We start from the raw sequence: 226,736 nt of genomic DNA, 5'->3' as shown, positions 1-226,736 counted from the left end.
TGCTACGGTGCGCATGAAAACATCGGCCGGCGCGCAATTGCGTGCAGGTCTCGTCACAACCGGCACAGGATAATGATTTCATGAACCAACTCGATGCACTCCGCCAGTGGACCACCGTCGTCGCAGACACCGGTGACTTCAAACAGCTCAGCATTTCCAAGCCGCAGGATGCGACCACCAATCCGTCGCTGATCCTCAAGGCCGTGCAGAAACCCGAGTACCGGCCCCTGCTCGACGCCGCCGTGAAAAAGCATTCCGGCAAGCCGCTCGACGAGGTCATCGACCGCCTGCTGGTGAGCTTCGGCACCGAGATCCTCTCCATCATTCCGGGTCGCGTCTCCACCGAGGTCGACGCCCGCCTGTCCTTCGACACGGCAGCGACCGTCGCACGCGGCGAGCGCATCGTGGCCCTCTACAAGGCCGAAGGCATCGACACCGAGAAGCGCCTGCTCATCAAGGTGGCCTCCACCTGGGAAGGCATCGAGGCCGCGCGCCAGCTGGAGCGCCAGGGCATCCGCACCAACCTGACGCTGCTGTTCTCCTTCGCGCAGGCCGTGGCCTGCGGCGCGGCGGGCGTGCAGCTGATCTCGCCCTTCGTGGGCCGCATCTACGACTGGTACAAGAAGTCCGCCGGCTCCAGCTGGGACGAGGCCGCGAACGCGGGCGCCGACGACCCCGGCGTGAAGTCGGTCCGCCAGATCTACGCGTACTACAAGCAGCACGGCATCAAGACCGAAGTGATGGGCGCGAGCTTCCGCAACGTCGGCCAGATCAAGGCGCTGGCCGGCTGCGACCTGCTGACCATCAGCCCCGAGCTGCTGGCCGAGCTGGCCGCGAGCAACGAGCCGCTGCAGCGCGCGCTCGACCCCAAGTCCACCGGCGCCGACGTCGCCAAGGTCAGCTACGACGAGGCGGGCTTCCGATTCGCGCTGAACGAGGACGCCATGGCCACCGAGAAGCTGGCCGAAGGCATCCGCGCCTTCGCGGCCGACGCCGTGAAGCTCGAGAAGCTCATGCAGGAAAGCGGCGCTTGAAGATGGCCATGACCCTTCGCTGCGACCGCGCGCCCGCCTGGGCGCAATTGCAGGCCGGCTTCGACACCGCGGGCAGGCAGTTCGACCTGCGCCATGCCTTCGTGGATGACGCCGGCCGCTTCGCGCGCTTCAGCCAGGAGGCGCCCCACGTCTTCGCCGACCTGTCGAAGAACCTGATCGACGCGCGCACCGAGGAGCTGCTCTTCAAGCTGGCCCGCGAATGCGGCCTGGAGGCGCACCGCGACGCCATGTTTGCCGGCGAGCACATCAACAACACCGAAGACCGCGCCGTGCTGCACACGCTGCTGCGCGCGCCGGCCGATGCGCCCACGGGCCCCAAGACGGCCAGCGAGCTGCGCGAGGTCCATGCCACGCTCGACGCGATGCTGGCCTATGCTGAGAAGGTGCGCGCCGACCACACGATCACCGACGTGGTCAACATCGGCATCGGCGGCTCCGACCTCGGTCCGCAGATGGCGGTGCTGGCGCTGGCCGAATTCGCCGCGCCGGGCAAGCGCTTCCACTTCGTCTCGAACGTCGACGGCCACGAGCTGGCCGGCGTGCTGAAGGGGCTGGCGCCGGAGCACACGCTGTTCCTCATCGCCTCGAAGACCTTCACCACCGCCGAGACGATGACCAACGCGCAGTCGGCCAGGCGCTGGTACGAGCAATCGGGCGGCACCGACATCGCGGGCCACTTCGCCGCGCTCACCACCAACGTGGAAGCCGCGAAGAAGTTCGGCATCGACACCACCTTCGGCTTCTGGGACTGGGTGGGCGGGCGCTATTCGCTGTGGTCGGCCATCGGGCTGCCGATCGCGCTGGCCATCGGTGCAGACGGCTTCCGCAGGCTGCTCGCCGGCGCGCATGCGATGGACGAGCACTTCCGCACCGCACCGCTGGAGCGCAACCTGCCGGTGCGCCTCGGGCTGCTCGATGTCTGGTACCGCAACTTCCACAAGTTCACGAGCCGCAGCATCGCGCCGTACCACAGCGCCCTGAAGCGCCTGCCGGCCTATCTGCAGCAGCTCGAGATGGAAAGCAACGGCAAGCAGGTGGACGCCGATGGCAAGCCACTGGCCTTCGGCACCTCGCCGGTGCTGTGGGGCGAGCCCGGCACCAACGGCCAGCATGCCTACTTCCAGATGCTGCACCAGGGCACCGACGTGACGCCGCTGGAGTTCGTGGCGGTGCGCGATGCCTCGCACGACCTCGAAGGCCATCATCCGAAGCTTCTGGCCAACGCGCTCGCGCAGGCCCAGGCGCTGATGGTGGGCAAGCTCGACGAGGGCGGCCACAGGAACTTCCCCGGAAACCGGCCGAGCAGCTTCTTCGTGTTCGAGAAGCTCACGCCCGAGGCGCTGGGTGCCTTCCTCGCGATGTACGAGCACCGCGTGTTCACCAGCGGCGCGCTGTGGGGCATCAACAGCTTCGACCAGTGGGGCGTGGAGCTCGGCAAGGTGCTCGCCAAGGACATCGAGCCGCGCCTCGCTTCGGGCGACATCACGGGGCTCGATGCCTCCACCGCGGGCCTGCTGGAGCGGCTGCGAAGCTGATCAGGCACCTGTAGCAAAGGCTTTTCGGAGCCTTTTGTTTTAAGCCGGGCTATGGCCTACGGCTGTATTTGCCGTTGAAAGACGCGTCTATATGATGGCCCGGGGAAATTTCCCTGGGACCAACACAAAGAGGAGTCGATCAATGGATTTTCAAACAGCGGTCAAGACATGTCTGAGCAAGTACGCTGACTTCAGTGGGCGTGCATCGCGCTCGGAGTTCTGGTGGTTCGTGCTCGCGCAGCTGGTCGTTCTCATCGTGGCCAGCCTGATCCATCGCTTCGTGTACGGCATCGCGGCACTCGGGCTGCTGCTGCCGGCGCTGGCCGTCGGCGCGCGCCGCCTGCACGACATCGGCAAGACCGGCTGGCTGCTGCTGCTGGCCCTCATTCCGCTCGTCAACCTCGTGCTGATCTACTTCTACGTGCAGCCGACGCAGCCGGAGTCCAACGCGTACGGCGAACCGCCGGCAGCTTGAGCTTCTTTTCAAGCCAGCAATGAAGGGCCGCGCAGCGGCCCTTTTTCTTTGGTGCGCGGCCTGCGCGATGCCTCAGGCCGTGGCTGCCGACGGTGCCTGCGTCCGCACGGGCGCGCCCGCCGCCATGCGCACGCACAGGTCGAAGGCCTGCTGCAGCCCCTCGATCTTCGCGATGCCCTTGCCCGCGATGTCGAAGGCGCTGCCGCTGGCCGAGGTCGCGACCGGCACCGGCAGGCCGCCGTGCAGCGTCACGCCCTGCTCGAAGCCCATGAGCTTCATCGCGATCTGGCCCTGGTCGTGGTACATCGACACCACCGCATCGACATCGCCGCGCCGCGCGCCGATGAACACCGTGTCGGGCGAGAAGGGGCCGCGCGCATCGAGGCCCTCGGCGCGCAGCCGTTCGATGGCGGGCGCGATGATCTCGATCTCCTCCATGCCGATGGAGCCGCCGTCGCCCGCGTGCGGATTGAGCCCCGTCACCGCGATGCGCGGCTGCGCCACGCCTGCGCGCTGCAGGGCATTGGCGATGATCTTCACCGCGTCGCTCACGCCCTGCACCGTGATGTGCCTGGCCACGTCCTTCAGCGGAATGTGCGAGGTCACGCGCGAAGTCCACAGCGAACCCGTGAGGTTGAATTCGCAGACGAAGCCTTCCACCGCGAAGCGCTCCTGCATGTAGCGCAGCTCGTCCTCGTGCACCAGGCCGCCCAGGCGCAGCGAATGCTTGTTGAGCGGCGCGAAGAGGATGCCCTCGGCCTGCCCGCGCCGAACCGCCAGCGTGGCCAGTTCCAGCGCCTCGAACGAGGCCCGGCCCGAGTGTTCGTTCGACTCGCCCAGCACCGGCTCGCGGCCCTCCATCCAGTCCCTTGCGAGCAGCGTGGGCCGGCCGTCCTCGAAGCGCACTGAGTCGAGGCTGTCCACCCGCAGCGGGTTCAGCCTGTCGCCCGCGATGCGCTCGCCGGACGCGAGCACGGCCGGGTCGGCGATCAGCAGCACGCGCGCAGCGTCGAGGTTGCGCTGCCGCGCGAGCAGCTTCACCGCCATCTCGGGGCCGATGCCGCTCGGGTCGCCGAGCAGCACGGCGATGCGGGGCTTGGCGGAAGTCACGCCTGGAGTCTGGGAGGAGGAAAGGGACATGGTGTCGGTCGGATGCGGTTGAAGGGGAAGGGCAGGGGGAAAGAGTGAAAGAGAGTCCGGCCGCCTCATTCGGCCTTGATGTTGGCGTCGCGCACGAGCTGGCCGTAGTGGTCGAACTCCTGCCGGTTCATCGCCGCGAAGGGTTCGCCAGTCAGCCCGCCGGGCTCGCCGCCCAGGGCCTTGATGCGCGTCTGCACGTCGGCCAGCTTCAGCGTGCGCGAGAGTTCTGCGCTCAGGCGCTCCACCGCAGGGCGCGGCGTGCCGGCGGTGACGTAGAGGCCGTACCAGGTCGACACGTCGGCGCCCTTGATGCCCTGCTCGGCCAGCGTGGGCACGTCGGGCAGCTCGGGCGAGCGCTGCGGCGCGCTCACCGCGAGCGCGCGGAACTTGCCGGCCTTGATCTGGCCCATGGCCGAGGAGGTGCTGTCGAACATCATGTCGACCTCGCCCGCGATGATGTCGACGTGCGCCTGCGAGCTGCCCTTGTAGGGCACGTGGATCGACTTCATGCCGGTGGCCAGGTTGAAGGCCTCGCCGCCCACGTGCTGCGTGCTGCCGATGCCGGAAGAGGCGTACTTGAAGCTGCCGGGCTTCGCGGCCATGGCCGCCACCAGGTCCTTCACCGACCTGTAGGGCGAGCTGGCGGACACGACCAGCACGTTCGGCATCACCGCCACCAGGCCCACGGGCTGCAGGTCTTTCAGCGGGTCGTACTTGAGCTTGAGGATGTGCGGTGCCACCGCCTGCGCCGTGTTGGTGGCCAGCAGCAGCGTGGCGCCGTCGGCCGGCGCGCGGGCGGTGAGCTCGCCCGCGATGGTGTTGGAGGCGCCCGGCCGGTTCTCGACCACCACCGGCTGCTTGAGCGCGGGCGAGAACTTGTCGGCCAGCACCCGCGCCAGGATGTCGGTGCCGCCGCCGGGCGAGGCGCCGACCATGATGCGCATCGGCTTGTCGGGATAGGGCTGTTGCTGCTGCTGTGCGCCGGCCGGCACAGCTGTCAGCACCGCGGCCGCCGCCAGGCCTACCAGCCCTGCCAGTGCTGTCGCATGGGCGAGAAAAGAACGCTTCATCGGGTTTGTCTCCTGCTTGTAGTGGGGCAAGCGTACGGAGCAACGCCCGTGCGATCCAATCGAAAATGGCCGGGGCTTCATATACTTTTGTGCATGACACAAGGGCCTTCCGACGCTTCGCTGATGCTCCTCGTGCGGCCGCGCCAGCTGCTGCTGCTGGCCCGGCTCGACACCCATCGCCATCTGGGCCGGGCGGCCGAGGCCATGAACATCAGCCAGCCGGCGGCCACCAAGCTGCTGCAGCAGCTGGAGGATTCGCTGGGCGAGAAGCTCTTCGAGCGTTTGGCGCGCGGCATGGAGCCCACGCCCTACGGCGAGATCCTGATCCGCTATGCCCGCCGCGTGCTCAGCGACTTCGGCAGCGCGCGCGAAGAGATGCTGGCCCTGCGCTCGGGGCTGAGCGGCGCACTGCGCGTGGGCAGCGTGCCGGGCGCGGTGCCGCAGCTGCTGGCGCCGGCGCTGGTGGAATACCACCGCCGGCATCCGCAGGTGGCGGTGTCGGTCGTCGTCGAGACCAGCGACGTGATCCAGGCGCAGCTGGAGCAGGGCGATGTCGACTTCGTGCTGGGCCGTCTCACAGACGGCCACGACGAGGCGAAGTACGCGAGCGTGCCGTTGCTGGGCGAATCGCAGGTGGTGGTGGTGCGCGCCGCCCATCCGGTGTTCGAGCGCGGCAACGTCACGCTGGCCGAGATGGCGGGCTGGTCGTGGGTGCTGCAGCCGCCGGGCTCGCCGCAGCGCGGGCGCTTCGAGGCGGCGATGCGCGAGGCGGGCATTTCCGACCGGCTCGACATCATCGAAACGGCATCGCCCATTGCCATCACCGCCTTGCTGGAGAACTCCGACATGGCGGCCGTGATGCCCGCCTCGCAGGCCGGCCACTACGCCCGCCTGGGCGTGCTGCGCGTGGTGCCGGTCGAACTGCCGGTGCGGGTGCCGCCGATCTGCCTGATCACCCGCGCCGACCGGGCGCTGTCGCCCGCGGCGGCGCAGCTGCGTCGCCAGCTGCTTGGCAGCGCCTGAGGCCTTTGGCTTGCCAATTTCCATGCTGTATTGCATCGATTAGGGATTTCACTAGCCAATCGATGCATGAAAGTACTGGTGATGGCGGCACCAGTACCAAAATCGCAGGCCCGCTTCTCCAGAATTCGCGGCACGGCGACCCGACAGACAGAAAGAGGGCGTCGCTCACTTCCTCTAGGAGACAACATGAAGCGTTTTCTGAAAGCGGGCCTCGTCCTCGCACTGATCGGTACTGGCGTCGTCTCGCAGGCCGCCACCGAGCTCGTGATCGCGACCGTGAACAACGGCCACATGATCGAGATGCAGAAGCTCACCCCCTTCTTCGAGAAGGCCAACCCCGACATCAAGCTCAAGTGGGTCACGCTGGAAGAAGGCACGCTGCGCCAGCGCGTGACCACCGACATCGCCACCAAGGGCGGCCAGTTCGACGTGATGACCATCGGCCTGTACGAGACGCCGATCTGGTCGAAGAAGGGCTGGCTCAAGCCCATCGCCACCGACGCCGCCTACGACGTGGACGACCTGCTGCCCGCCATCCGCGACGGCCTGTCGAACGAGGGCAAGCTCTACGCCGCGCCTTTCTACGGCGAGAGTTCGATGCTCATGTACCGCAAGGACCTGGCCGACAAGGTGGGCGTGAAGTTCCCCGAGCAGCCCACCTGGGCGCAGGTGAAGGAGTTCGCCGACAAGGCCAACGACCCGAAGGCGGGCGTCTACGGCATGTGCCTGCGCGGCAAGCCGGGCTGGGGCGACAACATGGCCTTCCTGACCACGCTGGTCAACACCAACGGCGGCCAGTGGTTCGACATGCAGTGGAAGCCGCAGATCGACACCAAGCCCTGGAAGGACGCCATCACCTTCTACGTCGACCTGATGAAGAAGGACGGCCCTCCGGGCGCCTCGGCCAACAGCTTCAACGAGAACCTCGCGCTCTTCAACGAAGGCAAGTGCGCGGCCTGGGTGGACGCGACCATCGCTGCCTCTTTCATCAGCGACCCGAAGCAGTCGAAGGTGGCCGACAAGGTGGCCTTCGCGCAGGCGCCCACCGCCGCCACGCCCAAGGGTGCCAACTGGCTGTGGTCGTGGAACCTCGCCATCCCGGCCAGTTCGACCAAGGACGAGGCGGCGCAGAAGTTCATCAAGTGGGCCACTTCGAAGGACTACATCGCGCTCGTAGCCAAGGAAACCGGCTGGGCCTCGGTGCCGACCGGCACGCGCAAGTCGACCTACGCGAACCCAGAGTTCCAGAAGGTCGCCAAGTTCGCCGCGGCCGAGAAGAAGGCGATCGACAGCGCGAACCTGACGGACAGCACGCTGCCGAAGTCGCCGTACGTGGGCGTGCAGTACGCGGCCATTCCCGAGTTCCAGGCGATCGGCGTGGCGGTGGGGCAGCAGATGAGCGCGGCGCTGTCGGGCAAGGTCACGGTCGACCAGGCATTGAAGACTTCGCAGACGGCGGCTGAGCGTGAAATGAAGAAAGCGGGCTACTACAAGTAAGCCTCCGGGGCTTGCTCCCTCCCCCGCTGGGGGAGGGTCGGGGTGGGGGCATGCGGCGCATCGATAGGCGCCGCGCCTGATCGGGCAGCCCCCATCCCTGCCTTCCCCCAGAGGGGGAAGGAGCCAGAGACAACAAGAAGGGACTGCCCATGAAAAGACTCCTGCCCCGCGCCCTCATGGCGCCCGCCGTGCTCACGCTCTTCCTCTGGATGATCGTGCCGCTGGTGATGACGTTGTACTTCTCGCTCGTGAACTACAACCTCATGCAGCCGGGCGAGCGCACCTTCGCGGGCATCGAGAACTTTCACTACTTCATCACCGACCCCGACTTCTGGCCGGCCACCTGGAACACCCTGCTGCTGATCGGCAGCGTGATCGTCATCACCGTAGTGCTCGGCGTGCTGCTCGCGCTGCTGGTGAACGAGCCCTTCCCGGGGCGCGGCATCGTGCGCGTGCTGCTGATCTCGCCCTTCTTCGTCATGCCCGCGGTCAACGCGCTGCTGTGGAAGCACATGATGATGAACCCCATCTACGGCATCCTGGCCGACGTGTGGCGCATCTTCGGCGCGCAGCCCGTCGACTGGCTCACCGACGTGCCGCTGCTGTCGGTGATCATCATGGTGGCCTGGCAGTGGCTGCCCTTCGCCTGCCTGATCTTCATCACCTCGCTGCAGTCGCTCGACCGCGAGCAGATGGAGGCCGCGCGCATGGACGGCGCGAGCGCGTTCCAGCGCTTCTTCTATCTCACCATCCCGCACCTCGCGCGCCCCATGGCCGTGGTGATCATGATCGAGATGATCTTCCTGCTCAGCGTGTTCGCCGAGATCGCCATCACCACCAACGGCGGGCCCGGCAACGAGAGCACGAACATGACCTACATGATCTTCAAGCAGTCGCTCATGAACTTCGACGTGGGCGTGGCTTCGGCGGGGGCGCTCTTCGCGGTGGTGCTGGCCAACATCGTGGCCGTGTTCCTGATCCGCATCATCGGCAAGAACCTTGACTAGTCATGTGGCACACCCCCAGTCTTCGCGCACTTCGTGTCGCTTCGCCAACCCCCTTGCAGGGGGCAACACCGACGGCCCGGCAAAGCCGGTTACGTGGTGTTCCTGGAACTGATCCAGTCTCGAATCAACCAGCAGTGGAGTAGCCAGATCATGCAACCCAGCAACTTCCTGCCGCAGCTGCTGCGCACCGTCGGCGCGTGGGCCGTCGCGCTGCTGCTGTTCTTTCCGCTCGGCTGGCTGTTCCTCACGGCCTTCAAGACGGAGCTGCAGGCGATCCATGTGCCGCCGCTCTTCATCTTCGAGCCCACGCTCGACAACTTCGGCGAGGTGCAGCGCCGCAGCGACTACTTGCTGTACGCGCGCAACTCGCTCATCACCAGCCTGGGCTCGACCATCCTGGGCCTGCTGATCGCGGCGCCTGCCGCGTACTCGATGGCCTTCTTCCGCACGAAGAAGACGCGCGACATCCTGATGTGGATGCTCTCCACCAAGATGATGCCGGCGGTCGGTGCGCTGGTGCCGATCTACGTGATCGCGCAGACCGCGGGCCTGCTGGATTCGCTCACCGCGCTGACCATCGTGTTCACGCTGTCGAACCTGCCGATCATGGTGTGGATGCTCTACAGCGCCTTCAAGGACATCCCGCCCGAGATCCTCGAAGCCGCGCGCATGGACGGCGCCAGCCTCTGGACCGAGTTCCGGCACGTCGTGATGCCGCTGTCGGTGGGCGGCCTCGCATCCACCGGCCTGCTGTGCCTGGTGCTGAGCTGGAACGAGGCCTTCTGGGCGCTCAACCTCAGCTCCGCCAAGGCGGGCACGCTGGCCACGCTCATCGCTTCGTACTCCAGCCCAGAGGGGCTGTTCTGGGCCAAGCTGTCCGCCGCTTCGCTGATGGCGATTGCGCCCATCGTGGTGTTCGGCTGGTTCAGCCAGAAGCAGCTCGTTCAAGGCCTGACCTTCGGTGCCGTGAAATGAACACCACCCCCAGTCTTTGCGCACTTCGTGTCGCTTCGCCAACCCCCGGATTGCGCTGCGCGCTCTCGAGCGCTGTGGGCGCCTCGTTTGCCCGCCCACAAAACATCAAGGAGTCGTGAATGGCCTACCTCGAACTCAAGAACATCAAGAAGAGCTTTGGTGAAGTCAACATCATCAAGGGCGTCGACCTGCAGATCCAGAAGGGCGAGTTCATCGTCTTCGTCGGGCCCTCGGGCTGCGGCAAGTCGACGCTGCTGCGGCTGATCGCGGGGCTGGAGCCGATCACCAGCGGCAACCTGCTGCTGGACGGCAAGGACATCACCTGGGCGCCATCGGGCAAGCGCGATCTCGCGATGGTGTTCCAGAGCTATGCGCTCTACCCGCACATGAGCGTGTACGACAACATGTCCTTCGCGCTCAAGCTGGCGGGCGTCTCCAAGAGCGAGATCAAGACCAAGGTCGAGTACGCGGCGAAGACGCTGAACCTCACGCAGTACCTCGACCGCACGCCCAAGGACCTCTCGGGCGGCCAGCGCCAGCGCGTGGCCATCGGCCGCGCCATCGTGCGTGCGCCGAAGGTGTTCCTGTTCGACGAGCCGCTGTCGAACCTCGACGCCGCGCTGCGCGGCAACACGCGCGTGGAGATCCACAAGCTGCACCGCGCGCTCGGCGCGACCACCATCTACGTGACGCACGACCAGGTCGAGGCCATGACGCTGGCCGACCGCGTGGTGGTGCTGAGGGACGGGCTGATCGAGCAGGTCGGCTCGCCGCTGGAGCTGTACGACCGCCCGGCCAACCAGTTCGTCGCGCAGTTCATCGGCATGCCGTCGATGAACATGGTGGCGGCGAACGCGATTCCCACCTTCTCCGCCGCCACCGGAGGCAGGCTGCCCGCCGACGGCTTCCTGGGCGTGCGCCCCGAGGGGCTGCGCGTGCATCCGAAGCAGGGCGCGCCGGTGTCGGACGTGCTCGGCCGCGTCGAGCTGGTGGAGGCACTGGGCGCCGACACGCTGATCCACGTCGACGTGGGTGGGGTGCCGCTGATCGCGCGTCAGAACGACCGCACGCCGCTGCAGGCCGGCGACGACGTGGCGGTGGAGCTCGATCCGTCGGTGCTCCATCTCTTCAACCGCGAGGGCCGTTCGGTCTTCGCGTGACCTCGACTTTCCGTCCACCGTCTTTTCAACGGACCTTCTCGTGACCATTGCGCAAACTCCACCGGCTCCTTCCGAGTTCACGGTGCTCCATCTCGGCCTGGGCTCGTTCCACCGCGCCCACCAGGCCGTATACCTGCAGCGGCTGATCGACGCGGGCGACACCCGCTGGTCGATCTCCGGCGCCAACATCCGGCCGGACATGGCCGAGGTCGTCGCAGCGCTCGAGGCGCAGGGCGGGCGCTACACGCTCGAAACCGTCTCCCCCGCGGGCGAGTACCGCTACGAGGAGATCTCCGCGATTCGCGAGGTGCTGCCCTGGGAGCCCTCGCTGGCCAAGGTGATCGCGCGCGGCGCGGCGCCCTCGACGCGCATCGTGTCCTTCACCGTGACCGAGGCGGGCTACTACCTCGACGACAAGGGCAGGCTCGACCTGTCGTTCCCCGACCTCGCGGCCGACGTGGAGCGCGCGCGCCGCGGCGAAAGCGGCGAGACCGAAGGCAAGGGCGTGACGATCTACGGCGCCGTCTGCGCCATCCTGCGTGCGCGCAAGACCACGAACGCCGGCCCGCTGACGCTGCTGAACTGCGACAACCTGCGCCACAACGGCGACCGCTTCCGCGCCGGCCTGCTGGAATTCATCGAACTGGCGGGCGATGCCGATCTGCTCGCCTGGGTGAAGGCGAACACGCGCTGCCCGAACGCGATGGTCGACCGCATCACGCCGCGCCCGCCGCCCGAGCTGCGCGCCCGCGTGAAGGCTGCCACGGGTCGCGACGACGCGGCCGCCATCACCGGCGAGAGCTTCATCCAGTGGGTGATCGAGGACGACTTCGCGGCCGGCCGGCCCGACTGGGGCCGCGTGGGCGTGCAGCTGGTCGAGTCGGTGCAGCCTTATGAAGAGGCCAAGATCCGCATCCTCAACGCCACGCACAGCTGCGTGGCCTGGGCGGGCACGCTGGTAGGGCTCGGCTTCATCCACGAGGGCACGCACGACGCGGCCATCCGCAAGATGGCCTACGACTACGTCACCGACGACGTCATTCCCTGCCTGACTCCCAGCCCCATCGACCTCGCGGCGTATCGCGACGTGGTGCTCGACCGCTTCGGCAACCCCGCCATCCGCGACACCAACCAGCGCGTGGCGGCGGACGGCTTCTCGAAGATCCCTGGCTTCATCGCGCCGACGGTGCGCGAGCGCCTCGCGGCCGGCCAGCCCATCGAGAGCGTGGCGATGCTGCCCGCGCTGTTCCTGGCCTTCCTGCAGCGCTGGCACAAGGGCGCGCTGCCCTACGCCTACCAGGACCAGGGCATGGACGAGGCCGTGGCGCACGCGATCTGCGACGCTGCAGACCCTGTGGTCGCACTGTGTTCCGACGTGGGGCTGTGGGGCGACATCGCGGGCGACCACCGCCTGATCGACGCCGTGCGTCGCGCGAACGAACGCGTCGCGCGCTTCGTGCAGGCCGCTTCGGGGCACAGGCCATGAGCGGCCGGCTGCAGGGCAGGCACGTGCTGCTGACCGGCGCGGGCGGCGGCATCGGGCTGGCCGTGGCCGCGGCCTGCATCGGCGAGGGCGCGCGCTGCACGGTGATCGACCGCGCGCCCGCCGCTCCCGAGGCCGTGCGCACACTGCAGCAGCGCCACCCCGACGGCCTCGCCTACATCGCGGCCGACGTGACCGACACGCAGGCCATCGCCCACATGCTGGCCGAGGCGCAGGTCGCCTTCGGGCCGATCCACACGCTCTTCAACAACGCGGCGGTGTTCGATCTCGCGCCCCTGCTCGACAGCGACGAGGCCTCGTTCGACCGTCTCTTCGCCGTCAACGTGAAGGGCATGTTCTTCGTGATGCAGGCGGTGCTGCGCCACATGGTGGAGGCCGGCACGCAGGGCGCGTCGGTCATCAACATGGCCTCGCAGGCCGGGCGGCGCGGCGAGGCGCTGGTGTCGCACTACTGCGCGACCAAGGCGGCCGTCATCAGCTACACCCAGAGCGCCGCGCTGGCCATGGCGCCGCACGGCATCCGCGTCAACGGCATCGCCCCCGGTGTGGTCGACACACCGATGTGGGACCATGTCGACAGCCTGTTCGCCAGGGCCGAAGGACTGCCGCTTGGAGAGAAGAAGCGGCAGGTCGGCCTGGCGGTGCCGCTCGGACGCATGGGCGTGCCGGACGACATCGCGGGGGCGGCGGTGTTCCTCGCCAGCGACGAGGCGCGCTACATCACGGCGCAGACCCTCAACGTCGACGGCGGCAACGTCATGAGCTGAGACCCGATGAACCAAGACTTCCACCTGTACCTCGACAGCGCCGACATGGCCGAGCTGCAGGCCTGCCTGCCGCACCCCGTGGTGCACGGCGTGACGACCAACCCGACGCTGCTCAGGCGTGCCGGCATCGGCCGCGCCGGCGTGCCCGGCCTGCTGCGCCGCTGCATCGAGCTGGGCGCCAGGCAGGTGCAGGCGCAGGTGTATTCGCAGGACGCCGACGGCATGCTGGAGGACGCGCAGGCGCTGCTCGCGCACTTCGCGCCCGGCCAGCTGGTGGTGAAGATCCCGGCCACGCGCCAGGGCCTGGCGGCCGGCGCGCGGCTCATCGCGCAGGGCGTGCCGGTCACCTGGACGGCGGTGTACGCGCCCGAGCAGGCGCACTTCGCGGCGCAGCTGGGTGCAGCCTATGCCGCACCGTACCTGGGCCGGCTGGAAGACTCCGGCGCCGACGGGCTGGGGCTGATCGCGCAGATGCAGGCGCTGGTGGCGCAGCGGCCCGCGTCGGGCACGCGGCTGCTGGTGGCCAGCATCCGCTCGCGCGAGGCCTACCTTTCGCTGCTGAAGATCGGCGTGGGCGCGATCACCATCCCGCCGCGCCTGTTTTCCGAGCTGCTCGATCATCCCGCCACGCTGGCCGCTGAAAGCGGCTTCCTGGCCGACGCGCGCGACCTGCCCTGATCCAGAATCCAGCCATCATGCGCATAGCACTCACGGGCGAAGCCCTCATTGATTTCACCGCCAGCGAGGCTGGCAACCTGGCGTTCCTGGGGCACGAGGGCGGCTCGCCGCTCAACACGGCCGTGGCCTGCGCGCGGCTCGGTCAGCCGACGGGCTTTCTCACGCAGCTGTCCACCGACCTGTTCGGCGAGCGGCTGATGGGCTTCCTGCAGCGCAACGGCGTGGACACCAGCTTCATCCTGCGCAGCAACGCGCCTTCGACGCTGGCCTTCGTCGAGCGCACCCCGCAGACCAACCGCTACGCCTTCTATACGCAAGGCAGCGCCGACGCCACCTGGGCGCCCGAGCCGCTGCCGCAGCTGCCGGCTGAATGCCGCTTCCTGCACTTCGGCTCGATCTCGCTGCTGCAGGACCCGGCCGCCGCGCGCATCGCCGACCTGATCGCGGCCAACCGCGGGCAGCGCGTGATCGTGTTCGACCCGAACGTGCGGCCCAGCCTGATCTCCGACATGGCGGCCTATCGCGAGCGCGTGCACGGCTGGTTCGGCATGGCCGACCTGGTCAAGCTCAGCGACGAGGACGCCGCGCTGCTCGCGCCCGGGCAGCCCGTCGATGCGCTGGCCGCCGAGTGCCTGAAGGCCGGCGCGCGCGCCGTGATCGTCACGCGTGGCGGCGACGGCGCGACGCTCTGGCGCACGGGCCGTGCGCCGCTGAGCGTGGCGGCGCCGCGCGTCACCGTGGTCGACACCATCGGCGCGGGCGACACCTTCACGGCTGGTCTGTCGGTGGCGCTGCTCTCGCACGGCATCGAGCAGCCCGGTCAGATCGACGGGCTGGCCGACGAAGACTGGAAGGCCGTGATGGGCTTCGCCGCCACCGCCGCCGCCCTCAACTGCACCCGCGAGGGTGCCGATCCACCGACGCTGGAGGCGGTTCACGCCGCGCTGGCGAAGGCACAAAATACCGCTGTTGCTGCTGCTTCCCGGCCTTGAGCCGTGCTGCCATCATGACGACGTCCACCCGCAAGCGCTCGATTCCCCGCCAGCGCCAGCCCGAACTGGAGCGCGACTTCGCGCGGTCGCCCTCGCTGGGCTACGAAGCCCCCGAAGAAACCGGCCTGGTGCGCTGCCTCGCGCACGGCTTCCCGAGCCCGCTGGTGCGATGGCACTTCCATGAGGACTACGAGCTTCACCTGATCACCGAGACATCGGGCAAGGCCTTCATCGGCGACTGGATCGGGCCCTTCCAGCCGGGGCACCTGGTGCTGTGCGGGCCGCGGCTGCCGCACAACTGGATCTCGCTCGACGTGCCCGAGGGCGGTGCGGCCGGGCGCGACCGCGTGATCCAGTTCCGCCACGAGCCCATCGAGCATGCGGCGCAGCAGATTCCCGAGCTGCGCGAGGTGATGCAGCTGCTGGAGCGGGCGCGCCACGGCATCGAGTTCTTCGGCATGTCGCAGCAGGCGCAGTCGCACTGGGACCGAATCAAGGCCGCGCGCGGCGTGCGCCGCCTGGGCCTGTTCCTCGACTTCATGGCCGACCTGGCGCAATGCACCGACTACCGGCTGCTGTCGAGCGTGCAGATGCAGGGAGCGCAGGGCGCCGACGGCGATGCGCAGGTCGACCAGATCAACGGCATCGTCAACCGCATCACCAACAACATGGCCGAGCCGATCTCGATGTCGGACGTGGCGGCTGAGCTGGGCATGAGCGAGAGCCGCTTCAGCCGCTTCTTCAGGCGCTCCACCGGCAACAGCTTCACCGACTTCGTCAACCGCGTGCGCATCAACAGCGCCTGCCACCTGCTGATGCAGACCGACCACTACGTGACCGACATCTGCTACCAGGTGGGCTTCAACAACGTGGCGAACTTCAACCGCCGCTTTCTCGAGATCAAGGGCATGACGCCGAGCGAGTTCCGCAAGCAGGCCGACACACGCTTCGGGGTATGAGCTTCTCCTCCAGGCTGCGCGCACTTCGTGTCACTTCGCCAACCCCCTCTCCGGGGGCAACACCGCAGGCCCGGCAAAGCCGGTTCCTCGGTGTTCCTTGAAGGGAAAGCGGGTTCTTCGTAAGTCCGCCGCGCGAAAGCACGGCAATCTGAACAAACAAGGGGTTCATCTTGTATCTGGGACTCGACCTCGGCACGTCCGAGCTCAAGGCGCTCTTGCTCGCCGACGACCACCGCATCGTGGGCGTGGCCCGTGCACCGCTCACCGTCGAACGGCCGCAGCCGCTGTGGTCGGAGCAGGCGCCGCAGCAGTGGTGGCAGGCGCTCGAAGAAGTGATGCGTGCGCTGGGCAAGTCGCATCCCGAAGAACTCGCGGCGGTCCGCGCCATCGGCCTGTCGGGCCAGATGCACGGCGCCACACTGATCGACCAAGCAGGCGAAGTGCTGCGCCCCGCGATCCTGTGGAACGACGGCCGCAGCGGCGCCCAGTGCGAGGCGCTCGCGCGTGCCGTGCCCAGGCTCGGCGAAATCGCGGGCAACCTCGCGATGCCGGGCTTCACCGCGCCCAAGCTGCTGTGGGTGCGCGAGCACGAGCCCGAGGTCTTCGGCCGCGTCGCGCGCGTGCTGCTGCCGAAGGACTGGCTGCGCTTCATGCTCAGCGGCGAGGCCGTCAGCGAGATGTCGGACGCCGCGGGCACGCTGTGGCTCGACGTGGGCGCGCGCGACTGGTCTGACGAGCTGCTCGCTGCCACCGGACTGACGCGTGCGCACATGCCGAGGCTGGTGGAGGGCAGCGAGGTATCGGCACAGCTCAAGCCCGAGCTGGCTGCGAGATGGGGCCTGCGCGACGGCGTGAAGATCGCCGGCGGTGCCGGCGACAACGCGGCGAGCGCGGTCGGCATGGGGCTGGTCGAGCCGGGGCAGGGCTTCGTCTCGCTCGGCACCTCGGGCGTGGTGTTCGTGTCGACCGACCGCTTCCTGCCGAACCCCGCGCAGGCGATGCATGCCTTCTGCCATGCGCTGCCGAAGCGCTGGCACCAGATGTCGGTGATGCTCTCGGCCGCCAGCGCGGTGAGCTGGGCCGCGAAGACCTTCAGGTTCGCCGACGAGGCGGCGCTGCTCGAAGCCGCAGCAAGCGTTCCGCCGGCGCAGCGCGAACGCTGCCCGCTGTTCCTGCCGTACCTCTCGGGCGAGCGTTCACCGCACAACAACCCCAACGCGCAGGGCGTGCTCTTCGGGCTCACGCATGCGCACGGGCCGGCGGAGATCGCCTATGCCGTGGTCGAGGGCGTGAGCTTCGGCCTGCGCGACGGCTTCGACACCCTGCGGCTGCCGGAAGACATGCCGATGCGCGAGATGGCGCTGGTCGGCGGCGGCGCCCGCAGCGTGTGGTGGGGGCAGTTGCTGGCCGACATCTTCGGCGTGACGCTAACGCTCTATGCAGGCAGCGAGACGGGCGGGGCGCTAGGAGCGGCGCGGCTGGCGTGGCTGGCCGATGGCGGCTCGGTGGCGGAGGTTTGCACGCTGCCGCCGGTGAAGCAGCAGTTGGTGCCCTCGATCGAGAGTGCCGATGTCCGCAGGACAAGGCACGCGCGCTTCCAGTCGCTGTACAAGTCACTGCGAGACCAGTTTCAGTAAACCGCACGATTGCCACGACCATGAAAAAAGCCCGTCGGAGACGGGCTTTTTTCATTTCGCGGGACACCGCGGATCCGGCTTGGCCGGTCCGCAGGTGTCGCCCCCGGTAGGGGGTAGGCGTAGCGGACACGAAGTGCCGCGCAGCCTGGGGGCGAGCAATTACATGCCCATGCCGCCCATGCCACCCATGCCGCCCATGTCGGGCATGCCGCCGGCCGCAGGAGCGTCGTCCTTCGGAGCGTCAGCCACCATGGCTTCGGTCGTCAGCAGCAGCGAGGACACCGAAGCGGCGTTCTGCAGTGCGGTGCGGGTGACCTTCGTCGGGTCCAGGATGCCCAGCTCGAGCATGTCGCCGTACGTGTCGTTGGCGGCATTGAAGCCGTAGTTGCCCTTGCCGGCCAGAACCGCGTTCACCACCACCGAGGCTTCGCCGCCGGCGTTGTTCACGATTTCGCGCAGGGGAGCTTCGATCGCCTTCAGCACCAGCTTGATGCCGGCGTCCTGGTCGGCGTTGTCGCCCTTGACCTTGTCGCCCACGGCTTGCTTGGCACGCAGCAGAGCCACGCCGCCGCCGGCAACCACGCCTTCTTCCACTGCAGCGCGGGTGGCGTGCAGGGCGTCTTCGACGCGAGCCTTCTTTTCCTTCATTTCGACTTCGGTGGCAGCGCCGACCTTGATCACGGCAACACCGCCGGCCAGCTTGGCCACGCGCTCTTGCAGCTTCTCACGGTCGTAGTCGCTGGTGGCTTCCTCGATCTGCACGCGGATCTGCTTCACGCGGGCTTCGATGTCCGGAGCAGCGCCCGAGCCGTCGATGATGATCGTGTTTTCCTTGCCCACTTCGATGCGCTTGGCCTGGCCCAGGTCGGCCAGGGTCACCTTCTCGAGGGTCAGGCCCACTTCTTCGGCGATGACCTTGCCGCCCGTCAGGATGGCGATGTCTTCCAGCATGGCCTTGCGGCGGTCGCCGAAGCCAGGAGCCTTGACGGCCACGACCTTCAGGATGCCGCGGATGGTGTTCACCACCAGCGTAGCCAGGGCTTCGCCTTCGACTTCTTCAGCGATGATCAGCAGCGGACGGCCGGCCTTGGCAACTTGCTCCAGCGTGGGCAGCAGGTCGCGGATGTTGCTGATCTTCTTGTCGAACAGCAGGACGAACGGGTTGTCCAGGATCGCCGATTGCTTCTCGGGGTTGTTGATGAAGTAGGGCGACAGGTAGCCGCGGTCGAACTGCATGCCTTCGACGACGTCCAGTTCGCTGTCCAGCGACTTGCCGTCTTCCACGGTGATCACGCCTTCCTTGCCGACCTTGTCCATCGCGTCAGCGATGATCTTGCCGATGGTTTCGTCGCTGTTGGCCGAGATCGAGCCGACCTGGGCGATTTCCTTCGACGTGGTGGTGGGCTTGGAAGCCTTCTTCAGCTCTTCGACCAGGGCAGCCACTGCCTTGTCGATGCCGCGCTTCAGGTCCATCGGGTTGATGCCGGCGGCCACGTACTTGAAGCCTTCGCGAACGATGGCTTGAGCCAGCACGGTCGCGGTGGTGGTGCCGTCACCGGCGTTGTCGCTGGTCTTGGAGGCCACTTCCTTCACGAGCTGGGCGCCCATGTTCTGGAGCTTGTCCTTCAGTTCGATTTCCTTGGCGACCGACACGCCGTCCTTCGTGACGGTGGGGGCGCCGAACGAGCGCTCGAGCACCACGTTGCGGCCCTTGGGGCCCAGGGTCACCTTGACTGCGTTGGCGAGGATGTTCACACCCTCGACCATGCGTGCGCGGGCTTCGCCGCCGAAGACTACGTCTTTTGCTGCCATGTTCTATTACTCCGAATGGGGATCTGTTGAATTACTTCTCGACGACCGCGAACAGGTCGTCTTCCTTCATGACGAGCAGCTCGTCGCCGCCGACCTTGACGGTCTGGCCGCTGTACTTGCCGAACAGGACGCGGTCGCCGACCTTCACGGTCAGAGCGGCCAGTTCGCCCTTGTCGTTGCGCTTGCCCGGGCCCACGGCCAGGACTTCACCCTGATCGGGCTTCTCGGCGGCTGCGTCGGGGATCACGATGCCCGATGCGGTCTTGGTTTCGCTGTCAACACGCTTGACGATCACGCGATCGGCCAAAGGACGAAGTTTCATTGCATCTCCTGGATGTATGGATAAGAAACGGGTTTGTGGTCGGGTGCCGGACCGGGGACCGGCAGCCCATCGACTGGAAGCGAGGCCGTTGTTAGCACTCATCAGCAGCGAGTGCTAATCATAAGGGCAATCGATGACGTTTCAAGGAAGGGAAAGTGGCGGAAGGCGGTTTGCCGCCGTCCGTGAGAACCAGGGACGCTACGACTCCTCCATTTTTACCAGGGTAAAAATGGAGGAGTGCAGAGAGCGCTCCCGTCCGTGCTGCTCAAAGCTTGGATAGCGGCACCTGCAGATCGGCCAGCTGGCCCGCATCCACGGGCGTCCCGCGCTCGATCAGCCGCCGGGCGAATCGCAGATCGCGCGCCGCGTTCGGGCCCAGCGCCGCGACGACCTTGCCGGCGTCCAGGAAGAACACGACGAAGCTGTCGCCCTGCATGTCGCCGCGCACCACGGCCAGATGCTCCGGCGCGGGCATGCCGAATATCTGGAGGTTGATGCCGTACTGGTCCGACCAGAACCACGGCAGCGGCTGGTGATTCACCGCGATGCCCAGCGCGGAGCGCGCGGCCGCGATGCCTTGCTCCTGCGCGTTCTGCCACGATTCCAGCCGCATCCGGCGCCCGGCGCGTTCGCAGTGCCAGACGGCGACGTCCCCAGCGGCGAGGATGTCGGGGTCGGAAGTGCGGCATTGCGAGTCGACCACCACACCGCCCTCGCACTGCAAGCCCGCCTCGCGCGCGAGTTCGTCGTTGGGGACGAGGCCGATGCCGGCCAGCACCGCGTCGCAGGCCAGCGTGCGCCCGTCGACGAGCGTGGCGATCAGCCCGGCGCCGCCTTGCGTCTGCGCCAGGCGCTCGATGCCCATGCCCAGCTCGACGCGAACACCGTTCGAGGCGTGAAGCCGCAGCAGGTAGGCGGAAATTTCCGGCGGCACTGTGCGCTCGCAAAGCCGCTGCATCGCTTCCACCACGGTGACGTCGAGCCCCTTTTTGCGGGCGGTCGCGGCCACTTCGAGCCCGATCCATCCTCCGCCAACGATCAGCAGCCGCCTGCCCGGCACGAGTGCGGCGCCCAGGGCCGCGGCGTCGTCCAGGTTGCGCAGCGTGAAGACGCCCGGCAGCTCTGCCCCGGGGATGCCCAGCCGCCGCGCGCGGCCGCCGGTGCACAGGATCAGCTTGTCGTATCCGACGACGTCGCCGCCGCGCAGGTGCAGCTGCTTCGCCGCCCGGTCGATGCGCGTCGCGCTCGCGAGCGGGCGCCAGTCCAGCTCCAGTGCATCGAAGGCTTCGGGCTTCTGGAGCCGGGTCGTTTCCGGCAGGGCTTCTCCGGCGAGCACGGATTTCGACAGCGGCGGGCGCTCGTAGGGGCGATGCGCCTCGTCGCCGATCAGCACGATCCTGCCGCCGAAGCCTTCGCTGCGCAGCGTCTGCGCCGCCCATCCGCCGGCCTGGCCGGCGCCGACGATCGCGATCGTCTTCTCATCCGCGCTCATCGCTTGCTCCAGCAGGGGTCAGTCCAGCGAGAGAAAGACCCGCCCGCCCTCGATCTTCACGGGATAGGAGCGGATCGCCTCCGTCACCGGCGCGCAGGTGGGCGCGCCGTTGCGCACGTCGAACTTGCCCTGGTGCAGCGGGCACTCGATCTCGTGGCCCTCGAGAAAGCCTTCGCACAGGCGGGCGTGGCCATGCGTGCAGAGGTTGTCGGTGGCGTAGACCTCGCCCTCGACGCTGTAGAGCGCGACGTCGCGGCCGGCCACGAGGACGCCGATCACGTCGTCCGCGGGCACGTCGCCGAGTGCGGCGGCATCGGTCCATTGCAGATCACTCATGGCAGTCCTCAGATCGGGTAGATGACGGAGTTCGGGATCATTTCGCTGTCGTAGATGACCTGGCGCGAGGCGAACTTCAGGCCCTCTTCGGTGCGCACCACCACGTCGATGTAGCGGCCCACGCTGAAGACGCTCGAGAGCTCCGAAAGCTTGGTGCGGAAGACCGCGTAGTTGGCCTCCGACTCGATGCGCCCCGGCTCGGCCTTCAGCACCACCGGCGCGCCCACCACGTGGCGCTGGTAGTACGGGTCGTGGAAGAGGGTCTCGCGGATGCCGTAGACACGGTCCTTCAGCATGCCCTTGCTCTCGAAGGAGAGCGTCGCGAGCGGGAAGCCGCGGTCGTGGTTCTCGCGCGGCTGCAGCCGATAGCTGCAGTCTTCGGTGAAGAACTCGGGCCACAGCTCCCACTGGCTGGAACTCACGGCCTGGGCGTAGCGGGCATAGAGCTGGGAGAGCTCGAAGTATTCCTGGAAGTCCATCGCTCAAGCCTCCATCACCTTGCGCCAGTACTCGTACATGCCCCGGATCAGCGTCTCGGTGACCATGTGGTCCGTGTCGCCGACCTCGCGGCCGCCGAGCTCGGCCAGCGTGCGGTGGAAGGGCTTCTGCTCGAAGCCCTTCTGCGAGAGCTCGATCACCTCGCCGTCGTCGGCCGACACGAAGCCCGCGGGGCCGAAGAGGTTGGCCTGGCGCAGGCGGCGCCGCGTCATCTCCTCGGTGTCGTCCTCGAAGCCGAAGTGCGTCCACACGAAGTCGAAGGCTCCGGGCCCGCTGGGCTGGATGTGCCGCGTCGAGACGCTGTTGACCTGCTGCTGCAGGATCACGCTCGGAAAGAGCGTCATCATCACCGCCGTCGGGCCGCCCCACCATGGCTCGGGCACGATGTCGAGGAAGCGGTCGTCGTTGAGCTTCATGCTTTCCTTGAAGCTCGAAACCTGCGTCACCTGCTCGGCCTTGCCGCTCGCGCCGCGCGTTGAGATCATGGCCGCGTGGCGGTGGTGCCGGTCCATCTTCAGTTCCGACTTGTTGTCCGCGCGCCAGAGGCCGAAGGTCACGAACCAGGTGTGCAGCAGGCCGGGGTGGTACGGGTCCTTGATGTTTTCCTGCATGAGCTTCCAGTTGCCCGGAATGCGCTGGCGGTTGTAGCCGAGGATGGTGAGCTTGCGGCCGTTGAAGAGCCGGTCGAAGTAGCCCAGGATCTCGGGCCCCATGAAGTCCTCGAGCGATTCGACCTCGGGGTCGAAGGAGGCGAAGACCACGCCGCCGCGCCGCGCCACCTTGAGCTTGTTGAGTCCGTGCTCGGCGGGCTTGAAGTCTGCCGGCATGCCGCCGTTGACCTTGCCGTCCTGCTTCACGCCGCGGCGGAAGGGCACGCCCTGCAGGCCGCCCGCTAGCGTGTAGTTCCACTGGTGATAGGGGCAGGTGAAGCCGCCGTCCTTGCGGTTGCCGTGCCGCTCGCGGCAGAACTGCATGCCGCGATGGGCGCAGACGTTTTCCACCACGCTGATGGAGTCTTCGGCATCGCGCACCATGATCACCGAGCGCTCGCCCACCACCGTGCGCTTGAAGTCGCCGACCGCCGGAATCTCGGCCTCCAGGCCGACGTAGCTCCAGTGGTTTCGGTAGAAGAAACGCTCCAGCTCCTGGCGGTGCAGGTCGGCCTCGGTGTAGGCCATGAAGGGGATGCGGCTGGTGCCCTGGCTTTCCCAGTGGATCTTCTGCGGGAAGACCGCCGATGCGGTGTCGTCCATTCCTGTGTCTCCTTGGCCGTCCCGGGGGAGGGCGGCGTTTGTCTCTCGTGGGTGCATCGATGATCCCCACTCGGCCGTCATCGCTCAATAGAATGTTGTCAATAGTTCATATTGATTTCAAGAATGTGAGACGCCGACGATGGAGCTGAAGGACATCGATCTCAACCTCCTGGTCGTCTTCCAGCAGCTGCTCGTCGATCGCAGGGTCTCGAAGGTGGCGGCCAGCCTCGGCCTCTCGCAGCCGGGCGTGAGCAATGCGCTCGCGCGGCTGCGCAAGCTCACCGACGATCCGCTCTTCCTGCGCACGCCCGGCGGCATGGAGCCCACGCCGTATGCGCAGCAGCTCGCCGAGCCGACGGCGCGCGCGCTGCAGGTCATCCATGCCGCGATGAACCGGAAGGCCTCGTTCGATCCGGCCACCTCGAAGCGCGCCTTCACCGTCGGCATGACGGACATCGGCGAGATCTACTTCCTGCCCAGGCTGATGAAGGAGATCGCGAGGGTCGCGCCCAATGTCTCGCTGAGCACCGTGCGCAACACCGCGGTCAACCTGCAGGACGAGATGGAGGCGGGCCACGTCAACCTCGCGATAGGCCTGCTGCCGCAGCTGAAGGCGGGCTACTTCCAGCGCAGGCTCTTCAGGCAGCACTACGTGTGCATGTTCCGGCGGGGTCATCCGCTGGACGGCCGCAAGAAGGTGTCGCTCGACGACTTCTCCGCCGCCGACCACGTCGTGGTGGTGTCGGCGGGCACAGGCCACGGCAACGCCGACGAGTTCCTCGACCGCAAGAAGATCACGCGCAAGGTGGTGCTCACCGTGCCGCACTACGTGGCCGTGGGCCACATCCTGCACGACTCCGACCTCGTCGCGACGGTGCCGGAGAAGCTCGCGCAGGCCCTGGCGGGGCCCTTCGGGCTCTCCTACGTGCGACATCCGGCGAAGCTGCCGGAGATCGCGATCAACCTGTTCTGGCACGGCCGCTTCCACAAGGACCCGGCGATCGCCTGGCTGCGCTCGCTGATCATCGGCCTGCACGGCGAAGGCGCCGCGGCGCAGGGGCAGGGCCGCAAGGACGGCTGATCCGCAGCCGATCCGCAGCGGGTCTAGAGCTGGTCGGTCGGCACGAACCAGGAGAACAGCAGCAGCTGCAGCCGCGTCAGCATGCTCGAGTCGGGTTCGCTGTCGAGCACTTCGTTGTTGACGTCGCCGGTGCCGACCCACTGCACATTCTGGCCGTCGGGCTTGAGCGTGACGCGGTAGACGCCCTCGATGTCGTCGAGCTGGTAGGCATAGAGCAGCGCCTGCGTCAGGTCGAAGCTGCGCACGCGCACGCCGAACTCGGTGTTCAGCCGGGCGGAGCGCGGGTCGAGATTCATGGAGCCGAGCAGCACCCACTGCCTGTCGACCAGCGCCAGCTTGGCGTGCAGCCGCCCGCGCGCTTTCTTGAGCAGCGTGCGGAACTGGTCGCTGCGCTTGAGCTGCTGCGTGCTCACCTCGTACAGGTTCACGCCCAGCTTGAGCATGTCGACGCGGTAGCGGTTGTAGTTGATGTTGACCAGCGGCTCGTCGCTGTCGGCCAGCGAGTTGGTGATGACGGTGATGCTCACGCCAAGCTCGCGGCCCATGCGGATGCGCTCCATGCCCTCGTCGCCCGGAATGAAGTAGGGCGAGATCACCACCACGCTCGAACGGGCCGTGGCCAGCGTCTCGTGGAAGCGCTGCGCCAGCGGCTCGACGGGTTGGGCCATCACGCCCAGCGCCTTGTTGGGGCTGTCGGCGGAGGCGTGCGCTTCGGCGCGCATCCACTTCGCTTCGTCGATGTCGGCGAGCTGCACGCCCAGCGGCGGGTCGCCGAGCACGTCTGAGACGGGCAGCGGGTCTGGTGCCGGGGCGTGGGCGGGGGAGGTGGCTTCCTCGAAATCTTCCTTCAGCGCCCGCGGTGTGCGGCTGGTGCCGGCCACCCGCTGCAGGGGGTAGACCACGTCGCTGTTCCAGTAGGTGTCGAAGATGGCGGCCGATTCGGGCACCACGGGGCCCGCAAGGAGCAGCTCGAAATCGATGAAATTCGCGCTGTCGCTGCGCAGGAAGTACTCGTCGGCAAGGTTGCGTCCGCCCGCGATGGCCATGGCGCCGTCGGCCACGAACAGCTTGTTGTGCATGCGGTGGTTGAGCCGGCGGAAGTCGGAGAAGAACTCCAACCAGCGCCCGGAGGAGTGGTCGCGGGCGTTCACGAAGGGGTTGAAGAGCCGGATCTCGGCGTTGGGCTCGGCGGCCAGGCCGAGCAGCAGGCGGTCCATGCCGGCCGTGTAGAAGTCGTCGAGCAGCAGCCGCACGCGTACGCCGCGGCGGGCGGCGTTGCGCATCTCGCGCAGCAGCAGGCGGCCGGTCTTGTCGTTGCCGAGCTGGTAGGTCTGGATGTCGAGCGACGACCTGGCGCGCCGCATCAGCTCCAGCCGCGCGTCGAGTGCGAAGGAGGCCTCGATCAGCGGCCGCATGCTGTTCAGGCCGTCGGGCGGGTTGTTGAGGCTGAGGGCCGCGCGGCCCAGTTCGGTGGAAGGCGAGGCCGGAATGGCCAGCGTGGGCGCCTCTGGCGTGCGCGGCGGCAGGCCGGCGCAGCCGGTGAGCGCGGCGGCCACCACGAGCGCCATCAGCCGCAGAGCCGGACCGCGAAATGCGGGAAACAGAAGGGCGATGAGCTTGAGCATGAAGGCTGCCAACGCACGGGAAGCGTGCGGGCGGCATGGTAGCCGCTTCGCCTTCGCGCAGAAGACGCAATTTCGCAACGCAACGCCCTTCGCTCAGGGCGGTGATTCGGGGAAGCGGAAATATGTCACGCCTAAAATGCGAATCGTTCTTATTAATTTATAGAGGAGTAGAGCGGAAATGAAGAGGTTGGTGGCGCGGCGCAAGGTCGCATCGGTGCTGGCGGGATGCCTGGCTGTCTATACACAACACCAGGCGCTGGCCCAGGCGACTAACGAGGCCTCGCTGCCTGAAGTGCGGGTCGATGCCGGGGCCGAGACGGCGACCACGCCGGTGATCGGCTACCGCGCGAAGAACGCCGTCACCGCCACCAAGACCGACACGCCGCTCGCGGAAACGCCGCAGTCCGTCACCGTGGTGACCCGGGACCAGATGGTCGACCAGGGCGCGACCAACCTGCAGGATGCGCTCACCTACGCCGCCGGCGTGCGCTCGGACGCCTACGGCATCGATTCGCGCTCCGACAGCTTCCTGGTCCGCGGCAGCGACGCGACCATCTACCTCGACGGACTGCAGACCTATTCCTCCGGCTGGTACACCTCGACCGCACGGCCCGACCCCTACACCCTGGAGCGCCTGGAAGTGCTGCGCGGGCCCGCGGGCATGCTCTTCGGAGCGGGCAATGCGGGTGGCGTGGTCAACATGGTCAGCAAGCGGCCCCAGCAGGAGACCTACCGCGAAGTGGGGGTGCAGCTCGGCTCCTTCGGCCGCAAGCAGGTGCAGGCCGACCTGACCGGTGCGCTGACGGCGGATGGCGACTGGTCCTACCGGCTCATCGCGCTGCACCGCAAGTCAGATACCCAGGTCGACTACGTGCCGGACGACCGCTCGCTCATCATGCCATCGCTCACCTGGCGGCCCAGCGCCGCGACGTCGCTGACGCTGCAGGCCCTGTGGCAGAAGGACAAGACCGGCAGCACCTCGCAGTTCTTCCCCTGGAAGGGCACGATCCTGCCGAACATCAACGGCCCGCTGCCTTCGAGCCGCTTCATCGGCGAGCCCGGCGACGGCTACGACACCGAGCGCAAGACCTTCGGCTGGCTGTTCGAGCACAAGTTCGACGACCGCTGGACCTTCCGGCAGAACTTCCGCGCGTCGCGCACCTTCAACGACTCGCACTACCACTACGCAGATTCCTTCTCCGACCCCGGCGGCTGGTCGCTGGATCCGCTGGGCCAGCGCCTGCTGGGCCGTTACAACGGAAAGTCGCTGGCCTGGACCAGCATGACCGGCATCGACAACCACGTCGAAGGCCACTTCGATACGGGCTCGGTGCGCCACACGCTGCTCGTGGGCGCGGAGTACTCCCGCCAGCGCCAGGACAAGACCGAAGGCTCCGCCTACAGTGCCATCGACGCCTATGCGCCGGTCTACGGCATCGGCTACGTGCCGGTCACCGAACTGATGCGCAAGCCCCGCACCACGCAGCGCAACGCCGGCATCTACGTGCAGGACCAGATGAAGTGGAACAACTGGATATTCGTGGCCGGTCTGCGCCATGACCGCAGCACCGCCGGCACGGCGGGCAGTGCCTCGGAGACCACGAGCGCCACGTCGCGCCGCCTCGGCGCGATGTACATGCTGCCCTCCGGCTGGTCGCCATATCTCAGCTACACGGAATCCTTCACTCCGCAGGGCGGCACCGATCTGAACGGCAGGCTGTTCAAGCCACTGCGCGGCGAACAGGTCGAGGCCGGCGTCAAGTACCAGCCGCAGGGCTCGCCGACGAGCTTCACCGCCTCGGCCTTCTCGCTCAAGGAGAAGAACCGCATCGTCTCCGACAGCACCAACCCGAACTACGGCCGCCAGGTCGACGCAACGAAGAACAAGGGCGTCGAACTCGAGCTCAAGACCACCCTGGCGCGCGACTTCGACCTCATCGCCAACTACACCTACATCGACGTCGACCACAAGCTCATCGACACGCCGCGCAACCAGGTCTCGGTGTGGGGCAAGTACCGCTTCTCGATCGCGGGCGTGCCCGGCTTCTCCGCCGGCGCCGGCGTGCGCTACATGAGCGGCTTCCGCGACGTGGAAGGCGCAGGCGCGGGGCCCTACGTGCCGTCGGTCGCACTGCTCGACCTGATGCTCGCCTACGAGTCGGCCAAGTGGCGCTACGCCCTGAACATCAACAACGCGACCGACAAGACCTACTTCAGCACCTGCCTCGCGCGTGGCGACTGCTGGTACGGCGCGCGCCGCAACATCGTCGCCAGCGCGACCTACCGCTTCTAGAAACCTTCCCTCGATAGAGCAGCCACGACATGAACAGCCGAAAGATCAAGACCTGGGCCTGGGTGCACAAGTGGAGCAGCCTCGTGTGCACGGTGTTCATGCTGCTGCTGTGCCTCACCGGCCTGCCGCTGATCTTCCATCACGAGATCGGCCACCTGCTGGGCACCGAGGTCGAGGCGCCGAAGATGCCCGCGGGCACGCCGCACATCAGCCTCGACCGCGTGCTCGAAGTCGCGAAGGCCAGGCACCCCGACCGCGTGGTGCAGTTCGCCTCGCAGCCCGAGGACGACGACGGCTTGTGGTTCGTCACCCTCACGCCCACGCCGGCGCCCACGGACGACTTCAAGTCGGTCGCGGTCGATGCGCGCACGGGTGCCGTGCTCGCACAGCCGAAGTTCGACGAAGGCTTCATGTACGTGATGTTCAAGCTGCACGTCGACCTCTTCGCGGGTCTGCCGGGCAAGCTCTTCCTCGGCTTCATGGGCCTGCTGCTGCTGGTGGCCGTCGTCTCGGGCGTGGTGCTCTATTCGCCCTTCATGCGCAAGCTCGACTTCGGCACGGTGCGGCGCGAGAAGCGTCCGCGCCTGAAGTGGCTCGACCTGCACAACCTGCTGGGCATCGTCACGCTGGTGTGGGTGTTCGTGGTGGGCGCCACCGGCATGATCAACACGTGGGCCGACCTGGTCATCAAGTACTGGCAGTACGACCAGCTCAGCGCGCTGCTCGCGCCCTACAAGGACGAGCCCGTCGTGGCGGTGAACGAGCGCGCCTCGGTGCAGCGTTCGATGGAGGCCGCGATGGAGCGTGCGCCGGGCATGAAGCTGTCGTTCATCGCCTTCCCGGGCACCTCGTTCTCCAGCCCGCACCACACGACCTTCTTCCTGCGCGGCAACGAGCCCTTCACGTCCAAGCTGCTGCAGCCCGTGCTGGTCGACGCCAAGACGGCGGAAGTGACCGCCTCGCCCAAGCTGCCCTGGTACCTGTGGGCGCTGCTGGTGTCGCAGCCGCTGCACTTCGGCGACTACGGCGGCATGCCGATGCAGATCATCTGGGCGCTGCTCGACATCGCGACCATCATCGTGCTGGGCAGCGGTCTCTATCTCTGGCTCAAGCGGGGCAACACGGTGCCTTCGGCCTCGAGGAAGGCGAAGGAGCATGAGGAGCGACAGCCGCCCGAGCCCGTCGGCGTCGCGCAACCCGAGCCGGCCGCGGCATTGAAGGGCCAGGCATGAAGCAGCAGCATCACCATGGCTTCTGGCACATGTGGGGCTGGCCCGTCGTGCTGGGCGTGCTCACGACCTTCGGACTGATCTCGGCGCTCTTCAGCGACGGCGGCCTCGGCGACATCCTGGCCTGGATAGCGCTGGGCGTCCCGTGCGTGGTGTGCGTCTGGTACGGCTGGTGCAGGCGGCCGTCAGACAAGGCAGGCGAGTCCTAGTTTTCCCTGAGAGTCGCGCCACTGCGACACGCTCGGCCGGCGCGGCAAAGCAGAATCGGCGCGATGAAGAATCTCGCGCCCGTCGCATTCACCGCCGCCGGCTTTCTCCTCCTGATCGCTGCGCCGCCGGCCGCACGGGCGCAGCAGGGTCGGCCCCCGACCGACCTGGGCTCGGACAGCAGCACCGGTGCGAGCCTTCGCGAGATCACCGTGACCGTGCCCCGCGGCGAGGTGGCTCCCTTCAACGTGCCCGGCTCGGTCGACCGCGTCGACGGCAACGAGATGCGCGACAGCCGTTTGCAGGTGAACCTCTCCGAAGGCCTCGGCGCGGTACCGGGGCTGCAGGTGCAGAACCGGCTGAACTACGCGCAGGACCTGCAGCTTTCCATCCGCGGCTTCGGTGCTCGCTCGACCTTCGGCGTGCGCGGCGTGCGCCTCTATGTCGACGGCATTCCCGCGACCCTGCCCGACGGGCAGGGCCAGACCTCCAACATCGACATCGGCTCGCTGGACCGCGTGGAGGTGCTGCGCGGACCGTTCTCCGCGCTCTACGGCAACTCCTCCGGCGGCGTGGTGCAGGCCTTCACCGCCTCGGGCGAGGGGCCGCCGCGCCTGTCGTATTCGCTCGCGGGCGGCAGCTTCGGCACCTGGCGGCAGTCGCTGCAGCTCAGCGGCTCCCAGGGCGCGGTGGACTACCTGCTCGACGCGAGCCGCTTCCACACCGACGGCTGGCGCGAGCACAGCGCCGCGAAGCGCGACATCGCCAACGGCAAGCTCGGCATCGCGCTGGACAACGGCGACAGGCTCACGCTGGTGTTCAACAGCGTGCGCATCGACGCGCAGGACCCGCTGGGCCTCACCGCCGACCAGTACGCACTTGCGCCGCGCAACGCGCCGCTGGCCACGCAGTACGACACCCGCAAGACGGTCGAGCAGACGCAGGCCGGCCTGCTCTACGAACATCGCATCGACGCCACGCAGGGCCTGCGGCTCATGGTCTACGGCGGACAGCGCAAGACCGTGCAGTTCCAGTCGATCCCGCCGTCGGCGCAGCAGAACCCCTTGCACGCGGGCGGCGTGATCGACCTCTCACGCCAGTACGGCGGCATCGACCTGCGCTGGAACGCCGCGCTCACGCTGGCCGGCCGGCCCTTCGACATCGTGGCCGGCCTGGGCTACGACAGCCTGCGCGAGAAGCGCCGGGGCTACGAGAACTACCTGGGGCCGGTGTCGGCGCCGCTGCTCGGCGTGCAAGGTCGGCTGCGGCGCAACGAGCTCAACGAGGCCTGGAACCTCGATCCCTACGCGCAGGCCACCTGGCGGCTCACCGATCGCTGGACGCTCGAAGCCGGCGTGCGCCGCAGCAGCGTGCACTTCGATTCGCAGGACCGCTACATCGTCGGCACGAATCGCGACGACAGCGGCAGCGCGCGCTACAGCAAGACCCTGCCGGTGGCCTCGCTGCGCTATCAGGCGACGCAGGACCTCGCGCTCTACGGCTCGATCGGCCGCGGCTTCGAGACGCCGACGCTGAACGAGCTTTCGTACCGGGCCAACGGTGCGAGCGGCCTCAACTTCGCGCTGCGGCCCTCGGTGAACGACAGCATCGAGATCGGCGCCAAGGCGCGGCTCGCGGGCGGCCTGCTCACGGCCGCGTTGTTCCAGACCCGCACGCGCGACGAGATCGTGACCGACACCAACGTCGGCGGCCGCGCGACCTTCCAGAACGCCGGACGCACCAGGCGCAATGGCTTCGAGCTTGGCTGGCAGCACGAGACCGCGAACCACTGGCGCACGCAGCTCGCCTACACATGGCTGGATGCCACCTACCGCGACGCCTTCTGCTCGCCATCTCCCTGCGCGGCGGCCAACACCGTGGCGGCGGGCAACCGCATTCCGGGCATCGCGCGGCAGTCGCTCTTCGCGTCGCTGGGCTGGGTGCCGCCCGAAGGCTGGCGCGCCGGCATCGAGATGCGCGCGCTCGGCCGCATCCAGGCCAACGACGCCAACACCGCGAGCGCGCCGGGCTATGCCGTCGCGGCGGTGTATGCGGGCTATCTGAAGAAGTGGGAGCGCTGGGAGTTCAACGCCTTTGCGCGCGTCGACAACCTGTTCGACCGGCGCTACGTGGGCTCGGTGATCGTCAACGAAGGCAATGCGCGCTATTACGAGCCTGCGCCTGGCCGCAACTGGACGGTGGGACTGAGCGGTGCCTACCGCTTCTGACGCCCCACCATCCTTTTCTCTTGCTTACTTGAGGCCGGCGGCTGCGCGCAGCGCGGCAGCCTGGGTGGTCGCTTCCCAGGTGAACTCGGGCTCCTCGCGGCCGAAGTGGCCGTAGGCGGCGGTCTTCTGGTAGATCGGGCGCAGCAGGTCGAGCATCTGGATGATGCCCTTCGGGCGCAGGTCGAAGTGCTCGCGCACCAGTTCCGCGATCTTCTCGTCGGGAATGACGCCGGTGCCTTCGGTGTAGACCGTGATGTTCATCGGCTGTGCCACGCCGATGGCGTATGCCACCTGGATCTGGCACTGGCGCGCCAGGCCGGCGGCCACGATGTTCTTGGCGACGTAGCGTGCGGCGTAGGCGGCCGAGCGGTCGACTTTCGACGGGTCCTTGCCCGAGAACGCGCCGCCGCCGTGCGGGCAGGCGCCGCCGTAGGTGTCGACGATGATCTTGCGGCCGGTGAGGCCGCAGTCGCCCTGCGGGCCGCCGATGACGAAGCGGCCGGTCGGGTTGATCAGGTAGCGCGTGTCCTTGAGCCACTCCTTGGGCAGCACGGGCTTGATGATCTCCTCGATGATGGCTTCGTTGAACGAGGCCTTCATCTTGGTGGGCGTCTCGCTCTGGTCGGGGCTGTGCTGGGTGGAGAGCACCACGGTGTCGATGCTGTGGGGCTTGCCGTCCACGTAGCGCATCGTGACCTGGCTCTTGGCGTCGGGGCGCAGGAAGGGCAGTCGGCCGTCCTTGCGCAGCTGGGCCTGGCGCTCGACGAGGCGGTGCGCGTAGTAGATGGGCGCGGGCATCAGCTCGGGCGTTTCGTCGCAGGCGTAGCCGAACATCAGGCCCTGGTCGCCGGCGCCGGTGTTCAGGTGGTCGTCGCTGGCGTGGTCGACGCCCTGGGCGATGTCGTTGGACTGCTTGTCGTAGCAGACCATCACGGCGCAGCCCTTGTAGTCGATGCCGTACTCGGTGTTGTCGTAGCCGATGCGCTTGATGGTGTCGCGCGCGACCTGGATGTAGTCGACGTGCGCGTTGGTGGTGATTTCGCCCGCCAGCACCACGAGGCCGGTGTTGGTCAGCGTCTCGGCTGCCACGCGGCTGCGGGGGTCCTGCTCGAAGATCGCGTCGAGGATGGCGTCCGAGATCTGGTCGGCGACCTTGTCAGGATGGCCTTCGGAGACGGATTCGGACGTGAAGAGGAAGTCGTTCGCCATTTGTTCAAAACTCCTTGATTTGACTTGGCGCGTTGCCAACTCTGCGGAGCTCTGGCGAACGCTTTAGCAGATGCCGATTTCTCGGCCCGGCACAATCGCACTGCTGCGCTTGTGTTTGTCGCCCTGCAAGTTGTTCCGTAACTCGGCGACAATTTGCATTCTATTCGAGCCGCGCAATACCATGCGCGCGCGTCCGTGTTTTGACTCCCTCCCGTATTCGATGATCACCCTGTTCCGCCTGCTTGCCCGCGTGCCGATGCCGCTGATGCATCGGCTCGGCGCATTGCTGGGCTGGCTGGTCTGGTGGAGCGCGCCCGGCTACCGCCGCCGCTTCAGGGCCAACGCCGAGAGCGCGGGCTTCGGCCCCGAGCAATACCGTCCCGCCATCGCCGCAGCCGGCAAGATGGCGTCCGAGCTGCCCTGGCTCTGGCTGCGGCCTCAAGGGGAAACCGTGCTGCATCGCGTGGTGCGCTGGGAGGGCGTGGAAGCCTTCGAGGCGGCCATGCAGGCGAAGAAGGGCGTGATCCTGGTCGCGCCGCATCTCGGCAGCTGGGAGATGTGCGGCCAGGCCATCGGCGAGCGTTTTCTGTCGACCTACGGGCCGATCACCGCGCTCTTTCGCCCTGCGCGCAAGAAGTGGATGGCCGAGCTGATCGCAGCCGGTTCGCGCGACAGGCCCGGCCTGCAGACCCTGCCCACCAACAACACTGGCGTGCGCGGCCTGATCCGCACGCTGCGCAGCGGCGGCTACACCGGCATCCTGCCCGACCAGGTCCCGCCGCTCGGCCAGGGCGTGTGGGCCCCCTTCCTGGGCCGTCCGGCCTACACCATGACCCTGCTTCCCCGCCTCGCGCAACAGACCGGCGCAGCCTGCTTCCTCAGCGTGTGCGAACGCCTGCCGAATGCGGCCGGCTACGTGATCCGCTTCGATCCCATCGTCGGCACGGCGCTGACCGACCCGACCGCTCCCATCGAGGAGGCGGCCGCCGCCATGAACGACGCGATCGGCCGGCTGATCCGCAGCCTGCCGGGGCAGTACGTCTGGGACTACGCCCGCTACAAGGAGCCGCGCGCCGAGCGCGTGGTCGCCGCTGCCGGGGAGACCGCATGAGCCTCGGTTCCCGACTCGGCATCGGCTTCATGCGCGCGATCGCGCCGCTGCCGCTGCCGCTGGTGCGCGGCTTCGGCGCGTTCCTCGGCCGCATCCTGCACGTCGTCGCGGTGCCGCGGCGGCGCGTGGTCGACACCAACCTGGCGGTCTGCTTCCCCGAGAAGTCGCAAGCCGAGCGCCGTGCGATCGCGAAGGAAACCTTCGTCTACGTGGCGCAGTCGTGGCTGGACCGCGGCTGGCTCTGGCATGCGCCCGAGAAGACGGTGGCGAGCCGGCTCAGGATCGTCGGCGCAGCCTCGGAGATCAGCGAGATCGCCCACGGTGAGGAGCCAATGATCCTCTTCGCGCCGCACTTCTACGGCCTCGACGCGGCCGCCACCGCGCTCACGATGCACACGGCGCGTCCCTCGGCCACCATCTACACGACCCAGCGCGACCCGATGATCGACGCCTGGATCCGCGAGGGCCGCACGCGCTTCGGCGACGTGGCGGCGCTCAACCGGGTGGACGGCATCAAGCCGGTGCTGCAGGGCCTGCGCAAGGGCGGCCTGCTGTACCTGCTGCCCGACATGGACTTCGGCCGCGACCAGACCATCTTCGTGCCGTTCTACGGCGTGCAGGCGGCCACGGTGCCGTCGCTGTCGCGCTTCGCGCGGCTGGGCAAGGCCAAGGTGGTGCCGGTGGTGTCGAAGCTCACGCGCGACGGCTACGAGATCGAGATCCTGCCGACCTGGCGGAACTTTCCGACGGACGACGTCGAGGCCGACACGGCGCTCATGAACGAGCGGCTGCAGGGCTACATCGACACGATGCCCGCGCAGTACTACTGGGTGCACCGCCGCTTCAAGACGCGGCCCGAGGGCGAGCCGCCGATCTATTGAGGGCCGCAGGAGCCGGGCAGCCGGATGCAGGGTTCGCCAAGGTTTCGCAAAGGCCTAGAAAGAAGGTCCAGAAGGTCCGAAAAGGCGGACCTGGTTCTTTCGGCGGCCTTTGCCTTCGGTCAAGCCCGATTCAGGAAGCCCTCGATCTCGCGCGCGACCAGCTGCGGCTGCTCGTGCACGATCCAGTGGGTCGCATTCGGCACCTTCCTGACCTCGAGCCTGGGTACGTATTCGTCGAGCCCTTCGAGCAGGCCGGGCAGCAGCGCGGCGTCATCGAGTGCCCAGAACACGAAGGTCGGCACTTCCACCACGAGTCGCTCGCGCGGCAGCACGGGAATGCCGTCGACGGTCTGGCCGGGCAGGGGCGGCTTCATCGGCGTCACGCGGTAGAGGTTGCAGGCGCCCGTGAGGCCCGCGCTCCAGACCTCGCGGTACTGCTGCTTCACTTCCTCGGTGAGCCAGCCGTGGCCGTCGGGGCCGGCCTTCATCAGCAGGAAGAAGGGCCACATGCGCTTGAAGTCGTCGGCCGCGAGCAGCGCCTCGGCGTCGGGGCGCGCAAGGAAGTTCATGTACGCGCTCGCCTGCTGCTGCGCGGGGTTGTTGCGCAGCTCGCGGGTGAAGGTGCCCGGGTGCGGCGAATTGATGATGACCAGCTTGCCGACCTGCTGCGGGAAGGCGTTGGCGTAGCCCCAGCCGAAGGCGCCGCCCCAGTCGTGGGCGACCAGCGCGGCCATGGTGCCGTCGGCGCTCTCGGTGGCGGCGAGCTGCTGGATGTCCTGGATCAGAAGATGCGGCTTGTAGGCAGCCACGTCGGTGGGCGAGCTCGACTTCTCGAAGCCGCGAAGGTTGGGCGCCACGCAGCGGTAGCCGCCATGGGCGGGGTCGGAGAAGTATTCGAGCAGCTCGTCCCAGATGAAGGCGGCCTCCGGGAACCCGTGGAGGAACACCATCAGCGGCCGGCCCGGCTGGCCGGCGGCGCGGCAGCTCAGTGTGGTGCCGTTGGGCAGGCTGCGTTGGAATGTCTCGATCATGCTTCTTGTCTCCTTCGGGTTGACTGTCGTCGCTATTGTTTTGATAGTGACCTGCGCAGATGGGACAGACGGTGCAGCCTGCCGGATCGTCAGGCGCCTTCCGCTGGCGGCGGCGGCTTGGGTGCGGCCGCCGGCGCCTCGGCGTCCTCTGGATGGACCCAGCGCCACAGCAGTTCCGCCGCCTCGCCCACGCCTTGCTTCTTGAGGGCCGAGAACAGTTTCACCTCGCCGCCGCCGGCCTGCAGTCGCGTAATGGACAGCACCTTGGCGCCCTCGCTGCGGGTGAGCTTGTCGGCCTTGGTGAGCAGCACGAGGAACTTCAGGCCCTGCTCCACGCGCGGGCGGATCACGTCGAGCAGGATCTCGTCGAGCTCGGTCAGGCCGTGGCGCGGATCGCACATGAGCACCACGCCGCGCAGGTTCTCGCGCGTCATGAGGTAGTTGCCCATCACGCGCTGCCAGCGCAGCTTGGCCTCGCGCGGCACGGCGGCGTAGCCGTAGCCGGGCAGGTCGGCGAGCACCGCGTCATCGACCTTCTGCTTGCCGATGCCGAACAGGTTGATGTGCTGCGTGCGGCCCGGCGTCTTGGAGGCGAAGGCCAGGCGGGTCTGCTGCGTCAGGGTGTTGATGGCGGTCGACTTGCCCGCGTTGGAGCGTCCGACGAAGGCGATCTCGGGTAGGCCGAGCGGGGGCAGATGTTCGAGCTGGGGGGCGCTGGTGAGGAAGTGGGCGGTGTGGAGCCAGCCCAGCGCCATGCGCTCGCGTTCGGCGACCCGGGGGTCTGCGGCAGCTGCCGCGCGGGGAGGATAGGCAGCGGGCTTGGCGCGCGGGGAGGGCATCTACGGACTTTCGAAACAGGGCCCACATTGTAGAATCGTGAGGTTTTGCGCCATAAATTCGAAGCCCCCGATATGAAGTTGTTTGCCAATATTGTGCTTGCGGCCCTCGTGGGCATCGCATCCAGCGTGAGTTTTGCGGCCGATGAACACGCGGCCGCTCCTGCCGCCCCGGCAGCCGCCAAGCCGGCCAAGCCGGACCCCGCCAAGGGGGATGCGCTCTTCAACGCAACGCCGGCAAACAGCCAGAGCTGCGCCTCGTGCCACAACGCCGACGGCAACTCCGCCATCGCGGCCAACCCCAAGCTGGCGCAGCAGCATCCCGAATACATCCTCAAGCAGCTGCAGGACTTCAAGTCCGGCGCCCGCAAGAGCGCGATCATGAAGCCGCTGGCCTCGGCGCTGTCCGACGAAGACATGCGCAACATCGCCTGGTTCGTCGGCTCGAAGAAGGTCAAGCCGGGCTTCTCGAAGGACAAGGACACCATCGCGCTGGGCGAGAAGATCTACCGCGGCGGCATCGGCGATCGCCAGATCCCGGCCTGCGCCGGCTGCCACAGCCCCAACGGCGCCGGCATTCCGGCCCAGTATCCGCGCCTTGGCGGCCAGAACGCCGACTACACCGTGGCGCAGCTCACCGCCTTCCGCGACAACGTCCGCCTGAACAGCCTGCCCATGACCGGCGTCGCAGCCAAGCTCAACGACAGGGAAATCAAGGCTGTTGCCGACTACATTGCCGGTTTGCGTTGATGATGGCGCTCCCTGGAGCGTGACCAGCCGCCGATAACAACCCCAAACAAAGGGCGGGCCGATCCAGCAGGATGGCCCGCCCTTTTGTTTTCAGCCCTCTCTTCCTTCTTCTTCCAGCTTCGCCCGATGTCGTCCGTCTCCACCCATGGCCTTCGCGTTCATCGCGGACCGCAGATGCTTCGCGCCGCGGTGGAGCTGCTGTCGTCGATGCGCTTCGCGATCGCGCTGCTCACCATCATCTGCATCGCGTCGATCATCGGCACGGTGCTCAAGCAGCACGAGCCGATCAACAACTACATCAACCAGTTCGGCCCGTTCTGGGCCGAGCTCTTCCGCGCCGCGCGGCTCGACTCGATCTACAGCGCCTGGTGGTTCCTGCTGATCCTGCTGTTCCTGGTGATCAGCACCACGCTGTGCATCGTGCGCAACACGCCGCGCATCATGGTCGACCTGAAGACGCTCAAGGAAGACATCCGCGTGCAGAGCCTGAAGGCCTTCGGCCATCGCGCGGAGAACAGCCTGGGCGAGACGCCCGAGGCCGCGGCCAACCGCATCGGCCAGCTGCTGGTGAGCGGGGGCTGGAAGGTCAAGCTGCAGCGGCGCGAGGCCGGCGCCGACGGCAAGAGCGCCGGAGGCTGGATGGTCGCGGCGCGCGCGGGCGGCGCCCACAAGCTGGGCTACATCGCGGCCCACAGCGCCATCGTGCTGGTGTGCATCGGCGGCCTGTTCGACGGCGACCTGGTGGTGCGCGCGCAGACCTGGTTCAACGGCAAGAGCGTGTTCACCGGCGGCGGCATGATCGCCGACGTGCCGCCCCAGCACCGCCTGTCGGCCAGCAATCCGACCTTCCGCGGCAACATCCTCGTGCCCGAGGGCGGGCAGGGCAGCGTCGCCATCCTGAACCAGTCCGACGGCGTGCTGCTGCAGGAGCTGCCGTTTTCCATCGAGCTGAAGAAGTTCATCGTCGACTACTACTCGACCGGCATGCCCAAGCTATTCGCGAGCGAAGTGGTGCTGCACGATCGCGAGACCGGCGAGCAGGTGCCCGCGCGCATCGAGGTCAACCATCCGGCCAGCTACAAGGGCGTGGAGATCTACCAGTCGAGCTTCGACGACGGCGGCTCGAAAGTGAAGCTCAAGGCGGTGCCGATGGCTGCCGCGGCCAAGCCCTTCGAGGTGGAAGGCGTCATCGGCGGGCCCAGCACCGAGATCACCAACGGCAAGGACAAGCTCACGCTCGAGTACGCCGCGTTGCGCGTGATCAACGTCGAGAACTTCGCCGACGCCAACGCCATGGGCAGCGGCGCCGACGTACGCAAGGTCGACCTGCGCCACGACATCGAGTCGCGCCTGGGCGCTGCCAACAAGACCAACAAGCCGAAGGTGCTGCGCAACATCGGCCCGAGCATCGGCTACAAGCTGCGCGACGCTTCGGGCCAGGCCCGCGAGTACCAGAACTACATGGTGCCGGTCGACACAGGCGACGGCCAGCCGGTGTTCCTGCTGGGCATGCGCGAGAAGCCCGACGAGCCCTTCCGCTACCTGCGCGTGCCGGCCGACGAGCAGGGCTCCATGGACGGCTTCGTGCGCATGCGCGCGGCGCTCGCCGATCCGGCCACGCGCGAGCGCGCCGTCGAGCGCTACATCGCCAAGGCCACCGATCCCAAGCGCCCCGAGATGGCGGAGCAGCTGCGCGTGTCCGCCACGCGCGCACTGGCCCTGTTCGCCGGCAGCGAGCGCGCCAAGGCCGACGCCACCACCGCGGGCGGCTGGCAGGCCATTGCCGAGTTCATGGAGGCCAACGTGCCCGAGGCCGAGCGCGAGCGCGCCGGCGGGGTGCTGGTGCGCATCCTCAACGACGTGCTGTTCGAGGTGCTCAACCTGAGCCGCGAGGGTGCCGGACTCGCCGCGCTGCCCAACGACGAGAAATCGCAGGCCTACCTGACGCAGGCCGTGCTTGCCATCAGCGACGCGCACTTCTACCCGGCGCCGGTCGCGATGATGATGACCGACTTCACCCAGGTGCAGGCCAGTGTGTTCCAGGTGGCGCGCGCCCCCGGTAAGAACATCGTCTACCTGGGGTGCCTGTTGCTGATCGTCGGCATTTTTGCCATGCTGTACGTGCGCGAGCGCCGCCTGTGGGTGTGGCTGGCGCCCGGCGGCACGGCTGCCGGAGGCGAAGCATCCGCGACGACGGCAGCCACGATGGCTTTCTCGGTGAATCGCAAGACCATCGACAGCGACCGCGAATTCGAGCATCTCAAACGCAAGCTGCTCGCCCTGAACGCATAAGACCACGAGACGACATGAACACCACGACCCTCACGCTCAATGAAAGCTGGCTCTCGCGCCGCAACCTGTTCGACTGGGTGTTCGCGGCGCTGGTGGTGGCCGGCGGGCTCTTCGCCTTCACGCGCTACGCGGGCTCGATGGATTACTACGAGAAGCCGATCCTCGCCGCGGCGGTGATCGCGACCATCGCCATCGGCTGGTTCTGGCGGCCGCTGCGGGTTCTCGCGATCGTGGTGGCTGCGGCTTCGCTGCTGGCCATCGCGTCTTATCAGGGCGACCTGGCGCGCGCCGACACGGTGTTCTGGCTCAAGTACTTCCTCTCGAGCCAGTCGGCCATCCTCTGGATGAGCGTGCTGTTCTTCATGAGCACGCTGTTCTACTGGCTCGGCTTCTTCGGCGGCAGGCAGTCGGACACCTTCGACGCGATCGGCTCGCGCCTGGCGTGGGCGGCGGTGACGATGGCGCTGATCGGCACCATGGTGCGCTGGTACGAGAGCCATCAGCTCGGCCCGGACATCGGCCACATCCCGGTGAGCAACCTGTACGAGGTGTTCGTGCTGTTCTGCTGGCTGACGGCGGCCTTCTACCTTTACTTCGAGGAGCGTTACGGCACGCGTGCGCTCGGCGCCTTCGTGATGCTGGTGGTCAGCGCCGCTGTGGGCTTTCTGCTCTGGTACACGATCGTGCGCGAGGCGCACGAGATCCAGCCGCTGGTGCCGGCGCTGCAGAGCTGGTGGATGAAGCTGCACGTGCCGGCCAACTTCATCGGCTACGGCACCTTCGCGCTCGCGGCCATGGTCGCTTTCGCCTACCTCATCAAGGAGCAGGCCGACGAGAAGCGCTGGTACAAGCTCACGCCGATCTGGCTGCTGGGCGTGGCGCTGTGCTTCGTGCCGGTGGCGTTCCGCCAGCGCGTGCAGGAGGCCGGCGGCAGCTACTGGGTGATCTATGCAGGCATTTCCGCGCTGATCGCCGCGGGCATCCTGCTGGGGCGCAAGCGCATCGCCGCGCGCCTGCCGGCCAACGACGTGCTCGACGACGTCATGTACAAGTCGATCACCGTCGGCTTCGCTTTCTTCACCATCGCCACCGTGCTGGGCGCCCTGTGGGCGGCCGACGCCTGGGGCGGCTACTGGAGCTGGGACCCGAAGGAGACCTGGGCGCTGATCGTCTGGCTCAACTACGCGGCCTGGCTGCACATGCGGCTCGTCAAGGGCCTGCGCGGCACCGTGGCGGCCTGGTGGGCGCTGGGCGGGCTCGCGGTCACGACTTTCGCCTTCCTGGGCGTGAACATGTTCCTGAGCGGGTTGCACAGCTACGGCACCCTGTGAGTGCAGGCCTGCGGCCTTTCGCGAAGAATTATTGAAACCACGCGCCGCGGCGGCGCGTAACCGAATCGGGGTTGGCCACGAACTACCCTGAGAACAACGATTCCGCGAAAGGCCCGTCATGTCGTTCCATTCCCGTCCCTTCCGTCGCACCGTCAACAACAGCGGCGACAACGGTTTCATCCATCCGCTGTCCAGCGAAATCACGCCCCGGGAGGTCTACGAAGGCCGCCGCGACATGCTCAAGCTGATGGCCGGCGGTGCAGCGGGAGCCGCGCTGGCGGCATTTGCCTCGCGCGAAGCCCTGGCGCAGGTCGAGCGCCCCAACAAGCTCGCACCGCTGCCGGGCGCGAAATCGACGGTGCCCGGTGCCATCTCGATGGAGAAGGTCACCGACTACAAGGACGCCTCCACCTACAACAACTTCTACGAGTTCGGCACCGACAAGGCCGATCCGGCCAAGAACGCCGGCACGCTGAAGACGCGGCCCTGGACCGTGGAGGTGGAAGGGCTGGTCAAGAAACCGGGCAAGTACGGCATCGAGGACCTGCTCAAGCTCAGCGCCCAGGAGGAGCGCATCTATCGGCTGCGCTGCGTCGAGGGCTGGTCGATGGTCATCCCGTGGGTGGGTTACTCGCTCGCCGAGCTCATCAAGAAGGTCGAGCCGCAGGGCAACGCCAAGTTCGTCGAGTTCGTGACCCTGGCCGACCCCAAGACCATGCCCTTCGTGGGCTCGCGCGTGCTCGACTGGCCCTACACCGAGGGCCTGCGCATGGACGAGGCGATGCATCCACTCACCCTGCTGGCCTTCGGCATGTACGGCGAGGTGCTGCCCAACCAGAACGGCGCGCCGGTGCGGCTGGTGGTGCCGTGGAAGTACGGCTTCAAGTCGGCCAAGTCGATCGTGAAGATTCGCTTCGTCGAGAAGGAGCCCAGCACCGCCTGGAACAAGGCCGCGGCCAACGAATACGGCTTCTATTCGAACGTGAACCCGAACGTCGACCATCCGCGCTGGAGCCAGGCCACCGAACGCCGCATCGGCGACGGCGGCGGGCTGTTCGCCAAGCGGCGCAAGACGGAGATGTTCAACGGCTACGAAGCGCAGGTCGGCCAGCTCTATGCGGGCATGGACCTCAAGAAGAACTACTGAAATGGGGCTCGCCCCCGGGCTGCGCGCACTTGGTGTCGCGCGCGCCTTCCCTCTGCCGGGGGCAACACCTGCGGGCCGGCAGAGCCGGGTCCGCGGTGTTCTCGACGGTGCGACGTCTCTTCTTTCATGGAGTGTCTTGTGAACAAGCTGCTCATGCATCCGGCGACCAAGCCGATCGTCTTCCTGCTGTGCCTGCTGCCTTTCGCGCGGCTGGCCTATGGCGCGTTCACGGACGGGCTGGGCGCCAACCCTGCGGAGTTCCTGATCCGCGCCACCGGCGACTGGACACTGCGCTTCATCTGCATCGTGCTGGCGGTGACGCCGCTGCGCGTGATGAGCAAGTGGAACGCGCTCGCGCGCTACCGTCGCATGCTGGGCCTGTTCGCGTACTTCTACGTGGTCCTGCACCTGCTGTGCTACGCCTGGTTCGACATGGGCTTCGAGTGGGCCGACATCGCGAAGGACATCGCCAAGCGGCCGTTCATCCTGGTGGGCTTCTCGGCCTTCGTGCTGCTGACGCCGCTGGCGGCCACGTCGTTCAACCGCGCGATCAAGGCGATGGGTGCGAAGCGCTGGCAGATGCTGCACAAGCTGGTCTACCTGATCGCAGGGCTCGGCCTGCTGCACTTCTTCTGGATGCGCGCGGGCAAGAACAACTTCGCGGAAGTGTTCGTCTACGCCGCGATCATCGCGGTGCTGCTCGCGTGGCGCGTATGGAACTACTTCGCGAACAAGCGCGGGAAGGCGAAGCCGGCGTCTGCGGGCGCGGTGCGCACCGGCTGACGCCGGGAAAGGGCGATCAGCCGTCGATCTCGCTGCGCAGCTGGTCTTCCATCGTCTCGCGGCGGCGGATCAGCCTTGCGCTCGCGCCGCTCACCAGCACCTCGGCGGCACGGCCGCGCGTGTTGTAGTTGCTGGACATGCTCATGCAGTACGCGCCCGCCGACAGCACGGCCAGCAGGTCGCCCGACAGCACGTTGAGCGCGCGGTCGCGGCCGAGCCAGTCGCCGCTCTCGCAGACCGGGCCGACCACGTCGTAGGTCGTTGCGTTGCCCGCGCGCGTGCGCACCGGCACGATGCGCTGGAAGGCCTGGTACATCGCGGGGCGCGGCAGGTCGTTCATCGCTGCATCGACGATGCAGAAGTTCTTGTCCTCGCCCGGCTTGGTGTAGAGCACTTCGGTGACGCACACGCCGGCGTTGCCGACCAGCGAGCGGCCGGGTTCGATCACCAGCTTGCGCCCGCCGAAGCCGCGCGCATCGAGCTTGGCCAGCAGCTGCTGCCAAAGCGCATCTGCCTTGGGCGGCACCTCGCCGTTGTAGTCGATGCCCAGGCCGCCGCCGAAGTCCAGGTGATGAATCGGCACGCCGGCCGCCTCGATGGCTTCCACCAGGTCGAGCACGCGGTCGCACGCGTCGAGATAGGGCGAGGCCTCGGTGATCTGCGAGCCGATGTGGCAGTCGATGCCCACCACCTCCAGCCCCGGCAGCCGCGCGGCGTGCTTGTAGGCCTCGACGGCGCGGTCGTGCGCGATGCCGAATTTGTTGCCCTTGAGGCCGGTGGAAATGTAGGGGTGCGTCTTCGGATCGACGTTCGGATTGATCCGGATGCTGATCGGCGCGCGCTTGCCTTCGGCAACAGCCACTTCGTTGAGCACGTCGAGCTCGGCTTCGCTCTCGACGTTGAAGCAGGCGATGCCGGCCGCAAGGGCTTGGCGCATCTCGGCGCGGGTCTTGCCGACGCCCGAGAAGATGATCTTCTTCGGATCGGCACCCACGGCCAGCACGCGCGACAGCTCGCCGCCGGAGACGATGTCGAAGCCGCAGCCTGCTTCGGCGAACACGCGCAGCACGCCGAGCGAGGAGTTGGCCTTCATCGCATAGCAGATGAGGGCGTCGCGGCCCTCGAAGCCGCGCTGGTAGGCCGCCAGGGCATCCAGCATCCATTGCCTGGAGTAGACGAAGAGGGGGGTGCCGTGTTCGCGGGCCAGCGCGTCGAGCGCCACGCCTTCGACGTGCAGCGTGCCGTCGCGCTCGGCGATGTGCGGCTGGCCGGGCAGGGAGGTGGTCGTGCCGGCGTTCACTTGCGTTGCTCCGTACCGGTGCTGCTGCCGTTCGTGGTCGGAGCGGCCGGTGCGCTGGCGGCGGCCGCAGGCGCGGGCGCTGCCTGGCTGGAAGACGACGATGATGACGATGAGGAGCGCAGGCTGTCCGGCGTCAATATCTCCGGCAAGGTGGCTCGCCCGGCGGCTGCCGGATCGGTCGGCAGATACAGCGCACCGCGCTGTCCGCAGGCGGCGACGAGCCCGGCGGTGCCTACGGCGAGGCAGACCATGAGCGCGGCGCGGGCGCGGGTGCTCACTAGAATTTGGCGAACGTTCAACATGGCGAAATTGTAATGACCGACACCGAGTACATGGATCGCGCCGAGGCAGCTCTTGCAGCCATCGAGCTGGGCTGCGACCGCATCAACGAAGCGACCGACGCAGACATCGACAACCAGAGGGTGGGCGGGATGATCACGATGACCTTTCGCAACGGGAGCCAGCTGATCGTGAACCTGCAGAAGCCCTTGCAGGAGATCTGGCTAGCCGCGCGTTCGGGCGGCTATCACTACCGCCATGACGGCAAGGCCTGGGTGGACACCAAGACGGGCGAGGAATTCTTCGGCAACCTGTCGCGCGAGGCGACGCTTCAGGCCGGCCAGCCGCTGGACTTCGCGGCTGGCTGAACCTTCCGCCGGCGGCGGCGCTCAGTTGCGGAACAGGTCGAGGATGCGGTTGCGTTCCTCGGGCTGTGCGGGGGCGCCGATCGGACCGCCCGCAGGGGCCTCGACCGGCGCTGCCGGTGCGGACTCCACGCCCAGGCTCGCAACGCCGCGTCCCGGCGCGTAGTCGTCGTAGTACCACTCGCCGCCGACGCTCACGATGCCCGGGGGCGGGTTGGCGGACAGCTCGGTCACCGGCACGCCCTTGATGGCCGTCTCCATGTAGGTGATCCAGATCGGCAGGCTCAGGCCGCCGCCGGTCTCCCGATCGCCCAGGTTGCGCGGCGTGTCGTAGCCGATCCACGAGATGGCCGTCATGGTGGGCTGGAAGCCGGCGAACCAGGCGTCGAGCGAGTCGTTGGTGGTGCCGGTCTTGCCGTAGAGGTCGGGGCGCTTGAGCATGGCCTGCGCCTTGGCCGCGGTGCCGCCGCGGGCCACCGAATTGAGCAGCGTGTCCATGATGAAGGCGTTGCGCTGCGGGATGACGCGCAGCGAATCGTTCAGCAGCGGCGGCTGCTTGTCGACCAGCACCTTGTCCTTGTGGTCCGTGATGCGCGTGACCAGGTACGGATTCACGCGATAGCCGCCGTTGGCGAACACCGAATAGCCCACCGCCATCTGCATCGGCGTGACCGAGCCCGCGCCCAGTGCCATCGGCAGGTAGGCAGGGTGCTTTTCCTTGTCGAAGCCGAAGTTGGTGATCCACTCCTGCGCGTAGCGCGTGCCGATGGACTGCAGGATGCGGATCGATACCAGGTTCTTCGACTTCATCAGTGCGGTGCGCATCGTCATCGGGCCGTCGTAGCCGCCGCCGTAGTTCTTCGGCTCCCAGGGCTGGCCGCCGGTGGTGCCGGCGTCGAAGAAGAGCGGGCCGTCGTTGATGACCGTGGCCGGGGTGAAGCCCTTTTCGAGCGCCGCGGAATAGATGAAGGGCTTGAAGCTCGAGCCCGGCTGGCGCCAGGCCTGCGTCACGTGGTTGAACTTGTTCTTGCCGAAATCGAAGCCGCCGACCAGCGCCTTGATGGCGCCGTCGCGCGGGTCCATGGCGACGAAGGCGCCCTCGACCTCGGGCAACTGCGTGATCTCCCAGGTGTTCTTGGGCGTCTTCACCACGCGGATGACTGCGCCGCGGCGGATCTTGATGTTCGGCGGCGCCTTGTCGGAGAGGCCCGACTGGGCGGGCTTGAGGCCCTCGCCGGTGATCTGCACCGGGTCGCCGTTGCCGCGCACCGCGTCGATCTGCTTCGGCGTGGCCTTGAGCACCACCGCCGCCATCACGTCGCCGTTGTCGGGGTGGTCGCTGAGCGCGTCGTCGACCGCTTCGTCGAGGTCCTTCGGGTCGTTCGGAAGGTCGACGAACTTCTCGGGGCCGCGATAGATCTGGCGGCGCTCGTAATCCATGATGCCCTTGCGCAGCGCCTTGTAGGCGGCGGCCTGGTCGGCTGCGACGAGCGACGTGTACACCTTGAGGCCGCGCGTGTAGGTGCTGTCGCCGTACTGCGCGTACATCAGCTGGCGCACGGTCTCGGCCACGTACTCGGCGTGCAGGCGGTTCGGGTCGGCAGCGTCGCGCAGGTGCAGCTCTTCCTTCTTGGCTTCGGCCGCCTGCTCGGCGGTGATGAAGCCGGCTTCCTGCATGCGGTCGATCACGTAGAACTGGCGGCCGCGCGCGCGCTGCGGGTTGTTGACCGGGTTGTTCGCGCCTGGCGCCTTGGGCAGGCCGGCCAGCATGGCGGCCTGGGCGATCGTGAGTTCCTGCAGGGGCTTGCCGAAATAGGCTTCGGAGGCGGCAGCGAAACCGTAGGCGCGGTTGCCGAGGTAGATCTGGTTCAGGTAGATCTCGAAGATCTGGTCCTTGGTGAGCAGGTGCTCCAGCTTGAAGGTGAGCAGCACCTCGTAGATCTTGCGCGTGAGCGTCTTCTCGGAACTCAGGTAGACGTTGCGCGCCACCTGCATCGTGATGGTCGATGCGCCCTGGCTCTTCACGCGGTTCATGTTGGCCAGGCCCGCCCGGATCATGCCCTTGTAGTCGACGCCGCCGTGGTCGTAGAAGCGCGCGTCCTCGGCTGCGAGCACGGCGTCCTTCACGACCTTCGGGATGGCCGAGATGGGCGTGAGGTTGCGGCGCTCCTCGCCGAACTCGCCGATCAGGATGCCTTCGGCAGAGAAAACGCGCAGCGGCAGCTTCGGCCGGTAGTCGGAGAGCTCGCTGATGTCAGGCAGGTTGGGATACGCGACCGCAAGGGCCACGGCCACCACGCACAGCACCGCGAGCACACCGGCCAGCGCAATGCCGAAACCCCAGAGGAAAAGGCGCAGCAGCCATTTCAGCCAGGTCGGGCGGGGGGAGGGGGAATTCTTGGCTGGCCCTTTGGGGCTGGAAGTTTCTTGCATGAGGGGCCGCACAGAGTCACCCGACATTATAAAAAGCCGCCCCTTCCTCACGATCCGATCTTTGCGGGGCTTGCATTGCCCTAATTCAAAAGTTACAAAATGCGGTTTTGCCGTCAGCTTTTGACAACGCTTGAGGAATTTGCCCTGCAGCGTCGCTTGGTTGCTGCTACGCCTGCTGCTAGCATGCAACCGAATTCAATTTTTTCTATTCGTTACAAATACAGGGGAAGAGGAACCTGCCTTGGCTGCTCTTGGATCATTGTTTCGTCGTCAGAACGCTCCCCTGCTGGGGCTGGACGTGAGTTCGTCCAGCGTCAAGCTGGTCGAGCTCGGCCGTGAGGCCAGCGGCAAGCTGGTCCTGGAGCGCTGCGCCATCGAACCCCTGGAACGTGGCTGGATCACCGACGGCAACGTCGAGAAGTTCGACGAGGTGGCCGAAGCCGTCCGCCGCGTCATCCGCAAGAGCGGCACCCGCACCCGCAACGTGGCGCTCGCATTGCCGCCATCGGCCGTGATCACCAAGAAGATCATTCTTCCCGGCGGCATGAGCGAGCAGGAGCTCGAGATCCAGGTCGAGTCCGAAGCCAACCAATACATCCCGTTCTCGCTCGACGAAGTCAGCCTCGACTTCTGCGTGACCGGCCCGAGCGCCACCTCCGCAGGCGACGTGGAAGTTCTGATCGCCGCGTCGCGCAAGGAAAAGGTCCAGGACCGCGAAGGCCTGGCCGAAGCCGCGGGCCTGAAGGCGATGATCCTCGATGTCGAGTCGTATGCCTCGCGCCTGGCCACCGCCCGCCTGATCGAGCAGTTGCCCGGCAAGGGCGTCGATTCGATCGTTGCGCTCTTCGAAGTGGGCGCCTTCACCACCAGCATGCAGGTGCTGCGCAACCAGGAAGTGCTGTACGACCGCGACCAGGCGTTCGGCGGTGCCCAGCTCACCCAGCTGATCGTGCGCCAGTACGGCTTCTCCGCCGAGGAAGCCGAGGCCAAGAAGCGCAGCGGCGATCTGCCCGACGACTACGGCTCGGGCGTGCTCAGGCCCTTCGTCGAGAGCATCGCGCAGGAGATCGCGCGTGCGCTCCAGTTCTTCTTCACCAGCACGCCGCACAACCGCGTCGACTACGTCCTGCTGGCCGGCGGATCGGCTTCGCTGCCGGGGCTGACTAATGCCGTCACGCGCCAGACCTCGTTCGCCTGCTCGCTGCTCAATCCCTTCGAAGGGATGGAAATCAGCTCGAACGTCCGGGAGAAGAAGGTCCGCCGCGAGGCTCCGTCCTATCTGACCTCGTGCGGGCTGGCCATGCGGAGGTTCCTGCAGTGATCCTCATCAATCTGCTCCCGCATCGCGAAGCTGCGCGCAAGCGCAGGCGCGAGGCGTTCTATGGCACCCTGGGTGCCGCGGCGATCCTGGGCGTGTTGATCGCCGGGCTGGGCTACCTCTGGTTCGAGGCGCAGATATCGGCGCAGCAATCGAAGAACAGCTTCCTGCAGGCCGAGATCAAGAAGCTCGAGGTCGAGATCAAGGAAATCTCCACGCTGCAGGAAGAAATCGCCGCGCTGCGCGCGCGCCAGCAGGCCGTCGAAGACCTGCAGGGCGACCGCAACCTGCCCGTGCACCTGCTCAACGAGCTCGTGCGGCAGCTGCCCGATGGCGTCTATCTGACCAACATGAAGCAGGACAACCAGACGGTCACGCTGCAGGGCATGGCCCAGTCGAACGAGCGCGTGTCGGAGTTGCTGCGCAATCTCGGCAACAACAGCCCGTGGCTGGTGAAGCCCGAGCTGGTCGAGATCACCTCGGCCAATGTGAGCCTGAATCCGCGCGACCAGCGCCGCGTGGCGAACTTCACGATGCGCATTGGCCTGAAGCGCCCCACCGACGCGCAGAAAGCCGCTGCCGACAAGGCATTGGCCGCAACGGCGCAGTCCAAGGGGTAACCGATCATGGCAAGCAAGCGCCCCTCCCAGAAAATCGACGTCGCCGCAGCGCTCCAGCGCTTCGGCGACCAGTTCCGCGGACTCAATCCGAACGATCCCTCGGCGTGGCCCCCGGTGCCGCGCTATGCGCTGTGCCTCGCAGTCACGGCGCTGGTGCTGGTCGCTCTGTGGTTCGTCTGGCTGACCAATTCGAACGACGAGCTCGAAAGCGAGCGCGCCAAGGAAGTCACGCTCAAGGCCGACTACCAGAAGAAGGTGGCCCAGGCCGCCAACCTCGATCTGCTCAAGAAGCAGCGCGAGCAGGTCCAGCAGTACGTGACCCTGCTCGAGAAGCAGTTGCCCAGCAAGGCCGAAATGGATGCCCTGCTGTCGGACATCAACCAGGCGGGCCTGGGCCGCAGCCTCCAGTTCGAGCTGTTCCGCCCCGGCCAGGTGTCGGTCAAGGACTATTACGCCGAACTGCCGATCGCCGTTCGCGTGACCGGCCGCTATCACGACATGGGCGCCTTCGCGGCCGACGTGGCGGGCCTCTCGCGCATCGTGACGCTCAACAACATCTCGGTCACCCCGCAGAAGGACAAGGACGTGCTGACGATGGACGCCACCGCGCGCACCTATCGCTATCTCGACGATGAAGAGCGGGCCGCCCAGAAGCGCGCCTCCGCACCGAAGGCGAAGAAATGAAGATCGTCGCCAAAGTACTGTGGCTGACGCTGGCCGCGTCGGCATTGAGCGCCTGCGACTCGGGCCAGGAAGACCTCCAGCGCTGGATGGCCGAGCAGCGTGCCCAGGTGAAGCCTTCGATTCCGCCCATTTCCGAACCCAAGAAGTTCACTCCGCAGGCCTATACCGAGGCCTCGGCGTTCGAACCTTTCAACATCCTGAAGCTGACGCAGGCGCTGCGCCGCGAATCGAACCAGCCGAGCACCTCGGAGCTGATCGCGCCCGAGCTGGCTCGGCGCAAGGAGCCGCTCGAGGCTTTCCCGCTCGACTCGATGGCGATGGTCGGCAGCATGAACCGCAACGGCCAGCCGGTGGCGCTGCTGCGCGTGGACAAGCTGCTCTACAAGGTGCGCGTCGGCGAATACCTGGGACTCAACTACGGGCGTATCACCCGCATCAACGAAACCGAAATCGCCTTGCGTGAAATCGTGCAAGACGCCGCCGGTGAATGGATCGAACGCGTCGCGACGCTGCAGCTGCAAGAGAGTGCGAAATGAACCAAAAGAAATCAAAAATGGCACAGTGGCTGCGCGCTGCCGGCCTGGGTCTGCTGGCCTTCGGCGCATTGGCCGTGGCACATGCGCAAAACGCCATCGAAGCCGTCACCAGCTCGACCCAGTCGGGCTCGGAAGTCATCCGCATCGATCTCGCGCAGCCGCTCACCGCGGTTCCCGCCGGATTCGCCGTCCAGACCCCCGCGCGCATCGCGCTGGACTTTCCCGGTGTCACGAACGCCATCGGCCGCTCCGCCATCGAGGTGAACCAGGGCAACCTGCGCTCGGTGAACGTGGTGCAGGCCGGTGAGCGCAGCCGCGTGGTGCTGAACCTGAAGCAGGCGACCGCGTACAAGGCCGAGATCCAGGGCAAGTCGCTGCTGGTGGTGCTCGAGCCCGTCGCCGGATCGGCCCTCGCAGCCCCGGTTTCCACGGCTTTCGCCGAAAACCGCAATCGCGACACGCTGCCTCTGCGCGACGTCGACTTCCGCCTGGGCGCCGACAGCACCGGCCGCGTCATCGTCGACCTTCCGAACAACCAGGTGGGCGTGGACGTCAAGCAGCAGGGCAAGAGCCTCGTGGTCGAGTTCACCAAGTCGTCCCTGCCCGAGGGGCTGCGCCGCCGCCTCGACGTGGCCGATTTCGGCACGCCGGTGCAGATGATCACCTCGCAGCAGGCCGGCGACCGCGTCCGCATGACGATCGACGCCAAGGGCGACTGGGAGCACAGCGCCTACCAGAGCGAAAACCAGTTCGTGGTCGAGGTGCGCGCCCGCAAGGTCGACCCGACCAAGCTGACCCAGGGCGTGGGCTACAACGGCGAGAAGCTGTCGCTCAATTTCCAGAACATCGAGATCCGCTCGCTGCTGCAGGTGATCGCCGACTTCACGAACTTCAACATCGTGACCTCGGATTCGGTGACGGGTGCCCTCACGCTGCGTCTGAAGGACGTGCCGTGGGACCAGGCCCTGGACATCATCATGCAGGCGAAGAACCTGGGCATGCGCAAGAACGGCAGCGTGCTGTGGATCGCGCCCAAGGATGAGATCAACGCCAAGGAAAAGCTCGAGTTCGAGGCCAAGGCCGCGATCGAGAACCTGGAGCCGCTGCGGACCCAGTCGTTCCAGCTCAACTACACCAAGGCGATCGCCATTGCGCAAGGCCTGACCGGTACCGGTGCGTCGGGTGGCGGCGGCGGCGGGGGTGGCACGACGACCCGGATCCTGAGTCCGCGCGGCAGCGTGATCGCGGAATCGCGTACCAACCAGCTGTTCGTGTCTGACGTTCCCTCGCGACTGGCGCAGGTGGCGGAACTGATCCAGAAGCTCGATATCCCCGTTCGCCAGGTGCTGATCGAGGCACGCATCGTCGAGGCGTCCGATACCTTCGGCAAGTCGCTGGGCGTGCGGTTGGGCGGCGGCATCGCCGGCGAGCGTTTCGCATCCTCCGGTGGCAATCGTGCGTTCGCCAACCTTGGCGTGATGCCTGTCGTGACCCCTGGCACCAACGGTGGTCCGAGCACTGCCAACACCACCTGGACCAACTCCAACTTCATCAACCTCCCCGCAGGCGATGCCGGCGGCACCGGCAACGCGGCAGGCACCTTCGCGATCTCGCTTTTCAATTCGAGCTTCTCGCGCATGCTGAACCTCGAAATCTCGGCGCTCGAAGCCGACGGCAAGGGCAAGCTGGTCTCCAGCCCCCGTGTCATCACCGCCGACCAGACCAAGGCGCTGATCGAGCAGGGCGAGGAAATCCCGTATCAGCAGGCCACTTCCAGCGGCGCGACCTCCATCTCGTTCCGCAAGGCGGTGCTGAAGCTCGAAGTCACGCCCCAGATCACGCCGGAGGGCAACATCATCCTGACGCTGGACGTCAGCAAGGACGCCCGCGGCGTGAATACCTCGGCGGGTCCGGCGATCAACACCAAGCACGTGCAGACCGAGGTGCTGGTGGAGAACGGCGGCACGGTTGTCATCGGTGGTATCTTCGAGCTCACCGAAACCAATGACGAATCGCGCGTGCCGGTGCTGGGTGAAGTGCCCTATGTGGGTGCACTGTTCCGCAAGCGCGAACGCGTTGCCAACAAGACTGAAATGCTCGTCTTTATCACCCCGAAGATGATTACCGACCGCAACGCCGCGCGCTGACGCGCGCGGCGTAGCAGCCACCGCGTGGCGGTCGCACTCGTCGGCTTGCCCGGCGCCGGAAAGTCCGCAGTGGGCCGGCGCCTGGGGATGCGGCTGGACCTTCCTTTCATCGATACCGATCATGTGATCGAGCAGCGCATCGGCTGCTCGATCCGTGACTTTTTCGAGCGCGAGGGCGAGGCTGCCTTCCGCGACCTCGAGCAGGCCGTGATCGCCGACCTGGCCTCCAACGCCCAGGGCGTGCTGGCCACGGGCGGCGGGGCGGTGCTGCGGGAGGCCAACCGCCAGCAACTGCGCGATCACTTCCATGTGATCTACCTGCGCTCCTCCCCCGAAGACCTGTTCCGGCGCCTGCGCCACGACGTCAAGCGCCCCTTGCTGCAGGTGGCCGATCCGCTGGGCCGGCTTCGGGAGCTGCACGATGCGCGCGACCCCTTCTATCGGGAAACCGCTCACGACGTGGTCGACACGGGCCGCCCGACGATCGCGATGCTGGTGAACATCATCGTGATGCAGCTGGAGCTGGCGGGTGTCGTCGAGCCGGGTGCGCACCCCGAAGAGCCCTCCGCCTGAGCCTGCCCCTGCCGCAGCGCCTAAACTCGCTGCCCATGTCCCTGCCCGTACTTTCCGCTCCGCCAGAACGTGTCGACATCCAGCTCGGCGACCGCAGCTATCCGATCCTGATCGGCGCCGGCCTGCTGGACGACCCGCGGAGCTTCGATGTCGTGCCCGCCTCGGCCACGGCCCTGATCGTCAGCAACACCACGGTGGCGCCGCTCTATGCCAGGGCGCTGCAATCCGCCCTGGCGGGGCGTTTCAGGGCAGTTCACCTGCTCGAACTGCCCGACGGCGAGGCCTACAAGAACCTGCAGACGCTGAACCTGATCTTCGACGAACTCCTCGGCCGGGGCAGCGACCGCAAGACCGTCCTGTTCGCGCTGGGTGGCGGGGTGGTCGGCGACATGACCGGCTTCGCGGCTGCCAGCTACATGCGCGGCGTGCCATTCGTACAGGTGCCGACCACGCTGCTGGCGCAGGTGGATTCCTCCGTCGGCGGCAAGACGGCCATCAACCACCCGCTGGGCAAGAACATGATCGGCGCGTTCTACCAGCCGCAGCTCGTGCTCTGCGATCTCGCGACGCTGCAGACGCTGCCGCCGCGCGAGCTCAGCGCCGGGCTGGCCGAAGTCATCAAGTACGGCCCGATCCACGACATGGCCTTCTTCGACTGGATCGAGGCGAACATCGACGCCCTCGTCGCGCGGGAGCCGGCAGCGCTGGCCCACGCCGTCAGGCGCAGCTGCGAGATCAAGGCGCTGGTGGTGGGGCAGGACGAGCGCGAGACCGGCCTGCGCGCGATCCTCAATTTCGGCCACACCTTCGGCCACGCGATCGAATCGGGCCTGGGCTATGGCGAGTGGCTGCACGGCGAGGCCGTGGGCTGCGGCATGGTCATGGCAGCGCGGCTGTCCCAGCGGCTCGGCGGTGTCGATGCCGCGTTTGTCGAGCGGCTCACGCGGCTGATCGAGCGGGCCGGCCTGCCGATCGTCGGCCCGGCGCTGGGCGCGGACCGCTACCTGGAGCTGATGCGCGTCGACAAGAAGTCGGAGGCCGGCGAGATCCGCTTCGTGGTGATCGACCGGCCCGGCTCCGCGGTGGTCCGCAGCGCGCCCGATGCGCTGGTGCGCGAAGTGCTCGCCCAGAGCTGCGCGCAGCAATGAGCCTCGCGGCCTACGCCTGCCTGCCCGCGCGCTCGCGCGGCCGTCGGCATGCGGAGCCGCCAGCGCCCACGCGCGATGCCTTCCAGCGCGACCGAGACCGGATCGTGCATTCCACCGCTTTCCGCCGGCTGGTCTACAAGACGCAGGTGTTCCTGAACCACGAGGGCGACCTCTTCCGTACCCGTCTCACGCATTCGCTCGAAGTCGCCCAGCTGGGCCGGTCGATCGCGCGGGCGCTGCGCATCAACGAGGACCTTGTCGAGGCCATCGCCCTCGCGCACGACCTGGGGCACACGCCCTTCGGCCACGCCGGGCAGGATGCGCTCGACGACTGCATGGCCGGGCACGGCGGCTTCGAGCACAACCTGCAGAGCCTGCGCGTGGTCGATGCGCTGGAGCATCGCTATCCGCAGTACGACGGCCTGAACCTCAGCTTCGAGACGCGCGAGGGCATCCTCAAGCATTGCTCGCGCGCGAACGCCGAGCGGCTGGAGGCTGCCGAGCCCGGCGGCGTCGCCCGGCGTTTCCTCGACCGTACCCAGCCGGGGCTGGAGGCCCAGCTTTGCAACCTGGCCGACGCGATCGCCTACAACGCCCACGACATCGACGACGGCGTGCGCTCGGGGCTCATCACGGTCGAGCAGCTGTCGGAGGTGGTGCTGTTCGAGCGGCATCGCCAAGAGGCGCTCGCCGAGCACCCGCATCTGCAGGGGCGCCGCGTGCTCTACGAAGCCATCCGCCGCATGCTGAGCGCACAGGTCTACGACGTGATCGATGCGACCCGGGCGTCGCTCGAGGCGCTCGCCCCGGCCGACGCCGATGCCGTGCGCAAGGCTCAGCCCGTCGTGGCGTTCAGCAGCACCATGCAGGCCCAGTCGGAAGATTTGAAGCGCTTTCTCTTCCGCAACCTCTACCGGCACCCGCAGGTCACGCAGACCACCGACCAGGCGCGGGAGGTGGTGCGTGAACTGTTCGCGGCCTATCTGGAGCGAGGCTCCGAGATGCCGGCCTCCTATGCCGAGCGGCCGGACAGGCATCGCGCCGTCGCCGACTACATCGCCGGCATGACCGACCGGTTCGCCGTGCGCGAGCACGAACGGCTGACCGGCCGCCGGGGCATCGCATGAGCGCCGCGCCGGGCCGCTCCCAGACAGGCTCGCACGGTAGTGCGAAGAACGAAGGTACGCCAATGGGTGGGTGGGCCGGGCGACCCCGCATTCCCGCCGCGGCGCTGGCCGTGCTGCTGGGCGGCGTCAGCGGATCCCTCCACCTGGGCAAGCTGCCGCCCGCCGTGCCGGCGCTGCAGGCATCGCTGGGCATCGATCTGGTCGAGGCGGGGTTCCTGCTCTCGCTGGTGCAGGTCGCCAGCATGACGCTGGGTCTGGTGGTGGGCCTGGCGGCCGACACCATCGGGCTGCGCCGCAGCATGCTGACGGGGCTGATCGTGCTGACTGTCGCCAGCTTGCTCGGTGGCGCGGCCGGTACAGGGCTCGGCGGCGGCGGGGCACATGCCGTGCACTGGCTTCTGGTTCTGCGCGCCGTGGAGGGCATCGGCTTCCTGCTGGCGGTGATGCCGGGGCCGGGGCTGATACGCGCCCTGACGCCGCCGGGGGCCGACAAGGCCGCGCTGGGCCTGTGGGGCGCCTACATGCCGCTGGGCGTGGCCCTCGCGCTTCTTCTCGGTCCGGCCCTGATCGGCTGGGGCGGCTGGGTGGACTGGTGGTGGGCGCTGTCGACCGTATCGGCCGGCGCGGCGCTCTGGCTCTGGATTGCCGTGCCCGCCGACCGGCTCCGTCCGTCCACGGCGGGGCCGGCTTCCGGCGGATGGGCGTCGCGGCTGCGCGCCACTGCCGGCGCGCGAGCGCCCTGGCTGGTCGCGCTGACCTTCGCCGTGTACTCGTCGCAATGGATCGCGGTGATCGGCTTCCTGCCTGCCATCTACGCGGGTGCAGGCGTGCCGGCCGCTTGGAGTGCGGTGCTCACCGCGCTGGCGGCGGCGGCGAACATCGTCGGCAACGTCGCGGGCGGGCGCTGGCTGCAGCGCGGCGTGGCGCCCGAGCGCCTGCTGCAGCTGGGCTTCCTGACGATGGCGCTGAGCGGCGTGGCCGCCTTCGCGCAGATGGGGCAGGGCGCCGAGGCGGCGGGCCTGCCGCCGACCGTGCGCTATATCGCCGTGTGCGCCTTCTCGCTGGGCGGCGGCATGGTACCTGCCACGCTGTTCATGCTGGGCGTGCGGCTGGCGCCGGGGCCATCCACCGTGTCGACCACCATCGGATTGATGCAGCAGGCCTCTTCGCTGGGGCAGTTCCTGGCGCCGCTCGCGGTGGCGTGGCTGGCGCATCGCGTCGGCGGCTGGCAGTGGACCTGGACGGCCACGCTGGCCTGCTCGCTGGTCGGCATGGCGGTCGCGCGGCGCCTGGGGCGTATTCGCCCCGCTGCGGAGATGGCATGACGCTACCGGCGACAATCCCTTCCCTTCAGGCCGAAGCCGACACGCGGCGCTGGCTCGAGCGCGCGGTGATCGGCCTCAACCTGTGCCCCTTCGCCAAGGCCGTGCATGTGAAAGGACAGATCCACTACGCGGTGTACGAGCCCGCCGAGGAGGCCGACCTGATGGACGCACTGCTGGCGCAGGCCCGAGACCTCGTGGCGCTCGATGCCTCCGTGCGCGACACAACCCTTCTGATTGCACCGAACGCCTTGCCCGATTTCCTGGATTTCAACGACTTCACGGCGCGCGCCGAACGCCGGCTCGCCCGCGCGGGATTCGACGGCGTGTTGCAGCTGGCGAGCTTCCATCCGCAGTTCCAGTTCGCCGGCACCGAAGCCGACGACATCGGCAACGCAACCAACCGCGCGCCGTACCCCACGCTGCATCTGCTGCGCGAGGACAGCGTGAGCCGCGCCGTCGAGGCCTTTCCGGAGGCGGAGGCGATCTTCGAGCGCAACATCGACACGCTCGAAGCGCTGGGATCGCAGGGCTGGAGCGAACTCGACGTCGGGCCGGGGAGCGCCAAGCCATGAACACGAAGACCGCACCGAAGACGAACAAGGCCGCGAAGGCCGACGCCGAGCTGGCCGAAGTGCTGCGCCCCGGCCAGTCGGTCGAGCTGCTCAAGGAACTGCACATCCTGACCCGCGAGGGCCGGCTCAACCAGGACTCGCGGCGCAAGCTCAAGCAGGTCTACCACCTGTTCCAGTTCATCGAGCAGCTGCTGCGCGAGCTGCCGGAAGAGGGCGCGGGCGCCACGCTGGCCGACCATGGCGCGGGCAAGTCGTACCTGGGCTTCATCATCTACGACCTGTTCTTCCGCGCCCGGCCGGGTGGCGGCCATGTCTACGGCATCGAGACGCGCGGCGAGTTGGTCGAGCGCTCGCGCGAGCTTGCGAAGCGCCTGGGCTTCGAGCGCATGTCGTTCCTGAACCTCACGGTGGCCGAGTCGGCGCAATCGGGTGAGCTGCCGGCGCAGATCGACATGGTCACCGCGCTGCATGCCTGCGACACCGCGACCGACGACGCCATCGCCTTCGGCCTGGCCAAGAAGGCGCGCTGCATGGTGCTCGTGCCCTGCTGCCAGGCCGAGGTGGCTGCCTGCCTGCGCGAGACCAAGGCGCTGGCGCTGTCGCGCACGCCGCTGGCCGAGCTCTGGCGCCATCCGCTGCACACGCGCGAGATCGGCAGCCAGCTCACCAACGTGCTGCGCTGCCTGTACCTCGAAGCCAGCGGCTACAGCGTCACGGTCACGGAGCTGGTCGGCTGGGAGCACAGCATGAAGAACGAGCTGATCCTCGCGCGCTACACCGGCCAGAAAAAGGCGAGCGCGGCCGCGCGGCTGCGCGAGCTGCTCGCTCAGTTCGGGCTCGACAGGCTGGGCGACACGCGCTTCCGTCTCGCCTGAGCGCGGGCGCGCCGTCCGTCGCACAGGCCGATCGCTCCCATGGCCCGTCTTCCCCGTCTCACGCTGGCAGGCATGCCGCACCACGTGATCCAGCGCGGCAACAACCGCCAGCCGATCTTCATGGAGCGCGCCGACCACGAGAAGCTGCTCGCGCTGCTGACCGAGAACGCCGCGCGCTTCGAGATCTCGGTGCACGCCTACGTGCTGATGGACAACCACTTCCACCTGCTGGCCACCCCCGCCAGCGTCACCGGGCTGCCGCAGTTCATGCAGTCGGTGGGGCGAGCCTATGTGCGCTACTTCAACGACCGCCATGGCCGCAGCGGCACTTTGTGGGAAGGGCGCTACAGGTCGACGCTGATCCAGACCGACCGCTACCTGCTGACCTGCATGGCCTACATCGACCTCAACCCCGTGCGGGCGGGCATGGTGGCCGAGGCGCGCGACTTCCCGTGGTCCAGCCATGGCCACTACGCCGGCCTTCGGCACGACAAGCTGCTGACGCCGCATCCGCTGTACTGGGAACTCGGCAACACCCCGTTCGCCCGAGAGGCTGCGTATGTCGAACTGGTGCGCGCCGGGGTGCGCGCGGCCGATCAGAAGGCCTTGACCGAAGCCACGCTGCGGGGCTGGGCGGCTGGCGACGAGGATTTTCTCGACGGCCTGCAGAAGTCCACCGACCGCCGGGTGGTCAAAGCCAAGGCTGGGCGTCCGCCTTCGACTCCCCGATCCTGAGCAGGAAAAGCCGGTCCATCCTTCGGGCGGATTGGCCTTTTTGCTCCTGTTTTTGATGTGTCCCTGATTTTATTCCTATCGAAAAACTCAAGATTTAAATGGAATCTGACCCCTATTAAAGTGTTTGGCATTCTTTGTGCAACGCAATATGCTCCGATTCCCTGCGAAAACTGAAGGAGCGCGCCATGACGACGGCTGCCGAGATCAAGCATCTCCAAGAACACGGTCTGTATTCCGCTGCCGACGAGCACGATGCCTGCGGCGTCGGCTTCGTTGCACACATCAAGGGCGAGAAGAGCCATGCCATCGTGCTGCAGGGCCTGAAGATTCTTGAAAATCTCGACCATCGCGGCGCAGTGGGCGCCGACAAGCTGATGGGCGACGGCGCCGGCATCCTGATCCAGCTGCCCGACCGTCTCTACCGCGAGGAAATGGCGAAGCAGGGCGTCACGCTGCCCCCGCCGGGCGAGTACGGCGTCGGCATGATCTTCCTGCCGAAGGAACACGCCTCCCGCGAGGCCTGCGAGCAGGAGATGGAGCGCGCCATCAAGGCCGAGGGCCAGGTGCTGCTCGGCTGGCGCGACGTGCCGGTCAATCGCGACATGCCCATGTCGCCCACCGTGCGCGAGAAGGAACCGCTGCTGCGCCAGGTCTTCATCGGCCGCGGCAACGACGTCATCGTGCAGGACGCGCTGGAACGCAAGCTGTACGTGATCCGCAAGACCGCCAGCGCCAACATCCAGCGCCTGAAGCTCAAGCACAGCAAGGAATACTACGTTCCCAGCATGTCGAGCCGCACCGTGGTCTACAAGGGCCTGCTGCTGGCCGACCAGGTCGGCACCTACTACCTCGACCTGCAGGACAAGCGCTGCGTCTCGGCCCTGGGCCTGGTGCACCAGCGCTTCTCCACCAACACCTTCCCCGAGTGGCCGCTGGCCCACCCGTACCGCTACGTCGCCCACAACGGCGAAATCAACACGGTCAAGGGCAACTACAACTGGATGAAGGCGCGCGAAGGCGTCATGTCTTCCCCCGTGCTGGGCCCCGACCTGCAGAAGCTCTACCCGATCAGCTTCGCCGGCCAGTCCGACACCGCCACCTTCGACAACTGCCTCGAGCTGCTGACGATGGCCGGCTATCCCATCAGCCAGGCCGTGATGATGATGATTCCCGAGCCCTGGGAACAGCACGCCACCATGGACCCGCGCCGCCGCGCGTTCTACGAATACCACGCCGCCATGCTCGAGCCGTGGGACGGCCCGGCCTCCATCGTGTTCACCGACGGCCGCCAGATCGGCGCCACGCTCGACCGCAACGGCCTGCGCCCCTCGCGCTACTGCGTGACCGACGACGACCTGGTCATCATGGCTTCGGAGTCGGGCGTGCTGCCCGTGCCCGAGCAGAAGATCGTGCGCAAGTGGCGCCTGCAGCCCGGCAAGATGTTCCTCATCGACCTGGAGCAGGGCCGCCTGATCGACGACGAGGAAGTCAAAGCCAACCTCGCCAACAGCAAGCCCTACAAGCAGTGGATCGAGAACCTGCGCATCAAGCTCGACAGCGTGACCGCCGAAGCCGCCGAGGCGGTCAAGGCTCCGCTGTCGCAGGTGCCGCTGCTCGACCGCCAGCAGGCCTTCGGCTACACCCAGGAAGACATCAAGTTCCTGATGAGCCCGATGGCGCAGGCCGGCGAGGAAGGCATCGGCTCGATGGGCAACGACAGCCCGCTGGCCGTGCTCTCGAGCAAGAACAAGCCGCTCTACAACTACTTCAAGCAGCTGTTTGCGCAGGTCACGAACCCGCCGATCGACCCGATCCGCGAAGCGATCGTGATGTCGCTGGTGTCCTTCATCGGCCCCAAGCCGAACCTGCTGGACATCAACCAGGTCAACCCGCCGATGCGGCTCGAAGTGAGCCAGCCGATCCTCGACTTCGCAGACATGGCGAAGCTGCGCGACATCGGCAAGTACACGCAGGGCAAGTTCAAGAGCTACGTGCTCGACATCACCTACCCGCTCGCATGGGGCGACGAAGGTGTCGAAGCCAAGCTGGCGTCGCTGTGCGCCGAGGCCGTCGATGCCATCAAGGGCGGCAATAACATCCTGATCGTGAGCGACCGCGGCGTGAGCCCCACGCAGGTGGCCATTCCCGCCGTGCTGGCGCTGTCGGCCGTGCACCAGTACCTGGTGCGCGAGGGCCTGCGCACCACGGCCGGCCTGGTGGTCGAGACCGGTTCGGCGCGCGAGGTGCACCACTTCGCCGTGCTCGCGGGCTACGGCGCGGAAGCCGTGCACCCCTACCTTGCAATGGAAACGCTGGTGGCGATGCACGCCGACCTGCCGGGCGAGCTGAGCGCCGACAAGGCGGTCTACAACTACGTGAAGGCCATCGGCAAGGGTCTGTCGAAGATCATGTCGAAGATGGGTGTCAGCACCTACATGAGCTACTGCGGCGCGCAGCTGTTCGAAGCCATCGGCCTGAACAGCGAGACGGTGAGCAAGTACTTCACCGGCACCGCCAGCCGCGTGGAAGGCATCGGCGTGTTCGAGATCGCCGAGGAAGCCATCCGCATGCACAAGGCCGCCTTCGGCGACGACCCGGTGCTCTCCAACATGCTCGACGCCGGCGGCGAATACGCATGGCGCACGCGCGGCGAGGAGCACATGTGGACGCCCGACGCCATCGCCAAGCTGCAGCACAGCACGCGCTCCAACAACTGGAACACGTACAAGGAATACGCCCAGCTCATCAACGACCAGAACCGCCGCCACCTCACGCTGCGCGGCCTGTTCGAGTTCAGGATCGACCCGGCCAAGGCCATCCCGGTCGACGAGGTCGAGCCCGCGGCCGAGATCGTCAAGCGCTTCGCCACCGGCGCGATGTCGCTGGGCTCCATCAGCACCGAGGCGCACTCGGTGCTGGCGGTGGCCATGAACCGCATCGGCGGCAAGAGCAACACGGGCGAGGGCGGTGAAGACCCCGCGCGCTATCGCAACGAGCTCAAGGGCATCCCGATCAAGCAGGGCGATACGCTGCGCAGCATCGTGGGCGCCGAGAACGTCGAGGTCGACCTGCCGCTGAAGGAAGGCGATTCGCTGCGCTCGCGCATCAAGCAGGTCGCGTCGGGCCGCTTCGGCGTCACGGCCGAGTACCTGCATTCGGCCGACCAAATCCAGATCAAGATGGCGCAGGGCGCCAAGCCGGGCGAAGGCGGCCAGCTGCCGGGCGGCAAGGTCACCGAGTACATCGGCAAGCAGCGCTATGCCGTGCCGGGCGTGGGCCTCATCAGCCCGCCGCCGCACCACGACATCTACTCGATCGAGGACCTGGCACAGCTCATCCACGACCTGAAGAACACCGCACCGCACGCCAGCATCAGCGTGAAGCTGGTGAGCGAGATCGGCGTGGGCACCATCGCCGCGGGCGTCGCCAAGTGCAAGAGCGACCACGTCGTGATCGCCGGCCATGACGGCGGCACGGGCGCCTCGCCCTGGTCGTCGATCAAGCACGCGGGCAGCCCGTGGGAAATCGGCCTGGCCGAGACGCAGCAGACGCTGGTGCTCAACCGCCTGCGCAGCCGCATCCGCGTGCAGGCCGACGGCCAGATGAAGACCGGCCGCGACGTCGCCATCGGTGCGCTGCTGGGCGCCGACGAATTCGGCTTCGCCACCGCGCCGCTGGTGGTCGAGGGCTGCATCATGATGCGCAAGTGCCACCTGAACACCTGCCCGGTGGGCGTGGCCACGCAGGACCCGGTGCTGCGCAAGAAGTTCTCAGGCAAGCCCGAGCACGTCGTCAACTACTTCTTCTTCGTCGCCGAAGAAGTGCGCCAGATCATGGCCCAGCTCGGCATCCGCAAGTTCGACGACCTGATCGGCCGCGCCGACCTGCTCGACATGCGCAAGGGCATCGAGCACTGGAAGGCCGCCGGCCTGGACTTCAGCCGCCTGTTCGCGCTGCCGAACGTGCCGGCCGACGTGCCGCGATTCCATGTCGAGAACCAGGACCACGGCCTCGACAAGGCGCTCGACGTCAAGCTCATCGAGAAGTCGCGTCCCGCGATCGACAAGGGCGAGAAGGTGCAGTTCATCGAGGTGGCGCGCAACGTCAACCGCTCGGTGGGCGCGATGCTCTCGGGCGCGCTGACCAAGGTGCATCCGCAGGGCCTGCCCGACGACTCGATCCGCATCCAGCTCGAAGGCACGGGCGGCCAGTCGTTCGGCGCCTTCCTGGCGCGCGGCATCACGCTGTACCTGATCGGCGACGCCAACGACTACACCGGCAAGGGCCTCTCGGGCGGCCGGGTGGTGGTTCGCCCCAGCCTCGACTTCCGTGGCGAAGCAGCGCGCAACACCATCGTCGGCAACACCGCGCTGTACGGCGCGACCACCGGCGAGGCCTACCTCTGCGGCGTGGCGGGCGAGCGCTTCGCGGTGCGCCTGTCGGGCGCCACGGCAGTCGTCGAGGGCACGGGCGACCACGGCTGCGAGTACATGACCGGCGGCACGGTGGCGGTGCTCGGCAAGACCGGCCGCAACTTCGCAGCCGGCATGAGCGGCGGCGTCGCCTTCGTCTACGACGAGGACGGCCAGTTCGCGTCGCGCTGCAACCTGTCGATGGTCTCGCTGGAGAAGGTGCTGACCTCGGCCGAGCAGACCGCCAGCGTGCACCGCAAGATCTGGCACGGCGGCGAGACCGACGAGGCCCAGCTCAAGAAGCTGCTCGAGGAGCACCACCGCTGGACCGGCAGCAAGCGCGCGCGCGAACTGCTGGACAACTGGGCAGTGTCGCGCACGAAGTTCGTGAAGGTCTTCCCCAACGAATACAAGCGCGCGCTCGCCGAGCTGCACGACCGCAAGGTCGAGCTCACGAGCACCGGCAACAACGCGCACATCGGCCTCGAGCCGCATGCGCTGGCCGCCCCCGCACCGCAGTCGGCTCCCGCCGCCGCTTGAAGATCAACCAACACAACGAGCCCCCGCATCGCATGCAGCGCGTGAAACTGTCTCGATCCCTTCGGGGAACACTGCGGAACCGGCTTTGCCGGGCCGCCGGTGTTGCCCCCACGAGGGGGGAGGCGGCTACACGCAGTGAGCAAGCGACGGGGGTGTGAAAAGGAACCACGATGGGAAAGATCACCGGCTTCATGGAGCATGAGCGCATCGAGGAGGGCTACAAGCCCGTCTCCGAGCGCGTCAAGCACTACAAGGAATTCGTCGTCGGCCTGAGCAACGAGCAGGCCAAGGTGCAGGGTGCGCGCTGCATGGACTGCGGCACGCCGTTCTGCAACAGCGGCTGCCCGGTCAACAACATCATTCCGGACTTCAACGACCTCGTGTACCGCAACGACTGGCAAAACGCCTTCGCGGTGCTCGACTCGACCAACAACTTCCCCGAGTTCACCGGCCGCATCTGCCCGGCGCCCTGCGAGGCTGCCTGCGTGCTCAACGTGAACGACGACGCGGTCGGCATCAAGTCGCTGGAACACGCGATCATCGACCGCGCCTGGGACGAAGGCTGGGTGGCGCCGCGCGTCGCCAAGCACAAGACCGGCAAGAAGGTGGCGGTGGTGGGCTCGGGCCCGGCCGGCATGGCGGCAGCCCAGCAGCTGGCGCGCGCCGGCCATGACGTGACGCTCTTCGAGAAGAACGACCGCGTCGGCGGCCTGCTGCGCTACGGCATCCCCGACTTCAAGATGGAGAAGTCGCACATCGACCGCCGCGTCGAGCAGATGAAGGCCGAAGGCGTGGTGTTCCGCACCGGCGTGATCGTCGGCGCCGCGAAGGACCCGCTGGGCAAGGGCTCCAAGGTCACGAACCTGGCCAAGGAAACCGTCACGCCCGAGCAGCTGCAGAAGGATTTCGACGCCGTGCTGCTGACCGGCGGCGCGGAGCAGTCGCGCGACCTGCCGGTGCCCGGCCGCGACCTCGACGGCATCCACTTCGCGATGGAGTTCCTGCCGCAGCAGAACCGCGTCAACGCCGGCGACAAGGTCAAGGGCCAGCTGCGCGCCGACGGCAAGCACGTGATCGTGATCGGCGGCGGCGACACCGGCTCCGACTGCGTGGGCACCAGCAACCGCCACGGCGCGGTCAGCGTCACGCAGTTCGAGCTGATGCCGCAGCCGCCCGAGGAAGAGAACCGCCCGCTGACCTGGCCCTACTGGCCGATCAAGCTGCGCACCAGCTCCAGCCACGAGGAAGGCTGCGAGCGCGAGTTCTCGATCTCCACGAAGGAGTTCATCGGCGAGAAGGGCAAGGTCACCGGCCTGAAGACCGTTCGCGTCGAATGGAAGGACGGCAAGATGCAGGAAGTGGCCGGCAGCGAGCAGGTGCTCAAGGCCGACCTGGTGCTGCTCGCCATGGGCTTCGTGAGCCCCGTGGCCTCCGTGCTCGACGCCTTCGGCGTGGAGAAGGATGCGCGCGGCAACGCGCGGGCGACGGTCGACTTCGTCGGCGGCTATGCCACCAATGTTCCGAAGGTCTTTGCGGCCGGCGACATCCGCCGCGGACAGTCGCTGGTGGTGTGGGCGATCCGCGAAGGCCGCCAGGCTGCGCGTTCGGTGGACGAGTTCCTGATGGGCTTCAGCGACCTGCCTCGCTGATAAGGGGGGCTCCTCGGCGCGGGCCGTTGTCCACGGCTTCCTGACGAGGGTCTGACGGGCGCCGCGCTGAATTTTGTTTCAGTTTCGCGGGGCCGCTCGCCGCCCCGTTATCATCCGCGTCAAACCGCATGCCGGGATGCTTGAAAGGGCGCCCGGCTTTTTTATTGAGATGGACACCGCCAAACCGCTGCCACATCCCTTCGTAGAGTTTCGCGACGTCAGGTTCGGCTATGGCGCGCGCACCATCCTCGACGGCGTCTCGTTCGCCGTGCCGCGGGGCAAGGTGACCGCGCTGATGGGCGCCTCGGGCGGCGGCAAGACCACCGTGCTGCGGCTGATCGGCGGACAGCAGAAGGCGCAGCGCGGCGAGGTGCTCTTCGATGGCAGCGACGTCGGCAAGCTCGACGCCAACGCCCTGTACGCCGCGCGGCGGCGCATGGGCATGCTGTTCCAGTTCGGCGCGCTGTTCACCGACATGAGCGTGTTCGACAACGTGGCGTTTCCGCTGCGCGAGCACACGCAACTGTCCGAGGCGCTGGTGCGCGACGTGGTGCTCATGAAGCTCGACGCCGTCGGCCTGCGCGGCGCGCGCGACCTGATGCCCAGCGAGGTGTCCGGCGGCATGGCGCGGCGCGTGGCGCTGGCGCGCGCGATCGCGCTCGACCCCGACCTCGTGATGTACGACGAGCCCTTCGCCGGGCTCGACCCGATCTCGCTCGGCACTGCCGCACGCCTCATCCGCCAGCTCAACGACGCACTGGGGCTCACCAGCATCATCGTGTCGCACGACCTGGAGGAAACCTTCCGCATCGCCGACCACGTGATCATCCTGGCCAACGGCGGCATCGCCGCGCAGGGCACGCCTGCCGAGGTGCGCGAGAGTGCAGACCCGCTGGTCCATCAGTTCGTGAATGCGCTGCCCGACGGCCCGGTGCACTTCCACTACCCCGGCCTCAGCATCGAAGACGACTTCGGCAATGTCGAGGGAGGACGCTCATGACCTGGTGGAAGCCCGCCGACGTCGGTTTCGCCACGCGCGGCCACCTGGCCAACCTGGGCTACGGCGCGAAGCTCTTCATGCGCCTGGTCGGACCGGGTGCGCAGATCCTTCGCCGCTTCGCGCTGGTGCGCGACCAGATCCATTTCCTGGGCAACTACTCGCTGGCGATCATCGGCGTCTCGGGCCTGTTCGTGGGCTTCGTTCTCGGGCTGCAGATGTACTACGCGCTGCAGCGCTACGGATCTTCCGAGGCGCTGGGCCTGCTGGTCGCGCTGAGCCTGGTGCGCGAACTCGGGCCTGTGGTGGCTGCATTGCTTTTCACCGGACGCGCCGGCACCTCGCTGACGGCCGAGATCGGCCTCATGAAGGCCGACGAGCAACTGAGCGCCATGGAGATGATGGCCATCGACCCGGTGCAGCGCGTGCTCGCGCCGCGCTTCTGGGCCGGCGTCATCACCATGCCGCTGCTCGCGGCGGTGTTCAGCGCCGTCGGCATCATGGGCGGCTACGTGGTGGGCGTGCTGATGCTGGGCGTGGACCCGGGTGCGTTCTGGGCGCAGATGCAGGGCGGTGTCGACGTCTGGCGCGACGTGGGCAACGGCGTGATCAAGAGCATCGTCTTCGGCTTCACCGTGACCTTCATCGCGCTGCTGCAGGGCTACGAGGCGCAGCCCACGCCCGAGGGGGTGTCGCGCGCGACCACGCGCACGGTGGTGACGGCGTCGCTGGCGGTGCTGGGGCTCGACTTCCTGCTCACCGCCATGATGTTCAGCATATGAACCGGCAGATCCCCGGGCTTGCCCACTTCGTGCGACCGCCAACCTTCTTGCAGGGGGCAACGCCTGCGGCCCGGCAATGCCGGTTCCGCGGTGTTCCCCGAATGAGCCAAACCGCTGGAATTTAGGAAGAGTAGATATGCAACGTTCCAACAACGACATCTGGGTCGGCCTGTTCGTCCTGATCGGCGCTGCTGCGCTGCTGTTCCTGGCATTGCAGTCGGCCAACCTGCTGAGCCTGAACTTCCAGAAGACCTATTCGGTCACGGCGCGCTTCGACAACATCGGCGGCCTGAAGCCGCAGACCGCGGTGAAGAGCGCCGGCGTGGTGGTCGGCCGTGTGGAATCCATCTCCTTCAACGACAAGACCTTTCAGGCCGACGTCACACTGGCTTTGCAAAACCGTTACAGTTTTCCCAAGGACAGTTCGCTCAAGATCCTGACCAGCGGCCTGCTCGGAGAGCAGTACATCGGAATCGAGGCGGGCGCCGAGGACAAGAACCTGCAAGCCGGCGACACCATCACCGCGACCCAGTCGGCCGTGGTGCTGGAGAACCTGATCAGCCAGTTCCTGTACAGCAAGGCGGCGGAGGGAAATTCGACGCCTGGAACAGCCAATAAGAAATGAAAACACGATATTTTTTGTCTTTTGCTATGAATAACGTAGCAAATCGGATTCGCTGGGCAGGTGCCGGCGCAGTTCTCGCTCTGGCCGCCGGTTGCGCGACCGGACCTGGCGCCAACCCCGCCGACCCTTTCGAGCCGTTCAACCGCGGCGTCTCGCGCTTCAACGACGCCGTCGACGATGCCGTGCTGGTGCCCGCGGCCACGGCCTACCAGAACGCGCTGCCCTCCATGGTGCGTACCGGCGTGAACAACTTCTTCAGCAACATCGGCGACGTCTGGAATCTGGCCAACAACGTGGCCCAGCTCAAGCTGCAGAACAGTGCCGAGACCTTCATGCGGCTGAACGTCAACACCATCTTCGGCCTCGCCGGCGTGCTGGACGTGGCGACCGAGGCGGGCATTCCCCGCCACGAGGAAGACTTCGGCCAGACCCTGGGCTACTGGGGCGTGGGCTCCGGCCCGTACGTGGTGCTTCCGCTGCTGGGTTCCTCCACGCTGCGCGACACCGCCGCCAAGCCGCTCGACATTTGGGGCGACCCGCTGGGCCATGTGGAAGACATCCCGTGGCGCAATTCGCTGACGGTGCTGCGCGTCGTCGACACGCGCTCGCAGTACCTGCGCGCCAGCCGCCTGCTGGGCGATGCGGCGCTCGACAAGTATTCGTTCACGCGCGATGCCTACCTGCAGCGCCGCCGCAGCCAGGTCTACGACGGCAATCCGCCGGACGACGGTGGTGGTACCGACAAGGGCACCGACAAATAGACAGAGAAAAAGTACCGCCGGAGAGGAGAGTGCTTGCATCCGGTTGCAAGGCTTCACCTCCCGGACAGGAACCCGGTCGGCTCCATGGGGCTCGAAACCGTTCCTGTCTCAGCAGCCGGGTGTTTCCGGATGCCTGCGGATCTTCAAACTTGAATGAGGGACTCCCCATGAACAACAAGACCCTGCAACGTCGCGATATCGGCCGCCTGGCACTGGCTGGCGCACTGCTGTTCAGCGCCGCCGTCGCTTTCGTCCAGCCCGCCCGTGCCGCCGACGAGGCGCCCGATGCGCTCGTCAAGCGCCTGTCGACCGACGTGCTCGAGACGATCAAGGCCGACTCGTCCATCAAGTCGGGCGACGTCAACAAGATCATGGTGCTGGTCGACAGCAAGATCATGCCGAACGTCAACTTCCAGCGCATGACCGCTTCCGCCGTCGGCCCGGCCTGGCGTACCGCCACGCCCGAGCAGCAGAAGCGCCTGCAGGACGAGTTCAAGGCGCTGCTGGTTCGCACCTACGCCGGCGCGCTCGACCAGGTGACCGACCAGACCGTCACCGTGCGTCCCTTCCGCGGCTCTCCCGATGACAAGGACGTGCTGGTGCGCACCGAGGTCCGCGGCCGTGGCGATCCGGTCCAGCTCGACTACCGCCTCGAGAAGACCCCCGGCCAGGGCGCAGGCTGGAAGGTCTACAACCTGAACGTGCTGGGCGTGTGGCTGGTCGATACCTACCGCACCCAGTTCGCGCAGGAAATCAACAAGAGCGGCATCGACGGCCTGATCGCTGCGCTCGCCGCGCGCAACAAGGGCAACGGCAAGGGCTGAGAAGGAGCCGCACGCGATGCTGGTCCTGCCCGCCCGACTCACTCATGACGAGGCCCCCGCATGCATGCGCATGCTGCAGCAGGGGCTCAAGGGCCAGGCCGACTCGTCGTCCACCGTGGTCGACGCGACGGCGCTGGCCCATTTCGACTCCTCGGCGCTGGCCGTGCTGCTCGAATGCCGGCGCGAATCGAGCGCGTTGGGGCGCGGTTTCTCCGTCAAGGGGCTCTCGCCCCGGCTGCGCGAACTGGCGGCGCTCTACGGCATTGCCGGACTGTTGCCCGCCGCGCCCTGACCCCGTTGCGTCGGCCCCGGCTGGGGCCGCATGAGGGTATCGGGAGCGTTCGAGGCGGCTTGTAGAGCGGCACCTTAAAATCGCGGGCTCCCATGCCCGCGATCTCATTCCAGTCGGTCTCCAAGACCTATCCCCCTTCCAGACAGCAGAAAGCCCAGGGCAAGTCCGGGCTCAAGGCGGTCGATGAGGTCAGCTTCCAGATCGAGGAGGGCGAGTTCTTCGGACTGCTCGGCCCCAACGGCGCGGGAAAGACCACCCTGATCAGCATGCTCGCCGGCCTTTCGCGGCCCACGGCGGGCGCCATCAGCGTCCATGGATTCGACGTGCAGCGCGAGTACGCGCAGGCGCGCCGCCAGCTCGGCATCGTGCCGCAGGAGCTGGTGTTCGACCCCTTCTTCAACGTGCGCGAGTCGCTGCGCATCCAGTCGGGCTACTTCGGCATCACCAACAACGAAGCCTGGATCGACGAGCTGCTGCAGAGCCTGGGCCTGGCCGACAAGGCCACGGCCAACATGCGCCAGCTCTCCGGCGGCATGAAGCGTCGCGTGCTGGTGGCGCAGGCGCTGGTGCACAAGCCGCCGGTGATCGTGCTCGACGAACCCACCGCTGGCGTCGACGTCGAGCTGCGCCAGACGCTCTGGCAGTTCGTCGCCAGGCTCAACAAGCAGGGCAGCACGGTGCTGCTCACCACCCACTATCTCGAAGAGGCCGAGGCGCTGTGCAGCCGCATCGCGATGCTCAAGCTGGGCAAGGTGATCGCACTCGACCGCACCAGCGAGCTGCTGAAGTCGGCCGCGAGCAACGTGCTGCGCTTCAAGACGGACGCCATGCTGCCCTGGGCGATCGCCCAGCACGCGCGCATCACCGGGCGCATCGTCCAGCTGCCGGCGCAGAACGCACATGAAGTCGAACAACTGCTGGCCGCCATTCGCGAAGCCGGCGTCACGGTGGAAGACGTGGAGATGCGCAAGGCCGACCTGGAAGACGTGTTCATCGACCTGATGGCCGGCGAGCAGACTCCGCTGGAGGTGGCGCGATGAGCGCCGCGCCGCGCCGCCCCAAGCAAGCGAAGCTCCCCCTCGGGGGGAAGCGCGGACGCGCAGTGCCGTGCAAGGGGGCCTCATGATCGCCGTGACCGGCTGGCGCGCGCTGCTCTACAAGGAGACGCTGCGCTTCTGGAAGGTCGGCTTCCAGACCGTGGGCGCGCCTGTGCTCACCGCGCTGCTGTACCTGATGGTGTTCGGCCACGTGCTCGAAGACCACGTGAAGGTCTACGGCACGGTCGGCTACACCGCGTTCCTGGTTCCCGGGCTGGTGATGATGAGCGTGCTGCAGAACGCCTTCGCCAACAGCTCGTCTTCCATCATCCAGAGCAAGATCATGGGCAACCTGGTCTTCGTGCTGCTCACGCCGCTGTCGCACTGGGGCTGGTTCTTCGCCTACGTGGGCTCGTCGATCATCCGCGGGCTGGCCGTGGGGCTGGGCGTGTTCGTGGTCACCATCTTCTTCGCGATGCCGGGCTTCCAGGCGCCGGGCTGGATCCTGGTGTTCGCGCTGCTGGGCTCGGCCATGCTGGGCACGCTGGGCCTCATCGCCGGACTCTGGGCCGAGAAGTTCGACCAGATGGCGGTGTTCCAGAATTTCCTGATCATGCCCATGACCTTCCTGTCGGGCGTGTTCTATTCGATCGGCTCGCTGCCGCCGTTCTGGCAGAAGGTCAGCCACCTGAACCCGTTCTTCTACATGATCGACGGCTTCCGCTACGGCTTCTTCGGCGTGAGCGACGCCTCGCCGTGGCTCAGCCTGGGCATCGTCGGCACCGCGTGGCTGGTGGTGAGCGCCATCGCCATCCATCTCCTGCGCATAGGCTACAAAATCAGAGGCTAGACAATGGCTCTCCCCCAGGCTGCGCGCACTTCGTGTCGCTTCGCCAACCCCCTTCCGGGGGCGACACCTGCGGCCCGGCAAAGCCGGTTCCCCGGTGTCCCCCAATGAAACCTGCCTCAAATGACTGCTGACCAACTCCAAGCCATCATCACCGCCCACCTGCCGTGCGAGCACATCTCGCTGGAGGGCGATGGCCGACATTGGTACGCGACCATCGTCTCGGCCGAATTCGAGGGCAAGCGCTCGATCCAGCGCCACCAGCGGGTCTACGCCACCCTGGGTGCGAAAATGCACACCGACGAGGTGCATGCGCTTTCGATGAAGACGTACACGCCGGCCGAATGGGCGGCGGTGGAAAAATAACTCCCCGGGCCCTCGCGGCCTCCTGATTTCGCTGGAACTTCGATGGACAAACTTCTGATTCGCGGCGGGCGAGAGCTCCGCGGCGAAGTACTCATTTCCGGCGCCAAGAACGCAGCGCTGCCCGAGCTGTGCGCGGCCCTGCTGACCGACCAGCCCGTGGTGCTGCACAACGTGCCGCGCCTGCAGGACGTGTCGACCATGCTCAAGCTGGTGCGCAACATGGGCGTTTCGGCCGAGCGCGACCCGAACGAGAAAGATGGCGGCACCGTCCGGCTCGACGCGGGCGACCTGAGCAAGCCCGAGGCGCCGTACGAGCTCGTGAAGACGATGCGCGCGTCGGTGCTGGCCCTGGGCCCGCTGCTGGCGCGCTTCGGCCATGCCAAGGTGTCGCTGCCCGGCGGCTGCGCCATCGGTTCGCGGCCGGTCGACCAGCACATCAAGGGCCTGCAGGCGATGGGCGCCGAGATCGTGGTCGACCACGGCTACATGGTCGCGCGCCTGCCTGCCGGGCGCACGCGGCTGAAGGGCGCGCGCATCCTGACCGACATGGTCACCGTCACGGGCACCGAGAACTTCCTCATGGCCGCCGCGCTGGCCGAAGGCGAGACGCTGCTGGAGAACGCCGCGCAGGAGCCCGAGATCGTCGACCTGGCCGAGATGCTGATCCGCATGGGCGCGAAGATCGAAGGCCACGGCACCAGCCACATCCGCATCCAGGGCGTCGAGAAGCTGCACGGCTGCGAGCACACGGTGGTGGCCGACCGCATCGAGGCAGGCACCTTCATGTGCGCCGTGGCCGCCACGGGCGGCGAGGCCTTCCTGCGCAACGCGCGCGGCGACCATCTGGATGCCGTGATCGACAAGCTGCGCGACGCCGGCTGCAAGGTTACGTCCGAGAAGGACGGCGTGCGCATCGCCTCGAAGGGGCCGGCCTACGAGCACCTGAAGGCGCAAAGCTTCAGCACCACCGAGTACCCGGGCTTCCCGACCGACATGCAGGCCCAGTTCATGGCCCTGAACGTGATCGCGCGCGGCGCCTCGATGGTCACCGAGACCATCTTCGAGAACCGCTTCATGCACGTGAACGAGATGGTGCGCCTGGGCGCCCACATCCACGTCGAGGGCAAGGTGGCGATGGTCGAGGGCGTGCAGCAGCTCTCGGGTGCCACCGTGATGGCCACCGACCTGCGCGCGTCCGCCAGCCTCGTCATCGCCGGCCTCGTGGCCGAGGGCGAGACGCTGGTCGACCGCATCTACCACCTCGACCGGGGCTACGACCGCATGGAAGCCAAGCTGCGCGGCCTCGGTGCCGACATCGAACGACTGACCGGAGCGGCAGCCGCATGATCACCCTCGCATCACAGGAGTCGCAATCGTGATCACGCTTGCTCTGTCCAAAGGCCGCATCTTCGAGGAGACGATGCCCCTGCTGGCCGCCGCCGGCATCGAGGTCACCGAAGACCCCGAGAAATCGCGCAAGCTCATCCTCGGGACCACCCGCCCCGACGTGCGCGTGGTGCTGGTGCGCGCCTCCGACGTGCCCACCTACGTGCAGTACGGCGGCGCCGACCTCGGCGTGACCGGCCTCGACGTCTTGCTCGAGCACGGCAACCAGGGCCTGTACCAGCCGCTGGACCTGCGCATCGCCGCCTGCCGCCTGAGCGTGGCCGTGCGCGCCGACTACGACTACGCGTCGGCCGTGAAGCAGGGCTCGCGCCTGCGCGTGGCCACCAAGTACGTGGGCCTGGCGCGCGACTTCTTCGCCAGCAAGGGCGTGCACGTCGACCTGATCAAGCTCTACGGCAGCATGGAGCTGGCGCCGCTCACCGGCCTGGCCGACGCCATCGTCGACCTGGTCTCCACCGGCAACACGCTCAAGGCCAACCACCTCGTCGAGGTGGAGCGCATCATGGACATCAGCGCCCGCCTGGTGGTGAACCAGGCTGCGCTCAAGCTCAAGCGCGAGCCGATCCGCCACATCATCGACGCCTTCGCCACCGCAATTCCTTCCGCCTGAAATCTCCCGCCTCATGACCTCGAAAGCAGCCCCCCTCCGCCTGTCCACGACTTCAGCCAGCTTCGACGCTGAATTCAAGGCGCGGCTGCATTGGTCCGCGGATGCCGACGCGGCCATCGAGACGGTGGTGGCGGACATCCTCGCCGATGTGCGCAAGCGCGGCGACGAGGCGGTGCTCGAGTACACCCGCCGCTTCGACGGCCTCGGCGCGAGCGCCATGTCCGAGCTCGAACTGACGCAGGCCGATTTCAAGGAAGCATTCGATTCGCTGCCCGCCGCACAGCGCGATGCGCTGCAGGTCGCGGCCGACCGCGTGCGCAGCTACCACGAGGCGCAGAAGAAGGCCAGCGGCGAGAGCTGGAGCTACCGCGACGCGGACGGCACGTTGCTGGGCCAGAAGGTCACGCCGCTCGACCGCGTGGGCATCTACGTGCCGGGCGGCAAGGCGGCCTATCCGTCGAGCCTGCTGATGAACGCGATCCCGGCCCACGTGGCGGGCGTCGGCGAAATCATCATGGTGGTCCCGACGCCCGTGAAGGGCAGCGTGGCGACGGGCGGCGCGGGCGGGCAGTCGTCCACGAAGGGCGAGCGCAATGTGCTGGTGCTCGCCGCCGCCTACGTGGCCGGCGTGACCCGCGCGTTCACCATCGGCGGCGCCCAGGCCGTGGCCGCGCTGGCCTACGGCACCGACACCATCCCTGCCGTCGACAAGATCACCGGACCCGGCAACGCCTACGTGGCCGCCGCCAAGCGCCGGGTGTTCGGCACCGTGGGCATCGACATGATCGCCGGCCCCAGCGAGATCCTGGTGCTGGCCGACGGCACCACGCCGCCCGAGTGGGTGGCGATGGACCTGTTCAGCCAGGCCGAGCACGACGAGCTGGCCCAGAGCATCCTGCTGTGCCCCGATGCCGCCTACATCGACCGCGTGCAGGCCGAGATCGACCGCCTGCTGCCGACCATGCCGCGCGCGGAGATCATCGCCGCCTCGCTCGACGGCCGCGGCGCGCTGATCCACACCAAGAGCATGGAAGAGGCCTGCGAGATCAGCAATCGCATCGCCCCCGAGCACCTGGAGGTGAGCAGCAGCGAGCCGAACCGCTGGGAGCCGCTGCTGCGCCACGCCGGCGCGATCTTCCTGGGCGCCTTCACCAGCGAGAGCCTGGGCGACTACTGCGCGGGGCCGAACCACGTGCTGCCCACCAGCGGCACGGCGCGCTTCTCGAGCCCGCTGGGCGTGTACGACTTCCAGAAGCGCTCCAGCCTGATCGAGGTCAGCGAGGCCGGTGCCCAGGTGCTGGGCCCCATCGCCGTGACGCTGGCCGAGGGCGAGGGCCTGCAGGCGCACGCCGAGGCCGCCCGGATGCGGCTGCGTAAGATCTGAATTCCAACAACAACCCGCATGCGGGAGGAGCACGCCTGATGATCGATCGTCTCTTCGGTTTTCGTTTCTTCGGTTCTCGCCTGTTCAGGTTCGCCACCACGGCCGTCGCCGGCGCCGCGCTGCTGGCGGCCTGCAGCCAGATGCCGCAGGCACCGAGCGGATCGGTGGCCGCCACGGCCACGCCCAGCGCCGCACCCGCAGCGCCTGCGCCGCAGCTCGGTACGCAGTGGGGCGAGGGGATCGAGTCGAGGACCCGCACGGTCGTCACCAAGCGCCTGTCCGACCAGCCCGACGACGTGGCCTCGCTGGGCTACAACGAGGCCTCCGCCGTGCGCCGCGCGGTGGGCGGCAACCCCGAGCGGCGCCTGAGCCTGATGCTGGCCGACGGCGACGTCGAATGGTCGGTGCTCGACGAGGACGGCCGTCCGCTGCCGCTGCAGCGCGCCCGCCGCCGTGCCGGTGGCGACGAGATGTTCCGCCTCGCCGGCGTCGAGGGTTCGCGCTACACGCTGCGCTTTCGCAACCTCAGCGAGCGCAGCTACGAGCTGATCGCCACCGTCGACGGCCTGGACGTGCTCAGCGGCAAGCCCGGCAGCCTGCGCAACGGCGGCTACGTGCTGCAGCCGCTGCAGTCGATCACCATCGAGGGCTTCCGCAAGAGCCAGAACGAGGTGGCGGCCTTCCGCTTCTCCGCGCCCGGCCGCGCCTATGCCGCCAACACCGAGGCCGGCGACGTGCGCAACATCGGCGTGATCGGCGCCGCGCTGTTCGAGCTCGAGGAGCGCAACGCGCCCCGCCGCCAGCGCCGCGACGCCGCGCCGCAGCAGCCCAGCGCCTTCCCGGCCGACGGTGCCTACGCGCCGCCGCCGCGCTACCGCAAGTGAGCCCGATGAAGCGTGCCGCCTTCCTGTCGCTCGTGCTCGCGGCGGCCGCGACCGGTGCGCAGGCCATGAGCATCCGCGAGCTGCGCACGCTCGAAGCCGGCGAGAAGGACGGCAAGGCCTACGCCAGCTATTACCTCGTCGGCGTGCTCGAAGGCTTGCGCGAAGGCGTCGAGGCCTCGCAGCGCAACGGGCAGAAGCCGATCTTCTGCATCGAAGGCCGCCGCCTCGAGCCCTCCATGGCGCGCTCGCTCTACCAGACGGAGCTGAGCCGCAACGCCGACAGTTACGAAGCCGACATGCCCGTGCAACTGGTCATGGCCGGCGCCCTCCGCAACAGCTACCGCTGCACCCGATGACCGCTGCTCCTTCCGAACCCGCCCGCCTTCCGCTCGACCGCATCCGCGAGGACGTGCGGTCTATGCACGCCTATGCGGTGCAGGACGCCACCGGCTTCATCAAGCTCGACGCCATGGAGAACCCCTTCGGCCTGCCGCCCGCGCTGCAGGCCGAGCTCGGCGCGCGGCTCGGCGCGCTGGCGCTGAACCGCTACCCGGGCGAGCGAGGCGCCGACCTGCGCCGTGCACTGGCCGCGCATGCGCAGATGCCGGAAGGCTTCGAGCTGATGCTGGGCAACGGCTCGGACGAGCTGATCTCGCTGCTGGCCATCGCCTGCGACAAGCCCGGCGCCACCGTGCTGGCGCCGGTGCCCGGCTTCGTCATGTACGCCATGAGCGCGAGGCTGCAGGGACTGCGCTTCGTCGGCGTGCCGCTGACGGCCGACTTCGAACTCGACGAGGCCGCCATGCTGGCCGCCATCGAGCGCGAGAAGCCCGCCATCGTGTACCTCGCGTACCCCAACAACCCCACGGCCAACCTCTGGAACGATGCGGTGCTCGAGCGCATCGTCGAGGCCCAGGGCGCGCAGGGCGGCCTGGTGACCATCGACGAGGCCTACCAGCCCTTCGCCGCGCGCAGCTACATCGACCGGCTCGCGAAGCACGGCCACGTGCTGCTGATGCGCACGCTCAGCAAGTTCGGCCTGGCCGGCATCCGCCTGGGCTACCTGATGGGCCCGGCCGGGCTGGTCGCCGAGATCGACAAGGTGCGCCCGCCCTACAACGTCAGCGTGCTGAACTGCGAGTGCGCGCTCTTCGCGCTGGAGCACGCCGACGTGTTCGAGGCGCAGGCCCGCCAGATCCGCGAGGAGCGCGAGCGCCTGATGATGGGGCTCGGTCGCCTGCCCGGCGTGAAGACCTGGCCGAGCGACGCCAACATGATCCTGCTGCGCGTGCCCGATGCCGCCAAGACCTTCGAAGGCATGAAGGCACACGGGGTGCTGGTGAAGAACGTTTCTAAAATGCACGATCTGCTCGCAAACTGCCTGCGCCTGACCGTCGGAACGGCCGACGAGAATGCGCGGATGCTCGCGGCACTCGAAGCCTCACTATGACCACCCCCACCACCACGGCCCTCGCGGGTGCTGCCGATCGCGTCGCGACGGTCACCCGCAATACCGCCGAGACGAAGATCACCGTCAGCGTCAACCTCGACGGCACCGGAAAGGCCAAGCTCTCGACCGGCATCGGCTTCTTCGACCACATGCTCGACCAGATCGCCCGCCACGGGCTGATCGACCTCGAGATCGACTGCCAGGGCGACCTGCACATCGACGGCCACCACACGGTGGAAGACGTCGGCATCACGCTGGGCCAGGCCGTGGCCAAGGCCGTGGGCGACAAGAAGGGCATCCGCCGCTACGGCCACGCCTACGTGCCGCTGGACGAGGCCCTGAGCCGCGTCGTCATCGACTTCTCGGGCCGCCCGGGCCTGGTGATGCACGTGCCCTTCACCAGCGGGATGATCGGCGCCTTCGACAGCCAGCTCACCTACGAGTTCTTCCAGGGCTTCGTGAACCACGCCTTCGTCACGCTGCACATCGACAACCTCAAGGGCGTCAACGCGCACCACCAGTGCGAGACGGTGTTCAAGGCCTTCGCGCGCGCCATGCGCGGCGCGCTCGAACTCGATCCGCGCTCGGCGGGGGTGATCCCGTCGACCAAGGGCTCCCTCTGAGGATGGCGGCCTGAAAGCTATGAAATCTGTAGCAGCAAACACCGTCGCGGTCGTCGACTACGGCATGGGCAACCTGCACTCCGTGTCGCAGGCCGTGCGCCACGCGGCCGACCAGGTGGGCGTGGAAGTCTTCGTCACCTCCGACCCGGACGTGGTCCGCAAGGCCACCCGCGTGGTGCTGCCGGGGCAGGGCGCCATGCCCGACTGCATGCGCGAGCTGCGCGACTCCGGCCTGCAGGAATCGGTGCTCGAGGCGGCGGCCAGCAAGCCGCTCTTCGGCGTGTGCGTCGGCATGCAGATGATGCTGTCGCGCAGCGACGAGGGCCCGACCGACGGCCTGGGCCTCATTCCCGGCGAGGTGGTCAAGTTCGACCTGGCCGGACGCCTGCAGCCTGACGGCAGCCGCTTCAAGGTGCCGCAGATGGGCTGGAACCAGGTGCGGCAGGCCCAGCCGCACGCGGTGTGGGCGGGGGTGCCCGACCTCAGCTATTTCTATTTCGTGCACAGCTTCTACGCCCGTCCGGTCGACCCCAAACACAGCGTGGGCGAGGCGGAATACGGCGCGAGCTTTACCGCGGCCATCGCACGAGATAACATTTTTGCAACCCAGTTCCACCCGGAGAAGAGTGCGGACCATGGGCTGCAGCTATATCGCAACTTCCTCCACTGGAACCCCTGAACCTGTTCTTCCTGCCGGGCCCGGGCTCTGACAGCCCGGATCTCGCACACTCGCGTCACTTCCATGCTCCTCATTCCCGCCATTGATCTCAAAGACGGCCACTGCGTTCGCCTCAAGCAGGGCGACATGGATCAGTCCACCATCTTCAGCGAAGACCCCGCCGCCATGGCGCGCAAGTGGGTCGACGCCGGCGCGCGGCGGCTGCACCTGGTCGACCTGAACGGCGCCTTCGCCGGCAAGCCGCAGAACCACGCGGCGATCAAGGCGATCCTGCGCGAGGTGGGCGAAGACATCCCGGTGCAGCTCGGCGGCGGCATCCGCGACCTCGACACCATCGAGCGCTACATCGACGACGGCCTGCGCTACGTGATCATCGGCACCGCCGCGGTCAAGAACCCCGGCTTCCTGAAGGACGCCTGCAGCGCCTTCGGCGGCCACATCATCGTGGGCCTGGACGCCAAGGACGGCAAGGTCGCCACCGACGGCTGGAGCAAGCTCACGGGCCACGAGGTGGCCGACCTGGGCAAGAAGTTCGAGGACTACGGCGTCGAGTCGATCATCTACACCGACATCGGCCGCGACGGCATGCTCTCGGGCATCAACATCGAGGCCACCGTCAAGCTGGCCCAGGCGCTGACCATCCCCGTGATCGCCTCGGGCGGCCTGTCGAACATGGCCGACATCGACCAGCTCTGCGCGGTCGAATCCGACGGCGTCGAGGGCGTGATCTGCGGCCGCGCCATCTATTCGGGCGACCTCGACTTCGCCGCCGCGCAGGCGCGCGCGGACGAGCTGACCGCCTGACGCTCCCACTGCGCAGCGCGTGCTCTCCGCGCTCGCCATCGCCAACTACCGATCGCTGCGGCAGCTGACCGTGCCGCTGGGGCGGCTCACGGTCGTGACCGGGCCCAACGGCAGCGGCAAGTCGAGCGTCTACCGCGCGATGCGCCTGCTGGCCGACATCGCCAACGGCGGCGTGATCCGCTCGCTGGTGCGCGAGGGCGGGCTTTCATCCACCCTGTGGGCCGGCCCCGAGCGCTTCTCGGCCGCGATGCTGCGCGGCGACGTGCCGGTGCAGGGCACCACGCGCAGCGAGCCCGTGGCGCTGAAGCTGGGCTTCGCCGGCGCCGAGGCCGACGACTTCGGCTACGCCATCGACATCGGCCTGCCGCCTCCCATTCCGTCCACCGCCTTCTCGCACGATCCGCAGATCAAGCATGAGGCCATCTGGAGCGGCCCGCTGCTGCGGCCCTCCACGCAACTGGTCGACCGCAAGGGCGCCGCGCTGCGGCTGCGCGAGGGCAAGGGCTGGCAGGCCGTCGGCCGGCCCATCCCGGCCTTCGCCAGCATGATGACCGAGCACGCCGACCCGCGCGATGCGCCCGAGATGCTCACACTGCGCGAGCAGATGCGTTCCTGGCGCTTCTACGACCACTTCCGCTCCGACGCCGAGGCGCCCGCGCGCCAGCCCCAGCTGGGTACCTACACGCCGGTCCTCGTCAACGACGGCGCCGACCTGGCCGCCGCGCTGCAGACCATCCGCGAGATCGGCGACGGCGAAGCGCTCGACCGTGCGGTGGACGATGCCTTTCCGGGCGCCGGCATCGAGATCCGCGTCAACGGCGACCGCTTCGAGACGCTGATGCACCAGCACGGCCTGCTGAGGCCGCTGACGGCCGCCGAGCTCTCCGACGGCACGCTGCGCTACCTGCTGTGGATCGCGGCGCTGCTCACGCCGCGGCCGCCCGCGCTGCTGGTGCTCAACGAACCCGAGACCAGCCTGCACCCCGACCTGCTGCCCGCGCTGGGCCGCCTCATCGCACAGGCCGCGCGGCAGTCGCAGGTGATCGTGGTGTCGCACGCGGCACGGCTGATCTCGGCGCTGGACGACAGCGACGGCATGCAGCCTGTGGTGCTGGAAAAGCGCTTCGGCGAGACCCGCATCGCGAACCTCGACATGAGCGAGATCCCGCGATGGGAGTGGCCTGCAAGATAGCGGGCCCGACTACTCGGCCTTCACCGACATCGTCTGGATGATGGTCTCCAGCTGCGCGCTCATCGGCAGGTTGATGCTCTCCCCCGACGGCAGCTTGCGCAGGAACCAGCGCTTGTACTGGCGCTCGATCTCGCCGTCCTCCGCCAGCACCTGGAAGGCGTCGACGACCACCTTGTTGAGCTGGGCATCGCCCTTGCGGTACATGATCCCGTAGGGGTCGTAGGAGAGGAAGTCGCCGACCACCTCGTAGTCGCTCTTCGCGGCGTCCTTGGCGATCAGGCCGTAGAGCAGCACGTCGTCGGTGGCGAAGGCGTCGGCCTGGCCGCTCTTCACGAGGCCGAAGGATTCGGCGTGGTCGCGCGCCACCAGCAGGTCGATGTTGAGCTTGAACTTCTGCGAGAGCTCGCGCAGCGTCTTCTCGTTGGTGGTGCCCGCGGTCACGGCCACCTTGCGGTTGGCGAGGTCGCGGAAGGACTTGATCGGCGAGCCCTTCTTCACCAGCACCTTGGTGCCGGAGACGAACATCGTGGGCGAGAAGCTCACGCGCTTCTGGCGCTCGAGGTTGTTGGTGGTGGAGCCGCACTCCAGGTCGACCTTGCCGCTCACGACCGCGTCGATGCGTGAATCGGAGGTCACGGGCACCCACTTGATCGCGAGGCTCCTGTTCACCGCGTCCTCGATCGCCGTCACCAGCGCGCGGCAGAGCTCTATCGAATAGCCGATGGGCTCGTTGCGCGCATTGAGGTACGAGAAGGGCACGGACGACTCGCGGTAGCCGATGGCGATGGTGCCGCTCTCGCGCACCTTGGCCAGCGTGCCGGTGAGCTGCTCCTGCGCCCGCGCGGGCGCAGCGGGCAGGGCCGCGAGCACCACCGCCGCCAGCAGCGCGGCGAGGAAAGCGAATGGCAGCGTGCCGATGCGCTTCATGATGTGTTCTTCGCTTCGGCTCAGGCGTGCGCCGGGTGGGCGAGGGTGGCGTTGGCCTCTTCGTCGAGCGCCTTGGCGTTGACTTCGGCGTCGCTCTCGGAAAGCAGCTCGCCCTCCCACTTGGCGACCACCGCCGTCGCGATGGAGTTGCCCACCGCGTTGGTGGCCGAGCGGCCCATGTCGAGGAAGGTGTCCACGCCCAGGATCAGCAGCAGGCCGGCCTCGGGAATGTCGAAGTGGTTCAGCGTGGCGGCGATCACCACCAGCGAGGCGCGCGGCACGCCGGCCATGCCCTTGGAGGTGAGCATCAGGATCAGCAGCATCGTGATCTGCGTGCTGATCGGCATGTGGATGTTGTAGGCCTGCGCGATGAAGAGCACGGCGAAGGTGCAGTACATCATCGAGCCGTCGAGGTTGAACGAGTAGCCCATCGGCATCACGAAGCTGGAGATCTTGCGCTTCACGCCGAAACGGTCGAGGGCCTGCAGGATCTTCGGATAGGCCGCCTCCGAACTGGCGGTGGCGAACGACAGCAGGAAGGCCTCCTTGATGAGCACAAGCAGCTTGAACACGCGCGGGCCGAGGAACAGGAAGCCGGCCAGGACCAGCACGCTCCAGAGCACGAAGAGGCCCAGGTAGAAGTCGCCCATGAACACCGCGAACTTCAGCAGGATGCCCAGGCCGTTGACGGCCACGGTGGCGGCCATGGCGGCCAGCACGGCCAGCGGCGCGAGCTTCATCACGTAGCCGGTGATCTTGAGCATCGCGTGCGAGAGCTCCTCGATGGCGGCGACCAGCGTCTTGGCCTTGTCGCCCAGCGAAGCCAGCGCCACGCCGAAGAACATCGAGAACACCACGATCTGCAGGATCTCGTTGTTGGCCATGGCCTCGACGAAGGACTTCGGCACCGTGTGGCTCACGAACTCCTTGAGCGTGAACTTGGCTGTGGCGAGGTTGGCCGAGGCGCCGATGTCGGGCAGCGGCAGCCCGAGGTTCTCGCCGGGCTTGAGCAGGTTGGCCATGACCAGGCCGATCACCAGCGAGATCAGCGAGGCCGTGAGGAACCAGCCGATGGCCTTGCCGAATACGCGGCCCACCGACTTGGCGTCGCCCATGTGCGCGATGCCCACCACCAGCGTGGAGAACACCAGCGGGCCGATCAGCATCTTGATGAGGCGCAGGAAGACGTCCGAGACGATGGAGACGTAGTCTGCGATTTCCTTCGCGGCCTTCTTGTCCGGAAAGCTGGTGAAGATCATGTAGCCGACGATGATGCCCAGCACCATCGCGATCAGGATCCATGCGGCCATCGGCAGCTTCTTCATTCGTATCCCCTTTTGTCGTGTGAGAGTGATTTTTTCCGGGTGCGCGGGACCGGCCTGCACCTTGTCTCCCGGTGCAGGCGGCCACAGGGTATCCAAGAAGGCCCCGGCCGCGCAATGGGCCGGGATGCCAGTTCCGTGCCACTGAACGGGCGCTGCCTACAATTCCTCACATGGAAACCAGCCTGATCGAGTTCCGCGGCCAGCCCGCCATGCGCGCAACCGGCGCCGACGGAAGCACCCTTACCGTCGCATTGCATGGTGCCCATGTGCTGTCGTGGACCACGGCCGACGCTGTGGAGAGGCTCTACCTGAGCCCGCGCGCGGTGTTCGACGGACAGGCCGCCATCCGCGGCGGCATACCCATTTGCTGCCCGCAGTTTAACCAGCGCGGCATGCTGCCCAAGCATGGCTTCATGCGCAATTTGCCTTGGGAAAACGCCCCTTCCGACGTTCCCCAGACGCTTCGCCTGACGCTGCGCGACAACGAAGCCACGCGCAAGCTCTGGCCGCACTCTTTCGAGGCACGGCTGGATGCAACGCTGAGCCCCGGCGGGCTTCGCACGGCGCTCACCCTGGTCAACACCGATGCCGCGCCCTGGTCCTTCACCGCGGCGCTGCACACCTACCTGCGCGTCGACGACATCGCCGATGCGCGCCTGGAGGGCCTCCAGGGCGCCGATCGCTGGGATTCGCTGACCGACGAGCGCCATGCCGAAAAGGCGCAGGCGCTGCAGTTCGAGGCCGAGTTCGACAGCGTCTACGGCACGCCGGGCCGGCCGCTGCAGCTGGTGCAGCCGGGCGGCACGGTCGAAATCTCCCAGAGCCCCACCTGCACCGAGACCGTGGTCTGGAACCCCGGCGCCGTGCTAGGTGCGAAACTCGCCGACATGCCCGAAGACGGCTATCGCCACATGCTCTGCGTGGAGGCGGCCCGCATCGACGAGCCCGTGCTGCTCGCGCCCGGCGCCCAATGGCTCGGCTGGCAGCAGCTGCGCGTTCTCTGACCACCCCACCGGTTCCTTACCCCACCATGCTTGCCAAACGCATCATTCCCTGCCTCGACGTCACCGGCGGCCGCGTCGTCAAGGGCGTCAACTTCGTCGAACTGCGCGACGCCGGAGATCCGGTCGAGATCGCCGCGCGCTACAACGCGCAGGGGGCCGACGAGCTCACCTTCCTCGACATCACCGCCACCAGCGACGGCCGCGACCTGATCCTGCCGATCATCGAGGCGGTGGCCTCGCAGGTCTTCATTCCGCTGACCGTGGGCGGCGGCGTGCGCACCGTGGCCGACGTGCGCCGGCTGCTCAACGCCGGCGCCGACAAGACCAGCTTCAACTCGGCCGCCATCGCCGATCCGCAGGTGATCAGCGACGCGTCGCAGAAATACGGCTCGCAGTGCATCGTGGTCGCCATCGACGCCAAGCGCCGCAGCCCCGAGGAGGCCGCCACGCGCGGCGCGGGCTGGGACGTGTACAGCCACGGCGGGCGCAAGAACACCGGCCTGGACGCCGTCGAATGGGCCGCCGAGATGGCGCGCCGCGGCGCCGGCGAAATCCTCTTGACCAGCATGGACCGCGACGGCACCAAGAGCGGTTTCGACCTGGAGCTGACCCGCGCGGTGAGCAACGCCGTGAACGTGCCGGTGATCGCCTCTGGCGGCGTGGGCAGCCTGGACGACCTGGCCGACGGCATCCAGACCGGCGGCGCCGACGCGGTGCTGGCCGCGAGCATCTTCCACTACGGCGAGCACACGGTCGGCGAGGCCAAGGCCCGCATGGCCGCGCGGGGCATTCCCGTGCGCATCGACCGCTGAATGGCCTCGCGGACAGCCTCCCGGGCAGCCTCAAAAGGCTGTCCAAGGGTCTTTTGCCATCCCCGACAATACCTTCCATGAACTGGCTCGATGAAGTGAAGTGGGACGCGAACGGCCTGGTGCCCGTGATCGCGCAGGAACAGGGCAGCAACGACGTGCTGATGTTCGCCTGGATGAACCGCGAGGCGCTCGAGAAGACCGCCGAGCTGGGCCGCGCGGTGTATTTCAGCCGCTCGCGCAACAAGCTGTGGTTCAAGGGCGAGGAGTCGGGCCACGTGCAGACCGTGCACGAGATCCGCCTCGACTGCGACAGCGACGTGGTGCTGCTCAAGGTCACCCAGCTCGGCCACGAGCCGGGCATCGCCTGCCACACCGGGCGCCACAGCTGCTTCTTCAACAAGTACGACAACGGCGGCTGGAAAGCGGTCGAGCCCGTCTTGAAAGACCCGGAATCGATCTACAAGTGACGGCCACAGTGAACAACGACAGCATCTCCGACGCGCTCGCCCGCCTGGCCGCGGTCATCGAAAGCCGCCTGCCCGCGCGCGGCGGCGACCCCGAGAAAAGCTACGTCGCGCGCCTGCTGCACAAGGGCCCCGACGCCTTCCTCAAGAAGATCGGCGAGGAGGCCACCGAAGTCGTGATGGCCGCCAAGGACGCCGACCACGGCGGCGACCGCTCGAAAATAGTGAACGAAGTGGCCGACCTGTGGTTCCACACCATGGTGGCGCTGGCGCACTACGGTTTCTCTCCGGCCGACGTCACTGCCGAACTGGAGCGCCGCGAGGGCACCAGCGGCATCGAGGAAAAGGCGCTTCGCAAGGTGAAGGCGCGGGAAGCCGAAGCCCCCAACGATTGAAAGGACACCTGCCATGGCCAACGACATCGTGAACGTGGAACCCGACGACTCGCTCAAGACCTGGGGCTGGGTCAGTTACATCCTGCACCTGATCGTGGCCATCGGCGCCGTCGTGCCGGGGGCGCAGGCCTCCGTGCTGCTGCTGCTCATCGCGCTGGTGATCGACTTCGTGAAGCGCGACGACGCGGCCGGCACCTGGCAGGCCTCGCATTTCAACTGGCGCATCCGCTCGGTGCTGTGGGCCGGGCTCCTGTACATCGTCACCTCGTGGCTCTGGCTGCTGCTCTTCGTGCCGGGCTGGATCGCCTGGAGCCTGATCTCGCTGTGGTTCCTCTACCGGATCGTGAAGGGCATGATCCGGATGAACGACGGCCGTCCCATGGAACCCAAAGATGTCATCTGATCCGAACTGCGTCTTCTGCAAAATCATCGAGGGCAAGATTCCCTCCCGCAAGGTCTACGAAGACGAGGACCTGTTCGGCTTCCACGACATTGCGCCCTGGGCGCCGGTGCATTTCATGCTTGTGCCGAAGAAGCACATTCCCTCGATGGCCCAGCTGACGCCCGAGGATTCGGCGCTGATGGGCAAGATCATGACCCTGGCGCCCAAGCTGGCGCTGGAGCAGGGCTGCAGGCCCTACCCGGAGGGCGGCTTCCGGGTCGTGGTCAATACGGGTGCGGAGGGCGGGCAGGAGGTTCACCATCTCCATGTCCATGTCATGGGCGGCCCCCGGCCATGGCTTCGCGGCTGACGGGCATTAAGCCAAACTGTCACATTACGCCCGACTAAAATCGGACACATTCTTAGGAGTTCTCCATGGGTTCTTTTTCCATCTGGCACTGGCTGATCGTGCTGCTCGTCGTGGTCATGATCTTCGGCACCAAGAAGCTGCGGAACATCGGTTCGGACCTCGGTGGTGCCGTCAAGGGTTTCAAGGACGGCATGAAGGACGGCTCCGCGTCCGACGCTTCCGCTGCACCCTCGGCTCCCGCCCAGCAGGTGACCGGCCAGCCGGCCAACGGCGACAAGTCGGCGATCGACGTCGAAGCGCGTCAGAAGTCCTGAGCACGGGCAGCAGCACGTGCTCGACCTCGGCATTGAGAAGCTGGCGCTGATCGGCGTCGTCGCGCTGATCGTCATCGGCCCGGAGAAGCTGCCGCGCGTGGCCCGTACCGTCGGCACGCTGCTGGGCAAGGCGCAGCGCTACGTGAACGACGTCAAGGCCGAAGTCAACCGCTCGATGGAGCTCGACGAGCTCCGCAAGATGAAGACCACCGTCGAGGATGCGGCGCGCGACGTCGAGCACAGCATCCACACGGGCGCGAGCGAGTTCGAGAAGCAGTTCAGCGGTTCGGGCGAAACCCTTTCGGCGCTGGCCGAACCCGAGCCGCCACCGCCGCCGGTCTACAAGCACCCCCGCAAGAACTGGCGCCTGAAGCAGGGCGCCACGCCGCAGTGGTACAAGGCGCGCAACGGCGTGCGCACCAAGGCGCTCTCGGGCGCCGCGCGCGTGGCACGCTTCCGCCCGCACAAGATCAACTAGCGGCTTTCCTCCCTTCACCGCGTTCTTCGAGCGCCGCACGCCGGCCGACGTCACGCTTTCTTCTTTTCCAATGGCCGATTCAGACAACAAGAGCAACGACAAGGAAGACGAGCTCGCGGGCACCGAACAGCCGTTCGTGGCGCACCTGATGGAGCTTCGCGACCGCCTGCTCTATTGCGTCTACGGCCTCGTGGTCGCGGGTGTGCTGCTGGCGATCTGGCCCGGCCCGGCCGGCCTGATCGACCTGATCGCGGTGCCGATCAAGGCCCACATGCCGCACGACGCGAAGCTCATCGCCATCGGCGTGTTCTCGCCGTTCTTCGTGCCCCTGAAGGTGCTGATGATGGCGGCCGTGCTGCTGGCGCTGCCCTGGCTCATGTACCAGGCGTGGATGTTCGTCGCGCCGGGCCTCTACAGCCATGAGAAACGCTTCGCGCTGCCCCTGATCTGCTTCGGCAGCCTGCTGGCCTATGCGGGCATCGCCTTCGTGCAGCTCTTCGTGCTGGACAAGATGTTCGGCTTCATCCAGCACTTCGCGCCCGCCGCGGTGCAGGCGACGCCCGACATCTCCTCCTACGTGGAGGCGATCCTGTCGCTTTACATCGCTTTCGGCGTGGCTTTCCAGGTGCCGATCGTGGTGATGCTGCTGGTGCGCTTCGACATGGTGACCATCGAGAAGCTCAAGTCCTTCCGCGGCTACTTCATCGTGGTCGCCTTCGTCGTGGCCGCAGTGCTCACGCCGCCCGACGTGGTCTCGCAACTGGCCCTGGCGGTGCCGATGTGCCTGCTGTACGAAGTGGGCATCCTCGGCGCCAAGTACTTCGCCAGCAGCACCAAGAAGTCCGAAGAAGAACAGAGCAGCGCCGACTCGGCCTCCAGCTAGCCAGCCCTCCAGCAGGCCCTGCGACAGGGCCCGCTGCGCCCGTCAGGCCCGTAGCCGGCCGCCAAACTACCCCGAAAATTCCAGAAACACTGCGGAACCGGCTTTGCCGGGCCGCTGGTGTTGCCCCCGGAGGGGGGTGGCGAAGCGACACGAAGTGCGCGAAAGTCTGGGGGAGAGCAGGAACACCGCGGAACCGGCTTCGCCGGGCCGCCGGTGTTGCCCCCGGAAGGGGGTTGGCGAAGCGACACGAAGTGCGCGAAGCCTGGGGGAGAGCTTTTTATTCCTGCTGATTCGGCACCTGCCGCACCGGGCTCTTCGGCCTCAGGCCCGGCGTCACGTCCAGTTCCATCTTGTCGCTGCCTCGCTGCAGCGCGAAGCGCGAGGTCGTGCCGGGCTTGAGGCCGGCCACGGCGGTCAGCAGGGCCTGCACGTTGTCCGTCTTCTTCTCACCCACCGAGGTGATCACGTCGCCCGGCCGGATGCCGGCCTTGGCGGCGGGGCCGTTCTGCAGGACGCCGGTGATGATCACGCCGGAGTCGGCCTTCACGCCGAAGGTCTCGGCCAGCTCGGGCGACAGGTCGCTCGGCTCCACGCCGATCCAGCCGCGGCGCACCTGGCCTTCCTTGACGATGCCCTCGAGCACGATCTTGGCCATCGACACAGGGATGGCGAAGCCGATGCCCATGCTGCCGCCCGAGCGCGAGTAGATCGCGGTGTTGATGCCCTGCAGGTTGCCGTTCACGTCGATCAGCGCGCCGCCCGAGTTGCCAGGGTTGATGGCCGCGTCGGTCTGGATGAAGTTCTCGAAGTTGTTGATGCCGAGCTGGTTGCGGCCCAGCGCGGACACGATGCCGCTGGTCACGGTCTGGCCCACGCCGAAGGGGTTGCCGATGGCCAGTACCTGGTCGCCGACCTGAAGGCCGTCGGAGTCGCCCAGCACGATCACCGGCAGCTTGTCGAGCTCGATCTTCAGCACGGCCAGGTCGGTGTCTGGATCGGTGCCGATCACCTTGCCGCGCGCGTGGCGGCTGTCGTTGAGGGTCACCTCGATCTCGTCGGCGCCTTCCACCACGTGGTTGTTGGTGAGGATGTAGCCGTCGGGGCTCACGATCACGCCGCTGCCCAGGCCCACCTGGGGCTGGTCGTCCTGGTCGCCGAAGAAGAAGCGGAACCACGGGTCGTTGCTGCGCGGGTGGCGTTGGGCGGCCTTGCTGGTGTTGATGCTGACCACCGCGGGCGAAGCCTTCTTGGCAGGCGCGCTCAGGCTGCCGGGGGCCGTGACGCCCGGGTTGCTGGCCGGGGCCTCGACGATCGAGACCACGCCGCCCAGCGAGGTCGCGCGCTTGTTGATCCACTCGGGCTTGAGCGTCGCGACGACGAAGTAAGCCGCCAGCAGGACGGTCACGGCTTGGGCAAATAGCAGCCAGGTGCGTTTCATGAAAGATTGGTGAAAAAGACGTTGGAAAGCCGCAAGCAGCGCGGCAATGTTGTCAATTGTCCCTCAACCGGGCAGTCCGGAGACCGCCCGGGCGGGTCGAGATTAGGAGGGTGCCGGGGCGTGAATTCGGGTTAACACTTAGTATCACGGGTCGGCCCCACCCGGTCCGTCTGTTTTCCGGCCCCCGTGCCGCCCATCCGGCGGGTGCGGCGAGGCCTTCCGTCGGCGCGCCATTCTTTCCGTTTCTCACCCGGTTTCGCGGGTTGGCGCGCGGCCAAGACCTTCCTGCCTGCCATGACTTCAGAAGCTACCACCCCGCACGGCGCACGGCCGGTGCCGGCGCGCACGCTCGCCTCGAGCGACTACAAGACCCTCGGCCTGTCCGCCCTCGGCGGCACGCTGGAGTTCTACGATTTCGTCATCTACGTGTTCTTCGCCACCGTGCTGGGAGCGCTGTTCTTCCCGGCCGACATGCCCGACTGGCTGCGCCAGCTGCAGACCTTCGGCATCTTCGCGGCCGGCTATCTGGCGCGCCCGGTGGGCGGCATCGTCATCGCGCATTTCGGCGACATCTTCGGCCGCAAGCGCATGTTCACGCTGTCGATCTTCCTGATGGCGGCGCCCACGCTGGTGATCGGCCTGCTGCCCACCTACGCCAGCATCGGCGTGGCGGCCCCGCTGCTGCTGCTGGCGATGCGCGTGCTGCAGGGCGCGGCCATCGGCGGCGAGATGCCCGGCGCCTGGGTGTTCGTGGGCGAGCACGTGCCGGAAAAGCGCTACGGCCTGGGCATCGGCGTGCTGACTTCGGGCATCACCGGCGGCATCCTGCTGGGCTCGCTGATCGCGGTGGCCATCAACCGCCACTATTCGCCCGAGCAGGTGAGCGACTTCGCCTGGCGCATTCCGTTCATCCTGGGCGGCGTGTTCGGGCTGGTGTCGGTGTACCTGCGGCGCTTCCTGCACGAGACGCCGGTGTTCAAGGAGCTGGCCGGCCGCCGCAACGCGGCGCGCGAGCTGCCACTTCGTACCGTGCTGCGCGAGCATCGCCTGGCCTGCGTGTACGTCGCGCTGCTGACCTGGGTGCTGTCGGCCGCCATCGTGGTCGTGGTGCTCTACACGCCCACCTACCTGCAGAAGGTGCACCACATTCCTGCCGCCATGGCGCTGGAGGCCAACGCCCTGGCCACGCTGACGCTCACGTTGGGCTGCGTGCTGGCCGGCTGGGCGAGCGACCGCATCGGCACCCGGGCCGTCATGCTGATCGGCTGGGGCGGCCTGTTCGCCACGGCCTACCTTTTCTACAGCGGCCTGCCCGGTACGCCGGCGACGCTCTTCTGGCACTACGGCCTGGTGGGCCTGTTCGTGGGCTCCATCGCCACCGTGCCGATCGCGGGCGTGCGCGCCTTCCCGGCGCCGGTGCGCTTCACCGGGCTTTCCTTCGCCTACAACATGTCGTACGCGGTCTTCGGCGGGCTCACGCCGGTGATCCTGACGCTCTGGCTGCAGCACGACACGATGGCGCCCGCGCACTACGTCGCGGTGCTGGCCGCGCTCGGCTTCCTGCTGGCGCTGCTGCCCCTGGCCGCGCGCGGCCATGCGATGCGCGACGGTGGCGTAGCGCCCGCGCGCGGCGCGACAATGGCGCGATGAGCACAACCCGCCACGAACTGCTTCACGCATTCGACCTGCTGCTGGCCCCCGGGCGCTTCAAGGACTACGGACCCAACGGCCTGCAGGTCGAAGGGCGCACCGTGGTGCGAAAGATCGTCTCGGGCGTGACCGCCAGCCGCGCGCTGATCGAGGCCGCTATCGAGTCCGACGCCGATGCCATCTTCGTCCACCACGGCCTCTTCTGGCGCGGCCAGGACGGCCGCGTCACCGGCTGGATGAAGCAGCGCCTCGGCCTGCTGCTGGGCCGCGACATCAATCTCTTCGCCTACCACCTGCCGCTCGACGCGCACCCCGAACTCGGCAACAACGCCCAGCTGGGCCTGAAGCTGGGGCTCGTGGCGCATACCGGTCCGGGCGGCCGCTTCGGGGAACAGGAACTGGGCTTCATCGGCACGCAGGAAGGCGGCGGGAGCTTCGACAGCGCCAGGACGCTCGCCACCCACGTCGAGAGCGTGCTGAAAAGGCCGGTGACGCTGGTCGATGCCGCACAGCGCCCCATCAGGAACATCGCCTGGTGCACCGGAGGCGCGCAGGGCTACTTCGAGGCCGCCATCGCGGCCGGCGCCGACGCCTTCATCACCGGCGAGATCTCGGAGCCGCAGGCCCACTACGCGCGGGAGATGGGCGTGGCCTTCCTCGCCTGCGGGCATCACGCCACCGAGCGCTACGGTGCCCCCGCGGTGGCGGGGCACGTGGCTGCGCAGCTCGGGCTGACGCACGAGTTCATCGACATCGACAACCCGGCATGAGCGCGGCGCGGAGCACGGAGGTGTATTTCCAATGAGCGGCTCCATCGCCATCACGCTGGGCGACCCCGCCGGCATCGGCCCTGAAATCATCGTCAAGGCCTTCCGCGACGCGCCCGAAGCGACGCGTGGCGCCTTCGTTGCCGGCGACGTGGGCACGCTGCGCAAGGCATCGCAGGCCCTGGCCGCCGACGGCCGCCCCGGCTGGCCGGTGCTGGAGATCGAATCGGTCGCCGAGGCGGCCAGTGTTCCGCCAGGCTGCATCCCGGTACTGCAGGTGATCGCGCCGCCCTCTGGCATCGAAACGGGCCGCATCAGCGCCGAGGCCGGTCGGGTGGCGGGCGAATGCGTGGTGTGGGCCGCGCGGGCCGCGCTGCGCGGCGAGATCGGCGCCATCGTGACCGCGCCCCTGCACAAGGAGGCGCTGTCGGCAGCCGGCTTTCCGTACCCCGGCCACACCGAGCTGCTGCAGGCCGAGGCGGCCGCGCACCTGGGCCGCACCGTGGCCGACGTGCCGGTGCGCATGATGCTGGCCAACGACGAGCTGCGCACCGTGCTCGTCAGCATCCACATGTCGCTGCGCAAGGCCATCGAGGCGGTGCGCTTCGAGGGCGTGCTGGAGACGCTGCGCATCACGCACCGTGCGCTCACGCACGCGCTGGGCCGCGCGCCGCGCATCGGCGTGGCAGGGCTCAATCCGCATGCGGGCGAGGGCGGGCTCTTCGGCTCGGAGGAGCGGGAGATCATCGCGCCGGCCGTCGAGGCGGCGCGCGCCGAGGGCATCGATGCCAGCGGGCCTCACGCGCCCGACACGGTCTTCATGCGCGCACGCGCCAAGAACGGCGTGCCGTCCAGCGGCGAGTTCGACGTGGTGATCGCGATGTACCACGACCAGGGACTGATCCCGGTCAAGTACCTGGGCGTGGAAAAGGGTGTGAACGTGACGCTGGGCCTGCCGCTGGTGCGCACCAGTCCCGATCACGGTACCGCGTTCGACATTGCCGGAACGGGGCGGGCCGATGCGTCCAGCCTCGTGGAGGCGCTGCGCATGGCTCGCACGCTGAGCTGAACCGACTTCTCCAGAAACACCGCGGAACCGGCTTTGCCGGGCCGTGGGTGTCGCCCGGCAGGGTCAAGGCGTGCGCGACACGAAGTGCGCGCAGCCTGGGGCGGGCAACAGGTTCAGCGCTGCTTGAGGCTGTCGCGGATCTCGCGCAGCAGCACCACGTCTTCGGGTGTTGCGGGGGCTGCGGCGGGCGCCGGCTCCTCGGTGCGCTTCAGGCGGTTGATCTGCTTGACCATCATGAAGATGATGAAGGCGAGGATCACGAAGTTGACGGCGATGGTGATGAAGTTGCCGTACGCCAGCACCGGGACGCCTGCCTTCTTCAGGTCCGCCAGCGTGTTCGCGACGCCCGGCGGCACCGTACCCAGCACCACGTAGAGATTCGAGAAATCGAGCTTGCCGAACACCACGCCCACCAGCGGCATGATGATGTCGGCCACGAGCGAGTCGACGATCTTGCCGAAGGCCGCGCCGATGATCACGCCGACCGCGAGGTCGATGACGTTGCCCTTGACGGCAAATTCCTTGAATTCACTGAGGATGCTCATGATTCAAAAGGCTGCTGGAGCTCTGCTGTTGAAGGAGAGCCGAGTATGCCCGCGATTGCTCACTTCTCCAGCGGGCGCGGTGCCACATCGACGTGCGCAGCCGGCAACCCTTCACGACTGCGCGAGGCAATCTGCCTGTAGCCGTCTTCCAGGTGGCGCACGAAGCGTGGCGTGTCGAAATAGCCGCTGCGCGCTTCCTTGGCCTTCGCGAGGCGCGAGCGCAGCGCCGCCAGCTCTTCCCGGTGCGTGGCGTAGTGGATGGCCTTTTGGACATACTCCGCGTGGTTCGTGGCCACCAGCTCCGGCAGTCCGATGGCGCGCAGCAGGCTGCCCGCCATGCGCGACACCATCGTCGTGCCGGTGAGCGCCAGCAGCGGCACGCTCGACCACAGCACGTCGTTCGCGGTCGCGCCGCTGCTGTAGGGGAAGGTGTCGATGAACAGGTCGGCCAGGCCGATGCGCGCCAGGTGCTGGTCGACCGGCATGCGCGGCGACACGATCAGGCGCTCGGCCGGCAGGCCCGCCTTCTCCCATTGCGCGCGCAGGTTCTGCTCGAAGCCGTTCGGGCCCTGGGCCAGCCACAGCACCGAGTTCGGAATGCCCTGCACGATGCGCACCCAGGCCTGGAAGGTCTCGGGCTGGATCTTGAAGGACTGCGAGAAGTTGCACAGCACGAAGGCGTCTTCGGGCAGGCCGTGCTCGGCGCGCGTGGGCCTGTGCGGATTGACCGGGCGCTGGGTGTCGATGACCTGGAAGGTCTCCGGCAGCCGCAGCAGCTTCTCGGAGTAGCAGTCTTCCGTGCCCGGCGGCGAGAGGAAGTTGTCGGACACCAGGTAGTCGTAGTTGGGCGTGCCGCTGGTGCCCATGTAGCCCAGCCACATGAGCTGCGCCGGCGCCGCGTGGTAGGCCATCACCTGCGGCTTGGCGCCGCGCGTGTCGCCCGAGAGGTCGACCAGGATGTCGATCTCGTCGTCGCGGATGCGCTCGGCCATCTGCTGGATCGACAGGCCCTGCAGGTCGACGAAATGTTCCGCGGTGGCGGCGATGCGCGCCCGTGCGGGGTGGCCGTCGTCGGGGCCGTAGGAGTAGATGAAGACTTCGAACTCCTTGCGGTCGTGCCGGCCATAGAGCTCTGCCGTCAGGTGCGCCACCGGATGATTGCGGAAGTCGAAGGAGTAGTAGCCCACGCGGATGCGCGGCGAGGTGCGGCGCGCGCCCGCATCGGCAAAGGGCCTGATGGCCGTGTTGCGGTCGGCGAGCAGGGCGGAGCGCTGCGTCCAGTTCATGAGGCGGCGCGCGTCGTCGTAGTTCGACATCAGGATGAAGGACGACACCGTCTGGTCGTTGCTCGGGTTATCGAGCAGCGTCGCGATGCGCTCGCGCAGTTCGGGCACGCCGTTCCAGTCGGCGATGTGTGCCTTCTCGCCCAGCATCCACACCATGGCGGGCATGAAGTCGGGATCGTCGCGCAGGCACTGCTCGAATTCGGCGATGGCCTCCTTCGACTGGCCTGCCATCACGTAGGTCACGCCCAGGTTGCATCGCGCGAGCACCTGGCGTGGGTGCACCTCGAGGGCCTTCTTCAGCACCTCGATGGCAGTGTCGAAGCGGCCGAGCCGGAAGTTCACCGTGCCCAGGTTGTTCAGCAGCAGCTCGTGCTCGGGCAGGCTTTCGAGCGCGAGCCTGTAGAGCTCGGCCGACTCCGCGAAGCGCATCGACACGCCCTCGAGCGCGCCGCACACGCCGTAGAGCGCAGCCACGCCCTCGGGGTCGGACAGCGCCTTGTGGCGCTCCTCGGCCGGCCAGTTGCGCATGGCGCGCTGCATCGGTTCGATCGCCTCCTCGATGCGTCCGCAGGCCTGCAGCGCCCTGGAGAGCATGAACGCGGCCTCGCAGTCCATCGGGTCGGCGGCGGCCTTTTCATACGCGCCGAGCGCGGCGGCCCAGTCCTTCTGGTGCGCGCGGATCTTGCCGATGTTCTTGTGCGCGGCGGCGTAGCCGGGGTCCAGTGCCAGCGCGCGGCCGAACTGCGTGATCGCCTCGTCGAAGCGGTCCTGCTCCATGTCGATGGCGCCGGCGTTGTTCCATGCGGCGGGTGCCTGCGGCGCGAGCCGCGTGGCCTCGGCGGCGGCCTCGCGTGCCTGGCGGAATTTCTTCTGCTGGCGATAGACCGCCGACAGGTTCACGTAGGCCTCGGGGTAGTTGGGCTGGGCCTTGATCGCGCGGCGAAGGTCCTGCTGCGCTTCGTTCGGCAGGCCCATGTGCATGAAGATCGTCGCGCGGGTGTTGAAGTAGAAGTGGTGCGGCGACCGTGCGATCGCCCGGTTCACGTAGTTCAGCGCCAGCTTGGGACGGCCTTGCCGGTACAGCGCCTCGCCGCTGAGGTGCAGCGCGTCGGCATGCTCGGGGAAGCGCGACAGCAGCGCCTCGTAGACCTGCAGGGCCTCCGCGAAGCGGCCCACCCGGTGCAGCGCCAGACCCTGCTCCAGGAGTTGCCCGGCGTCCGCGGCCGGCGTGGAGGGAGCGGGAGCGAGAGAAGGTGAGTTCATGAATCCGCGTGAAGAGTGTCGAGTCTGGGGCGAGACTGGGTCGGGACAGTGATTGCGGCCGCTTCGGTGCCGGCCTTCCGTACAAGTGAAAAGGCCGGTCACCCAGTATAGGGGCCGGCCTTTCGATTGCATCCGCTGGCATTCCCGCGGCGCGCTCGCTGGCGCCGCGGAAGTGCCGGGCGGATTACCAGGACCAGGAGGCGCCGATGCCGCCGCCGACCTTGCCGTTGTTGCCGCTGCCGATATTCAGCTTGATCTGCGCGCCTTCGCCGATGCGGAAGCTGGCCGCTGCAGCGATGGCCGATCGGCCGTCGTACGAGCCCACGCCCACGCCGATGCCGAAGTTCTTGCCCGCCTCGAGCGCCGGCACCGAGGCCGCGGCCAGCGCGATGGCCGCGCCGGTGCTGCTGGTCCTGCGCATGTCCTGCACCTCGCTGCGGACCTGGTTCAACTGCGACATGTTCGCGGCATCCGTCGGCAGCACGCCCGGGGCCACGTTCTGCACGCGCCCGTTGGCGACCACGCCGTTGCCTGCGGTGATGGTGCCGCCCGCATTCACGTTGCCGGTGACGTTGACCGTGCCCGCATTCAGCGTCGTGACGTTGCCGGTCACGGCGTTGATCGTGGTGATGTTGCCGGTCTGCGTGTTCAGCACCGTGATGTTGCCGTTGGCCGCGGTGATCGTCTGGAAGTTGCCGGTGGTGGCATTCACCGTGCTGGCGTTCACCGTCGTGGCGGCGACCGTGCCGGCGGTCAGTGCATTGACCGTGGCGCTGGCGGCCGACAGGTTGGTCGTGCTGACGTTCGTGGCGCTCAGCGTGTTTATCGTGCCGCGGCTGGCCGACAGGTTGGTGGTGCTGACGTTGGTGGCGCTCAGCGTGTTGATCGTGCCGGCGTTGGCAGTCAGGTTTGTGGTGCTGACGTTGGTTGCGCTCAGCGTGTTGATCGTGCCATTGCTGGCCGTCAGATTGGTGGTGCTGACGTTGGTTGCGCTCAACGTGTTGATCGTGCCATTGCTGGCCGTCAGATTGGTGGTGCTGACGTTGGTTGCGCTCAGCGTGTTGATCGTTCCGTTGCTGGCCGTCAGATCGGTGGTGCTGACGTTGGTTGCGCTCAACGTGTTGATGGTGCCGTTGCTGGCGGTCAGATCGGTGGTGCTGACGTTGGTTGCGCTCAGCGTATTGATGGTGCCGTTGCTGGCGGTCAGATCGGTGGTGCTGACGTTGGTTGCGCTCAGCGTATTGATGGTGCCGTTGCTCGCGGTCAGGTCGGTGGTGCTGACATTGGTCGCGCTCAGCGTGTTGATCGTGCCGTTGCTCGCGGTCAGGTCGGTGGTGCTGACGTTGGTCGCGCTCAGCGTGTTGATCGTTCCGTTGTTGGCCGTCAGGTCGGTCGTGCTGACATTGGTGGCGCTGACGTTGGTGGCGCTCAACGTGTTGATGGTGCCGTTCGATGCGGTCAGGTTGGTGGTGCTGACGTTCGCCGAGCTCAGCGTGTTGATCGTGCCGTTGCTTGCCGTCAGGTTCGTCGTGCTCACGTTGGCCGAGCTCAACGTGTTGATGGTGCCGTTCGACGCGGTCAGGTTGGTAGTGCTGACGTTCGTCGAGCTCACCGTATTGATCGTGCCGTTCGAGGCCGTCAGGTTGGTGGTGCTGACGTTGGTGGAGGTCAGCGTGGCGATGCTGCCGGTGTTCGACGTCAGGTTGGTGGCATCGATGTTGGTCGAGGTGATGCCGGTCGCCAGCACATTCGTCGATGTGACGCCGGTCGCCAGGATGTTGGTCGAGGTCAGCGACTGGATCGTGCCGTTGCTCGAGGACACGCTGCCGGTGGTCACGCTGCCCGCGCTCACGGTGTTGGCCGTGATGCTGGTGGAGCTCAGCGTGTTGATCGTGCCGCTGGTTGCGGAGACGCTGGACGTGGTCAGGTTGTTGATGGTGCCGTTGGTGGCCGAGACGTTCGTGGCGCTGACGCTGCCTGCAGACACGGTACCCGCGGTGATCGTGCCGGCGCTGATGCTGGAGGAAGTCAGGTCGGTGACCGTGCCGCTGGTGGCGGACAGGTTCGTCGCAGTGACGTTGGCCGAGGACACGGTGCCGGCGGTGATGCTGCCCGCAGACACGGTGCCTGCGGTGATCGTGCCCGTGCTGATGCTGGAGGAGGTCAGGTTGGTGACCGTGCCGTTGGTAGCGGACAGGTTCGTCGACGTGACGTTGGCTGAGGACACGGTGCCGGCGGTGATGCTGCCAGCAGACACGGTGCCCGCGGTGATCGTGCCCGTGCTGATGCTGGAGGAGGTCAGGTTGGTGACCGTGCCGTTGGTAGCGGACAGGTTCGTCGACGTGACGTTGGCCGAGGACACGGTGCCGGCGGTGATGCTGCCAGCAGACACGGTGCCCGCGGTGATCGTGCCCGTGCTGATGCTGGAAGAGGTTAGGTTGGTGACCGTGCCGCTGGTGGCGGACAGGTTTGTCGCAGTGACGTTGGCCGAGGACACCGTACCGGCGGTGATGCTGCCCGCAGACACGGTGCCTGCGGTGAGCGTCGCCGTGCTGATGCTGGTGGACGTGAGATTGGTGGCCGTGGCCGATGCTGCGGTGAGGCTGGTGGAGGTGATGTTGGTCGCGCTCAGCGTGCGGATGGTGCCGTTGCTGGCCGTGACGTTAGTGGTGCTCACGCTCCCGGCGGACAGCGTAGTCGTCGTCACGCCGCCGACTGCGTTCAATACGCCGCCGTTGTTGCCGAGGTTCGTGTCCCCGAAGACGTTGCCTGAATTGACTTGATTCCCGCCGATCGTGACCTGGGCATGTGCGACGGGCAGCGTCATCACATAACCAGCGCTCAGAAGCACTGAAGCGAGAAGCTTGCTTGCGCCCGGACGGCGAACAATGAAAGAGCGAACACTGGGACGCTGGGATGTAGTCATTTGGACTTTCTTCCTTGAAGAAATCAGTTGCCATTTCTGGTCTTCCACACGCCCTCGTCGTGCGGAAGCAGGGTTGGGTTTCATCGAGTTACCCAATGCAACCGATGCTAGGAATCGAGGTCTTTGCTGAACATCACCGGTATCCGTAGTTATGGTTGTATGCATGTCCGCCGATGCGGCATCGACGAATGCATACATGTGCCGCGAAGCCAATGCACATGCGGCTTTGCGGGCATCGCATGAATCGCGTATTGACGTTTTGAGATGCGTTCTCGGACGCGTTTCGTGTGTCGCGGTGCTACGTAACACGCGCGGTAACTCGCACGTAACAACGGCCTGAAAACGACCTTCGGAAGGCCTTCGCGAGAGCTCGTTTTTCAGCTCGTTTCGGGCAATTTCTTCAACGAAATCAAAGTACTACACGCGTCCTTGCGTGATGTGCGCCGACGCTCGTCCGAGTGGGCATCGTTCCTGCGGTATCTGAAACGAAAGACAACATTTCGAAGCTACCCAAGGGTGGCGACAGAGCCAGAGGACGTCGCGTGATCAATTTTTTCTTGGACATCGGCAACGGCATCAGCGCATGCGGCACGGAACAGGTCCGTCGCGGCAAGGCAGGAGACAACGCAGGAGAGCTGACATGGAAATGAACATCCACTACACCTCTTCGGTCTCTTCGGCGCAGGTGCCTACGGCAGCGCAGTTGTATGGCGGCGTCTTCCATGCCGCGCTGATCGTCGCGGACGATGCCGCCTGCGCAGACCGCATGCGGCGCATCCTCTGCGAGCTCGCGCCGCATCGCCGCGTGGTGGTCGCATCGGGAAGGGCCGAGGCGTTCAATCTGCTTGCAGCGTTGCCTTACGACCTGGTTCTGGTCGACATGCGGCTGCAGGGCAACGATGGCGCCGCGGTTCTTCATCACGTGCGCCAGACCTATCCGCGCATCGAGTGCATCGGCATGTCGGCCACCGACGACCAGCAGCTCGTGAATGCCGCGATCGCCGCGGGCGCCATCGGGTATCTACTTACCGAGACCGACGACGCGGAACTCGCCTATCTTCTGCGCTCCATCGAGCGTGGCGGCTCGCCGATGGATTCGCGCATCGCGCGGCGCATCCTCGGTTCGATCGCGGCCTCGGCCAAGGCCCGCACCATCGACCCCATCCGCGTGCAGAAGCCGGCCCCGCAGCGGCATGACCGGCCGCAGGACCTGCAGCAGAAAGACGGCGCGGACTCGCGGCTGCCGCAAGGGCTGCTGTCGCCGCGCGAACTCAAGGTGCTGCGCCTCATCGCGCAGGGCTGGAGCAACAGGCAGATCGCTGAAGCCGTGTACCTGTCGGTCAACACCATCGAGTTCCACGCGAAGAGCATCTATCGCAAGCTCTCTGTCAAGTCGCGGACCCAGGCGGTCCACGAGGCGATGCAGCACGGGCTCCTGAACTGAAGTCCCCGCGGCGACAGTCTTCGTCGCCCTGCAGCCCCTGGCGGACGCCCGCGGAAGCGGCGCGCCCCGCCTGCGGCCGTCCGCCACGCGCCTGGCGGCCATTGAATATCCTTACAGCGCCCCGCTACAATCGCGGGTTGACTCCTGCTCCAGCGAAGAAGACAAGAGGATCCCCCATGAGTGACATGACCTCCGGCACGCACCGGATCGACACCAGCAAGCGCACGTGGTTGATTGCATCCAGCTGCGCTGGCGTGGCGGGCGGCGTGGCCACCGCCATCCCCTTTGTGAGCACTTTCCAGCCTTCCGAGAAGGCCAAGGCTGCGGGTGCTGCGGTCGAGGTCGATATCTCGGGCCTGAAGGTCGGCGAGAAGATCACGGTCGAATGGCGGGGCAAGCCGGTCTGGATCCTCAAGCGCTCTCCCGAGCAGATCGCGGAACTCCCCAAGCTCGACGGCCAGCTGGCCGACCCTCTCTCCAAGCGCCACCCCGACGAATTCACCCCCAAGTACGCACAGAACGAGCACCGCTCCATCAAGCCCGACGTGCTCGTCGTGGTCGGCATCTGCACCCACCTGGGCTGCTCGCCGACCGACCGTTTCCAGGCCGGTCCGCAGCCTTCGCTGCCGAACGACTGGGAAGGCGGCTTCCTCTGCCCTTGCCACGGTTCGACTTTCGACCTGGCCGGCCGGGTCTTCAAGAACAAGCCTGCGCCCGACAACCTGCCGGTGCCGCCGCACATGTACCTGTCGGACACCAAGCTCCTGATCGGTGAAGACTCCAAGAAGGCCTGAGGCGGAAGAAGAACATGGCTGAATTCCACGAGATCTCCCCCAACGCACCCGCCGGCGCCAAGCTGCTGAACTGGGTCGACAACCGCTTCCCGCTGAGCAAGCTGTGGAACGACCAGTGGGGCAAGTACTACGCGCCGAAGAACTTCAACTTCTGGTACATCTTCGGCTCGCTGGCGATGCTGGTCCTGGTGATCCAGATCGTCACCGGCATCTTCCTGGTCATGCACTACAAGCCCGACGCGAACCAGGCGTTCGCATCGGTCGAGTACATCATGCGCGACGTGCCGTGGGGCTGGCTGATCCGATACATCCACTCGACGGGCGCATCGGCGTTCTTCATCGTGGTGTACCTGCACATGTTCCGCGGCCTGATGTACGGCAGCTACCGCAAGCCGCGCGAGCTGATCTGGGTGTTCGGCTGCGCGATCTTCCTGTGCCTGATGGCCGAGGCCTTCATGGGCTACCTGCTGCCCTGGGGCCAGATGTCCTACTGGGGCGCCCAGGTGATCGTGAACCTGTTCGCCGCCATCCCGTTCGTCGGTCCCGACCTGGCCCTGCTGATCCGCGGCGACTACGTGGTGAGCGACGCCACGCTGAACCGCTTCTTCAGCTTCCACGTGATCGCCGTGCCGCTGGTGCTGCTCGGCCTGGTGGTCGCCCACCTGATCGCGCTGCACGAAGTGGGCTCGAACAACCCCGACGGCATCGAGATCAAGGCCAAGCGCGGACCCGACGGCCATCCGCTGGACGGCATTCCGTCGCATCCGTACTACACCGTGCACGACATCTTCGGCGTGGTGGTGTTCCTCACGATCTTCTCGGCGGTGATCTTCTTCGCCCCCGAGGCAGGCGGCTACTTCCTCGAATACAACAACTTCATCCCGGCCGACTCGCTGAAGACGCCGAACCACATCGCCCCGGTGTGGTACTTCACGCCGTTCTATTCGATGCTGCGCGCGACCACCGACGACATGGTCAACGTGTTCTCGCTGATCATCGCCGTGGCCGCGATCTGGAACTTCGTCAAGGGCAAGTCGGGCACGGGCCTGAAGATCGCGATCATCGTCGCGGCCGCCGTGGTGATCTTCCTGCTCAAGACCTTCGACGCCAAGTTCTGGGGCGTGGTCGTCATGGGCGGCTCGGTCATCATCCTGTTCTTCCTGCCTTGGCTCGACCACAGCGAAGTCAAGTCGATCCGCTACCGTCCGGGCTGGCACAAGTACGTGTACGGCCTCTTCGTGTTCTTCTTCCTGATCCTCGGCTACCTGGGCATCCAGCCTCCCGGCGTGTGGGGCGAGCTGGGCATCGGCTCGTTCAAGCTGGACATCGCGCAGACCATCTCGCAGATCGGCACGCTCGTGTACCTCGGCTTCTTCCTGCTGATGCCGTGGTGGAGCCGCAAGGGCGAATTCAAGACCGTGCCCGAGCGCGTGGTCTTCGCCGCCCATTGATGAGAACCAGAAGCCAAGAGAGCTGAGAGAAACACTATGAAGAAAAGCATTTCCGGCTGGCTCGCTGTACTGGGTCTCGCGCTGGGCCTGACCTTCTCCGCAGCGGCGTCGGCCGAGTCCGGCGGCATCGCGTGGGACAAGGCACCCAACAAGACGAACGACGTGAGCGCGCTGCAGAACGGCGCCAAGCTGTTCGTCAACTACTGCCTGAACTGCCACTCGGCCGCCTTCATGCGCTACAACCGCCTGCAGGACATCGGCATCACCGAGCAGCAGATCAAGGACAACCTTCTGTTCACCACCGACAAGGTCGGTGAGACCATGAAGGCCAACATCGACGCGCGCCAGGCCAAGGACTGGTTCGGCACCACGCCGCCCGACCTCACGCTGGTCGCGCGCTCGCGTGCCGGCCACGGCGGCACCGGCGCCGACTATCTCTACACCTACCTTCGCACCTACTACCGCGACGAAACCAAGGCCACCGGCTGGAACAACCTGCTGTTCCCGAGCGTCGCCATGCCGAACCCCCTGTGGGAACTGCAAGGCGAGCGCCGCCCGGTCTACACCAAGGTCGAACAGCACGGCCACGAAACCGAGGTGTTCAAGGGCTGGGAGCAAGTCACTCCCGGCACCATGACGCCCGTGCAGTTCGACAATGCGGTCGGCGACCTTGTGAGTTACCTGCAATGGATGGCCGAGCCGGCTCAGAACACCCGCGTGCGCATCGGCGTGTGGGTGCTGCTGTTCCTGGCCATGTCGGTGGTGTTCGTGTGGCGGCTGAACGCCTCGTACTGGAAAGACGTCAAGTAGTTCCGTGCACGCCGACCGGATACCTTCGGGTGTCCGGTCCCACAGAGTGGGTTGCCAACGCGACCCACTCTTTTTGATTTTTAGGAGTCTCTCGCCATGATGGTCTTGTATTCAGGAACGACCTGCCCCTTTTCCCACCGCTGCCGCTTCGTGTTGTTCGAAAAGGGCATGGACTTCGAGATCCGCGACGTCGATCTCTACAACAAGCCCGAAGACATCAGCGTGATGAACCCGTACGGCCAGGTGCCGATCCTGGTCGAGCGCGACCTGATCCTGTACGAGTCGAACATCATCAACGAGTACATCGACGAACGCTTCCCGCACCCGCAGCTGATGCCCGGCGACCCGGTCGACCGCGCCCGCGTGCGCCTGTTCCTGCTCAACTTCGAGAAGGAACTCTTCGTGCACGTCTCGACGCTCGAGAACCGCACCACCAAGGGCAACGAGAAAGCGCTCGAAAAGGCCCGCTCGCACATCCGCGACCGCCTCACGCAGCTGGCACCCGTGTTCCTCAAGAACAAGTACATGCTGGGTGACAACTTCTCGATGCTCGACGTGGCCATCGCGCCGCTGCTGTGGCGCCTCGACTACTACGGCATCGACCTCAGCAAGAACGCTGCGCCGCTGCTGAAGTACGCCGAACGCATCTTCTCGCGCCCGGCCTACATCGAAGCACTGACCCCGTCCGAAAAGGTCATGCGAAAGTAATTAAGATCGCCCCCAGGCTTCGCGCACTTCGTGTCGCTTCGCCAACCCCCTTCAGGGGGCAGCACCAGCGGTCCGGCAAAGCCGGTTCCGCGGTGTTCCGCGAAGAGACGGTGGCCGATTCGAGGCCGCGATTCGCGATTGTTTGGTACCAATTTCATGATCAACGCGCTCGAGTCGTCATCCACCCGCCCATACCTCATCCGGGCGCTGTACGAATGGTGCACCGACAACGGCTTCACGCCCTACGTCGCGGTGCAGGTCGACGAGACCGTCCAGGTTCCGCGCGAGTACGTGAAGAACGGCGAGATCGTGCTCAACATCAGCTTCGACGCGACCAGCTCGCTCAAGCTCGGCAACGACTTCATCGAGTTCAAGGCCCGCTTTGCGGGCACGGCGCGTGAAATCAGCGTGCCGGTGGGGCGCGTGATCGCGATCTATGCGCGCGAGAACGGGCAGGGCATGGCGTTTCCCGCGCCGGCTCCGGCTGCTCCCCAAGAGGGCCATGCCGATGCGCCGGCTCCCGCCCAGGCACCCGCACGCTCGCCGCTGCGTGATGCTTCCCGCGGCGGCAGTGGCGCCCCCGAAGGCGATGCCGGCAAGATCGTCCACCTGGTGACGGGCGAGGACGGCAGCGAGACGGTCGATGCAGATTCCCCGGACGAGCCGCCGCGGCCGCCATCCGGTGGTGGCACCCGACCGTCGCTCAAGCGGATCAAGTAAGCAACAGGCAGGCGCGCGTGGCGATCGATGCCCGGCCGGACCGGTCGGCGGCGCCACTAGAATCACGCACTGGAATTCAGCCGCTTTAGCTCAATTGGTAGAGCACCCGCCTTGTAAGCGGAAGGTCGTCAGTTCGATTCCGACAAGCGGCACCAAGCAAGAAACCCCTGAGTCCTGAATGGGCTCAGGGGTTTTCTTCTTTTCCTGGCTCATGCGGAGGCCGACTGCGCCACCCCCTGCATCGCCAACCTGAGCATCGCCAGCTGCGCCACCAGCGCCGGCCTTTGCGCCGAGCGCATGTTCTCCAGCACCGTCCCCAGCAGCGCTGCGCTGCGCCCCAGGCCGGCCTGCTTCAGCCGAAGCACCTGAGCCTGTGCCCGCGACAGCGCGCCGCCGCTTTGGTGGCGCAGGCCCTGGCGCAGCCACAGGGCCAGCAGTTCCAGGGTGTCGCCGGCCAGTGCGTTGAGCGCGGACACCTCCTCGATGTCGCTTTGCAGGCCCAGCGGCTGCGGCGCGGCGGTCTCGACCTGGAGCACCACGGCGCGCTGTTCGGTGAGCAGGGTCAGCGGCTGCATGATGGCCTGATCGCCCTGCAGATGCACCGTGCCCGCCACTGCGCGCAGTGCGCCGTGCTCGCCGGCCAGGGTGCGGGCCAGTGCGTCGACGGCGCCGGGGGTGACTGCGCGATGGGGCAGCGCCAGGTGCAGCAGCGATGGCGCATCGTTCTCGTGCGGGCTTGTGTCGTCTTGCTCGTCCGTTGCCGGCGCCTGCCCCAGCCGGGCATGGAGCACCTGTGCCGCGGCGTCCCAATGGCACGACGCCACCTCCATGCGCTCGAAGGCCACCACGTGCAACTGGCCCGAGGCACCGGCGGAAGCGCCGCTCGCGGCCTGCCTGGGCTTGACGAAATCCGGCTGCGCCTCGCGCAGGTGCGCCACCAGCGCGGCCACGCTGCCTTGTCTCAGCGGCGCGACGAGGTCGTCCCACGACTTGGGTGAGAGCGGCAGCACGCCCGTCTGCCGCGCGCCGGCCGTGATGTCGACCAGCCCGTTGGCGCGCCGGGTCGCGGTCTTGGTGATGACCTGCCCGCTCGCCAACTGGCGCAGCGGAAAACCCGCGATGCGACGGTTCATGAGGGTGGGCGCGGCACCGCCTGCGGCGGCATCGGCGGCGCGCGACCACTGGCGCTCCAGCACGGTCACGTTCTGGGTGTCGGGGTCGGCGAAGAGGATGCTTGCGCCCTCCGCCGTCTCGTCGGACCAGAGTTCGGCGCCGAGCGAGACCAGCCGCAGATGGTCGAGCGCGACTTCGCCCTTCACGCCGATGCCGAGGATCTGGCTGGCCGGCAGCGTGGGCCGGCTGGTGCCTTCGGGCGGCCGCGCGGCATGCGCCGCCGCGCGCAGCCGCGCCCACAGCTCGGTCGTCACGCGCAGCAGGCGCAGCGGGTCGAAGCGGCTGCTGCGCGCCTGTTGCGCCTGCAGGAGCTGCCAGAGTTCGTCGAGCGCGTCGTCGACCCAGCTCCAGCCCAGCGTGCGGGCCTGTTCGCGCACGGCCTCGAAGCGGGCGGCCAGCGCCATCGCCGGCTGGCTCGATCCGTCGAGCCACAGCGACAGCAGCAGGGCGTCGATGCCCGAGCGCAGCGCGGCGGCAGCCTCGCCCTGCATCACGGAGGGCGCGGGCGAAGCGGCCGCGTCTTCTTCGGAGGACGCGGCCGGCTGCACCTCGACCATCACTTCCGCCGAGCCTGGCTCCAGCGCACCGGCCTGGCGGAACGCCCACAGCGCGATCACCACATGCGCGCAGCCGCCGCCCTGCTTGCAGTCGCAGCGCGCATGGACCAGCGAGCTGCGCGAGAAGAAACGCACGCTGCACATCGGCAGGCGCGCGACGGGCGGCGCGCTTGCGCTGCGCCAGGCCTGCACGCCGACCACGGGCCGCGCGGCGGCGAGCTTCGCGGCCTGATCGAGCACGGATGGGGCGAAGCTCGCGGCCATGGCGGCATCGTCGAACTGCGCGGGGCTCCACGCGGTCTCTGGCTCGGGAGGCGAGGCTTCGGCGGAGGCGATCGATACGCCGGCTTCCGCCGGCGTTGCATTCGCCTTCGCCAGCGCCTGATAGGCCAGCACCAGCATCACCCGATGCCTGCACATGCCGCTGGCGGGGCAGCTGCACTGCGCATCGCGCAGAGTGCGCCCCGGCGGCAGGCTGGTGCGCACGCCATCGTCGAACTGTGCCTGCACCGTGCCGTCGGCGCCGGTCTCGAGCTTGGGCAGCAGGCCGGCCGCCACGTCCTTCTGCGCGCGCTTGACGAAGCCGGCGTTGGCCAGCGCGGTGAGCGCCTCCGGCGTGAGCTCGAGCAGGTCGGCCCTCGACGGCGATGCGATGTTGTCGCCGCTCATCCCTGCACCTTCTCTGCCAGCCAGCCTGCGAGCTGGCCCGGCGTCATCGCGCCGATCTGCGCGCCTTCGCGCACCAGGCGCGCGGCCATCTCGCGGTCGTAGTTGGGCTCGGCGTTCGAGTCGAGCGCGGCCAGCCCGAGCACCTTGGCGCCGGATTCGACCAGCGCCTTCACGCGCCGCACCAGCTCGTATTCGCTGCCGCCCTCGTAGAAGTCGCTCACCAGCACCACGATGCTCTTCGCCGGGTTGGCGACCAGCGACTGCGCATACGCCACCGCCTTCGCGATGTCGGTGCCGCCGCCGAGCTGCACTTTCATCAGCAGCTCCACGGGGTCGGAGACGTCGGCCGTCAGGTCGACCACTGCCGTGTCGAAGGCCACGAGGCGCGTGCGCATGCCGGGCAGCTGCCACAGGCAGGCTGCCATCACCGCGCTGTGGATCACCGAATCGACCATCGAGCCGCTCTGGTCGATCAGCAGGACGATGTCCCACGGCTCGGCATGCCGCTTCGTGCGGCTGATGAAGACCGGGTGCTCCACGTAGAGCTTGCGGCGCTGCGGGTCGTAGCGGTGCAGGTTGGCGGCCAGCGTCTGCCGAAAGTCGAAGTTGCGCGCCACCTTCATGCGCGAGCGGCGGCGCCGGTCGCGGCTGCCGCTGAAGGCCTGGCGCACTTCGGTGGCGAGCTTCTCCATGATGCGGCGCACCACCTCGGCCACCAGCTTGCGCGCGGCGGCCAGCACCTCGGGGTTCATCAGGTGCTTGGTGTGGAGCACCGCGCGCAGCAGCGATTCGGAAGGCTCGATGCGCTCCAGCACTTCGAGGTTGGTCACGACCTCGTCGATGCCGTAGCGCTCGACCGCGTCCTGCTCCAGCCGCTCGATCACTTCCTTCGGGAAGAGCGTGTGGATGGTGTTGATCCAGTCCGGCGTGCTCAGAGCCGAGGGGCCCAGGCCCGCGCTGCGTTCGCCGCGGCTTTCGCGGTCGGTGTCGCGGCCGTAGAGCCAGTCGAGCGCGGCGTCGGCGGCCTGCGCCTCGGCGCTCAGTCCGCCGCAGGCCGATTCGGCCGGATCGCCCAGCAGCAGGCGCCAGCGTTGCAGCGGATCGGGAATGTCGAGGCTCATGGGCGAGGGGCTTTCTCGATGTCTTTTTCTTCTTCTTCCAGCGTCACGCCCCAGGCGGCCAGGCGCGCGAACACCGCGTCCTCCACGCGGCGGGCTTCGGCCAGCTGTTCGGGCGGGGCTTCGCCGCTGCGGTGGGCGGTGAGGGTGCGGCGCGACAGGTGCGTGGCGTCGTGCAGCGTGAGCACCTGGTCGGCGAGCAGGCCGCGCTCCTGCGGCGGCAGCCAGGCGAAGGCGGCGCGCAGGCTGGGCATGGCGCGCACGAAATCGGCGTTGTCCAGGGCCTGCACGGTGCGGTCCATGCCGGCGACGAAGGCGGGCTCCGAAGCGAGCTGCTCGCGCGCGAGCGCCAGAAGCCCGGTGAGCGCGTCGCCGAGCACCGGCGGGGGCAGCGACTGCAGCAGCTGCATGGCCTCGGCCGCGCCGCTCTCGCCCTGCGCATGCGGATCGTCCGTACGGCCAGCCAGGCTCAGCGTGGCGCCCAGCGCCGCACCGCGGCTCACGGGCGCCGCGGCGGTGTCGGCGGCCTTGCGCTGCCACACGGCGAGCGCGCGGGCCGGCTCCAGGTCGAGCAGCGGCTGCGCGTTGGAATGATCCTGCGCATGCGCCAGCGCGTCGGCCACGATGCGGCGCAGTGCCAGATGCCCTTCGAGGTGCGACTGCATGTCGGCCGGCGCGATGGCCGCGGGCGGCTCCAGCAGCCACAGCGCGCGGTCGAAGCCCGACTCGATCACCACGCGCAGCACCGGCGCGTCGGCCATGCCCAGCATCTGGCCGTGGCGCAGCAGCGTGTGCAGCACCGAAATGGCAGGGCCCAGCGCCTCGAAGCGCGGCTCGGCGGCGATCGCCCCGCGCAGCTCGCGCAGCAGCGTGTCGCTCAGCGCGGAAAGCCCCGCCCAGGCGGCCTGGTTGAGGCCTTCAGCCAGCGGGCCGATGCGGCCCCGGGCCTGGCGCAGGTCGTCTTCGAGCCGGGCGCGTGCCGCGTCGTGCAGGCTCGCGCCCCAGGCACCTGCCTCGATCAGCGCGGCCTGCTGCTCCAGCGGCTCGGAAAGCGACCACAGCTCGGTGCGTTCGCCCGACATCGCGAGCTTCGGCCCCTGCGTGCGCCGCACGCCGGGCAGCCGCAGGATGGCGAGGCGATGCAGCACTCGGCTCCTCGCGCGGTCGGTTTCGGCGAGCAGGTCGAGCTTGAGCTGGCCTCGCAGCGCGATGCCGTGTGCGCCCAGCTCGGCCTGCACGGCGGCCACCAGCGGCGGCTGCGGCGTGCCGGGCGCGAGGCGGCCGACGGTGTCGCCGGCCAGCACGTCCATGGCCTGGACCAGCACGGGATCGGTGCCGGGACGGATCCTGCCGCGATAGGTCCAGGGCAGCGGCGCATCGAGCGCGTCCTTCACCAGCGCGCCGGCCAGCGCGTCGAGCCAGTCGGAGCGCAGCGGCTTGTCGTGTCCGCGCAGCCGCGCGAGCCCCTGGGCGCGCAGGTGCACGGCCATGAGGTCGGCGGTGGAGGCGGGCAGCTTCTTGTCGCGCAGGCGCTGCATCACCAGCTGCAGCGCGCGGTGCGCGGCGCCCTCGGGGCCGTGGTCCCACAGCCACTGGTAGTAGGCGGGCGACGGCATGCCCGAGGCATAGCCCGCGAAGGCGTCCAGGCGCTTGAAGGTGTAGGGCACGAGGTAGGAGCCGAAGCGCAGAGGGGCCTGCGGGCCCGGCGGCTGGGCTGGCTGCGACTCGTCTTCGTCCTCGTCGGTGGTCTCGGGCGATGGCTGCGGCGTCTCGGGCAGCGTGGCGGGCAGGCCCTGCCACAGCCGCGCGAGCGCCGGCGCGTGATAGCCGCCGCACACCACCAGCGCCTGCGCACGGCCGGGCTCGCCCGGCTGCGCCATCGCCCAGGCGATCCAGCGCGCCATCATGGCTTCGCGCGCCTGGTTGCCCAGCGAGCCGGGGTCCTGGCCGCGCAGATGATCGAAGTAGGTGGACAGGCGCTGCGCGAGCTCGGCCACGTCGCAGCCGTCCTCGAACAGGTGGTCCCACAGCGCATCGCGGCCCTGCACCGAGAGCTTCTCGGTCAGCGCGCGCTCGTAGGCCTCGGCCCGTTCCTCGTGCTCATGGTCGGCCACGTCGGCATAGCGGTTCTCCATGCGCGAGAAGGCGTCGTGCCAGGCCGGCAGGTCGATGAAGCGCACGGCGGCACCCACCTCGCGCGCCACCTGCAGCGCCTGCCACTCGGGCGAATGCTCGGCGAAGGGCGACCACGAGCCGCGGTGCGTGCGGTCGCTCGACAGATAGCTGTAGATCGCCACCGGCGGGCTGTGCTGCAGGTAGAGCTCGTCGAGCCGCTCGTTGAAGTCGGCCGGGCCTTCGATGAGCACGTACATGGGCCGCAGCGCACGGATGCGCTCGGCCACCAGCCGCGCACACGCGGGGCTGTGGTGGCGCACGCCGACGATGTGTGGTGATTCGCTCATCCTCGTCACCGATGGTGCGCCAAGCGAAGCGAAGGCCCTTCGCGGAACACCGCGGAACCGGCTCTGCCGGGCCGCTGGTGTTGCCCCCTGCAAGGGGGTTGGCGAAGCGACACGAAGTGCGCGAAGCCTGGGGGTTTGCTCATATGACGCGCCAAGCGAAGCGAAGGCCCTTCGCGGAACACCGCGGAACCGGCTTTGCCGGGCCGCTGGTGTTGCCCCCTGCAAGGGGGTTGGCGAAGCGACACGAAGTGCGCGAAGCCTGGGGGTTTGCTCATATGACGCGCCAAGCGAAACGAAGGCCCTTCGCGAAACACCGCGGAACCGGCTCTGCCGGGCCGCTGGTGTTGCCCCCTGCAAGGGGGTCGGCGAAGCGACACGAAGTGCGCGAAGCCTGGGGGTTTGCTCATATGACGCGCCAAGCGAAGCGAAGGCCCTTCGCGAAACACCGCGGAACCGGCTCTGCCGGGCCGCTGGTGTTGCCCCCTGCAAGGGGGTTGGCGAAGCGACACGAAGTGCGCGAAGCCTGGGGGTTTGCTCATATCACGGCAGTCTGTGGCGAGCCTCGTAGTAGGCGCGCCAGTGCGTCCCGCTGCGCTTGGCCGCCTTCTGCTCGAAGTAGCGCCGCAGCTTCGCGCGGTCGTCCGCGTTGTCCTTGACCACCGTGCCGGCGATGCAATCGACCAGGTCCGCGGGCGAGCCTTCGCGCTGTTCGAGGAACCACGCGCGCACGCCCACCGCGTGGGCCACGTTCACGGCTTCCGCGGTCGACATCACGGCGGTGAGCCGGTCCATGGCCCCGTCGCTGCTGCTGCTGCCGCCGCCATCGCCCTTCGCGGGCGCGCCGCGCAGGTCGCGGAAGGTCGACACCAGCAGCTCCAGCACGGGCTCGGGCACCGTCTTCGGGATGCCGCTCTGCGCGAGCAGCCGCGCCGACGATTCCTGTACCAGCGCCAGCTCGCGGTCGAAGTCGAGGATGGGGAACACCGTCTCGAAGTCGAAGCGGCGCTTGAGCGCCGCGCTCATCTCGTTCACGCCGCGGTCGCGCGTGTTGGCGGTGGCGATGATGTTGAAGCCCTCGCGCGCATAGAGCATGCCGTGCTCGCCCGAGAGCTCGGGCACCGCCATCACGCGATCGGAGAGCATGCCCAGCAGGCAGTCCTGCACTTCGAGCGGCGCGCGGGTGATTTCCTCGAAGCGCACCACCTGGCCCTGCTGCATGCCCGTGTACAGCGGCGCCGGCACCATCGCGCGCGGGCTCGGTCCCTCGTTGATGAGCAGCGCGTAGTTCCAGCCGTACTTGATCTGGTCCTCGGTGATCGATGCGCCGCCCTGGATGGTGAGCGTCGAGATGCCCGAGATGGCCGTGGCCAGCAGCTCCGACAGCATCGACTTCGCGGTGCCCGGCTCGCCCACCAGCATCAGCCCGCGCCCGGTGGCCAGCGTGACCAGCATGCGCTCGATGCTGGCCACGGGCGCGACGATCTTCGGCGCGATGTCGAGCGCCGCGTCGCCCAGGATGAACGAGCGCGCGGCCTTCAGGCTCAGCGCCCAGCCCGGCGGGCGCGGGTCCTTGTCCTTCGCGCGCAGGCGGGCGAGCTGGTCGGCGTAGAGGATTTCCGCCGGCGGGCGCTGCAGCGCGGCGGTGCCGCCGCCTTGCTGTGTGTCGATCGGCTTGCGTGATGTGGCCATGTGTCGGGATCTGTGTGGATGTCGAATCAGAGGATGGCGCCGGAGCGTGCAATGGCACGCGTCCGGCGAGAACATAGCAGAGCGGAATGTGCGGAGTCTTCGGGCAGTGCCTTCGCCGGCCTCCTCAGCGCGCGCCCAGTGCTTCGATGTCGCGCACCGCCTCGCTGAAGACGATGGGGTCGAGTTCGCCGATGGGGTGCCCGTAGTGCAGCACGCTCAGCGTCTGGTCTTCGCTCGCGCCCCCGTTGTGCAGGCCGGGTCCGAAGCGAAGCGAGAGCGCGCGGCGTCCCGGCAACGAGCGCCAGGCGTGGTCGTAGGCGCCGCCGCCGTCGCGCCCGCGCAGCCAGCCGCGAGACTCCAGCGCCCACAGCGGACCGGGCCGCGCGATGCGACCCGACCAGCGGGAGAGTGCGTCCTGCGTGCGTTCTTCTTCGGTAGGCGAATGCACGGCGCGGTGCAACTGGTCGAAGGGCTGGATCAGCTCGTAGTCGACGAACTGCTGCGAGAAGGCTGCGATCTGCGCGTCGCTCAACTGCAGCGGGTGCGCGACGACGATGTGTGCGGCATCGGCCGGCGACAGCGGCGCTTCGTCAACGTCCACCCATTCGCCTTCGGCGCTCACGCGGAAGGCAGCGCTCAGCAGCGGGACGCCGTGTGCGCCACGGCCGTCGCCCGCCACGCCCCAGACCAGCCGCGCAGCCAGGTGGCGCATCAACGGGTGCTCGGCGATGAAGCGGCGGAAGTCGGCAACGGGCCAGCCGCGGCCGGTACTCATCGCGCGTTCGAGCCGCAGCGGCTGCTGGGCCGCGACGGTGGCGGCGTCCTGCTTGAGGGCCTTGAAGCGCGCCACGGCCGCCGCGGCGAGTTCGGCGTTGTCGCTCGCGCGCGGTCGCGGCGCCACGGCCAGCCGCGCGCGGGGCCGGCCGTCGACCGATTCACGCACGAAGGGCACCAGCGACTCGTCGAACCCGACCTGGAACTGACGCGGCCCGAAGTCCAGCAGCAGGCTGCCGCGTTCGTCGAGGCCGAGGTCCGGTGCGAGCCGGTCTTCCAACTCGTCGCTGCTCAGGCCGCGCTCGGCGGCGGCCTGCGAGAGTTTTTCCTTTGCGGTCAGCCGTACCGACGTGATGCGGTTCTTGCGCGCGATCGCATCGAGCTGCATGAGCGCGACATCGCTGCCCAGGCGAGCGAGTGTTTCGAGCGCCCAGCTGATGCGCGTGGGGGTGCCGCCGGAGCCCGGCGCGCTCCAGCGTCGCACCAGGGCGCCGAGCCGGCGGGCCGTGTCGTCGGTGCCGACCAGACCGAGCGCGCGCAGCGCCCAACTGCCGGGCGCGCCCGCGCCAGCGGCCTCCCACGATTCGCAGACATCCCACGCGAAGTCGGCCAGGCTCTGTGGATCGCAGGCGGCATGCACGGCGTCGAGCCCGGCGTAACCCTGGGGCGCATCGGGCGCGAAGCTGAGCATGAGGCCCAGCGGGTGCAGCGCCTCGTCGGGCAATGCAAGGCCGTCTTCGCGCAACCGCGGCCTGCGCCAGCCGGCGGGCTGCCAGAAGGCAGGCAGCTTGCTGCGCGCGTGGATGCGCGAGGGAAAGTCCCGTAGCGGGTCCTCGGCCAGCAGCGCCTGCACAGCGGCCTCCACGGCGGCGTCGGCGTGGCGGCCGGTGACGGCGAGTACGTCCTCGGCATGCCCTCTTGCGGCCATCGTGCGCAGCGCGGCGCGGGCCTGCTGCCGTTCCTCGCCGGGCGTGCCCAGTGCGGCGGGCAGCAGGCCGGCGACCGCATGCTGCGGAAAGCGCGACAGCCATTGCAGCGCGTCCTTACGCCGTGTGGGCCGGCGCGCGAGCGCCTGTGCCATGAACGGAGCGATCTGCGGCGCGCCGATGAAGCGCGCCACGAAGTATTCGTCGCCATCATTGGCCAGTGCGCGCAGCAGCCCCGGCAGCGCGGCTGTGCCGAAGCGTGCGACGAAGCCGCCGGGGCGCGGCTCGGGATTGCCGCTGCCGACGGCGTTCCAGAAGGCCAGCCCGGTGGCAGGCGGCAGGAACCATGCGGCCGCCACCGCCACGTACTGGCTGTACTGGCGGTTGTCGGGCGCCGACGGGTCGTGCGCGCGCTGCCAGTCGGCAATGAAGCGCTGCAGCTCTTGCGGCGCGCGGGTGTGCAGGGCCGCGACTTCGTCGGGCGTCCAGCCCTGTAGCCGCTCGCAGACAGCCTTCTCGGCTTCCATCGGCCTGCTCAGGGCGTAGGACCGGTCGCGGCTGATCCAGTGATTGCGGATCTCGTCGCCCCAGTCTTCTTCCGGAGGCATGTCGAGCATGGGTAGGCCTTCGATCACCAGCGCTTGTGCTTGCGCAGAGGGCTGCATCCAGGGCGGCGCGGCCAGCACCGCCGGCCAGCGTTCGCGATCGGCCAAGGCGGTGGGTGCAGAACCGGCCTGCTCGGCGACAGCGCCCAGCTGCCGCCGTACGGGGGCCGAAAGCGCAGGCAGCAGCACCGCCAGCCGTTCGCCCAGCGACCCGGCCACCGTCTTGAGCAGCGGCGTGAGGCGCGCGGCACCTGCCTTGGGCAGCCCGCCGTCCTCCAGCACCCGCGCCAGCGCGAGAAAGCCCTGCTCCGGGCGTTCGCCCACGGCCCAGCCCAAGGCCTTGATGCAGGAGGCTTCGGTGGCGGCCATGCGGGCCAGCGCTTCGGCGGCTTCGGGCGCATCGAAGGCGGCGAGCGCCCAGGCCGCGGCGGCGCTCTGGCGGCGCGAGGCGAGGTCCAGAAGCACCGGCAGCAGCGCATCGCCGTGCGCGCGCAGCAGCACTGCCAGCAGCGCGGGTCTCTCGAGCAGCGGATCGCCATCGCCCGCGATCTCGGCCAGCGGGCGGCCCGCGGCCCAGGGCAGCCATGGGCCGCGGTGTTCCAGCTGGCCCGGCGTGGCGTTGTCGAGCAACTCCTGCGCGAGCTTGCCCAGCTCGGGCAGCACGATGGCGAAGCGGGCGCGCGCCATGAGCGGTATCTGTGGTGAGAGGCCGCGCAGCCTTTCGAGGCAGGCGGCGCGCGTTTCCGGGTCCGCGAGCATCCAGTGGCCGCGCAGCTGCCACAGCGGGCTGTTCGGATTGCCCCAGAACGCGCGGATGTCCGAGCCGTCGTCGGCGTCCAGGGGGAGGTCCTGCCGCATCGGGTTGGCGCCGCCGCGTTCGCTGCGCCAGCGCGCCGCGTGCAGCAGCGCATCGAAGGCTGCGCTCACGCCATGCTGCAGCGCCAGCCAATGCACCAGCGCGTCGCCCAGCTCGTCGTTCCCGCCGTAGGACTGCACGCGACTGCGCGCGAGCATCAGGCCCAGCAGCCGCGTGTCGGCGGCGTCCATTGCGCCTTCGAGCCAGTTGCGCGTGGCCGGTGGCCGCAGCTCCAGCGGCTCGAGCAGCAGCGCGGCGATCCAGTAGACCTCGCCTCTGTCGAGCACCTTCCTGCGCAGCGCGGCCAGCGCAGCCGGCTTGGGCAGCGGCCTGGCGCCGGGCTCCCCGGGCGGCAGGGCATTCTGCAGTTCGGGTGGAAGCGCCGGGCCGGCGCTCATGCCCGCAGGCCCTCCATGTCACGAATGAGTTCGCTCGCCGAGATCGGATCGAGCTGGTTCAGCGTCTCCGCGTTCTGCATGTTGCCCCAGCCCGAAGGCTTGCCGACCTGCACTTCGCCGAGTTCCTGTTCGGGGTACTCGTCGACCATGCCGACGATGATGCCCGGGTCGAGGTACAGCTCGATCACGCGGTCGGTGCCCAGCGGCTTGGTGAAGTACCAGATGCCGCCGCCGTCCTGCGCCTCGCCGCGGCGCCAGCCCTTGTTGACCAGGCCGAGCACGCGGCCGGTGGGAACCTTGGCCTTCTTCCAGCGTTCGAGCTTGTTGCTGCCCTTTTCTTCCTCGGTCAGCGTGTAGACGTCGCGGCCGATCTGCGCGAAGGGCTGCAGCAGCTCGTAGTCGGCGAACACCTGGCCGAAGGCCGCGGCATCGGCGGGCGGCAGTTCGAGCGCATGCGGCACGCCGATGCGGATGTTCTCGCCCGTGGGCAGCTCGAAAGCGTCGTCCTCGGCCGTGGTGCAGCTGCCGTCCTCGGCCACGCGGAAGCAGGCCTTGAGCGTGCCGCCGTAGCTGCCGCCGCCGGCCACCTCGTACACGCCCCAGATCAGGCGCTGCACCAGGTGGCGCACCAGCGGATGCTCGACCAGGAAGGTGCGGAACACCTCGGGCGTCCAGCGGCGGCGGGTGCACATCGCGACTTCGAGGCGCAGCAGCTGCTGGCTGGCGATGGTGCGCGCGTCCTTCTTGAGCAGCTTGAAGCGCTCGACGGCTTCCTTGCCCAGCTCGGCGTCGTCAGTCTTCTTGGGCTTTGGCAGGTCGGGCAGGCGCGCGCCGGCCACGCCGTCGGCGCCGATCTCGCGCACGTAGGGCTTGAGCGTCTCGTCGAAGCCCACCTTGAAGGCGCGGGGGCCGAAGTCCAGCCGCATGGTGCCCTGCTCGTCGAGGCCGAGGTCGGGCGCGAGCCGGTCCTCGAGCTCCTCGGTGCTCAGGCCGCGCGCCTCGGCGATGGCGTCGATCTTCTCGCGCGCCTTGTCCTGCAGGCCCTTGAACTTGACCTTCTGCGCGATGCCGTTGAGCAGCATCAGCGCCACGTCGCTGCCGATGTTGGCGAGTACGTCGAGGCCGGTGACGGCGCGCGCGTGCGAAGCCTCGCCGGGCCAGGCGCGGATGAAGGGCGTGAGCTTGCGCGCGGTGTCGTCGTTGCCCAGGTGGCCCAGGCTGGTGAGGGCCCAGCCTTCCTTGCTCGGGCCACTGGCCTCCAGCCATGCGGTGAAGGCGTCCCAAGCGAAGTCGGCGAGCGAGGCGGCGTCGCAGGCTTCCTTGACCACGGCGATGCCTCCGTAGACCTCTTCGTTGGTCGGGAAGGTGAGCATCTGGCCCAGGTGCTCCAGCGCGTCGTCGGGCAGCGCCTTGCCGTTCTTCAGCACAGGGCGGCGCCAGCCGCGCGGCTGCCAGAACTCGGGCAGCTTCGCGCGCTTGGTGGGAAAGCGGTCGAGCGGGCTCTCGTCGAGCACGGCGCGCAGCGCCTCCACCACCTCGGGCCTGCCGTAGCGGCCGGCGACTTCGAGCAGCAGCGCCTCGTGGCCGTTGGCCTGCAGCAGGCGCAGCGCCGAGCCGGCGCAGTCGCGCGCCTCGCCGGCCTTGCCCAGCGCGGGCGCGATCAACCCGCAGGCGGCGTGCTCGGGGAACTTGAGCAGCCACTCGCGGCCCGTGGCGCGCAGCGTCTTGAGCTTGGCGAAGGCGCGCGCGGCGGGCAGCGCGAGTTCGGGCGTGCCGTAGTAGAGCGCGAACGAGAGGTTCTCGCCCGGCTTGGCGCGCACCATCGACAGCAGCCCCGGCAGCACCGCCAGGCCGTGCGTCGCGAGGATGTGGCCGATGCCGTAGTCCTCGGCCTCGCCGGCGATCGCGTTCCAGAACGGCACGCCCACGGCGGCCGGCAGCATCGCCGCGTAGGTCGACTGGAAGCGGAACCAGTAGTAGCGCTCCTTCTTGCGCTCGACCACCATCGCGCGCCATGCGGCGATCAGCGCATCGGCATCGCCGGCGGCGACTGCGGCGACGGCCGCTTCGTTCATGGGGTGCAGCTGCTTCTTGCTGCGGTCGAAGCCCAGCTCGTCGAGGAGCACGCGCACGTCCTGTCGCGCGCTCGCATGGCGGCTCTGCTGCCACGAGTTGGCGCTCAGCGCGTTCGCGCGCGCCGCCTCGTCCCAGCGCTCGACGGGCGCGAGCGCCAGCGGCTCCAGCGCCAGCGCGCCGGCCGCCTTCTTCTGCACCTTCGCCAGCCATGGCGGCGAGGCCAGCACGCCGGGAAGCTCGTCGGCGCCGGCCACCTCGGCCGGGCCGGCCAGCAGCGCGAGCTGGCGGTCGATGACGGCCTGCGCGCCGGCGTCGAGCCAGGGCCGAAGGCCGTCGACCAGGCCCGCGTGCGCGCGCAGCAGGCGCGTGAGGCTGGGCGTGACGAGATTGGCGTCCTTGCCGCCGGCGGCGACCAGCCGCGACAGCGCCACCAGCGCCGCCTGCGGCCAGCGGTCGACCGAGAGCGAGAAGCGCGCGAGCGCCGCCTTGGAGCTGCCGGCCACGCGCGCGAGCGCCTGTACCGCCTCGGGCGTGCCGATGGCGGCGAGCCCGTCGCCGGCCTCGTCGCTGGCGGCGCCGCGCTCCAGGCCTTCGACGGCATCGATGCCGCGTTCCTGGATCAGCGTGGCGACCATGTTGTCGTGGCCCCAGAAGCCGGTGGAGTAGCCCACGCGCGTCTTCGCGGCCAGCGCGATCGCTGCGGGCTCGGTGGCGGTGAGCGTCAGCCAGTGCAGCGTCTCGGGCGTGTCCTTCTCGGCCGCGAGGGAGTGCGCCAGCGCGTTGGATATCTCGGGCGCATCGGGCAGCAGCATCGCGATGATCGGGCGGCGGCTCGCATGCAGCTGCGGCAGGGCCGTCTCGATCCGGTCGCGGGCCTGCTGCCACGCCTCCTGCGGTGCCGCGGCCAGGTGGCGCCGCACGGCCTGCTCGCCCTGGCCCAGCGGGCCGCGCCAGCCGTTGCTCATCGGGCGGGTCACGCTGCTCGTGAAGCGGCTCTTGCGGCTCTTGGTGCCGTGGTTGTAGTCGGTCTCGACCTGCACGCGCTGCGCGTCGAGCAGCACGCCGACGGCATCGACCAGGCCGTACTGCGCGACCAGGTAGTCGACGATGGCCTCGGCCGGCTCGCTCTCGCCGTAGTAGCCCGAGGTGCCGAGCGCCAGCGCGAGCATCAGCGCGTCGGCCTCGGTATCCGCGCCCGGCGCTGTGCTGGCGGCCTGCGCGCCCAAGCGATCGAGCATGCGCTGCGCGGCGGGGCGCAGCGCGGCGTCGGTGCCGTCGAGGTCGATCGAAGCTTCGAGCTTGCGCTGTGCGAGGTACCACGCGGCCGTCGTGCTGCGGTTCTCCACCGGTTGCGGGAAGCGGCGCGACGCGAAGGCCTCTCGCCGCATCTCGGGCGTGAAGCGGATCGGCGTGCCGGCGGCCAGCCACGGCGGCGTGTCGGCGCTGCCGGCCGCATCGGAAGCGGAGGGCAGCACGACTGCTGCATCGGCGGCGCCGGTCGCAGCCTCGGCGCCGAGCTGGCGTGCGATCTTCTGGGCGTGCTTGCCCGGCGTGGCGGTGGTGCCCCAGCCGGAGAGCAGGCCCTGGTCCTTGAGGCGCTTGAAGGCCAGCGCAGCGGCCTGTTCGCTCACGCCGTGCTGGCGCTTGAGCATCGCGGCCGACAGCGCGTCGGTGGGCTTGAGCTGGTCGGCTTCGAGCTGCGCGCGCACCGCCTCGAAGGCGCGGTCGGCCTGCGTGTCGATGCTTTCGGTGGGAGCTGCGGTTTCCTGCGTCGCCGGCGCCGCTTCGGCCGTCGCCGCGGATGCCGGTGCGCTCGCTTCCGTCTTGGGTGTCGCCGCCTCGGCCTTCGGCTTCGCCTCGGTCTTGCCGATGGCAGCACCGGAGTCCACGCCGACTTCGCCGTAGCCCTTGCCGGTCTTCTCGTTCACCAGCTTGGTCAGCGCGGCCGCGGCCTTGGTGGCGTCGGCGAACGACTTGGTCTGGCTCTGGCCCGCGGTGCCGATGCGGCCCCAGCGGATGTTGAGTTCGGTGTCTGCCTGTTCGATCTCCCAGAATTTGCTGGCGGTTCCTTCGATCAGTTCAAAACGGCGCATGAAAAAGACGTCCTCCTGTGAATCGATGAAGAGCGGTCGGCGATCGCGCTGCGGGTCGTTCCTTCCGCCGGGTCGCCGCCGAGGATAAAGGGCCGGCGTGAAGGCCAGGCCCTTGCGGGGCCTTCGCCGGCAGGAAGATTTCGTTCAAGGCGCCAGCAGGCGCGCGAGGATTACGAAGAAATCATTCAGGCGGTGCGCCCGAGCTCGCTCGCGAAGGCGTAGGCCGGTCCCATGCGCTGCCGCTTGCAGTGCGCCAGCGCACGCTCGGCCGCTTCGAGCAGGCTGCCGAGCGTGTCGCCGTCGCCGGGATGGCTGGCGATGCCCATGCTGAGTTCGCCGCCCGCGAGCAGCCGGCCTTCATAGGCCACGGGCCGCGCACCGGCGGTCTCGATGCGGATCGCCATCTCCGCGAGCTTATGCCGCGGCGGCACGCCGACCAGCAGGATCGCGAAGCTGTCGGCGCCGAGCCGCGCCACCATGTCGTCGGCGCGCAGCTGCTCGCGCAGGCGATGGGCGATGGCTGCCAGCACCGCATCGCCGCCTGTCTGGCCATGGCGTTCGTACACCGCGTCGAAATCGTTCAGTCCGATCAGCATCAGCGAGAAGCTGCGGTCCTCGCGCAGCCATTCCTCGCCGCGCAGCTCGAAGCCGGCCTCGCTGGCCGCACCGGTGAGCGCGTCGATGCCCGGCGCCGCCAGGAGCGATTGAGCGTGCGCCTCGACGGCTCTTTCTTCGCGGATGCGCATGGCGGCGGCCACCGCGAGCAGCGCGAGCTCTGCGATGACCGCGGCCTGCGCGAGGCTTGCATGGCCCGGTGTCCAGGGCGCCACGCCCCAGGCCGGAAGATGCGCCGCCGAGACGCCCGCCAGCAGCAGCGCCGCGCCCACGCAGAAGAGCAGCGCAGGCCACGGCGCGCGGCGGCGCACTGCGATGGCGCCTGCGACGAGCGTCACGGTGGAAGCTGCAACCAGCGCCTGCAGCACGCGCAGCAGCCAGGGCAGGCGGGCCTCGATGGCGCAGTAGAGAGCGGCCAGCGCCAGCGCGGCGAGAAAGCCCAGCGCGACGCGGTCCAGGCGCGGCGTGAACTTCGGCAGCCGCAGCAATTGCCGCGAGAACTCCAGGCGGCATCCGGCCCAGAGCATCAGCACGAGTGCGGCCCAATGAGCCCGCGGCCCATCGGGCGAAAGGCGATCCAGCAGTGCGAAGCCAGCGAGCGCGAAGCCGCAGGCCAGCACGTACCAGGCATGCATGCGGGCGCTGCCGGACACCAGCAGCAGCACCAGGCCGCAGACCATCAGGCCGGCGAGCACGCCAAGACTCATGCCGGCCTGCATGGGCGGGGGTGAAGGTGAAGGTTGGCTGAGACGGGGCGAAGGCTGGGCGGCATCCGGTCGGCTTCGGGAAGGAGGTCGCCGATCGTAGCCGGCCCCGCGGCCGTTCTCACGCCTGCGGTAAGCGGGTGCCGGTCACGCCGGGCATCGGGCAGGTGACCGACACGCCCGTGCCCTTGAGCTCGTTGCGCAGCGCCATCGCGAACGAGTCGATGAAGGCCTTGCTGCCGTTGTAGACAGCCTGGAAGCTGTCCGGCTGGAAGCGCCGGACCTTCCGCTAGAACTCCGCGCCTTCCACCAGGAAGCGCAGCCGCCGCACCCCCTGCCACTCGTCGGCGTCGAGCCGGAACGCCAGCTTGACCTTCGGCGGCAGCGGCTCGGTGTGGCTGAACCACATCGCGTCGATGGGCTGGCCCTGGTGCCTGAGCTTGAGCGACAGGTGTTTCTCGCCCACCAGCCGCTGCGACACCACTTCCACCTCCTCGCTGAAGGTGGGCGGCGCGAAGCCCTGGCCCCACACCTCGCGATGCAGCGTGTCGACGAGGTCGATGCGCATGTACTCGCGTGCGATGGGGCCGTCGGTCTCGATCTGGCGCGTGAGCGCGGATTCGGCCAGCAGCTCGCGCGCGACCTGCGCGAATCCCTTCTCGAAGGTCTCGAAGTGCTCGCGCGCGACGGTGCAGCCCGCGGCCATCGCGTGGCCGCCGAAGCGCAGCAGCACGCCCGGATGGCGCTTGGCCACGAGGTCGAGCGCATCGCGCAGGTGGAAGCCCGGGATCGAGCGGCCCGAGCCTTTCAGCTCCTGCTCCTTGCCCGGCGCGCCGCTGGCGGCGAAGACGAAGGTGGGGCGGTGGAAGCGGTCCTTGATGCGCGAGGCCACGATGCCGACCACGCCTTCATGGAAGCCCGCGTCGAACACGCTGATGGCCGGCGGCGGCGCCTCGATGCCGTCGCCATCGGCGGCGAACAGCGATTCGGCCAGCAGCAGCGCCTGGTCGCGCATGCCGCCCTCGATGTCGCGCCGCTCGCGGTTGATGCCGTCGAGCATGCGCGCGAGTTCCTCGGCGCGGCCGGCGTCGTCGGTCAGCAGGCATTCGATGCCCAGCGTCATGTCCGAAAGCCGGCCTGCGGCGTTGATGCGCGGGCCGAGCGCGAAGCCGAAGTCGAAGGTGGTGGCGATGGACGCGTTGCGCCCGGCAGCCTTGAAGAGCGCCGCGACACCGGCAGGCATGCTTCCCGCGCGGATGCGGCGCAGGCCCTGCGCCACGAGGCGGCGATTGTTGGCATCGAGCCGAACCACGTCGGCGACCGTGCCGAGCGCGACGAGCGGCAGCAGCGCATCGAGCTTGGGCTGGGGTTTGCCTGCCCCCCGGCTTGCCACTTCGTGTGCTTCGCCACCCCCCGAGGGGGAGGCTGGCCCGCCTTGGGGCGGCCCGGCGGCGGGCGCGGGCGTGTCGAACACGCCGCGCCGGCGCAGCTCGGAGCGCAGCGCGAGCAGCACGTAGAACATCACGCCGACGCCGGCGATGCTCTTGCTCTCGAAGCCGCAGCAGGGCTGGTTGGGGTTGACCAGCACGTCGGCCGCGGGCAGCTCGGGTCCGGGCAGGTGATGGTCGGTTACCAGCACCTGCAGGCCGTGCGCCTTGGCAGCGGCCACGCCCTCGACGCTGGCGATGCCGTTGTCGACGGTGATGAGCATGTCGGCGCCGCTCGCGGCCACGCGCTCGGCGATGGGCGGCGTGAGGCCGTAGCCGTCGACCACGCGGTCGGGCACGAGGTAGCTCACGTTCTTCGCGCCCAGCAGGCGCAGGCCGCGCACGCCGACCGCGCAGGCGGTGGCGCCGTCGCAGTCGTAGTCGGCGACGATGCACAGGCGCTTGTCCTGCGCGATGGCGTCGGCCAGCAGCACGGCGGCTTCGCGGGTGCCGTGCAGGGTGTCGGGTGGCAGCAGCAGCGCGAGGCCGTCGTCCAGTTCTTCCTTGGCACGCACGCCGCGCGCCGCGAACAGCCGCGCCAGCAGCGGATGCACGCCGGCCTGCTCCAGCGCCCAGACGGTGCGCGGGGGGATGTCCCTGGCTATGATTTTCATAGCGCCTCCAGGACGCCGGCCGCACGCTTGCGCTCGAACAGGCTCTTCGCCCAGCGCGCCAGGCCGCGCGGCTGCACGGTGTAGCGCTGCGAGGCGCGGTCGCCGCACAGCGTGAGCGACACGTCGTTCGCGCCGCGCGTGTACTCGGCCAGCAGCGCGGCGACGGGGCCGGCATCGAGCGCCTGCCAGGCCTCGGCCCAGCCGATGCCGTCGTCGCGCAGCGCGGCGGTGCGCAGAGAGTCGTCGGCGGCCGGTGCGACGGCGGTTGCTGCCGCTTCGTTCTTCAGCGCGCCGGTGCCGGCGAGCCAGAAGGAGTTGATGGGCGGCACGCCGCGCGCGGCGCGGTCGTCGTTCACGCGCTGGGTGTACAGCAGCATCTGCATCTCGTTCTGCAGCCGGCGCAGCGGCCGCGCGGCATCGGCCAGCGGCGACCACTGCGAGACGGGGTAGCCCACGGCGCGGTCGATGGAAGCAGTGGCCAGCCCGTCGAAGATACCCGCGCGCGCCAGCCAGCGGCCGGGCACGGGCGAGGCATGCAGTGCGATGCCGTCTTCCTCGAAGAAGGGGCGGGCGGCTTCCAGCAGCGCGGCCGACTCGCCGGCGTCGATCTCGATGGAGGCCGGATCGCCCAGCACCACGTCGTCGATGCCGACCTGCCAGTTGCACAGCGTGACGGTGCCCCAGCCCTCGGTGTCGCCCGGCGCAGCGATGCCCAGCCGGCGCGCCTCGAGCGCGGCCCAGGGGATGCAGCCGTCGGGCGCGGAGATGCCCAGCGCCTGCGCCAGCGCGCGTTCATGCGGAGGCGAGCGCGTGCTTTCGTCCTGCGTGTCGGTCTCCGCGAGGGTGAGCCGCGAGAGCAGGTTTTCGAGATTGGGGAGCCTGAGCGTGGAGAGGGCCGCGCGGCATGACGGGGAACCGCGGCCGGCGAAAGGGATCAGCAATTGGCGTGGGGAGGTTTCGGCCATCCCCCTATTGTCCGGGAAGCCCCAGGGTTGCCCGGAATGCCACAATTCCGACCCTATGCGACTTCCTTATGAACTGCAGCTCGGCTGGCGCTACACGCGTGCAGGCCGGGCGACGCGGCGCAACGGCTTCATCTCCTTCATCTCCGGTGTCTCGATGCTCGGCATCGCGCTGGGCGTGGCGGCGCTGATCATTGTGCTCAGTGTGATGAACGGCTTCCAGAAGGAAGTGCGCGACCGCATGCTCGGCGTGGTGTCGCACATCGAGATCTTCTCGCGCGACGGGCAGGCGCTGCAGCAGCTCGACCAGATCATGGCGGCGGCGCGCAAGCACCCCGAGGTGGTCGGCGCGGCGCCCTTCATCAACACGCAGGCGCTCATCGCGCGCGGCGAGGACATGAAGGGCACGCTGGTGCGCGGCATCGACCCCAAGCTCGAGCCCGAGGTCACCGACATCAACGGCATCGCCTCGCGCGGCACCTTCGACAAGCTCGTGCCGGGCCAGTTCGGCATCGTGCTCGGCGCGGAGCTCGCTCGCTCGCTCTTCGTGCAGCCGGGCGACCAGGTCACGCTGGTGGCGCCGGGCGGGCAGGTCACGCCGGCGGGCGTGGTGCCTCGGCTCAAGCAGTTCACCGTGGTCGGCACCTTCGACTCGGGCCACTACGAATACGACTCCGCGCTGGCCATGGTGCACGAGCAGGACGCCGCCAAGGTGTTCCGCCTCGAAGGCCCCACCGGCATCCGCCTGAAGCTCAAGAACCTCAACGAGGCGCGCGAGGTGGCCGACCAGCTGGCCGTGAGCCTGCCGGGCGAGTTCCTCATCCGCGACTGGACGCGCCAGAACAAGACCTGGTTCGCGGCGGTGCAGGTCGAGAAACGCATGATGTTCATCATCCTCACGCTGATCGTGGCGGTGGCGGCCTTCAACCTGGTCTCCACGCTCGTGATGACCGTGACCGACAAGCGCGCCGACATCGCCATCCTGCGCACGCTGGGCAGCTCGCCGCGCAGCATCATGGGCATCTTCGTGGTGCAGGGTGCGATGGTCGGCGTGATCGGCACCGTGGCCGGCCTGCTGCTGGGCCTGGGCATCGCCTACAACATCGACGTGATCGTGCCCTTCCTGGAGCAGCTGTTCCATGCGAGCTTCCTGCCGAAGGACATCTACCTGATCAGCAAGATGCCCAGCGATCCGCAGCAAAGCGACATCGTGCCCATCGCGATCATTTCCCTGGTGCTGGCCTTCGTCGCCACGCTGTATCCGAGCTGGCGCGCCAGCCGCGTGAACCCCGCCGAAGCCCTGCGTTATGAGTGAAATGACCCCCACGCTCGGCACTGTCGTGTCCTCGCTGCCCCCCGAGGGGGCCGCCATTGGCTTGGGGCGGCCCGGCGCCAATGATGTTGTTCTGAAAGCCCGTGGACTGACCAAGCGGTTCCACGAGGGCAGGCTCGATCTGACCGTGCTGCACGGCATCGACCTCGACGTGCACGCCGGCGAGACGCTGGCCATCGTCGGCGCCTCCGGCTCCGGCAAGAGCACGCTGCTGCACCTGATGGGCGGGCTCGACGAGCCCACCACCGGCAAGGTCGATCTGCTGGGCAAGGACATCGCCCACGCCGATCCGGCCGAGCAGGGGCGGCTGCGCAACCAGCACCTGGGCTTCGTCTACCAGTTCCATCACCTGCTGCCCGAGTTCAGCGCGCTGGACAACGTGGCCATGCCACTGAAGATCCGCCGCGTGGAGAAGCAGGCCGCCGCGCAGTCGGCCGCGAAGATCCTCGAGAGCGTGGGCCTGGGCCAGCGCCTGCACCACCGCCCCGCTGAGCTCTCGGGCGGCGAGCGCCAGCGCGTGGCGATCGCGCGCGCTCTGGTCACGCAGCCGGCCTGCGTGTTGGCCGACGAGCCCACCGGCAACCTCGACCGAAGCACTGCCGACACCGTCTTCGAACTGATGCTCGACCTCGCACGCCGGCACGGCACCGCCTTCGTGATGGTGACGCACGACCAGGACCTGGCGAAGCGCTGCGACCGGGTGCTGCAGCTGGTGGCGGGGCGATTGGCGGGCTGATACCGGCCTTTGTCTTTCTCCCTCCCCCGCTGGGGGAGGGCAGGGGTGGGGGCACGGCGGCGTTCAACAAAGCACTGCGCCGAACGATCGCAGCTTGCCCCCATCCCAACCTTCCCCCAGAGGGGGAAGGGGCTAATACGACAGGGCTACTTCGGCCTCTTCGTCCGTCTGCCTTGCATCGAGCGGCAAGACACACAGCACCTTGCCTCCCAGCGTGAGCACGAGTCCAAGCCGGCCGCCCATCTGCATCACCTGGCAGACGGTGCGTGGTGTTTCACCGGCCGCGCTCGCAGACATCGACAAGGCCCGCGCAGGCGGCTGCCGCAGCATCGCGAACAACACGCGCGCATCGCAGTCCTGCAGCGCCTGCCGGTAGACATGGAAGACCGTGTCCGAGGAGCCGGCTTCATCCCGGCTCTTTTCCTCGCGCAGCCGCAGCAGTGCGCGATGCAGCTGCTGCCTGCAGGCCGCCTCGGTCCTGCCGGCGGCCTCGGCGATTTCCCTGAAGCTGGCTTCGAAGACTTCGCGCAGCAGCACCGCGGCGCCGTCGGCCGGCGAGAGCCTTGCGGCAATGAGGCGTAAGGCCTGCTCGATGGATTCGGCCTGCGCAGCCTCGCTCTCCGCCGAAGGCGCCTCGGATGCGAGCCCTTCGGCATCGCGCAGCCAGCGCCGCATCCAGCCATCGCGCCGCAGCCGGTCGATCGCGAGGTGCTGCATCACGGTCGTCAGCCAGGCCTGCATCGATTCGGGCCCGGGCCCTTCGCCGGCTTCCAGCGCGCGCAGGTAGCTCTCTTGCACCACGTCCTCGGCATCGGCCGGGCCGCCGAGCATGCGCGCCGCCGCGCGGACCAGCCGGCCGCGCAGTGCCGGGAATTGCGAGAGATAGTGTTCGTCGAGCATCCGCGCAGCTTGCCATGGTGCGCAAAGCCCGTGCAATGCCCGCGCAATGTCACGAAACTGTGGGCTTGTTCGTCAAGACAGTCCAACCACAGGAGCTTTCTTCATGCAGCAACCCAACATGCCCATGTTCTCGATGGGATCCGACGAAGACGACACCAAGCCCGCCGCCACGGCCGAGCCGCGCAACTCCTACCTGGAAGAAAAGGCGTTCAAGTCGCGCACGCTGCTGATCTTCGGCGCCATCACCGATTCGGTGGCCGCCGACGTGACGCGCCGGCTGATCGCGCTGGACGCCGACAGCGCCGCGAAGCCCATCGACATCCTCGTGAGCTCGCCCGGCGGGCACCTGGAGTCGGGCGATGCCATCCACGACATCGTGCGTTTCATCAGCGCGCCGGTGAACATGATCGGCACCGGCTGGGTGGGCAGCGCGGCCACGCACCTGTTCCTGGCGGCGCCGCGCGAGCGCCGCGTGTGCCTGCCCAACACGCGCTTCCTGATCCACCAGCCCAGCGGCGGCGCGGGCGGCCAGGCGACCGACATCGCCATCCAGGCCCAGGAAATCATCAAGGCCCGCCAGCGCATCGCGCACGAGATCGCTCGCGAGACCGGCAAGCCCATCGACGTGGTGCTGGCCGACATCGAGCGCGACCGCTGGCTCTCGGCCGAGGAGGCGGTGGAGTACGGGCTGGTCTCGCGCATCATCCAGCGCAAGACCGAATTGCACGGCTGAAGGCGGAAGACCGGACGCAACAAAAGCGAATCCGGAAGAATTTTCCGGGTCTTCCTTTCGCGCTCTTCGCGTCCGGCTGTCCGATCCCGCTTTCTCAGGCCTTGGGCTTGTAGGCCACCACGTCGATCTCCACCCGCGCATCGACCATCAGGCGGGCCTCGGTGGTCGAGCGGGCCGGCTTGTTCTCACCGAAATAGCTCATGTAGATGCGGTTGAAGGCACCAAAGTCGCGCGCGTCCTGCAGCCAGCAGGTGCTCTTGCAGACGTCGTCGAGGGTGGCGCCGGCCAGCGCGAGCACGGACTTGATGTTCTCCATCACCTGGCGCGTCTGCGCCTCGATGCCGCCCACCACGATCTCGCCGTCCTTGTTCACGGGCACCTGGCCCGAGACGTAGATGAAGTCGCCGGCGCGCACGGCCGGGGAGAAGGGGCGGACCTGGCGGTCGGAGGCAAGGGGAGGGGCGCCGAGGTATTCGAGGGGCATGGGTACTCCTGAGTAGTGTTGAAGGAAGAAGGGAAGGAACAAGGAAACAAGGGCTGGAGCCAGCCGCGAGTATCCCTCCGATTTGAAAATCTATTTCAAAAAATCGTCCGAACGAGGGTTAACACGGATGATTTGGCATGGATACTGCTTCAAAGTTCGGGCCGGAGAGAAAATTTCTTTCACAAATCAGTCCGCCCCATGAAGGAGTTCCCCATGCCCCACGTCGGTCCCGTCCAGCGCCTGCCCATGCTGTCCAAGCGCAGCCTGCTGGGTGCCTCCCTGCTCGCGGTGCTGTGCGCCGCGCTGCCCCACCCGAGCGCCCATGCCCAGGGGCCGCGCAATTTCGCCACGCTGGCGATGGTGGCGGAGCCGCAGACGCTCGACCCTATGGCTTCCACCGCAGACCTGGTCGGAACCATCATGCAGCACGTGTACGAGACGCTCTACACCTTCGACGCCAAGTGGAACGTGGTGCCGATGCTGGCCGAGGGCATGCCGAAGATCTCGGCCGACGGCAAGACCTACGCCATCACCCTGCGCAAGGGCGTGATGCTGCACAGCGGCCGCGAGCTCACGGCCGACGACGTGGTGGCCAGCCTGCAGCGCTGGATGGACCAGTCGCCGCGCGGCAAGGCCGTGGGCAAGGAAATCGACAGCCTCAAGGCCAAGGGCCCGCTGGCGGTGGAGATCGTGCTGAAGGAACCCTACGCGCCGCTGCTGTCGCAGCTTGCGCTGCCCAGCGGCATGGCCGCCATCATGGCCAAGGACTCCATCGCCTCGCCGCTGAAGGAGTTCGTGGGCACAGGCCCCTACAAGTTCAAGGAGCGCCGCCCCGACCAGTTCGTGCTGCTCACCCGCTTCGACAAGTACAGCCCGCGCAAGGAGGCCGCCAGCGGCTACGGCGGCAAGCGCGAGGCGGCCATCGAGGAGCTGCGCTTCGTGCCCGTGCCCAACGCCAGCACCCGCGTCGAGGGCGCGCTGGCCGGCCAGTACGACTTCGCCGACCTGCTGCCGGTGGAAGCGCTGCCGCGGCTGGAGAAGTCGGGCGGCAAGACCGTGCCGATCATGACGCCCTCGTTCGGCTTCCCGTACCTCGTGCTCAACACCAAGGAAGGCGTGGCCGCCAGCCAGCCTGTGCGCCAGGCGATCCAGACCGCGCTGGGCGAAGGCGAGATGCTCGCCGCCGGCTTCGGCGATACGCGCTTCTTCACCGCCGAGCCCAACCACTTCCCGAAGGGCTCGCCCTTCTATTCGACCGCGGGCGCCGACCAGTACAACCAGCGCAACGCCGCCAAGGCCAAGGAAGCCGCCGCCAAGGCCGGCTACAAGGGCGAGCCGATCCGCGTGCTCACCAGCCGCCAGTACGACTTCCACTACAACATGGCGCTGCTGATGGCCGAGCAGCTCAAGCGCGCCGGCTTCAAGGTCGACCTCAACGTGGTCGACTGGGCCACGCTGGTGCAGCGGCGCAACGACGCCAAGCTGTGGGACATCTACGTCACCCACTCGGGGCAGTTCCCCGAGCCCATGCTCTCGCCGCCGCAGCTCGGCGACGGCGCGCCCGGCTGGTGGGAAACGCCTGCCAAGAAGTCGGCGCTGCAGGCCTTCAACGTCGAGAGCGACCCCGCCAAGCGCGGCGCGCTGTGGGGCAAGGTGCAGCAGGTGGTGTACGACGAGGTGCCGTACATCAACGTCGGCAAGTTCAACGGCCTCTCGGCCAAGAGCCCGGCGCTGGACAACTACCAGCCCGCGACCTGGCCGTTCTTCTGGAACGCGAAGATCAAGTAAGAAGGCGGAGACACACAGCCATGCCGTCGCGTCGCCAACTCCTGCAAGCCAGCGCACTGGCCTCCGGCCTCGGGGCTCTGGGCCTCGAACCTTCCCTTGCCTTCGCCGCCCGGGCTGCCGCCCAGGGCCCGGTCTACGCCTACGTCGGCACCTACAGCGACGGCGGCAAGCCGTGGCGCGGCGGCCGCGGACAGGGCGTGCACCAGTTCGTGCTCGACAGCGCCACCGGCGCGCTCAAGCCCATTCCCGGCGCACCGGCGGCCGTGGCAGGCACGGGAGAGGGCGCGAAGCTGCGCAACCCCGCCTCGCTCGCGCGCCACCCGAAGCTGCCGATGCTCTATGCGGCCAACGAGTTCGAGGCCGGCTCGGTCTCGGCTTTTCGTATCGGTGCAGACGGCGCGCTGAGCTTCGTCTCCGAGACGCCCTGCGGCGGCAAGGACCCTGCCTACATCAGCGTGCACCCCGACGGCCGCTTTCTCTTCACCGCCAACTACGCGAGCGGCGACGTCAGCGTGCTCGCGCTGCGCGCCGACGGCACGCCCGATCCTGCCGTCGCAGCCGTCGTCTACAAGGACGCGGAAGCCTGCGGCGCCGGCACGCCCTGCAAGCCCGGCGCCGACGTGGTGCCGCAGGCCGCGCGCTCGCACGAAGGCTTCGCCACCAGCGACCACGACGGCCCGCACGCGCACATGGTGCATGCCGACCCGAAGGGCAACTTCGTGCTCGTGGCCGACCTGGGGCTCGACCGCCTCATCTCCTACCGCTTCGACCGCGCCACCGGCGTGCTGAGCCAGCCGAGCACCGTGGCCGTGTCCGAAAGCTCCGGCGCACGCCACTTCGTGTTCCACCCGAACGGCAAGTGGCTCTACCTGGTGAACGAGGAGGCCTCGACCATCGCCTTCATGCGCTACGACGACGCCACCGGCGTGCTCACGCTGGTGAGCGAGACCTCGGCGCTGCCCAAGGGCTTCAAGGGCACGAGCTACGCATCGGGCATCCGCATGCTGCCCGACGGCCAGCACTTCGTGTCGCTCAACCGGCTGCATGACTCGATCTCGATCTTCAAGGTCGACGCCCGCACCGGCGCGCCCACGCTGGTGCGAGAGGAATGGTCGCGCGGCAACTACCCGCGCAGCTGCACGCTCGACCCCAGCGGCAGGTTCCTCTACGTGTGCCACAACAAGCAGGGCGACAACGTGACGGTCTTCCGCGTGAAGGGCGGCGACATCCAGTTCACCGGGCAGTACGTCGCGGTCGGTTCCGCTGCGGCCCTCGAGTTTTCAGCGTGATGAAGAAATCGCTGTTGCGCTACATCGCCTCTCGCGTCGCGGGCATGCTGGTCGTGCTCGCCATCGTGGCGGTGCTGGTCTTCGTGCTCACGCGCGCCGCGTCGGGCGACCCGGTCTCGGTGCTGCTGGGCGACCAGGCCACCGCCGCCGACATCGCCCGCGTGCAGAAGGAATACGGCCTCGACAAGCCGCTGCCCGTGCAGTTCGGCTACTGGCTGCGCGAGGTGCTGCAGGGCAACCTGGGCCAGTCGATCTTCCTGCAGCGCCCGGTGACGCAGGCGCTGTGGGAGCGCTCCGAACCCACCGCGCTGCTCGCTTTGATGGCGGTGGCCATCGCGGCGCTGATCGGCGTGCCGTGCGGCATCGTGTCGGCGGTGTTCCGGGGGCGCGCGGTCGACCAGCTCTTCACAGGCATCGCGATGCTGGGTGCCAGCATCCCGAGCTTCTGGCTCGGCATCGTGCTGATCCAGATCTTCGCCGTGTCGCTGGGCTGGTTCCCGGTGTCCGGCTACGGCGCGCCCGATGCGCCCTTCGCCGAGCGCCTGCATGCGCTTGTGCTGCCGGCCGCCGTGCTGGGCCTGCTGAACTCGGCGCTCATCATCCGCTTCACCCGCGCCTCGATGCTCGACGTGCTCGGCGAGGACTACGTGCGCACCGCGCGTTCCAAGGGCCTGAGCGAGGGCACCGTGGTGCTCAAGCACGCGCTGCGCAATGCGCTGGTGCCCATCGTCACGGTGATCGGCCTCACGATCGCGCTGATGATCGGCGGCGCCGTCATCACCGAGACCGTCTTCGGCCTGCCGGGCGTGGGCAACCTCGTGGTCAGCGCGGTGCTGCGGCGCGACTATCCGGTGATCCAGGGGGCGCTGCTCGTCATTGCGGCGATCTACGTGCTCATCAATTTCTCCATCGACCTGCTGTACGCGGTGGTCGACCCGCGCGTCAAAGTATGAATACCCCCAGGCTTGCCCACTTCGTGTGGCCTCCAACCCCCTTGCAGGGGGCAATACCAGCGGCGCGGCAGAGCCGGTTCCGCGGTATTTCTGGAATCGGTTGCTCGACCCGTTGTCTTGCTGTGGCTGGAGGTATCTGATGCAAATGCCCCGAATGCTCCGCCAGCTGATGCACAGACGCATCGTGATGGTGTCCGCGCTGGTGCTGCTGGTGATCGCGGTGCTCGCGATCGGCGCGCCGCTGTTCGCTTCCATCGACCCCAACGACACGGCGGTGCTCGAACGCCTGAAGGCGCCGAGCGCCGAGCACCTGCTCGGCACCGACGAACTCGGCCGCGACCTCTATTCGCGCATCGTGCATGGCGCGCGCTACTCGCTGGCCATCGCCGCGCTCACCGCGCTGGGCGCCGTGATTGCCGGCACCGTGCTGGGCCTGATGGCGGGCTTCTTCCGCCGTCTCGATGCGCCGCTGATGCGCGTGGTCGACGCGATGATGTCCTTCCCCGACATCCTGCTGGCCATCGCGCTGGTGGCCATCCTCGGGCCCTCGCTGGTCAACACGGTGCTGGCGCTGGTGCTGGTCTACACGCCGCGCGTGGCGCGGGTGGTGCGGGCCTCCACGCTGGTGGTGCGCGAACTGCTCTTCGTGGAAGCGGTGCGCGCGCTGGGTGTGCGCACCTCGCGCATCCTGTGGCGGCACATCCTGCCGAACCTGATGTCGCCGATCCTGGTGCAGGTGTCGTTCATCTTCGCCTACGCCATCCTGGCCGAGGCAGGGCTCTCGTTCCTCGGCGTGGGCGTGCCGCCCGAGATCCCGACCTGGGGCACGATGGTCGCGGGCAGCCAGCAGTACGCGCACCAGGCCTTCTGGGTGGTGCTGTTCCCGGGGCTCGCGATCATCTTCACGGCGCTGTCGCTGCAGCTGCTCGGCGACGGCGTGCGCGACCTGCTCGACCCCAAGCTGAAAAAGACGGCATGAAAGCACTCCCCCAGGCTTGCTCACTGCGTGTGGCCGTCGACCCCTTCGCCGGGGGCGATGCCTGCGGCCCGGCAAGGCCGGCTCTGCGGTATTCCGCGCGAAAGGCATATCCGAGATGAACACCGCTTCCAATTCCCCGCGCCTCACGGTCAGCCGCCTGAGCACCAGCTTCCCGACCGAGGACGGCCTCGTGCGCTCGGTGGCCGACGTGAGCTTCTCGATCCAGCCCGGCAAGACGACCGCGCTGGTCGGCGAGTCGGGCTCGGGCAAGTCGGTCACCAGCCTCACGCTGATGCGCCTGTTGCCCAAGACCGCCAACGCGCAGGTCAGCGGCAGCGCTTCCTTCGTGACGCGCGAGGGCAAGACGCTCGACCTGCTGGGCATCGGCGAGCGCGAGATGCGCTCGCTGCGCGGCAACCAGCTGTCGATGATCTTCCAGGAGCCGATGACCAGCCTGAACCCGGTGTTCACCATCGGCGAGCAGATCGCGGAGAGCGTGCGCCTGCACAAGGGGCTCGACCGCAAGGCGGCGCTGGCACATGCGCAGCGCATGCTGGAGCTGGTGGAGATTCCGGCCGCGGCGCAGCGCATCCACGAGTACCCGCACCAGCTCTCGGGCGGCATGCGCCAGCGCGCGATGATCGCCCTGGCCATGGCCTGCGACCCTACGCTGCTGATCGCCGACGAGCCCACCACGGCGCTCGACGTGACCATCCAGGCGCAGATCCTGGAGCTCATGCGCCGGCTGCAGGCCGAGACGGGCATGAGCATCCTGTTCATCACGCACAACCTGGGCGTGGTCGCGCACCATGCCGACGACGTGGTCGTGATGTATTCGGGCCGCGTGGTCGAGAGCGCGCCGGTGCGGCCGCTGTTCGCGCAGCCCGAGCACCCGTACACGCAGGGCCTGCTGGCCTGCCTGCCGGGCAAGGCGCGACAGCCCGGCCAGTCCAAGCCCAGGCGCCTGTTCGCCATTCGCGGGCAGGTGTCGAGCCCGCTCGCGCCGCCGCCGGGCTGTGCCTTCGAGCCGCGCTGCGATCTGGCGTTGGCCGAATGCAGCGCGGGGATGCCGCCGCTGCTGGACATCCGGCAGGGGCGGCAGGCGCGATGCGTTCGTGTGCAGCCTGAAGCAACGCTGGCGAGGGCTGCATGAGTCGCACCCCGTCCCCGTCTTGCTCCCTCCCCCTCTGGGGGAGGGCCGGGGTGGGGGCACGCAGCCTTTCCACCGCCGCGACAGTCTCCATCGCTCCTAGCCCCCATCCCAACCCTCCCCCAGAAGGGGAGGGAGCCAATACCCAAAGTCCACGATGACCACCGCAGCCCCCCTCATCGAAGTCCGCGCCCTCAAGAAGTACTTCGGCAGCAGCGACCGCCCGGTGCGCGCGGTGGACGACGTGTCCTTCGCGATCCACTCCGGCGAGACGCTGGGCCTGGTCGGCGAATCGGGCTCGGGCAAGAGCACCATCGGCCGTACCGTGCTGCGCCTGCTGGAGCGCAGCGGCGGCCAGGTGCTCTATCGCGGCGACGACATCGGCGAGCTCTCGGCCGAGCGCATGCGCCGGCTGCGCAGCAAGCTGCAGATCATCTTCCAGGACCCGTACGCCAGCCTGAACCCGAAGATGCGCATCGGCGCGATCCTCGGCGAGGCGCTGTCCACGCACGGCCTGCACAAGGGGGCGGCGGCGCGCGAGAAGCGCATCGCCGAGCTGCTCGAGACCGTCGGCCTGCGTGCAGAGCATGCGAACCGCTTCCCGCACGAGTTCTCGGGCGGGCAGCGCCAGCGCATCGGCGTGGCACGGGCGCTGGCCGTGGAGCCCGAGTTCATCGTGGCGGACGAGCCGCTGTCGGCGCTGGACGTGTCCATTCAATCGCAGGTCATCAACCTGCTGGCCGACCTGCGCGAGCGGCTGGGCCTGACGATGCTCTTCATCTCGCACGACCTCGACGTGGTCGAGTACCTGTGCGACCGCGTGGTGGTGCTGTACCTCGGCAAGGTGATGGAAGTCGCCACCACCGAGGAGCTGTTCGCGCGCCCATCGCATCCCTACACCCGCGCGCTGCTGGCCGCGAGCCCGAAGCCCGATCCGGAGATGGCGACCGAGCGCATTGCGCTCAAGGGCGACATCCCGAGTCCCATCTCGCCTCCTTCGGGCTGCGTGTTCCGCACGCGCTGCCCGCATGCCGCAGAAGCCTGTGCGCAGACGGTGCCACCGCTCGAAGAGATTTCGGCGGGACACTACAGCGCCTGCATCAAGTTATGACCAAACCCCCAGTCTTCGCGCACTTCGTGTCGCGTGCGCCTTCCCCCTTGCAGGGGGCAACACCTGCGGCCCGGCAAAGCCGGTTCCGCGGTGTTCACGAACATGCGATGACAACAATGAACCCTGAGACTCAATGAACACTCCGCTCGTCATGAACGACTTCACAGACCCGCTGCTGGGCAGCAACTTCAAGGGCTATCCGCGCACCGCCGCGCCGCGCCGCCGCAGCGAGATCGGCGACGCCGGCTGGAACGTGCTGGCCGGCGACCTGCCGCTGCCTCTGGCCGTGCTCAAGCGCGAGGCGCTCGAGCACAACCTGGCGTGGATGCAGTCGCGTGTGCGCGAGTGGGGCATCGACCTCGCGCCGCACGGCAAGACCACCATGTCGCCGCAGCTCTTCCAGCGCCAGCTCGACGCCGGCGCCTGGGGCCTGACCTTCGCCACCGTCACGCAGCTGGCGGTGGGCGTGGCGGCCGGCGCGCGCCGCACGCTCATCGCCAACCAGGTGGTGAGCGACGAAGACCTGGCCGGCATCCAGATGCTGCTGAGCAGGCACCCCGAGCTGCGCATCGTGTTCCTGGTCGACTCGCTGGCGCAGCTGGCGCTGATCGAGGACTGGTCGAAGCGCCATCCTTCGAGCGTGCCCTTCGAGGTGATGATCGAGATCGGCGTGGACGGTGCGCGCACCGGCTGCCGCACGCACGAGGAAGCCGTGGCGCTGGCCACGAGGCTGCGCGCTAGCGACGCGGTCAAGCTCGTGGGCATCGAGTGCTACGAAGGGCAGGGCGCCACCGGCCAGAGCGAACCCGACACCGCCTACGCCAAGGCGCTGATGGACCGCGTGGAAGCCGTGGCGCGCCATTGCGACGAGAACAGTCTCTTCGAGACCGACGAGGTGCTGGTCTCGGCCGGCGGCTCGGCCATCTTCGACCTCGTGGCCGGCCGGCTCAAGCCCGCGCTCGGTGCGCCGGTGCGCGGCCTGCTGCGCTCGGGCTGCTACGTCACGCACGACCACGGCTTCTACAAGCGCATGGTGAGCGCGGTGGATGAGCGCCTGGGCTGCAACTGCGGCGAGAGCCTGGTGCCGGCCATGGAAGTCTGGGCCACCGTGCAGTCGCGCCCGGAGCTGGGCCTGGCGATCCTGGCGGTGGGCAAGCGCGACATCTCCTTCGACCTCTCGCTGCCCGTGCCCATCGCACGCGCGGCGCGCGGCGTGCTGCAGCCGCAGGGCGTGCCCGCCGGCTGGAAGATCACCGCGCTGAACGACCAGCACGCCTACCTGCGCTGGGAAGCGAACGAGGAAGCCGAGGCGCCGAAGGTCGGCGACCGCGTGGGCCTGGGCATCTCGCACCCCTGCACCACCTTCGACAAATGGCACTGGATGCCGGTCGTCGAGCAGGACTACCGCGTGAGCGACGCGGTGGCCATGCATTTCTGAGAGAGCGACTTCCCGAGCGCATTCCGATGACCCCATCACTGCTCCAGAGGATCGCGGACATCCGCAGCGACGCGCCGGCGACGCGGCGCGCGATCCTCGACCTGATCCTCGAAGACCCCGACCGCGTGCTCGAAGAAAGCTTCGAGCAGCTGGCCGAGCGCTCGCGCAGCTCGGTGCCCACCATCATGCGGACCTGCCGAGACCTCGGTTTCGCCGGCCTGCGCGAATTCAAGCTCGCGCTCGCGCAGGAGCTAGCGCTGGGCGGCTCGCCGCTGCACCGCCGCGTGAACATCGAGGACGCGGCCGACGAAGTGGTCGGCAAGATCGCGCGCAGCGCGGCGGCCTCGGTCTCGGGCGTGCGCGGCCAGCTCGACATGCAGGTGCTCGACGGCGCCGTGGCGGCGATCGCGGCGGCGCCGCACGTCGACCTGTACGGCGCGGGCGCCACCTCGTGGTTCATGGCCAACGACCTGCAGGCGCGGCTCTTCCGCCTGGGCCTGTCGGCCAACGCATGGGCCGACTACCACCTGCAGCAGGTGGCCGGCGCGGCGCAGCGGCCGGGCGGCGTGGTCATCGCCATCTCGCACGTGGGCGGCATGCCCTCGCTGCTCGATGCGGTGGACATCGCGCGCGGGCAGGGCGCCAAGGTGGTCGCGCTCACGCGGCCGGGCACGGCGCTCGCGGCCAGGGCCGACTTCCTGCTGGGCCTGTCGGTGCCCGACGACGCGGTGATGCACGTGGGCATCGACGCCTACCTCACGCACCTCACGGTCATCGAGATCCTCACCGTGCTGGTGGCCCAGCGCCGCGGCGAGCCCGCGGTGCAGCGCCTGCAGCGTGCGCGCGAGGCCTTCCAGCGCCATGGCATCGACGCCACCACGCATCCGCTGCAGAGCTGGGACGGCGGCGGCGTGAACGATGGAGGGAGCGCATCGTGAGCGAAGACAACAAGAAGGCCGTGCTGCTGGAGGCCGGCCTGGTGGTCGACGGCTCGGGCGGCCCTTCGTGGCCGGGCGACGTGCTGCTGCAGGGCGACCGCATCGTCGCGCTGGGCGAGGGCCTGCGCGGGCGGCTGCCCGATGGCCTGGCGCTGGCAGACGTCGAGGTGGTCGACTGCCGCGCGAAGGTGATCGCCCCCGGCTTCATCGATGCGCACACGCACGACGACGCCATCGTGCTGCGCGACCCGCTGTGCCTGCCGAAGGTGTCGCAGGGCATCACCACGGTGGTGACGGGCAACTGCGGCATCTCGCTGGCGCCGTACCGCACGCCGCAGTCGCTGCCGCCGCTCACGCTGCTGGGCGCCGATTCGTTCCGGCACGCGACCATGGCCGAGTACCGCGCCGCAGTCGATGAGACGCAGCCCGCGCTCAACGTGGCCGCGCTGGTCGGCCACACCACGCTGCGCTTCGCCGCCATGCAGGCGCTGGACCGTCCCGCCGATGCCGAAGAGCTGGCGCGCATGGAAGCGCTGCTCGACGGCTGTATGGCCGACGGGGCGCACGGCATGTCCTCGGGCCTGTTCTATGAAGAAGCCTTCGCGGCGCCCGCGGAGGAGGTGACCGCGCTGGCGCGCGTGGTCAGCCGCCACGGCGGTGTCTACGCCACGCACCTGCGCAGCGAGATGCAACAGATCATCGAGGCGCTGCACGAGGCCGGCGACTGTGCCTTCGAGGCCGGCGTGCCGCTGGTGATCTCGCACCACAAGTGCGCGGGCCCCGCCAACTGGGGCCGCACGAAGGAGACGCTGCCGCTGATCGAGTCGCTCGCGCAGCGCCAGAAGATCGCGATGGACGTGTACCCCTATGTGGCCGGCTCCACCGTGCTGCGCGAGGACCTGGTGGATGGCGTGATCGACGTGCTGCTGACCTGGTCCGATCCGCATCCGGAGATGACGGGGCGGCTGGTCTCCGACATCGCGCGCGAGTGGGGTGTGAGCGAGCAGGAGGCCTGCCTGAGGCTGAAGCCCGGCGGCGCCTGCTACTTCCAGATGCAGGAGGAGGACGTGGAGCGCGTCATCTCGCACCCGCTCACCATGATCGGCAGCGACGGCCTGCCGCACGACCGCCATCCGCATCCGCGCCTGTGGGGTGCCTTTCCGCGCGTGTTCGCACGCTACTGGCGCCAGCGACGGCTCTTCACGCTGGAGCAGGCGGTGTACAAGATGACCGGCATGACCGCGCGCAACCTGCGCATCGCCGACCGCGGCCTGTTGCGCGCCGGCACCATGGCCGACGTGGTGGTGTTCGACCCCGAGACCATCGCCGACACCGCCACATACGACCAGCCGCACGGCGTGAGCCTGGGCGTGGAGCGGGTGTTCGTGAACGGCGTCCTGGCCTATCGCGGCGGCGAGCCCGAGGCCCGGGTGCTCGCGCGCGCGGGGCGGATGCTGACGCGGGGCAGCGCTAGCTAGGGCCCGCTCACATCGCGCCGCCGCCCCGGGGCGGCGACGCTGACGCGGTCGGCCTGGTCGCACCGGTCGCCTCGCAGCCAGCCTCCCTCCAGGCCTGGGCGGTCCCCGTGCCGGGGCTCGGGCTGCCCCCCCCGGCAGCTTCATGCTGCACCGCAATATCTGTGCGGCTATAACCCTAAGACCGCTAAAGTTCTAACGCTCCAGGCAGAAATCAGTCAAACTGTGCACTTCCCAGCCGTCGAATTCCTACTGGAGCAAAGATGGACAAGGACGCCGAAGGCCTTGGCGCCGACTTCGAGTTGTGGCAACAGCTCACCGACGACTACGAAGTCGCTCTGGGTGCGCTAGCCCGTGGCGAGCCCGGCGCGCGAGAGCGGGTGGTTAGGCTGTCGCTGGCGCTGCAGCGCCTGCACCCCGATCTTTCCCCGGTCGGCGGCGACGGCTGAGCCGGCTTCAACAAGGCGTTTCCCCGTCGAAGGCGCTCAGGCCGGGCCGGATTCCTCCTTTTTCTCCCCTTCCTTTTCCTCCTCTCCCTGCGCCTGGAACATGCGCGCGAAGTCGCAGCACTCCTGCGCCAGCATCACGATCGACGAGGTGAGTGCGCTGCGGTGCTCGCCCTTGTGCATCGCCACATAACGCACCACCGGCAGGGCCGGCGCCACCTCGATCACCGCGAGCATGCCCGCCGCCACCAGCGGCTGCAGGCACTCCCGCGGCAGGTAGCTCACGCCCAGGCCCGACACGGTGAGCCCGGTCAGCGCCACCAGGTTGCTCACCACGATCACGTCGGCGGGCTGCACGCCCTGGTCCTTCATCCAGGCGTCGTAGGCGCGGCCGGTGCCGGAGTTGTTGCCCTGCACCAGCATGCGGTGGCGCGCCAGTTCGTGCAGCCGCATGGCGCCGCCGCTGGGTTGCGGCACCACGCCGGGCTTGCACATCCAGGCGCTTTTGACTTGGCCGATGACCTTGTGCGGAAGGCGCGAGTCGGCGAAGGTCTCGGGCACGATGACCAGGTCGAGCTCGTCGGCCAGCAGCTTGTCGCGCAGCTGCAGGCTGTCGTCCACGTCGGGCTCGAGGATCACCTTGGGGTAGTGCCGCCGGATCAGGCCGACCAGCCGCGGCAGCCAGGTCATCGCCGTCAGCTCGGTCACGCCGAGGCGGATGCGCCGCTCCACCACCTCCGGCTTGCCGAACTGCTCGATGGCCGCGTCGCGCTGCTCCAGCAGCTTGCGGGCGAGCACGAACATCTCCTCGCCCTTCTCGGTGAGGCGGGCGGTGCGCTGGCTGCGGTCGAAGAGCTCGGTGTCGAAGAGCTGCTCCAGCTCGTGCACCCGCTTGGAGATGGCCGACTGCGAGGTGTGCAGCTGGTTGGCCGCCTGCGCGAAGCCGCCCAGCCGGGCGATCCAGTACAGGGCTTCGAGCTGCTTGAAGGTCATCACGGGGAGCTGGCTCCGTAGTGGAAAGAACGCTTTTTCTCATGCGATTCGATCACAAAAAATCGCTTTTGGAAATTGATGGCGAGGCCGAAGATTCGCCGGAACCACCTCATCGACCCTTCAAGGAACCGCCATGGACTTCAAGAAACTGCCCCTCGCGCTCGGACTCGCCCTTGTCTTCGCCAGCGGCGCTGCCGTCGCCCAGTACAGCGGCACGCTGCAGAAGATCAAGGACAGCGGCACGATCCAGATCGGCGCGCGCGACAGCCAGATCCCGTTCTCGTACAAGCTGGGTGCCGACGGCGACCCCATCGGCTTCACCAACGACATCTGCCTGAAGATCGTCGATGCGGTGAAGGCCAGGCTGGGCCTTGCGAAGATCGACGTGCGCTACACCATGCTCAACTCGACCAACCGCATTCCGCTGCTGCAGAACGGCACCGTCGACCTCGACTGCGCGACCACCACCAACACCACGCAGCGCCAGCAGCAGGTCGACTTCGCGCCCAGCCACTTCGTGGCCAACATCACCGCCGCCGTGCGCAAGAACTCCGGCATCGACACGTTCGCCGACCTCAACGGCAAGAACGTGGCCACCGTCTCGGGCAGCACCTCGATCCAACTGCTGCGCGTTGCGCGCAAGAGCGGCACCATCGAAGTCAACGAGATCCCCGGCAAGGACACCTCCGACGGCTTCCTGCGCCTGTCCAACGGCCGCGCCGACGCCTATGTGCTCGACGACGTGCAGCTCGCCGGCATGATCGCCAGCTCCACCAACCCGGGCGAGTACAAGATCCTGAAGGAATCGCTGCGCCAGGAGCCCTACGGGATCATGCTGCGCAAGGACGACCCGCAGTTCAAGGCGCTGGTGGACGAGACCGTCACGGGCCTGATGAAGTCGGGCGCCATCGAACAGCTCTACACCAAGTGGTTCCTCTCGCCGATCCCTCCGCGCAACGCGAACCTCAACTTCCCGATGACCGACGCGGTGCGCGAGATCTACAAGAACCCGAACAACAAGGGCGTCTGAGCGATGGATTCCAAGCTGTCATCGAGCCATCCGAACGGGCTGGCCTTTTCCGACGCGCTCATGCGCGAGGTGAAGAGCCGCTTCCTGCAGGTCGACCACGACCACCACGGCCGCGAGCGCCTGTACTTCGACAACGCCGGCGGCTCCTTCCGCCTGAAGGCCGCGGCCGAGCGCTTCGCGCAGGTCGATGCCATTCCCGACAACACCGAGCGCATCCACGCCACCGCCGTCGAGCTGCAGCAGATCCAGGCCAGGGGCTGCGCCGACCTGCGCACCATCCTCAACGCCACCGGCGGCAGCGTGTACGCCTCGCTCACCGCCTCGGGCGCCATGTTCGACATGGTGCGCGCGGTGGCCGAGAACGTGCCGGGCACGAACATGGTCACCACCGTGCTGGAGCATCCTTCGGCCTTCGACGCGATGAGCCTCTACGCCCAGCGCCTGGGCCGCGAGCTGCGCGTGGCGAAGAGCAACCCCGTCACCGGCGGCGTCGACGTCGACGAGATCGTGCGGCTGGTCGACAAGGACACCTGCCTGCTCAACGTGATCCACGCGTCGAACATCTCGGGCGCCAAGCTCGACATGGAAGCCATCGTGCGCCGCGCGCGCGAGATCAAGCCCGACCTCTACATCCTGGTCGACGCCGTGCAGCACGCGCCGCACGGCCTCATCGACCTGCAGAAGACGCCGGTGGACGGCATCAACCTCGCGCCCTACAAGTTCTTCGGCTGCAGGGGCTCGGGGCTGTCGTGGATGTCCGACCGCGCGGCCGTGCTGCCCCACCACAAGCTCGCGGGCAAGAAGCCCGACTACTGGGACCTGGGCAGCGCCTCGCCATGGCAGTTCGCGGTGCTCACCGAGATCGTCGACTACGTCTGCTGGCTGGGCTCGCACTTCGCTGATGCCGCGGACAGGCGTGAGCTCTTCGTAGCGGGCATCACCCATATCGAGCTGCACGAGCGCGCGCTGCTGGCGGCCCTGCTCGACGGCACTGCGAACGCCGCCGGCATGCGCAGGATGGAAGGCGTCAACGTCTTCCTCGACTACGAGGACCTGAGCAAGCGCGACCTGATCCTGGGCATCGGCTTCGACCGCATCGACTGCACGCAGGCGGTGGTCGAGTATGCGAAGCGCGGCGTGACGGTCTACGAGCGCGTGGCGAGCAGCATCTACTCGAAGCGCATGCTCGAATCCTTCGGGCTCACGGGCACCGTGCGGGTGTCGCCGCTGCACTGCCATTCGATGGCGGACATCGAGAAGTTCCTGCGGATCACCCGGGAGATTGCCCGGAACGCGCAGTGATGCCGGGCGCCGTGCGCGGCACCGCATCGTCCACGCTCCACGGCGCGTACACCTCGGCATGCAGGTCGGGTGAATTCACCTTCGCGAGCAGGTCGCGCACGTCGTCCTTCACGCGCGCCAGCGAGAGGCGAAGGCCCCGCACGCGCACGTAGGCCGCGAAGTCGCACAGGGCCTCGATGCTGGTCGCGTCGAGGTCGGGCGACTCCTCCAGGCTCAGCACCATGCGCTGCAGGCCCGGCGCGGCGTCGATGCGCGCGCGGATCGATGCGAACACCGCGTCCGCATTGCCGAAGAAAAGCGGCACCTCGGGCCGCGCGATCAGCACGCCCGGAGGCACCACGGCCTCGGGGTGGCGCGCGATGTCGACGAAGTCGTGGCTCTGGCCCAGCCGCCCGAGCCAGCTCACCGTGGTGCGAGTGAAGCCGCGCAGCAGCAGCAGGATGCTCACGCCGATGGCCGCCAGCAGCCCGTTGAGCACGCCCAGCACCAGCACCGCGGCCACCGCCACCAGCGCCACCAGACGGTCGCGCCGCCACTGGAAATAGGGCCGCAGCGCAGCCGGGTTCAGCGTGTGGCTCACCGCGTGGATCACGATGGCCGCCAGCAGCGGCTCGGGCGTGTGCGCGATCCACGGCAGCAGCGTGAGCACCGCCACCAGCACCACCAGCCCCGCCACGATGCCGGCCGCGCGGCTCCTGGCGCCGGCCGATTCGTTCGCCGATGTCGCCGAGTAGCCCGCGCCCACCGGCATGCCCTGGAACAGCGCCGACAGCAGGTTCGCGCCGCCCAGCGCGAGCAGGTCGCGGTTGGCCGACACGTTGTCGCCGTGGCGCATGGCGAAGGTGCGTATGGAGCCGTACGACTCGGCATAGAGGATCAGCGCCATCGCGAAGGCCAGCCCGCCAAGGTTCTGCCACTGCGCGCGATCGAGCTGCGGCACCGTCGGATGCGAGAAGTCGAGCGATATCGGCCCCACCGCCGCCACGCCCCAGGCATGGCAGAAGCCCTGCGCGTCGAGCGCGATGCCCGCCACGATCACCAGCAGCGCCGCCGGCACCGCGCGCCATCGTGCGAGGCCGCGCAGCAGCACCAGCGCCACCAGCGCCATGGCCGCGCCTGCGATGTTCCAGTGCCGCCATTCGGCCACCAGGCCCGCGAGGAGCCTGAAGAAATCGCTGTGCGCCGGATGCACGTCGAGCACCTTGGGCAGCTGCTTGACCACGATGGTGAGCGCCAGCCCCAGCGCGAAGCCGCGCAGCACGGGCTTGGCGATCAGACTCGACACCGCGCCCAGCCGGGCGACGCCCGCGATCACGAAGAACACGCCGGCCAGCAGCACGATGCCCATGCCCATCGCAAGCCGCGTGGCGGCGTCCACGCCCGTCACCGAGGTGGTGGCAGCGAACAGCACCGCGGCCGAGGAGGAGGTGGCGGAAACGATTGCGAAGCGGCTGCTGCCGAAGAGGCCGTAGACCAGCAGCCCGGCGAAGAGTGCGATCACTCCCGCTTGCGGCGGCAGCCCCGCGATGCCCGAATAGGCCACCGCCTCCGGAAGCAGCAGGCCTGCGATGGAAATACCCGCCACGATGTCGGCGAAGCCGGGGCGGCGGGCGTTGGCTGTCGGTGTCGGCGAGGGTTCGGCGGCCATGGGCAGGCAAGTGTGCTGATGTCGTCCCATGCTTGCAATGGCTGGCGGACCGGAAGCTGACTCATCGAACGGGCATACTCGCGCGCGCCCGAAAAACCATATCTCTCTACAACAAGGATCCCATGTCAGGACACGGCTTTCACGTGCACGGCCCGCACGATCACGAACTCGAACACGCCGCATCGGGCGGCCATGGTCATGGCGATGGCCATCACGCGGCTCCGGCAGAGGAGCACTCCGGCGGCATGAGCACGACGAGCAAGATCGCCATGTGCACGGCCGTCATCGCCACCTTCGGCGCCATCTTCGCGTACATGGGCGGCGCCACGCAGGCCAACGCGGGCATCTACAAGAACAACGCCGCCATCAAGAAGACCGAGGCGTCGAACCAGTGGAATTACTTCCAGTCGAAGAGCACCAAGCAGGCCCTCGCCGAGTTCGCCCGCGACACCGCGACCGACGACGCGCGCAAGCAGGGCTGGCAGGCCAAGGTGGCGCGCTACGAGCAGGAGAAGACCGACATCCAGACCGAGGCGAAGAAGCTGGAGGCCGAGGCGGGCAAGTGGGACGCACAGTCGGATGAGCAGATGCACCAGCATCATCGGTGGGCGCAGGCGACCACCGTGCTGCAGGTTTCCATTGCCCTGGCTGCCATTGCGCTGTTGACGAAGAACAAGTGGCTGGAGCGGGCGATGTTCGGGGTGGCGGCTGCGGGGCTGGCGGTCGGGGTACTGGCTGCATTCCACCTCTGAGGCGGCTGGCACAGGCCCGAAAACCGGCCAGAAACCGGACAAGCGTCAAGAAACCCCGTCTGCGAAATGCCGTTTGGCGCTGCCCGCCGATGCGCGTATGGTGGGTTCGCTCGTTGCTCGCGCCAATCCATCGATCCTGGTGGCTCGCATGTATCGGGTACCGAGGTGTGCGTGGATGGAAGTACCTTTGTCTATGACGGCCGGTCCGGACCCTGGGCCTGCACGATCTACCTTCTGACGCAGGAGGAGGGCAATTTCGCCGCCGTGGGCGATGTTGCCCTTGATGGCCGGCACCGCTGCAAGCTGGTGCTGTGCCAACCCCGCGTCCCCGTGGAAACCGGGCTCGATCTGCTGAAGCGCCGCTGCGTCGACTGGATCGAGCAGGTGGAGCGCCACGAGCAGGACTCTTCCCGCACGCAGCCGCTTCCCGCCTGACCCTCTCGGGGGCCCTTGCAGGCTCCGATCAGGCCGTCGTCTTCTCCGAGCGTCCTGCCGTGAAGCTGGCCCAGTACTCCCGCATCACCGCCTTCAGCGTCCGCATGCCCTCGGGGTCGCCCTGCCAGAGCGCGGAGAAGTACGCCTTGGCCTGTGCCAGCGAGACGTCCGGCGGCAGCGGCGGCACCGCGGCGTCGGTCACCATGTCGAGCAGCACCGGCCTGTCGGCCCTGAAGGCCGCATCCCAGGCGTCGCCGATGGCGTCGGGATTCTCGACGCGGATGCCTTCCAGCCCCAGCATCTGCGCGAAGCGCGCATAGGGAAAGTCGGGCAGCTCCTGCGAGGCATCGAACTTCGGGTCGCCGCCGAGCACGCGCTGTTCCCAGCTCACCAGGTTCAGGTCGCGGTTGTTGAGCACCATCACCACCAGCCGCGGATCGGCCCAGTCGCGCCACAGGCGTGCGATGGTGATGAGGCCGTTGATGCCGTTCATCTGCATCGCGCCGTCGCCCAGCAGCGCGACGACCGGGCGCTCGGGGTGCACGTGCTTCGCAGCGATCGCATACGGAACCGCCGGACCCATGGTCGCGAGCCCGCCGGAGAGGCTGGCCTTCATGCCGCGGCGCAGCTTGACGTCGCGCGCGTACCAGTTGGCGGCCGAGCCGCTGTCGCAGGTGATCACCGCGTGGTCGGGCAGGCGAGGGGAGAGCTCCCAGAACACGCGCTGCGGGTTGATCGGCGATGCGGGCACGTGCGCGCGCGCCTCGAGCACGCGCCACCAGCGCGCGACTTCGCTTTCGATGGAGGCGCGCCATGGCGATTCGGTCCTGCGCTCCAGCAGCGGCAGCAACGCCGCCAGCGTGGCGGCGCTGTCGCCCACGAGGCCCAGTTCCGCCGGGTAGCGCAGGCCCAGCGCGCGTGCGTCGGTGTCGATCTGCACGCAGCGCGCCTGCCCTTCCTCGGGCAGGAACTCGGCATAGGGGAAGGACGAGCCGACGATCAGCAGCGTGTCGCACTCTTCCATCATCCAGGAGCTCGGCCGCGTGCCCAGCACGCCGATGGAGCCGGTCACGAATGGAAGGTCGTCGGGCACTGCGGCCTTGCCGAGCAGTGCCTTGGCGATGCCGGCGCCCAGGCACTCGGCCACGGCGATGAGTTCGTCGCCCGCATGGAGCGCACCGGCGCCCGCAAGGATCGCGACCTTGCTGCCCGTGTTGAGGATGTCCGCCGCGTACTGCAGTGCATCGGGCGGCGGCACCACCGACGGCACGGTGGTGCCGATGCCGCTGTGCACCGTGCCGTGCTCGCGCGGTGGCACCGGCACGGCGGGAAGGTCCTGCACGTCGTTCGGGAAGATCACGCAGGTCACGGTGCGGCGGTCGCGGGCGATGCGGAACGCCCGGTCGATGAGATGGCGCACCTGCTCGGCGCTGGTGGCCATCTGCACGAACTCGTGGGCCACGTCCTTGAAGAGCGAGATGAGGTCCACCTCCTGCTGGTAGTCGCCGCCGAGCGCGCTGCGCTTCTGCTGGCCGACGAGCGCAACCACCGGCTGGTGGTCGAGCTTCGCGTCGTAGAGGCCGTTGAGCAGGTGGATGGCACCCGGCCCCGATGTCGCCAGGCACACGCCCACCTCGCCCGAGAACTTGGCATGCGCGCATGCCATGAAGGCGGCCAGTTCCTCGTGGCGGGCCTGAACGAACTCGATGGCATCGCCCGCGCGGTCGAGCGCGCCCACGATGCCGTTGATGCCGTCGCCCGGATAGCCATAGATGCGGCGCACGCCCCACTGGTGCATGCGCTCCACGACGAAATCGCCGACTGTGCTCGATGCCATGTTCCTGCCCTTCCTCAGCCCATGTCGGGCTGTCCGTTGGATGCCATCAGCCCGCCGTCCACCGGCATCGCGACGCCCGAGACGAAGCTCGCGTCGTCGCTCGCCAGGAAGGCGACCACGGCCGCGATCTCCGAAGGGTCGGCGCCGCGCCCCAGCGGAATGCGCTCGGCGAACTTCGCCATCAGCGCGCCGTCGCTCTTCATGTCCTCGGTCATGGGGGTGAAGGTGAGGCTCGGGCACACGGCATTCACGCGCACGCCGTCCTTGCCGTGGTCGAGCGCGAGGGCCTTGGTGAAATTGACGATCGCGCCCTTCGACGCGTTGTAGAAGCCCATCGCCCAGTCGCCGCCCAGGCCCGAGACCGAGGCGGTGTTGACGATGCAGCCCTTGCTGCGCACCAGGTGCGGCATGGCTGCGCGGCAGCCATGGAACACGCCGCCGGCGTTGACCGCCATGATCCGGTTCCAGTCTTCCAGGGGCGGCTGCGTGACCGTGCCCTCGACCGCGATGCCGGCGTTGTTGAATAGCACGTGCAGCGCGCCGAAGCGCTCGACGGTCGCATCCACCAGCGCCTGCACCTGTTCGAAGCTGGAGACGTCGGCCACCTTCACCAGCGTGCGCTCCTTCGGCAGGTCGCGCGCGACGCGCTGGAGCTTGTCGAGGGTGTCGCCCGCGAGCACCACGCTCGCGCCCTCCTGTGAAAAGCGGCGGGCGGTCGCTTCGCCGATGCCGCTGCCTGCGCCGGTCACGATGACGACGCGGTCCTTGAAACGTTGCATAACGATCCTCTCGGTGATGGGGTCGGGTTGATGACTGGGCGCCGTCTATTTCGGCGGTGCGGCTGGTGCCGTCGCCGGAGATGTCTGCGCGCCGCCCTGCACCTGCGCGGCCGGCGGCGAGGCCTCGTGCGAGGGCCCTTCGCCACGCTTGTCCGCAGCATAGAAATAGAGCAGGGCGCCGAGCATCACGACGATGGCCAGCGTCACGCTGAACACGAACACCCGCTGGTTGTCGCGTCGGTCGCTCCTGGCCTGCTGTCTTCTCGCTGTGTCGGTCATGGGATGTTCCTTTCCTGCGGTGCGGACTTATCCGTCCACAAGGAACAAGCTAGGACGGCGTTGCGGCTCGCGTGTCGGACATCGGCTTGGACGCCTGTCGAGAAGACTCTCCCGGGTACGGCAACACGAGGCGCGGCTGTTCATCCAAGCTGCAGCTCGCACTGCTCAAGGAGGTGTGAGGTTGGGGGGAGAGAAGGCGGGGGTGTCTGGCCGAGCGAGCGGCCTCGCGGCGAGCTGCGGCGGGTGCCGCACTGAAACGGGCGCCACACCACAGGAAGGGCAGCCGCCAGCCCAGCGCTGACGGCTGCCCCGGAGGAAGATGCGAGAGCCCGGCCTCAGGCCATCGCTTCCATCTCCGCCATGAGCTCTTCCTTGCGCTGCGCCAGCTGCTCGCGCATGGCGAGCAGGTCGAGGCTGCGGGCCGCGCGGGCCTTCACGAAGATCTCGTTGCGCTCTTCCTTCACATGGTGGTCGATGTACTCGCCCAGAACCTTCACCTTGGCGTCGAACTTCTCGTCGACCTCGGTGGCGTCCTGGATCTGCGCGATGAGCTCCTTGGCACTGGCGTGTTCCACCTCCGCCTCGTCGAGCAGGTCCACCTCCTTGATGGCCTCGCGCAGCGCCGGATAGAAGATCTCTTCTTCCAGCTGCGTATGCACCTGCAGTTCCATGCAGATCTGCATCGCGAGGTCGCGCTTCTTCTCGGCTGCGCTCGCGGCGCGGGAGTGGGCGAGTTCGTCGTAGGCGGTGAAGAGCTTCTTCACGTTCTTGTGGTCGGTATCCAGAAGGCTGCAGGCATCGGGGGTGGCGCGACGGGTCGTTGGCATCGTGGGCTCCATGGTTTGGGTTGAGAAATGAAAAACAGGCAATCAACAAAGAACTTGAGTCCAGAAGATGGAACTCGCCTTGCCCCCGTTGCGTAGGAAAGCGGCGTACGCGGCTGGCGGTGCATTTCTTTCAGCGCAACAAACGGCAACACGGGCCTGCAACTTCGGGAGTGGTTCCCACGGCCTTCGCAGGCGCCATCCCGCCCCGACGGCAAGAACGCCATCGTCGACGACACCTGGAGCGCCGTGGGCTTCGCCGGGCTGCCGAGCTGCTCAGATGAAAGGCACGCCCCCGGTCACCGGAATGGTGGCGCCCGAGATGTAGCTGGCCTCGTCGGAGGCGAGCAGCACGTACACCGCCTGCAGTTCCGCGGGCTGGCCGGGCCGCTTCATCGGCGTCTGCATGCCGAATTCCTTCACCTTCTCTGGCGGCAGGGTCGAGGGGATCAGCGGCGTCCAGAACGGCCCCGGCGCCACGCAGTTCACGCGGATGCCCTTCTCGGCCAGCAGCTGCGCCATGCCGCCGGACATGTTCTGGATCGCGCCCTTGGTCGCGGCGTAGGCCACCAGCGTGGCATTGGGCTTGTCGGCGTTGACCGATGCAGTGCTGATGATGGCGCTGCCCGGCTTCATGCACGCCGCCGCTGCCTTGCTGAGGAAGAAGTTGGCGTAGACGTTGGTGCGGAAGGTGCGGTCGAACTCCTCGGGCGTGATCTCGCAGAGGTCCTTGTGGGCCATCTGGAAGGCCGCGTTGTTCACCAGGATGTCGAGCTTGCCGAAGCGCTCCATGGCCGTGTCCACGAGCTTCCTGCAGTGCGGTTCGTCGCGGATGTCGCCCGGCACGGCGACGCAGGTGCGGCCCTCCTTCTCGATGAGCTCCGCGGTGCGGCGCGCGTCCGACTCCTCCTCGGCAAGGTAGGAGATCAGCACATCCGCCCCTTCGCGTGCGAAGGCCAGCGCCACGGCGCGGCCGATGCCGCTGTCGCCTCCGGTGATGATCGCGGCCTTTCCGATGAGCTTGCCGGAGCCGACGTAGGACGACTCGCCGAAGTCCGGCGGCGGATCCATCCGCGATTCGAGCCCGGGCGGGGTCTGGCGGGGCGTGTCGAAGGGTGGTTGCGGTGCGGCTTGCATGGGGTGTGTCATGGGTTTCTCCAAACGGAAGTGGGAACGGAAAGGAAACAGAAAAAGAAATGGAGGAGCTATCGCTTGCGCGATCGCGCGGCCGGCAGGCGGATGCGCGGGCCGGAGGTGGTCGCGATGCCGAACACCGTCTCGCACTGCTCCAGCAGCATCGCGTGGCGCCTGGCCGTCTGCGTGGCGGTGCAGTCCCTGGGAAGCACCACCTCGAAGCCGTGCATGCGCGCGTCGGTGGCCGTGCTCATCACGCACTGGTCGCTGGCCACGCCCGCCACGATGAGGCGGCACGCCTTCAGAACGCCCAGCAGCTGTTCGAGCGGCGTCGCGACGAAAGCGGACTGCTGCGGCTTCAGCACGAAGTAGTCGTCGTGGTCCGGCGCGAGGCTGGCCGTGATGTCCGCGCCGGGGCCGCCGCTCTGCATCGAGAGGCCGACCAGCGCATTAAAGTCGGAGCGCCATCGGCCGCGGTTGTCGTTGACGTAGATCGCCGGCACGCCGCGCGCCTTGCAGCGCCGCTTCAGCGCCACGATGGAAGGAGCGATGGCCACGGCTGCGGGCAGCAGCTTCTCGGCGTCGGGAAAGTCCCAGCTGCTGATCATGTCGATGATGAGCAGGGCGGTCTCGCCATTGGCCGCTTCGACGGCCAGGGCGTCGTTCGAAGGGGAGGAGGACCCGGTACGGGGCCGGTGCGGTGCTGCCATGTCGAAAAGAAGGAAGGCACCCGCTCAACCCCTGCCGGACTCGCGACGGGTCTTCATTTCGAGGCTTCGGGCCGGGTCGGAGGTGGGGCTGCTGCTCATGGGCTTTCCTTGGAGTGATGGATGTCATTCCAGGGCCCGAGTGTTCGCAGCTGAAGCCCGCGCGAACGAGGCCATCGCCGTTGCCGTGGGTCGGTGCTGTCTTACGTGCGTGGCGCGAGCCACACTGAATCAGGAGCGTCGCTTGACGATGCTCAGCTTGCCGTCGCGCTCCAGCACAGCGCATTCGACTTCGTCGAGCGACACGCCGCCGCCCTGCTGGCGCAGCGCCTCGTCGATGTCCTTGCGCGAGACCAGCGCGTGATGCATGGCTTTCTCGTCGAGCCTGCCATCGCGCACCAGCGTGATCTTGTGGCCGTTGACCAGATCCTCGAAGCCCTGCCACCGCCTGCCCGCGAGCGCGACGAGCCGGTGCGTGGCCACCAGCGCCGCACCGGCCGCCATGGTGCTCCAGAAGGGCGAGGCGCCGACCACTGCGCGGCTGAGCACTGCGCCCAGCAACACGGTGATGCAGATGTCGAACGGGCTCTGCTGGCCGAAGGAGCGCCGTCCCGATGCGCGGATCATCGCCAGCGCGAAGAAGAAGACGACCAGCGCCCGCGCGGCCATCTGCCACGGGGTGAGCGCGGAGCCCTCGCCGAAGAGCCAGTCGAAGAACTGCATCGCCTTCGTCATTGCGTCATTGGGCCGGTGGCCTGGGAGCCTCGGGCGGCTGGTGGCGATCCTCGTCTTCGCTGCCGCCTTCGTTCTGCTTCTTGATGCTGCTCTTCTTCTTGAAAACGCTCAGCGTTCCGTCGCTCTCAAGCCGGGCGACGCGCACCTCCGAGAAATCCGCCACGCCTTGCTCACGGAGTTTGCCGCGCAGTTCGTCCGTGGTGATCATCTCGCGCCGAAGCGCGCGCCGGTTCAGCCGGCCGCCGCGGATGAGCACCTCCGGCTGCGGCTCGAGGAAGCGGGCGACCGGCTCGAAGCGATAGCTGAGCCAGTCGAGCGCGAAGTTCCAGCCCACCAGCGTCGCCAGCAGCACGAGGCCGTCGTCGATCGACTTGTACTCGCCCTGCATCGCATTGCTGGAAGCGTCGGCCACCAGCACCACGAAGAGCAGGTCGGCCACGCCCATCGAGCCGATGTCGCGCCGCAGTACGAAGCGGAACACCAGCAACAGGAACCAGTACACGACCGTGCCCCGCACCACCATGTGCCACACGGGAAACTCGCGCGCGAAAAGTTCGGCGACTTCGCTCATGCCGTCTGCCTGTCCTCTGTCTGCTGTGAGTCGGTTCAGGCTTCAACATAGGTTCGGGTGGAGTCGGGCCTTGTCGGCAGCGGTGGCTGCGGGCTGTAGGTGGCGACTACCCGGGTTGCGCCATGGGGTGTTCGTCGACGACGCGCTCGGCGAGGCCGGCCCGCAGCCTTTGCAACGTCGCGTCTGCCGCTCCCAGGCACCTCTGCAGCTCCTCGTTGACCACTCGCACCAGCGCTCCGAGTTCGGTGCGGGTCGGGTAGACCTCATCGGTTTCGCTCGTTCGCTGGGGAGCGATGAGCTTTTCAAGGCACGCGAATGCGCGTTGCACTGCCAGGAGGCCATCGATGTCGTCGCAGGCCTGCAGCGCGAGCGATTCGAGGCTTGCGGCTTCGGAAGATGGGGGGAATGAAGAGACGTGCGCGGACGCGCGGGCAGATGCAGCCATCAAAGGCCTCCAGTGGTTTCGGCTTGTTGACACCGCTGCGCTCAACGCCAATTGAGGGCGGCGGCTCGACGAGTTGGCGTACCGGGAAACCACTTGCATGAAACCGGCCGGGCTCGCGCCCGCACGTCGAGCCGCCAAAACTGGAGGCACGAACGACGAAGCCGCAGACCCTGCGCGGTGACTGCGGCTTTACGTCGCAGTGATTTCAGCGGGACGCCAATCCCGATCACGCCCTTGTTCGACGTGACGGGGCGCAGTATAGCCACCCGCCGCGGCCTCACTGGCGCTTCACTGATCGTCTTCCCGCCCCCGGTATTGCCCCATCAGCACCTGCTGCACGTTCGGCGGCACGGCCTCGTAGTGCGACAGCGCGATCGTGTAGCGGCCCTGTCCGCTCGTCATCGCATTGAGTCGCGACTGGTAGCTCGCCAGCTCGGCCATGGGCACCTGTCCGCGGACGGCAGCCGCGCCGGCTCCGAGGGCCGACGTGCCGGTGACCAGTCCGCGCCGCGACGAAAGGTCGCTCGTCAGGTCGCCCACCGCATGCTCGGGCGCCACGATCTCGATCTGCACGATCGGCTCCAGCACCACCGGCCTGGCTTCGCGGATCGCGGCCATGAAGGCCTTTCGGCCTGCGGTGGCGAAGGCGATGTCCTTGCTGTCCACGCTGTGGTGCTTGCCGTCGTAGACCACCACGCGCACGTCGACGACCGGGTAGCCCGCGATGGCGCCGCACGAGAGCACCTCGCGCACGCCTTTCTCGACGGCGGGAATGAACTGGCCCGGAATCGCGCCGCCCCTGACTTCGTCGGCGAACTGGAAGCCGTCGCCGCGAGAGAGCGGCTCCACGCGCAGGAAGACTTCGCCGAACTGGCCTGCGCCGCCGGTCTGCTTCTTGTGGCGGTGATGGCCCTCGGCCGGCGCGGTCACGGTCTCGCGGTAGGCGATGCGCGGCGGGCGCGTCTGCACCTCGAAGCGATACACCTCGCGAAGGCGTTCGAGCACGGTGCGCAGGTGCAGTTCGCCCAGGCCGTAGAGCACCGTCTCGTTGGTCGCCGCCACATGCTCGATGCGCAGGCAGGGGTCTTCGGCCGCGAGCTTGCCGAGGATCTCCCATGCGCGCTGCTCGTCGCCATGCCGTTTGGGCTCCACGGCCAGCCCGTGCACGGGCACGGGAAACGCCAGCGGCGCGAGGTGCACGTGGCTGTCTTCGGCCGCGTCGTGCAGCACGTCGTCGAACTGGAGCTCTTCCACCTTCGCCACGGCCACGATGTCGCCCGGCACGGCCCTCGGCACCTCGACATGGTCCTTGCCCTGGAGCATGAAAAGGTGCCCTACCTTGAAGGGCTTGCGGCCGTCGCCGATGTAGAGCTGGCTGTCGCTCGCGACGGTGCCCTGGTGCACGCGCATGATGCCGAGCTTGCCGACGTAGGGATCGCTCGTCACCTTGAAGACGTGCGCCAGCACGTGCATCGACGGGTCTGGCGTGGCGTGCATCGGCCTTGCATCCTCGCCTTCGCCCAGCAGGAAGTCCGGCGGATTGGCCTCGCTCGGGTCGGGCAGCAGCTTGACGATGATGTCGAGCATCTCCGCCGCCCCCGCGCCGCTGCGCGCCGAGACGAAGCACACGGGAATCAGGTGGCCTTCGCGCAGCGCCTGTTCGAGCGGCGCATGCAGCTCGGCGGCGTCCACGTCGCCGTCGTTCAGGTAGCGCTCGACGAAGGCCGCGTCGACCTCGACGACCTGTTCGACCAGCGCGCGATGCGCCGCATCGACTGCGCCGATGTCGGACTCGCCCTCGCGGTTGAAGAAGCAGTCGATCACGCGCGTGCCGCCCGAAGCGGGCAGGTTCAGCGGCAGGCATTCGCGGCCGAAGGTGTCCTGGATCTGCGCGAGCAGGCCGGCGAGGTCGGCGGCGGGGTCGTCGATCCTGTTGACGACCACGAGGCGCGCGAGGTGGCGCGATGCCGCGTAGTCCATCATGCGCAGCGCCATCGGCTCGATGCCGGCGGCGGCGTTGATGACGATGGCGGCGGTTTCCACGGCCTCCAGCGCGGGCAGGCTCTGGCCCAGGAAGTCGGCGCCGCCGGGCGTGTCGATCAGGTGGATGCGGGTGCCGCCGTGCGCCATGTGCATCAGCGTCGCATTGAGCGAATGCTGCATTCGCTTCTCGATCGGGTCGTGGTCGCTGACGGTGGTGCCGCGCTCCACGCTGCCGCGTGCCCCGATGGCGCCCGCCTCGTGCAGCAGGGCCTCTGCAAGGGAGGTCTTGCCGGACGCGGAGGCGCCGACGAGCGCCAGGGTTCGCACCGCTTCCATTTCGGCCGCGAGGCCGTTCGATCGGCTTGGCATGCGTGGCTCCTTCACGCCCGCAAGACGGGCCCGGCGGCCCGCTCGGGGCTCGGGTGCTGCGCGCGGACGCCGGGTCAGCCTAAGGTATTGACCGTACCGATGCAAGCGGAAATGGCAGGGTCGCGAGGAGGGCCTTCGCTAAACTGCGCGGGTGAACTCCTCTTCCGAGCCTCCCAGTAGGCCGCTGGCATGCGCCAGCACCGCCTTCGCTTCAACCCTCATCTCTTCCCCGCAAAGCGGCGCCGCGGCTGACATCCACGCGGCCTTCTTGCGCTCTCCGCCTCCCCAGTCGCCTCCCCAGTCGCCTCCCGAGCCGCCCCTTTGCGGCATGGGCCGCGGCATGTTGCGCTGCAGCGGTGTGCGTGCTTCTTCCTTGCTCCCATCATGATCGAACTGCTCTCCGACCCGGCCGTCTGGCTCGGTCTCCTGACGCTGGTCGTCCTGGAGATCGTGCTGGGCATCGACAACCTCGTCTTCATCGCGATCCTCGCGGAGAAGCTGCCGCCAAGCCAGCGCGACAAGGCCAGGCTCATCGGCCTGAGCCTCGCGCTCATCATGCGGCTGGCGCTGCTGTCCATCGTCTCGTGGCTGGTGACGCTGACCACGCCGCTGTTCCACGTGTGGGGGCACGGCTTTTCGGGCCGCGACCTGATCCTGCTGGGGGGCGGTCTGTTCCTGCTTTTCAAGGCCACGTCGGAGCTGCACGAGCGGCTCGAAGGCGTGGCGGCGCACACGGCCACCGGTCCGGTGGCCTACGCGAGCTTCTCGCTGGTGGTGTCGCAGATCGTCGTGCTCGATGCGGTGTTCTCGCTCGATGCGGTCATCACCGCGGTGGGCATGGTCGACCACCTGCCGGTGATGATGGCGGCGGTCGTCATCTCCATCGGCATCATGCTGTGGGCCTCGAAGCCGCTCACCCGTTTCGTCAACGCGCATCCCACGGTGGTGATGCTGTGCCTGAGCTTCCTGCTGATGATCGGCCTGAGCCTCGTGGCCGAGGGCATGGGCTTCCACATTCCGAAGGGCTACCTGTACGGCGCCATCGGCTTCTCAGTGATGATCGAGGCGCTGAACCAGTGGGCGCGGCGCAATGCGCTCAAGCACGAGGCGCGCAGGCCGCTGCGCGAGCGCACGGCCGAGTCGGTGCTGCGGCTGCTCGGCGGCAGGGTGCGCGGCGAGCCCGTGCCCGCCGGTGCGGGCGCGTCCGACGCGACGCCAGAGGCGCAGGAAGAACCGGCCTTCGCGATCGAGGAGCGCAACATGGTGAGCGGGGTGCTCTCGCTGGCCGAGCGCACCGTGCGTTCGGTGATGACGCCGCGCGCCGATGTCTCGTGGGTGAACCTCGACGACGACCCGGTGGCGGTGCGCGAGCAGCTGCTCGACACGCCGCACGGCATCTTCCCCGTGTGCCGGGGCTCGCTCGACGAGGTGGTGGGCGTGGCGCGCGCCAAGGACCTGCTGGGCCAGCTGCTGCGCAACGGCCGGATCGACGAGAGCGCCGGCCTGCGCGCGCCCATCTACGTGCCGGAGTCGACCACCGCGATCCGCCTCATCGACACGCTGCGCGGCGCGCGCGGCCAGCTCGCGCTGGTCAGCGACGAGCACGGCACGCTCAGCGGCGTGGTGACGCCCATCGACGTGCTGGAGGCCATCGCCGGCGAGTTCCCCGACGAGGACGAGACGCTGGAGATCCTGCAGACCGCGCCCGATGCATGGACCGTCTCCGGCAGCGCCGACCTGCATCTGCTGGAGCAGGCGCTGCAGACCCATGGCCTCGTCAGCGATGACGACAGCTACACATCGGTCGCGGGCCTGCTGCTGGAGCGCTTCGGCGGGCTTCCCGCGCGCGATGCCCGCTGGACGCACGACGGGTACGATTTCGTGGTGACCGACGTCGATGCGCAGCGCATCCGCACGGTCGCCGTCCGCCGGGTGCCGGTGGAAGAGCCCGAGACCTGACCCACGTCCTGATCCATCGCCCGCCATGAACGCCATCACCCATCGCCAGCCCGTCGCACTGAACAAGGCCTACCGCCTGCTGAACCACGGTCCCACGGTGCTCGTGAGCGCCGCGCACGGCGGCCGGCGCAACATCATGGCGGCAGCCTGGGCCATGCCGCTGGACTTCGATCCGCCCAAGGTGGCGGTGGTGCTCGACAAGAGCACCTGGACGCGCGAACTGCTCGAAGGCGCAGGCAGCTTCGCGCTGCAGGTGCCGGTGCGCGCGCAGCTCGACCTGACGGAGACGCTGGGCAACACGTCGGGCCGCGAGATCGCCGATCAGCCGGGGCAGGACAAGTTCGCCGCCTACGGCCTCTCGACCTTCGCGGGCACCGCCATCGATGCGCCGCTGCTCGAAGGCTGCGCCGCGTGGCTCGAATGCAGGCTGCTGCCAGAGCCGGCCATCCAGCAGCGCTACGACCTGTTCCTCGGCGAGGTGATCGCCGCGCAGGCCGACGAGCGGGTGTTCTCCAACGGGCGCTGGCACTTCGACGGACACGACGAGCTGCGCACGCTGCACCACGTGGCGGGCGGGCACTTCATCGTCGATGGAGAAGCGGTCGACGCGCGGATGCTGCCCCGCTAGAGGAAGCCCGCGCTCAGGCGGGCTGCAGGCAGCGGGTGAGCGGTGCGAGCGTGACCTCGCTGCCTCCCGCATCGCGCAGGGCCTGGGCGGGCTCCAGCGCGAGCAGCGCGGTGTATTCGCGCAACCGCGCGCCGCCATGCGGATCGCCGGGCATGAGGCCGGCGGACGGATGGCACATGAGCACGTCGCCGGTGCGGCTGGCCGAGAGCCATTCGCGCAGCCGCTGCTCGTGGCTGTTGATGTCGCCCGAGAAGCCGTAGACGCCCAGCAGCCGGCCGCTGGTCGGAATGCCGCGGCGTTCGGCCAGCGCCGCCAGCCGCGCGCCGCCCAGCACGTGGATGATCTCGGCCTTCAGCCGGTCGGGGCCCTGGCGAAAGCCCGGCGCCGTGTTGCGGATCCAGGGCGGCGACGAGGGATAGCGCCGCGCGATCTCCTGCACCAGCAGTTCGCGCACCACCGGGAACTGGTGCACGTGCCGATGCCCGTCGACGAAGGCGGGCGCGCGGCCCATGGCGTCCTCGAAGCGGGTGAACTGGTCGCGGATGTCGGCCTCGAGCCCGGGCGAGAACACCGTGCGCGTCCAGGTGCGCGCGATCAGGCCGGCCAGGCCCGGTTCGGGGCCGCCGGCATGCGCGGGGCGCGTGAGGTCGAGGTGCAGGCCGGCGTCGAACTCCGAGGGCTCCAGCTGACGCAGCATCCTCGCGCCTGCCAGCCAGGCCTCGCGGCGCACCATGCCGCTGGTGGCCGAGATCTTTCCTTTCGCGGCGAGGTCGAGCACGGCCGAGTTGATGCCGGCGCTCATGCCGAAGTCGTCGGCGCAGATGCACAGGTAGCGGCGCGGTTCAGCCATTGCCGCCGTTCGTTCCGGTGGTGTGGGCGGGCGCCGGGGCGGCGGCCGGGTCGGGGAAGGGCACCGTGTCCAGGCAATGCGGGTCGCCCGTGGCGCTGCCCTTGAAGCGCCAGGCCGCCAGCCCGTCGTTCACCACCACCAGCTGCGCATGGTGCAGCCACGGATTGGCGAGGTGCGCCGTGTTCGCGCCGACGATCCAGGTGGTGCGCGGCACGCACAGCACTTCGGCGAGCTCCGTGCGATCGACCAGCGTGCGCGCCGCGCGCGCCGGATCGAAGCGGCTCGCGTCGAAGATCTCCTTGCGCCAGTTGTCGCGCGTGTCCTCGGCCGCGGCCTTCCAGTCGTCCGACACCATCACCGGCTCGCGCAGGTTCCAGTAGAACGGAATCTCGTAGTTGTAGGTGTCGAGCATCAGCACCTGTTCACCCGGTGCCACCGCTTGCCCAGCCGGCAGGCGCAGCCGCGAGCCCGGCGGCGACGAATACACCATCACGGCGATCACGCACCCGATGCAGACCGCGGCCGCCGCCACCGTCATCGCGCGCACCTTCGGCAGCAGGGTCTCCAGCGGGCGTCCCGCCAGCACGCGCTGCGCGATCAGGTACGCCAGCGGCGGCAGCGCCGGGAGCACGTAGCCCACCAGCTTGGAGCGCGGCAGCGAGAAGAACACCACGATCACCGCGAGCCATATCCACATCAGCCGGTCGATGTCCGGCTGGCGGTGGCGCGCCGCGGCGTCGTTCGTCGCGTCGTCCGATCCGCGAGGCACGAACACCCATGCGAACCACGGCAGCGTCAGGCCTGCCAGCACCGGCAGATAGAACCAGAAGCCGTGCTCGTTGTTGAAGCCCGACGACGCGAAGCGCCGGAAGTGCTGGGTGACGACGAAGTAGTCGAAGAACTCCGGATATCTCAGCTGCATCGCGACGAACCACGGCCCGGCCACTGCCAGCAGCACGGCCCAGCCGGGCAGCCACAGCGCGAGGCGCAGTGCCCCGAGCCTGCGCGTTGCGGCGCACCAGATCGCGATCACCATCGCGGGCAGCACGAGTCCGATCAGCCCCTTGGCCAGCAGGCCGGCCGCGGCGAACAGCCAGGCGCCGGCCAGCAGTGCGCGCCATGGCTCCTCGCGCTCGCGGGCCAGTGCCGCGCCCGCCGCCAGCAGCACCGTGGCCGAGATGCAGCCCGCCACCAGCATGTCGAGGTTGGCGAACTGCGCGCCCAGGAAGAAGAAGGGCGTGGTCACCAGCACCACCGTGGACAGCAGCGCCAGGCGCACCGTCGACCAGCGGCGCAGGAAGAGAAAGAGCGCCGCGGCCGCCGCTGCGCCGCCCAGCACGGAAGGCAGCCTCGCCGCCCATTCCACGGGCCCTGCGATCGACATCGCCGCCGCGCCGATCCAGTAGAAGAGCGGCGGCTTGTGGAAGAAGGGCAGTCCGTCGAGCCGTGGCACGAGCCAGTCGCCCGAGTGCAGCATGGCGAGCGCGACGCCGCCGTAGCGGCCCTCGTCGGGCGCCATCAACGGACGCATCCATGCCGTGGCCAGCAGCCAGGCGAGCAGGGCTGCGATGAGCCATATGGGTTGAGGAGCGGTCCACCATGGGGAAGCGGGTCGTTTCATGTCTTTCCGGTCTCGAGTCCCGTGCCGCGTTCGCGGCGCACCACGTACAGCGGCCGACCCTTCACTTCCTCGTAGATGCGGGCGATGTATTCGCCCACGATGCCGGTGGAGATCATCTGGATGCCGATGAAGAACATGAGGCTCACCACGATGGTGGTCCAGCCCGAGACTTCGTTGCCGAACAACAGGTAGTTGATGGCCACGAAGGCGCCGTAGGCGAAGGCCGGTATCGCGAGCATGAGGCCCGCCACGCTGACCGCGCGCAGCGGCCAGGTGGTGAAGGCGGTGAGCCCGTCCATGGCCAGGCGCACCAGCCGGCGCTTGTTGAAGGTGCTCTTGCCTTCCGCGCGCGGCGCGGGCGTGTAGGGCAGCGCCACCGCACGGAAGCCCACCCAGGCGTACAGGCCCTTCATGAAGCGGCTGCGCTCGGGCAGGCTCATGAGTGCGTCGACCACCTTGCGGTCCATCAGGCGGAAGTCGCCCGCGTCCTTGGGCACGGCGAAGCGGTCGGACCCGTTGATCAGGCTGTAGAAGAGCTTGCTGCCGAGCTGCTTGAAGCGGCTCTCGTCGCTGCGCTGCTCGCGCACCGCGTACACCACCTCGGCGCCGGCCACCCACTGCGCGATCATGGTGTGGATGAGTTCCGGCGAATGCTGCAGGTCACCGTCGAGCAGCACCACCGCGTCGCCCGTGGCGGCGGCGAGGCCCGCGGTGAGCGCGGCCTCCTTGCCGAAGTTGCGCGACAGCGAGATGCAGCGAAAGCCCGAGAGCTCGCACCATGCCTCGGCCACCGCGACGGTGTCGTCGGTGCTGCCGTCGTCCACCACGATGATCTCCCAGCGCATGCGCGTGTCCCAGAGGATGTCCTCCAGCAGCGGCAGCAGGTGCCGCAGGTTCGCGGCTTCGTTGAAGCACGGGATCACGCAGGAGATGCTGCGCGTCGAATCGGGTGCTGCATGCGGCACGTCGGTGTCCGCGCGCGCTGCGGGGAGGGCTTCGGCCTGTGGCATGCGCATCGGCGCGCGGGCATGCCGGCCGTTGTCGGTCGAGGAAATCATGGATGCCTCCAGAAAGAAGCGGCCGCTTGCCTGTTGTCGCGGGCGCGGCCGGCCGGCGACGCTGGAAAAGAGAAGAAGCGATGTGCCAGGAGCTGCACGACGAGGAGCGCGCCCGCAATGGCGCCTCCGAGCAGCAGGCCCGCGGCGATGTCGATCGGGAAATGCACGCCCACGTAGACGCGCGCCCAGCCCGTGAGGGCCGCGAGCGCCAGCAGCGGCATGGCCAGCCTGCGCAGCCCCGGGCGCAGCAGGAAGGCCAGGGCCACCATGAACATCACGGTCGCGTGCGTGCTCGGCAGCGAGCCGCGGCCGGCGTGCTCGATGTAGGCGGGTGCGAGCCCGAGCACGAAGGGGCGCGGCGCGTTCACTGCCTGGGCGATCGCATGGGAGGCCATCGACGAGAGGCCGGCGAAGGCCGCGACGATGCACAGGTAGGCGCGTTCCTCGCGATACCGCCACAGCGCGAACACGACCAGGGCCGCGCTCACCCAGCTGCCCCAGAGCGCGAAGGCGGATGCGACGGACAGCACCCACGGCGTCGGCTGTGTGCCGGCCGTGAGCCATTGGAAGAGCGCGAGATTCAGCGAATTCATGACGCCACCTTCTTCGGCGCGATCGGGAAGTGGAAGGAAAAAATGCGCGAGCGAAGCCACGCGCCACCACGGGCGCAACAAGCGAAACCGGACATGGTCGAACCTTTCGACAGGGGAAGAGATGGCCCGCTGCAGGACGCAGCAGACCGCCTCGACGCACGAGGCGTCGTGTCTCAGGTGGCGGAAGGTGGCGCGACGGTCGGCGGCAGGCGCCGCCAGGGCTGCGAGGGAGGTGGCGCGCCGCCGTGCGGAGGCACGTGTTCGGGCGCTTCGCGCACGATGGGAACCGCAAGCCGTGCGACGGCCAGCGCCAGCGGCAGGAGCGCCAGCACCATCGCCATCAGCGTGCTCAGCGCGAGGTCGAAGGCATCGGGATGGTCGATGCTCGCAGGAGCCTGTGCGAACAGCGTGGTCTCGCGGTCGGACGGGTGGTCCGCGCGGTCGTCGGCTTCGAACTGGGTGGTGTCGCTGGCGCTGCGCACGCGCAGCATCGGCTCGTCTTCCAGCCCGTCGCAGCGGAAATGGACCGCGATGAAGGGCTGCAGAAGAATGAGCAGCATGCCCGCCACACACCACGCCTTGTGGTGTGCGTCGACGAAACGGCGGACGCGTGCGAGCAACAGCATGGGCGAATGCTATGAGGCTCGTGTGAACCGAACCTGATCGGGCGGGTCAGCATCCCGCAAGGTTCAGGATGACGCCCGTATGAAAAGGACGTCGAGGTCGATGTGCCTTGCGAACGTGAAAAAGGTCTCGCGCCGTACGGCTCGTCACACATCGGCGTAAACATTCGTCAACTGCGCTGCTGCGAGCGCGTTGGTCGCTGCATGCACGTGCTTTCGTGCGATTCACAAGGAGCGATCTTGAAGAAGACCCTTTTCCTGCTGGCGGCCAGTTCCGTCCTTGCCGTCTCTGCCTTTGCACAGCAACCAGCCGCTCCCGCGACGACCAGCCCTGCCACCGCGCCGGCCGCTGCCACGGCACCTGCTCCTGCGGCGGCGAAGCCCGCTGCTGCGCCTGCTGCGGCCGCACCCGCTGCGGCAGCGGCCAAGCCCGCAGCCGCGCCTGCCGCCTCCACGACTGCAGCGGCACCCGCCGCCGGCCAGGTATGGGTCAACGGCAAGGTCTATCACTGCGCCAACGACAAGTACTTCGGCAAGACCAAGCGCGGCTCGTACATGTCAGAAGCCGACGCGAAGGCCAAGGGCGCACACGCCGCCCACGGCAAGGCGTGCTGAGCGTCGAGACCACGTGAATAGCGCCCCTGACGGGGCGCTTTCTCTTTGGCGCAGCGGAAGTGCCTGCGCCTTCTCGAGCGGGGCGGCAGCCCCTAGAACAGGAACGGAATGAAGCGCCGCGTGCCGCGCATGTATGCACGGTAGTCGTCGCCGAAGTGCGCGATGCATTCCTGCTCGTCGCGCAGCGCCGTCATGAACAGCAGCACCGTGGCCGCCAGCACCAGCGCGAGCGTGAGCCAGCTGAACTGCTTCATGAAGGCGCCCCATGCCAGCAGCAGCAGCGCCGTGTACATGGGGTGGCGGATGTAGCGGAACGCGCCGCTGCTGACGATGGCCGAGGTCTTCTCGAAGCCGTAGAGCGCCGGATCGTCGTTGCGCGCGTCGCTGGGCTTGCCCTGGGCCTTGAGCAGCCGCACCGCGTGGATCGGCAGCCAGATCGACAGCACGAAGAAGAGCGAGGAAACGATCTGCCGGGGCGAGAACGGATCGTCGTGCCACCAGGGCAGGTTCAGCACGATCAGCACCAGCATGCACTCCCACGCGAAGAAGCGGTAGAAGCCGTGCGAGCCCGGCTGGCTCAGCGGGCCGCGCGACACGTACACCAGCGCGGCAGTGCCGGCGACGAGAAGGAATATCTGGATCCAGAAGAGCATGGCCGGCGAATTTACACGGCCCGCGGGCTTCAGCCCGAAATGGAGAAGCCGCCGTCTACGGGTATTGCGGTGCCGGTCACGTAGTCTGACGCTGCGCTCGCGAGGAACACGGCGGTGCCGGCGATGTCGGCCGGCTGGCCCCAGCGGCCAGCGGCGGCGCGGGCGTTCACCCGTTCGTAGAGGCCCGGCACCTGGCTGCGCGCGCCGTCGGTCAGCTCGGTCTCGAACCAGCCGGGCAGGATCGCGTTGACCTGGATGTTGTCGGGAGCCCACGAGAGCGCCGTCGACTTGGTGAGCTGCACGATGCCTGCCTTGCTCGCCGCATAGGCCGGCGCGTAGGCCGCGCCGAAGATCGACATCATCGAGCCGATGTTGATGATCTTTCCGCCGCCCGCGGCCTTCAGATGCGGGTGCGCGGCACGGCTGCAAAGGAAGGCGCTGGTGAGGTTGGTGTTCATCACCTTGTGCCAGTCGTCCAGCGGGAGCTGGTCGACCGGCTTGCGGATGTTGGTGCCGGCGTTGTTGACGAGGATGTCGAGCCGGCCGGCGCGCGCGGCGGCTTCGTCGAACAGCTTCTGCACCGAGGCCTCGTCGCTCACGTCGGCCTCCAGCGCGAAGCTGTCGCTGCCGAGCGCCTTCAGTGCCTCGACCGCCGCGGCCGACTTCTGCGCATTGCGCGCGGCCACGATGACGCGGGCGCCGGCCCTGGCAAGGCCCCGGGCCATGCCGAGGCCGATGCCCCCGTTGCCGCCCGTGACGAGCGCTACCTTGCCGGTGAGGTCGAACATGGAGGACGAGGAAGATTGCATCAGGCGTTGGCCGAGGCTGCAGAGGCTTCGGGCTTCTTGGAGACGAGGGTCAGGATATCGTAGCTGGCGACCAGCTCGCCGTCCTGGTTGGTCACCTCTACGTCCCATGCCACCACACCCTGGCCCTGGCCGCTTGCGTCCTTCTTGTTGCGGTCGATCTTGCGCTTGCAGGTCAGGCGCGCGCGGATGGTGTCGCCGATGCCCACGGGCTTGGTGAAGCGCAGCGTGTCGAGGCCGTAGTTGGCCAGCACCGGCCCCGGCGAGGGCGACACGAACAGGCCCGCCGCCGCCGACAGCACGAAGTAGCCGTGCGCGATGCGCTTGCCGAAGGGCGACTCCCTGGCCGCCACTTCGTCGAAGTGCATGTAGAAGTAGTCGCCCGAGATGCCGCCGAAGGCCACGATGTCGGCCTCGCTCACCGTGCGGCGGTGCGTGAGCAGCGAGTCGCCGACGCGCAGGTCCTCGAAGTAGCGGCGGAAGGGATGCACCTCGCTCTCGCGCACGGCCGCGCCGCGCACGTGCTCGCCGGTGATGGCGGCCAGCATGGTGGGCGAGCCCTGCACGGCGGTGCGCTGCAGGTAGTGCTTCACCGCGCGCAGGCCGCCCAGTTCCTCGCCGCCGCCCGCGCGGCCCGGGCCGCCGTGCTTGAGCTGCGGCAGCGGCGAGCCGTGGCCGGTCGATTCGGCAGCGGCCTCGCGGTCGAGCACCAGCAGGCGGCCGTGCCATGCGGCAGCCACCGGGATCGCCTTGGCAGCGGTGGCCGGGTCGCGGGTGACCAGCGTGCCGACCAGGCTGCCCCGGCCGCGCGCGGCCAGCGCCAGCGCCTCGTCGATGCCGTCGTAGGGCATCAGCGTGCTGACGGGGCCGAAGGCCTCCACGTCATGCGCCGCGTCGTGTTCGAGCGGCTTGCGGCTCAACAGCAGCGTGGGCGCGAAGAAGGCGCCTTCGCCCACGCCGTCGCCCACCGGCGAGAAGCCGTCGCGCTCGCCGTACACCAGCTCCGCGCCCTTGAGCAGCGTGGCCACTCGCTCGGCCACGTCGGCCTGCTGGTCGCGCGAGGCCAGCGCCCCCATGCGCACTTCCTCGCGCGAGGGGTCACCCACGACCGTCTTCGCGAGCCGCGCGCGCAGGCGCTCGGCCACCGCGTCGAGGTGCTGGCGCGGCACGATGGCGCGGCGGATGGCGGTGCATTTCTGGCCGGCCTTCACGGTCATCTCGCGCGCCACTTCCTTCACGAAGAGATCGAACTCCTCGTCGTCGGGCGTCACGTCGGGCGCGAGGATCGCGCAGTTGAGCGAGTCGGCCTCGGCGTTGAACGGGATCGACTGGCGCACGATGTTCGGGTGCACGCGCAGCTTCGCCGCCGTGTCGGCCGAGCCGGTGAAGGTGACCACGTCGGGCCCTTCAAGCCGGTCGAGCAGGTCGCCGGTGCTGCCGATGACCAGCTGCAGCGCGCCTTCGGGCAGGATGCCCGACTGCACGATCAGCCGCACCAGCGCCTCGGTGAGATAGCTGGTGGCAGTGGCCGGCTTGCCGATGCAGGGCATGCCCGCAAGGAAGCTCGGCGCGAACTTCTCGAGCAGCCCCCACACCGGGAAGTTGAAGGCGTCGATGTGCACCGCCACGCCGCCGCGCGGCACCAGGATGTGCGTGCCCGCGAAGCCGCCCTTCTTGCCGAGCGGGAAGGCCGGGCCTTCATGCACCAGGTTGCCCGAGGGCAGCTCGTTGGTGCCGATGCCGGCGTAGGCGCTCAGCGTGCCGGCACCGCCTTCGATGTCGATCCAGCTGTCGGCGCGCGTGGCGCCGGTGTGGGCCGAGATGGCGTAGAGCGTTTCCTTGTTCGCTGCGAGGAACTTGGCCAGCGCCTTCAGGCGTTCGGCGCGCTGTTGGAAGTCGAGCTTCATGAGCGCCGGGATGCCGATGCGCCGCGCATGGGCCAGTGCCTCGGCGAAGTCGATGGCCTCGGCATGCGTGGCGGCCACGGGCTTGCCGTTGACGGCGCTGCGCAGCTGCTGCGCGGCCTGCTGGCCGATCCAGCGGCCGGCGATGTAGCTTTGGAGGGTGGTGGTCATGGTGCGGGTCCTTTGCGTGTTGCTCCTTCCCCCTCTGGGGGAAGGCTGGGATGGGGGCAGCCACGTCCTCGAAGGCTGCGCGGCGGTGGAGGCCGCCATGCCCCCACCCCTGCCCTCCCCCAGCGGGGGAGGGTGAAAGTCAAGTCACTCTTTCTTGCCGATACCCAGATAGGTATCGATGATCCGCTGGTCGTGCAGCAGGTCGCGCGCCTTGCCTTCGAGCGCCACGGCGCCCATTTCCAGCACATAGGCGCGATCGGCCACTTGCAGCGCGGCGCGGGCGTTCTGTTCCACCAGCAGCACCGACACGCCGTGGCTGCGCAGCTGCGAGACCACGCGCAGCACCTCGCGCACCACCAGCGGGGCGAGGCCGAGCGAAGGCTCGTCGAGCATCAGCAGGCGGGGCCGCGCCATCAGCGCGCGGCCGATGGCCAGCATCTGGCGTTCGCCGCCGGAGAGCGTCGATGCCATCTGCGCGCGGCGTTCTTTCAATCGCGGGAAGATGGCGAAGATCTCGTCCATGCGCGCACGCTGGTCGCGCTTGCCCTTGCGCCACTGGTAGAAGCCGCCGAGCAGCAGGTTGTCTTCGACCGACATCTCGCCGAACAGCTCGCGCCGCTCGGGCACCAGCGCGACGCCCCGCGACACCATGGTCTCGACGCTGGGGCGCGAGACGCGCTCGCCGTCGAGCAGCAGCTGGCCGGTGGAAGGCAGCAGGCCCATCGCCGCGCACAGCAGCGTGGTCTTGCCGGCGCCGTTGGGGCCGATCACGGTGACGATCTCGCCCTCGTTCACCTGCAGGCGCACGCTGTGCACCGCTTCAACGGTGCGGTAGGCGACGCAGAAGCCGTCGAGTTGAAGCAGGGGATGGCTCATCTTGCGTCTTCCAGCAATTCGTCGTCGGCACCGCCCAGGTAGGCTTCGAGCACGCGCGGGTTGGCCTGCACTTCGGCGGGCGTGCCAGTGGCGATGACGGTGCCGAACTCGAGCACCGTGATGCGGTCGGCGAGGTTCATCACGAATTCCATGTCGTGCTCCACCACCAGGATGCCGAGGCCCTCAGCGCGCAGCTGCGCGAGCAGTTCCGAGAGGGCGCGCTTCTCCAGGTGGCGCAGGCCGGCGGCAGGCTCGTCGAGCAGCAGCACCGAGGGTTGTCCGGCGAGCGCACGGGCGATCTCCACCACGCGCTGCTGCCCGAGCGAGAGCGACGCCGCGGGCGTGTCGGCGTGCGCGCCGAGGCCGCAGCGTTCGATCTGCCTGCGGGCCTCGGCCATCAGGGCGGTCTCTTCGGCACGGTCCAGGCGCAGCATGGCCGACAGCCAGCCGCGCCTGGCACGCAGGTGGGCGCCGAGCGCCACGTTCTCGACCACGCTGCGCTGGCCGAGCAGCCGCACGTGCTGGAAGGTGCGGCCCAGGCCCAGCGAGGCGAAGGCGCGCGAGGGCTTGCCCGACATGGGCTGGCCGACCAGCCGCACTTCGCCGGTGGTCGGGTCGTCCACGCCCGAGATCATGTTGAAGAAGGTGCTCTTGCCGGCCCCGTTGGGCCCGATCAGCGCATGCACCTCGCCGGCCTTCAGCGTCATCGAGATGTCGTTGTTGGCCACCAGGCCGCCGAAGCGCTTGCTCACGCCGTCGGCCTGCAGCAGCAGCGTGCCGGCGGCGGGCACCGCGCGCTGCACGAGCTGTACCGTGGTCGATGCGGCAGGGCCGGCACCTGCGGCGCGCGGCACTTCGCGCACCCAGCGGCGCGACAGCCGAGCGAGCGTAGGCCACAGGCCGTCCGCGAAGCGCTGCAGCACGAACAGCATCAGCAGGCCGAACACCACCACCTCGAAGTTGCCGCTGGTGCCCAGCAGCGCGGGCAGAACGTCCTGCAGCTTCTCCTTGAGCAGCGTGATCAGCGTCGCGCCCAGCACCGCGCCCCACAGATGGCCCGCGCCGCCGACCACCGCCATGAACAGCATCTCGATGCCGATGTTCAGGTTGAAGGGCGTCGGGTTCACGAAGCGCTGCATGTGCGCATAGAGCCAGCCCGAGATGGCCGCGAGCAGTGCAGCCAGCACGAACAGCTTGATGCGGTGGCGCGCGGTGTCCACGCCCATCGACTCGGCCATCAGCCGGCCGCCCTTGAGTGCGCGGATGGCGCGGCCCTCGCGCGAGTCGAGCAGGTTGTGCATGGCCCACAGCGCGAGCAGGAGCACGGCCCAGATCACCACGCCCAGCATGCGCGGCGTGGCGAAGGAGACGCCAGCCACCACCAGCGGCGGAATGCCGGTGATGCCGGTCTGGCCGCCGAGGAACTCCATGTTGCCCAGCAGGAAGTACAGGCTCAGGCCCCAGGCGATGGTGCACAGCGGCAGGTAGTGGCCAGAGAGCTTGAGCGTGACCGCGCCGAGCGTCCACGCCAGCGCGAAGGTCAGCACCAGCCCGAGCAGCAGGCCCAGCCACGGCACCAGCGCGGAGCCTGCGAGGCCGCCGAGCCAGCCGGCGGCCGTGGGCGAGGTGCAGATCCAGGCGGTGGCGTATGCGCCCATGCCGACGAAGGCGGCCTGGCCGAAGGAAGTCATGCCGCCCACGCCCGTCAGCAGCACCAGTCCGACCGCGACCAGCGCGTACAGGCCGATGTTGCTGAGCACGCTGACGGTGAACTCGGGCAGCCAGCCCCAGGCCAGCGCGAGCGCGACGATGAAGACGAGGGTGAGCACGCGCGGCGTCACGAGCGGGCGGCCCTCGGGCACGGCGTTCGCGGCGGTGGATGCGGTTGGGGATGAAGACGTCGGGTTCATTCCTCGTCCTCCACGTGATGGCTGTTCAGCGAGCGCCACAGGAGCACCGGGATGATCAGGGTGAAGACCAGCACTTCTTTGTACGCGCTGGCCCAGAAGGAAGAGAAGGCCTCCAGCAGGCCGACCAGCAGCGCGCCCGCGAGCGCCAGCGGATAGCTCGCGAGCCCGCCGACGATGGCGGCCACGAAGCCCTTCAGGCCGATGAGGAAGCCGGTGTCGTAGTAGACCGTGGTGATCGGTGCGATCAGCAGGCCCGAGATGGCGCCGATCACTGCCGCCAGCGCGAAGCTCAGGTCGCCCGAGAGCTCGGTGGGAATGCCCGACAGCCTTGCGCCCACGCGATTGATGGCGGTGGCGCGCAGCGCCTTGCCGACCATCGAGCGGCCGAAGAACCAGAACATCGCGATCACCAGCACCAGCGTGACGCCGACCACCACCAGCGACTGGCCGTTGACCGGAATGCCGCCAAGGTCGAAGCGCGCTTCCGAGAACGCGCTGGTGCGCGAGCCCTCGGCGCCGAAGAAGAAGAGGCCGAGGCCCACGAGCACGCCATGCAGCGCCACCGACACGATCAGCAGCATCAGCACGCTGGCATCGGCCAGCGGGCGATAGGCGACGCGATACAGCAGCGGACCCAGCGGCGCGATCAGCACCAGCGTGGCGAGCGACTGCATCGCGAGAGAGGTGGGCTTGAAGCCGAGAATCAGCACCGCCGCGATGGCCGGGAAGGCCACGCACCAGGTCAGGGCCGAGCGCCAGTCGACGGTGGCGCCGCGCTTCCAGCGCCAGGCCTCCACCACCAGCACGATCACGGCCAGCGCCAGCAGCAGCCACAGCGTGGAGGGTGCCCGCCCGCCCTGCAGCGCGGCCATCGACAGCGCACCGAAGGCGACGAACTCGCCCTGCGGGATGAAGATCACGCGCGTGACCGAAAACACCAGCACCAGCGCGAGCGCCATCAGTCCGTAGACCGCGCCGTTCACGATGCCGTCCTGCCCGAGCAACAGGGCGATCTGCAAATCCATAAAACAACCTTCGGGCGTCGCCCGTGACTCAGTTCAGGAACACCGAGGAACCGGCTCTGCCGGGCCTCTGGTGTTGCCCCCGGTAGGGGGTGGGAGAAGCGACACGAAGTGCGCGGAGCCTGGGGGCGAGCTTATGGTTGGTATTTCCAGGCGCCGTTCTCGATGCGCACCATCACGCGTGCGCGCTGATCCAGGCCCAGGTGGTCCTGTGCGGTCATGTTGAACACGCCGTGCGCGCCGGCCACTTCCTTGGTCTGCTCCAGCGCGTCGCGCAGCGCGGCGCGGAACTCGGGCGTGCCGGGCTGGGCCTTCTTCAGCGCGACGGGCACGGCCGAGCTCATCAGCAGGCCGGCGTCCCAGGCGTGGCCGCCGAAGGTCGAGACCGAGCCCTTGCCGTAGGCGGCTTCATAGGCGGACACGTAGGCGAGCGCGGACTTCTTCACGGGGTTGCTGGCGGGCAGCTGGTCGGCCACGAGCACCGGGCCTGCGGGCAGGAAGGTGCCTTCCACGTCCTTGCCGCCCACGCGCAGGAAGTCGGCGTTGGCCACGCCGTGGGTCTGGTACATCTTTCCGGTGTAGCCGCGTTCCTTCAGCGTCTTCTGCGGCAGCGCGGCCGGCGTGCCGGAGCCGGCGACGAGCACCGCGTCGGGCTTGGCGGCCATGATCTTCAGGGCCTGGCCGGTCACCGAGGTGTCGGTGCGGGCATAGCGCTCGTTGGCCACGATCTTGATCTTCTTCAGGTCGGCGGCCTTGGCGAACTCCTGCGACCAGCCTTCGCCGTACGCGTCGGAGAAACCGATGAAGGCGACGGTCTTCACGCCGTTGGCGGTCATGTGCTCGGCGATGGCCAGCGACATCATGATGTCGTTCTGCGGCGTCTTGAACACCCACTTCTTCTTGGCGTCCATCGGCTCGATGATGCGCGCCGACGCGGCCACCGAGATCATCGGCGTCTGCGCCTCGGCGGCCACGTCGATCATGGCGAGCGAGGCCGGCGTGGTGGTCGAGCCCAGGATCACGTCGACCTTGTTCTCCGCGATGAGCTTGCGCGTGTTGTTGACGGCCGCGGTGGTGTCGGAGGCATCGTCCAGCACGATGTAGTTGATCTTCTGCCCGCCGATCGTCTTGGGCATCAGCGAGATGGTGTTCTTCTCGGGGATGCCCAGCGAGGCTGCCGGGCCCGTGGCCGAGATGGTCACGCCGACGTTGACGTCGGCCCAGGCCGCGAGGGCCGAGGCGCACAGGGCGACGGTCAGCAGGGGCTTGAAGAATTTCATGGTTGGCTTGTCTCCGGGTTGAAAATCGATTGAGGCCTGAAGTATCTCCGTTGCAGGTGTCTTTTTCAGGGCACCCGTGGAGCCGGCGTTGCCGGGCCACCGGGTGCGCCCCCTTGAGGGGGGATCCGAAGCGACACGAAGTGCGCGGAGATTCAGGGTTGGATTCATCTTTCAGCGCTCGTCGAACGACAGCGTGACGCGTTCGGTCAGGGGGTGCGCCTGGCAGGTCAATACGAAACCCGCGGCGACTTCATTCTTGTCGAGCGCGAAGTTTCTTTCCATGCGGACTTCCCCGTCCACGCACTTCGCGCGGCATGTTCCGCACACGCCCGAGGTGCACGAGAAGGGCACCTCGAGGCCCGCGGCCGATGCCGCGTCGAGGATGCTGGGCTGCCCTTCGGTGAAGGTGATCTCGCGCTGCAGGCCGTCGCGCACGATGACGATGCGCGCCTGCTTCGCGTCGCCGGGCTGGGCCTCGTGCACCACCGCGCCCACCTGGCTGGCCGAAGGCAGCGCGACGCCGAAGCGCTCGATGTGGATGCGGTCTTCCGGCACGCCGGCTGCCAGCAGCGCGGCCTCGGCCTCGTCGTTCATCTGGAAGGGGCCGCACACGTAGACGTGGTCGATGTCCGCGGCAGGCACCACGCTCGCGAGGAACTCGCCGATCTTCTCGCGGTTCATCACGCCGAAGCCCAGCGGCGAATCGGTGTGCTCGTCGGAGAACACATGCTGCAGCACGAGGCGCGTCATGTAGCGGTTCTTCAGGTCCTCGATCTCTTCCTTGAACATCGTGGACTGCAGCTGGCGGTTGCCGTAGATCAGCGTGAAGCGGCTGTGCGGCTCGCGCGCCAGCACCGTCTTCATGATCGACAGGATGGGCGTGATGCCGCTGCCGCCCGCGATGCCGACGTGGTGGCGCGCCGCCTCCGGCTCGATGGGCACGAAGAAGCGGCCCTGCGGCGCCATCACCTGGATGGCGTCGCCGGGCTTGAGGCTGGCGTTGATCCAGTTGGAGAACACGCCGCCGCGCACCTTGCGCACGCCGACGCGCAGCTCGCCGTCGTCGAGGCCGGCGCAGATCGAATAGGAGCGGCGAAGGTCCTGGCCGTCGATCTCGTGGCGCAGCGTGAGGTACTGGCCCTGCGTGAAGCCGAAGACCTGCTGCAGGTCGGCCGGCACCTCGAAGGAGACGATGACGGCCTCGGCGGTGTCGGGCTCGATGGCCTTCACGCGCAGGGGATGGAAGAGGGTGCTCATCGCGGGGGGGCGTCTCAGATGGGTTTGAAGTGTTCGAAAGGCTCCTTGCACGCCATGCAGCGATACAGGGCCTTGCATGCGGTGGAGCCGAATGCGGAAAGCCGCTCGGTGCGCTCGCTCGCGCAGCGCGGACAGGCGATGCGCTCGCCGGCGATGCGGCCGAAGAGCCTGATGGGCACGGCGGTGCCCGCGGCCTGTTCGGCATTCAGGTGCGCGGGCGGCGCGATGCCGTAGGCCTTGAGCTTGGCGCGGCCCTCGTCGCTGATCCAGTCGCTGGTCCATGCGGGTGCTCGGCGCAGCGTGGCGCGCGCGCGGCCCAGGCCGGCCTGCTCGACGGCGGCGAGCACGTCGTGCTCGATGGCCTCGGTGGCGGGGCAGCCGGAGTAGGTCGGCGTGAGCACGATCTCCAGGCCGTCGTCGTGCTCGATCACCTCGCGCACGATGCCCAGGTCGCACACCGACACGGCCGGCACCTCCGGGTCGGGCACGTTGCGCAGCACGGCCCATGCCGCGTCGACGCGCGAGGCCAGTGCGTTCATCACCACACGCCTCCGGGATAGGTGCGCTGCAGGTGCTGCATCTCGGCGAGGATGTAGCCCATGTGCTCGCTGTGCACGCCGTGCTTGCCGGTGCTGCGGAAGGCGGCTTCCTTCGGCATGGCGAGGCCGGCCGCGTCCAGCACCTGCTGCATCTCGGCGAGCCAGGGTTCGCGCAGCTCGCTCCATGCGGGGCCGAGGCCGCTGGCGCTGGCGGCGGCATCCACCTCGTCGCTGAAGAAGAGCTCGGGCATGTAGAGCCACAGCTGCTTCAGCGCCTTCTCGGTGCGGCGGCGCGATTCGTCGGTGCCGTCGCCCAGGCGCACCACCCAGTCGCCCGAATGCTGCTGGTGGTAGCGCGCTTCCTTCAGCGCCTTGCCGGCGATGGCCGCCACCTCGGGGTCGTTCGAGGCCGCCAGGCGCTGCCACAGCAGCTTGAGCAGCGTCGACACCATGGTGTTGCGCACGACAGCGAAGGCGAAGTCGCCGCGCGGCAGTTCGGCGATGGTGAGGTTGAAGTAGTCGCGCTCGTCGCGCAGGTAGGCGAGCTGGTCCTCGTCGTGCTCGCGGCCGGTGCCTTCGAGCTTGCCGGCGTGCGTGAGCAGCGCGCGGGCCTGGCCGACGAGGTCGAGCGCGATGTTGGCCATCGCGATGTCTTCCTCCAGCACGGGCGCGTGGCCGCACCATTCGCCCAGGCGCTGCGCCAGCACCAGGCAGGTGTCGCCGATGCGCAGCAGGTATTGCACGGCGGGCGTGCGGTTCAGTTCGATGGATGCTTGCATGATGCTTCCGTCAATGGCCGCTCACATGTGGTCGACCGACTTGGGCAAGGCATAGAAGGTCGGGTGGCGGTACACCTTGTCTTCGGCCGGATCGAAGTACATGTCCTTCTCGCCGGGGTCGCTGGCCACGATCTGGTCGGAGCGCACCACCCAGATGCTGCTGCCTTCCTGGCGGCGGGTGTAGACGTCGCGCGCCATCTGGATCGCCATCTTCGGGTCGGCTGCGTGCAGGCTGCCGCAGTGCTTGTGGTCCAGGCCCGCCTTGCTGCGCACGAACACCTCCCACAGAGGCCATTCCTGTTTCGCTTCGGTGCTCATGCTGCTTCCTTGATCGGTTGATGTTGCTTGTTGGCGTGGGCGAGCGCGGCTTCGCGCACCCATGCGCCGTCTTCCCAGGCGTCGACGCGGGCCTGCAGGCGTTCGCGGTTGCAGGGGCCGTCGCCGCCGATCACGCGCCAGAACTCGCTCCAGTCGATCGCGCCAAAGTCGTGGGACTGGCGCTCTTCATTCCACTTGAGGTCGGGGTCGGGCAGGGTCACGCCGAGGATGCGCGCCTGCTCCACGGTGGCGTCGACGAACTTCTGGCGCAGCTCGTCGTTGCTGAAGCGCTTGATGCCCCAGCGCATCGACTGCGCGCTGTTGGGCGACTGGTCGTCCGGCGGGCCGAACATCATGATCGAGGGCCACCACCAGCGGTTGACCGCGTCCTGCACCATGGCCTTCTGCGCCTCGGTGCCGTGGGTCATCATGGTCAGCAGCGACTCGTAGCCCTGGCGCTGGTGGAAGCTCTCCTCGCGGCAGATGCGGATCATGGCGCGCGCATAGGGCGCGTACGAGCAGCGGCAGATCGGCACCTGGTTCATGATGGCCGCGCCGTCCACCAGCCAGCCGATGGTGCCCATGTCGGCCCAGGTCAGCGTGGGGTAGTTGAAGATCGAGCTGTACTTGGCCTTGCCGCTGTGCAGCGCCTCGAACATCTGGTCGCGCGAGGTGCCCAGCGTCTCGGCCGCGGCATACAGGTAGAGGCCGTGGCCGCCCTCGTCCTGCACCTTGGCCAGCAGGATGGCCTTGCGCTTGAGTGTGGGCGCGCGGCTGATCCAGTTGCCCTCGGGCAGCATGCCGACGATCTCGGAGTGCGCATGCTGGCTGATCTGCCGCACCAGCGTCTTGCGGTAGTGCTCGGGCATCCAGTCCTTCGCCTCGATGAATTCGCCGGCGTCGATCTGCGCGTCGAAGCGTTCCTCGAGGCGCATCTCCTCTGCGGAGCGCACGGCCTTCTTGCCGTCGCCCGCGTCCTTGCCCATGGTGTCCATTGCCTGGGTGTACATGTGCGTGTCCTTTCGGTCGGTGTTGGTAGTGGCTGGTCTCAGCGCGGGCGCGTGTCGATCACGCGGCGCGCCTTGCCGGTCTGGGTGCGTTCCATCTCGTCGGGGCCGTGCACCACTACGCGGGTGGAGATGCCGATGAGCGTCTTCACGCGGTGCTGCAGCCAGTCGCCGATGGCCGTGCGGTCGGCCGAGGTGGCGTCGGCGGGTTTGAGCTCGCAGTGGATCTCGACCTGGTCGAGCTTGTCGGCGCGGCTCACGTGAACCTGGTAGAGGCCCGAGAGCGCCTGGTGCGCGAGCACGATCTCCTCCACCTGCGTGGGGAATACGTTGACGCCGCGGATGATCATCATGTCGTCGCTGCGCCCGACGATCTTGCCCATGCGGCGGAACGAGCGCGAGGTGGGCGGCAGGAGGCGCGTGAGGTCGCGCGTGCGGTAGCGCACGATCGGCATGGCCTCCTTGCTCAGCGAGGTGAAGACGAGCTCGCCTTCCTCGCCGTCGGCCTTCAGCTCGCCGGTCTCCGGGTCGATGATCTCGGGGTAGAAGTGGTCTTCCCAGATCACGGGGCCGTCCTTGCTCTCCACGCATTCGCTGGCGACGCCCGGGCCCATCACTTCGCTGAGACCGTAGATGTCGACCGCGTCGATGCCGGCGCGGGCCTCGATGTCGCGGCGCATCGCCTCGGTCCATGGCTCGGCGCCGAAGATGCCGACCTTGAGCGAGCTCTCCTTCGGATCGAGCCCCTGGCGCTCGAACTGCTCGATGATCACCTGCATGTAGCTGGGCGTGACCATGATGATGTTCGGCTTGAAGTCCTGGATGAGCTGCACCTGCTTCTCGGTCTGGCCGCCCGACATGGGGATGACGGTGCAGCCCGCGCGCTCGGCACCGTAGTGCGCGCCCAGGCCGCCGGTGAAGAGCCCGTAGCCGTACGACACGTGCACCATGTCGCCGGGCCGTCCGCCCGCGGCGCGGATGGAGCGGGCGACGAGGTCGGCCCAGGTGTCGATGTCCTTGAGGGTGTAGCCCACCACGGTCGGCTTGCCGGTGGTGCCCGACGATGCATGGATGCGTGCCACCTTCTCGCGCGGCACGGCGAACATGCCGAAGGGGTAGTTGTCGCGCAGGTCGCTCTTCACCGTGAACGGGAACTTCGACAGGTCGGCCAGCGACTTCAGGTCGTCCGGGTGCACGCCCTTGGCGTCGAAGGCCTTGCGGTAGTGCGGCACGTTCTCGTAGGCGCGCTGCAGCGTGGCGCGCAGGCGTGCGAGCTGCAGCGCGGCGATCTCGTCGCGGCTGGCGGTTTCGATGGGATCGAGCTCGCCGGGGGCGGGGCGCTTGACTGTCATGGTGTGTTGTCTCCTCAGGCGGCTGCAGCGGCAGGCGGAACGGCCGGGCGGCCCTTGGCGGTGTAGGAGCGGCCGCGGAAGATCGCGATGCGCTCGCCGCGCTGGTTGGTGATTTCGGTGTCGTACACGCCGGTGCGGCCGGCCTTCGACACCTCTTGGCAGCGCGCGGTGAGCACGTCGCCTTCACGCGCGGGGGCGATGAAGTCGATGGCGAAGCCCGAGGCCACGGTCAGCTCGTCGTACGAGTTGCAGGCGAAGGCGAAGGTGGAGTCGGCCAGCGTGGCCATGAAGCCGCCGTGGCAGATCGCGTGGCCGTTGAGCATGTCGGGGCGCACGCGCATCTCGATGGTGGCCTGGCCGGGGCCGACCTCCACGATGCGCATGCCCAGGCCCTTGCTGGCGTTGTCGTTGGCGAACATGCCGTCGCGGACGTATTCGGCCGTCTGCTGGGGCGTGCGTTGCTGGTTGTTGTCGGTCATGGCTTCAGCGGTCCTTGAAGACGGGCGCGCGCTTGGCGCGGAAGGCCTCGACGCCTTCGCGGTAGTCGTCGGCATTGCCCATCTCGCGCTGGATGCGGGCTTCCTCGGCCAGGGCCGCGCCCAGGTCCATGTGCTGCGCGGCGGCCATGGCCTCGCGGGTGGCGACCAGGGCGCGCGTGGGCATGCCGGCAAGCTTCGACGCGAGTGCGGCCGCCGTTTCGGCGAGCGCTGCGTCGTCCACGCACTGCCAGATCAGGCCGATGCGCGCGGCTTCCTCGGCGGGCAGCTTGTCGCCCAGCATCGCGATGCCCAGCGCGCGCGCCGAACCAACCAGGCGCGGCAGCAGCCAGGTGCCGCCGGTGTCGGGCACGAGGCCGATCTTGGTGAAGGCCTGGATGAAGCTGGCCGAGCGCGCGGCCACCACGAGGTCGCAGCACAGCGCGAGGTTCGCGCCCGCGCCGGCGGCCACGCCGTTGACGGCAGCGATCACCGGCACCGGCATCGAGCGCAGCCGTGCGACCAGGGGGGCGTAGTAGGCAGAGATGACGTGGCCCAGGTCCTTGGGCGCAGCGCCGGGCGTCGGGTCGGGTGCGACCGACGGGTCGGCCAGGTCCTGACCCGCGCAGAAGGCGCGGCCGGCACCCGTGAGCACCACGCAGCGCACGCTCGCGTCGTTCGCCGCGGCCTCCAGCTCCGCCATCAGCGCTTCATGCAGTTGGGTCGTGAAGCTGTTGAGGGCAGCCGGTCGGTTCAGGCTCAGCGTGCGGACGGCGCCGGCGTCGCTGGTGAGTACCAAAGGCTCAGTCATCGCTTGTCTCTTTCATCCTTTGTGGGTACGGGCCGGCGTGCAAACACTATTGACCGACCGTTCGGTTGATTTTAGGATCGACCCGGACAACGGCACAAGCAGGGTTGATTCAGGGCAAACCCTGATACCTGCGACAAGCCAGGCAAGAAGGAGACAGAGCGAATGCCCAGCTATTCCATCGACGGCGTGATCCCGGTCGTCGACCCGAGCGCCTACGTGCATCCCACGGCCGTGCTGATCGGCGACGTGATCGTCGGCCCCCGCTGCTACGTGGGCCCCTGCGCCAGCCTGCGCGGCGACTTCGGCCGCATCGTGCTGGAGGAGGGCTCCAACGTGCAGGACCACTGCTGCATCCACGGCTTCCCGGACAACGACACCGTGGTGGAGGTCAACGGCCACATCGGCCACGGCGCGATCCTGCACAGCTGCATCGTGCGGCGCGACGCGCTGGTGGGCATGAACGCGGTGGTGATGGACGAGGCCGAGATCGGCGAGAAGGCCATCGTCGCGGCCTGCGCCTTCGTGCCTGCGGGCATGAAGGTGCCGGCGCGCTCGTTGGCCGCGGGCATTCCCGCGAAGGTGAAGCGCGAGCTGAGCGACGACGAGATCGCCTGGAAGCTCGAAGGCACCCATACCTACCAGGCGCTCACGGTGCGCAGCCTTGCGAGCCTGCGCGAGGTGGAGCCGCTTTCCAGCGTGGAGAAGGACCGCCCGAGCCTGCCGGCCACCGACGTGCGTTCGCTCATCGCGACGAAGCGCGGCTGAACCCCGCCGAGCTTCGGGCAAGATCGCGCGTTGCCTTCAATCCAAACAACGAAGAACCGAGGAACACGAACCGATGCCGCGTGGAAGATCCGCCACCTACGAGGACCAGCGTGAATTCATCCTCGCGCAGGCCGCCCAGCTGTTCGCGCGCAGCGGCTATCCCGCCACCTCGATGAACCAGGTGGCCGAGGCCTGCGGCCTCTCGAAGGCCACGCTCTACCACTACTACAAGGACAAGAGCAGCCTGCTCATCAGCATCGCGGAGACGCACGTGTCGAAGCTCGCCGCTCTGGTGGCCGAGGAGGAAGCCTCGACGCACACCGACGAGGAGCGCCTGCGCCGCTTCATCTACCGCATCGTCGAGGAGTACGCGGGCGCGCAGGACGCACACCGCGTGCTGACCGACGACGTGCGCTTTCTCGAAGAGGCCGACCGCGAGCGCGTGCTCGACAAGGAGCGCGAGGTGGTCGCGGGCTTCGCGCGCGCGGTGTCGGCCCTGCGCCCCGGTGCGCCCAGCGACGACCTCGCCAAGCCGCTGACCATGCTGCTCTTCGGCATGATCAACTGGATGTTCACCTGGATGAAGCCAGACGGCCGGCTCGACCACGCGGCCATCGCGCCGATCGTGGCCGACCTGTTCCTGGGCGGCATCGGGGCGGTGAAGTCGCCCGAGCCCCGGACAGCCCCGCGCGGCGCTAGAGAATCCGGTTGAACCAGAGCAGCGAGAGCCCGGCCGACAGCAGCGTCAGCACCGCGGCGCCCAGCGCGAAGAGCGCGGAGATCTCGGTTTCCTTCTTCTCCACCGTGAGCTTGGTGCTCAGCGTCTCGTAGACCTTCTTCAGGTCGTTCGCGGTGCCGGCGTAGAAGTATTCGGCGTTGGTCTTGTTGGCGATGGCCTTGAGCGTGTCCTCGTCGAGGCGCACGCGCATCGACCAGCCCTCGAAGCCGATGGTCTCGCCGTCGACCGTGCCCACGCCCACCGTGTAGATGCGAACGCCGCGATCGGCGGCGGCCTTGGCCGCGTCCAGCGGATCGACGCCGGTGGTGCGCTGGCCGTCGGTCAGCATGATGATCGCGGCCGAGGTGAAGGAGCCGGGCGCCACGGGCGTGAAGTCCTTGAGCTTCTTCTCGTTCTGGTCGATGGCCGCGCCGCGCTGGCGGCTGGGCGAGCTGAACTGCTCGACGTCGATGCCCGCGTCGGGGAACAGCGTGGCCAGCGACACCACGATGGCGTTGCCGGTGGCGGTGGCGCGCTGCAGCTGGAAGCTGTCGATGGCGGTCACCAGGTCTTCATGGTTGGTGGTAGGCAGCTGCGCCACCTGCGCGCTGCCGGCGAAGGCGACGATGCCCACCTTCACGCTGCGCGGCAGGTCCTTGATGAAGCTCTTGGCCGCCTCCTGCGCCGCGACCAGCCTGTTGGGCTGAACGTCGGCCGCGCGCATGCTGCCCGAGACGTCCATCGCCAGGATGATGGTCTGCTGGTTCGAAGGCAGGACCACCACCGCCATCGGCCGCGCCGCGGCCACCAGCATCGCGGCCATGGCCAGCAGGAAGAGCAGGGGCGGCAGGTGCCGGCGAATGCTCTGCCCGGCGCCCATGGCCTCGCGCACGATCGACAGGCTGGCGTAGCGCACCGCGAGCTTCTTCTTGCGGCGCAGCAGCCACACGTAGAGCAGCACCAGCAGCGGCAGCGCCGCCAGCAGCCAGAGGAATTGGGGCCAGAGAAAAGTCATGCTGCCACCGCCTTCATGCCAGCCTGGCCGATGCGCGCGCGGCGCTTGCGCAGCTCGGCGAAACGGACGATCGCTTCCACCAGATCGTCGTTGGTCGAGAGTTCGAGCGCGTCGACGCCGGCCCGGGCCAGCGCCTCGCGCAATGCGGTCTCGCGCTCGGCCGCCAGCCGGGCGAAGCGCTTGCGGAAACCCGCGTCATGGGTGTCGACCCACAGCTGTTCACCGGTCTCGGCATCGCGCAGCGGCACCAGGCCCAGGTCGGGCAGCTCCAGCTCGAGCGGATCGAACAGGCGCACCGCGACCACCTCGTGGCGCTGCACCAGCTGGCCCAGCGGGCGCTCCCAGCCGGGTTCGCTGAGGAAGTCGGACACCACGAACACCGTCGAGCGCCGGGGCATCAGCGTGGCGGCCGACTTGAGCAGGTCGGCCAGCCGCGTCATGCCCTTCTGCGTGGGCGCGGCCTCGGCCCTGGTGGCGCGTTTTTCCATCGCGTGCAGCAGGTGCAGCACGTGGCGCCGGCCGCTGCGCGGCGGAATCACGGCTTCGAGATCGCTGCCGTACACCAGCGCGCCTACCCGGTTGCCGTGCCGCGTGAGCAGCCGCGCCAATACGCCGACGAAGCCTGCCGAAATCTCGCGCTTGGCCTTCAGGCCCGAGCCGAAGTCGACCGAGCGGCTGAGGTCGAGCACGAACCACGCGGCCATCTCGCGGTCTTCGGTGAACACGCGCACGTGCGGAACCTGCAGCCGCGCCGTGACGTTCCAGTCGATGTGGCGCACGTCGTCCTGGTGCTGGTATTCGCGCAGGTCGGCCAGGTCGAGGCCGGTGCCGCGCATCAGCGTGCGGTAGTCGCCCTGCAGCAGCCCGTCGAGCCGGCGTATCACGGTCCACTCGAGCCGGCGCAGCGCACGTTCCGCCCCGCCGGCCTCGATGGCGAGCCGGTCGTCGTTCGCGGCCGCGGGGGCCTTGCGCCACCAGCTTTTCATGCGATTCCAGGGAACGCCGCGGAACCGGCCTTGCCGGGCCGCAGGTGTCGACCCCTGCAAGAGGGTTGGCGAAGCGCCACGAAGTGCGCGAAGACCGGGGCTGCGCTCATGTCAGGCCACCAGCTTTTCATGTTCGAGCGGCTTGGGAGGAGCAGGGACCGCGCGCATGATCTTCTCGACCAGGCTGTCGGGCGTCAGCCCTTCGGACAGCCCCTCGTAGGAAAGCGTGACGCGGTGTCGCAGCACGTCGGGCACCAGCGCGGTCATGTCTTCCGGCAGCGCGTAGCTGCGTCCGCGCAGCAGGGCCAGGGCGCGCGCGCCTTCGGTCAGGCTGATGCTGGCGCGCGGGCTGGCGCCGAAGGTGATGAACCGGCGCAGGTCCTTGAGCCCATGTTTCTCGGGCGTGCGCGTGGCCGACACCAGCTTCACCGCGTACTGGATGAGCGAAGGGTCGACATACACGCGCCGGGCCTCGGCCTGCAGCGCGGCGAGCTGCTCGGTGGTGGCGACCGGCGTGGCGCTGACGGGCGCACCGATCACGCGTTGCACGATGACGAACTCTTCCTCGTCGGTGGGATAGTCGACCAGCACCTTCATCATGAAGCGGTCGACCTGCGCCTCGGGCAGCGGGTAGGTGCCTTCGGTCTCGATGGGGTTCTGCGTGGCCATCACGAGGAAGGGGCGAGGCACCTTGTGCGTCTCGCCGGCGATGGTGACCTGGCGCTCCTGCATCACCTCGAGCAGCGCGCTCTGCACCTTGGCCGGCGCGCGGTTGATTTCGTCGGCCAGCAGCAGGTTGGCGAACACCGGGCCCAGCGAGGTGCTGAAGTCGCCCGTCTTCTGGTTGTAGATGCGCGTGCCCACGAGGTCGGCCGGCACGAGGTCGGGCGTGAACTGGATGCGCTTGAACTGGCCGCGCACGGTGTCGGCCAGCGTCTTCACCGTGAGCGTCTTCGCCAGCCCCGGCACGCCTTCGACCAGCAGGTGCCCGCCCGCGAGCATGGCGACCATCACGCGCTCCAGGAAGCGGTCCTGGCCGACCACCACGCGCTTCACCTCATAAAGGATCTGCTCCATCAGTTCGGCCGTGCCGGCTGGCGTGGGGGCTGCGGTGGTCTCTGCTGTGCTCATGCGAAGGGCTTTCGAGAGGAAGGGAAGAGAAGAAGATCGGGAGCGTCAGAACGGCGGCGAACCTGCGGCCGAGGCCGCGTTCTCGATGGGCACCGCGAAGCCGATGCCGATGAAGGTGCGCTGCTGCGTGGGGTTGAGGATGGCGGTGACGATGCCGAGCACCTCGCCGTCCATGTTGATGAGCGGCCCGCCGGAGTTGCCGGGGTTGGCCGCCGCGTCGAACTGGATCAGGTTGCCCAGCTCCTGCTTGCCCTCGGGCGAGCGGAACGAGCGCTTCAGGCCCGACACCACGCCGGCCGACACCGAAGGCCCGATGCCGAACGGAAAGCCCACCGCCGCCACCTGGTCGCCGGGGCGCAGGTCGGCCGTGGAGCGCATGGTGGCGGGGATCAGGTCGTCGGGAATCTTCTGCGCCTGCAGCACCGCGAGGTCGTTCTCGGGCTGCACGCCGGTGATGGTGGCCGGAGCCTCCAGGCCATCGAAGAAGGTCACCTTGATCTTGTCGGCGCCCGCGACCACGTGCAGGTTGGTGAGGATCACGCCCTTGTCGACGATCACCACGCCCGTGCCCACGCCGCGTTCGACTTCGCCCGGTCCGGCGCCGTCGTTGGGTGCCTCGGGCGGCTTGCCCTTGGCCATGTTGCGGCCGCGCTTCTGGATCTTGGCCTCGGGCGTGTTCTTCTCTTCGCCGTAGCTCACCACCCGCACCACCGAGGGCCGGATGATGTCGGCCGCCTTGGCCGCGGGAGAGGGCAGGGTGTTGGTCTGCAGCGTGCGCAGCACGGCCGCGTCGATGTCCTTCTGCGTGAGAACCCTGGCGCCGGGGCGGGGCACCCACAGCACGGCACCGGTGACCAGCGCGGCCGAGAGCACGATCAGCAGCGCGAAGCTGCGGCGGCCGGGCTGCCAGCCTGGTTTCTTGACGGGAGTGCCGGGAGGTACGGAGCCCGCGCCGACCGTGGCCGCTTCGGGCGAGGCCGGCGCATCCGCCCGTTCGGCCGCCTCGTCTGCGGCCGGTGGCTGCGTGCGGGGCGAACGGCTGTAGAAAGCGGGCCTGCGCATCGGAGTACCTCCGGCTTAAAAAATCGCAATCGCGTGTAGAGGAGTTCACAGTAGCACGCTTTCCGCGCCGGCGCATCCCATCGGGCATCATCGAGCGATGGCTACCTTCATCGATACCCACTGTCATCTGGACGCGCCCGAATTCGGTGCGGAGATGCCGGTGCTGCGCGTCCGCGCCGCCGAGCGCGGGGTCGCGATGTGCGTGATCCCGTCCGTGGCCGTCTCCAACTTCGCCACGGTGCGCGAGCTGGCCCATGTGCAGGGCGATGCCTATGCGCTGGGCATCCACCCGCTGTGCACCGGCGAGGCGAAGGACGAAGACCTGGAAGCCCTCGACGCCGAACTGGCCGCCCGACGCGACGACCCGAGGCTGGTGGCGGTAGGCGAGATCGGCCTGGACTACTTCGTGGAAGGGCTCGACGGCGAAAAGCAGGAGCGGTTCTTTCACACTCAGTTGCAACTGGCACGCAGGCACGGGTTACCCGTGCTCATCCACGTGCGGCGCTCGGTCGACAAGGTGCTCAAGCATCTGAGGCAGACGGCGGGCGGAAAGCCGTGGCAGGGCATCGCCCATGCCTTCAACGGCAGCGAGCAGCAGGCCGGCGCGTGCATCGAGCTCGGGCTGAAGCTCGGCTTCGGCGGTGCCGTGACTTTCGAGCGCGCCCTGCAGCTGCGGCGGCTGGCGTCGACGCTGCCGCTGGAGTCGATCGTGATGGAAACCGACGCGCCCGACATCCAGCCGCACTGGATCTACCGCACGCAGGCCCAGCGCGACGCCGGCGAGCCGCAGGGCCGCAACGAGCCGGCGCAGCTGCCGCGCATCGCCGAAGTGGTGGCCGGGCTGCGGGGCATCGGCATCGATGCGCTGGCCGAAGCGACCACTCGCAATGCGGTCCAGGCGCTGCCGAAGCTCCAAAGTCTGCTGCCCGCGTCGGATGGGCGGATATCCCCCGCGTAGGCGGATTTCCCGAGTTGCATCCAGGCGTGTCATCGGGCCCCTTTTGCTGTCATCCTTGAAGTTCGAAGTGGCGTTGGGTGTGCAGTGGCGCATCCGTCACTCCAATATTTCACTCAAAAAAGGAGCCTTTCCATGACCAAGTCCTTTGTTCGTACCGTTCCCGTCGTCATCGCCCTGGCGCTGGCATCCATCGGCGTGTCGGCCGTCGCGCAGACCGCCGCCACCACCACCGAGCCGACCACCACCGAGAAGGTGAAGGAAGCCGGCAAGGACGCGGTGAACGCCACCGAGCGCGGCGCGGAAAAGGCCTGGGACGCGACCAAGAGCACCACCAAGAAGGCCGTGAACGCCACCGAGCGCGGCACCAAGAAGGCCTGGAACGCGACCAAGCGCACCACCAAGAAGGCAACCAACGCCACCAAGACTGCAGCCGCGAAGACCGGCGACGCCGTCGAGAACGCCGGCCACAAGACGGCCGACGGCATGCGTTCCACCGGCAAGGCCATCGGCGAGAAGATCCCGGGCACGGCCGAGAACGAAGCCGCCAAGAAGTAAGTAAAAGAGAGGAACTCGGGCCGCTCCCGGACCTGTTCCAGGACGCTTGCGTCCCCCGCGAAAAACCCGCTTCGGCGGGTTTTTTCGTTACTCGCCCTGGCATGCGCGCGACGGTGGCACGATTGCCGCCCATGAAGAAGGAATCCGTCTTGCCCTCGAACGGCGCTGTCGAGCCCGGCCTGGTGCTCACGGGACTTGCGCCCGTCGTGTCGCCGGCCACCGTCGTGCTGATCCTCGGCAGCTTCCCGGGAGTGAAGTCGCTCGAGCGGCAGCAGTACTATGCACACCCCCAAAACCAGTTCTGGAAGATCCTGCAAGCCGTGTGGCCCGACATTCCCCTTCCCTCGGGCGCCGACAGCTACGCGCAGCGCTGCCGCTGGCTGCTCGAACGCGGCCTGGGCGTGTGGGACGTGTATGCCTCCTGCGAGCGCGAGGGCAGCCTCGACTCGGCCATCCGTGCGCCGGTGGCGAACGACATCGCCGGCCTGCACCTGCCGAAGCTCGCGGCCATCGCGCACAACGGCGGCGAGAGCTTCAAGCATGCGCGCCACACCCGCACGCTGGGCGTGCCGGTCTACCAGCTGCCTTCCACCAGCCCCGCCAACGCGTCGTGGAGCTTCGAGCGCAAGCTCGCGGCCTGGCGCGAGGTGATGGCCGCCCACAAACTAGTCGCCTGAGCTGCAGCATCGATGGCATCGAGCAAAACTCCCGTCTCCCTTCCTGAAGTCAATTTCTCCGACTGGGGCCCCATCCGCTACCTGCACCTCGGCACCGAATGGGTCCAGGGCTCGATGAAGCTCGATGCGCCCTTCGAGATCGAGCTCGAGTACGTGCAGCGCATGATGGCCTGGCTGCTCTACGCCGACCCCAAGACCGTGGCCAGCCGCCATGCCATGCAGCTCGGCCTGGGCGCGGCCACGCTCACCAAGTTCAGCCGCAAGATCCTGCGCATGCGCACCACCGCGATCGAGCTCAACCCGCAGGTGGTGGCGGCATGCCGCGGCTGGTTCAAGCTGCCGCCGGACGATCCGAAGCTGCGCGTGGTGATCGCCGATGCCGCGGCCGAGATCCGCAAGCCCGAATGGCAGGGCACCGTCGACGCGCTGCAGGTCGACCTGTACGACCACGAGGCCGCGGCGCCCGTGCTCGACAGCGAAGACTTCTACGCCGACTGCCGCGCGCTGCTCACCGAGGACGGCTGCATGACGGTCAATCTCTTCGGCCGCTCGTCGAGCTACGAGCGCAGCCTCGAGAAGATCTGCGCCGCCTTCGGCGCCGACGCCGTCTGGGCCTTCAAGCCGACGCGCGAAGGCAACACGGTGGTGCTCGCGCAGCGCACCCCGAGCCGCCCGAAGCGCGAGGCGCTTGCCGAGCGCGCCCAAACGATCCAGACTCGCTGGGGCTTGCCCGCACCGAAATGGCTCCGGGTCTTCAAGCCGTTGAATCCGACACTCACCCGAACCTGAACCCGACCGACACACGGAACATGAGCGCTGTACCCGCTGCTTCCGCCCCCGCTGCGCTGGCCGCGCGCCACGAAGGCCCGCTCGACCTGCGCCGCCTGATCGAATGGCTTGCCGCCGATGGCGTGATCTCCCCTGTGGAGGCCAAGCGCACCATCGCCCGCTGCGCGCAGGCCGAGAGCCGCCAGGCACCGCTGGTGCGCCTGGCCAACGTCGCCATGACCCGCGAGAGCGACAACAAGCCGCTCGACCTCGAGATGCTCACGCAGTGGCTCGCGGGCCGCGCGGGCCTTTCCTATCTGCGCATCGATCCGCTCAAGGTCGACGTGGGCAAGGTGGCCGACACCATGAGCGCGGCCTATGCCGAGCGCCACAAGGTGCTGCCGGTGCAGGTGCTGCCCAACGAGGTGGTGGTGGCCACGGCCGAGCCCTTCCTCACCGACTGGATCGCCGAAGTCGAGCGCCAGGCCCGCCGCTCGGTGCGGCGCGTGGTGGCCAACCCGGCCGACATCCAGCGCTACACGGCCGAGTTCTTCGCGCTCGCGAAATCGGTGCGCGCCGCACAGAAGGCCGGCGGCAGCACCAGCACCACGAGCTTCGAGCAGCTGGTGGAGCTCGGCAAGAGCAACAAGCAGCTCGACGCCAACGACCAGAGCGTGGTGCAGGTGGTCGACTGGCTGTGGCAGTACGCCTTCGACCAGCGCGCGAGCGACATCCACCTGGAGCCGCGACGCGAGCAGGGCGTGATCCGCTTCCGCATCGACGGCATCCTGCACCCGGCCTACCAGATGCCCATGGGCGTGATGAACGCGATGGTCGCGCGCATCAAGCTGCTGGGCCGCATGGACGTGGTCGAGAAGCGCCGCCCGCTCGACGGCCGCATCAAGACCCGCAACATGCGCGGCGAAGAGATCGAGATGCGCCTGTCGACGCTGCCCACCGCCTTCGGCGAGAAGATGGTGATGCGCATCTTCGACCCCGACACCGCGGTGAAGGACCTCGACGCGCTGGGCTTCGCGCAGCACGACGCGCAGCGCTGGGAGCAGCTGGTCACGCGGCCCAACGGCATCATCCTCGTCACCGGGCCCACGGGTTCGGGCAAGACCACCACGCTGTACTCCACGCTCAAGCGCGTGGCGACCGAGGAGGTCAACGTGAGCACGGTGGAGGATCCGATCGAAATGATCGAGCCCTCCTTCAACCAGACGCAGGTGCAGCCGCAGCTCGACTTCGGCTTCACCGAGGGACTGCGCGCGCTGATGCGGCAGGACCCGGACATCATCATGGTCGGCGAGATCCGCGACCTCGCCACCGCCGAGATGGCGGTGCAGGCCGCGCTCACCGGCCACCTGGTGTTCAGCACGCTGCACACCAACGACGCACCCAGCGCGATTACCCGGCTGATGGAGCTGGGCGTGCCCTCGTACCTCATCAACGCGGTGATGCTGGGCGTGCTCGCGCAGCGCCTCGTGCGCACGCTGTGCCCCAACTGCAAGCAGCCCGACGACACGGTCACTCGAGAGAAGCTCGAGGCCATCGTCAAGCCCTGGCAGATCACCGGCTCGGTGCGCGCCTACAAGCCGGTGGGCTGCGTCGACTGCCGCATGACCGGCTACATGGGCCGCATGGGGCTCTACGAGCTGCTGAGCGTCAGCGAGCCGTTCAAGAGCCAGGTCACCAAGGAGCCCAACCTCGCCGGGCTGCGCCGCCAGGCCGTGATCGACGGCATGCGGCCGCTGCGGCTGGCCGGCGCGCTGCGCGTGGCCGAGGGCGTGACCACCATCGAAGAGGTGCTGAGCGCCACGCCCCCGCTGGAGTGATCCGCGCCGCGCCCCAGCCATCCCGGGGGCGGTGATCGTTCCCGGGTTATCCCTAAGACTTTGGTTAGTGGAATCCACATCGGGCTGACCGGAAGCTGACTCGACAATCCCGCATCGAAATTTGTTCGAGGAGACTGTTCGTGAAGATCAAGAGTCAGAAAGACTTTTTCTCGGGTCTGATGTTCACGGTGGTGGGTGTGGCGTTCGCATGGGGCGCCACCACCTACACCGTGGGCACCGGCGCCCGTATGGGACCGGGTTACTTCCCGTTGATGCTCGGCATCCTGATGGCCCTCATCGGCCTCGGGATCATGTTCACCGGCCTCAGCGTCGAGACCACCGACGGCGAGAAGATCGGCAAGTGGGCCTGGAAGCAGGTGGTGTTCATCCTTGGCGCCAACCTTGCCTTCGGCGTCCTGCTCGGCGGCCTGCCGAGCATCGGGGTTCCGGCCATGGGCATGATCATCGCCATCTACGCGCTGGTGATCATCTCCAGCCTCGCGGGCCACGAGTTCAAGCTGCCCAGCGTGCTGATCCTGGCCACCGTGCTGGCCGTCGGCAGCTACGTCGCGTTCATCTGGGCGCTCAAGCTCCAGATCCAGGTCTGGCCGACCTTCATCACCGGTTGAGACGAAAGCCGATACCACCATGGACCTGATCCACAACCTTTCCGTCGGTTTTGGCGTCGCCTTTACCTTCACCAACCTGCTGTACTGCCTGATCGGCTGCATTCTGGGCACGCTGATCGGCGTGCTGCCCGGCATTGGCCCGGTCGCGACCATCGCGATGCTGCTGCCGGCAACGTACGCGCTGCCGCCGGTTTCGGCGCTGATCATGCTGGCCGGTATCTACTACGGCGCTCAGTACGGCGGCTCGACCACCGCGATCCTTGTGAACCTCCCCGGTGAGTCTTCATCGGTGGTGACAGTGATCGACGGCTACCAGATGGCGCGCAAGGGCCGTGCGGGCCCGGCGCTTGCCGCCGCCGGCCTGGGCTCGTTCTTCGCGGGCTGCGTCGGTACGCTGATCCTGGCTGCCTTCGCGCCGCCGCTGACCGAGCTGGCCTTCAAGTTCGGCCCGGCCGAGTATTTCTCGCTGATGATCCTGGGCCTGATCGGCGCCGTGGTGCTGGCCTCCGGCTCGCTGCTGAAGGCCATCGCGATGATCGTGCTGGGCCTGCTGATGGGCCTGGTCGGTACCGATGTGAACTCGGGCGTCGCCCGCTACAGCTTCGACATCCCTGAACTGACCGACGGCATCGGCTTCGTGGCCATCGCCATGGGCGTGTTCGGCTACGGCGAAATCATCGCGAACCTCTCGCGTCCCGATGACGAGCGCGAAGTGTTCACCGCCAAGGTTTCGGGCCTGTTCCCGACCAAGGAAGACTTCAAGCGCATGACGCCCGCCGTTCTCCGCGGCACGGCGCTGGGTTCCGCACTGGGCATCCTGCCCGGCGGCGGTGCGCTGCTGGCCGCCTTCGCTGCCTACACGATCGAGAAGAAGACCAAGCTGAAGCCGGGCGAAGTGCCTTTCGGCAAGGGCAACATCCGCGGCGTGGCGGCTCCCGAGTCGGCCAACAACGCCGGTGCGCAGACCTCCTTCATCCCGCTGCTGACGCTGGGCATCCCGCCCAACGCGGTGATGGCGCTGATGGTGGGCGCGATGACCATCCACAACATCCAGCCGGGCCCGCAGGTCATGACCAGCAACCCCGAGCTGTTCTGGGGCCTGATCGCCTCGATGTGGCTGGGCAACGCGATGCTCATCATCCTGAACCTGCCGCTGATCGGCATGTGGATCAAGCTGTTGTCGGTGCCCTACAAGTACCTGTTCCCGGCCATCGTGTTGTTCTGCGCGATCGGGGTGTACTCGACCAACAACAACACCTTCGACATCTGGATGGTGGGCATCTTCGGTCTGGTGGGCTACACCTTCTTCAAGCTGGGTTGCGAGCCTGCACCGCTGCTGCTGGGCTTCATCCTGGGCCCGATGATGGAAGAGAACCTGCGCCGCTCGCTGCTGCTGTCGCGCGGCGACTGGAGCGTGTTCGTCACGCGCCCGATCTCGGCGAGCCTGCTGGCCGCGGCAGCCCTGCTGCTGATCATCGTCCTGCTGCCGGCCGTGAAGTCCAAGCGCGAAGAGGCCTTCGTCGAGGACTGATCCCTCACGCTCTGCACAACGGCGCCTTCGGGCGCCGTTTTTGTTTGGGGGTGAGGGGGCGGGCTGCCGGACGCAGGGGGCACGAAGAATTCGCGACAGGTTCGCGAAGGGCGCGAAAGGAAAACCAAAACCGGTCTTCCTGATTTCTTTTGCGGCCTTTGCGTCTTTTGTACTTCTTCTGCGTTCGGCTGTCCGCTCTTCAGAGCTTGTCCACCCGCACCGGCTTCATGTGCTGGCGCGCCATCGCCAGGAAGGCCATTGCCGCGGGGCTCAGCGGGTGCTTGGCCAGGCGGATGGCGACCACGGGGTATTCGAGCACGGGGCGGGTGACCCCCACGGCGCGCAGGTTGCCGGGCATCAAGACTTCGACGTAGCGGGGTGCCAGTGCGACCCCCGCGCCGGCCTGGATGAGGCCGAAGGCCGTCGACAGCATCGACACGTGGTGCACCACCTGCGGGTACACGTTGGCCACGCTCGCCAACTGGCGGCTCACGGCGCGCCACACGTTGGCGTCGGGGTTGACGTGGATGAAGGGCAGGCCTTCGAGCCGCCTGGCCTCGACCGTTTCGTGCTGCGCGAGCGGATGGTCGTCGCGCACGAAGAGGGCCATGCGCTCGGTGAAGAGGGGCTCCGTCGCCAGCTCGGAGTGCTTCTGGCCGATGTCGGAGCCGAAGCCCAGGTCGGCTTCCTGCGAGAGCACGCGCGAGATCATCTGTTCGGCGGTGCTGTCGAGCAGCGTGGCCGCGAGCGTGGGGTGCTTCTGCGAGAAGCGGCCCAGCAGCGGCGGCAGCAGGGCGCCCGCCGTCAGGTGGCCCACCGCCAGCACGATGCGGCCCTCACGCAGCTGCGACTGCGAACGGCAGGCGCCGACCGAGTCGTCGATCAGCCGCAGCGCGCGCACGGCGGTGTCGACCATCATCTGGCCCGCGTTGGTCATGCGGATGCGGCGCCCGCGCACCACCAGCGGGTGCGCCAGTTCTTCCTCGAGCCGCTTGATCAGGTGGCTGATGGCGGGCTGGGTGAGCTGCAGGGCTTCGGCCGCCAGCGTGAAGCTGCCGGTTTCGGCCACGGCCGCCAGCGCCCGCAGCTGCTGCAGCGAGATTTCCTCGGCGGGGGCTCGTGTCATAAACGGCGTTGATAGTTGAATAAGCTGGATTATCTGGCTTGATCCACCGCCGCTGCATAGCATGCTCAGTCCCCCTCACTGGCACAGAATTCTTTCCCGCACATGAAACGCCTCCAGTTCCTCCAGGTGCTCGCCGTCGCGCTCGGCGTGGCCGCTTCGTCCGCCAGCCTGGCGCAGGGCTATCCGAACAAGCCGATCCGGCTGATCGTTCCGTTCCCGGCCGCGGGCGCCACCGACCTCTTCGCCCGCACGCTGGGTCAGAAGATGGGCGACAAGCTGGGCACTACGCTGGTGGTCGACAACAAGCCCGGCGCCGGCGGCGCCATCGGCTCCGACCAGGCTGCCAAGGCCGCGCCCGACGGCTACACCATCCTGCTGGCCACCACCAGTACGCATTCCATCGGCCCGGCGATCAGCAAGCTGCCCTACGACACGGTGCGCGACTTCACGCCGATCGCGCACGTGGGCGACGCGGCCAGCATCATGCTGGTGCCGGTCAATTCGCCCGCGAAGACGGTGCGCGAGTGGATCGACTACGCCAAGAAGAACCCCGGCAAGCTCAACTACGCATCGAGCGGCAACGGCACCATCGTGCAGCTCACGGCGGAGCTCTTCAAGGCGCAGGCCGGCGTGTTCGTCACGCACATTCCCTACAAGGGCACGGCCCTGGCCATTCCCGACCTGATTAGCGGCAAGGTCGACGTGCTGTTCGACTCGCTGCCCACCGGCATGCCGCACGTGCGCGACGGCCGCCTGCGCGCGCTGGGCGTCACCTCGCTCAAGCGCAGCCCGCTCGCGCCCGAGTTGCCGCCCATCGCCGACACGCTGCCCGGCTACGAGTCGAACACCTGGTTCGGCTTCTACGGCCCGAAGAACCTGCCGGCGGACATCGTCGCGAAGATCAACAAGGCCGCCAACGACGCGCTGGCCGACCCCGAGGTGAAGGAAAAGCTCGCGCGCCTGGGCATCGAGCCTGCGGTGCCCGGTACGCCGGACCAGTTCGCGAAGATGGTTGCGGCCGATGCGGCCAAGTGGAAGAAGATCGTCGTCGAGCGCAAGATCACCAACGAGTGACAGGCTCACCCCCAGTCTTCGCGCACTTCGTGTCGCTTCGCCAACCCCCGTCCGGGGGCAACACCTGCGGCCCGGCAAAGCCGGTTCGGCGGTGTTTCCCGAATTGTTCACGCCATCCTTGAAAGCACGGTATGAAGTTCGATTACGCCAACCCCTATCTCTCCACGCGCATCCCGATCTTCGCGCGCAACGTGGTGTCGACCTCGCATCCGCTGGCCTCGCAGGCCGGGCTGCGCATCCTGCAGCAGGGCGGCAACGCGGTCGACGCGGCCATCGCCACCGCGGCGGTGATGACGCTGGTGGAGCCGGTAAGCAACGGCCTGGGCAGCGATGCCTTCTGCATCCTGTGGGACGGCGAGAAGCTGCACGGCCTCAACGCTTCGGGCCCCGCGCCCAAGGCCTGGACGCCCGAATACTTCAAGGCCAAGTACGGCGCCGACGCGGCCAATCCGCCGATGCGCGGCATCGACTCGGTCACCGTGCCGGGCGCAGTGCGCGGCTGGGTGGCGCTGAGCGAGCGCTTCGGCAAGCTGCCCTTCGCCGACCTGCTGGCGCCGGCCATCGACATCGCCGAGCGCGGCTACCTCGTGCCGCCGGTGGTGCAGGGCAAGTGGGCCGCGGCCACGCCGATCCTGCAGTCGCAGCCGGGCTTCGCCCAGACCTTCCTGCCCTGGGGCCGCGCGCCCGAGGTGGGCGACATGTTCCGCTTCACGGCCGCGGCGCGCGCGCTCAAGGCCATCGCCCGCACCAAGGGCGAGGCCTACTACAACGGCGAGATCGCCGAGGCGCTGGCGAAGTTTTCCGCCGAGCAGGGCGGCGCGCTCACCGTGGCCGACCTCGCGGCCTACCAGCCCGAGTGGGTCGAGCCCATCTCGCGCGACTACCGCGGCCACACGCTGCACGAGATCCCGCCGAACGGCCAGGGCATCGCGGCGCTGATCGCGCTGGGCATCCTGGAGAAGTTCGACATCGCCTCGCTGCCGGTCGACTCCGTGCAGTCGCAGCACCTGCAGATCGAGGCCATGAAGCTGGCCTTCGCCGACGTGTACCGCTACGTGTCGGAGCGCAGGACCATGGAAGTGACCACCGAGCAGATGCTCGACGACGCCTACCTGGCCTCGCGCGCGCGCCTCATCGACCCGAAGAAGGCTCAGGACTTCAAGGCCGGCAACCCGGTCAAGGGCGGCACCATCTACCTCACGGCCGCCGACGAGAGCGGCATGATGGTCAGCTTCATCCAGAGCAACTACATGGGCTTCGGCTCGGGCTGCGTGGAGCCCGAATACGGCATCAGCCTGCAGAACCGCGGCCACGGCTTCAGCCTGAAGGCGGAGAGCCCGAACGTGGTGGCGCCGGGCAAGCGGCCGTTCCACACCATCATCCCGGCCTTCCTCACGAAGGGCGGCCAGCCGGTGATGAGCTTCGGCGTGATGGGCGGCAACATGCAGCCGCAGGGCCACATGCAGACGCTGGTGCGCATGCTCGACTACGGGCAGAACCCGCAGGCCGCCTGTGACGCGCCGCGCTGGCGCTTCAACTCGGGGCTGGAGATCAACGTCGAGGCCGCGATGAACCCGGCCACGGTGCAGGGCCTGCGCGACTTGGGCCACCACCTGGAAGTGATCAACGATTCCTACCAGGACTTCGGCGCCGGCCAGTTCATCTGGCGCGCGGGCGAGCCTTCGGTCGAAGGCTACGTGGCCGCCAGCGACCCGCGCCGCGACGGCGCGGCTGCGGGGTACTGAGCGCGGGCGAGGCAGGGGTTCGGGCTTGCCGCGATGATCGGGGGATGAACAAGACAGCCGCGTCGACCGGCGAATCCCCCCGGCCAGCCCTCCAACCCCTGCGCGACAGCCCCAGGAAGGGCGTCGCCACCGGCCTGGTGCTGGCCACCCTGGGCGCCATCGCGTTCAGCGGCAAGGCCATCATCGTCAAGCTCGCGTACCGCTACGGCGTGGACGCGGTCACGCTCATCATGCTGCGCATGCTGTTCGCGCTGCCGCTCTTCGCACTGATGGCGTGGTGGGCCGGGCGCGGCAAGCCCGCGCTCACCGGGCGCGACTGGATCGGCGTGGTCGGCCTGGGCTTCTCGGGCTACTACCTCGCGAGCTTCCTCGACTTCGCGGGGCTGGCCTACATCTCGGCCAGCTTCGAGCGGCTGATCCTTTACCTCAACCCCACGCTGGTGCTGTTCTTCGGCTGGCTGCTCTATCGGCGCCACCCGACGCGCCCGCAGCTGCTGGGCATGGTCGTGAGCTATGCCGGCGTGCTGCTGGTGTTCGGCCACGAGCTCTGGACCGGTGGCGGCGGCAAGGGCGGCGGCGCCGCGGCCTGGGGCGCCTTCCTGGTGTTCCTGAGCGCGGTGAGCTATGCGGGCTACCTCGTCTACAGCGGAGAGTTCGTCAAGCGGCTGGGGTCGCTCAGGCTCGTTGGGCTGGCCACCACCGTGGCCTGCGTGCTGTGCATCCTGCAGTTCGCGCTGACGCGGCCGATCAGCGTGGCGATGGCGGTGGCGCCGGAGGTGATCTGGCTGTCGGTGCTCAACGCCACGCTGTGCACGGCGGTGCCGGTGCTGATGGTGATGATGGCCATCGAGCGCATCGGCCCGGCGATGGCGGCGCAGACCGGCATGATCGGGCCGTTGTCGACCATCCTCATGGGGGTGGTCATACTCGGCGAGCCGTTCACGCCGTGGATCGCGGCGGGCACCGTGCTCGTGATCGCGGGCATTTTCGTTTTCACGCGCAAGGGGCGCTGAAGCCCCCGGCGCTTCTGCTTCTGTTTCATTGGAGAAAGAACATGGATCTGGGTATTGCAGGCAAGACCGCGCTGGTGTGCGGCGCGAGCAAGGGCCTCGGCTACGGCTGTGCCGAGGCGCTGGTGCGCGAGGGCGTCAACGTGGTGATCGTGGCGCGCGGCGCCGAGGTGCTGGAAGCGGCCGCGAAGAAGCTGGCCGAAGTGGCCGGCGGCTCGGGCAACCCGTTCGTCAAGCACGTGGCCGCCGACATCACCACCGAAGCCGGCCGTGCAGCGGTGTTCGCGCTGGGCCATGACTTCGACATCGTCGTCACCAACGCCGGCGGCCCGCCGCCCGGCGACTTCCGCAACTGGGACCGCGAGGCGTGGATCAAGGCGGTCGACGCCAACATGCTGACTCCCATCGAGCTCATCAAGGCCACGGTGGACGGCATGGCCAAGCGCGGCTATGGCCGCATCGTGAACATCACATCGAGCTCGGTGAAGTCGCCCATCGACATCCTGGGGCTGTCGAACGGCGCGCGCAGCGGCCTCACCGGCTTCGTGGCCGGCGTGGCGCGCACGTCGGTGGCGGCGCAGGGCGTGACCATCAACAACCTGCTGCCTGGCGCCTTCGACACCGACCGCCTCAAGGGCACGATGGCCGGTTCCGCGCAGAAGTCGGGCCAGGACTTCGACACCGTGTGGGAAGCCCGCAAGAAGACCATCCCGGCCAAGCGCTTCGGCACGCCGGCCGAGTTCGGCGCCATCTGCGCCTTCCTGTGCAGCATGCAGGCCGGCTACATGACCGGCCAGAACATCCTGGCCGACGGCGGCGCCTACCCCGGCACGTACTAGGGCTCGCCCCCAGGCTGCGCGCACTTCGTGTCGCGCACGCCTTCCCCCTGCCGGGGACAACACCTGAGGCCCGGCAAAGCCGGTTCCTCGGTGTTCGCTTGAAGGGTCCGTCCTTCGCTCAGCGCCGCGAGGCCACCACGATCCCGCTCACGATCAGCAGGAACGCCGCCCCGTGGTACCAGTGCGGCGGCTCGCGCAGGAAGGCCGCCGACAGCACCGCCGCGAACAGCGGCGTGAGGTTCATGAAGATGCTCGCCCGCTGCGGCCCCGCGCGCTGCACGCCGGTGCCCCAGCAGCGATACGCCACCACCGCGGGGCCGATGCCGATGAACAGCATCGCCGCGATCAGCGGCCAGCCAAGTTCGAGGTGCGCGGGCGTCAGCGTCCATTCGCCTGCGGCCAGCGCGCCCGACCATGTGAGGCCGAACACCAGCTGCGCCATCAGGAACGCGGCCCAGTCCCTGCGCACGGCCGCCGGCTCGTGCGTGCGCGCCAGCAGCCAGCTGTAGAAGGCCCACGCGATGGTGCCCAGGATCATGTAGAGGTCGCCCGGCACCAGCCGCAGCCCTAGCAACTGCCGCCATTCGCCGCGGCTGAGCACCAGCAGCACGCCCGCCATCGACAGCAGCGCACCGCCGATCTCGCGGCCGCTGACGCGCGCGCGGAAGAAGAGGGCGCCCACCGCGAGCATCCACAGCGGCAGGCTCGAGCCGACCAGCGTCACGTTGATGGGCGTGGAGGTCTGCAGCGCCAGGTACTGGAAGGCGTTGTACAGGCCGATGCCCAGCAGGCCGAGCACCGCGTAGCGCTTCCAGTGCGCCCACAGCGGGCTGTCGCGCCGCAGCACCTGCGCCGCCAGCGGCAGCAGCAGCGCGAAGGCGATGACCCAGCGCACGAAGTTCAGCGTCAGCGGCGAGACCAGCTCCCGCACCATGCGGCCGACCACGGCATTGCCGGCCCACAGCAGCGGAGGAACGAGGAGCAGGAAGACGGTGAGGGGAGCGAGGCGCTGCGGCTGTGTCTGCATGGGCGCCGACTCTACCGGGCAATGATTCCCCGCGCCGTCGCCGGAAGCTCAAACATGGCAGGATGCCTGCCCCTACCTTCAATCCCTTCCTTACCTTCTTTCCAGAGCGTGGAGACCGCAACGATGAAGAGCAAAGCCGTCCGTATCGACCGCCATGGCGGTCCCGAAGAACTGAAGATCGTCGAGGTGGAGGTCGGCGAGCCCGGTCCGGGCGAGATCCGCATCCGCCACAAGGCCGTGGGCCTGAACTTCATCGACACCTACCAGCGCAGCGGGCTCTACCCGTTCCAGATGCCGCTGCAGCTGGGCATGGAAGCCTCGGGCGTGGTCGAAGCGGTGGGCGAGGGCGTCACCCACCTCAAGGCCGGCGATCGTGCCGCCTACGCGAGCCAGCCGCCCGGCGCTTACAGCGAGCTGCGGGTGATGCCGGCGAAGAACGTCTGCAGGCTGCCCGACGACATCTCCTTCGAGACCGGTGCGGCCATGATGCTCAAGGGCCTGACCACGCAGTACCTGCTGAAGAAGACGCTGCCGGCCGAGGGCCTGCAGGCCGGAGACTTCATCGTGTTCCATGCCGCGGCCGGCGGCGTCGGCCTCATCGCATGCCAGTGGGCCAAGGCCCTGGGCCTGCAGCTGATCGGCACGGCCGGCAGCGACGCCAAGTGCAAGCTCGCGCTGGAGCACGGCGCGGCGCACGCCATCAACTACAGCACCGAGAACTTCGCGGCCCGCGTGAAGGAGATCACCGGCGGCAAGGGCGTGAAGGTGGTGTACGACTCGGTGGGCAAGGACACCTTCGAGGGCTCCATCGACTGCCTGCGCCCCTTCGGCCTGCTGGCGATCTTCGGCAACGGCTCCGGCCCGGTGCCGCCGGTCAACCTCGGCCTGCTGGCCTCCAAGGGCTCGCTCTACATCACCCGGCCCACGCTCTTCACCCACATGGCCACGCGCGAAAGCACGCAGGCGATGGCCGACGACCTGTTCGCGGTGGTGCGCAGCGGCGCGGTGAAGATCCCTATCGACCAGCGCTACCCGCTGGCCGACGTGCAGCAGGCGCACCGCGACCTGGAAGCGCGCAAGACCACCGGCTGCACGATCCTCACGCTCTGATTTCCGAGCCCGCCGCGCCGGCCTTGTCCTACCGGCGCAGGGGTGTCATGCCTTCGACTTGTGCCACGAGCACTTTGTAGCCTGTGGATACAACGCAGAGGCATAGATACCCATGACCACCGTTCGCACCTTCATCGTCGAAGACAACCCGACCATCCGCCGCAACCTCGCAGGCACCCTGCGAGAGGTGGCGAGGGTCGAGCCCATCGGCGAGGCGGAGACGGAGGCCGAGGGGTCGCGATGGCTTTCGAGCAATCTGGCGCAGTGGGACCTGGCCATCGTCGACCTGTTCCTCAAGGACGGCACGGGCTTTCGCGTGCTCGAGGCCTGCCGCAACCGCAGCCCCTCCCAGAAGATCGTGGTGCTCAGCAACTACGCCACGCCCGACATGCGACGCAAATGCGTGCACCTGGGCGCCGATGCGGTCTTCGACAAGGCCACCGAGATCGACGACCTGATCGACTACTGCCAGCGCCGCCGTCAGGCGCAGTTCAGTTCGCCCACGGCACACTGAAGCACTGTGGTGGGGCATTTCCGGCCCGCCCGGCAGCGATGCCGGAATTCGCCGAAAATCCCCCTCCTGAAGGCGCGAGGAGCACGCGCCGGGCTCCGCAAAGTGGCGACCAGATTCATGCGCGGAAATCACATCTTCCCTGCTGAGTCGGCCCGCGCGCCTGCAACGCGCGTGGCGTTCGTCCCGAGTTGCAACATGTCCCGCCCCCGTTTCCTTCCCGACAACTTCACCCTCGCGCTTCTTTCGGTCGTGACCCTGGCCAGCCTGCTGCCGGCCAGCGGGCGCATCGCGCACTTCTTCGAGGGGCTGACCACGGTGGCCATCGGCCTGCTGTTCTTCCTGCACGGGGCCAAGCTGTCGCGCGAGGCGATCGTCAACGGGCTCATGCACTGGCGGCTGCACCTGCTGGTGTTCGCGAGCACCTTCGTGCTGTTCCCGGTGCTGGGGCTGGTGCTCAAGCCGATCCTGCTGCCGCTGGTGACGCCCGAGCTCTACACCGGCGTGCTGTACCTGTGCGTGCTGCCGGCCACCGTGCAGTCGGCCATCGCCTTCACCGCGATGGCCAGGGGCAACATGCCCGCGGCCATCTGCAGCGCCTCGGCCTCCACCCTGCTGGGGGTGTTCATCACGCCGGTGCTGGTCAACCTGGTGGTGGTGCCCAGCGGCGGCCATGCGGCTTCTTCCTCGCTGGATTCCATCGGGCGCATCCTGCTGCAGCTGATGGTGCCCTTCGCGGCCGGCCACCTGCTGCGGCCGCTGATCGGAAAGTGGATCCAGCGCCGCGCCGCGGTGCTGAAGTTCGTCGACCAGGGCTCGATCCTGCTGGTGGTCTACACCGCGTTCAGCGCGGCCGTGATCGAGGGGCTCTGGAAGCAGGTGCCCGTGCATGCACTGGTCGGCCTGCTCGTGGTGTGCGCGGTGGTGCTCGGCCTGGCGCTGAGCCTCACGACTCTGCTGGCGCGCAAGCTGGGCTTCGACACGGAAGACGAGATCACCATCGTTTTCTGCGGCTCCAAGAAGAGCCTGGCCAGCGGCATCCCGATGGCGAAGGTGCTCTTCGCCTCGCACGCGGTGGGCGCGATCGTGCTGCCGCTGATGCTCTTCCACCAGATGCAGCTGATGGTCTGCGCGGTGCTGGCGCAGCGCTATGCGCGGCGCGGGCGCGACGAGACTTCGCTGCTGGAGACCGCCGGGCAGGCCAAGTAGGCCCGGGACAGAACGTTCGGAGGGCCGTTCAGCCCTCGATCTTGCCCAGCCGCGACTCGCGCAGCCGGCTGGGCGCCAGCGCCCCGGCCGACTCCAGGATCGGATACGCGATCGAGCAGATGTGCGAGTTGATGCGCTTCAGGTCGCTGATCAGGTCGATGTGCAGCGAGCTGGTCTCGATGCTCAGCGTGGTGCGGTCCGACAGCCGGTCGAGGTGGGTGGTCGCGTAGGCCCGCTCCAGGTCGCGGAAGCGCGCCTTTTCCTCCAGCAGCTTCTGTGCGTCGCGCACGTTGCCGTTGAGGAACACGCTCATGCTCAGGCGCAGGTTGGCCACCAGGCGCCCGTGCAGCTCCACGATCTCGGCCATGCCGGCCTCGGAGAAGTTGCGCTGCGGCCGGATCTTCTTGTCTTCGACGTCGATGATCACCCGCTCGATGATGTCGCCGATCTGCTCCATGTTGATCGTGAAGCTGATGATGTCGGTCCAGCGGCGGCTTTCCTCCTCGCCCAGCGCCTCGCGCGAGATGCGCGTCATGTAGTACTTGATGGCCGAGTAGAGCTCGTCCACCGTGTCGTCGAGCTGGCGCAGCTCCTGCGCCAGCCGCAGGTCGTTGTGGCGGATCACGTCCAGGATGCCGATCAGCATGGTCTCCACCACGTCGGCCTGGTGCAGCGCCTCGCGCGCGGCGTTGGAGATGGCGAGCGAGGGCGTCGACAGCGCCGACGGGTCGAGGTGATGCGGCCGCGTCGTGCCCGCCGGCTGCTGCGGCTGCGGCAGCAGGCGCGTCACCAGCTTGGCCACCAGCTGCGTCAGGCCGATGAAGCCCACGCTGATCACCACGTTGAATGCCAGGTGGAAGAGCACCACGCCGTGCGTCTGGTTCGGCAGCTCGGGCTGCACGTAGCGGATCCACAGGCCGATGAAGGGCGCCACGATGGCCACGCCCAGCGCCTTGAAGAGCAGATTGCCCACGGTCACCTGCCGTACCGAGACGGCCGACTTGGCCGTGGTCAGCACCGCCAGCAGGCCGCTGCCCAGGTTGGCGCCGAGCACCAGCCCGAGCGCCACGTCCAGCGGCACCACGTTCGAGCTGGCCATGGCCGCCACCAGCAGCACCACCGCGAGGCTCGAGTAGGCCACGATGGCCAGCACCGAGCCGATGGTGATCTCCAGCAGCACGTCGCTGTTGATCGAGGCCAGCAGCGCGCGGATGGCCGGCGAGGAGAACAGGGGCTCGGTCGCCTCCACCACCAGCTGCAGCGCCAGCAGCATCAGTCCCAGCCCGATCAGCACCCGGCCGACGCGCCCCGCCACCGTGGCCGAGCGCGTGATGAAGAGCACCACCCCCACGAAGATGAACATCGGCGAGAGCCACGAAAGGTCTGCCGAGAACAGCACCGAGATCAGCGCCGTGCCGATGTCGGCGCCCCGCATCACCGCCAGCGCCGCAGGCAGCGTGACCAGCCCCTGCCCGACGAAGGAGGAGGTCATGAGCGAGGTGGCGGTGCTCGACTGCACCAGCGCCGTCACGCCGATGCCCGAGAGGGCAGCGGTGAAGCGGTTGCGCATGCTCTGCACGAGGATCTTGCGCAGGTTGGCGCCGAACACGCGAAGAACGCCGGTGCGGACCAGATGGGTGCCCCACACGAGCAGGGCCACCGCCGCCAGCAGATTCAGGAGGTGCTTCATGGAGGTCGGGCTCTATCCTTTCTTTTCGTTGTTTTTCGTTTCGACCCCATTTTCCACAAGTAGGAGCTTCAGTCGATCAACGCTCCGTTGTCGTGGAATGGGTAGGGCCCCTCGAAGCTGCCCGAGGCGGCCAGGTGGGTGACGAGCCGCCGCCCGCGGGCGGACCAGGCGTGCACCCGGAACGATGGCGGCTCCAGCGTCCAGGCCGAGTCGGCGTCGGGCGCCAGGTCGAGGCATACCTGGTGGGCCTGCGCCGGCGAGGTCGAGGCGATAGTGCCGCCGAAGCGCACGTCGATGGCGCGGTGCAGGTGGCCGCAGATGATGCGCTCGACGTTCGGGTGGCGCGAGACCAGCGCTTCGAGCGCCTCGGCGCCTTCCAGCAGGCCGATCTCGTCCATGTGGCCGATCAGCGTCTCGAAGGGCGGATGGTGCATGGCGATGACGACCGGCTCGCCTCGGCAGGCGTCGAGTTGCGCTTCGAGCCAGGCCAGGCGCTTCTCGCACAGCGCGCCGTGGCTGGCGTGTGGCACGCAGGTGTCGAGGGTCAGCAGCCGCAGCGCGCCGACACGCACCGAATACTGGATGAAGCCGTCGCCGTCCGCGCCCAGGTAGGCGCGGCCGGGAAAGCTGCGGCGCAGCTGGTCGCGGTCGTCGTGGTTGCCGGGCATCAGGTAGACCGGCATGGTCAGCGGTGCCAGCAGGCGGGCGAGGTGCTCGTACTCGGCGGCGCGGCCGAAGTCGGTGAGGTCGCCGGTGACGACCACCGCGTCGGGCTGCTGGCGCAGCGCAAGCACCGACTGCACCGCGCGCTCCAGGTACGGGGCCGTATCGATGCGCCCATAGGCCAGCCGGCCCGGCTCGCGGATGTGCAGGTCGGTGAGCTGGACCAGGATGGTGTTGTTGCGGGTTTCTGCTGTCGTCATGCGATGACTTCCTGCGACGTCATCAGGCGTTCCGGCTGGATGCGAAGACCCACCGTGTCGCCCGGTCCGAAAGGATTGTCGCGCCCCACGTCGGCCACCAGCACGGGCTGGTCCTGTGCGCGCAGATGCAGCTGCACGCGGTCGCCGAGGAAGGTGCGGCGCTCGACGATCGCAGCGCCCCAGTCGAGCCGGGGCGAGCCGACCTCGATGTCCTCGGGCCGCACCAGCAGAATCGCATGGCTCTGCCACGCCGGGGGGCAGGGCAGGGTCGTTCCTCCGAGTCGGACAACGCCCTGGGCGATGGCGTCCTGCCCGCGCTCCAGCCGGTTGACCCGGCCCAGGAACTCGGCCACGAAGGGATGCGCGGGCGCGCGGTACAGATCCTCGCCGCGGCCCACCTGCACGATGCGGCCGGCGCGCATCACCGCGAGCCGGTCGGCGATGGCCAGCGCCTCCTGCTGGTCGTGGGTGACGTGGATGGCCGTGATGTGCAGCCGGCGCAACAGCTCGGCCAGTTCGTCGCGCAGCGACTCCTTGAGCTTGGCGTCTAGCGCGGCCAGCGGCTCGTCGAGCAGCAGCACGCGCGGGCGCACCGCCACCGCGCGCGCCAGGGCCACGCGCTGGCGCTGGCCGCCGGAGAGCTCGGCGGGGCGCTTGTTCTCCAGGCCGCCCAGGCGCACCAGGTCGACCAGCTCGCCGACGCTGCGCTTTTCTTCCTGGGCCGACACGCCCCGGATGCGCAGGCCGTAGCCGATGTTGGCCGCCACGGTCATCTGCGGAAAGAGCGCGTAGCTCTGGAACACCATGCCCACGCCGCGCTGCTCCACGGGGCGCTGGGTGACGTCCTGGTCGCCGAACACGATGCGGCTGCCCGCGTCGGGCGACTCCAGCCCGGCGATCAGCCGCAGCAGCGTGGTCTTGCCGCAGCCCGAGGGGCCGAGCAGCGCGAGCACCTCGCCGGCTTCCACGCGCAGGCTGGTGGGCTGCAGGCCGCGCGTGCCGTCTGCATAGGTCTTCGCGCAGTTGGCGATGTCGATGGGGATGCGTTCAAGTTCCATGATGTTTCTGGATCAGGTTTGCAAGGTGCTGCAGGCCCCACAGCACCGGGAGGATGACGGCGAAGAAGACCAGCGTGTAGGCCGATCCGATCTCGATGCGCATCGAGGCGTAGCTGTCGGCCAGGCCCACGGGCAGCGTGCGGGTGAGCGGCGTGTGCAGCATCCAGGTGAGGTTGAACTCGCCCACCGAGAGCGTGAACACCATCAGGCTGCCGGCCACGATGGCCGGGAACACGGCCGGCACCAGGATGCCCATGAAGCGCTGGCGGAAGTTCGCGCCCAGCGAGCGCGCGGCTTCCTCGAGCGCGAGCAGCTCGTCGCGCTGGAAGGCCGAGCCCACGGTGCGCACCATGAAGGGCAGCGTGAAGACGATGTGCCCCACGAGGATGAACGCGAAGCTCTGCCGGAAGGCCGTGAGCTGCCCGTAGGCGAGGATCAGCGCCAGCGCCGTGGCCAGCCCCGGCACCGCGACCGGCAGCGTCAGCAGTTCCTCGAAGATGCGGGCGGCGCGCGAGCGGCTGCGCGCCAGCGCATAGGCGCAGGGCACGCCCAGCAGCACGGTGCCGGCGACGCAGGCGATGGCCAGCGCGAGCGACCAGCCCACGGTGCCGCCGTAGTTCTCCCACACCTCGGCCAGCCAGCGCAGCGTGAAGCCGCTCTTGATGCCCGTGCTGTAGTTGTTGACCAGGCCCGCCATCACCGACAGCAGCATCGGCGCGATCATGAAGAGGCTCACGATCAGCGTCACCGCGAAGAGGAAGGGAGCCTTCGGTTGAGTGTTCTTGTGCATGATGCGAACCTCAGCGTGCGACGGGGTTGGCGCCGAAGCGTCGCGCCATGAAAAGCACCAGCCAGGTCACGACGCCCAGCGCGATCGACAGCGATGCGGCCAGTGCGAAGTTGGCGTAGTTGGTGAACTCGTTGTAGATCGTGATCGGGATCACCTCGAACTTGCTGGCCAGCGTGAAGGCCGTGCCGAAGGCGCCCATCGAGGTCGCGAACAGGATCGCACCGCAGGCCAGCGTGGTCGGCGCCAGCTCGGGCAGCCACACGTCGCGCGCCACGCGCAGCCGCGAGGCGCCGAGCGAGCGCGCGGCTTCCTCCAGCTGCATGTTCATCGACTCGGCCGCTGCGGCATAGGTGGCGATGGCGCGCGGCAGCGAGAAATACAGGTATGCCAGGAACAGGCCGAGCAGTCCGTAGGCGAAGGTGATGCGCTCGCCGAACAGCGTGTCGCCAATGTCCGCCACCACGCCCTGGCGTCCGCCGAGCAGGATCACGAAGAAGCCGATGATCACGCCGGGGAACGACAGCGGCAGCGTGAGCAGCGACAGAAGCACGCGCTTGCCCACGAAGGCGCGGCGCGAGAGGTAGATGCCCACGGCCGCGCCCAGCACCAGCGTGGCCAGCGTCACGGTGACCGAGAGCACGACGGTGTTGACCATGCTCGCGAGGTAGCGCGCATCGGTCAGCACCGCGAAGTAGGTGGCCCAGCCCTTGCCGGCGGGCAGCGCCAGCAGGCGCACCACCGGCAGCAGCCAGAAGGCCGCGAAGAAGGCGGCCGCGGGCGCGACACAGGCCAGCAGGCGCCAGCGCGGGTTCCAGGCGTTCGGCACGTCGGAGGCGCTGGAGGCGTTCATGGAAATGGCTTGCGTCATCGCGCGCGGCATCCGCTCAGCGGACTTCCTTCAGGTACTCGTCGGAGAAGGCCTTCTGCGCGGCGGCCATGCGGCCATAGTCCACGCTCTTGGCACGCGTGTACTCGCTGGCCGGCAGGAACTGGGACTCGATGTCCTTGGGCATGGCGCTGGCGCGCACCGGGCGCAGGTAGGCCTTGGCCCAGATCGCCTGGCCTTCGTCGGACAGGGTGAAGTCGAGCACCTTCTTCGCGTCGGCCGCGTGCGGTGCCTTGGCGACCAGGCTCATGACGTAGGGAACGGCCAGCGTGCCTTCGCTCGGGATCACGAAGGCGACGTTGGCCTTGTCCTTGTACTTGGCGCGGTAGGCGTTGAAGTCGTAGTCGAGCAGGATCGCGATCTCGCCCGAGAGCACGCGCGCATAGGAGGTCTGCTTCGGCACGATGGGCTCGTTCTTCTGCAGCGCCTTGAAGTAGTCGATGGCCGGCTTGAAGTTGTCGAGCGTGCCGCCGCGCGCCTCGTTCACCGCGACCGCGCCGACGTAGCCGACGAAGGCCGAGGCCGGGTCGAGGTAGCCGATCAGGCCCTTGTACTCGGGCTTGAGCAGGTCGGCCCACGACTTCGGCACCGGCTTGCCCTTGAGCGCGTCGACGTTGACCATGAAGCCCAGCGTGCCCGAGTGGATGGTGAACCAGTTGCCGGCCGGGTCCTTCAGGCCGTCGGGGATGTCTTTCCAGGCGGCCGGCTTGTAGGGCTCGACCAGCCCGTCCTTGGCGGCCTGCACCGCGAAGGTCACGCCGAGGTAGGTGACGTCGGCGACGGGGCTGGCCTTCTCGGCGGCCAGCTGCGCAAGCGACTGGCCGGAGTTCTTGTTGTCCGGCGGCACGGTGATGCCCGTCTTGGCCTTGATGGCCTTGAGCTGGGTGCCCCAGTCGGCCCATTCGGTCGGGCAGTTGTAGCAGATGGCGGTCTGGGCCATGGCGCTGCCGGCTGCGAGCGTGGCGGCGAGCAGGCCGAGGCGGGCCAGGCGGTGGAAGCGAAGAGACATGATCGAAAGGCTCCTTGGATGGATGTAGGCAGGTAACGGGGGTTCTTGAGGGTCAGGGAATTGCGGCGTTGTTGTCCTGGCTGTCGTTTTCGTTCTCGTGCGCCGAGGCGCACGACTCGCCGTCTCGAAATGAATGCGCAAGCAGCAGGCTCGCGTCGGCCTGCAGCGCGGCGCCGCTGGCCATGGCCTGGATCAGCAGCTCCACGCTGTGGCGGCCGATGTCGCTGTTGGGCTGGGCGATGGTGGTGAGCGCGGGCGTGAGGTCTTCGCCGAGCGCGATGCCGTCGAAGCCGACCACGCTGAGGTCGCCCGGCACGGAAAGCCCGCTGAGGTGCGCGGCCCGGATGCTGCGGATGGCCAGCAGGTCGTTCGAGCAGATCAGTGCCGTGGGGCGGTTGCGCGCCTGCAGCTGCTTCGAGAGCGCATCCACCGCGGTTTCGACGAAAGGCACCTCGATCAGCGCAGGCGGCGGCAGGCCCGCTTCGGCCATGCCCTTGCGAAAGCCGCGATAGCGCTGCTGCGCGCGGTCGGAGGCGGCGAGCGTGCCGCTGACCATCGCGATGCGCCGGTGGCCCAGCAGCACCAGCCGCGCGACCGCATCGGCCACCGCGCTTTCGCTGTCGACCGACACGCAGGGGTGCGCGGGGTGGCGGTTGTAGGCCAGCACGTAGGGCACGCCGGCCGCCTGCAGGCGGGGCAGGGCGGCCGAGGTCGAGGGGTTCGACACCACGAGGATCAGGCCGTCGACGCTGCCCGCGAGCAGCAGATGCACTGCGCGCTCCTCTTCTTCGATCCGGTAGCCGGTGGTGACGGGGATGATCGCGTAGCCCCCGGCGATGGCCGCGCGCGCGATGCCCTGCAGGCATTCGGCGAAGGTCGGGTTCAGCAGGGTGGGCAGCACCACGCCGAGCACACGGCTGCGCTGGGTGCGCAGGGTGCGGGCGCTGGCGTTCGGCACGTAGTTGAGCTCGCGCGCCACGCGTTCCACCAGCTCGCGCGTGGCGGGCGTCACCTTGTCCGGAAAATTGAAGGCGCGCGAGACGGTGGCCACCGAGACCCCGGCTTTGGCTGCAACGGCTTGGATGCTCATCGTGCGGTGCTCATGTAATCGTTTACATTGAACCGCGGCAGTATGACTTTGTTATGACATGGCGAGAAAGCGGGAGAAACCCTCGGCTTTCGCAGGCAGTGCGGGCCAAAAGAAAAGGGGCCCCGCGGGCCCCTTGTTCTGGATTTCGGTGAGCTTTACTTGCCCCGGCGGACCCGCCGGATCTCGTCGACGATCAGGCAGATCGCCCCGAGCGTGATGGCGCTGTCGGCCGCGTTGAAGGCCGGGAAGTACCAGTTGCCCGCGTGGAAGCTCAGGAAGTCGACCACGTAGCCGTGCATCATCCGGTCGACCACGTTGCCGATGGCGCCGCCCAAGATGCAGGCCATGGAGAACGAAAACAGCTTCTGCCCCGCGTGCGACTTCAGCATCCACACGATGAACACCGCCGCGCCCACGCCGATGGCGGTGAACAGCCAGCGCTGCCAGCCCGAGTGGTCGGCGAGGAACGAAAAGGCGGCGCCCGTGTTGTGGGCGCGCACCACGTTGAAGAAGCTCGTGACGTAGGTCGCGTCGCCCAGCTTGTAGTAGCCCAGGATCAGCGTCTTGGTGAACTGGTCGATGATCACAATGATCACCGCCAGCCCGAGCCAGGGCCAGATGCTGCCGCCGCGCGAACGCGAGGCGGACGACATGGAACGGGCGGCGGCCATCAGGCAACGCTCCGCGATTCGCCTGCGCCGAACAGGTTGCTGGTGCAGCGCCCGCAGATCGTCGGATGGGCCGGGTCGTGGCCCACGTCGTCGCGGTAGTGCCAGCAGCGCTCGCACTTCTGCGCGGCGCTCGGCGTGACCACCGTCGAGAGCGTCTCGCCCGCGGCCAGCGCGATGGCGGAGGTGATGAAGACGAACTTCAGGTCCTCGCCCAGCGAGCCCAGCAGCGCGAAGTCGTCGGCCGGGGCCGTCAGCTGCAGGTTGGCCTGCAGCGACGAGCCGACCTTGCCTTCGGCGCGCACGGCCTCGATGTCCTTGTTGACCACGTCGCGGATCTCGCGGATGCGGTTCCACTTGGCCAGCAGCGCCTCGTCGGGCGCGGCGAACTGGCTGTAGGTCTGCGTGAAGATCGAGTCGCCCGGCTTGCCGGTGCCCACGATCTTCCAGGCTTCCTCGGCGGTGAAGCTCAGGAAGGGCGCCATCCAGCGCAGCATCGCCTGCGCGATGTGCCACAGGGCCGTCTGCGCACTGCGGCGCGCCAGCGAACCCGGGGCCGTGGTGTAGAGGCGGTCCTTCAGGATGTCGAGGTAGAAGCCGCCCAGGTCTTCCGAGCAGTAGATCTGCAGCTTGGCCACCACCGGGTGGAACTCGTACACCTTGTAGTGCGCGAGGATCTCGGCCTGGAACTGCGCGGCGCGCGACAGCGCGTAGCGGTCGATCTCGAACAGCTGGTCGAGCGGCACGCCGTCCTTCTCGATGTCGAAGTCGCTGGTGTTCGCGAGCAGGAAGCGCAGCGTGTTGCGGATGCGGCGGTAGGCGTCGACCACGCGCGCCAGGATCTTGTCGTCGCCCGCGATGTCGCCCGAGTAGTCGCTCGCGGCCACCCACAGGCGGATGATCTCCGCGCCCAGCTTGCTGCTGATTTCCTGCGGGTCGATGCCGTTCTTGAGCGACTTGCTCATCTTGATGCCCTTGGCATCGACCGTGAAGCCGTGCGTCAGCAGGCCCTTGTACGGCGCGCGGTCTTCCAGCGCGCAGGCGATGAGCAGCGACGAATGGAACCATCCGCGGTGCTGGTCGTGGCCTTCGAGGTACAGGTCGGCCTCGGGCCCCGTCTCGTGGTGCACGGTGGGGTGCGTGCCGCGCAGCACGTGCGAGAAGGTCGAGCCCGAATCGAACCACACCTCGAGGATGTCGGTGCTCTTGGTGTAGTGCGGCGCGTCCTCCGCCCCGAGGATTTCCTCGACGGTGACGCGGCTCCAGGCCTCGATGCCGCCCTTCTCGACGATGTCGGCGGCCTGGTCGAGGATCTCCATGGTGCGCGGGTGCAGCTCGCCCGAGTCCTTGTGCAGGAAGAACGGGATCGGCACGCCCCAGCTGCGCTGGCGCGAGATGCACCAGTCGGGCCGTCCGGCGATCATGTCGTGCAGGCGCGCCTTGCCGTTCTCGGGGTAGAAGCTGGTCTGCTCGATGGCGTCGAGCGCGGTCTGGCGCAGCGTCTTGGGCGCCTTGTCCTTGGTGAACACGCCCTCGCCCTCGTCCATGCGGATGAACCACTGCGCGGCCGCGCGGTAGATCACCGGCGTCTTGTGGCGCCAGCAGTGCGGGTAGCTGTGGGTGATGGTCTCGGTGGTCAGCAGGCGGTTGGCATCGCGCAGCGCGGCGATGATCTCCGGCACGGCCTTCCAGATGTTCTGGCCGCCGAAGAGCGGGAAGTCGGGCGCGTAGCTGCCGTTGCCCTGCACCGGGTTCAGGATGTCGTCGTAGGCCACGCCGTGGGCGACGCAGGAGTTGAAGTCGTCCAGGCCGTACGCGGGCGAGGAGTGGACCAGGCCCGTGCCGTCGGTGGCGGTGGCGTAGTCGGCCAGGTACACCGGCGACAGGCGCCTGTAGCCGGCGTCCGCGTCGTACAGCGGATGCTCGAACTCGAGGCCGCCGAGCTTCTCGCCCTTGACCGTGGCCAGCACCTTGCCGTCGAGCGCGTAGCGCGTCATGCACATCTCGACCAGCGAGTTGGCCAGGATCAGCAGGCCGCGCTCGGTGTCGACCAGCGAGTACTCGAGCTCGGGGTTCAGGTTGATCGCCTGGTTGGCGGGGATGGTCCAGGCGGTGGTGGTCCAGATCACGGCGAAGATGTCGCCCAGGATCGTGTGGTCGGTGCCGAAGGCCTTGAGCACCTTCTCGCGGTCGTGCGCCTTGAAGGCGACGTCGACGGTCTGGCTCTTCTTGTCGGCGTACTCGATCTCGAACTCCGCCAGCGACGAGCCGCAGTCGAAGCACCAGTACACCGGCTTGAGGCCGCGGTAGACGAAGCCGCGCTCGATCACGCGCTTGAAGGCGCGCAGCTCGCCGGCCTCGTTGGCGAAGTCCATCGTCTTGTAGGGATGGTCCCATTCGCCCAGCACGCCCAGGCGCTGGAAGTCGGCCATCTGCTGGGCGATCTGCCCGGTGGCGAAGGCGCGGCTCTTGGCTTGCATCTCATCGCGGCTGAGGTTGCGGCCGTACTGCTTTTCGATGGCGTTCTCGATCGGCAGGCCGTGGCAGTCCCAGCCGGGCACGTAGAGCGCGTCGTAGCCTTCGAGCTGGCGCGCCTTGGTGATCATGTCCTTCAGGATCTTGTTCACCGCGTGGCCCATGTGGATCTGGCCGTTGGCGTAGGGCGGGCCGTCGTGCAGGATGAACTTGGGCGCGCCGTGGCGGGCGTCGCGCAGGCGGTGGTAGACACCTTCGTCATTCCATTCCTTCACCCAGCCCGGCTCGCGCTTGGGCAGGTCGCCGCGCATCGGGAAGGGGGTGTCGGGCAGGTTCAGCGTGGAACGGTAGTCTTTGGGGGAAGCGGCGTCAGACATGTTGGGTGCGAAACAGAGGGGGCTTGGACAGGCTCAGCCCGAACTGCATGAAGCGTGTCGGTGCGGAAGGTGAAGCCGTTCGCCCTGAGCTTGTCGAAGGGCGGCAGCACGGTGCGTGCAGGGCTAAATTCGGTCCCGCGTGGTCTGGCGGTGGGTTTCGGCGTGGGTCGATGCGAAGAACGCGCGAGCGTCGCGGCCATCCTTCGCGATGCCCGCGGTGAGGGCCTCGAGGCTGGTGTAGCGCAATTCGTCGTGCAGTTTGTGCAGGAGTTCCACGCGGACGATTTTACCGTAGGCCCCTTCGGCTCCCAGATGGGAGGGCCACTCCAGGCAATGGGTTTCGAGCAGCACCCGCCCGCCGTTGACGTCGTTGGCGTCCAGCGAAGGGCGCACGCCCAGGTTGGCCACGCCCGGCAGCGGCCGCTCGGACAGGCTGTGCACCAGCACCGCGAAGATGCCGCTGGCGGCCGGCTTCCAATGCTTGAAGCGCAGGTTGAGGGTGCGAAAGCCATCGTCCTTGCCCGGCGCCGAGGCGCCCAGCGCGCGGCCCAGCTTGCGGCCGTGGACCACGTGGCCCGAGATGGCGTACGGACGGCCCAGCAGGGTGTGGGCGTCGGCCATGCGGCCTTCGGCCAGCGCCTCGCGCACGGCGGAGCTGGACACCCGCAGGCCGTGCACCTCGTAGCTGTTCATGCGCGCCACGTCGAAGCCGTGGGTATCGCCGGCCGCGTCGAGCATGGCGTAGTCACCGGCCCGCCTGGCGCCGAAGCGGAAGTCGTCGCCCACCAGCACGTAGCGCGCGCCCAGGCCGTCGATCAGCACCTTCTGGATGAATTCCTCCGGCGACTGGGAGGCCAGCCGGGCGTCGAAGGGCAGCACGACGGTCTGCGTCACGCCGCAGGCGGCCAGTTCGCTGAGCTTGTCGCGCAGCGTGCCGATGCGCGCCGGCGCGAGGTCGGGCTTCTTGGTGACGGCGGCGAAATAGTCCCGCGGATGGGGCTCGAATGTGAGCACGCAGCTCGGCAGCCCGCGCTGGCGGGCCTCGGTCTGCAAGAGTGCGAGCATGGCCTGGTGGCCGCGGTGCACGCCGTCGAAATTGCCAATGGTGAGGGCGCAGGCGGGGGCAACGCCAGGGTGCCGGAAGCCACGAAAAACCTGCATCGGTGAGTATCTTTTTGATAGCGCCTTCCGCCCGTCGATTGGGCGGATCAGGCCGATTTGTCACAAAGCCGGTATATTGTGACGCAGTGCGTTGATCGGCGTGGGTCTCCAACGCGCTCCGTGTCCCTGGTCTTTCCGTGTTCTCTCCCTTTTCGAGGAGGCGTGTGTGAAGGTCTTGAAGCTGTCGGCCCAAGGGCTGCCCCAGTCATGGATTTCGCTGGAACAGGCGGTGATCCACTACGCCGCGGACGAAGTCCGCTGGGAAGTGGGTGCGCAGGTGGCGGTGTTCCGTGGCGGCCACAACGCGATCACCGGCGAGCAGTCGCAGATCGCGATCAACAGCATCATCGGCACCAAGGGCGTGCCCCGCATCAACCCCTTCGCGCTGCGCCCCGGCCTCACCAACAGCAAGCTCTTCGCGCGAGACCGCAACATCTGCGCCTACTGCGGCGGCCACTTCCACGAAGACGAACTCACGCGCGAGCACATCATCCCGTTCGCCCAGCGGGGCATCGACACCTGGATGAACGTGGTCACGGCCTGCAGGCCCTGCAACCACCGCAAGAGCAGCCGCACGCCAGAGCAGGCCGGCATGCCGCTGCTGTATGCGCCCTACGTGCCCAGCCTCTGGGAAGACTTCATCCTGCGAAACAGGCGCATCCTCGCGGACCAGATGGAGTTTTTGATGGCGCACCTGCCGCAGAGCTCGCGGCTGCACGATTCCTAGCTGACCGGCCGCCTGATCAGCGCTTCCAGGCCGGCGGGCGCTTCTCGATGAAGGCCTGCACGCCTTCCAGCGCGCTCTCGTCCATCATGTTGCAGGCCATGGTCTGGCTGGCATCGGCCAGCGCTGCCTCGATGCCGGTTTCGAGCTGGCGGTAGAAGAGGGCCTTGCCCAGCGCGAGCGCGGTGCGGGGCTTGGCGACGATGCTGGCGACCAGCGATTCGACCGTCGCATCCAGTTCCCCGGCCGGAGCCACGCGGTTGACCAGGCCCTTCTCGCGCGCCTCCTGCGCGCTGATGAATTCGCCCGTCACCAGCATCTCGAAGGCTTGCTTGCGCCCGAGGTTGCGCGAAAGCGTGACGCTCGGCGTGGCGCAGAAGAGGCCCACGTTCACCCCGCTGACAGCGAAGCGCGCGTCGCTCGAAGCCACCGCCAGGTCGCAGACCGCGACCAGCTGGCAGCCCGCCGCCGTCGCGATGCCGTGCACGCGCGCGATCACCGGTACGGGCAGCTTCTGTATCGACAGCATCATCGCGCCGCAGCGCTCGAACAGCTGCTCGTAATAGTCGAGCGAGGGCGTGGCGCGCATCTCCTTCAGGTCATGGCCGGCGCAGAAGGCCTTGCCTGCCCCGGCGATGACCACCGCGCGCACGCCGCCGTCGGCCGTGACTTCGCCCAGCGCCTGCTCGAGCGCGCCGAGCATGCCTTCGGAGAGCGCGTTGAACGCGGCCGGCCGGTTCAGCGTCAGTGTGACCACGCCGCGCGTGTCGCGCGACTGCAGGACGAAGGGAGCGTCGGTGCCGTCTGTCATGGCCTGCCTTGCCTTGTTCAGTAGGTCAGTTCGAGCACCGTCACGTGCTCCCTCGCTGCCGGCCAGGTCAGGCCGGTGATGCGCTCGCCGTTGAATTCGCCCGTCACCGCGCGTTGTGGTTCGGCGGCGGCGGTACGCAGCCGCGAGCTCGACACGCCCGAGCCCTTGGGCGGCACGCCCGCTGGCGGGCTCTGCCCGTCGAAGCGCATGGTGTCGCGCTGGGCGTCGAAGTAGCCGCGCGGCCGGGTGAAGACGACGACCGCGCCGGCGCTGCCGTCGGCCGGCGTGACGCGCTCCGGCTTCAGGTTCACCACGCCGCTGCTGCGCGGGAAGGGGCTGCGGTAGATGTGGGTGGTGCCGTAGCTGGGCGTGGCCAGCACGAATTCGTAGGCCGCGTCTCCCCGCGCCTTGAAGGGCCCCCAGCGGCCGTCGGCGCCGATGGACTTGGTGAAGACCGCTTCGCCGAGCCGGGCGCCGGTGGCTGGATCGACCGCGTAGACGGTGACCGTGGCACCGTTGAGCGGGAGGTTCTCGGCACCGAGCGCGCGGCCGTTGAGCACGACGGTCGCCTCGGGCGCGACCTCGGTGGTGCGCGGCGCCTGCCCGGTCAGGAACTGCCAGGTCGCGGCGAAGGCGGCGGGCGAGAAGGAGGTCTCGCGGTGGTCGACGCGCGGCAGCACGATGTTGGTCGCGCCCTTGAGCGCGGGCCCGTCGAAGCCGATGTTGGTCGGCTTGCCGGGAGTGCCGATCCACACGCCGTCGGGCTGCGCGTACTTGTCGTTGTTGTCGGAGCGCAGCGTCAGCCATTTCACGCCGGGCGTGACTTCCTCGCCGTTCGGTCCCTTCGGCGCGTTGAGCTGCTGCATGAAGCCCGAGAGCCCCGAGAACTCGTTGTTCTCGCGCAGGCCCTTCACCGCCCAGATTCCATGCGCCGGGTTGCCGCCCAGCACCACGTGGCTCACGACCGCCGCGCCGCCGCCGTTCTGCACGTAGTTGCGGATGGTGTTTCCGCCGCGCGAGTTGCCTATCAGCACGACCTTGCTCGCACCCGTGGCCTTCAGCACCTTGTCGACCTCGGTCTTGAGGAACACGGCCGATTCGCCGGTCGAACTGCGCCCGGGTTGCGCCACGGCGTCATCGTCGCGAGCCACCGGGTTGGGCTGGTCCACCGCGAAAAGCCGTTCGCGCGGCCAGCCGTTCGATTCGAAGCGCCAGATCGTCGTCTGCCAGAGCGCGGCCGAGTCGCCGTTGCCGTGCATGAACACGATCGGCGGGCGCTCGGTGTAGGAAGGCGTGGGAGAGGTGGCGCAGGCGGTCAGCATGGCGGCAGTTGTTCCGGTGGCGGCCATGGCGACCAGAAGAGAGCGGCGAGTCTGCATGTTTCGTTCCTGGGGTCCGGGTGTGAGGGGCCAAGTGAAAACGCCCGCCAGCGCGATGCGGGCGGGCGTTGGATGCTAGCGGAACACCGCGGAGCCGGCTTCGCCGGGCCGCAGCGACACGAAGTGCGCGCAGCCCGGGGGCGAGCCTTGTCCTAGGCGAAGACGCCGGCGGTGTCCTGCATGCGGGCGGAGACTTCGCCCAGGTGGTGCAGCGTGTCGCCGAAGGTCATTTCCATCTGCGTGAGCTTGCGGAAGTAGTGGCTGCCGATGTATTCGTCGGTCACGCCGATGCCGCCGTGCAGCTGCACCGAATTCGCGGCGATGTAGCGCATCGACACGCCGAGCTGGTACTTGGCGCGGGCCAGCGCCTGGCGGCGCTCATCGGCCGGGGCGTTGAGCTTGAGCGTGGCGTAGTAGCTCATCGAGCGGGCGAGCTCCAGCTGCATCTTCATGTCGGCCACGCGGTGGCGCAGCGCCTGGAAGCTGGAGATGACCACGCCGAACTGCTTGCGCTGGTTCAGGTACTCGACGGTGAGGTCCACGGTCTTGTCCATCACGCCCACGCCTTCGGCGCAGAGGGCGGCGATGCCGACGTCCACCGCGTATTCGAGCGCGGCGAGGCCGTCGAGCGTCAGCAGCGTGGCGTCGGCCTTGTCGAACACGACCTCGGCGGCGCGGGAGCCGTCCTGCGTGCCGTAGCCGCGCGCTTCCACGCCGCTGGCGCTGCGCTCGACCAGGAAGAGGGCGATCTTGCCGTCGACCTTGGCCGGCACCAGGAAGGCATCGGCTTCATCGCCCACGGGCACCACGCTCTTGGCGCCGGTCAGCGACCAGCCGTCGCCAGCCTTGGCGGCGTGCGCCTCGCACACGTCGAGGCGCCAGCGCGCCTTGCGCTCCTGGTAGGCCAGCACCACGATGGCCTGGCCGCCCGCGATGCGCGGCAGCCAGCTTTCCTTGGTGTCGGCGCCCGCGTAGCCGCTGAGCACCGCTCCGGCGATCAGCGTCTGCGAGAAGGGCTCCAGCACGATGCCGCGGCCCAGTTCTTCCATGACGACCATGCCCGCGACCGGACCCATGCCCAGGCCGCCGTCGTCCTCGCTGATGTAGAGGCCGCCCAGGCCGAGCTCGGCCAGTTCGTCCCACGCTTCGCGCGAGAAGCCGCCCTTGGCCTCGATGCCGCGGCGGCGCTCGAAGTCGTAGCCCTTGTCGACCCACTTGCGGACCGCGTCGCGCAGCTGTTCCTGGTCGTCGGTGAAATTGAAGTCCATGCTCGTTGTCTCCTCAGCCCAGAACCGTCTGCGCGACGATGTTGCGTTGCACTTCGTTCGAGCCACCGTAGATGGTGGTCTTGCGCATGTTGAAGAAGGTCGACGCCAGCGGCGCGAGCGCCGGGTTGCCGCCGGGGAAGTTGCCCTGCCAGCCGGCTTCCATCGCCTCGCGGATCAGCGGCAGCGAGTAGGCGCCGCCGGCCAGCATCATCAGTTCGCTGTAGCGCTGCTGGATCTCGCTGCCGCGGATCTTGAGCAGGCCCGCCACGTCCAGCGAGTTCTTGCCCGAGGTGGCGGCAGAGAGCACGCGCAGCACCATCATCTCGAGCGCGACGATGTCGACTTCGAGCTTGGCGATCTCGTCGCGGAAGCGCTGGTCGTCATAGGCGCCTTCGGCCTTGGCGATGCGCTTGAGGCGCTCGAGCTCGCGCTTGGCGCGGTTCACGTCGGCGATGTTGGTGCGCTCGTGCGAGAGCAGGTGCTTGGCGTAGGTCCAGCCCTTGTTCTCCTCGCCGATCAGGTTCTCGGCGGGCACCTCGACGTTGTCGAAGAACACCTCGTTGACCTCGTGGCTGCCGTCGAGCAGCTTGATCGGGCGCACGGTGACGCCGGGCGACTTCATGTCGAGCAGCAGGAAGCTGATGCCGGTCTGGGGCTTGCCCTCGCTGCTGGTGCGCACGAGGTTGAACATCCAGTCGCCGTACTGGCCGAGCGTGGTCCAGGTCTTCTGGCCGTTGACGATGTATTTGTCGCCCTTGCGCTCGGCCTTGGTCTTCAGCGAGGCCAAGTCGGAGCCCGAGCCCGGTTCGCTGTAGCCCTGGCTCCACCAGACTTCGCCGCTGGCGATGCCGGGCAGGAAGCGCTTCTGCTGCTCCGCGTTGCCGAAGGCCATGATCACTGGCGCGACCATCACGGGGCCGAAGGGCACGATGCGCGGCGCGCCGGCCAGGGCGGTTTCTTCCTCGAACAGGTGGCGCTGGATGGCGGTCCAGCCCGGGCCGCCGAATTCCTTCGGCCAGGCATAGCCGAGCCAGCCCTTCTTGCCGAGGATCTTGGCCCAGCCTTGCAGATCGTCGCGCGTCAGTTCGAGCGCGTTGTGTACCTTGTGAGAAATCTCCTTGGGAAGGTTGTCCTTGACCCAGGCGCGAACTTCTTCGCGGAACTTCTGTTCTTCGGGTGTGAAGCTCAAATCCATGCGTGCCTCGCTGTGTTGATCGGTCCACCGCAGACGCGGTCGGTGTGTCTCCGGAATCGCGGGTTTTAGCACGGTCGTGCTGTGATGCGGTGTCCGCGCCGCGACAAGCGCGGCTTGCCGGACGAGGTGGCGGATGCCGGGCACGGATAATCCCGCCTCCCATGAAGAACATCGTGATCCTGATCTCCGGCGGCGGCTCCAACATGGAGGCCATCGTGCGCGCCGCCGGGCGCGACCGCTGGGCCGAGCGCTTCGGCGCCCGCATCGCCGCCGTCGTGAGCAACAAGGCCGAGGCTGGCGGTTTGGCCATCGCCAGGGCCCAGGGCATCGACACCGCGGTGGTGCCGCACAAGGATTTCGCCACCCGCGAGGACTTCGACGAGGCGCTGGCGAAGGTGGTCGACGGCTACGAACCGGCGCTGGTGGTGCTGGCGGGGTTCATGCGCATCCTGACACCGGGCTTCGTCAACCGCTATGCCGGCCGGCTGGTCAACATCCATCCCTCACTGCTGCCGGCATTTCCGGGGCTGAACACGCACCAGCGTGCCATCGAGGCGGGCTGCAAGGTGGCTGGCGTGACGGTGCACCAGGTAACAACTGAGCTCGACCACGGACCGATCCTCGCGCAGGCGGTGGTGCCCGTGCTGCCTGGTGACACGGCGGCCGCGCTGGCTGCCCGGGTGCTCTCGCAGGAGCATCTGTTGTATCCGCGAGCCATCGCCGGTTGGCTCGCGGATACATCGAGTCACAATGAGTAAAGTTGTTTATATTGGTGAGTTTTCGGGAGTCAGAAAAGTGAAGAACCAATCGTTGCTGCTGGCGCTTGCAGGCGCTGCCCTGATGGCGGGCTGCGCCGCTCCGGCGCCTGCGCCCGCACCCGCGGCACCTCCTGCGCCGCCGCCGGAGCCGGTGTATCAGTGCAATGCGGACGGCGCCCGCTTCGCCGTCGGCCAGCCGCTGTCGCCGCAGCTCGAAGCAGCCGCCCGTGTGCGGGCCGGGGCCGGCACGGTTCGCGTCCTCAAGCCGGGCGAAGCGACCACGATGGAACTCAATGGCGGGCGGCTCAACCTCGACGTCGACGCCCGCAACCGCGTGACGGACGTCCGCTGCGGTTGACCCTCTCCGGATTGCTGCGAAAAAGGTAGCAACCAGACCAGGCAGGATGAACTTTGGCAGCCTGGCTGGTCAGATCGGTGTGAATCTTCTGCGGGCGACGCCGTCTATCTCCACGGTTTCGCCGAACATGGCGGCCGGCCGGACCCAGAGGCCGTGCGCGCCGTACAGGGCACGGTACAGCGTCATCGGCTCCAGCGTCTCGCTGTGACGCACGGTGCCGAGCACTTCGTATTCGCCGCCCTTGTAGTGGCGATAGCGGCCGGGGGGCGTTTCGATCAGGGGAGGGAGGTCTTCGTCGTTCAACGGCGGTTTGCCTTTCTTCAAAAAACTGGCGGGCTTGATTTGACTGGAGTCGGATGGATCGCGCTGATTTTGTTCACCTGGTTCGACTGAGCGAGCATGCCAGTGCGGACGACGGCGCGCGCTATCGACGCAGCGTCGCGGCCTTTGCCGCGCTCGGCTACCTGTGGGTGCTGGGCTGCCTGGGGCTGTCGGTGGGCATCATCGCCTGGGTCCTTTCCACGATCGGCGAACAGCGCTTCAACTTCACGCGCGGCTGGCTGCTGCTGTTCGCCCTGGGACTGCTGTGGGCGACGCTTCGCGCGCTGTGGGTGCGCTTCGACGATCCCGAGGGCATCGAGCTGCGCCGGGAAGACGCGCCCGCTCTTTTCGAGGCGCTGGATCGCATCCGCGCCCGCATCAAGGGGCCGCCGGTCCACCACGTCTACCTCGATGACGACTTCAACGCCAGCATCCGGCAGGTGCCGCGCTTCGGCCTGTTCGGCGGCGCCGTCAATTCGCTGAGCATCGGCCTGCCGCTCCTGATGATGCTCGACCGCCGGCGGCTGCTGTCGGTTCTGGCCCATGAATACGGCCACCTGCGCGGCAATCACGGCCAGCTCAGCGCGTGGATCTACCGCACCCGGCTGTCCTGGCTCAAGCTCGATGCCAGCCTGCAGCGCAACGAAGGCGTGATGGCGCTGTTCTCGCAAGCCTTCTTCCGCTGGTACTTTCCGCGCTTCGCCGCCAAGACCTTCGCGCTGGCGCGGCAGGACGAATACGAGGCCGACCGCATCGCGGGCCGGCTGCTGGGAACGTCGGTGGCGTCGGCCGCGCTGACCGAGATCGCGATCAAGGCCAGCTGGTACGCCAACGAGTTCTGGCCCTGGCACTGGGCCCGCGCCGAGCACGAACCGCTGCCGCCGGGGCCGTTCGAGGCGCTGCGCAAGCGCGTGCGCACGCCCCCCGACGACAACTTCGCCCGCCAGGCGCTGCGCGAGGCAATGCGCCGCGTGAGCGACCTGGAAGACACCCACCCGGTGCTGCGCGACCGGCTGGAGGCGCTGGGCCAGACTGCGACCATGCCCGAGTGGTCGATGCGCCCTGCGCTCGAGATGCTGGCCGACCGCAAGAAATGGATCGCGCATTTCGACAGCCAGTGGCGCCGCGCCCATGCCGCCGACTGGAAGCAGCACCATGCGCACCGCTCGCGCATCCGCGAGCGCATCGCCGTGCTGGCAGCCCGCGGCGACCGCAACACGCCCGACGAGATGGTCGAATGGGCCGATTCCGAGCGGCGGCTCGACCCGTCCGCCCCCGTGCGCGTGCGCTACGAGAGCGCGCTCCAGATCGCTCCCGAGCACCCCGGCGCGCTGCGCGGACTGGCCCAGATGCTGCCGGCGAGCGATCGCGAGGCGCGCCTCGCGGTGCTCGAGCGACTGCACGGTTCGGGCGCGGCCAGCCGGTGGTGGGCCGCCAAGAGCGCCGTGGCCTCGCTGGAGGACCCGGACTCGGGCCCGCACGACGAAGAGGCGCTGAAGCTGTGGCGCGGCCGCCTCAAGGAGGCGGAGGAGGCGGAGGCGCGCGCCTGGGAGGAGATCACCGGCACGCCCTTCTTCAGCCAGATTTCGCGGCACGACCTGAACGACTTCGAACTGGGCGAGCTGCGGGCCGACCTCGTGCGCTGCCTGCCGGCCTCCCGGGCCTGGCTGGTGCGCAAGAACCTGCGCGAATTCCCGTGGCGCCGCGCCTACATCGTCTTCGTCGAGCTGCCGGGGCTCGACGACGAGGACCGCTGGAACCTCTGCCGCCAGCTGGAACAGACGCTCACGCTGCCGGGTGCCGCGCTGGTGCTGTGGGCCGGGCATTCGCCGAAGCTCGAAGACGTCGAGCGCGAGGCTTTCGGGGCGGTCTGGGTTCGCGACGCCTAGGACTCCGGCCGGGTTTCCCGCGGCTGAGACAATCGGGGGATGCATCCCAAAGCCCTGTTGGAGGCCGCCGCCGATCTGGTCGGCCTCGTCCTGAAGTTCGATCACCCTGCCGATCAGGTCGTGTCGCGGTTCTTCCGCGACCACCGCGAGTTCGGCCCGCGCGAGCGCGCGACGCTCGCCGAAACCGTCTACACCGTGCTTCGCAAGAAGCTGCTGTTCGATCACCTCTCGCCCTCGGGCAGCGGCTCCAAGGAGCGCCGGATGGCGATCCTGGGTTTCCATGGCCCGCGCGACTTCCTGAAGAGCGCGCTCAACGACACCGAGAAGCGCTGGCTCGACAACTGCGACGCGGTCAAGGCCGACGACCTGCTGGAGCGCCATCGCCACAACCTGCCCGAGTGGCTCGTGACGCCGCTGAAGGCGCAGCTCGGCGAGGGCTTCTGGCCGCTGGTGGCGGCCCTGCAGGAGCCCGCGCCGCTCGACCTGCGCGTCAATGCCCTGACCGACAAGCGTGCGGATGTGAAGGCTGAGCTTGCGCTGGCTGCTATCAAATCGGAAGCGACGCCGTTCTCGCCCTGGGGCCTGCGCATCGAAGGCAAGCCGGCGCTGACCAAGCTCGATGCCTTCGCCCGCGGAGCCATCGAGGTGCAGGACGAGGGCTCGCAGTTGCTGGCGCTGCTTCTGGACGCCAAGCGCGGCGAGATGGTGGTCGATTTCTGCGCGGGCGCGGGCGGCAAGACGCTGGCCATCGGCGCCACGATGCGCAACACCGGCCGCCTCTACGCCTTCGACGTCTCGGCACACCGGCTCGACGCGCTCAAGCCGCGTCTGGCGCGCAGCAAGCTGTCGAACGTGCACCCGGCCGCCATCGCCCACGAGCGCGACGACCGGATCAAGCGCCTCGCGGGCAAGATCGACCGCGTGCTGGTCGACGCGCCCTGCTCGGGGCTGGGGACGCTCAGGCGCAATCCGGACCTGAAATGGCGGCAGTCGCCGAAGTCGGTGGAGGAACTGACTGTCAAGCAGACGGCCATCCTGCAGAGTGCCGCGCGGCTGGTGAAGTCGGGCGGGCGTCTCGTCTACGCCACGTGCAGCGTGCTGCCAGAGGAGAACGAGGCCATCGCGGAGGCCTTCAGCGCGGCCAATCCCGACTTCGTGCCAGTGGATGTGGCGGATTTGCTGCAGGGGCTCAAGGTCGAGGGTTTCGAGGCGCTGTGTGCCGGCGGGGAGGGCGGCAGGCGCTATCTGCGACTCTGGCCCCACCTGCATTCGACCGACGGTTTCTTTGCCGCAGCCTGGAACCGCAAATAGAGGACGGACTCCAAACTAGGGTTAATCTGCGCTTTTCGTGAAGGTTTAAAGGGCTTGTTTTAGGCCCTCGCGCCTTAAAATCGCGGGTTATCTGAAGGCTGCACATTCGTGTGGCCATGATGGAGTACCTGACTCAATGTTGCTTCCTGACTCCGCCGTCCTCAATGCGGCCATCGATTGGCTCGGACACGGCCTTTGGGATCTCACCTGGTGGCAGATCGTGCTTTACACGCTCGCCACCACGCACATCACGATTGCCGCGGTCACGATCTTCCTGCACCGCACGCAGACGCACCGGGCCATGGATCTGGGCCCGATCCCGTCGCATTTCTTCCGCTTCTGGCTCTGGATCGGCACCGGCATGGTGACGAAGGAGTGGGTCGCGATCCACCGTAAGCACCACGCCAAGTGCGAAACGCAGGACGACCCGCACAGCCCGCAGGTCAAGGGCATCGAGGAGGTGCTCTGGCGCGGCGCCGAGCTGTACCGCGCCGAGTCGAAGAACAAGGAAACGATGGAGCGCTACGGTCACGGCACGCCCGACGACTGGATCGAGCGCAACCTGTATTCGCGCTACAGCTGGCAGGGCGTCGGCCTGATGCTGGTCCTGAACCTGGCGCTGTTCGGCACGCTCGGCATGGCCGTGTGGGCTGTGCAGATGCTCTGGATCCCGATCACCGCTGCCGGCGTGATCAACGGCATCGGCCACTACTGGGGCTATCGCAACTTCGAGGCGCCCGACGCAAGCCGCAACATCATGCCCTGGGGCCTGATCATCGGCGGCGAAGAGCTGCACAACAACCACCACACGTACCCCACCTCGGCCAAGTTCTCGGTCAAGAAGTACGAGTTCGACATCGGCTGGATCTACATCCAGGCGCTGCAGAAGCTGGGTTGGGCCAAGGTCAAGAAGGTGCCGCCGAAGATGCTGATGGGCGATATCCAGCCCGTGGCCAACGAGAAGACGCTCGAGGCCGTCATCGCCAACCGCTACGAAGTCATGGCCGGCTATGCGCGTGAAATGCGCCGCGCCACCAGCCAGGAGCTGGCTGCCCTGAAGAACAAGGGCGCCGACCTGTCGGTGCTCAAGGCTGCCAAGCGCTGGCTGCACCGCGACGACGACAAGGTGCCTGCATCGGCCCGCTCGCACGTTGTGCAGGCTCGTGCCGCGCATCCGGTGCTCGACAAGATGGTCACGATGCGCGAAGAGCTGCGCCAGCTGTGGCTGAACACCTCGCAGTCGCGCGAGCAGCTGGCGGCCGATCTGGCGGCCTGGTGCCATCGTGCGGAAGCCAGCGGCATCGCAGGCCTGCGCGACTTCTCGACCCGCCTGCGCGCCGCTCGCGCCTGACGCGAAGCGGGGCTCTCCCCGAAGAAAGGCCGGCCCTCAGGCCGGCTTTTTTATGTCCGTCGAATTCTCGCGGGTGCCAAATCCCCAATGAAAGAGGGCAGAGCGAAAATGCGAAACGTGCAGAGACAGGCAATAAAAAACCCGCTGTGTTTGCAGCGGGTTTTTTATTTGGAGAACCTGAGCCGAATTACTTCAGCTTGATTTCCTTGTATTCGACGTGCTTGCGCGCCTTGGGATCGAACTTCATGATCGACATCTTTTCAGGCATCGTCTTCTTGTTCTTGCTGGTCGTGTAGAAGTGGCCGGTACCCGCGGTGGATTCCAGCTTGATCTTTTCGCGTCCGCCTTTGCTCGTTGCCATGATTCAGCTCCTTAGGCTTGGCCGCGTGCACGCAGGTCTGCGAGCACGGAGTCGATACCGTTCTTGTCGATCAGGCGCAGCGCGGCGCTCGAAACACGCAGGCGAACCCAACGGTTTTCACTTTCGACCCAGAAACGGCGGTATTGCAGGTTCGGCAGGAACCGGCGCTTGGTTTTGTTGTTGGCGTGGGAAACGTTGTTTCCGACCATCGGGCCCTTGCCCGTTACGTCGCATACGCGTGCCATGAGGACACTCTTTCTTGAACAGCTGGCACCGGGGCAATCAGGGCGATTGCAGGTGTTTTGCAGCTTGACCTCGCCAGAAAACGGGTGGCGGTACCCCGGCTTTGCCGTAGCCCGTAAGAGAGCCCTGTTTCGGCAAAGCCTCGGATTATAGCCCTTTTGTGGGCCCTGTTGGTTACAGGGTGCCGTCCTGCTCCAGGAATCGCTGGGCGTCGAGAGCGGCCATGCAGCCGGTGCCGGCGCTGGT

General features: G+C 68.0%; 209 protein-coding genes, 1 tRNA gene and 1 pseudogene (1 of these 211 running past the window's edge). 122 read left to right on the top strand and 89 right to left on the bottom strand.

Annotated elements, in window-relative coordinates; genetic code table 11:
• Positions 1-80: 80 nt before the first annotated feature.
• The 3 genes from tal (at position 81) to G369_RS0113170 (ending at position 3,065) form a co-directional block, all read left to right on the top strand.
• Positions 81-1,034: a transaldolase gene (gene tal, locus G369_RS0113180; RefSeq protein ID WP_019654475.1), complete on the top strand. Its 954-nt coding sequence runs from the start codon at positions 81-83 to the stop codon at positions 1,032-1,034.
• Positions 1,035-1,036: 2 nt separating this feature from the next.
• Entirely contained in the window at positions 1,037-2,590 is a 1,554-nt protein-coding gene (pgi, locus tag G369_RS0113175) for a glucose-6-phosphate isomerase (RefSeq protein WP_026346351.1), read from the top strand.
• Between the two features lie 142 nt (positions 2,591-2,732).
• Positions 2,733-3,065 (top strand): DUF805 domain-containing protein, encoded by a 333-nt coding sequence (locus G369_RS0113170; RefSeq protein WP_019654473.1) that lies wholly within the window; start codon positions 2,733-2,735, stop codon positions 3,063-3,065.
• A gap of 72 nt (positions 3,066-3,137) precedes the next feature.
• On the opposite strand, the gene G369_RS0113165 is transcribed toward G369_RS0113170, so the two are convergent.
• Both G369_RS0113165 and G369_RS0113160 read right to left on the bottom strand, forming a co-directional pair.
• Positions 3,138-4,205: a 4-hydroxythreonine-4-phosphate dehydrogenase PdxA gene (locus G369_RS0113165; RefSeq protein WP_019654472.1), complete on the bottom strand. Its 1,068-nt coding sequence runs from the start codon at positions 4,203-4,205 to the stop codon at positions 3,138-3,140.
• A gap of 65 nt (positions 4,206-4,270) precedes the next feature.
• The gene (locus G369_RS0113160; RefSeq protein ID WP_020723061.1) at positions 4,271-5,275 is read right to left on the bottom strand and encodes a Bug family tripartite tricarboxylate transporter substrate binding protein; all 1,005 of its coding nucleotides are present in this window, start codon (positions 5,273-5,275) and stop codon (positions 4,271-4,273) included.
• Positions 5,276-5,368: 93 nt separating this feature from the next.
• Between G369_RS0113160 and G369_RS0113155 the strand changes: the two genes are divergently transcribed.
• The 11 genes from G369_RS0113155 (at position 5,369) to xylB (ending at position 17,474) form a co-directional block, all read left to right on the top strand.
• Positions 5,369-6,298 (top strand): LysR family transcriptional regulator, encoded by a 930-nt coding sequence (locus tag G369_RS0113155; protein ID WP_020723060.1) that lies wholly within the window; start codon positions 5,369-5,371, stop codon positions 6,296-6,298.
• A 186-nt stretch (positions 6,299-6,484) separates the two neighbouring features.
• Complete coding sequence (locus tag G369_RS0113150) at positions 6,485-7,795, top strand: ABC transporter substrate-binding protein (protein ID WP_019654469.1); 1,311 nt, start codon at positions 6,485-6,487, stop codon at positions 7,793-7,795.
• Between the two features lie 149 nt (positions 7,796-7,944).
• Positions 7,945-8,802 carry a carbohydrate ABC transporter permease gene (locus G369_RS0113145; protein ID WP_019654468.1) on the top strand — a complete coding sequence of 286 codons (858 nt, stop codon included), beginning with the start codon at positions 7,945-7,947 and terminating at the stop codon, positions 8,800-8,802.
• A gap of 150 nt (positions 8,803-8,952) precedes the next feature.
• A complete protein-coding gene (locus G369_RS0113140) occupies positions 8,953-9,777 on the top strand; it encodes a carbohydrate ABC transporter permease (RefSeq protein WP_019654467.1) in 825 nt (274 codons plus the stop codon).
• 119 nt (positions 9,778-9,896) lie between these two features.
• Positions 9,897-10,937 carry an ABC transporter ATP-binding protein gene (locus G369_RS0113135; protein WP_019654466.1) on the top strand — a complete coding sequence of 347 codons (1,041 nt, stop codon included), beginning with the start codon at positions 9,897-9,899 and terminating at the stop codon, positions 10,935-10,937.
• Between the two features lie 82 nt (positions 10,938-11,019).
• Positions 11,020-12,423: a D-arabinitol 4-dehydrogenase gene (gene dalD, locus G369_RS0113130; protein ID WP_019654465.1), complete on the top strand. Its 1,404-nt coding sequence runs from the start codon at positions 11,020-11,022 to the stop codon at positions 12,421-12,423.
• Positions 12,420-13,208 (top strand): L-iditol 2-dehydrogenase, encoded by a 789-nt coding sequence (locus G369_RS0113125; protein ID WP_019654464.1) that lies wholly within the window; start codon positions 12,420-12,422, stop codon positions 13,206-13,208. Before dalD ends, G369_RS0113125 begins: the two co-directional genes overlap by 4 nt.
• Before the next feature lie 6 nt (positions 13,209-13,214).
• Positions 13,215-13,886, top strand: a complete 672-nt coding sequence (locus G369_RS0113120; RefSeq protein ID WP_019654463.1) for a transaldolase family protein — start codon at positions 13,215-13,217, stop codon at positions 13,884-13,886.
• Positions 13,887-13,903: 17 nt separating this feature from the next.
• Positions 13,904-14,878 carry a carbohydrate kinase family protein gene (locus G369_RS0113115; protein ID WP_019654462.1) on the top strand — a complete coding sequence of 325 codons (975 nt, stop codon included), beginning with the start codon at positions 13,904-13,906 and terminating at the stop codon, positions 14,876-14,878.
• Positions 14,879-14,892: 14 nt separating this feature from the next.
• Positions 14,893-15,837, top strand: coding sequence for an AraC family transcriptional regulator (locus G369_RS0113110; RefSeq protein ID WP_019654461.1), 945 nt, complete (start codon positions 14,893-14,895; stop codon positions 15,835-15,837).
• A 170-nt stretch (positions 15,838-16,007) separates the two neighbouring features.
• On the top strand, positions 16,008-17,474 hold the full coding sequence (gene xylB / locus G369_RS0113105; protein ID WP_019654460.1) for a xylulokinase: 1,467 nt from the start codon (positions 16,008-16,010) through the stop codon (positions 17,472-17,474).
• A 159-nt stretch (positions 17,475-17,633) separates the two neighbouring features.
• Here the strand turns inward: xylB and groL are convergent, their stop codons facing one another.
• The 6 genes from groL to G369_RS0113075 all read right to left on the bottom strand — a co-directional run bounded on the left by groL (position 17,634) and on the right by G369_RS0113075 (position 23,187).
• The gene (gene groL, locus G369_RS0113100; RefSeq protein WP_019654459.1) at positions 17,634-19,286 is read right to left on the bottom strand and encodes a chaperonin GroEL; all 1,653 of its coding nucleotides are present in this window, start codon (positions 19,284-19,286) and stop codon (positions 17,634-17,636) included.
• Between the two features lie 31 nt (positions 19,287-19,317).
• On the bottom strand, positions 19,318-19,608 hold the full coding sequence (locus tag G369_RS0113095) for a co-chaperone GroES (protein WP_007835162.1): 291 nt from the start codon (positions 19,606-19,608) through the stop codon (positions 19,318-19,320).
• 265 nt (positions 19,609-19,873) lie between these two features.
• The gene (locus tag G369_RS0113090) at positions 19,874-21,100 is read right to left on the bottom strand and encodes an NAD(P)/FAD-dependent oxidoreductase (protein WP_019654458.1); all 1,227 of its coding nucleotides are present in this window, start codon (positions 21,098-21,100) and stop codon (positions 19,874-19,876) included.
• Between the two features lie 18 nt (positions 21,101-21,118).
• The gene (locus tag G369_RS0113085) at positions 21,119-21,436 is read right to left on the bottom strand and encodes a non-heme iron oxygenase ferredoxin subunit (protein ID WP_019654457.1); all 318 of its coding nucleotides are present in this window, start codon (positions 21,434-21,436) and stop codon (positions 21,119-21,121) included.
• Positions 21,437-21,444: 8 nt separating this feature from the next.
• Positions 21,445-21,915, bottom strand: a complete 471-nt coding sequence (locus G369_RS0113080; RefSeq protein ID WP_019654456.1) for an aromatic-ring-hydroxylating dioxygenase subunit beta — start codon at positions 21,913-21,915, stop codon at positions 21,445-21,447.
• A gap of 3 nt (positions 21,916-21,918) precedes the next feature.
• Positions 21,919-23,187, bottom strand: a complete 1,269-nt coding sequence (locus tag G369_RS0113075; RefSeq protein WP_019654455.1) for an aromatic ring-hydroxylating dioxygenase subunit alpha — start codon at positions 23,185-23,187, stop codon at positions 21,919-21,921.
• A gap of 139 nt (positions 23,188-23,326) precedes the next feature.
• Between G369_RS0113075 and G369_RS0113070 the strand changes: the two genes are divergently transcribed.
• Positions 23,327-24,268, top strand: coding sequence for a LysR family transcriptional regulator (locus tag G369_RS0113070; protein WP_019654454.1), 942 nt, complete (start codon positions 23,327-23,329; stop codon positions 24,266-24,268).
• A 23-nt stretch (positions 24,269-24,291) separates the two neighbouring features.
• Here G369_RS0113070 and G369_RS0113065 read toward each other — a convergent pair whose 3' ends face one another.
• Positions 24,292-25,893: a phospholipase D family protein gene (locus G369_RS0113065; RefSeq protein ID WP_038114673.1), complete on the bottom strand. Its 1,602-nt coding sequence runs from the start codon at positions 25,891-25,893 to the stop codon at positions 24,292-24,294.
• 178 nt (positions 25,894-26,071) lie between these two features.
• Between G369_RS0113065 and G369_RS0113060 the strand changes: the two genes are divergently transcribed.
• From G369_RS0113060 to G369_RS0113045, 4 genes are all read left to right on the top strand, one after another.
• Positions 26,072-28,186 (top strand): TonB-dependent siderophore receptor, encoded by a 2,115-nt coding sequence (locus G369_RS0113060; RefSeq protein WP_019654452.1) that lies wholly within the window; start codon positions 26,072-26,074, stop codon positions 28,184-28,186.
• Between the two features lie 29 nt (positions 28,187-28,215).
• Complete coding sequence (locus G369_RS0113055; protein WP_019654451.1) at positions 28,216-29,418, top strand: PepSY-associated TM helix domain-containing protein; 1,203 nt, start codon at positions 28,216-28,218, stop codon at positions 29,416-29,418.
• The gene (locus tag G369_RS0113050; RefSeq protein WP_019654450.1) at positions 29,415-29,624 is read left to right on the top strand and encodes a hypothetical protein; all 210 of its coding nucleotides are present in this window, start codon (positions 29,415-29,417) and stop codon (positions 29,622-29,624) included. The genes G369_RS0113055 and G369_RS0113050 overlap by 4 nt, the downstream gene beginning before the upstream one ends.
• A 63-nt stretch (positions 29,625-29,687) precedes the next feature.
• Complete coding sequence (locus G369_RS0113045) at positions 29,688-31,850, top strand: TonB-dependent receptor domain-containing protein (protein WP_019654449.1); 2,163 nt, start codon at positions 29,688-29,690, stop codon at positions 31,848-31,850.
• 24 nt (positions 31,851-31,874) lie between these two features.
• On the opposite strand, the gene metK is transcribed toward G369_RS0113045, so the two are convergent.
• Entirely contained in the window at positions 31,875-33,059 is a 1,185-nt protein-coding gene (gene metK / locus G369_RS0113040) for a methionine adenosyltransferase (RefSeq protein ID WP_019654448.1), read from the bottom strand.
• A gap of 220 nt (positions 33,060-33,279) precedes the next feature.
• On the opposite strand from metK, the gene G369_RS0113035 reads away from it, so the two are divergent.
• Together G369_RS0113035 and G369_RS0113030 are read left to right on the top strand one after the other, a co-directional pair.
• On the top strand, positions 33,280-34,170 hold the full coding sequence (locus G369_RS0113035; protein WP_019654447.1) for a lysophospholipid acyltransferase family protein: 891 nt from the start codon (positions 33,280-33,282) through the stop codon (positions 34,168-34,170).
• Positions 34,167-35,051, top strand: a complete 885-nt coding sequence (locus G369_RS0113030; RefSeq protein ID WP_019654446.1) for an LpxL/LpxP family acyltransferase — start codon at positions 34,167-34,169, stop codon at positions 35,049-35,051. Before G369_RS0113035 ends, G369_RS0113030 begins: the two co-directional genes overlap by 4 nt.
• A gap of 119 nt (positions 35,052-35,170) precedes the next feature.
• On the opposite strand, the gene G369_RS0113025 is transcribed toward G369_RS0113030, so the two are convergent.
• The gene (locus G369_RS0113025) at positions 35,171-36,082 is read right to left on the bottom strand and encodes an alpha/beta fold hydrolase (protein WP_019654445.1); all 912 of its coding nucleotides are present in this window, start codon (positions 36,080-36,082) and stop codon (positions 35,171-35,173) included.
• Positions 36,083-36,171: 89 nt separating this feature from the next.
• Positions 36,172-36,921: a ribosome biogenesis GTP-binding protein YihA/YsxC gene (gene yihA / locus G369_RS0113020; protein WP_019654444.1), complete on the bottom strand. Its 750-nt coding sequence runs from the start codon at positions 36,919-36,921 to the stop codon at positions 36,172-36,174.
• 72 nt (positions 36,922-36,993) lie between these two features.
• Between yihA and G369_RS0113015 the strand changes: the two genes are divergently transcribed.
• From G369_RS0113015 to msrQ, 5 genes are all read left to right on the top strand, one after another.
• Positions 36,994-37,668 carry a c-type cytochrome gene (locus tag G369_RS0113015; RefSeq protein WP_019654443.1) on the top strand — a complete coding sequence of 225 codons (675 nt, stop codon included), beginning with the start codon at positions 36,994-36,996 and terminating at the stop codon, positions 37,666-37,668.
• A 126-nt stretch (positions 37,669-37,794) separates the two neighbouring features.
• On the top strand, positions 37,795-39,960 hold the full coding sequence (locus tag G369_RS0113010; protein ID WP_019654442.1) for a cytochrome c biogenesis protein ResB: 2,166 nt from the start codon (positions 37,795-37,797) through the stop codon (positions 39,958-39,960).
• Between the two features lie 14 nt (positions 39,961-39,974).
• Positions 39,975-41,291: a c-type cytochrome biogenesis protein CcsB gene (gene ccsB, locus G369_RS0113005; protein ID WP_019654441.1), complete on the top strand. Its 1,317-nt coding sequence runs from the start codon at positions 39,975-39,977 to the stop codon at positions 41,289-41,291.
• 118 nt (positions 41,292-41,409) lie between these two features.
• Positions 41,410-42,438 (top strand): protein-methionine-sulfoxide reductase catalytic subunit MsrP, encoded by a 1,029-nt coding sequence (msrP, locus tag G369_RS0113000; protein WP_019654440.1) that lies wholly within the window; start codon positions 41,410-41,412, stop codon positions 42,436-42,438.
• 138 nt (positions 42,439-42,576) lie between these two features.
• Positions 42,577-43,221 carry a protein-methionine-sulfoxide reductase heme-binding subunit MsrQ gene (gene msrQ, locus G369_RS0112995; RefSeq protein ID WP_019654439.1) on the top strand — a complete coding sequence of 215 codons (645 nt, stop codon included), beginning with the start codon at positions 42,577-42,579 and terminating at the stop codon, positions 43,219-43,221.
• A gap of 16 nt (positions 43,222-43,237) precedes the next feature.
• Here msrQ and lysA read toward each other — a convergent pair whose 3' ends face one another.
• Together lysA and lptM are read right to left on the bottom strand one after the other, a co-directional pair.
• A complete protein-coding gene (gene lysA / locus G369_RS0112990; RefSeq protein WP_019654438.1) occupies positions 43,238-44,521 on the bottom strand; it encodes a diaminopimelate decarboxylase in 1,284 nt (427 codons plus the stop codon).
• Positions 44,518-44,823: an LPS translocon maturation chaperone LptM gene (gene lptM, locus G369_RS39080; RefSeq protein WP_019654437.1), complete on the bottom strand. Its 306-nt coding sequence runs from the start codon at positions 44,821-44,823 to the stop codon at positions 44,518-44,520. Before lptM ends, lysA begins: the two co-directional genes overlap by 4 nt.
• Positions 44,824-44,835: 12 nt before the next feature.
• Between lptM and cyaY the strand changes: the two genes are divergently transcribed.
• The gene (cyaY, locus tag G369_RS0112980; protein ID WP_019654436.1) at positions 44,836-45,168 is read left to right on the top strand and encodes an iron donor protein CyaY; all 333 of its coding nucleotides are present in this window, start codon (positions 44,836-44,838) and stop codon (positions 45,166-45,168) included.
• Positions 45,169-45,189: 21 nt separating this feature from the next.
• Here cyaY and G369_RS0112975 read toward each other — a convergent pair whose 3' ends face one another.
• Positions 45,190-47,598, bottom strand: coding sequence for a penicillin-binding protein 1A (locus tag G369_RS0112975; RefSeq protein WP_019654435.1), 2,409 nt, complete (start codon positions 47,596-47,598; stop codon positions 45,190-45,192).
• A 241-nt stretch (positions 47,599-47,839) separates the two neighbouring features.
• On the opposite strand from G369_RS0112975, the gene G369_RS0112970 reads away from it, so the two are divergent.
• The 33 genes from G369_RS0112970 to G369_RS0112810 all read left to right on the top strand — a co-directional run bounded on the left by G369_RS0112970 (position 47,840) and on the right by G369_RS0112810 (position 81,423).
• Entirely contained in the window at positions 47,840-48,919 is a 1,080-nt protein-coding gene (locus tag G369_RS0112970) for a pilus assembly protein PilM (RefSeq protein ID WP_019654434.1), read from the top strand.
• Positions 48,916-49,536 (top strand): PilN domain-containing protein, encoded by a 621-nt coding sequence (locus G369_RS0112965; protein ID WP_019654433.1) that lies wholly within the window; start codon positions 48,916-48,918, stop codon positions 49,534-49,536. Before G369_RS0112970 ends, G369_RS0112965 begins: the two co-directional genes overlap by 4 nt.
• Before the next feature lie 6 nt (positions 49,537-49,542).
• Entirely contained in the window at positions 49,543-50,220 is a 678-nt protein-coding gene (locus G369_RS0112960) for a type IV pilus inner membrane component PilO (protein ID WP_019654432.1), read from the top strand.
• On the top strand, positions 50,217-50,756 hold the full coding sequence (locus G369_RS0112955; protein WP_019654431.1) for a pilus assembly protein PilP: 540 nt from the start codon (positions 50,217-50,219) through the stop codon (positions 50,754-50,756). The genes G369_RS0112960 and G369_RS0112955 overlap by 4 nt, the downstream gene beginning before the upstream one ends.
• Positions 50,753-52,903, top strand: coding sequence for a type IV pilus secretin PilQ (locus G369_RS0112950; protein WP_019654430.1), 2,151 nt, complete (start codon positions 50,753-50,755; stop codon positions 52,901-52,903). The genes G369_RS0112955 and G369_RS0112950 overlap by 4 nt, the downstream gene beginning before the upstream one ends.
• A gap of 24 nt (positions 52,904-52,927) precedes the next feature.
• Positions 52,928-53,476 carry a shikimate kinase gene (locus tag G369_RS0112945; protein ID WP_019654429.1) on the top strand — a complete coding sequence of 183 codons (549 nt, stop codon included), beginning with the start codon at positions 52,928-52,930 and terminating at the stop codon, positions 53,474-53,476.
• Between the two features lie 35 nt (positions 53,477-53,511).
• Positions 53,512-54,624, top strand: a complete 1,113-nt coding sequence (gene aroB / locus G369_RS0112940) for a 3-dehydroquinate synthase (protein ID WP_019654428.1) — start codon at positions 53,512-53,514, stop codon at positions 54,622-54,624.
• Positions 54,621-55,751, top strand: a complete 1,131-nt coding sequence (locus G369_RS0112935; protein WP_019654427.1) for a deoxyguanosinetriphosphate triphosphohydrolase — start codon at positions 54,621-54,623, stop codon at positions 55,749-55,751. Before aroB ends, G369_RS0112935 begins: the two co-directional genes overlap by 4 nt.
• A 62-nt stretch (positions 55,752-55,813) precedes the next feature.
• Positions 55,814-57,076, top strand: a complete 1,263-nt coding sequence (locus G369_RS0112930; protein WP_019654426.1) for an MFS transporter — start codon at positions 55,814-55,816, stop codon at positions 57,074-57,076.
• On the top strand, positions 57,073-57,648 hold the full coding sequence (locus G369_RS0112925; RefSeq protein WP_019654425.1) for a DUF1415 domain-containing protein: 576 nt from the start codon (positions 57,073-57,075) through the stop codon (positions 57,646-57,648). The genes G369_RS0112930 and G369_RS0112925 overlap by 4 nt, the downstream gene beginning before the upstream one ends.
• On the top strand, positions 57,645-58,523 hold the full coding sequence (locus tag G369_RS0112920) for a class I SAM-dependent methyltransferase (protein WP_019654424.1): 879 nt from the start codon (positions 57,645-57,647) through the stop codon (positions 58,521-58,523). The genes G369_RS0112925 and G369_RS0112920 overlap by 4 nt, the downstream gene beginning before the upstream one ends.
• A 39-nt stretch (positions 58,524-58,562) precedes the next feature.
• Entirely contained in the window at positions 58,563-59,258 is a 696-nt protein-coding gene (locus tag G369_RS0112915) for a transposase (RefSeq protein ID WP_019654423.1), read from the top strand.
• A gap of 185 nt (positions 59,259-59,443) precedes the next feature.
• A complete protein-coding gene (locus tag G369_RS0112910) occupies positions 59,444-64,210 on the top strand; it encodes a glutamate synthase-related protein (RefSeq protein WP_019654422.1) in 4,767 nt (1,588 codons plus the stop codon).
• 170 nt (positions 64,211-64,380) lie between these two features.
• Complete coding sequence (locus tag G369_RS0112905) at positions 64,381-65,859, top strand: glutamate synthase subunit beta (RefSeq protein ID WP_019654421.1); 1,479 nt, start codon at positions 64,381-64,383, stop codon at positions 65,857-65,859.
• 136 nt (positions 65,860-65,995) lie between these two features.
• The gene (locus G369_RS0112900; RefSeq protein ID WP_019654420.1) at positions 65,996-66,859 is read left to right on the top strand and encodes an ABC transporter ATP-binding protein; all 864 of its coding nucleotides are present in this window, start codon (positions 65,996-65,998) and stop codon (positions 66,857-66,859) included.
• The gene (gene mlaE / locus G369_RS0112895) at positions 66,856-67,638 is read left to right on the top strand and encodes a lipid asymmetry maintenance ABC transporter permease subunit MlaE (RefSeq protein ID WP_019654419.1); all 783 of its coding nucleotides are present in this window, start codon (positions 66,856-66,858) and stop codon (positions 67,636-67,638) included. The genes G369_RS0112900 and mlaE overlap by 4 nt, the downstream gene beginning before the upstream one ends.
• A gap of 136 nt (positions 67,639-67,774) precedes the next feature.
• On the top strand, positions 67,775-68,263 hold the full coding sequence (gene mlaD / locus G369_RS0112890; RefSeq protein ID WP_019654418.1) for an outer membrane lipid asymmetry maintenance protein MlaD: 489 nt from the start codon (positions 67,775-67,777) through the stop codon (positions 68,261-68,263).
• A 26-nt stretch (positions 68,264-68,289) separates the two neighbouring features.
• Positions 68,290-69,024: an MlaA family lipoprotein gene (locus G369_RS0112885; protein WP_019654417.1), complete on the top strand. Its 735-nt coding sequence runs from the start codon at positions 68,290-68,292 to the stop codon at positions 69,022-69,024.
• A gap of 167 nt (positions 69,025-69,191) precedes the next feature.
• Positions 69,192-69,848: an MlaC/ttg2D family ABC transporter substrate-binding protein gene (locus G369_RS0112880; protein ID WP_019654416.1), complete on the top strand. Its 657-nt coding sequence runs from the start codon at positions 69,192-69,194 to the stop codon at positions 69,846-69,848.
• Positions 69,808-70,140 (top strand): STAS domain-containing protein, encoded by a 333-nt coding sequence (locus tag G369_RS0112875; protein ID WP_502266757.1) that lies wholly within the window; start codon positions 69,808-69,810, stop codon positions 70,138-70,140. Before G369_RS0112880 ends, G369_RS0112875 begins: the two co-directional genes overlap by 41 nt.
• Positions 70,141-70,232: 92 nt before the next feature.
• Positions 70,233-71,180 carry an ABC transporter ATP-binding protein gene (locus G369_RS0112870; RefSeq protein ID WP_019654414.1) on the top strand — a complete coding sequence of 316 codons (948 nt, stop codon included), beginning with the start codon at positions 70,233-70,235 and terminating at the stop codon, positions 71,178-71,180.
• A gap of 91 nt (positions 71,181-71,271) precedes the next feature.
• On the top strand, positions 71,272-72,027 hold the full coding sequence (locus tag G369_RS0112865; RefSeq protein WP_026346350.1) for an ABC transporter permease: 756 nt from the start codon (positions 71,272-71,274) through the stop codon (positions 72,025-72,027).
• Between the two features lie 120 nt (positions 72,028-72,147).
• The gene (locus tag G369_RS0112860; RefSeq protein WP_019654412.1) at positions 72,148-72,390 is read left to right on the top strand and encodes a BolA family protein; all 243 of its coding nucleotides are present in this window, start codon (positions 72,148-72,150) and stop codon (positions 72,388-72,390) included.
• A gap of 42 nt (positions 72,391-72,432) precedes the next feature.
• On the top strand, positions 72,433-73,737 hold the full coding sequence (gene murA, locus G369_RS0112855; RefSeq protein WP_019654411.1) for a UDP-N-acetylglucosamine 1-carboxyvinyltransferase: 1,305 nt from the start codon (positions 72,433-72,435) through the stop codon (positions 73,735-73,737).
• A gap of 28 nt (positions 73,738-73,765) precedes the next feature.
• On the top strand, positions 73,766-74,407 hold the full coding sequence (gene hisG / locus G369_RS0112850; RefSeq protein WP_019654410.1) for an ATP phosphoribosyltransferase: 642 nt from the start codon (positions 73,766-73,768) through the stop codon (positions 74,405-74,407).
• A 13-nt stretch (positions 74,408-74,420) separates the two neighbouring features.
• Entirely contained in the window at positions 74,421-75,791 is a 1,371-nt protein-coding gene (hisD, locus tag G369_RS0112845; protein WP_019654409.1) for a histidinol dehydrogenase, read from the top strand.
• 38 nt (positions 75,792-75,829) lie between these two features.
• The gene (locus G369_RS0112840) at positions 75,830-76,675 is read left to right on the top strand and encodes a hypothetical protein (RefSeq protein WP_019654408.1); all 846 of its coding nucleotides are present in this window, start codon (positions 75,830-75,832) and stop codon (positions 76,673-76,675) included.
• Between the two features lie 5 nt (positions 76,676-76,680).
• A complete protein-coding gene (locus G369_RS0112835; protein ID WP_019654407.1) occupies positions 76,681-77,031 on the top strand; it encodes a hypothetical protein in 351 nt (116 codons plus the stop codon).
• On the top strand, positions 77,028-78,125 hold the full coding sequence (gene hisC / locus G369_RS0112830) for a histidinol-phosphate transaminase (RefSeq protein WP_019654406.1): 1,098 nt from the start codon (positions 77,028-77,030) through the stop codon (positions 78,123-78,125). The genes G369_RS0112835 and hisC overlap by 4 nt, the downstream gene beginning before the upstream one ends.
• Entirely contained in the window at positions 78,122-78,748 is a 627-nt protein-coding gene (gene hisB / locus G369_RS0112825) for an imidazoleglycerol-phosphate dehydratase HisB (RefSeq protein WP_019654405.1), read from the top strand. Before hisC ends, hisB begins: the two co-directional genes overlap by 4 nt.
• 19 nt (positions 78,749-78,767) lie before the next feature.
• The gene (gene hisH / locus G369_RS0112820; protein ID WP_019654404.1) at positions 78,768-79,427 is read left to right on the top strand and encodes an imidazole glycerol phosphate synthase subunit HisH; all 660 of its coding nucleotides are present in this window, start codon (positions 78,768-78,770) and stop codon (positions 79,425-79,427) included.
• 63 nt (positions 79,428-79,490) lie between these two features.
• Positions 79,491-80,231 carry a 1-(5-phosphoribosyl)-5-[(5-phosphoribosylamino)methylideneamino]imidazole-4-carboxamide isomerase gene (gene hisA / locus G369_RS0112815; RefSeq protein WP_019654403.1) on the top strand — a complete coding sequence of 247 codons (741 nt, stop codon included), beginning with the start codon at positions 79,491-79,493 and terminating at the stop codon, positions 80,229-80,231.
• A gap of 19 nt (positions 80,232-80,250) precedes the next feature.
• On the top strand, positions 80,251-81,423 hold the full coding sequence (locus tag G369_RS0112810) for an AAA family ATPase (protein ID WP_019654402.1): 1,173 nt from the start codon (positions 80,251-80,253) through the stop codon (positions 81,421-81,423).
• A gap of 9 nt (positions 81,424-81,432) precedes the next feature.
• On the opposite strand, the gene G369_RS0112805 is transcribed toward G369_RS0112810, so the two are convergent.
• Positions 81,433-82,350 (bottom strand): amino acid ABC transporter substrate-binding protein, encoded by a 918-nt coding sequence (locus G369_RS0112805; protein ID WP_019654401.1) that lies wholly within the window; start codon positions 82,348-82,350, stop codon positions 81,433-81,435.
• A 20-nt stretch (positions 82,351-82,370) separates the two neighbouring features.
• Entirely contained in the window at positions 82,371-83,675 is a 1,305-nt protein-coding gene (locus G369_RS0112800; protein ID WP_019654400.1) for a dicarboxylate/amino acid:cation symporter, read from the bottom strand.
• A 170-nt stretch (positions 83,676-83,845) separates the two neighbouring features.
• On the opposite strand from G369_RS0112800, the gene G369_RS0112795 reads away from it, so the two are divergent.
• From G369_RS0112795 to tatC, 9 genes are all read left to right on the top strand, one after another.
• Positions 83,846-84,679, top strand: coding sequence for a D-hexose-6-phosphate mutarotase (locus tag G369_RS0112795; RefSeq protein WP_019654399.1), 834 nt, complete (start codon positions 83,846-83,848; stop codon positions 84,677-84,679).
• Positions 84,680-84,705: 26 nt separating this feature from the next.
• Positions 84,706-85,491 carry an imidazole glycerol phosphate synthase subunit HisF gene (gene hisF, locus G369_RS0112790; protein WP_019654398.1) on the top strand — a complete coding sequence of 262 codons (786 nt, stop codon included), beginning with the start codon at positions 84,706-84,708 and terminating at the stop codon, positions 85,489-85,491.
• A 68-nt stretch (positions 85,492-85,559) separates the two neighbouring features.
• A complete protein-coding gene (gene hisI / locus G369_RS0112785) occupies positions 85,560-85,958 on the top strand; it encodes a phosphoribosyl-AMP cyclohydrolase (RefSeq protein ID WP_184605003.1) in 399 nt (132 codons plus the stop codon).
• Positions 85,955-86,350: a phosphoribosyl-ATP diphosphatase gene (locus G369_RS0112780; RefSeq protein ID WP_019654396.1), complete on the top strand. Its 396-nt coding sequence runs from the start codon at positions 85,955-85,957 to the stop codon at positions 86,348-86,350. The genes hisI and G369_RS0112780 overlap by 4 nt, the downstream gene beginning before the upstream one ends.
• Before the next feature lie 13 nt (positions 86,351-86,363).
• Entirely contained in the window at positions 86,364-86,753 is a 390-nt protein-coding gene (locus G369_RS0112775; RefSeq protein WP_019654395.1) for a DUF4870 family protein, read from the top strand.
• Positions 86,743-87,102, top strand: coding sequence for a histidine triad nucleotide-binding protein (locus G369_RS0112770; protein ID WP_019654394.1), 360 nt, complete (start codon positions 86,743-86,745; stop codon positions 87,100-87,102). Before G369_RS0112775 ends, G369_RS0112770 begins: the two co-directional genes overlap by 11 nt.
• A 65-nt stretch (positions 87,103-87,167) precedes the next feature.
• On the top strand, positions 87,168-87,416 hold the full coding sequence (gene tatA, locus G369_RS0112765; RefSeq protein ID WP_019654393.1) for a Sec-independent protein translocase subunit TatA: 249 nt from the start codon (positions 87,168-87,170) through the stop codon (positions 87,414-87,416).
• A 16-nt stretch (positions 87,417-87,432) separates the two neighbouring features.
• Positions 87,433-87,894, top strand: coding sequence for a Sec-independent protein translocase protein TatB (gene tatB / locus G369_RS0112760; protein ID WP_019654392.1), 462 nt, complete (start codon positions 87,433-87,435; stop codon positions 87,892-87,894).
• A 70-nt stretch (positions 87,895-87,964) separates the two neighbouring features.
• On the top strand, positions 87,965-88,777 hold the full coding sequence (gene tatC, locus G369_RS0112755) for a twin-arginine translocase subunit TatC (RefSeq protein ID WP_019654391.1): 813 nt from the start codon (positions 87,965-87,967) through the stop codon (positions 88,775-88,777).
• Positions 88,778-89,054: 277 nt separating this feature from the next.
• Here the strand turns inward: tatC and G369_RS0112750 are convergent, their stop codons facing one another.
• The gene (locus G369_RS0112750) at positions 89,055-90,215 is read right to left on the bottom strand and encodes a trypsin-like peptidase domain-containing protein (protein ID WP_019654390.1); all 1,161 of its coding nucleotides are present in this window, start codon (positions 90,213-90,215) and stop codon (positions 89,055-89,057) included.
• 294 nt (positions 90,216-90,509) lie between these two features.
• On the opposite strand from G369_RS0112750, the gene G369_RS0112745 reads away from it, so the two are divergent.
• Genes G369_RS0112745 through pdxA form a run of 3 tightly spaced genes read left to right on the top strand, consistent with a single transcriptional unit; the run spans position 90,510 to position 93,701 of the window.
• Positions 90,510-91,865, top strand: coding sequence for an MFS transporter (locus G369_RS0112745; RefSeq protein WP_019654389.1), 1,356 nt, complete (start codon positions 90,510-90,512; stop codon positions 91,863-91,865).
• Positions 91,862-92,635: a Nif3-like dinuclear metal center hexameric protein gene (locus G369_RS0112740; protein WP_019654388.1), complete on the top strand. Its 774-nt coding sequence runs from the start codon at positions 91,862-91,864 to the stop codon at positions 92,633-92,635. The genes G369_RS0112745 and G369_RS0112740 overlap by 4 nt, the downstream gene beginning before the upstream one ends.
• A 31-nt stretch (positions 92,636-92,666) precedes the next feature.
• Entirely contained in the window at positions 92,667-93,701 is a 1,035-nt protein-coding gene (gene pdxA, locus G369_RS0112735) for a 4-hydroxythreonine-4-phosphate dehydrogenase PdxA (protein ID WP_019654387.1), read from the top strand.
• Between the two features lie 113 nt (positions 93,702-93,814).
• Here the strand turns inward: pdxA and mscL are convergent, their stop codons facing one another.
• The 3 genes from mscL to G369_RS0112720 all read right to left on the bottom strand — a co-directional run bounded on the left by mscL (position 93,815) and on the right by G369_RS0112720 (position 99,622).
• Entirely contained in the window at positions 93,815-94,246 is a 432-nt protein-coding gene (gene mscL, locus G369_RS0112730) for a large conductance mechanosensitive channel protein MscL (protein ID WP_019654386.1), read from the bottom strand.
• A 59-nt stretch (positions 94,247-94,305) separates the two neighbouring features.
• Entirely contained in the window at positions 94,306-96,795 is a 2,490-nt protein-coding gene (locus G369_RS0112725) for a tetratricopeptide repeat protein (protein WP_019654385.1), read from the bottom strand.
• Between the two features lie 184 nt (positions 96,796-96,979).
• A complete protein-coding gene (locus G369_RS0112720) occupies positions 96,980-99,622 on the bottom strand; it encodes a YadA-like family protein (protein WP_244164313.1) in 2,643 nt (880 codons plus the stop codon).
• 557 nt (positions 99,623-100,179) lie between these two features.
• Here G369_RS0112720 and G369_RS38550 point away from each other — a divergent pair.
• From G369_RS38550 to G369_RS0112680, 8 genes are all read left to right on the top strand, one after another.
• Positions 100,180-100,371 (top strand): hypothetical protein, encoded by a 192-nt coding sequence (locus G369_RS38550; RefSeq protein ID WP_157773690.1) that lies wholly within the window; start codon positions 100,180-100,182, stop codon positions 100,369-100,371.
• On the top strand, positions 100,362-101,165 hold the full coding sequence (locus tag G369_RS0112710) for a response regulator transcription factor (RefSeq protein ID WP_020723055.1): 804 nt from the start codon (positions 100,362-100,364) through the stop codon (positions 101,163-101,165). Before G369_RS38550 ends, G369_RS0112710 begins: the two co-directional genes overlap by 10 nt.
• Before the next feature lie 176 nt (positions 101,166-101,341).
• Entirely contained in the window at positions 101,342-101,959 is a 618-nt protein-coding gene (gene petA / locus G369_RS0112705; protein ID WP_019654381.1) for a ubiquinol-cytochrome c reductase iron-sulfur subunit, read from the top strand.
• 14 nt (positions 101,960-101,973) lie between these two features.
• A complete protein-coding gene (locus tag G369_RS0112700) occupies positions 101,974-103,410 on the top strand; it encodes a cytochrome b (RefSeq protein ID WP_019654380.1) in 1,437 nt (478 codons plus the stop codon).
• A 36-nt stretch (positions 103,411-103,446) separates the two neighbouring features.
• Entirely contained in the window at positions 103,447-104,220 is a 774-nt protein-coding gene (locus G369_RS0112695) for a cytochrome c1 (protein ID WP_019654379.1), read from the top strand.
• Between the two features lie 96 nt (positions 104,221-104,316).
• Positions 104,317-104,928, top strand: a complete 612-nt coding sequence (locus G369_RS0112690) for a glutathione S-transferase N-terminal domain-containing protein (RefSeq protein ID WP_007835362.1) — start codon at positions 104,317-104,319, stop codon at positions 104,926-104,928.
• 156 nt (positions 104,929-105,084) lie between these two features.
• A complete protein-coding gene (locus G369_RS0112685) occupies positions 105,085-105,648 on the top strand; it encodes a ClpXP protease specificity-enhancing factor (RefSeq protein WP_019654378.1) in 564 nt (187 codons plus the stop codon).
• 79 nt (positions 105,649-105,727) lie between these two features.
• Positions 105,728-105,803, top strand: a tRNA-Thr gene (locus G369_RS0112680).
• Positions 105,804-105,857: 54 nt separating this feature from the next.
• Here G369_RS0112680 and G369_RS0112675 read toward each other — a convergent pair.
• The 10 genes and pseudogenes from G369_RS0112675 to G369_RS0112630 form a co-directional block, all read right to left on the bottom strand.
• Positions 105,858-108,047: a YehQ family protein gene (locus tag G369_RS0112675; RefSeq protein ID WP_019654377.1), complete on the bottom strand. Its 2,190-nt coding sequence runs from the start codon at positions 108,045-108,047 to the stop codon at positions 105,858-105,860.
• Positions 108,044-109,168, bottom strand: coding sequence for a VWA domain-containing protein (locus tag G369_RS0112670; protein WP_019654376.1), 1,125 nt, complete (start codon positions 109,166-109,168; stop codon positions 108,044-108,046). The genes G369_RS0112675 and G369_RS0112670 overlap by 4 nt, the downstream gene beginning before the upstream one ends.
• Positions 109,165-111,627 (bottom strand): DUF5682 family protein, encoded by a 2,463-nt coding sequence (locus G369_RS0112665; protein WP_019654375.1) that lies wholly within the window; start codon positions 111,625-111,627, stop codon positions 109,165-109,167. Before G369_RS0112665 ends, G369_RS0112670 begins: the two co-directional genes overlap by 4 nt.
• A 540-nt stretch (positions 111,628-112,167) precedes the next feature.
• Positions 112,168-113,316 carry an ATP-binding protein gene (locus G369_RS0112660; RefSeq protein ID WP_019654374.1) on the bottom strand — a complete coding sequence of 383 codons (1,149 nt, stop codon included), beginning with the start codon at positions 113,314-113,316 and terminating at the stop codon, positions 112,168-112,170.
• 124 nt (positions 113,317-113,440) lie between these two features.
• Entirely contained in the window at positions 113,441-116,875 is a 3,435-nt protein-coding gene (locus G369_RS0112655; protein WP_019654373.1) for a DUF4132 domain-containing protein, read from the bottom strand.
• Positions 116,872-121,044, bottom strand: coding sequence for a WGR and DUF4132 domain-containing protein (locus G369_RS0112650; protein WP_019654372.1), 4,173 nt, complete (start codon positions 121,042-121,044; stop codon positions 116,872-116,874). Before G369_RS0112650 ends, G369_RS0112655 begins: the two co-directional genes overlap by 4 nt.
• A 185-nt stretch (positions 121,045-121,229) precedes the next feature.
• Positions 121,230-122,366, bottom strand: coding sequence for a sensor domain-containing diguanylate cyclase (locus G369_RS35760; RefSeq protein ID WP_167333966.1), 1,137 nt, complete (start codon positions 122,364-122,366; stop codon positions 121,230-121,232).
• Between the two features lie 136 nt (positions 122,367-122,502).
• Positions 122,503-122,637, bottom strand: a pseudogene (locus G369_RS38155) (SDR family NAD(P)-dependent oxidoreductase); the annotation flags it as partial.
• A 15-nt stretch (positions 122,638-122,652) separates the two neighbouring features.
• A complete protein-coding gene (recJ, locus tag G369_RS0112635) occupies positions 122,653-124,464 on the bottom strand; it encodes a single-stranded-DNA-specific exonuclease RecJ (protein WP_019654369.1) in 1,812 nt (603 codons plus the stop codon).
• Positions 124,461-125,429, bottom strand: a complete 969-nt coding sequence (locus tag G369_RS0112630; RefSeq protein ID WP_019654368.1) for a hypothetical protein — start codon at positions 125,427-125,429, stop codon at positions 124,461-124,463. Before G369_RS0112630 ends, recJ begins: the two co-directional genes overlap by 4 nt.
• A gap of 55 nt (positions 125,430-125,484) precedes the next feature.
• On the opposite strand from G369_RS0112630, the gene G369_RS0112620 reads away from it, so the two are divergent.
• On the top strand, positions 125,485-126,741 hold the full coding sequence (locus tag G369_RS0112620; RefSeq protein WP_019654367.1) for a lipoprotein-releasing ABC transporter permease subunit: 1,257 nt from the start codon (positions 125,485-125,487) through the stop codon (positions 126,739-126,741).
• Positions 126,734-127,495, top strand: coding sequence for a lipoprotein-releasing ABC transporter ATP-binding protein LolD (gene lolD, locus G369_RS0112615; RefSeq protein WP_244164312.1), 762 nt, complete (start codon positions 126,734-126,736; stop codon positions 127,493-127,495). Before G369_RS0112620 ends, lolD begins: the two co-directional genes overlap by 8 nt.
• Positions 127,496-127,627: 132 nt before the next feature.
• Here the strand turns inward: lolD and G369_RS0112610 are convergent, their stop codons facing one another.
• Positions 127,628-128,395, bottom strand: a complete 768-nt coding sequence (locus G369_RS0112610) for a sigma-70 family RNA polymerase sigma factor (protein ID WP_019654365.1) — start codon at positions 128,393-128,395, stop codon at positions 127,628-127,630.
• A gap of 103 nt (positions 128,396-128,498) precedes the next feature.
• Between G369_RS0112610 and G369_RS0112605 the strand changes: the two genes are divergently transcribed.
• Positions 128,499-129,128, top strand: a complete 630-nt coding sequence (locus tag G369_RS0112605) for an ATP-dependent Clp protease proteolytic subunit (protein WP_019654364.1) — start codon at positions 128,499-128,501, stop codon at positions 129,126-129,128.
• Between the two features lie 94 nt (positions 129,129-129,222).
• On the opposite strand, the gene G369_RS0112600 is transcribed toward G369_RS0112605, so the two are convergent.
• The gene (locus G369_RS0112600; RefSeq protein ID WP_019654363.1) at positions 129,223-129,612 is read right to left on the bottom strand and encodes a RidA family protein; all 390 of its coding nucleotides are present in this window, start codon (positions 129,610-129,612) and stop codon (positions 129,223-129,225) included.
• Positions 129,613-129,825: 213 nt separating this feature from the next.
• Between G369_RS0112600 and G369_RS0112595 the strand changes: the two genes are divergently transcribed.
• The 10 genes from G369_RS0112595 (at position 129,826) to G369_RS0112550 (ending at position 141,182) form a co-directional block, all read left to right on the top strand.
• The gene (locus G369_RS0112595; RefSeq protein WP_026346345.1) at positions 129,826-131,400 is read left to right on the top strand and encodes an ABC transporter substrate-binding protein; all 1,575 of its coding nucleotides are present in this window, start codon (positions 129,826-129,828) and stop codon (positions 131,398-131,400) included.
• Between the two features lie 20 nt (positions 131,401-131,420).
• On the top strand, positions 131,421-132,689 hold the full coding sequence (locus G369_RS0112590; RefSeq protein WP_019654361.1) for a lactonase family protein: 1,269 nt from the start codon (positions 131,421-131,423) through the stop codon (positions 132,687-132,689).
• A gap of 11 nt (positions 132,690-132,700) precedes the next feature.
• Complete coding sequence (locus G369_RS0112585; protein WP_026346343.1) at positions 132,701-133,642, top strand: ABC transporter permease; 942 nt, start codon at positions 132,701-132,703, stop codon at positions 133,640-133,642.
• 139 nt (positions 133,643-133,781) lie between these two features.
• Complete coding sequence (locus G369_RS0112580; protein WP_019654359.1) at positions 133,782-134,621, top strand: ABC transporter permease; 840 nt, start codon at positions 133,782-133,784, stop codon at positions 134,619-134,621.
• 115 nt (positions 134,622-134,736) lie between these two features.
• Positions 134,737-135,774 carry an ABC transporter ATP-binding protein gene (locus tag G369_RS0112575; RefSeq protein ID WP_019654358.1) on the top strand — a complete coding sequence of 346 codons (1,038 nt, stop codon included), beginning with the start codon at positions 134,737-134,739 and terminating at the stop codon, positions 135,772-135,774.
• A 154-nt stretch (positions 135,775-135,928) separates the two neighbouring features.
• Positions 135,929-136,882, top strand: coding sequence for an ABC transporter ATP-binding protein (locus G369_RS0112570; protein ID WP_019654357.1), 954 nt, complete (start codon positions 135,929-135,931; stop codon positions 136,880-136,882).
• A gap of 133 nt (positions 136,883-137,015) precedes the next feature.
• Entirely contained in the window at positions 137,016-138,320 is a 1,305-nt protein-coding gene (locus tag G369_RS0112565) for an amino acid deaminase (protein WP_019654356.1), read from the top strand.
• Positions 138,321-138,346: 26 nt separating this feature from the next.
• The gene (locus tag G369_RS0112560; protein WP_019654355.1) at positions 138,347-139,258 is read left to right on the top strand and encodes a MurR/RpiR family transcriptional regulator; all 912 of its coding nucleotides are present in this window, start codon (positions 138,347-138,349) and stop codon (positions 139,256-139,258) included.
• Positions 139,255-140,736, top strand: coding sequence for an N-acyl-D-amino-acid deacylase family protein (locus tag G369_RS0112555; protein ID WP_019654354.1), 1,482 nt, complete (start codon positions 139,255-139,257; stop codon positions 140,734-140,736). Before G369_RS0112560 ends, G369_RS0112555 begins: the two co-directional genes overlap by 4 nt.
• A gap of 260 nt (positions 140,737-140,996) precedes the next feature.
• Positions 140,997-141,182, top strand: coding sequence for a hypothetical protein (locus G369_RS0112550; protein ID WP_019654353.1), 186 nt, complete (start codon positions 140,997-140,999; stop codon positions 141,180-141,182).
• Between the two features lie 36 nt (positions 141,183-141,218).
• On the opposite strand, the gene G369_RS35755 is transcribed toward G369_RS0112550, so the two are convergent.
• Positions 141,219-142,172, bottom strand: a complete 954-nt coding sequence (locus tag G369_RS35755) for a LysR family transcriptional regulator (protein WP_019654352.1) — start codon at positions 142,170-142,172, stop codon at positions 141,219-141,221.
• Positions 142,173-142,305: 133 nt separating this feature from the next.
• Between G369_RS35755 and G369_RS0112540 the strand changes: the two genes are divergently transcribed.
• Both G369_RS0112540 and G369_RS0112535 read left to right on the top strand, forming a co-directional pair.
• Positions 142,306-143,202, top strand: a complete 897-nt coding sequence (locus G369_RS0112540) for an amino acid ABC transporter substrate-binding protein (protein WP_019654351.1) — start codon at positions 142,306-142,308, stop codon at positions 143,200-143,202.
• A gap of 3 nt (positions 143,203-143,205) precedes the next feature.
• The gene (locus G369_RS0112535; RefSeq protein ID WP_019654350.1) at positions 143,206-144,504 is read left to right on the top strand and encodes an aminotransferase class V-fold PLP-dependent enzyme; all 1,299 of its coding nucleotides are present in this window, start codon (positions 143,206-143,208) and stop codon (positions 144,502-144,504) included.
• Here G369_RS0112535 and G369_RS0112530 read toward each other — a convergent pair.
• Positions 144,473-146,152, bottom strand: coding sequence for a SulP family inorganic anion transporter (locus tag G369_RS0112530; protein ID WP_019654349.1), 1,680 nt, complete (start codon positions 146,150-146,152; stop codon positions 144,473-144,475). The genes G369_RS0112535 and G369_RS0112530 overlap by 32 nt on opposite strands.
• Positions 146,153-146,397: 245 nt before the next feature.
• Here G369_RS0112530 and G369_RS0112525 point away from each other — a divergent pair, with 245 nt between their 5' ends.
• Entirely contained in the window at positions 146,398-146,904 is a 507-nt protein-coding gene (locus G369_RS0112525) for a DUF4337 domain-containing protein (RefSeq protein WP_244164311.1), read from the top strand.
• Between the two features lie 171 nt (positions 146,905-147,075).
• Positions 147,076-147,339: a hypothetical protein gene (locus G369_RS0112520; RefSeq protein WP_020723053.1), complete on the top strand. Its 264-nt coding sequence runs from the start codon at positions 147,076-147,078 to the stop codon at positions 147,337-147,339.
• A 28-nt stretch (positions 147,340-147,367) separates the two neighbouring features.
• Here G369_RS0112520 and G369_RS0112515 read toward each other — a convergent pair whose 3' ends face one another.
• The 10 genes from G369_RS0112515 to fusA all read right to left on the bottom strand — a co-directional run bounded on the left by G369_RS0112515 (position 147,368) and on the right by fusA (position 157,002).
• Positions 147,368-149,176: a thiamine pyrophosphate-requiring protein gene (locus G369_RS0112515; protein ID WP_019654346.1), complete on the bottom strand. Its 1,809-nt coding sequence runs from the start codon at positions 149,174-149,176 to the stop codon at positions 147,368-147,370.
• Between the two features lie 14 nt (positions 149,177-149,190).
• Complete coding sequence (gene budC / locus G369_RS0112510; RefSeq protein WP_019654345.1) at positions 149,191-149,955, bottom strand: meso-2,3-butanediol dehydrogenase; 765 nt, start codon at positions 149,953-149,955, stop codon at positions 149,191-149,193.
• 45 nt (positions 149,956-150,000) lie between these two features.
• Complete coding sequence (locus G369_RS0112505) at positions 150,001-150,234, bottom strand: hypothetical protein (RefSeq protein ID WP_019654344.1); 234 nt, start codon at positions 150,232-150,234, stop codon at positions 150,001-150,003.
• Between the two features lie 335 nt (positions 150,235-150,569).
• Entirely contained in the window at positions 150,570-151,061 is a 492-nt protein-coding gene (locus G369_RS0112500; protein WP_020723052.1) for a hemerythrin domain-containing protein, read from the bottom strand.
• A gap of 273 nt (positions 151,062-151,334) precedes the next feature.
• Entirely contained in the window at positions 151,335-152,195 is an 861-nt protein-coding gene (locus tag G369_RS0112495; RefSeq protein ID WP_440870403.1) for a glucose 1-dehydrogenase, read from the bottom strand.
• A 68-nt stretch (positions 152,196-152,263) separates the two neighbouring features.
• Positions 152,264-152,902, bottom strand: coding sequence for a cysteine hydrolase family protein (locus tag G369_RS0112490; RefSeq protein WP_019654341.1), 639 nt, complete (start codon positions 152,900-152,902; stop codon positions 152,264-152,266).
• Positions 152,903-153,130: 228 nt separating this feature from the next.
• Positions 153,131-153,634, bottom strand: coding sequence for a DUF421 domain-containing protein (locus tag G369_RS0112485; RefSeq protein ID WP_019654340.1), 504 nt, complete (start codon positions 153,632-153,634; stop codon positions 153,131-153,133).
• Between the two features lie 4 nt (positions 153,635-153,638).
• Positions 153,639-154,205 carry a DUF421 domain-containing protein gene (locus G369_RS0112480; RefSeq protein ID WP_019654339.1) on the bottom strand — a complete coding sequence of 189 codons (567 nt, stop codon included), beginning with the start codon at positions 154,203-154,205 and terminating at the stop codon, positions 153,639-153,641.
• A gap of 106 nt (positions 154,206-154,311) precedes the next feature.
• Positions 154,312-154,650, bottom strand: coding sequence for a hypothetical protein (locus G369_RS0112475; protein WP_019654338.1), 339 nt, complete (start codon positions 154,648-154,650; stop codon positions 154,312-154,314).
• Positions 154,651-154,938: 288 nt separating this feature from the next.
• Positions 154,939-157,002 (bottom strand): elongation factor G, encoded by a 2,064-nt coding sequence (fusA, locus tag G369_RS0112470; RefSeq protein ID WP_019654337.1) that lies wholly within the window; start codon positions 157,000-157,002, stop codon positions 154,939-154,941.
• Between the two features lie 387 nt (positions 157,003-157,389).
• Between fusA and G369_RS0112460 the strand changes: the two genes are divergently transcribed.
• A complete protein-coding gene (locus G369_RS0112460) occupies positions 157,390-158,961 on the top strand; it encodes a TerC family protein (protein WP_026346342.1) in 1,572 nt (523 codons plus the stop codon).
• Positions 158,962-158,986: 25 nt separating this feature from the next.
• Entirely contained in the window at positions 158,987-159,589 is a 603-nt protein-coding gene (locus tag G369_RS0112455; RefSeq protein ID WP_019654335.1) for a flavin reductase family protein, read from the top strand.
• Positions 159,590-159,602: 13 nt separating this feature from the next.
• On the opposite strand, the gene G369_RS0112450 is transcribed toward G369_RS0112455, so the two are convergent.
• From G369_RS0112450 to G369_RS0112430, 5 genes are all read right to left on the bottom strand, one after another.
• Positions 159,603-160,439 carry a ChbG/HpnK family deacetylase gene (locus G369_RS0112450; protein WP_019654334.1) on the bottom strand — a complete coding sequence of 279 codons (837 nt, stop codon included), beginning with the start codon at positions 160,437-160,439 and terminating at the stop codon, positions 159,603-159,605.
• The gene (locus G369_RS0112445; protein ID WP_019654333.1) at positions 160,432-162,060 is read right to left on the bottom strand and encodes an ArnT family glycosyltransferase; all 1,629 of its coding nucleotides are present in this window, start codon (positions 162,058-162,060) and stop codon (positions 160,432-160,434) included. The genes G369_RS0112450 and G369_RS0112445 overlap by 8 nt, the downstream gene beginning before the upstream one ends.
• A complete protein-coding gene (locus tag G369_RS0112440; protein WP_019654332.1) occupies positions 162,057-163,118 on the bottom strand; it encodes a glycosyltransferase family 2 protein in 1,062 nt (353 codons plus the stop codon). The genes G369_RS0112445 and G369_RS0112440 overlap by 4 nt, the downstream gene beginning before the upstream one ends.
• Positions 163,115-163,711: a phosphatase PAP2 family protein gene (locus G369_RS0112435; protein ID WP_019654331.1), complete on the bottom strand. Its 597-nt coding sequence runs from the start codon at positions 163,709-163,711 to the stop codon at positions 163,115-163,117. The genes G369_RS0112440 and G369_RS0112435 overlap by 4 nt, the downstream gene beginning before the upstream one ends.
• Positions 163,712-163,884: 173 nt before the next feature.
• A complete protein-coding gene (locus G369_RS0112430; protein WP_019654330.1) occupies positions 163,885-164,337 on the bottom strand; it encodes a hypothetical protein in 453 nt (150 codons plus the stop codon).
• Between the two features lie 237 nt (positions 164,338-164,574).
• Here G369_RS0112430 and G369_RS0112425 point away from each other — a divergent pair, with 237 nt between their 5' ends.
• Positions 164,575-164,949: a hypothetical protein gene (locus G369_RS0112425; RefSeq protein ID WP_019654329.1), complete on the top strand. Its 375-nt coding sequence runs from the start codon at positions 164,575-164,577 to the stop codon at positions 164,947-164,949.
• Between the two features lie 92 nt (positions 164,950-165,041).
• Here the strand turns inward: G369_RS0112425 and G369_RS0112420 are convergent, their stop codons facing one another.
• The 15 genes from G369_RS0112420 to G369_RS0112350 all read right to left on the bottom strand — a co-directional run bounded on the left by G369_RS0112420 (position 165,042) and on the right by G369_RS0112350 (position 180,110).
• On the bottom strand, positions 165,042-165,602 hold the full coding sequence (locus G369_RS0112420; RefSeq protein ID WP_019654328.1) for a methyltransferase family protein: 561 nt from the start codon (positions 165,600-165,602) through the stop codon (positions 165,042-165,044).
• A 29-nt stretch (positions 165,603-165,631) separates the two neighbouring features.
• Positions 165,632-166,390, bottom strand: coding sequence for an SDR family NAD(P)-dependent oxidoreductase (locus tag G369_RS0112415; RefSeq protein WP_019654327.1), 759 nt, complete (start codon positions 166,388-166,390; stop codon positions 165,632-165,634).
• A 20-nt stretch (positions 166,391-166,410) separates the two neighbouring features.
• On the bottom strand, positions 166,411-168,483 hold the full coding sequence (gene paaZ / locus G369_RS0112410) for a phenylacetic acid degradation bifunctional protein PaaZ (protein WP_019654326.1): 2,073 nt from the start codon (positions 168,481-168,483) through the stop codon (positions 166,411-166,413).
• A gap of 144 nt (positions 168,484-168,627) precedes the next feature.
• Positions 168,628-169,359, bottom strand: coding sequence for an ABC transporter ATP-binding protein (locus tag G369_RS0112405; RefSeq protein ID WP_019654325.1), 732 nt, complete (start codon positions 169,357-169,359; stop codon positions 168,628-168,630).
• On the bottom strand, positions 169,356-171,269 hold the full coding sequence (locus G369_RS35750; RefSeq protein ID WP_019654324.1) for a branched-chain amino acid ABC transporter ATP-binding protein/permease: 1,914 nt from the start codon (positions 171,267-171,269) through the stop codon (positions 169,356-169,358). The genes G369_RS0112405 and G369_RS35750 overlap by 4 nt, the downstream gene beginning before the upstream one ends.
• Positions 171,266-172,294, bottom strand: a complete 1,029-nt coding sequence (locus G369_RS0112395) for a branched-chain amino acid ABC transporter permease (RefSeq protein WP_019654323.1) — start codon at positions 172,292-172,294, stop codon at positions 171,266-171,268. The genes G369_RS35750 and G369_RS0112395 overlap by 4 nt, the downstream gene beginning before the upstream one ends.
• A 131-nt stretch (positions 172,295-172,425) precedes the next feature.
• Complete coding sequence (locus G369_RS0112390) at positions 172,426-173,571, bottom strand: ABC transporter substrate-binding protein (protein WP_019654322.1); 1,146 nt, start codon at positions 173,569-173,571, stop codon at positions 172,426-172,428.
• Between the two features lie 171 nt (positions 173,572-173,742).
• Positions 173,743-174,828 carry a 1,2-phenylacetyl-CoA epoxidase subunit PaaE gene (gene paaE, locus G369_RS0112385; protein WP_019654321.1) on the bottom strand — a complete coding sequence of 362 codons (1,086 nt, stop codon included), beginning with the start codon at positions 174,826-174,828 and terminating at the stop codon, positions 173,743-173,745.
• A 14-nt stretch (positions 174,829-174,842) separates the two neighbouring features.
• Positions 174,843-175,367, bottom strand: a complete 525-nt coding sequence (gene paaD, locus G369_RS0112380) for a 1,2-phenylacetyl-CoA epoxidase subunit PaaD (RefSeq protein ID WP_019654320.1) — start codon at positions 175,365-175,367, stop codon at positions 174,843-174,845.
• Positions 175,367-176,146, bottom strand: coding sequence for a 1,2-phenylacetyl-CoA epoxidase subunit PaaC (paaC, locus tag G369_RS0112375; protein ID WP_019654319.1), 780 nt, complete (start codon positions 176,144-176,146; stop codon positions 175,367-175,369). Before paaC ends, paaD begins: the two co-directional genes overlap by 1 nt.
• Positions 176,147-176,167: 21 nt before the next feature.
• Positions 176,168-176,464 (bottom strand): 1,2-phenylacetyl-CoA epoxidase subunit PaaB, encoded by a 297-nt coding sequence (gene paaB / locus G369_RS0112370; protein WP_019654318.1) that lies wholly within the window; start codon positions 176,462-176,464, stop codon positions 176,168-176,170.
• Positions 176,461-177,474 carry a 1,2-phenylacetyl-CoA epoxidase subunit PaaA gene (gene paaA, locus G369_RS0112365; protein WP_019654317.1) on the bottom strand — a complete coding sequence of 338 codons (1,014 nt, stop codon included), beginning with the start codon at positions 177,472-177,474 and terminating at the stop codon, positions 176,461-176,463. Before paaA ends, paaB begins: the two co-directional genes overlap by 4 nt.
• Before the next feature lie 38 nt (positions 177,475-177,512).
• Positions 177,513-178,823, bottom strand: coding sequence for a phenylacetate--CoA ligase PaaK (gene paaK, locus G369_RS0112360; protein WP_019654316.1), 1,311 nt, complete (start codon positions 178,821-178,823; stop codon positions 177,513-177,515).
• 14 nt (positions 178,824-178,837) lie between these two features.
• Complete coding sequence (paaI, locus tag G369_RS0112355; RefSeq protein ID WP_019654315.1) at positions 178,838-179,302, bottom strand: hydroxyphenylacetyl-CoA thioesterase PaaI; 465 nt, start codon at positions 179,300-179,302, stop codon at positions 178,838-178,840.
• 4 nt (positions 179,303-179,306) lie between these two features.
• Entirely contained in the window at positions 179,307-180,110 is an 804-nt protein-coding gene (locus G369_RS0112350; RefSeq protein WP_019654314.1) for an enoyl-CoA hydratase-related protein, read from the bottom strand.
• 162 nt (positions 180,111-180,272) lie between these two features.
• On the opposite strand from G369_RS0112350, the gene G369_RS0112345 reads away from it, so the two are divergent.
• Together G369_RS0112345 and G369_RS0112340 are read left to right on the top strand one after the other, a co-directional pair.
• Positions 180,273-180,875: a phenylacetic acid degradation protein PaaY gene (locus G369_RS0112345; protein WP_019654313.1), complete on the top strand. Its 603-nt coding sequence runs from the start codon at positions 180,273-180,275 to the stop codon at positions 180,873-180,875.
• Positions 180,876-180,948: 73 nt separating this feature from the next.
• A complete protein-coding gene (locus tag G369_RS0112340) occupies positions 180,949-181,587 on the top strand; it encodes a TetR/AcrR family transcriptional regulator (RefSeq protein ID WP_019654312.1) in 639 nt (212 codons plus the stop codon).
• On the opposite strand, the gene G369_RS0112335 is transcribed toward G369_RS0112340, so the two are convergent.
• The 4 genes from G369_RS0112335 to G369_RS0112320 form a co-directional block, all read right to left on the bottom strand.
• Positions 181,571-182,608 (bottom strand): VWA domain-containing protein, encoded by a 1,038-nt coding sequence (locus G369_RS0112335; protein WP_019654311.1) that lies wholly within the window; start codon positions 182,606-182,608, stop codon positions 181,571-181,573. The genes G369_RS0112340 and G369_RS0112335 overlap by 17 nt on opposite strands.
• Positions 182,605-183,594, bottom strand: coding sequence for a DUF58 domain-containing protein (locus G369_RS0112330; protein ID WP_019654310.1), 990 nt, complete (start codon positions 183,592-183,594; stop codon positions 182,605-182,607). Before G369_RS0112330 ends, G369_RS0112335 begins: the two co-directional genes overlap by 4 nt.
• A gap of 111 nt (positions 183,595-183,705) precedes the next feature.
• Positions 183,706-184,725: an AAA family ATPase gene (locus G369_RS0112325; RefSeq protein ID WP_019654309.1), complete on the bottom strand. Its 1,020-nt coding sequence runs from the start codon at positions 184,723-184,725 to the stop codon at positions 183,706-183,708.
• A gap of 45 nt (positions 184,726-184,770) precedes the next feature.
• Positions 184,771-185,787, bottom strand: a complete 1,017-nt coding sequence (locus G369_RS0112320) for a S1C family serine protease (RefSeq protein WP_019654308.1) — start codon at positions 185,785-185,787, stop codon at positions 184,771-184,773.
• 97 nt (positions 185,788-185,884) lie between these two features.
• On the opposite strand from G369_RS0112320, the gene G369_RS0112315 reads away from it, so the two are divergent.
• The 7 genes from G369_RS0112315 to G369_RS0112285 all read left to right on the top strand — a co-directional run bounded on the left by G369_RS0112315 (position 185,885) and on the right by G369_RS0112285 (position 192,743).
• The gene (locus G369_RS0112315) at positions 185,885-186,745 is read left to right on the top strand and encodes a TatD family hydrolase (protein ID WP_019654307.1); all 861 of its coding nucleotides are present in this window, start codon (positions 185,885-185,887) and stop codon (positions 186,743-186,745) included.
• Between the two features lie 132 nt (positions 186,746-186,877).
• Positions 186,878-187,300, top strand: a complete 423-nt coding sequence (locus G369_RS0112310; protein ID WP_019654306.1) for a hypothetical protein — start codon at positions 186,878-186,880, stop codon at positions 187,298-187,300.
• 131 nt (positions 187,301-187,431) lie between these two features.
• Positions 187,432-187,977 (top strand): DNA-deoxyinosine glycosylase, encoded by a 546-nt coding sequence (locus tag G369_RS0112305; RefSeq protein WP_020723048.1) that lies wholly within the window; start codon positions 187,432-187,434, stop codon positions 187,975-187,977.
• A 12-nt stretch (positions 187,978-187,989) separates the two neighbouring features.
• A complete protein-coding gene (locus G369_RS0112300; protein ID WP_019654304.1) occupies positions 187,990-188,766 on the top strand; it encodes a class I SAM-dependent methyltransferase in 777 nt (258 codons plus the stop codon).
• Positions 188,767-188,786: 20 nt separating this feature from the next.
• Complete coding sequence (gene tfpB / locus G369_RS0112295) at positions 188,787-190,583, top strand: type IV pilus assembly ATPase TfpB (RefSeq protein ID WP_019654303.1); 1,797 nt, start codon at positions 188,787-188,789, stop codon at positions 190,581-190,583.
• A 140-nt stretch (positions 190,584-190,723) separates the two neighbouring features.
• Complete coding sequence (locus G369_RS0112290) at positions 190,724-191,212, top strand: tripartite tricarboxylate transporter TctB family protein (protein ID WP_019654302.1); 489 nt, start codon at positions 190,724-190,726, stop codon at positions 191,210-191,212.
• Positions 191,213-191,231: 19 nt separating this feature from the next.
• Positions 191,232-192,743 (top strand): tripartite tricarboxylate transporter permease, encoded by a 1,512-nt coding sequence (locus G369_RS0112285; protein ID WP_019654301.1) that lies wholly within the window; start codon positions 191,232-191,234, stop codon positions 192,741-192,743.
• A 199-nt stretch (positions 192,744-192,942) separates the two neighbouring features.
• Here G369_RS0112285 and G369_RS0112280 read toward each other — a convergent pair whose 3' ends face one another.
• A complete protein-coding gene (locus tag G369_RS0112280; RefSeq protein WP_019654300.1) occupies positions 192,943-193,869 on the bottom strand; it encodes a LysR family transcriptional regulator in 927 nt (308 codons plus the stop codon).
• A gap of 102 nt (positions 193,870-193,971) precedes the next feature.
• Here G369_RS0112280 and G369_RS0112275 point away from each other — a divergent pair, with 102 nt between their 5' ends.
• From G369_RS0112275 to G369_RS0112260, 4 genes are all read left to right on the top strand, one after another.
• A complete protein-coding gene (locus G369_RS0112275) occupies positions 193,972-194,943 on the top strand; it encodes a Bug family tripartite tricarboxylate transporter substrate binding protein (RefSeq protein WP_019654299.1) in 972 nt (323 codons plus the stop codon).
• Positions 194,944-195,074: 131 nt separating this feature from the next.
• Positions 195,075-196,688 carry a gamma-glutamyltransferase family protein gene (locus G369_RS0112270; protein WP_019654298.1) on the top strand — a complete coding sequence of 538 codons (1,614 nt, stop codon included), beginning with the start codon at positions 195,075-195,077 and terminating at the stop codon, positions 196,686-196,688.
• Positions 196,689-196,732: 44 nt separating this feature from the next.
• A complete protein-coding gene (locus G369_RS0112265; protein ID WP_019654297.1) occupies positions 196,733-197,701 on the top strand; it encodes a DMT family transporter in 969 nt (322 codons plus the stop codon).
• 41 nt (positions 197,702-197,742) lie between these two features.
• Positions 197,743-198,537 carry an SDR family oxidoreductase gene (locus G369_RS0112260; protein ID WP_019654296.1) on the top strand — a complete coding sequence of 265 codons (795 nt, stop codon included), beginning with the start codon at positions 197,743-197,745 and terminating at the stop codon, positions 198,535-198,537.
• Positions 198,538-198,655: 118 nt separating this feature from the next.
• Here the strand turns inward: G369_RS0112260 and G369_RS0112255 are convergent, their stop codons facing one another.
• A complete protein-coding gene (locus tag G369_RS0112255) occupies positions 198,656-199,564 on the bottom strand; it encodes a DMT family transporter (RefSeq protein WP_019654295.1) in 909 nt (302 codons plus the stop codon).
• Positions 199,565-199,687: 123 nt separating this feature from the next.
• Here G369_RS0112255 and G369_RS0112250 point away from each other — a divergent pair, with 123 nt between their 5' ends.
• The 3 genes from G369_RS0112250 to G369_RS0112240 all read left to right on the top strand — a co-directional run bounded on the left by G369_RS0112250 (position 199,688) and on the right by G369_RS0112240 (position 202,394).
• A complete protein-coding gene (locus tag G369_RS0112250) occupies positions 199,688-200,674 on the top strand; it encodes a quinone oxidoreductase family protein (RefSeq protein ID WP_019654294.1) in 987 nt (328 codons plus the stop codon).
• Positions 200,675-200,786: 112 nt separating this feature from the next.
• Positions 200,787-201,188 carry a response regulator gene (locus tag G369_RS0112245; RefSeq protein ID WP_019654293.1) on the top strand — a complete coding sequence of 134 codons (402 nt, stop codon included), beginning with the start codon at positions 200,787-200,789 and terminating at the stop codon, positions 201,186-201,188.
• Positions 201,189-201,383: 195 nt separating this feature from the next.
• Positions 201,384-202,394: a bile acid:sodium symporter family protein gene (locus G369_RS0112240; protein ID WP_019654292.1), complete on the top strand. Its 1,011-nt coding sequence runs from the start codon at positions 201,384-201,386 to the stop codon at positions 202,392-202,394.
• Positions 202,395-202,422: 28 nt separating this feature from the next.
• Here the strand turns inward: G369_RS0112240 and G369_RS0112235 are convergent, their stop codons facing one another.
• The 10 genes from G369_RS0112235 to G369_RS0112190 form a co-directional block, all read right to left on the bottom strand.
• Positions 202,423-204,084 (bottom strand): Na/Pi cotransporter family protein, encoded by a 1,662-nt coding sequence (locus tag G369_RS0112235; RefSeq protein WP_019654291.1) that lies wholly within the window; start codon positions 204,082-204,084, stop codon positions 202,423-202,425.
• A gap of 68 nt (positions 204,085-204,152) precedes the next feature.
• A complete protein-coding gene (locus tag G369_RS0112230) occupies positions 204,153-205,007 on the bottom strand; it encodes a phosphodiesterase (RefSeq protein ID WP_019654290.1) in 855 nt (284 codons plus the stop codon).
• Entirely contained in the window at positions 205,004-206,065 is a 1,062-nt protein-coding gene (locus tag G369_RS0112225) for an ABC transporter ATP-binding protein (RefSeq protein ID WP_019654289.1), read from the bottom strand. The genes G369_RS0112230 and G369_RS0112225 overlap by 4 nt, the downstream gene beginning before the upstream one ends.
• Positions 206,055-206,855 (bottom strand): ABC transporter permease, encoded by an 801-nt coding sequence (locus G369_RS0112220; RefSeq protein WP_019654288.1) that lies wholly within the window; start codon positions 206,853-206,855, stop codon positions 206,055-206,057. The genes G369_RS0112225 and G369_RS0112220 overlap by 11 nt, the downstream gene beginning before the upstream one ends.
• A gap of 10 nt (positions 206,856-206,865) precedes the next feature.
• Complete coding sequence (locus G369_RS0112215) at positions 206,866-207,705, bottom strand: ABC transporter permease (RefSeq protein ID WP_026346338.1); 840 nt, start codon at positions 207,703-207,705, stop codon at positions 206,866-206,868.
• A 34-nt stretch (positions 207,706-207,739) separates the two neighbouring features.
• Positions 207,740-208,750, bottom strand: coding sequence for an ABC transporter substrate-binding protein (locus tag G369_RS0112210; protein ID WP_019654286.1), 1,011 nt, complete (start codon positions 208,748-208,750; stop codon positions 207,740-207,742).
• A 52-nt stretch (positions 208,751-208,802) separates the two neighbouring features.
• Positions 208,803-209,840, bottom strand: coding sequence for a LacI family DNA-binding transcriptional regulator (locus G369_RS0112205; protein ID WP_019654285.1), 1,038 nt, complete (start codon positions 209,838-209,840; stop codon positions 208,803-208,805).
• A 155-nt stretch (positions 209,841-209,995) separates the two neighbouring features.
• Positions 209,996-210,511 (bottom strand): signal peptidase II, encoded by a 516-nt coding sequence (gene lspA / locus G369_RS0112200; RefSeq protein ID WP_019654284.1) that lies wholly within the window; start codon positions 210,509-210,511, stop codon positions 209,996-209,998.
• Complete coding sequence (ileS, locus tag G369_RS0112195; RefSeq protein ID WP_019654283.1) at positions 210,511-213,360, bottom strand: isoleucine--tRNA ligase; 2,850 nt, start codon at positions 213,358-213,360, stop codon at positions 210,511-210,513. Before ileS ends, lspA begins: the two co-directional genes overlap by 1 nt.
• Before the next feature lie 123 nt (positions 213,361-213,483).
• On the bottom strand, positions 213,484-214,521 hold the full coding sequence (locus tag G369_RS0112190; RefSeq protein WP_019654282.1) for a bifunctional riboflavin kinase/FAD synthetase: 1,038 nt from the start codon (positions 214,519-214,521) through the stop codon (positions 213,484-213,486).
• Between the two features lie 166 nt (positions 214,522-214,687).
• Between G369_RS0112190 and G369_RS0112185 the strand changes: the two genes are divergently transcribed.
• A complete protein-coding gene (locus G369_RS0112185; RefSeq protein ID WP_019654281.1) occupies positions 214,688-215,248 on the top strand; it encodes an HNH endonuclease in 561 nt (186 codons plus the stop codon).
• Between the two features lie 16 nt (positions 215,249-215,264).
• Here G369_RS0112185 and G369_RS0112180 read toward each other — a convergent pair whose 3' ends face one another.
• The 4 genes from G369_RS0112180 to G369_RS0112165 all read right to left on the bottom strand — a co-directional run bounded on the left by G369_RS0112180 (position 215,265) and on the right by G369_RS0112165 (position 219,898).
• The gene (locus G369_RS0112180; protein ID WP_019654280.1) at positions 215,265-216,056 is read right to left on the bottom strand and encodes an enoyl-CoA hydratase; all 792 of its coding nucleotides are present in this window, start codon (positions 216,054-216,056) and stop codon (positions 215,265-215,267) included.
• 17 nt (positions 216,057-216,073) lie between these two features.
• A complete protein-coding gene (locus G369_RS0112175) occupies positions 216,074-217,435 on the bottom strand; it encodes an alpha/beta fold hydrolase (RefSeq protein ID WP_019654279.1) in 1,362 nt (453 codons plus the stop codon).
• 152 nt (positions 217,436-217,587) lie between these two features.
• A complete protein-coding gene (locus tag G369_RS0112170; RefSeq protein WP_019654278.1) occupies positions 217,588-218,703 on the bottom strand; it encodes an acyl-CoA dehydrogenase family protein in 1,116 nt (371 codons plus the stop codon).
• A 13-nt stretch (positions 218,704-218,716) separates the two neighbouring features.
• Complete coding sequence (locus G369_RS0112165; protein ID WP_019654277.1) at positions 218,717-219,898, bottom strand: acyl-CoA dehydrogenase family protein; 1,182 nt, start codon at positions 219,896-219,898, stop codon at positions 218,717-218,719.
• Between the two features lie 161 nt (positions 219,899-220,059).
• Between G369_RS0112165 and purN the strand changes: the two genes are divergently transcribed.
• Together purN and G369_RS0112155 are read left to right on the top strand one after the other, a co-directional pair.
• Positions 220,060-220,656: a phosphoribosylglycinamide formyltransferase gene (purN, locus tag G369_RS0112160; protein WP_019654276.1), complete on the top strand. Its 597-nt coding sequence runs from the start codon at positions 220,060-220,062 to the stop codon at positions 220,654-220,656.
• 37 nt (positions 220,657-220,693) lie between these two features.
• Positions 220,694-221,014 carry an I78 family peptidase inhibitor gene (locus G369_RS0112155; RefSeq protein ID WP_019654275.1) on the top strand — a complete coding sequence of 107 codons (321 nt, stop codon included), beginning with the start codon at positions 220,694-220,696 and terminating at the stop codon, positions 221,012-221,014.
• Positions 221,015-221,083: 69 nt separating this feature from the next.
• Here G369_RS0112155 and G369_RS0112150 read toward each other — a convergent pair whose 3' ends face one another.
• Complete coding sequence (locus G369_RS0112150; protein ID WP_019654274.1) at positions 221,084-221,317, bottom strand: DUF1653 domain-containing protein; 234 nt, start codon at positions 221,315-221,317, stop codon at positions 221,084-221,086.
• Between the two features lie 53 nt (positions 221,318-221,370).
• Between G369_RS0112150 and G369_RS0112145 the strand changes: the two genes are divergently transcribed.
• From G369_RS0112145 to G369_RS0112135, 3 genes are all read left to right on the top strand, one after another.
• Entirely contained in the window at positions 221,371-223,224 is a 1,854-nt protein-coding gene (locus tag G369_RS0112145) for a M48 family metallopeptidase (RefSeq protein ID WP_019654273.1), read from the top strand.
• Between the two features lie 39 nt (positions 223,225-223,263).
• A complete protein-coding gene (locus tag G369_RS0112140; RefSeq protein ID WP_019654272.1) occupies positions 223,264-224,535 on the top strand; it encodes an RsmB/NOP family class I SAM-dependent RNA methyltransferase in 1,272 nt (423 codons plus the stop codon).
• Between the two features lie 136 nt (positions 224,536-224,671).
• On the top strand, positions 224,672-225,886 hold the full coding sequence (locus G369_RS0112135; protein ID WP_019654271.1) for a DesA family fatty acid desaturase: 1,215 nt from the start codon (positions 224,672-224,674) through the stop codon (positions 225,884-225,886).
• A gap of 187 nt (positions 225,887-226,073) precedes the next feature.
• Here G369_RS0112135 and rpmG read toward each other — a convergent pair whose 3' ends face one another.
• The 3 genes from rpmG to trxB all read right to left on the bottom strand — a co-directional run.
• Complete coding sequence (rpmG, locus tag G369_RS0112130) at positions 226,074-226,247, bottom strand: 50S ribosomal protein L33 (protein WP_007830291.1); 174 nt, start codon at positions 226,245-226,247, stop codon at positions 226,074-226,076.
• Between the two features lie 11 nt (positions 226,248-226,258).
• Positions 226,259-226,492: a 50S ribosomal protein L28 gene (gene rpmB / locus G369_RS0112125; RefSeq protein WP_019654270.1), complete on the bottom strand. Its 234-nt coding sequence runs from the start codon at positions 226,490-226,492 to the stop codon at positions 226,259-226,261.
• A 172-nt stretch (positions 226,493-226,664) separates the two neighbouring features.
• Positions 226,665-226,736 carry the 3' portion of a thioredoxin-disulfide reductase gene (trxB, locus tag G369_RS0112120; protein ID WP_019654269.1) on the bottom strand. 888 nt of this gene lie beyond the right edge of the window, so only the last 72 of its 960 coding nucleotides appear in the window; its start codon lies off the right edge, out of view; it ends in the stop codon at positions 226,665-226,667.

The organism is Variovorax atrisoli 110B, from assembly GCF_000382045.1.
Lineage (GTDB): Bacteria > Pseudomonadota > Gammaproteobacteria > Burkholderiales > Burkholderiaceae_C > Variovorax > Variovorax atrisoli.
This window is presented reverse-complemented; position numbering and strand designations above follow the sequence as displayed.

Bases quoted from the DNA above. Each gene is read 5' to 3' on its own strand.
- G369_RS0112725 (WP_019654385.1), bottom strand. From the start codon at position 96,795: ATGAACTCACCTTCTCTCGCTCCCGCTCCCTCCACGCCGGCCGCGGAC.
- G369_RS0113010 (WP_019654442.1), top strand. From the start codon at position 37,795: ATGTCGTCCGTCTCCACCCATGGCCTTCGCGTTCATCGCGGACCGCAG.
- G369_RS0112215 (WP_026346338.1), bottom strand. From the start codon at position 207,705: ATGAACGCCTCCAGCGCCTCCGACGTGCCGAACGCCTGGAACCCGCGC.
- fusA (WP_019654337.1), bottom strand. From the start codon at position 157,002: ATGCCAAGCCGATCGAACGGCCTCGCGGCCGAAATGGAAGCGGTGCGA.
- G369_RS0112250 (WP_019654294.1), top strand. From the start codon at position 199,688: ATGAAGAGCAAAGCCGTCCGTATCGACCGCCATGGCGGTCCCGAAGAA.
- G369_RS0112525 (WP_244164311.1), top strand. From the start codon at position 146,398: ATGAGCACGACGAGCAAGATCGCCATGTGCACGGCCGTCATCGCCACC.
- tatC (WP_019654391.1), top strand. From the start codon at position 87,965: ATGGCCGATTCAGACAACAAGAGCAACGACAAGGAAGACGAGCTCGCG.
- G369_RS0112910 (WP_019654422.1), top strand. From the start codon at position 59,444: ATGACGACGGCTGCCGAGATCAAGCATCTCCAAGAACACGGTCTGTAT.
- G369_RS0112485 (WP_019654340.1), bottom strand. From the start codon at position 153,634: ATGACGAAGGCGATGCAGTTCTTCGACTGGCTCTTCGGCGAGGGCTCC.
- G369_RS0113160 (WP_020723061.1), bottom strand. From the start codon at position 5,275: ATGAAGCGTTCTTTTCTCGCCCATGCGACAGCACTGGCAGGGCTGGTA.
- G369_RS0112835 (WP_019654407.1), top strand. From the start codon at position 76,681: ATGAAGCGTGCCGCCTTCCTGTCGCTCGTGCTCGCGGCGGCCGCGACC.
- G369_RS0112225 (WP_019654289.1), bottom strand. From the start codon at position 206,065: ATGGAACTTGAACGCATCCCCATCGACATCGCCAACTGCGCGAAGACC.
- murA (WP_019654411.1), top strand. From the start codon at position 72,433: ATGGACAAACTTCTGATTCGCGGCGGGCGAGAGCTCCGCGGCGAAGTA.
- G369_RS0113045 (WP_019654449.1), top strand. From the start codon at position 29,688: ATGAAGAATCTCGCGCCCGTCGCATTCACCGCCGCCGGCTTTCTCCTC.
- G369_RS0112190 (WP_019654282.1), bottom strand. From the start codon at position 214,521: ATGCAGGTTTTTCGTGGCTTCCGGCACCCTGGCGTTGCCCCCGCCTGC.
- G369_RS0112710 (WP_020723055.1), top strand. From the start codon at position 100,362: ATGGAAATGAACATCCACTACACCTCTTCGGTCTCTTCGGCGCAGGTG.
- G369_RS0112240 (WP_019654292.1), top strand. From the start codon at position 201,384: ATGTCCCGCCCCCGTTTCCTTCCCGACAACTTCACCCTCGCGCTTCTT.
- G369_RS0112695 (WP_019654379.1), top strand. From the start codon at position 103,447: ATGAAGAAAAGCATTTCCGGCTGGCTCGCTGTACTGGGTCTCGCGCTG.
- G369_RS0112665 (WP_019654375.1), bottom strand. From the start codon at position 111,627: ATGAGCGAATCACCACACATCGTCGGCGTGCGCCACCACAGCCCCGCG.
- G369_RS0112595 (WP_026346345.1), top strand. From the start codon at position 129,826: ATGCCCCACGTCGGTCCCGTCCAGCGCCTGCCCATGCTGTCCAAGCGC.
- msrP (WP_019654440.1), top strand. From the start codon at position 41,410: ATGTCGTTCCATTCCCGTCCCTTCCGTCGCACCGTCAACAACAGCGGC.
- G369_RS0113065 (WP_038114673.1), bottom strand. From the start codon at position 25,893: ATGCTCAAGCTCATCGCCCTTCTGTTTCCCGCATTTCGCGGTCCGGCT.
- G369_RS0112885 (WP_019654417.1), top strand. From the start codon at position 68,290: ATGAATAACGTAGCAAATCGGATTCGCTGGGCAGGTGCCGGCGCAGTT.
- G369_RS0112530 (WP_019654349.1), bottom strand. From the start codon at position 146,152: ATGGCCGCCGAACCCTCGCCGACACCGACAGCCAACGCCCGCCGCCCC.
- G369_RS0112590 (WP_019654361.1), top strand. From the start codon at position 131,421: ATGCCGTCGCGTCGCCAACTCCTGCAAGCCAGCGCACTGGCCTCCGGC.
- metK (WP_019654448.1), bottom strand. From the start codon at position 33,059: ATGGCGAACGACTTCCTCTTCACGTCCGAATCCGTCTCCGAAGGCCAT.
- G369_RS0112230 (WP_019654290.1), bottom strand. From the start codon at position 205,007: ATGACGACAGCAGAAACCCGCAACAACACCATCCTGGTCCAGCTCACC.
- G369_RS0112535 (WP_019654350.1), top strand. From the start codon at position 143,206: ATGGATTCCAAGCTGTCATCGAGCCATCCGAACGGGCTGGCCTTTTCC.
- G369_RS0112905 (WP_019654421.1), top strand. From the start codon at position 64,381: ATGGGAAAGATCACCGGCTTCATGGAGCATGAGCGCATCGAGGAGGGC.
- G369_RS0113110 (WP_019654461.1), top strand. From the start codon at position 14,893: ATGACGACGTCCACCCGCAAGCGCTCGATTCCCCGCCAGCGCCAGCCC.
- G369_RS0113135 (WP_019654466.1), top strand. From the start codon at position 9,897: ATGGCCTACCTCGAACTCAAGAACATCAAGAAGAGCTTTGGTGAAGTC.
- aroB (WP_019654428.1), top strand. From the start codon at position 53,512: ATGTCCCTGCCCGTACTTTCCGCTCCGCCAGAACGTGTCGACATCCAG.
- G369_RS0112565 (WP_019654356.1), top strand. From the start codon at position 137,016: ATGAACACTCCGCTCGTCATGAACGACTTCACAGACCCGCTGCTGGGC.
- G369_RS0112795 (WP_019654399.1), top strand. From the start codon at position 83,846: ATGGAAACCAGCCTGATCGAGTTCCGCGGCCAGCCCGCCATGCGCGCA.
- G369_RS0112600 (WP_019654363.1), bottom strand. From the start codon at position 129,612: ATGCCCCTCGAATACCTCGGCGCCCCTCCCCTTGCCTCCGACCGCCAG.
- G369_RS0112925 (WP_019654425.1), top strand. From the start codon at position 57,073: ATGACGCTACCGGCGACAATCCCTTCCCTTCAGGCCGAAGCCGACACG.
- G369_RS0112285 (WP_019654301.1), top strand. From the start codon at position 191,232: ATGGACCTGATCCACAACCTTTCCGTCGGTTTTGGCGTCGCCTTTACC.
- G369_RS0112490 (WP_019654341.1), bottom strand. From the start codon at position 152,902: ATGGCAGCACCGCACCGGCCCCGTACCGGGTCCTCCTCCCCTTCGAAC.
- G369_RS0112325 (WP_019654309.1), bottom strand. From the start codon at position 184,725: ATGAGCACAGCAGAGACCACCGCAGCCCCCACGCCAGCCGGCACGGCC.
- G369_RS0112445 (WP_019654333.1), bottom strand. From the start codon at position 162,060: ATGAAACGACCCGCTTCCCCATGGTGGACCGCTCCTCAACCCATATGG.
- G369_RS0113080 (WP_019654456.1), bottom strand. From the start codon at position 21,915: ATGGACTTCCAGGAATACTTCGAGCTCTCCCAGCTCTATGCCCGCTAC.
- G369_RS0112800 (WP_019654400.1), bottom strand. From the start codon at position 83,675: ATGAAGAAGCTGCCGATGGCCGCATGGATCCTGATCGCGATGGTGCTG.
- G369_RS0112930 (WP_019654426.1), top strand. From the start codon at position 55,814: ATGGGTGGGTGGGCCGGGCGACCCCGCATTCCCGCCGCGGCGCTGGCC.
- G369_RS0112750 (WP_019654390.1), bottom strand. From the start codon at position 90,215: ATGAAACGCACCTGGCTGCTATTTGCCCAAGCCGTGACCGTCCTGCTG.
- hisC (WP_019654406.1), top strand. From the start codon at position 77,028: ATGACCGCTGCTCCTTCCGAACCCGCCCGCCTTCCGCTCGACCGCATC.
- G369_RS0113025 (WP_019654445.1), bottom strand. From the start codon at position 36,082: ATGATCGAGACATTCCAACGCAGCCTGCCCAACGGCACCACACTGAGC.
- G369_RS0113090 (WP_019654458.1), bottom strand. From the start codon at position 21,100: ATGAGCGCGGATGAGAAGACGATCGCGATCGTCGGCGCCGGCCAGGCC.
- G369_RS0112175 (WP_019654279.1), bottom strand. From the start codon at position 217,435: ATGCAGACTCGCCGCTCTCTTCTGGTCGCCATGGCCGCCACCGGAACA.
- G369_RS0112415 (WP_019654327.1), bottom strand. From the start codon at position 166,390: ATGTTCGACCTCACCGGCAAGGTAGCGCTCGTCACGGGCGGCAACGGG.
- G369_RS0112840 (WP_019654408.1), top strand. From the start codon at position 75,830: ATGATCGATCGTCTCTTCGGTTTTCGTTTCTTCGGTTCTCGCCTGTTC.
- tatA (WP_019654393.1), top strand. From the start codon at position 87,168: ATGGGTTCTTTTTCCATCTGGCACTGGCTGATCGTGCTGCTCGTCGTG.
- G369_RS0113030 (WP_019654446.1), top strand. From the start codon at position 34,167: ATGAGCCTCGGTTCCCGACTCGGCATCGGCTTCATGCGCGCGATCGCG.
- G369_RS0112610 (WP_019654365.1), bottom strand. From the start codon at position 128,395: ATGCTCGACGAACACTATCTCTCGCAATTCCCGGCACTGCGCGGCCGG.
- G369_RS0113120 (WP_019654463.1), top strand. From the start codon at position 13,215: ATGAACCAAGACTTCCACCTGTACCTCGACAGCGCCGACATGGCCGAG.
- G369_RS0112315 (WP_019654307.1), top strand. From the start codon at position 185,885: ATGGCTACCTTCATCGATACCCACTGTCATCTGGACGCGCCCGAATTC.
- G369_RS0112395 (WP_019654323.1), bottom strand. From the start codon at position 172,294: ATGGATTTGCAGATCGCCCTGTTGCTCGGGCAGGACGGCATCGTGAAC.
- G369_RS0112480 (WP_019654339.1), bottom strand. From the start codon at position 154,205: ATGAGCGAAGTCGCCGAACTTTTCGCGCGCGAGTTTCCCGTGTGGCAC.
- paaC (WP_019654319.1), bottom strand. From the start codon at position 176,146: ATGCAAGCATCCATCGAACTGAACCGCACGCCCGCCGTGCAATACCTG.
- G369_RS0112655 (WP_019654373.1), bottom strand. From the start codon at position 116,875: ATGAGCGCCGGCCCGGCGCTTCCACCCGAACTGCAGAATGCCCTGCCG.
- lptM (WP_019654437.1), bottom strand. From the start codon at position 44,823: ATGTTGAACGTTCGCCAAATTCTAGTGAGCACCCGCGCCCGCGCCGCG.
- G369_RS0112205 (WP_019654285.1), bottom strand. From the start codon at position 209,840: ATGAGCATCCAAGCCGTTGCAGCCAAAGCCGGGGTCTCGGTGGCCACC.
- G369_RS0112300 (WP_019654304.1), top strand. From the start codon at position 187,990: ATGGCATCGAGCAAAACTCCCGTCTCCCTTCCTGAAGTCAATTTCTCC.
- G369_RS35750 (WP_019654324.1), bottom strand. From the start codon at position 171,269: ATGAACCCGACGTCTTCATCCCCAACCGCATCCACCGCCGCGAACGCC.
- G369_RS0113170 (WP_019654473.1), top strand. From the start codon at position 2,733: ATGGATTTTCAAACAGCGGTCAAGACATGTCTGAGCAAGTACGCTGAC.
- G369_RS0112180 (WP_019654280.1), bottom strand. From the start codon at position 216,056: ATGACAGACGGCACCGACGCTCCCTTCGTCCTGCAGTCGCGCGACACG.
- G369_RS0112770 (WP_019654394.1), top strand. From the start codon at position 86,743: ATGTCATCTGATCCGAACTGCGTCTTCTGCAAAATCATCGAGGGCAAG.
- hisB (WP_019654405.1), top strand. From the start codon at position 78,122: ATGACCACCCCCACCACCACGGCCCTCGCGGGTGCTGCCGATCGCGTC.
- rpmB (WP_019654270.1), bottom strand. From the start codon at position 226,492: ATGGCACGCGTATGCGACGTAACGGGCAAGGGCCCGATGGTCGGAAAC.
- G369_RS0112340 (WP_019654312.1), top strand. From the start codon at position 180,949: ATGCCGCGTGGAAGATCCGCCACCTACGAGGACCAGCGTGAATTCATC.
- G369_RS0112255 (WP_019654295.1), bottom strand. From the start codon at position 199,564: ATGCAGACACAGCCGCAGCGCCTCGCTCCCCTCACCGTCTTCCTGCTC.
- G369_RS0112235 (WP_019654291.1), bottom strand. From the start codon at position 204,084: ATGAAGCACCTCCTGAATCTGCTGGCGGCGGTGGCCCTGCTCGTGTGG.
- G369_RS0112540 (WP_019654351.1), top strand. From the start codon at position 142,306: ATGGACTTCAAGAAACTGCCCCTCGCGCTCGGACTCGCCCTTGTCTTC.
- G369_RS0112145 (WP_019654273.1), top strand. From the start codon at position 221,371: ATGGATCGCGCTGATTTTGTTCACCTGGTTCGACTGAGCGAGCATGCC.
- mscL (WP_019654386.1), bottom strand. From the start codon at position 94,246: ATGAGCATCCTCAGTGAATTCAAGGAATTTGCCGTCAAGGGCAACGTC.
- G369_RS0113070 (WP_019654454.1), top strand. From the start codon at position 23,327: ATGGAGCTGAAGGACATCGATCTCAACCTCCTGGTCGTCTTCCAGCAG.
- G369_RS0112605 (WP_019654364.1), top strand. From the start codon at position 128,499: ATGCAGCAACCCAACATGCCCATGTTCTCGATGGGATCCGACGAAGAC.
- G369_RS0112775 (WP_019654395.1), top strand. From the start codon at position 86,364: ATGGCCAACGACATCGTGAACGTGGAACCCGACGACTCGCTCAAGACC.
- G369_RS0113055 (WP_019654451.1), top strand. From the start codon at position 28,216: ATGAACAGCCGAAAGATCAAGACCTGGGCCTGGGTGCACAAGTGGAGC.
- yihA (WP_019654444.1), bottom strand. From the start codon at position 36,921: ATGCCCTCCCCGCGCGCCAAGCCCGCTGCCTATCCTCCCCGCGCGGCA.
- paaA (WP_019654317.1), bottom strand. From the start codon at position 177,474: ATGTACACCCAGGCAATGGACACCATGGGCAAGGACGCGGGCGACGGC.
- G369_RS0113165 (WP_019654472.1), bottom strand. From the start codon at position 4,205: ATGTCCCTTTCCTCCTCCCAGACTCCAGGCGTGACTTCCGCCAAGCCC.
- G369_RS0112270 (WP_019654298.1), top strand. From the start codon at position 195,075: ATGAAGTTCGATTACGCCAACCCCTATCTCTCCACGCGCATCCCGATC.
- G369_RS0112570 (WP_019654357.1), top strand. From the start codon at position 135,929: ATGACCACCGCAGCCCCCCTCATCGAAGTCCGCGCCCTCAAGAAGTAC.
- G369_RS0112455 (WP_019654335.1), top strand. From the start codon at position 158,987: ATGAACGCCATCACCCATCGCCAGCCCGTCGCACTGAACAAGGCCTAC.
- G369_RS0112260 (WP_019654296.1), top strand. From the start codon at position 197,743: ATGGATCTGGGTATTGCAGGCAAGACCGCGCTGGTGTGCGGCGCGAGC.
- paaD (WP_019654320.1), bottom strand. From the start codon at position 175,367: ATGAACGCACTGGCCTCGCGCGTCGACGCGGCATGGGCCGTGCTGCGC.
- G369_RS0112170 (WP_019654278.1), bottom strand. From the start codon at position 218,703: ATGGACTTCAATTTCACCGACGACCAGGAACAGCTGCGCGACGCGGTC.
- cyaY (WP_019654436.1), top strand. From the start codon at position 44,836: ATGACCGACACCGAGTACATGGATCGCGCCGAGGCAGCTCTTGCAGCC.
- paaZ (WP_019654326.1), bottom strand. From the start codon at position 168,483: ATGACCACCACCCTCCAAAGCTACATCGCCGGCCGCTGGATCGGCCAG.
- G369_RS0112280 (WP_019654300.1), bottom strand. From the start codon at position 193,869: ATGACACGAGCCCCCGCCGAGGAAATCTCGCTGCAGCAGCTGCGGGCG.
- G369_RS0112880 (WP_019654416.1), top strand. From the start codon at position 69,192: ATGAACAACAAGACCCTGCAACGTCGCGATATCGGCCGCCTGGCACTG.
- G369_RS0113140 (WP_019654467.1), top strand. From the start codon at position 8,953: ATGCAACCCAGCAACTTCCTGCCGCAGCTGCTGCGCACCGTCGGCGCG.
- G369_RS0113050 (WP_019654450.1), top strand. From the start codon at position 29,415: ATGAAGCAGCAGCATCACCATGGCTTCTGGCACATGTGGGGCTGGCCC.
- petA (WP_019654381.1), top strand. From the start codon at position 101,342: ATGAGTGACATGACCTCCGGCACGCACCGGATCGACACCAGCAAGCGC.
- G369_RS0113125 (WP_019654464.1), top strand. From the start codon at position 12,420: ATGAGCGGCCGGCTGCAGGGCAGGCACGTGCTGCTGACCGGCGCGGGC.
- G369_RS0112430 (WP_019654330.1), bottom strand. From the start codon at position 164,337: ATGCTGTTGCTCGCACGCGTCCGCCGTTTCGTCGACGCACACCACAAG.
- budC (WP_019654345.1), bottom strand. From the start codon at position 149,955: ATGCAACGTTTCAAGGACCGCGTCGTCATCGTGACCGGCGCAGGCAGC.
- rpmG (WP_007830291.1), bottom strand. From the start codon at position 226,247: ATGGCAACGAGCAAAGGCGGACGCGAAAAGATCAAGCTGGAATCCACC.
- G369_RS0112245 (WP_019654293.1), top strand. From the start codon at position 200,787: ATGACCACCGTTCGCACCTTCATCGTCGAAGACAACCCGACCATCCGC.
- G369_RS0113145 (WP_019654468.1), top strand. From the start codon at position 7,945: ATGAAAAGACTCCTGCCCCGCGCCCTCATGGCGCCCGCCGTGCTCACG.
- G369_RS0112350 (WP_019654314.1), bottom strand. From the start codon at position 180,110: ATGACTGAGCCTTTGGTACTCACCAGCGACGCCGGCGCCGTCCGCACG.
- G369_RS0112580 (WP_019654359.1), top strand. From the start codon at position 133,782: ATGCAAATGCCCCGAATGCTCCGCCAGCTGATGCACAGACGCATCGTG.
- hisF (WP_019654398.1), top strand. From the start codon at position 84,706: ATGCTTGCCAAACGCATCATTCCCTGCCTCGACGTCACCGGCGGCCGC.
- G369_RS0112345 (WP_019654313.1), top strand. From the start codon at position 180,273: ATGCCCAGCTATTCCATCGACGGCGTGATCCCGGTCGTCGACCCGAGC.
- G369_RS0112405 (WP_019654325.1), bottom strand. From the start codon at position 169,359: ATGAGCCATCCCCTGCTTCAACTCGACGGCTTCTGCGTCGCCTACCGC.
- G369_RS0112575 (WP_019654358.1), top strand. From the start codon at position 134,737: ATGAACACCGCTTCCAATTCCCCGCGCCTCACGGTCAGCCGCCTGAGC.
- hisA (WP_019654403.1), top strand. From the start codon at position 79,491: ATGCTCCTCATTCCCGCCATTGATCTCAAAGACGGCCACTGCGTTCGC.
- G369_RS0112435 (WP_019654331.1), bottom strand. From the start codon at position 163,711: ATGAATTCGCTGAATCTCGCGCTCTTCCAATGGCTCACGGCCGGCACA.
- G369_RS0112210 (WP_019654286.1), bottom strand. From the start codon at position 208,750: ATGTCTCTTCGCTTCCACCGCCTGGCCCGCCTCGGCCTGCTCGCCGCC.
- paaI (WP_019654315.1), bottom strand. From the start codon at position 179,302: ATGACCGACAACAACCAGCAACGCACGCCCCAGCAGACGGCCGAATAC.
- G369_RS0113075 (WP_019654455.1), bottom strand. From the start codon at position 23,187: ATGGACGACACCGCATCGGCGGTCTTCCCGCAGAAGATCCACTGGGAA.
- G369_RS0112720 (WP_244164313.1), bottom strand. From the start codon at position 99,622: ATGACGCTGCCCGTCGCACATGCCCAGGTCACGATCGGCGGGAATCAA.
- G369_RS0112335 (WP_019654311.1), bottom strand. From the start codon at position 182,608: ATGACTTTTCTCTGGCCCCAATTCCTCTGGCTGCTGGCGGCGCTGCCG.
- G369_RS0112700 (WP_019654380.1), top strand. From the start codon at position 101,974: ATGGCTGAATTCCACGAGATCTCCCCCAACGCACCCGCCGGCGCCAAG.
- purN (WP_019654276.1), top strand. From the start codon at position 220,060: ATGAAGAACATCGTGATCCTGATCTCCGGCGGCGGCTCCAACATGGAG.
- G369_RS0112650 (WP_019654372.1), bottom strand. From the start codon at position 121,044: ATGCGCCGTTTTGAACTGATCGAAGGAACCGCCAGCAAATTCTGGGAG.
- G369_RS0112915 (WP_019654423.1), top strand. From the start codon at position 58,563: ATGGCCCGTCTTCCCCGTCTCACGCTGGCAGGCATGCCGCACCACGTG.
- G369_RS0112745 (WP_019654389.1), top strand. From the start codon at position 90,510: ATGACTTCAGAAGCTACCACCCCGCACGGCGCACGGCCGGTGCCGGCG.
- G369_RS0112660 (WP_019654374.1), bottom strand. From the start codon at position 113,316: ATGGCCACATCACGCAAGCCGATCGACACACAGCAAGGCGGCGGCACC.
- G369_RS0112975 (WP_019654435.1), bottom strand. From the start codon at position 47,598: ATGCAAGAAACTTCCAGCCCCAAAGGGCCAGCCAAGAATTCCCCCTCC.
- G369_RS0112135 (WP_019654271.1), top strand. From the start codon at position 224,672: ATGTTGCTTCCTGACTCCGCCGTCCTCAATGCGGCCATCGATTGGCTC.
- G369_RS35755 (WP_019654352.1), bottom strand. From the start codon at position 142,172: ATGACCTTCAAGCAGCTCGAAGCCCTGTACTGGATCGCCCGGCTGGGC.
- groL (WP_019654459.1), bottom strand. From the start codon at position 19,286: ATGGCAGCAAAAGACGTAGTCTTCGGCGGCGAAGCCCGCGCACGCATG.
- G369_RS35760 (WP_167333966.1), bottom strand. From the start codon at position 122,366: ATGAGTCTTGGCGTGCTCGCCGGCCTGATGGTCTGCGGCCTGGTGCTG.
- G369_RS0112960 (WP_019654432.1), top strand. From the start codon at position 49,543: ATGGCAAGCAAGCGCCCCTCCCAGAAAATCGACGTCGCCGCAGCGCTC.
- G369_RS0112920 (WP_019654424.1), top strand. From the start codon at position 57,645: ATGAACACGAAGACCGCACCGAAGACGAACAAGGCCGCGAAGGCCGAC.
- G369_RS0112870 (WP_019654414.1), top strand. From the start codon at position 70,233: ATGCCCGCGATCTCATTCCAGTCGGTCTCCAAGACCTATCCCCCTTCC.
- G369_RS0112220 (WP_019654288.1), bottom strand. From the start codon at position 206,855: ATGCACAAGAACACTCAACCGAAGGCTCCCTTCCTCTTCGCGGTGACG.
- G369_RS0112275 (WP_019654299.1), top strand. From the start codon at position 193,972: ATGAAACGCCTCCAGTTCCTCCAGGTGCTCGCCGTCGCGCTCGGCGTG.
- G369_RS0112265 (WP_019654297.1), top strand. From the start codon at position 196,733: ATGAACAAGACAGCCGCGTCGACCGGCGAATCCCCCCGGCCAGCCCTC.
- G369_RS0112330 (WP_019654310.1), bottom strand. From the start codon at position 183,594: ATGAAAAGCTGGTGGCGCAAGGCCCCCGCGGCCGCGAACGACGACCGG.
- G369_RS0112740 (WP_019654388.1), top strand. From the start codon at position 91,862: ATGAGCACAACCCGCCACGAACTGCTTCACGCATTCGACCTGCTGCTG.
- tal (WP_019654475.1), top strand. From the start codon at position 81: ATGAACCAACTCGATGCACTCCGCCAGTGGACCACCGTCGTCGCAGAC.
- G369_RS0112860 (WP_019654412.1), top strand. From the start codon at position 72,148: ATGACTGCTGACCAACTCCAAGCCATCATCACCGCCCACCTGCCGTGC.
- hisD (WP_019654409.1), top strand. From the start codon at position 74,421: ATGACCTCGAAAGCAGCCCCCCTCCGCCTGTCCACGACTTCAGCCAGC.
- G369_RS0112450 (WP_019654334.1), bottom strand. From the start codon at position 160,439: ATGGCTGAACCGCGCCGCTACCTGTGCATCTGCGCCGACGACTTCGGC.
- G369_RS0112140 (WP_019654272.1), top strand. From the start codon at position 223,264: ATGCATCCCAAAGCCCTGTTGGAGGCCGCCGCCGATCTGGTCGGCCTC.
- G369_RS0113015 (WP_019654443.1), top strand. From the start codon at position 36,994: ATGAAGTTGTTTGCCAATATTGTGCTTGCGGCCCTCGTGGGCATCGCA.
- tfpB (WP_019654303.1), top strand. From the start codon at position 188,787: ATGAGCGCTGTACCCGCTGCTTCCGCCCCCGCTGCGCTGGCCGCGCGC.
- G369_RS0112900 (WP_019654420.1), top strand. From the start codon at position 65,996: ATGCTTGAAAGGGCGCCCGGCTTTTTTATTGAGATGGACACCGCCAAA.
- G369_RS0113150 (WP_019654469.1), top strand. From the start codon at position 6,485: ATGAAGCGTTTTCTGAAAGCGGGCCTCGTCCTCGCACTGATCGGTACT.
- ccsB (WP_019654441.1), top strand. From the start codon at position 39,975: ATGAACACCACGACCCTCACGCTCAATGAAAGCTGGCTCTCGCGCCGC.
- G369_RS0112950 (WP_019654430.1), top strand. From the start codon at position 50,753: ATGAACCAAAAGAAATCAAAAATGGCACAGTGGCTGCGCGCTGCCGGC.
- G369_RS0113095 (WP_007835162.1), bottom strand. From the start codon at position 19,608: ATGAAACTTCGTCCTTTGGCCGATCGCGTGATCGTCAAGCGTGTTGAC.
- G369_RS0112670 (WP_019654376.1), bottom strand. From the start codon at position 109,168: ATGAGCCTCGACATTCCCGATCCGCTGCAACGCTGGCGCCTGCTGCTG.
- paaB (WP_019654318.1), bottom strand. From the start codon at position 176,464: ATGAGCACCGAAGCGAAACAGGAATGGCCTCTGTGGGAGGTGTTCGTG.
- G369_RS0112675 (WP_019654377.1), bottom strand. From the start codon at position 108,047: ATGAGCGGCGACAACATCGCATCGCCGTCGAGGGCCGACCTGCTCGAG.
- paaE (WP_019654321.1), bottom strand. From the start codon at position 174,828: ATGAGCACCCTCTTCCATCCCCTGCGCGTGAAGGCCATCGAGCCCGAC.
- G369_RS0112515 (WP_019654346.1), bottom strand. From the start codon at position 149,176: ATGGCATCGAGCACAGTCGGCGATTTCGTCGTGGAGCGCATGCACCAG.
- G369_RS0112420 (WP_019654328.1), bottom strand. From the start codon at position 165,602: ATGCTCTTCTGGATCCAGATATTCCTTCTCGTCGCCGGCACTGCCGCG.
- mlaE (WP_019654419.1), top strand. From the start codon at position 66,856: ATGACCTGGTGGAAGCCCGCCGACGTCGGTTTCGCCACGCGCGGCCAC.
- G369_RS0112310 (WP_019654306.1), top strand. From the start codon at position 186,878: ATGACCAAGTCCTTTGTTCGTACCGTTCCCGTCGTCATCGCCCTGGCG.
- G369_RS0112500 (WP_020723052.1), bottom strand. From the start codon at position 151,061: ATGCCAACGACCCGTCGCGCCACCCCCGATGCCTGCAGCCTTCTGGAT.
- G369_RS0112935 (WP_019654427.1), top strand. From the start codon at position 54,621: ATGAGCCTCGCGGCCTACGCCTGCCTGCCCGCGCGCTCGCGCGGCCGT.
- G369_RS0113060 (WP_019654452.1), top strand. From the start codon at position 26,072: ATGAAGAGGTTGGTGGCGCGGCGCAAGGTCGCATCGGTGCTGGCGGGA.
- G369_RS0113155 (WP_020723060.1), top strand. From the start codon at position 5,369: ATGACACAAGGGCCTTCCGACGCTTCGCTGATGCTCCTCGTGCGGCCG.
- G369_RS0112550 (WP_019654353.1), top strand. From the start codon at position 140,997: ATGGACAAGGACGCCGAAGGCCTTGGCGCCGACTTCGAGTTGTGGCAA.
- lolD (WP_244164312.1), top strand. From the start codon at position 126,734: ATGAGTGAAATGACCCCCACGCTCGGCACTGTCGTGTCCTCGCTGCCC.
- G369_RS0112685 (WP_019654378.1), top strand. From the start codon at position 105,085: ATGATCAACGCGCTCGAGTCGTCATCCACCCGCCCATACCTCATCCGG.
- G369_RS0112440 (WP_019654332.1), bottom strand. From the start codon at position 163,118: ATGATTTCCTCGACCGACAACGGCCGGCATGCCCGCGCGCCGATGCGC.
- G369_RS0112390 (WP_019654322.1), bottom strand. From the start codon at position 173,571: ATGAAATTCTTCAAGCCCCTGCTGACCGTCGCCCTGTGCGCCTCGGCC.
- G369_RS0113115 (WP_019654462.1), top strand. From the start codon at position 13,904: ATGCGCATAGCACTCACGGGCGAAGCCCTCATTGATTTCACCGCCAGC.
- G369_RS0112690 (WP_007835362.1), top strand. From the start codon at position 104,317: ATGATGGTCTTGTATTCAGGAACGACCTGCCCCTTTTCCCACCGCTGC.
- G369_RS0112495 (WP_440870403.1), bottom strand. From the start codon at position 152,195: ATGCAAGCCGCACCGCAACCACCCTTCGACACGCCCCGCCAGACCCCG.
- hisH (WP_019654404.1), top strand. From the start codon at position 78,768: ATGAAATCTGTAGCAGCAAACACCGTCGCGGTCGTCGACTACGGCATG.
- lspA (WP_019654284.1), bottom strand. From the start codon at position 210,511: ATGGCCGCCGCCCGTTCCATGTCGTCCGCCTCGCGTTCGCGCGGCGGC.
- G369_RS0112505 (WP_019654344.1), bottom strand. From the start codon at position 150,234: ATGACCGACACAGCGAGAAGACAGCAGGCCAGGAGCGACCGACGCGAC.
- G369_RS0112560 (WP_019654355.1), top strand. From the start codon at position 138,347: ATGACCCCATCACTGCTCCAGAGGATCGCGGACATCCGCAGCGACGCG.
- G369_RS0112475 (WP_019654338.1), bottom strand. From the start codon at position 154,650: ATGGCTGCATCTGCCCGCGCGTCCGCGCACGTCTCTTCATTCCCCCCA.
- pgi (WP_026346351.1), top strand. From the start codon at position 1,037: ATGGCCATGACCCTTCGCTGCGACCGCGCGCCCGCCTGGGCGCAATTG.
- pdxA (WP_019654387.1), top strand. From the start codon at position 92,667: ATGAGCGGCTCCATCGCCATCACGCTGGGCGACCCCGCCGGCATCGGC.
- G369_RS0112320 (WP_019654308.1), bottom strand. From the start codon at position 185,787: ATGCGCAGGCCCGCTTTCTACAGCCGTTCGCCCCGCACGCAGCCACCG.
- mlaD (WP_019654418.1), top strand. From the start codon at position 67,775: ATGCAACGTTCCAACAACGACATCTGGGTCGGCCTGTTCGTCCTGATC.
- G369_RS0112620 (WP_019654367.1), top strand. From the start codon at position 125,485: ATGCGACTTCCTTATGAACTGCAGCTCGGCTGGCGCTACACGCGTGCA.
- recJ (WP_019654369.1), bottom strand. From the start codon at position 124,464: ATGAAAATCATAGCCAGGGACATCCCCCCGCGCACCGTCTGGGCGCTG.
- G369_RS0113085 (WP_019654457.1), bottom strand. From the start codon at position 21,436: ATGAGTGATCTGCAATGGACCGATGCCGCCGCACTCGGCGACGTGCCC.
- G369_RS0113035 (WP_019654447.1), top strand. From the start codon at position 33,280: ATGATCACCCTGTTCCGCCTGCTTGCCCGCGTGCCGATGCCGCTGATG.
- G369_RS0112630 (WP_019654368.1), bottom strand. From the start codon at position 125,429: ATGGCCGAAACCTCCCCACGCCAATTGCTGATCCCTTTCGCCGGCCGC.
- G369_RS0112955 (WP_019654431.1), top strand. From the start codon at position 50,217: ATGAAGATCGTCGCCAAAGTACTGTGGCTGACGCTGGCCGCGTCGGCA.
- G369_RS0112805 (WP_019654401.1), bottom strand. From the start codon at position 82,350: ATGAAGCGCATCGGCACGCTGCCATTCGCTTTCCTCGCCGCGCTGCTG.
- paaK (WP_019654316.1), bottom strand. From the start codon at position 178,823: ATGACAGTCAAGCGCCCCGCCCCCGGCGAGCTCGATCCCATCGAAACC.
- G369_RS0112165 (WP_019654277.1), bottom strand. From the start codon at position 219,898: ATGGATTTGAGCTTCACACCCGAAGAACAGAAGTTCCGCGAAGAAGTT.
- ileS (WP_019654283.1), bottom strand. From the start codon at position 213,360: ATGTCTGACGCCGCTTCCCCCAAAGACTACCGTTCCACGCTGAACCTG.
- G369_RS0112305 (WP_020723048.1), top strand. From the start codon at position 187,432: ATGAAGAAGGAATCCGTCTTGCCCTCGAACGGCGCTGTCGAGCCCGGC.